The sequence below is a fragment of the Plesiomonas sp. PI-19 genome (assembly GCF_021368255.1).
GTDB classification, from domain to species: Bacteria; Pseudomonadota; Gammaproteobacteria; order Enterobacterales; family CAMTGL01; genus Plesiomonas; species Plesiomonas shigelloides.
The window spans coordinates 1-230686 of the sequence record NZ_JAJNMQ010000002.1 but is presented as its reverse complement, the minus strand read 5'-3'; the positions used below and the strand labels follow the sequence as shown (position 1 = coordinate 230686).

Genomic DNA, 230686 nt, shown 5'->3' with positions numbered 1-230686 from the left:
CTGTGGCTTTGTCGCCTGTGGTCGTAGCCATAATGCCGCTATTTGGGCAGTAAACCAAGGCTACGAAAATGTGTATCGCTTGCCAGGTGGCATTTTTGCGTGGCGTGGTGCCGGTTATCCGGTTGAAGAAGTTAAATAACCGATGTGAAATTTTAGCTTCACTAAAGCGGCAGAACGGTATTGGCACCTATGGGCGTTAAACACATTCTGCCGTTTTTTATTGCCTGTGGCATACTAAGTAAAGTATTTCGCGTAAAGCGATGTTGATCTGAAACTTGCTGTGCGATGTAAAGTCAGTATCGGCACATCAGCGAAAGAACTCACAAAATACAGCCGTTTACGTTTTCGCATTGCTCAGCTTTGTTACTGTGGATCAGTGAAATAACAAGGAGTGAGTTATGCGGAACGTGAAAACATGGATGCTGGCATCAGTGCTGATGGCCGGATGTGGTCTTTCGGTGCAAGCACAGGCTGAAGTGAATATCGGCTTTAAATATGACTACACCAAATACAGTGATTCTGGTTCTAATTACAGCGGTGATATCACGCTGAATCAATATTATGCCACGTTGGGGGCGAGTAATGAGTTCAGTGAAGCTTATCTGGCTCTGGGCGCGGCAAATCTGAAGTCTGACTATCGTGACGATGCATTGTCGATCAATGACTCACAATCTGGCTTACTCTACGGGGTGGGTACTCGTTTGTTTACGGAGTTGGAAAGCGGCTTACGCCCGAGCATTGATGTGTTCTATAGCGTCAACGATTTTGATTCGGTCAATGTGAATGCGTTCGATATTACCCCTGAGATGGGCTATGTCATCAATATGCAAAATGATATGCAGCTCATTCCCAGTGCGGGGTTGAAGTATCAACACCTGAAACTGGAATATGATCTCCCTGGCGATCTGGAAGAGTCGATCAATGCCACCAGTGGCGTGGTGGCGCTGACGTTGCAATCACAGTCTGTACCGTTGTTTGCCCGTATTGGTGGTAGCTTTGGCAGTGATATGAATACTTTTTCATTCCAGATTAACTATGGGTTTTAACTGATAGCATGTAAGTGACAACGTCACGTTAGCGGCTGGGTGAAGTGACACGCAGCTATTAATAAAATAACCGTAGATTTATTAAAAAAAAGCGACTAGCTTCGGGTAGTTGCTTTTTTTATGTCTGATTTATTGTTTATAGCGAAGTCAGCGCTTAGCAGAAAATAGGACCGATTTAATGCTGTTAAATAGGGTGCTTGTTCAAAAAGATGAATAATTGTGCTGTCGTTAATTGAAGTCATCTAAATTGGGCTAACAGCCTTGGATTAATAAGTGATGCACCTCTCAAATTACAACATGATACACGTTGTAAATACATATTTTTCTTTTGCAGGAGTATGGTTTTAGTTAATTGGCAAAGTAAAAAAAGGAACGGGTATGACGGAACAATGGAGTGTGCGAAAATCATGCGCAATTGTGATGTTGGCTGTAGCGCTGATAGCGCTGTTTTTTTACCTGAAAAGTTATCATGATATGTTTGGCATCGTTACTGACTGGGTGCTAAACACGCTGTGAACAGCTTGATGACCGGCTGAGCTTTACGTTTCATGCAAACGTACTCGCTGCTGCTTGGCACGCGGTGCTTAAGTCCTTTACAGTGTAAGACCAACCGTAATTATCGTTATTAGATCGGGTTAACGGAAACTCAATGCGTAAACTAGCTGCGCTGCTGCCGCTGGTACTGGTTCTCAGTGCTTGTAGCAGCAAGAATATCGAGCCGGAAACGGCGGCTGAAGCGTTAAAAAAACACAATTCCGGTGGTTTTGTTTTACAACCGGAGCATACGCTGTATCTGGAAAATGGCGATTATGCCTATAACCCAGCGACTGGGCAGTTCATCGACAAAATGGTGCGTGAGCATGGTTTTGATCGCCAGCAACTGGAAAGTGTCATGTCACAGACCAAGCGTCTGGACTATGTGCTGCGCCTGATGGATCAGCAAGCGCCGACAAAACGCCCGCCGAGTGGGCCAAACGGTGCATGGCTGCGTTATCGCGGTAAGTTTATTACCCCAGATAACGTGCAAAATGGTGTGCAGTTCTGGAACCAATACCAGGCCGAGCTCAAACGTGCCGAAGCTGTGTATGGCGTACCGCCAGAAATCATTGTCGGTATCATCGGTGTTGAGACGCGTTGGGGTCGGGTGATGGGCAAAACGCGCATTATCGATGCCTTATCCACACTGGCCTTTTCCTATCCACGTCGCGCCGAGTATTTCAGTGCCGAGTTAGAAACTTTCTTGCTGATGGCGCGTGAAGAAGGCAAAGATCCACTGACTTTAAAAGGCTCGTTTGCTGGGGCGATGGGCTACGGTCAGTTTATGCCATCAGCCTTCCAAAACTATGCCGTAGATGGTAATGGCGATGGACATGTTGACCTGTGGGATCCGGTGGACGCGATTTTCAGCGTCGCCAACTATTTCCGCGGTTATGGCTGGACGCCAGGCGCGCCAGTGGCGATCCCTGCCAGTGGCCAAGCACCAGATTTAGACCACGGTTTTAAAACGCGCTACCCAGTTAGCACATTAAACCAAGCAGGCTTGACGCCAAATGGCTCGTTACAGGGTCACAAAGAAGCCAGCTTACTGCGCCTTGATGTGGGCAGTGGTTATCAGTATTGGTATGGATTACCGAATTTCTACACGATTACGCGTTATAACCACAGTACGCATTATGCCATGGCCGTATGGCAATTGGGTGAGGCGGTTGGCCGGCAGGCACGCCAGCAATAATCGGCTTTAATGAAATAGGCAGGATGTGTTTCGCATCCTGCCTGATGATCGAAAGGGCGTGCTGCGTGGTAATCAGCGGCAATCTTTACGGACGGTAAAGCGCAATTTAGAACAGACTGGCACCAATATTTACAGACATACCCAGCACCGCCATATTGAAGAAAAACGATATCACTGACTGCAGTAATACCACCTTCCTCATCTCTTGCGATCCAATACACACATCCGCCGTTTGTGATGCAACCGCAATCGTAAATGAGAAGTACATAAAGTCCCAGTAACTTGGGATTTGTGTGTTATCAGGGAACAATAACCACGGATTCTCGGTATCGTTGTTGGAGTAAAAGATATGGGCGTAGTGCATGGTAAAGGCCATGGGCAGCAGCAACCAAGAGGAGAGCAAGGTCGAGCCGGTGATCATCAAATGCAGCAATCGTTCATCGCCGTGCATTTGACCTGCGGTGGCAAGCTGCAGAAGCATCACCAATACGCTGATACAGCAGCCAATGATCACAAATAAGATCACCATCTTCGCGCTTTCATCTTCTCTGCGCGTGGTTCGTTGAATATCGCGTCCTTTACGGTTGATAATTTTAATTAATAAGAAGCTGATATAAAGCCACGCGAAAATATTCCAGCTAAAGGTCAGACGCATCGTGGCCGAGAAATAGGGCAGTAGAGCAAAATAAAATAATACTGCCATTGATAGGGAGAATAAAAACTGCGGACGAGAGCGCAGATAAACGCGTATCTTACGATAAAGATGGTGTATGTGATGACTCATTGAAGATCTCGTTTTACCGGTATTGGAACCATTTTAAAATGTATAACAACTGTTGGCAGGGTAATGATATCTAGGCACCCCTGCAAACACTCTCTTGTTGCAACTTATTATTCACACATCCTCTACAGTAAAAATGCCAAGGCAGCTGCAGATTACAAATTTGTTCAGGAGTACGGCCTTTTCAAAGCGTCAGCGTGATGTCTTGTTTGATCTCTTCATCCACCCATTGCAGCAACTGCTTGATAGCGCGTGACAAGATTTGGTTTTGCCGCACGATATAGCCTAACCGGGTGCCGGGAAAGTGCGGTAATGCGGCGGTGGGCGAAGTCAGTTGGCGTTGTGGGCGCAATGAAAAAGACGGCACAATCGCAGTGCCGAACCCTGCCTCTGCCCAATCAATTTGTGCATCAACACTGCCCACTTCCATGACCCGATAGGTTGGCAAGCTCAATTGATGCAATGCCGAGTCAATAAGCGCGCGGGTACGGGTATCGTGTCCGAGTAAGATTAGCGTTGGACACTCGCTGGTGGCGGTATCGGTTGAGCTGTCAGACGCGCTATCCAGCCTGCCTTCGAAACGCTGCGGGCTTTGACTCTCTGCTGTTTGGGTTGCGGTCACAGCATCCGGTAGCATCGGTGCCTCGCGTAGCATGGCACTATTTTGACCCAGAGCGCACCATTGTACCGGTTGCAGCGGCGTGAAATGCAAAGGCTCACTGCGCTTTTGTGCTAGTACAAATCCCAAGTCGGCCTTACCGCTACGCACCAATTCTGCGGCTTGATCCGAGGTGGTGTTATACAAGGTCAGATCGATGCCAGGAAACTGCTGTTTAAATAACTGAAAAGGGCGAATTAACAATAAGCGTGAAATGATATCGCTGGCGGCAATGGCCAACGTACCTTGACTAAAATCGCCCAGCGCATTGAGGTCAGATTGACATAACTGCAATTCACGTAAGGTGTTTTCGGCGCTCAGCAGCAGCCGTTCGCCGGCTTGTGTCAGACGAAACGGATTACGCTCAATCAGTTTTACCCGTGTTGCGCGTTCTAAATTTTTGATGTGCAAGCTGACATTGGGTTGGGTCATGTGCAGCTCGGTGGCCGTTTGCCCAAAATGCTGCAATCGGGCCAATGTAGCAAAGGTATTCAACCAGTGGATATCCAGCATCATTGCCTCCGGCGCTTGTAACTTGGTGTCTGGCTATGTGCCCGTATTGTTCTCGGGCTGATACTTGCGTGTAGGTAGTATATCGAGAAATGCTCTCCCATATGGAAAAATTATTGGTTTGATAATTATAATTAATTTTTCTAATTCTCGGGGCCGCCGTAGGATAACCTCATTGCTTTCAAGGAGAATTGATTATGTCGTCTGTTGTAGTAGTAGGTGCTAACTGGGGTGATGAGGGTAAAGGTCGGATCGTTGATTATCTGGCAGACCAAGCGGCGGCCAGTATCCGTTTCCAGGGTGGTAACAACGCCGGTCACACGGTGGTAAACAGCTTCGGTACCTTCAAGCTGCACCAATTGCCAAGCGGCGTATTCAATCCTAACTGTCTGGCCGTGCTTGGCCCAGGCATGGTGATCAGCCCTGAGCCACTGTCTAAAGAGCTGGCTGAAATTCAGGCTGCCGGTGTGAATGTTAATCTGTGCATCTCTGATCGCGCTACCTTGTGTCTGCCGCTGCATGCGCTGGAAGATACCTTGGAAGAGGTGCGTCTGGGCTCTGGCGCATACGGCTCTACTCGTCAGGGTATTGCGCCAGCTTATGGCGACCGCGTGATGAAAAAAGGCATTCTGCTGGGCTGGCTGAAGCAACCAGATGTGCTGCTTGAGCGTATCCAATTCCTGCTGGATTGGAAGCTGCCACAGCTGAAAGCTCTGTATCCCGATTTCGAGTTTACCCAAACTGCCCAAGAAATGGCGGATTGGCTGCTGGATGTCTCCGCGCCATGGCGTGATGCGATTTGCAACGTAAGCGAGCCATTAAAAGCACTGCAAGCCAAAGGCGACAATCTGCTGTTTGAAGCGCAGTTAGGGGCTGGTCGTGACTTGGTATACGGCGAATATCCATGGACGACTTCTTCCAACGTAACCGGTGCTTATGCAGGTATTGGTAGTGGTCTGCCAGCGCTGCGTCCTGAGCGTATCATTGCTGTGGCTAAAGCGTTCAGCTCTTCTGTGGGGACCGGTACACTGATCACTGCTATGGAGCATCAGGATGCATTCCGTGAAGCGGCGAATGAGTTTGGTGCAGTTACCGGACGTCCACGTGATATGGGTTATTTTGACGCCGTGGCAACTAAAAACGGTATCGAGATCCAAGCGGCAACAGAAATTGCACTGACCAAGCTGGATTGCTTGAGCGGCATGCAAGATCTGAAAATTTGTGTAGCTTATGATGGCGACCACAGTGCTAACCCAATTTGGCCGCAGACTGCCGCATTAGCGCCAGTGTATGAAAAAATGGCTAGCTGGGATGAAGATATTACCGGTTGCCGTACCTTTGAAAGCTTGCCAAAAGCTGCACAAGATTACGTGCTGCGTATTGAAGAGTTGATGGGCGTGCCAGTGAAAATGATTTCTGTGGGCCCTGAGCGTGCACAGATGATTGAGCGTTAATTGATATTTGCTTAATCTAATTTAGATAAATAAAAAAGAAGTTCTCCCTTGGGTGAACTTCTTTTTTTACGCTTAAAATCAATACGGGTGACAACGCATGAAGCATTTTGCGATGACCTGAGTATTAAACCATCAGGTGTATGAGGGCAGCAGTAATGATTTTAGGCGTAAAAAGTACGCAAACTTCCATGATAGATAAAATTAATCCGATCAGCAGGGTAACTTGTACCAGTATTATTGCGATAGGACTTAGCTCATTCATCAACGCTAAAAGCATACATCACCTTCCATTGCTTATGTAATACGACTTTTACATCATGATAAACGTTTCCCTAGCAATAATATAACACATTGGGTCTTCTTAAAGTGAAATACACATTCAGCAAACCTTTGTTGCAGCCGATTAATAACTCTATAGATTAATGAATCAAGTTGTCGCATATTTGCTTTAACTAATTAAGCAATTCTTAGTGCAAGCTAAATTAGTTTAATTAATGCTTTCCTGTGAACCGTGTCATCTTACTGAATTGCAGTTCAGAGGAAAATTGATTAAGCGCGTCAAAAATAACCGGTTCATTAAGCGGTTTAGTGAGCACAAAGTTACAACCGGCTTTTAGCATCGCGTCTTTGGTTTCTTTATAAGCATCTGCTGTGCAAGCAAAGACCAAGGTGTTTGCAATGCGAGGATTGGGATGTTTTTTGATTGCCATGGTGGCGGAGATCCCATCCATCACGGGCATATGATTATCCATAAAAATGACATCAAATGCTTCTTGCTCGAGCAAATCCAGACACTCTTGTCCATTTTCTACACAGGTTACTTGATGTCCTTTTTTGCTCAAAAAGGTCTTCAGAATAACCGTATTCACTTTATTATCCTCTACGATAAGAATATTCAAATCGTCAATCATAGAGCCGACGGCAAGGCTTTTTAACGGACGCTGATTTTTGCCCATTGCCATATGTACATCAAATTTGACCTCCGTTCCTTGGCCGACTGTACTGTCAATATCAATGGTGCCATGCATCAGTTCAACTAGCTGCTTCACAATAGCCAGCCCTAGGCCTGTTCCACCGTAAGTTCGGCTGGTACTGCTGTCCGCTTGGGTAAACGGGTCAAAGATAGTCGCAATGCTATCGGGGGCGATCCCAATCCCAGTGTCGGTTACCCGGAAAAATAAGCGAAAGCCATTTTCGGCAAAGGTATGGCAAGGGTATTCAGCATCAAAGTAGATGGCCACTTCACCTTTTGCGGTAAATTTAATGGCGTTATTGACCAGATTGAACAAGATTTGCCGAATGCGTGATTTATCGCCGAACAGCCAAATATCACTGGGTACCGAGGAATAGATAGTGAAGTCTAACCCTTTTTCTTTTGCCAGCGGCGAGTAGGTGGATACCAGTGAGCCGACCACATCATTAAAGTTAAAGTGGTAGTGATCGATTTTTAATTTTCCCTCCTCAATTTTTGAAAAATCCAAAATGTCATTAAGGATAGACATCATGTGGATCCCCGAATCATAGAGGCTATTCAAGTGCTGAGTTTGTTCTTGGTTCAACGGAGTTTTCATCAGCAGCTGGGCTAATCCCAACACGCCGTTCATGGGCGTACGGATTTCATGTGACATGCTGGCCAAAAACGTTGATTTGACTTTGTCGGCACGAATGGCATTTAAACGCTCTTGATTCAGGATTCTGATCCGCTTGTTGATTTCATGCACCATGATGTCCATTTCATCACCGGCATGCAGAAATTGATTTTTGAGCGATACATCTTGTTTGGTTTGGGTCAAATCGTGCGTGATTTTTTCAATAGGTTTTACCAACCAGCGTGAGATTGCTTGATAAAGGAGGTACAAAAATAACAACGTGATCGGGACTGCAATAAAGATTATTTTTTTGATGATCGCAATGGCTTGCTGATCCACTTTATCTTTTGGGTAAGTGGCTAAAATTTGCCAGTCGCCACTGTGCGATTTAGATGTGGTTAACAGAGCATTAGGATCGGGAATAGCGTCTTGCCCTAAAATATTGTGCCCGTGACGGTCAATAATATAGAGCTGGCCACCAAAGTTGGTTTGTTCTTTTTGGATAGTTTCAGAGAGCTTTTTCAGCGAAATATCGAGTGTCACCACTCCGCGAAACTGATCATCAACATAGTAGGGTTTGGACAACGTTACCATACTGACGTCCGTCACAGGGTCAGTGTAAGGATCTGACCATTCGACAATATTTGGCCCTCGATACTTCACGCCAGCATACCAAGGCTCGTGAAAATAGTCTGGTGCCTGTGGGTGGTTGTAGTCCTCTAAAGACTCATAGCCGGCGTGATTGGCATTGTAAAAAATGGAGGATTTATATTGATCGCGGTCTAGAGCAAAAGGTTCTGGCCAGATCCCGCCACTGATAATAAACGTATTATTGTTTAATGATGTCAGCAGGGTATGGGTAATCTGGCTCAGAAGTGTTTTGGCCGGATATTCTGCGGCAAAATCGGCTAACGTGTTGATGGTTGGTAGTAGGCTGTCTAAATCTTGGTTAATCTGCAACGAAACGGTATCAGCTTTATTGGTGATAGTTTCTTTCGCGTGTGAGTAGAGTGGGGTTGTAATAAAAAAATAAAAGCCAATCGCAATAATACCGAGAAACAGCAAGGTATAGACGACAAAGAGTGTGATGACCTTTTTTCTGATAGTGTTGAATCCAAGCATCACGTTCCCTCGCGCAAACTTGCTCGCTTTCAGTATAAACATTAAGCAATGATATTAAAGAGCATAGAAAGCTTTTCTCATTGTGACGAGATGATTTATTCCATGATGCGGCGCAGACATCAACTGTTTAATATCGTTACATACAGAGATGTAGAAAAATGCTTAAGTATCAATAGCCTGTATTTTTTGATTTCTGTATATCTTGCACAGGATAATCATATGAAAGTCATTGCAATCCCAGGAAAAGTGCCTGCAACAAAAACGTGGATCCGTGAAGTAGTCGATGCGTCGCAGATCCCATCACTGGATCTCTATGTACATAGCTTTACTGCTTGGCAACATCCAGAGGCTGATTTCAATCTAGCGGCAGAGTTGCCGCACATGCCAAAAGCAAACTGTGACGTGGTAGTAGCCAAGTCAATCGGTACATTGGCATCTCTCAAATCACCGAATCTGGAAGCTAATCACGTTATTTTTATTGGCGTAGCCTTGTCACTGTACTCTGAAAGCGACAAACAGCTTCTACAGGAGATGGCGGCGAGCAAGCCGATGCTGGTAATTCAACAGACGGCGGATCCTTTTGGGACATTTGCCGAGCTTCAGGAATTGCTTGGCCAGCACGCAACCTGTGTCGAGGTTGCTGGCAATGATCACCTGTACAACGATGTTGATGAATTGGGCCGAATTATTCACGGTTGGCTAGGGTAATTACTTAGGAAAAAAAAGCTGCCGGATAGTCTGGTACGTCTATCTGGCAGCTTTTCTTTTTTATACATGTAGTTTTATATGTGTAGCGATGTGCGGTAACAGGCGACTGGCTATTAGATAAATACTTTCTTCCAGCACATGATACTGAACAGGAAAAAGGCGGCACCTAATATCCCGTAATCCCACGTTTCTGTCAGTTCGTCATTTGTCAGTACAGAATGCTGAAACACTGTGTTACCGGAATGGTAAAACATCATCAGCGATACAATAAACATGACACAACCAATCAGTTTACTCAGACCAAACTTGGTGGGGAATACGCCGAGCTTGTGGTTCTTTCGTTGACTTAACATTATTATTTTCCGAAACAGTGTGTGCTAGGTGTAAATACGTTGTGTAATTATTCTGATTAGTAAAGTAAACATTACACTTTAGCGGGTTGGACGATATTTTGAATGCCAAATATCTATTCCATTTTGGCGAATTTTATTCCTTGCTTTTTCTAGCATGAAAAGTATGCGGGTGCGCGCCAATAATGTAATTAAATATGTCTTATGACGTGATGTATCATTATGAAAGTGCCTGCACAGAGCGTGCAGACACAACGTGATGAGAGTTATTCGATAGTGGGGATGTTGAGTGCATTCAGCTCTTGTTCACGCAGCTCAGCAAAGGCGCTATTAATGTCGTGACGCGCTTCGTTACGGTGTGTTTTCGGCGGTAACTCAAGTGTGCGTATAGAAAAATGTACACTGTTATCAGTTGGTTGACCGACGCCCATTAAACCTAAGTTATCTACCTGCTGTAATACGCGCTGCTCCACAATTGTGGAGCCACTGAGCATGGTTTCCGGCAACATGATAACAAATTCATTATAGCCGTATCGAATTGCCGTATCGCGCGGACGATATAATGCACGGCGCAAACATTCGGCAGCACGCTCTAGCAATTGGCCAACGGCATATTTGCCAAAGGTGTACTCATATTGCTTGGTGTTATTTAAGCTGATGAGTAATAGGCTTAACGGTGTGCTATTGCGTCTGCCTGCCGCTAATTCAACTTCGAGTGCTTGGTCAAAGAATTTACGGTTTTTCAATCCGCACACGGGATCCAATAAACCTGCAATATCCAAATCTTTGCGTAATTGCTCTTTATCAAATTGATGGCGTATTGCACGCTTAAACCAATGTTGCAATTGCCACTGAAGCATCGGTAACAATACGATCAATAGCAGTGCTTGTGTTATTCCACTACTACCGGCATCGGAGAAAAAGAAGAGGCTACTGAAAAGAGCAGGTAGGAGCAGGGCGTAGCAAGCAAGTGGATAGATTGAGAAAAACATCACAGCAAGCAAACTACTGCTTAGAATCCCTAACTGTAGGATGTGGTCGGGATAGACCTTGACCAACAGTGGAGCCGCAATCAGAGTCAACAATCCACTGCCAATGGCGCATACGGTAGCATAAAACGGAGCATGAACGCGGTCGGGTAACAATTTAGTGCCCACGAATCCGCACAGTAAACCAGTCAAAATAAATGCAGAGAGCAGGGTGTAGATGCTGTAGCCCCAGATGCTTAGGTTGAGCTGGGCTGAGATATGCCAGGCAATAAAGTAAGCCGCAAACGTGCTGAGAAAGAGGATAATTTTGCTGCCGCGCAGCAACTGGTGATCACGTGCGTGATGATAATACTGAGTGTACTCAGGATTTATGTCATGGCTGAGGGTCATAAAATAGCCGTGCCCGGTTTTCGGTAAATTAAAAAAGAGGCTAATTATAAAGTAATCATTCAGTTACCACGACTGCTAGTCGGTAATTATCGATTAAGATCGCAGCTGCAATGTCATCACCATTAATATTAAGTCATCATACAAAGTGGTTTAATATTAGATTCCCCATTAGCACATTCACATAACTCTGGAAAAAGATGTGTTTATTCTCATAATTTCGTCAGGATTTACAATCCGTTGCATCTCTCTATTTTCAATAATCCGCATCTGATCCTACACTCAGAGACAACAAATCAATTGGATATTCTGGTGACTTTACCGGGATATCACCATGGAGTAGTAACTATGTCTAAGCAGTTTCATGACTTAACCTCCGAAACAAGCAAGATCTGGGGCAACCACGTATCAGATCCCGAAGCACCAAAAGGCTTTACCTTTCGCTCAACCTACCCAACGAATCCAGATGGGGTTGATGTGATGTTGGAGCAGTGGGAAGCGGGCGTTTATGAAGGCCCACATTTCCACCCTGGTGATGATATGACGGTGGTTGTTGAAGGTAAGATGTCAATTCAGTTTTACCTAGAAGGCGAGCACGGCTTAGAAAAAGACGGTGAGTTATTGATCCTGAATCAAGGTGAAACCGGTTATATCCAAGCTGGTCGTATTCACGATGCAACCTACATTGATCACTGCAAACTGGTCTATGTACACGACAAAGCGTTTGGCTATAACGTCGTAGAATAAAACGCAGGCTTGAGGATAGCGCGGAGTCACTATCCGCGTTGTCCTCTTTGTGTTTCGTGTCTTACCCGAGTTTATTTTCCTAACGATTTACACCACATCAACGCTTCAGCCTTTCTGTTACCATCCGATTCATTGGCAATTCTTGCATTGAAACGCGACGAATGTAGCGCATTACGGTTTGATCATTCCGCCACCGGCCTAAGCGCATGATTTCATGCACGCTAGCACCGTACACAAACAAGTCTATTGCGGCGCCGACTCGGGCGCTATGACCAGTCCACGTTTGGTAGCGAGAGGCATCTGCTGCGTGAATTGAATTTTGTAATTCGGCTCTAGCATCAGGATCAACTTGCCAATAGAAGAAGCGAAAAATATCATCCACAGTGCGACCCGACAGTTTTTTGCAGTTCTCTTCGCTATGGAATAACTCACCATTTTTTTTCAAACGCCGAAACAGATAGCCAGAAGACGAGAGTGGTAAGCCAAAATGCGTCATATAGCGGTGTAGCCACTGTGAACAGGGTTCACTCAGCAAGACTTCATTATCTTCCAGCGTTTTGGTTGTTTTCGTTTTTCTTACGCGAATGCTGTATTGGCGACCGGGTAGTAAATCATTACAGCGAATGTTGACCAGTTCAGACTCGCGTAACAAGCTTTCGTATGCGATCCACACGAGCAGCAAATCGCGCATCAATTTTGGATCGTCCGTATCGGCAAAAATCTGTAGCAATAACTCCAGATCATGCAAACGAAATGGTTGTGCCTGACCAATTTGCTCACCGGCATCCAGTGCGCGGTTCGTGGCGCGCCGCATGGCCCATTGAACGTGGGTGTGTTGCAGTAAAGAAGGAAAACCCAGTTTTTTATTCTTAAAATTCAACAAATTGATGTAAGTCTGTACCGAGTTAAGCGACATGCTTTCCGATAACTCATCAATATAGCGGCATAAAATATCGGGCCAAATCGGATACAACAACAGCTGCTGTTCGTGCCAACATTCGGTCGGCAAATCTGTTTGCTTAGCTAACCAATGCGCCCAGTGTTTTTCAGCAAAGTCCACCATCCGCAAGGTATTGGCGGAATAGGAATCTTCCGCGTAACGCGTGAATTGCTGATGGGCGGTCGCCATGCTACGCAGATGCGCGGGTAATGCATTGAAACTTTGCAGTTGCGACAACGCCTGTTGATGCTGAGATAAGGCCATATTTTGTCCGTTTTAAACCAATTGTATTTCGCGAATATAGATATAGGTTAGCCTAACTTTGTCAGATTTTACCATATCAAACCATTGACTTCATATAATTTACATTATATGAAGTTATTATAGTGCTGAGCGGATGATGAAAAAACATGCATGCCGCGAGCTTTGTGTCGCTGCTTGAATGTTTGCTACAGCACTTCTCACTTAATGGGTAGCTTGGCATAAGCCGAACACGGCGCAATAACACAAATGCAAGCTCTTGCCTCTTGGCTTCCTATGTTATTTGCCGTGTTAGTGGTTTTGCTAGATGGACCTTAGTCGGATCTTTTGTCCTGCTAGAAATAAGTGACATTGTCACTCGTGTTGATGCTAACACGCATTAGGTTATACGCTGAACACCGATAGGCAGCCGGTTATGCTTGGTTACAACCCATGTTGAAGTCGATACACAAAAAAGTGCCTACTTACATTCACGTGGGATGCTTTTGGCCGTTTTACCTGTCAAATACAGTATTGCATACGCTGACATCGCTTTGTGTCACACATTTCTAGGTACTGATTCTAATGAAAGACAAATTAACGGCCTATACGGTTGAGTTCTCAGGGCGCTTACAGGTCGCACTGAACATTTCACTGCTGGTTCTTTCAGTGATTTTGCTGGCCTTTTTGTGCCGCGATCTGTACGAGCTGGTTCTTTCCTTATTTAATGCCAATACGTCATATAACTCTATTGAAGGTATTCTGGTCTATTTCTTATACTTTGAATTTATTTCGCTGATTATTATCTACTTCAAATCAAAATATCACTTTCCCCTGCACTATTTTGTCTACGTTGCAATAACAGCAATAATTCGAGCGATTATTCTGACCCATGATAATTCAGTGCATACGTTGATATATACATTGGCTATTTTTATTTTGGTTGGGATATTGTATATCTGTACATCAGATAGATTAAAAGATGAATAATATCTCACACAGGATTTTGAATATAAGGCACCCTACAGGGTGCTTTTTTATGCGACATGATTACGATCACACTTTTCTTCAACCGAGATAGCATTCATAGTGTCACTCATCAACATTTGCTAGACTCACGACGCAAACGGTTACTAGACAACAATAACGAGCGTCGATATGAAATATATAGCATCATCTCTCCTGCTTGCCTGCTGCTCATTCAGTGCTTTTTCTGCTACTCCTATTGATATCAAAACTGTACCAGAAATAATGCAAGCGTTTGAAAAACCTGAAATCTATAGAAAGCGCACGGTAACGTTAGGCCGTCTTCCACAATCGGTTGAAATTGGGCAACAATTTCCCACTTACGTTTCTGATGGTAAGGGCGGCTACAAGCTGGAGACCACCAATAGGGTCACCGACAATGTGATTGTCGCGCGGATGCCTTTTGCGGTGGCGGGCAATATTTATAATGAATGGTTAATTCCTAAAGATAAGTGGCAAGAAACTTATGGGGAGCTGCCTACATCGACTAAATTTGAGCGTTTTAAAAGAATAAAGACGATTCAAGCGATTAAGATCGATGAGCGTATTTTGAAATTACTGAATAGCCAAGATGGAAAAGCAGCGACTATTGCAGTTAGCTGGGATCCGAAAGGAATGCAGGTTTTCAAAAATGGCTATTTAGCCGAGAGAGAATATGGTATTGCGCCAGAAGAGATGCAACAAAACTACGAACGTATAAAATAAGTCTCTTGGGTTTTGCATGATAAACCCGTGCAAAACCCTATTTTTCTCATTCTCGCCAATGCAAGATGACGCTCTTGCTTGCCAACAATTCCACTACTCAGTGCCGTCTTCTTTCTTATGTAACCATCATGTGTATTAGCTAAACCGCAACTAAATGCACATCACGTAATCACAGCTTACCGTGTCACAGATGATTTACATATGCTTAAATCAGTGCTATTGACGATAACAGATGAAAGGGGTTCATTTTGTTGCTTACTCTGATGCATGCAATACAACAGCATAAAGGCAAAGCGGGTTTGATTGCGATTTTTCTCTCTTGGGTCATCTTTACGACCGCGGCGATGCAAACTAACTTGTCAAATAGCCAAGAACGCCCGACATGGGTGACGTATGCGTTTTTGGGAACGTCTATTTCTACTTCGTACATTGCCGTTTTGATCCGTGAACCTTAATTGATGAACGCGCGTTGAGGACAACCTATTGAAACTAAAACTAAAACACTCTTCTCCACTCCTCTCTTTAGGTGCATTGGGCATTGTTTATGCTACCGGAAGCGACTCGGCCCTGATGATCGCATTCACGGCCATCGCCTTGATGTACGCGGTATTTTCTGCGGTTTACTATGCTGAGCGAATTGCGCATAAGGTGGGAGAACCGCTGGGCACATTAGTGCTGGCTCTGGCTGTAACGGTCATCGAAGTTGCGCTCATTATCTCTATCATGTTATCCGGTAGTGGCGACGGTAATGCTGGCGATCTCACCTTGGCCAGAGATACCGTGTTCTCTGCGGTAATGATTATTCTTAACGGCATTATCGGCTTTTGCCTGTTCATTGGTGGTGTACGCCATAATGAGCAAGGCTTTCAGGAGCGTGGCGCGAGCACGGCCATTGGAGTTTTGACGGCCTTATGCGTTTTAACCCTCGTACTCCCGAATTTTACCAGCTCTGCGGATGGTCCGGTGTTTTCATCATCGCAGCTGGCTTTTGCCGGTATTGTGTCGCTGGTTCTGTATCTGTCGTTCATTTTTATTCAGACGGTTAAACATAAAGAGTATTTTATGTTTAGCTCGGTTGAAGATGAGGTCAGTATTGAAGAGGAAAGCCATAGCCCTGGTGGCTGGTTAGTACTGGATATTTTTGCGTTGCTGGTGTGCTTAGTCTCAGTGGTGGGTTTAGCAAAATTGCTTTCTCCGACATTAGAAGCGTTTGTTTCTATCATTGGCGCACCACAAGCGGTTGTGGGGATTATTATTGCCGCCTTGGTATTAATGCCGGAAAGTATTTCCGCCTTTCGTGCGGCCAGAGCGAATCAATTACAAACCAGTATGAACCTTGCATTAGGCTCCGCATTGGCCAGTATTGGGCTAACTATCCCTACTGTTGCAGCAATTTTTATCTATCTGGATCAACCGCTGACTCTGGGGCTGAATACCAAAGAGACAATCATGCTGGCGTTGACTTTATTGGTAAGCACCCAAACCATTAGCACCGGTAAAACAACGCTCATGCAAGGGGTTACCCACATCGTGTTATTTGCTACTTTCTTGTTTATGTCGGTGTTTCCATAGCATTCAGCAATGCACTAGCATGCATAGCCATGATTTATAAAATAAGGTGCCTTAGAGCACCTTATTTTTTTCATGATTTTTATGTGTGAGCTTTGGCCTGAGTTCTTACTGTTAAATATCGCAGAAACAAATTGAAATACATCGTCAATCACGTGACGACACGGGGTTTGTTTGGTGCCATTTAATTGTTGATTGTTGTTATTTAACTCAAATAATTAAACCGTTTGAACAGGCTTTCAGAAAACCTTATGAAGAGACATCACTGTTAACGTATACTCATAAAAAATTTCGATCCCTTTGTTTTTCTTACTAGCTTGCTAAAAAAGAATGATTGAACTCGTTAAAAAAAGTCTGCTTAGTCGGATTGTCATTGCCTTTTTTGTTTTTATTCTGATGATTTCGGTCGGATGGATGGCAATTGTATGGCAAGCAAAAACTGAACTAAAACAAGAAACTGAACGTAGGTTGCAGATTGCAATAACCCAGTTTGATTATATTTTTGAGCGAGCAGAGCAGGCCGCTAACAATATCGCTTCGTCAGCAGACCTAAGCTGTTCTGATGCCATGGTAAAGAAGATGCTTTATCAGGTAATCACGATTCCTTATGTCAGGAATGTGAATATTGCTTTAAATAATAATATTTATTGCACGATCCTATCAGGGAAAAAAAATTCTGATTTTGAGCTAGCCAATTATTACGAAGGCAAATTGTATTTGATGAATGGCAGTTCAGTAACGCCGGGATCACCGCTGGTAGCCTTTCGCCAAACAGGATCTGAAGGGCTTGCTGTACTGGTGGGTATTGATGGTTTATATTTGCATCAGACGCTGAATTTACTCAGCAACCACTTACAGATAGTGGTACGTATTGGTAATAAGTGGATGACCGCTGATGGCGCTGTGTATAGCGGCCCTTTACCACAGAAGAAAATCACCCAAGTTATGGAGTCTGACCACTACCCGTATGAGGTACTGACGCAGATCTCCAGTCGTAAGCTGCTTTGGTACGCCATCAATAACTCTCATGCCAGTATCGCTGTCTTTATTTTGATTGGGTTGTTGTTCGCGTACATTACTTACCGTTATCTCAGCCGAGTGGTTTCACCGATTAGCATGCTGGCGCGTGCAGTAGAGCAAAATGAGTTTGTCCCTTACATGCAGCCGATTGTACGTAGCCAAGACTTTGGTTTGCATGGCTGTGAAGTACTGATGCGCTGGCAACATCCGCAATTAGGGTTGATTCCGCCGAATCAGTTCATTCCATTAGCCGAAGAAAGTGCGTTAATTGTTCCTATGACGCGTAGCCTCATGCATCAGGTGCGTACCATTTTCGCGGCGCAAGCAGCGCTGCTACCGCCCAATTTTCATTTTGGCTTTAATATCAGCTATACCCATTTCAAAAATAAAGACATTGTGACTGATTGCCGTGATTTTCTGGCAGCCTTTCCACAAGGCGCGATCACGTTGGCGCTGGAAATTACTGAACGTGAAATGATTACTGACAACCCGATGACACGTGAAATTTTCACTGAATTACACGAATTGGGCATTTTGTTTGCGCTAGATGATTTTGGCACGGGTAACTCTAGCCTTTCCTACTTGCAAACCTTTCACATCGATTCGCTGAAAATCGATCAAATGTTTATCAAGATGATTGGAGAAAATTCTCCCGCAGAACATATTGTGGATAATGTGATTGATTTAGCGAATCGCTTGAAGCTCATTACGGTCGCGGAAGGGGTTGAAACCATGACGCAGATTCGTCACTTGCAAGCACTGAATATCAATTTGTTACAAGGGTATTTTTTTGGCAAACCTGTCACGTGCACCGATTTTATAAAAAAACATCTGGTCGACAAAATCCATCAGTAATTTGAAATCAGTAGCTACATGATATGACAGCTAGTTTTAAATATTTTTTAAAGATGCATTCATAATGTCATGTAGCTACGTTGTTTGACATGCATCAACAACAGAATAAATATTCTTCGCATAATACTAATTATGCTTTGGCGTAATGCTGTTGAGTGCCAAAAAGGAAAAGGATTACATATCATCATGTTATTCTGAGCGTGCTTTGCCGCAAAAGGATCTATTTATAGAGTGAATAGCGCTATTCACCTGCTCATCTATAAACATCAGTAACTCGCAGTAATAATGTCACAGCAAAACCTGATTAACGTAACGGTGTGGCATATATAAAAATACCAGCTACGCTGTAAAGTGACACCCATAAACAAGAAGCTGCGGGATACCATCTTGGCTACAGATACTCATCTCTCATCGCCATCAAAACTGGCGTACCAATTGATTTTTGATCAATCGGGTAAAATTACGCGATGTCATGTTTCAACAGAACATGCTTCGCATGCGACTCAAGCTCTCGTTGCCCCGAGTGAATCAGACGAACCGGTTAAAGACGCACAAGATTTAGACGAGCTATACCAAAGTCTGGATATCATTTTCAATATGTCGATCAAGACGGTTTCTTTTGCCGCTACTCCGGCTTGTTTTCGCTCGGTCTATTTTAAGAAACTGCGCAAGCTGGCAGCCAAAGGCTGCGAGTTAGGTATTTCCTTTATTTTGAAAATCCCAACCACTTCAATACCACATAATGCACTGCAGTCGGTTAAACGACAGGTTAAAAATAGCAATATCGTTGTGCAAGAGTGCCAAGAGGAATCGGCGGATAATACTGAGCGAGCTTCACGTCCCTCTTCGTTGAACTGGTTATACGGCTATACCTCACTATAACCCATACGTCACGACAAGCGAAAAGCCCTGCCGAATCTTTGACCTTTCGATTCCGGCATGGCTACCCGTATAATGGCGCATCTCTGTTATATATGATGAATCAACTATGGGTCGCGCAACACCTCGCCGTAAACTCTTTATTGCACTGATTATCTTACTGATTCTGGTGAGTCTTATTTGGGGATTTTGGCCAAGCAGCGATAAGCAGACTTATCTGACCACTACAGTCGCCAAACACCATATTCAGCAAAGCGTACAAGCCACTGGCGTACTGCAAGCCTATGAGCAAGTGGATGTTGGTGCACAGGTCTCCGGGCAAATCACACGCCTGCTGGTAACCGAAGGTCAGCGCGTTAAAAAAGGTGACTTGCTGGCGGAAATAGATCCGAAATTGGCGCAGAACAAACTGTCCGCAGCTGAAGCCGATCTCATCAAAGCACGGGCGACGTTGCAAACCCGCGAGGCGCAGCAACGTCTGAATCTTCTGAATTTACAGCGCCAGCAAAAAATTTATGCACGCCAAGCCGGTTCGCAAACCGATTTGGACAACGCGATCGCCAACGAGGCAGTGAGCCGTGCTGAGGTCAGTACCGCACGGGCAGATATTACCGCCGCGGAAATCAATGTTGAAACGGCAAAAACTGAATTGGGTTATACCCGGATCACGGCGCCGATGGATGGCACAGTACTCAGTTTGGTCGCTAAACAGGGTCAGACTTTGGTGTCTACGCAGCAAGTTCCCACCCTGCTTAAACTGGCTAATCTGGATACCATGACGGTCAAAGCGCAAATTTCTGAAGCTGATGTCGCGCGGATCCGCGCAGGGATGCCGGTGTATTTCACCCTACTCGGCGATCCAGATACCCGCTATCAGGGCGTGCTGCGCAGTATCGAATTAGCACCCACTAATATTAATGATGCCAATACGACCACCTCAGGTACCACCAATAATGCCGTTTACTACTACGCACAATTTGAGGTGCCGAACCCCAAACACACATTACGCGTGGCGATGACCGCACAAGTCACCATTGAATTAGGCGAGCGCAACGATGTCTTGACCATTCCTCTATCGGCCATCACCGGTACGATTAGCGGTGATAAAGCGGAAGTGTATGTCTTAGAAAATGGCAAGAAAGTAGCTCGACCAATTACATTAGGCTTGCGTAATGATGTCAATGCCGAGGTTATCAGCGGTTTGCAAGCCGGTGATGAAGTGATTATTGGCAGTGAATTGCTAAGCTCAAACGGTATGCCGTCAGATGAGGAGAATCGCTGATGCAGCCGCCATTGATTGAGCTACGCGGTTTATCGCGCAGTTTTAGCCACGGCGATCAGCAGGTAACGGTTTTACAGCCTTTGGATCTGACGATTCATGCCGGTGAAATGGTCGCGATTGTCGGCACCTCAGGCTCGGGTAAATCGACCTTAATGAATTTGCTCGGCTGTCTGGACCGACCGAGCAGCGGACACTATTTTTTCCGCGGTCAAGATACTGCGACCTTAGATGCGTTAGGGCTTGCTGACCTGCGCTGTCACCATTTTGGTTTTATCTTCCAGCGTTATCATTTGCTCCCGCATCTGGATGCGTGTGCCAATGTTGAGATCCCCGCGATCTATGCAGGCCAAGCACGCCAGCCACGACGCGAGCGCGCCATGCAACTTCTGTCGCGCTTAGGCTTAGCGGATCGCATGCATCATCAGCCTGGTCAGTTATCCGGTGGTCAGCAGCAACGCGTCAGCATTGCGCGCGCTTTGATGAATGGCGCTGAAGTGATCTTGGCTGATGAGCCGACCGGTGCACTTGATAGCCAAAGTGGCCAAGAAGTGCTCGCTATCCTTAAAGAGCTGCATCAGTTAGGTCATACCGTCATTCTGGTCACCCATGATCCAGCGATTGCGGCCCATGCGGAACGGATCATCGAGTTAAAAGATGGTCGCGTGATCCGTGATAGTGCTGCGCAGCCTGCAAATTTGCCTACACATACTCCCTTACGCGAGCTACCGGCAGATGACATTACGCAGAGCATTAGCTCCGAGCAACCCGAGCTGACACCCGATACAACCGCAGCTCGACGTAGCAATAATACGCTCGACCGTTTGCAAGAAGCATTTCGAATGGCGTGGCATGCCATGCGTGCCCACCGGATGCGGACATTTCTCACCATGCTCGGGATTATCATCGGTATCACGGCGGTGGTCAGTGTGGTGGCATTAGGTCAAGGCGCACGGCAAAAAGTCATCGATGACATCAATGCCATGGGTACCAACACGATTGATATCTTCCCCGGCAAAGGCTGGGGCGATGAAAATGCCTCTGCAATCCGCACATTGAATGAACGTGATTTACGGGTGTTGCAGGAACAGCCATATTTGAGTGGTGCATCACCGAAAATAACGTCGGCGGCGCAAGTGCGCTGGCGCAACAAAAGCCTAAGCGGCTCGCTGTCTGGGGTTAGCCCAACGTTTTTTTCGGTTACCGGTCTGAAATTGGTGCAAGGACGATTATTTAACGCCCAAGACCTGTCGCAGCAAGCGGCAGTAGCGGTAATTGAGGAAAAATCGGTCCGTAGCTTGTTTGGTAAAACCGATCCGGTTGGTCAAGTGGTCGTCACGGGCAATATGCCACTACAAATTATTGGCGTTGTGCGCGAGGAAAATCGCTGGGGTGGCGCAGGTAATACATTGTCATTGTGGATCCCGTATACCTCGATGATGAGCCGAGTTATGACGCAATCGTACTTTTCACAAATTACCCTACGTGTGCGTGATGGTGTGTCGCCGCCGTTAGCAGAACAGGCCGTGACCGAGTTACTTACTCGTCGTCACGGTAGCAAAGATTTCTTCACCTACAGCAGTGATACCATTTTGACGTCGGTGAAGAAAACCACGGCGACCATGACCTTGTTGGTCTCTGCTATTGCAGTGATCTCTTTGATTGTTGGCGGCGTGGGCGTGATGAATATCATGCTTGTTTCCGTGGTTGAACGCACGCGAGAAATCGGGATCCGGATTGCGGTCGGCGCACGTCAGAGTGATATCTTGCAGCAGTTCATGATTGAAGCGGTGATGATTTCACTGGTTGGCGGTTTGATTGGCGTGGTGTTGTCTCTCGGGATTGGTGTGATTTTCGGCTTGCTGGTCAGCAGCATGAAAATGCAATTTTCCCTGTTGTCGTTGTTTATGGCCTTTAGCAGTGCCACCTTAATTGGCGTAATTTTTGGTTACTTGCCAGCACGCAATGCCGCACGTCTTGACCCGGTGGATGCTCTTGTGCGTGAGTAATGAGTGAGTTCTTCCCTCCTTCCAGTTTAAAAGCGGCTTTATGCCGCTTTTTTCTCACTGATATATTGCTTCATTCATCGCGGTCGCCAAACCACACTGAAAGCTTTTCCGTCGCCTGTTGCTTTACGCTCACATCCAGATACAACGATACGGACAATAACGCCGAAGCCAAAATGCTGACGTCATCGCTATACCCAATACCAGGAATAAAATCCGGAATCGCATCCAGCGGTAACACAAAATACGCCAGCGCAGCATAAATTGCGGTTTTCGCCCATTTCGGGGTGTCAGGTTTCTGCGCGGTGTAATATAGCCACAGGCATTTTTCCAGCACACTGTAACCGGCTTTTTTAGCCACGCCTTTTAGCTTGTGCCAAAACCGGCGCTCGTTGAAATCTTCAGCGCGCGCATAATCCTCTAACACCGGCTCACCAATACGTGGTTGCGCCGACTCTGTGGGCGATTTTTTCAGTAATTTCTGTAGACGCTGTTTAACCATTGCGTTAACGGTACCTTTCATACTGGAGAGTTCACTAAATCTTCTCCCCTCAGTATGCCTGATTTTTCACCGTGTTTAAGGTTCTATGATGCGACAGCTAAACATTGCGCCATGGTTTGATGACCAGGCTGCGCCTCAATGCGCGCTAACCATGCACAGATCTGGGGAAATTCACGTAAGTTAAATCCGCCCTCATCGGCAACATGGGTATACGCGTACAAGCTAATATCGGCCAGAGAGTAATCTTCACCCGCAAGATAAGGCGTGCGCGTTAGTTGCTGTTCCATAACCGATAACGCTTGGCGACCACTCGTTTGTAAAGCCTGATATTCATCACGTCGGCTATCCGGCATTCCCAAATAGCGCGCGATAAAGCGAGCCACGGCGATACAAGGCTCATGGCTGTACTGCTCGAAAAACTGCCACTGCAAAACTCGCGCATGCGTTAATGGGTCGGTAGGGATCAGTGCTGAGCCTTGCGCCAAATAGTGCAAAATGGCATTCGACTCAGAAAGATATTCGCCATTTTCCAATTGCAGACAGGGAATTTTACCGGCGGGATTCTTGGCTAGAAATTCTGCACTTCGTGTTTCGCCACTTAATACATCCACGTGTTGCCACTGATGCGGAATCGACAGCAATTGCAATATCAGTTTGATTTTATAGCAGTTGCCAGACAGTAGATCGCCATAAACGGTCAGCATATGTCCTCCTTGACATAGGTGAAGTTTGCTGTGGTTGATCATGAATCAACTGGCATAACAGTAACAAACCATTTACATCAACACCAGCCAGATGTACCGCTTGTGCAAAACCCAAATGTTATGCGCTATTCCCCTTTTTCACTGTAGCGAAAAGGCAATAAAGATCCTGATAAGCAGAGTTTAGCGATGATGTTTGCGCGCCTTTGGCGCGTATAGGATGTAGGAATTAATATTTGGATGATGACTTAATTGATTGTGTTCTGCACCAATGAATAACTAGCTCGCCTGTAGTAAAAACTCAATAATCTAAAACTCAGCGGCAGTGTGATTATCTCCCGCTGAGATTCCAAAAGACTAATTCAATCAGGTAAACCGTATCGGCATTATGGCCGTTCACCCTCAGCCAACCGGCGATTAATATCCGCCAAGACCGATTCAATTTGCGCTAACGAGTCAATCACATAGTGCGCTCCCGCCTGCTGTAAACGCGAGGTTGCGCTAGCACGACGCTGTGCTATGAGCTCTGCAGACATGGCGTTAAACTCAGCTAACGATGCTCCAAACTCATTACCGGTGATGCTTAGGCCGACAGTCCACATCCCCGCATTGCGCCCTTCCACAATACCTGGAGCAGAATCATCCACTTTGACACACTGCCAAACGCTCGGCAGCCCCAGCGCGATGACATTCGCCAGAGCCATCCACGGTCCCGGACGCCCGCCGGCGGCTAAATCGTCAGTCGCCACCCAATGATCCGGTCTATAACCGCGCTCGGCCGCGGCCGGCACCAGACGCTCCATCACCGCACGCGGATAGCCAGAGCACGAACCAATGCGAATACCCTGCGCTTGTAAGCGCTGCAGCACCGGTAACACATCTGGGATCAGGTCGGCATAGCGCTCTACCGCTTCAATTTGCAGTGGCATGAACGTGGAGTAGATCAAATCGACATCCGCATCCTGCATCGGGCGACCAAAGCGGCTACGCCAACGTGCGTCCACCTCCGGCAAGCGACCGACCGCTGCGATATGATCCCATTTACCCAATCCCATTGGCTGACGTGCTTCCTCCAACGACACAGGGAAATCAAACGCGCGCTCGAAAGCTTCCATAAAAATTGCCGTAGGCGCAAACGAACCAAAATCGACCACAGTCCCCGCCCAATCCAGTACTAATCCTTTTACCTGTGACATGCCCTTTCCTTTAGATCTAAAAGTGAGAAATAGCGTGCTGCATCAGCAGTAATGCAGCATTGGCTTGCAGTTCATAAAATCGCGGTTAGTTAAATCGTGGCATCTTGAACCACCGGCATCATGGCCGGTACTGCACGCGCCATGGCTTGCAGTAAGCCGCGAATATCGGCCTCATGCACATCACCAATGGTGCCAATACGAAAGCAATCGGCTTGCGATACTTTGCCGGGATAAATCACAAAGCCCTGCGCTTTAAGCGCCTGATAAAAATCAGCAAAGCTATATTCAGGGATGGTGGGGGAATAGAAGGCGGTGATCACCGGCGAATGCAGCGCTACGGGCAATAAAGGCGTAAAGCCAAGCGTCTGCATCCCCTGCACCAACAGCTGCTGATTACGACAATAGCGCTGATAGCGCGCAGCGATACCGCCTTCCAGCATCAGCTCATGCAGTGCCTGCGCCAAAGCCAAAACCGTGTGAGTCGGCGAGGTAAAGCGCCATTTTCCGTGCTGCGTTTCCATGGTGTGCCACTGAGCGTACAGATCCAGCGCCAACGAACGCGCTTGGCCACGACACCGCAGTAATGCCTCGCGCTCGGCAATCACAAACCCGAAGCCCGGCACCCCCTGCAAGCACTTATTCGCCGAGCTAATCAGAAAGTGGATCCCAAGCTGCGCCATATCCAATGGGATCCCGCCGAAACTGCTCATAGCATCCACAATCAGAGTCAATTTGTGCTGACGGCACAGCGCCGCTACTTCACTGAGTGGATTCAGCATGCCGGTGGTAGTTTCACAATGCACCATCGCTACATGGGTGATCTCATTGTGACAACGTAACAGATGCTCAATCTGAGCAAGATCCGGTAATTCAGTTTCACCACAGCGGTACAGGTAATGCGCCAGCCCTAACACCGCGGCGATCTCGCCCATCCGTTCGCCATAGGCACCATTACAGATGATCAAGACACAATCTTGTGCGCCAATGGCAGAACCCAGCACACTTTCGACCACATACGAGCCCGAGCCTTGCAGTAACACACTGGTAAAGCGCGCCGGATCTTGCGCGGCGGCCAAGGCCGTCAAGGTATGCCGGATCGGCTGTACCACGCCCTGATTGTAATCCACATCCCAAGTACAGCTGTCATACAGCATTGCTTCTTTAACGGTTGCCGTGGTGGTTAACGGGCCGGGCGTTAACAGCAGATAATCCGCTTGTGGCGCTTGAGCGCGTATATGCTGCTGTCCAGTCTGGTGCACGGGGTGATTCATTTTGATGCCCTCTGCAATGAGATAGGTTGTCGCGCTAATGGAAAATACCAATCTGGTATATACCAGTTGTTTTTTATTGTGCGGGGAGTCGGCAGGAACGTCAAAGGGGCAAGTGCAACTGCAACAAAAAATTCATCAATACGGCCATGGGCAATCGTGGCTATAATGCTGGCCTGAGTACGACAGCCTGACGCGGGCTAGCCTTTAGCTGACTTACAGGATCATCATGACCAAACCTCAGTATCTGCGTATCAAAGATGAACTGACTCGCCAGATCCATGCCGGCGGGCTGCACAAATTGCCGTCAGAGCGTCAGCTGTGTGAACTGTTCTCGACCACCCGCGTGACGATCCGCGAAGCACTGGCGCAATTAGAAGCGTCCGGCCTAATTTATCGGCAAGACCGCCGTGGCTGGTTTGTTAGCCCACCGCGCCTGCGACTCAATCCACGCGTTACCTCGAACTTTCACCAAATCGTGGCCGAACAAGGCGGCGAGGCTAAAACCGAGGTTCTAGATGCAGCCCGCCAGCCGGTGCCGCCGGCCTTACGTGAACGGTTGGGAATGAAGCCAATGGAGACGTTGTTTGTGATCCGACGGTTGCGCTTTCTCAATGGTCGGGCGGTCTGTTATTGCGAGAACTACTGCTTACCGCAGCAAGTGCCGGATCTGCTCAGTCATAATCTGGCGGGGAGCCTGACGGAACTCTATCGTCGCCATTACAATCTGGAATATGCCAGAATGCAGGTGCGCTTTCGACCAACGGCGTTACCTGATGATGTAGCGAGCTTACTGGCGGCAACTGCCGGTTTACCGGCACTGCATCTAGAGCGATTGAACTACGACCAATTTGGCCGCGTGCTGGATTTTGATATCGAATACTGGCGTCATGACAGCTTAGAGATTGAAGTAGATACGGCCGATTAGGCCGTGAGATGCAGCGGGTTTTGTCATCGCTATAACAGGCTTGCTTTGGTATCGGTCATTGATGCTGTCAGTACGGATCGCTAAGTTGTCATCCCCCGATCACGCCGCTGTCATATTCCTTTTCTACCCTCTCCCTCAGTTATCTGGTTTATACCAATTTACCCAGTCTAATTATCCATCTAGGGAGAGAATTTCATGTCACACCCAATATCGGCGTTACTGTCACGTACTTTTTTCAGTTCTATGCTGGCCATTGCCTGCAGCACACCGGCCTTGGCGGCAACGGAGCTGACCGTGTACACTGCTTTTGAGCCGGAGCAGTTAGCGGAGCTTAAGCGCAGTTTTGAAACTCAACAGCCTGATATCCGTATCAAATGGGTACGCGACTCGACCGGAGTGATCACCGCCCGTCTGCTGGCAGAAAAAGCGCGTCCGGTAGCCGATGTGGTATGGGGATTAGCGGCCACCAGCCTGATCCAGCTTGATGATGCCGGCATGCTGGCCGCCTATGCGCCGAAAGGGCTCGAGCAGCTGGATGCGCGCTTTCGCGATGCGCGCGAGCAACCGCGCTGGATTGGTCTGGATGCCTATTTCAGCGCACTGTGCTTTAACACGGTGGAAGCACAAAAACAGGGCATTCCTGCCCCCACCAGTTGGGCTGACCTGACCAAACCTATCTACAAAGGCAAGATTGTGATGCCAAACCCCGCTTCATCAGGCACCGGTTATTTGAGTGTCGCCGGTTGGATGCAGACCCAACCCCAAGATCAAGCTTGGGATTACATGCAAAAACTGCATCAAAATATCGACCGCTACACTCACTCTGGCTCAGCACCGTGCAAGTTAGCCGCCAGCGGTGAAACCGTTATCGGGATTTCGTTTGATTTTCCTGCCACCAGCCTCAAAGCCAAGGGCGCGCCACTGCAAGTGATTTTCCCTAGCGAAGGCTCGGGTTGGGATATGGAGGCTGCCGCGATTATCGCCGGCACACCGCGTGAAAACGCCGCGCAGCGCCTGATGGACTTCGCCGCATCGGCAGAATCTAATGCGCTGTATGCCAAATCGTTTGCGGTGGTCGCTCGCCCCGATCAGGCCAAAGCCCACCCAGGTTATCCGCAGGATATCGCCGCACAGATGATCAAAAATGATTTTCAGTGGGCATCGCAAGCGCGCTCGCAGATCCTAACGGAATGGAGCCAGCGCTTTGATGGTAAGAGCGAGCCGAAAAAACAGTAATTGTGCCTTCATCCTAGGCTGAGCATTTACACATAGTGAGCGTGTACACATAGATTGTTCACGCTCGACCTTGCCGCACACGCTGACCGATCCCGAAGTGACAACGTAGCTAATTTATTACGTGGCTATATGTACAAGGGATCGGTTTTGCATTTCCCGCCTGCTTCTAGAGCGCGTCATCCACACCCCCAAGTTCCGTACCATCATCGGTTTGTCATGTTTCAGTCATGCTTTGGTCATATACCTTCCGCAAACTGGTATATACCAATAAAGGAGTATTCCGGCATGAGTCATCCCTATTTACAGATCACCCACCTGAATAAGTCATTCGGCGCATTTCAGGCACTGCGTGATATCTCCCTCTCGGTTGAGGCGGGTGAGTTTGTCTGTTTTCTTGGGCCATCAGGGTGTGGCAAAACCACACTGCTGCGCGCGATCGCCGGTCTGGAGCTACCGGACAACGGCCGAATTATCCAACAAGATCGCGATATCACGTGGCTGCCCCCTGAGCAGCGCGATTTTGGCATTGTCTTTCAATCTTATGCCTTGTTTCCCAATCTGACCGTGGCGCAAAACATTGCCTTTGGGTTGGAAAATCGCCGCTTGCCCAAAGCGCACATTCACGAAACCGTCTTGAAATGGCTGGATCTGACCGGCCTGCGTGAACATTCACACAAATATCCGGCGCAAATCTCCGGTGGCCAGCAACAACGTGTGGCGCTGGCACGCGCATTGGCGCTTTCGCCAGGACTGTTATTGCTCGATGAGCCCCTGAGTGCACTGGACGCTCAAGTGCGTACCCATTTGCGCACCGAGATCCGCGCGTTGCAGCAACGCCTTGGCATCACCACCATCATGGTGACGCACGATCAAGAAGAAGCCCTCAGCATGGCCGATCGCATTGTGGTGATGGAGCAAGGTCAAATCAGCCAAAGCGGTAGCGCACGCGACATCTATCAGCGCCCGAGCAGTCAGTTTGTCGCCCGCTTTGTCGGTAGCATGAATTTTCTTGAATGCATGGTCATCAGCCCACGGCAAATTCGCCTCAATACCCATCCGCTGACATTGGCGAATCGCGGCCAAACCGGGAGTCGTTTGTGCATTGCGCTGCGGCCAGAGTCAATTCAATTACACCCCGCCGAAGCTGGCGCGCTTCCGGCGGTGATCACGCAAATAGAGTTTTTAGGCAGCCAGCTGCGGCTATTTTGTCAGGCCGAGACCTATTTCGGCCCTCAGACCATTCAAGTGTTAGCACCCTTTGCCAGTGCAGCACACTGGCGTAGTGGCATGCGCTGTGCGCTGTCTTGGCCCGATGATGCCATGCAAGCCTTTGAGGGCGCACCGCGAGTACAGGAGAGCGCCGCATGAGCGATCAATCCCTGAAATCCCCGTCCTTGTATGTTGATACCCGCGTCGACGCCGCGAATGCCCCGGTGATACCACCGGTTACAGCGTCACATTCCCTCTGGTTGCGCTGGCAAAAGCTGCGTGCCGCCAGTGGCCCCGACCAACGTCTGCAACTACTGTTGCTGATCGGTGGCATCGCACTGCTGACAATGGGTGTATTACTTCCACTGCTAAGTATGCTGCTCAATAGTGTGCGCGACGCGCAAGGCAATTGGACGGGGCTGCGCTATTTTGCCGAATACCTACAAAGCCCGAATCTGCTGCAGTCTGTTAAAAATACGCTGTGGCTGGGTCTGGTGCTTACTGTCAGCGTCATTACCTTAGCTTTCTCTTACGCCTATGCACTAACCCGCACCTGCATGCAGTGGAAAGGTTTTTTCCGCCTCATTGGTTTAGTGCCGATATTAATGCCATCACTGCTGCCCGCGATCAGTTTGATGTACTGGTTTGGCAATCAAGGCATTGCGCGCGGTTTACTGGGTGAGCAGAGTATCTATGGTGCTCTGGGCATAGCCATTGGACTGGGATTTTGGTGCTTTCCGCATGCGTTGATGATTTTGACAACCGCGTTAGGGCATAGCGACGCGCGGCAGTACGAAGCGGCCCGTGTTCTTGGCACTTCACCGTGGCGCACCTTTGTTACCGTGACATTGTCACAAGCGCGCTATGGCTTACTCAGCGCCGCGATTGCGGTATTCACTTTGAGCATCTGTGATTTTGGTGTCGCCAAGGTTATTGGTGGTAATTTTAGTGTGCTGGCAACCGACATCTATCGGCAAGTGATTGGTATGCAAAACTTCACGTTGGGAGCGGTAGCTAGTGTGTTGCTGCTATTACCGGCGTTGCTCAGTTTTGCTTTAGAGCATCGCCTACGTTCACGGCAACAAGAGCAAGCCAGCACCCGTAGTGTGCCTTATATCCCTCAGCCACACCCTGTACGCGATACCTTGGCCTTTATCTGGTGTGCCACGATAGCCTTGCTGTTTATTGCATTGGCCGGCATGGCGATTTACGGCTCGTTGATTCGTTTTTGGCCTTATGATCTGAGCCTCACTTTCGCCAATTATGATTTTGATAGCGGCAGCGTGTACGGATGGTTGCCGTTTCTCAACACGCTCAAGTTGGGATTTCTCACCGCATTGGCCGGTACCCTGATCCTGACTCTGCTGGCGTGGGCACAGGAAAAAGGTCGTCACTTTGCGCCCTTACGCCAAGTGCTGCACTTGCTGGCGATGCTGTCATTGGCCGTGCCCGGTATGGTACTCGGACTCGGTTACAGTGCCTTTTTCAACCATCCTGCAAATCCGCTAAATCTGTTGTATGGCACGCTGCCCCTGTTGGTGTTGTGCTGCGTCATGCACTACTACACCGTTGGACACATGACGCTGCTGACCAGTTTGAAACAGCTGCCGCGCGAGCTGGAGCAAGTGGCCTCATCGCTACGGATTCCGGCATGGAAAGCTTTTTGGCGCGTCACATTGCCCGTTTGCCTGCCCGCCTTGCTGGAGGTATTCATTTACCTCTTCGTGAATGCCATGACCACCACCTCTGCCGTCATCTTCTTGTATGCCGGTGATAGCATTCCCGCCTCGGTCGCGGTGTTGAACATGGAAGACTCCGGTAATACCGCCGCCGCGGCCGCCATGGCGACCTTGATTTTATTGGCCGCCGCTGGGGTCAAGCTGCTCGAACATCTCGCCAGTCGCGCATTACTTCAGCGCACGCAACGCTGGCGCCAGCATGCATAAACATTGAAAAGGAGTTATTGTCATGTCGTCCCCGTTTTATCCGTTTTGGCTCGAACAAGCACTGGCTGGCGAAGGCTATCCTGATCCGCAGCCACTTAGCGAAACACTGCATGCCGATGTGTGCATTGTCGGTGGTGGTTATACTGGCCTATGGAGTGCCATTGCGCTGCGCCAAGCGCGCCCAAATTGGCGCATTGTGGTGCTAGAAAAAGATCTGTGTGGCGCCGGCGCTTCTGGGCGCAACGGCGGTTGTATGCTGACCTGGTCAGCAAAATACCTCACACTACGCCGTTTATTTGGTGAGCAACAAGCGCGCTGGCTGGTCAGCGCTTCCGAGCAAGCGGTGCACGCTATCGCCAACTTTTGTGATGAGCACGGGATCCACGCCGACTTGCGCTTAGAAGGCACCCTGTATACCGCCACCAATCAGGCGCAACAGGGGGGAATGGCGCCAGTACTCAGCGCACTGTCAGATTCAGGCCTCAACCATTGGCAGCACATTGATGGCGAACAACTCGCATCAACCTGCGGCTCAACTCAGCATAAAGAAGCCCACTTCAGCCCTTACGCTGGTTCGGTGCAACCGGCGCTGCTGGCACGTGGCCTCTTGCACACAGCCCGTGCCATGGGCATTGAAGTCTACGAACGTACCCCGATGACCGAGTTAATTCCTAATAGCCAACAGAGCAGCATAGTCACTATTCGTACCCCGCAAGGGCAAGTTCAGGCTGGACAAGTGATTTTGGCGATTAACAGTGCCATGGCAGAGCGTTTTCGCGAGTTCCGGCGCAGCATTGTGTTGGTGTCATCCGACATGGTGATCACAGAGCCAGCACCTGCCTCATTACAGCAGCAACAGATGGATCATGGCCGCTGTGTGGTAGATGGGCGCACGTTTGTTTACTACTACCGCTCTACACCCGATGGCCGTTTGATGTTAGGAAAAGGCGGTAACACCTTTGCTTTTGCTAACCGCCATTTGGCCGAATTTGACCAACCAAGCCGCTATAAAGAGTCACTCAGCCAAGCGCTGTATCACTTCTTCCCACACCTGAATAAAACCCCGATTGCCGCCAGTTGGTGTGGCGCCTCCGATCGCTCGGTAGATGGCCTGCCCTTTTTTGGCCAATGGCGGCAGCATCCCAATATTTTTTATGGCTTTGGCTATTCAGGCAATGGCGTTACCCAAAGCTGGATCGGCGGACAGATCCTCTCGGCGTTGGTTTGTGACGAAGATAATGACTGGACTCGCTGCGCGCTCACTGGTGGCCCCCGCGGTTATTTCCCACCGGAGCCATTTCGCTGGGTTGGCGCCATGATGGTACGCAACGCTATTCGCCGTAAAGAGAGAGCCGAAGATGAAAACAGAGCGCCACATTGGTGGGATAAGCAACTGGCCAAACTGGCTGACGCCGCCGGCAAAGCCGATACCCACTAACATTTCTTAACCCGCTTATCTGAAAGGGAATGACTCTTTCTAGCCGCGAAATGGGAAAGGCTGGAAACGCTCAGCCGGCAAGATCATCAAGATAATACGCAGATAAAAAAACCGCCGCAGTCTAGAACTGCGGCGGAATAAACAACACAAAACGCAAAAGGGTGATAAAACAACGTTGACACATAATCAACTGCCGGCAGGGTAGCGCATGTATTTGCCCAGTACGATAAAAAGCGTCACGCACCGCACGGGTTGTAAATGAAACCTTTCAGCAAGAGTCAATAAACCCCATCGCAATCACAAAAGCGCGACCGATAACCCATACAAAAGCAAGGTTAAGCCAATCACCCGAATCGGTGACCAACGCAATTTTTGCAATGCCAACCACCCAACGACGGCGATCAGCGCCTCTGACGGACGATGGATAGCACTTGAGGCCACCGGATGATATAAGGCCGCCGCTAAAATCCCCACGACCACCGCATTGATGCCCGTTAGTACAGCACGATAACGAGGCTGCGCGCAAAACGCCTGCCAGAACGGCAATGCACCTAAGACCAATAAAAACGCCGGCAAAAAAATCATCAGGGTCGCCAATAACGCCCCTGTCACGCCCTGCTCGCTCATGCCCAGATAAGCGGCAAAGGTGAACAACGGCCCAGGAACCACCTGCGCCAATGCATATCCAGCCAAAAAATGATCGGCTGACATGCTACCAACCGGCTGCACGAACTCCGCCTCCAGTAACGGCAACACCACATGCCCGCCACCAAACACCAAGGCACCCGCACGATACATGGCGGAAGACAGTGACAACGCCGGTGATGTCACCAGTAGCATCAACGCAGGTAACAGCACTAACAACGCCGCAAACAGCAACAGGAGAACAATCCCCTGCCTAGGCGACATGCCCCTAGAATGTACCGCCATCGACGGAGCCGTATTAAGAATGGAGTTAGGAATAGACTCACGCAAGCCCACGGCCGCGGGCGACAAGCAAAACCGACCAATCACCGCGCCAAATATGATGAATAGCAGTTGCATACGCGCATCCGCAATCATCAGCGATCCCGCCAGCGCCATCACGGCAAGCAACAGCGTGCCGCGAGTACGACACAATTGCCAGCCCATATTCCACACCGCATGCGCCACTACGGCGACCGCCGCTAACTTAAGGCCACTCATTAAAAAGCCATTGGGTAACAGCCCATAGTGCTGGATTCCCCACGCTGCTCCCGCCATCAACAGTGCCGACGGCAAAGTAAAACCCAACCATGCCGCCAGCGCACCAAGATAGCCGCCTTGACGAAAGCCCAGCGCAATGCCGAACTGGCTACTGGCCGGCCCGGGCAGGCATTGGCATAAGGCCACTAAATCGGCGTACTCAAATTCACTTAACCACCGACGGCGAGCGACAAACTCATGATGAAAATAACCCAGATGGGCGACCGGCCCACCAAATGATGTCAGACCAAGACGGAGAAAAATCAGGAAAAGATGAAACGAAGGAGTGGCAGCTGAGGACATAAGTTAACCAAAATCCCGATGAATAACGTCAGCCGACCACTGTAGCACTCAATTATGACAAAACAGTTAATGTTTGTAATCAGTATGTTAGCGATTGGGCGGGAGTGCGAATACACCAAATGGCGCGATATTGCGCTCTCCCGTCGTCCCGCCGCTTACCTCAGCGCCTGAACCAACCAGCCTCATCACTAGATTATCAAAAGATAGCCCAATATCTTTAGGCGGACTCTTGCTGTTTGAACCAGTATTGCGACAACTTTTGAGCTCGCTTTATCTCTTCCGGCGTCATCATACCTTCAAGAGTTTCACGAGCTTGGATCGCCTCTTCCATCCCTTCGGTTGCCGCCAACGAGAACCATGCATACGCATGCAGGCGATTACGCGGCCCACCTAAACCTTCTTCGCGCATCATTCCCATACGGTATTGCGCCATGCGATTGCCTTGCTGCGCAGCGTAGCGGTATTGCTGATAAGCGCCGTGATAGTCATGCTCACCACCTTGGCCAGCACGTAACATCTCACCGTATTCAAAACGCCCTTCCACATCCCCTTGCGCTGCCGCTTTAGCAAACCATCCTCGCGCTTGGCTAAGTGCCTGCGCGCGCAAGCTTGCACGCCCTAAGGCGACTTGGGCTTTAGCCAGCCCGCCTTCTGCAGCCAGCGTTAAATAATGTTCGCGCTCTGCGGCGCTTGTTTGCTGTAGCGCAAACAGGTATTGCGCTTCATGTGACCCATTGTTCACCGCTTTGACCAACCATTCACGCGCTAATGCGGGATTAGCCGGCACCTGATTGCCGGATAGATAGGCATTCGCTAACCACAACTGCGCCGACGCGGCTCCGGCTTCTGCTGCTTGTTGATACCAACTAAAAGCGGTTTTACCTCTACTCTGTTCTGCCATCCAAAGCAGCGCTTGCGGATCGGCTTGTATTGCGGCTTTGGCATACCACCGCTCTGCCGTCGCAAGGTTACGTGGTACACCACGCCCCTGCGCATAAAAACTGCCTAGTGTGGTCTGCGCGCTACGGTCACCGGCTTGAGCGGCTTTCGTCAACCAGACTATTGCTTCTTTAGATGCCTCGGATTTTTGACTGTACCACAGGGCCAGTGCCCGCTGAGCCTCAATGACATCACCTTTCGCGGCTTGCTCCAAACTATCCACACACTCAGCCACCAGTTTGTCATCATTGTTTTGTTGACAGAGCTGCGCCAAACGCCATGATGCCTGAGCATTTCCCAAAGCAGCAGACTGTTGCCACCACGAACGCGCTTTGACAGGGTCTTTCGGCTCCCCCAGACCTTGCTCATACCACGTTGCTACTTGTGCTGCGGCGCGGCTTTGTGTTGCCGAATCAGCAGCCATCACTCCACCTTCGGCGGCTTGCTTCATCCAGCGCATCGCTGCGCTATAATCAGGTTGTGCTTTTCCTGCTAAGCGAGTAGCCAGCTCAAACTGTGCTCGCCCCTGACCTTGCTGGGCTTTTTGTAATAGCTGCTGATCATTAAGAGATGTCATTTGTGATGTGCAGCCTGTCACTAATAACAGTAGGCCTAGATATCCGTATTGTATATTTGGCATTGGATGGTTCTTTATATTCACATTAGTTGTATATTCAGAATTCAAGACTCAATGTTTTGAGCCGCACAGTAACGAAAAAAAACGTTACAATAGTTATATACTCAATAATCTAATGCCTGTGCGGCTTCATCACTGATGGATTCACCCAACAGTTCGCGCACATCACCTACAGTGAAAATCGTGCGACCTTTAGCGTATTGTTCGGCTAATAGCTGATTACAACGCACCAAACGTGCACTCGGTTTTACCCATTGCTCTGGCGGCAGCGGCTCGCTCCAGGCTGCAAACTCAGGATGGGCAGAGAAATAACGCTCGGCAAAACGTTTTTGGACTCGGCTTTGAATATTGAGCCGCAAAATACCCAAACGGGTACCGTTCATTTCCCACCAAAGACGGCGCAATGGCGAGAAGGCACTACGGGGTATTTTTCGCTCTCGGCAAAATTCATCAATCATGCCGTTAAAGGTGATTGGCGCTGGCTCATCAAGAGCCTCAGGGCCTTCATCCATATAGCGGCGGATCATTTCCCATTCACTGGCACCAATTTCTTTGCTCAGCGTACCGACATTGATCCCTGACCAAAAATGCCCCGGTCTCTCATCGGAATTGATACCAAAAAACAACGTTGCCATCGTCATTACACCACTGGTGGATACTGCGGAACCTTCCCCGACCATGGCGCACATCTCTTCCCACGGAAAAATTCGCACTTCAGTTTTTTTAGCTCGCTTATCCCAGCGCGATAGCATCACCTCGCGGCGTTGGCGATGAAAGCGAAATGGTAACACTCGGTGCAATTGTTGCTGATGCTCCCAAATCAGCTTTACAGTCATATACAGCGCAAAACCGGGCCCCATGCCCAGCAATAGAACTGCGCCGAATAAATTCATCCAACTGAACTCCATTCGCCACTGGCCTGGGCCGATCCACACCTCTTGATAGTTCCCAGCCCAAACACCTACCCAGCCTTGCCCATGACTCATACCAACACCAGAACGCCATGGGACGCCCCAAAAAACCATCGCAAAAAACAATAGTCCTAACACCCAAAACATATAAAAATATTGGGTTTGTAATAGAGAGCCGCCTGCCCCCCCTATTTCAATATAGTGGTCGCATTTTTTAGTGAGCCAATCAGCTCGCCGTACAGGTGGAACATTGGTCATGACCGGTAACGGACTAAAAACAGTGCGGGCGCTAAGGCGCTCTTGCCGGTGCTGTCCGGCAAAAAAAGGTAATACAGGTTTTTTCATCAATTAATCTCAAATCAATTCAATAATGGCTGCAACAGTGCAGTGATCTTGCTCCGATCTAAAGGATATTTATCATCGTCCTCCACCGGTTTGGCCTGTCGCCAGCCCGGTGTGTCCCCTGCCAAATTAGCCTCTTCCAGCCCTTGTAACTGCCATGAATTTAGCGAGCAGTGATTAGTCACGTCAAACTGCGTCACGCCTTGACCTTACATGAACTTTTATAATAACTGTTGATCATTAAGAGATGTCATCTGTGATGTGCTGCCGGCCACAAATAACAGTAGGCTTAGGTATCCGTATTGTGTGTTTGGCATTAGATGGTTCTTTATTTTAATCGACAAAAGTAATGTGGATGTTTTGATCTATCTTTAGCGGTCTTGATGAGCAAATTCTCATCAAAACCACTAACATCACAGTGTTAGAGAGCGAGCCACCTAACTATTTAAAATGCTTACCGCGTACTATTTCGCCCCACCCAAAAAGCTGATTCGCTCCTTGGTTAATTTAGTTTGGCACTCAAAAATGCTAACTTTTTGTGAGATAGTTAGCGAGGTGAGCGCCGTATCTTGAATTCGGCCGCAGGTTTCATCTTTACTCCAAATCCAAGACACCTGCTGATCTTTCATCGAAGATCTAAATGAGGGTGGGATTGCCTTCCATATTTGATTTAATTTTGCATCTTCCTGTTCATAAGCAGCCTTAGCGGTCACCAATGTAGCAGGATCATTTGCTTTAATAATTTCAACTTTATTAGCATCTAGCTCAGCATACTTTTCCAAACCATATGCAGGATAAAAAACATTACTTAATTTGACAGAAATATCTTTGTTATTATCCGCCAATCTCACCGTATAAGTGACATCTTTCCACGTAACAGAGTTACCATCGTAGATAGCACGATAGTCATTTTTGAGTGTTTTAATGAAGTCATCATAGACAACAGGAACTGAATCAGCGACCACTTGCAAACTAGGTAGTACGTCAAATGACACTGTTGCCGAACAGGTCAATTCATTATCGACGGTTTTTGTTGTAGTAACTTCAGATGCATTGATTTTTGTAGAGGCCATTACCCCTTTTAAGTTGGCAATTTCACCGACTGAGTCATATGCATGAGTTAATGCATTATCACGGATAGCGGATGTTAACGCCAAAACAACATCTTCTCTGCCGCATTTAAAATCACTGGCTTTATTGCTATCAAAAAAACCTGCATGTACGTTGCTCACAAAAAGACCACAAACGACAACGCCTAATGACTTCCAATTCATGTTAATTGTTCTCACCACATCTAAACCCATTACAATCAATACCATTAGTCACATACAGCTTGAGGCACACGGAAAATCGCTCAGTCATGTGACCTGCTCATTTACCGCGCTGAATAACTCAGGAATGTCAGCAGCAATACACTGAATTAGCAGTACTACTGATTTATCAGCTCAAGCGCCTCTCATAAGCAAATTCCTTGCCACACATTTAGATTATATTTATCAATAGGTTATGTCGCGCAACAAATGCAAAAGCACAATCCAAGTAAAAAATTGCTTAAACAAAGCAGATCAACCAGCATTTATTGCTTAATCAGCATAACTCACTATGATGTGCGCAAGATGTTGCGATGACTTATAGATAAAACTAGAAAGCCCATTTTCTAGCATGTATTGATTGCTTTTGATGCCCCAGCAGTCAGTGCCAGACATAGGGTACGACGCATGATATCGGCTCATTGAATGTACCCGCATAGAGCAAGCGATGAGTATCTATGCGTGTCACTTAGTGGGGGACTGCTGTTGGCTTGGGTGCAGATCTGGGGTAATCACCATGTCGGCTGTCAAGGGCATGCGGTGGTTAATTGTCGAACTTTTAACAAATCACGACAGTTCAGAGAAACCAGCCTTAGCCACAGCCCAATTGCGCTCGATATGGTAAAGGTTATATCCATACCAAAAGACAATTAAAAAAATAATATCTTAAATGCATGTAATCCAATAATTATACCTTGCACCGGAAAACCTGAAGTTCCCCCACTGTAATCACATTCTTAATGACCCGAAAGCAATGAAACACTCTATATTTCAGTTATTGCCTCAAAGATCTGCAAACAGGAATTTAACAAGTAAAATGACACCAACAACACAAAGAGTAATAAACCATGGTTTAGATACAGGGATTTCAACCTCCCTCTCATACAGAGCAGTATCCTCCGAAATCTCAATAAACTCACCACTCACATGGTCATTAGGTTTAGAAACATTTTCATTCGTCTCTTGACTGTTTACTTTATTCATTTCTTAACACCTTAGTCATTACATCATATCACATATTGCTGATATTACTTCGACTGTAATCGCGAGGTTGGTTTTTAATTAGCTGCGAGCAATAAAACATAATAACTCACTACTGAAATTTTCAGCATTCTGGCACATGATATAAAACTAAATTTATTTATCATCTCCAGCCTAGCGTTTGAGATTACACAGCTTCTCATTCAACAACCACAGAAAACGCCTGAAAATAGGTGAGCACAAAGCGAGGTCACTAGTTATTAAACTATCGCACCAAAAACAAGCGCAATAGAAAACATGAACTCCGTAGCTATTTATTTTTAGATTCAAAGTCTGACAATTGAACTAATTCACCATCATGGCAGAGCATGTCAGAATTTCTGACGGCATGCTCATTTTTAAATAAAACAAGCTCCGATCCCGGTAACTGCTCCATCAACAGCGAAAGAATCTTATGCATATCTTCTGGATGACAATAACATTTAACATTTGAATAGAATCCAAACTGAAATTTTTCTGCCTTACAATATATATACGGTCTTTTATGTGTCAATTTTATTAAGTGCGGATAGCCAGGCTTGATGTCTGTCGTTGAGGTAGTTTCTTCATTTTTAAAGTCAGTGAAGAAAAATGCCATCAATGCAAAACCACCGGCTCCCACCAAAGCGGCTGGCCCTAGCAATGCCACGCTGACGACACACACCACGACTCCAAACCATGCAATTCCCCGTACTACTGCGTAGGCTGCATCTGGAATCGCATCGTGTTCGGTGGTCACCAATCCTTCAGTGGTAAGCCGATAGTGGTATTGTTTGTCGGCTAACCAGAGGTAACGGGTAAACAACGTCATAGCAAAAGCCATGATGATGAGCCCCACCGCGAAACCTCTATCATCCGTCCATAAATAGGCAGCGAGAACAACCAAAGCAATACAGGGGCTAAGAACTCCAAGCCACACTAACCCATAAAAGCCATATATTGTTGCCGCCCGAATATCCCATTCATAGAGGGTTGGAGCCTCAATGACCCGTTGCCGTTTCCACTTGGATATTCGGTGTTGCTCCTCTTTCGGTAATGCTTGAAATTCATTGTACGTCAGGTTTTCATACATGCTCACATCGAGCTGTTGTGCACCTTGTTCTGCAGACGCCAACGGATTTGCCTTTGCTTTATTATTCATTTTATTATCCCTTGGTTGTACCTACGAAGAGTTCTATCATACGCAATCCACTGACGTAGCCCGCATTCATTGTCATCGTTCTTTGAGTCGAGTTCAGTAAATACCTATGATAATAATTAATAGCCAAACTCTTTGCGTGTTAACACTTCTTTCTCCTCATAATCAGGCACTCTGGATTTTACACATTTATAAACCTGATCGAAGTTATCAGGTAGGCAGTGCAACACAACGACATTCCAGACATCGTTAGATGCTCCGAATACTTTTAATGCGTAACTTTTTCTGTATAAATAAAGCTCACCACCACCCGCTGTAAAATACGCTCCTAAGTGACTAACCTTAGCTCGCATTTTCGTCATACCCATAGCCATAAAAGCACCACCGCCAGCACCAACTAGCGCGAAAGGTCCAATAACAGCTACTGTAACTAAACTGACTAAAACCAAGAGCCAACCCAGCATATTGATGACTAAATAGAAATTATCGGGTAATTTATCTCGCTTCGTATAATAGACGCCCTTAGGTGTCAGTGAGTAATGAAACAATTGATTAGGAAGTGCTAAGTAACGGCCTGAAAAAACAGACACCACACCTAAAAAAAGAAAAGCCGAGCTTGGCGATATAAACCATTCACCATCTTTAAATGAAGTCCATATCCATAACAATAAGAATCCTCCACCAATCACAACACTTACCAACCAACTCTGATATTGTTGCACCTCTATTTCCCACTCATATAATACGGGTTCATTTTTTAACTCCATGTACTCATCGCTTACAGGATCATTAGGATGAGGAAAGTGTTCATCCGAACCTTTAGTGATTGTATCAATCATTTTAGAAAGTCTCTTTGAGATGAAAGATTCACTTCCGTATGATTAGGCAAATAAGACTTAATATCTGAAATTATTTTTTCATAGTTCTCTGGAGTACAATAAATTTCCAAATGGTATTTTATAGAGAACGGTTCACTTATTGTATCAAACATATATCCTTTGCTATACACTCTCATTTCTATTGGTCCTTCATAGAAGTACGCTCCCAAGTGACTAACCTTAGCACGCATTTTCGTCATACCCATAGCCATAAAAGCACCACCACCTGCACCAACTAGCGCGAAAGGACCAATAACTGCTACTGCAACTAAACTGACTAAAACCAAGAGCCAACCTAGCATATTGATGACTAGATAGAAATTATCAGAAACCTTTCCTTGCTGCGTATAGTAAACACCTTTGGGCGTTATGAAATAATGAAAAATTTCATTTGGATGACCAAAATAGCGGATAAACAAAATTGAAAAAACACCCAACAATGAAAACAAGACAGAACCAGCAAAACTATTCTCTTCGCCAAATAAAGCAAAACACCCAGCTATCAGCAAACCCACTCCGCCACCTAACATTGACACAAACCAAGCTCCATACATTGGAACTTCAATTTCCCATTCATATAATACGGGTTCATTTTTTAACTCCATGTACTCATCGCTTACAGGATCATTAGGATGAGGAATATACTCATTAGAGCATTGTGTATTTATCTCATTCATTATGCATGCAATCCAACTATTATACCCTGCACCGGAAAACCTGATGTTACCTCAGCTGTAATCACAAGGTTAGTTTTTAACGATCCACGAGCAATGAAACGTAACGACTCACCACTTAAACTTTCACTACTCGGGTACATGATGTAAAGAGTAAGTTCATCTCCTGACTCAACAGGTCTCACATTGCCCCCCTGTTGCTTATCACCTAGATGTGCGAGCAGAGCTAATGTACATTGACCTGGTTTTTTGTTCACTAAGCGTAGTGTTAACGCTTCTTCTTTACCTAAATAGACCGCAGGATAATTTTGTGCAACGTGGGATCGGCGAAGCGAACCCTGCACCGCGATAGATTGCACATAATCAGGTATCTTTATTTCAAGCTTATTTCCGATGAGCTTAATGACTGGTTGTTTGACAATTCGCTCATATTGTATAAACTCTTCAATAGCCGTCCATCCTTTATCAGGTGTCACTCCCCAAGACGATTTTTTTAGCCAACGCTCAATGGGTAAGAGACCATAATGAGCTAACATTAGAGTTGCAACCAAATAAAGTATAGTACCAATGCCGATATATGCGACCATCCAAGGCGCCCATATAGTAGCCAGCCTTGCTCCTTGTAATAACCTCAGTAGGGAGATTAAATTAGGCATTCCTTGTAAAAATAGACCACTCGCTTTCATCAAATAACCAACTTGCTCTCCTTCAGCATTAGCATCATCTTTGATTTTTCCCCACGTCTCTAACATCTCTAAACCAGCCGCTAATGTCCCAAATCCCGTCATCCACGATGTCATTGCGGTAAAACGCTGGGTTAATGCTGGATTTTCTTTCATTGCCATACTTAAACTTTTATTTCGCAATGACTCCGGTAGTGCTATCGCACCTTGTTTTACCGAAATAATGGCATTGCCCGTCCACGCAGCGGTATAGACAAGGTTACGAAGTAGAGCTAGTTGCGCTTGTGGATCACCTTGTTGAGCTCGGTGATTTTGTTGATATCCTGCCAGCACCACAATAAGATTAGTGATATTTAAGAGCGCAGCAAAACCACCAAAATGACCCCAATCACGCCAGACCTTCGATGCGGCTTGTGCACCTGCCGCGCCTTTCTGTTGTAATTTTAAGTAGAGTTCCATCTTGCCTTCAAACTTGGCTTGCAGATCTTCGCTCATTAAAAATAATTTTGGCCATCGGATCTCACGCCACTCAGTCCCCGCCATTTCCATTCGGCCAAAAAGTGTGTTGTCAGGCGTTTTACCCGTACTTGACTGCAATTTCACCAATATGTTGTTTTTTACTTCCCTTGCAAACGTATTTATATCATTCGATATATTTTTATTAATACGCACATCCTGTGCAATATACACACTTTCTAGAGCCAAAAGTTGTATCGCCTGGCCGAGTTTTGCGCCTTGCAATAAATGCGGATGCAGCAATTCAGTGGTATGTTGCCATACCACTTTAGCAGGACCGGTTATCGCCCCTTTCAGCGCCGTGACAATTTTCTTTGCCCCTTCATGGAGAAGCCCGAAAATTTTACTATCACTCAACTTAGCCTCTGAAGCTATTCCCTCAAGCCCCCCCAACATATTGCCAACGGCAGTAATATTGCCGACATTAGTCCAATCGGTCTGCTGTTCAAAAGCCGCTTTAACATCGGCTTCAAAGCCGTAATACGCGAGTGCAGGTAAACTGCTGTGCTTTAAGTGTTGAGTAAGTTTAGTTGTCCGCTCTTGATCAGGAGAAAACTGCAAAGCCAATAACCATTGATGACTACAGGCCAACAAGAAGACATGTGCTTCTTCAGTCTCACAATCAATACCCAACAATAAGCCACTTTTAGCCAATGCATCCATAGCAATAAGAGCATCATCATACGTGGCCTCCCAACGTGGCCGTAATGACTCGATCTCTTTGGCATAACGTGCGATGAAGCTTTTCAAATCCGCCCAATTTACTGCATTATCAAAACGAACACCTTGCCAATCGCCCCAGGCTTCGGGATTGATCCCTGCATCTTTCAGCGCCTTGTGTTGCGTCGACAATGTCTGTTCTGCACCCAAGTCGATGTAATGGTTACTGCTTCCTTGGCGCATTGCGTACTGATAACGAGTAACGAGATATTCTTGCAATTGTTTTTGCAATTCAAAAATAGCCAGTTGATCTCCGCGAACTTTTGCAGGTAGTTCAATTTCCGCAATAGCTGGCAGTGCCAACATTTGGGTGATCCCAGCCATCTGCCATAAATGGCGATCATTATCGTTTTTAAAGGGCTGTTCATGTAATACATGAATATCATCAAGACGAGTGGTCAGGTCATGCATATCAGATATCAGATCATTCAGAGCAACGACCATTCCACTTTTTATATCCGGCATACCGGCTTTATGGGCTTCCGGTGTACTTGCTGGCTTTTCAGCCCAAAGCATACCTTGACTTATACCTTCAGGAGCCTTCAGGGGCGCACAGGTGGAGGCAAAGCCCTGATTGGGTAATCCAAGATCTGCTATATGGGAAGCTAACAAATCCAGATTTCCCGCGTGTTCACAGCCCTGATGCGCAAATTTGATCAATTCAAATTTGCGCATGACTTTGCTGCGCAAGGCTTTACCACGTATTGCGCTAACTTCGGCATCACCCGCTACGGCTTCATCTTCGCTATAGATTTTTTTTAGTCTTTCCGTCCAGCGCTGATGAGAAAAGACTAGCGAGACGGTATGTTTCAACGGGTAAAGCAGATAGCCATGACTTCCCTTCGTTTCACTAATAAATAGGTCACCTTTAACTTCATACTCATCTAATTGCTGTGCTGATTCATCATAGACATAAAGCCAGCCATCGCGCAGTTGGCGCAAGGTATAGGCATTACCAGTAAGTTTCAGCGGACCTTTAAAATGGCTATTCGGTAATGGGTGAGGCTGCTTTTCAGGCGCTTTAAAAGGCTCGTCTAATGCATAACGCACAGGAACCAACGCAATTTCAAGGCCTTTATAAGGGCAGACACCCGCAGGGCTTTGGCAGTCTTGATTACTGGCTGCCAATGCATCTTGATTCGGATTACCTTGGTTTGATGAGCCCACCTTGTCCTCCTTATCGCCTTGTTTTTCTTGAGAGGCTTGATCCATTTAGCTTCACTCCTATGGTGATACGTGCTGCTCTGCCCAACGGGCAGCCTGCTCCACGCGTTGCGATGGGGTTTGTGCGGAAGGCGCAGTCAACAACTGCGTCAAAATTGGGTATTCCTCACTTCCCCACCATGCATCACCCAAAAATCCCAATACATTAAAAAACAGTAAGAGATCGCGTTCCGTCTGAAATGCCAGTTGATAAGCCCGCGTGGCCCACTGAGCAACCCAAAATGCGGGATCTGACCGCTCGGTCAATCGGCCAGGAAACCATTTCCCCATATGCCGGTAGAGCGTATCAAGGCTATTTAACCAACTGACTTCACCCAAACGTTGCCACTGGGCATCACTCAGGCGTAGAGGCGCATTCTCACGCAGTGGTGGCATTTTTGTTGCGGCAGGTAAGTTAGCGGTTTTATGCCACCAGATGAGCTTACTGCACGGTTGCAGTTGCTCACGAACGGGGATCCACACCTGTGTGATATCTTGCCAAAAGCGCGGATCATCGTCCTGAAAAAGCCGATACATGCCTTCTGGTTGCGCTGGTTTGAGCAATATCCGGCTCCCGTAAGGGCTTTGCGCTTCAATCCAGCCACGTAGGCGTTCAGCAAACGGTAACAATGCCAAGGGTGAGGCAAGCAAATAGCCGCTGTTGGGTTGAAACTCGGCCGCATACCAGCGCAATAATGACTCCGTAGCGACGACCAGACAGGGGGAGACTTCACGCAAACTCTCCCATGGTGCATACAAATACAATGGCTGGTATGCGGGGGTATCCGCTATCTCGAACAAGCACCGCTCTAGCTGCGCGATTTGCCCACCATCGAGGAGCAAGTAAAGTTGCTCCTCTTTGTGTAAGACTATTTCAGGTAACGAAAAACTCATTGGGCTCCCTGTGCAGCAGCTTCACAGACTTCACAAACCGGCTCGGCCGATTTTAAGGTCGGGATCTGACGCGCTGGCTCCATTGGCGGCGGCGGTGCGACCACCTCGACGTCATTCGGTTGAATGGGCATCTGTCCACCCCAACCCGAGCCAGAGCCTGGGCTACCTCCTGAGTTCATTTTGATGGTTGGGCCCACGAGCGTGACACCACTGGCATCCACTTTGACAAAACAGCCGCCCACTTTGAGGGTGATCTCCGCACCAGCCTCCAACACGACTTTCATGCCGGCTTTCACATGCACTTCCTGACCCGCCTCCACTAACAAGGCTTGTCCTAATTTTTGGTGCATGGAAGCGTCAACCGTGAGGGAGTAGTCCGCTTTAATCTGATCGCGCTTTTCGCCCTCAACGGTCAGGTGATCATTGGCCTTAATGCGTGTCACCCGTTCGTTATCGATATCCCGATGCTCATCGTGCTTTATGTGCCAAGCCACATCGTTTTCAATCAGTACATTCAGATCTTTTTGACCGTGGATGTAGATCTCTTCTTGTCCGGCCTGATCTTCAAAGCGCAGTTCGTTAAACCCTTCCCCTTGATGCGTCTCGGTACGCAGCACGGTACGCGTTTTATGCGCAGGTAAATCATACGGTGGTCGGTTGGTCGCGTGATAGGTGCGTCCTGTGACAATGGGCTGGTCCGGATCACCTTCTAAAAACGAGACAATCACCTCATGGCCAATGCGCGGAATGGCCATCATGCCGTATTGTCCACCCGCCCAACCTTGAGATACGCGCACCCAACAGGAACTTTGGTCATTACTCGCGCCATATCTGTCCCACGGGAATTGCAATTTCACGCGGCCATGTTCATCACAATAGATCTCTTCTCCCTCAGGGCCGACCACGGTAGCGATTTGTGGGCCATCGACCATCGGCTTGTGCGGCATTAGCGCGCGCCACGGTGTTTGCGCGGGGATCACGGAAAATTGGTTATAGTAAACCGTTGGGCTACTACCGCCCTCTTCTTCCAGCGCCTGTGGCTGTTTACCGGTATGTGTAATGCGCACCACTTGCCAATCGGTATTCAGCATCCCGTTTGGATGCTCACTTAAACTGAACGCACAACCCGGCATCAATTGCGGCGCATTAGAGTCGCCCTCGCCGGTCATGGCATCGGCGCGCAGCGCATCGAGGCGATAGCCGGTAAATGCTGTGCCGCTCGGGTCTTGTTTAAAACGACCGGGGTAATCAAAATGCTGATAACTATCACGCTGATGGCTCAGTTCACTGCCTTGTTTTTTATGCGACAGGGCATAAGCGGGCGTTTTGAAGCTGTAGTCTTTGAGCTCCACTTCTGCAGGACGTACGTTTTCGGCATAGTGGAAACGGCGCACAAACGGGCCATGTTGCTGACCTTGATTGGCCAAGTTGAAAAACAGTGCCGGCCCCGTCTGTAATGCCGCAGTATTATCGGCAAATATGACGCGGTGTTTACCTGCTTCAAATTCGTGATAACAGCACAACCCTTCTTCTGCAGCCAGACGCTGCATAAAACCTAAATCGGTTTCTCGGTACTGTACGCAGTATTCTCGCTGGGCATGTTCATCTTTGAAGGCAAAGGCATAGTCCGTGATCCCCGCTTCTTGCAGTAGGATGCTGATGATTTCTTGCGGTGTCTGAGTCTGAAAAATGCGCGCATTATGGCGCAGAGATAAACGCCACAACACCGGTTTCACTTGCAAGCTATAGCGGGTACGCCGAAAACCGGTATCCCCTTGAGCAAATTGGCTGACTACTCCGCTGATCCGGCGCTGGATCTCACCGTCAAACCAGACCAACAGCTCGCACGGTTGCTCCAATACGGCAGCAAAATCAATATCTGGCTGTAAACTTGCAAGCTCAAGATTTAGCTCAAACGGCGTATTCAGGGCTTCATGCAACGTAAACTCTGCAACCGCAAAGGTGCTTTCCGGTAATTCACCGACTGTGACGGTAAATTGCAATCCCGTTTGATTCGCCATTCACCTCTCCTTCCTTGATGATGCTTTGCCATGCCGCCGACAACACAGCCGCATGGCAAAGCAAAAAAGCCTCGAACACCCATGGCGTTCGAAGCAAATAACAGACTGTATTTATTGACAGTCTGATGTCACTTGGGATGTAACCTGTCCGCTTGCAGCGCAAACGGACAGTGACACATTGGTCATTAGGCTTCGATCGGTGCGCGCCAGTCATCAGCACCAGAAGTGCCAGCAACCGTGTGCTCCCAATCAATTTTGCGGTAGGCCAGAGAAACCTGAATCAGCTGGGTAAAGTCTGATTTAGCTGGGTCTTGGCAGTGTGGCATCTGGCAATCGATATCCACGATAGTGGCATCAGTCAAAATGGTAGAGAAGAAGTGCTCTTGCTTACCTTCTACAGAGGTGCGGTACCACTTCAGGGTTACGGTTGGCAGCATTTCACCAGAAGCCAAGGCGTTGTACATCAATGGAACTGCTTTGTTCAGCGCAACGGTGAACTGGAATGGCTTGTGAACACGCTGACCTGATGGTTGGCCTGACTGTGGATCAGTAGGTACAGTCACGATATGTTTGAATTCTTGTACCAGCATTTCATCTTCGTGACCTTGTACAAAGATGTTACCCACGGATTCAGAGGTGAACGCGCCTGCAGTGATGTTACCTTGGGTTTTGCCTTCGATAGAGATATAACATGGGGTTGGCATTGCAAATACTCCTGTAAAATAAAATAGGTTAACGCCACTCCCCTATAGCAGCCTCTGTGCCAACTTTTAAAATCCTTTACATTCAATAGGTTAATCAAAACAATTAAATCGCGTACACGACGCGCGCGCAATAAGTTGCGTAAACCTATCAATTAACCAGCAAAAGTTGCGCATTTAGCACAATCATCCTAATCATGCGCAAAAAATTGCGTCATTTGGTGTTTATCTCTATGTAGTGAAATGGGTTGAATCTGTGCCTGCAGAGACTTATCACACCAAAAATAACCATAATCAATTGATTATAAAGACTTTAATAAATAAAGTTATTTCATCTCAGCCCTATGGTTTATCGCGTCACCGGCTCTCATTTACGGGCAAGCAGGTTGATGACAATAAGTTGTGTTTTTTGCCGCCCTGTTGAGCTGCGGTGAGACATAACGCTAACCATACATATGTGCCTAGAACATCACATTCTTACCTCTGTTTTAGTGTTGTTGGCTGTATTACACTTTCGCAAGTTATAGTAGACAACGCATGTCGGTCAGAGGGAAAAGACCACCGATGCAGAGCACCGCACAACGTAGAGCTGAAATGTTGGCCTTTATCCGCACCCACGGCAAAGGAGATGTGAATACCTTTGTACGCCAATATGGTGTGTCGGCAGTGACTATCCGCTACGATCTCAATCAATTGGAAAAACAAGGCTGTGTAACGCGCTGTTATGGCGGCGCCACACTCAATGCACAATTTGCCTTTGATCGCCCTTTGCAAGATAAGAAGCAGCTCTATTGTGATATCAAACAGCGGCTTGGCGCTTATGCCGCCGGACTCGTGCAAGAAGGTGATACGTTAATTCTCGATTCCGGCTCCACCACCGAGCAAATTGCACTGCACTTAGCAGGCAAGCAGTCATTAACCGTGATGACTAACGGGATCAATATTGCCTACCATTTGGCAAATCGTGAGCATATCCGAGTGATGGTTGCAGGTAGTATCATGCGGCCTAATTCATATTCTCTGCACGGCAGTTGTGGTGAGGCGCTACTTAGCAGTTTTCGCTTTAATAAGCTGTTTCTCGGTGTCGATGGTTTTGACAAACTCGCAGGGATCACCACGCCGCACCAAGGTGAAGCCGATATCAACCGTAAGATGATTGAAGCAGCCAGTATGGTTATTGCGGTGACCGACTCATCAAAATTTAATCGGCAAAGTTTTTGTCTGATTGCCCGCCCTGAGCAGCTGGATATGTTGATTACTGATCGCGGTATTCCAGACGATTACTATCAGGAGTTATCCGCGGCAGGGGTTGATATTCGGCTGGTGGATTAAACGTAAACCTCATCAATAGATGAAAAACTTGCTATGAAAATCTTGCACCCACATTCAAGGGATAAATAGCTGAGCGCTAACCTTGCCGACAGCAGTTATACATGGCCAGCGGTTTTATTTTTCCCTTAGCGTCTCTTTCTTCACATATTCTCCCTCATGCTCTAGGTTTCCCAGCCCCTTTACCCTGAATAATCGCATGCTATTTCGGTACATAAAATCATCAGATTATACAAAGTGTGAAGTCGATCCAGTTACATTTTGAAATCCTTACTGGCTGCGAGGATTCAACACGGCTTTCACTTTGCCTGCGGCGTGCCACACGCGAAAAGGCATTGGTACGCACTTTCCTTCTCTCACGCCCGACTCTCAAATGAAACACATACCTTTCGCTTATCACCAAGTGAAAGGCTAAAAGCGCCAAAATCGAAAGAATAGCGCCTGTGATCCACCTTTCACTTTTACGGCAGATTCACTGTTTAAATATCTCTCAACACGAAACTAAATGTTTCGGTGGACACAGTGAAACTCATTGCACGCCGGATGGAAGCCATGACCAGTACAGAGCGCCGACAGCACATTATGAGCCATATTCGCCGCCACGGTGCCGGTAAGGTAGATGCGTTTGCGGAGCAATTTAACGTGTCTGCCGTCACCATCCGCCATGACCTGAATTTGCTGGAAAGAGAGGGCTGCGTCTTTCGTTGTTACGGTGGCGCCACCCTAAACCCCAATTTTGCCTTTGATCAACCGCTGTACCGTAAAGACCAACTCAACCGCAGCATCAAGCAATGCATTGCCCAAGCCGCTGCCGCGCTGATCACCCACGGGGATACCGTCATCCTCGATTCTGGCTCCACGATTGCCCTGATGCCGCAGTACCTGACACAAAAAAAATTGGTGGTCATGACCAATGCCTTAAATACCGCTTACCAGCTGAGCAGCAACGACAATGTTGAACTGCATGTCGTCGGCGGAAATTTGCGCCGCGCCTCTTGCTCTTTGATTGGCAATCACGGCGAGGAGCAAATTCGCGCTTACTTCTTCGACAAGCTGTTTCTCGGCGTCGATGGATTCGATCTGGAAAGTGGGATCACAACGCCGGATCCGGGTGAAGCGCAAATTAATCGAGCCATGTGCGATGTGTCACGCCAAATCATTGCTGTCACCGACTCCAGTAAGTTTGGCCGTAAAAGTTTTTGCATGATCCGCGCCGCCGCACAAATTGATGTGCTGGTGACTGATAGCCGGATCCCGCACCACGTACACCGCGCCCTACAAGAGTTAGGGGTAACGGTGATCCTTGCAGACCAGTTAACGCAACAGGAACACGCATGAACGCCTTACTGTCACTCATCCGTCGCCACAAACAAGGCGAACCGGTGGGGATCTATGCTGTTTGCTCAGCCCATCCTCTGGTTTTGGAGGCGGCGCTGCGTCAAGCGGCAGCTGACCAGCAACCGGTGCTGATTGAAGCAACCTCCAACCAGGTCAATCAGTTCGGTGGCTATACCGGCATGACCCCGCATGATTTTGCCCAGCATGTCTTTACCTTAGCCGAACGCCTGCACTTCCCTCGTGGACAGATCATTTTAGGCGGTGACCATTTGGGGCCGAACTGCTGGCAAAAACTACCAGCGGCACAGGCGATGGCTTACTCCACCCAGATGGTCGGCGACTATGTGCGCGCCGGTTTTCGCAAAATTCACCTCGATTGCTCAATGCCTTGCGCTGATGACGTCTTACCTTTATCGGAAGCTGTGATGGCTGACCGCGCCGCCCTGCTATGTCAGGCCGCGGAACTCGCATGGCGCGAGGTTGGGGGCGAAGCACCGGTTTATGTGATTGGCACTGAAGTTCCAACTCCCGGTGGCGCAGTGGATGCCCTCGAGCAGGGTCTGCACGTCACCACACCCGTACAAGCGCTGCAGACATTGGATGCACATTATCAAGCCTTCAGTGAACAAGGACTGGCTAGCGTCTGGCCACGGGTGATTGGCTTAGTCGTACAACCGGGAGTGGAATTCGATCACCACAGCGTGCACCACTACGACAGTCAGGCGGCGCGCGCACTCAGCGCCATGATCGAAAGCCAGCCGGACATCGTGTTTGAAGCCCATTCCACTGACTACCAAAACCCTGATGTATACCCGCAGTTGGTACGCGATCACTTTGCGATATTGAAAGTTGGTCCAGCACTGACCTTTGCCCTACGCGAAGCCTTATTTGCGCTGGACAAGGCTGAAATTGAATGGCTTGGCAGCCATCAAGCCGCTCACCTGCGCGATACCGTAGAGCAGGTTATGCACGAACAACCGGATTACTGGCGCTCGCACTATTTAAGCAAAGGCCACCAGCAATATCTGGACTGTGCTTACAGCTTAAGTGATCGCATTCGCTATTACTGGACCCACCCAGAAGTGCAAGCGGCACGACAGGCGCTGTTTGAGCATCTGCAAGCTCGCCCGTTGCCCCTCACTCTATTAAGCCAGTATCTGCCGAATCAGGCCGCCGCGATCCGCCAAGGCCTGATCGCCAATACACCGGCCGACATCGTGATCCACAAGATTATGGAAGTGACACAAACCTATGCCCGGGCCTGTCACACCGCTGCCGTGATCAGCAAGGAGACCATCTAATGAGCACTTACTTGGGCTATACCCCTGCGTGGCTAGAAAGCCATAATGCACTGCATACCGCGCGGGAAATCAGCCAACAACCGCGGTTATGGCGCGAGCTAGGTGCCGCACTAGCGCAGCAGCAACCGGCCATTACTGCGTTTTTACAGCCATTATTAAGTCGTCCCCAACTGCGCATTATTCTCACCGGCGCCGGCACCTCAGCCTTTGTCGGTGAAGCCGCAGCGCCCTTTATTCAGGCGCATAACGGTTATCAGGTGCGCGCTATCGCCACAACCGATCTGGTCTCGAACCCCGAGCAGTATTTCGACCCACATTGCCCGACATTACTGGTTTCTTTCGCACGTTCAGGCAATAGCCCTGAAAGCGTCGCGGCAGTGACCTTGGCCGATCAGTTCCTGACCGAATGCCATCACCTGTTTGTGACCTGCAATCCTGAAGGTGCACTCTCGCGCATGGCGCACTCGCATCATCAAGCGCACTGCGTATTGATGCCGGCCGAGGCCAATGACAAAAGCTTTGCCATGACCTCCAGCTTCAGCTGCATGCTGCTGACCACGTTGGCGCTTTTTAGTGGCCTGTCAGCCGCTGATATCCAACACCATGCCGACACGGTTGCGCTGTTGTGTACCGACAAATTATCACAGTGGCAACCGCAGGTACGCGAGCTGGCTGAGTTGCCATACCAACGCCTGATCGTTCTTGGCAGTGGCGCCTTTGCCGGTCTGGCGCGTGAAGCGGCGCTCAAATCACTCGAACTCAGTGCCGGTCAGGTGATGACAGCGTTTGACTCTTCACTAGGCTTTCGCCATGGCCCGAAATTCACCATTAATGGCGATGCACTGGTGATCCAATTTATCGCCTCTGACCGCTATACCCGCCGTTATGACACCGATTTGTACGCCGAGATCCAGCGCGATCAGAAGGCGCTGCGCCATATCGCCCTGTCAGAAACTGCAATGCCAGCCGCGCATTGCATCGAGCTCGGCCAGCTTGAGCTCAGTGATGCATGGCTCAGTTTCCCCTACATCTTGTTCTGCCAAATGTTGGCGTTTGAGAAATCACTGCAGTTGGGATTAGGCCCTGATAACCCGTGTCCTACCGGTGAAGTTAACCGCGTTGTACAAGGTGTGACGATTTATCCGTTTGATGCATTTGCATAAATCAGCAGGTTTAAGGAAGGACAACGCTATGCCAAATATCGTATTGAGCCGGATTGATGAACGATTGGTACACGGGCAAGTCGGCGTGCAATGGGTCGGTTTTGCCAACGCCAATATTATTGTGGTGGCCAATGATGAAGTGGCTGCCGACCAAATTCAGCAAAACCTAATGGAGATGGTACTGGCCGAAGGGATCGCCATTCGTTTTTGGACCGTGCAAAAAACCATCGACACCATCCACAAAGCCGCGGATCGCCAGCGCATCTTACTGGTTTGCCGCACCCCGAAAGATTTCCGCCAATTAGTCGAAGGCGGCGTTCCTGTCACGCAAATCAATGTCGGCAACATGCACTACGCCGAAGGCAAAACTCAGATTGCCAAAACGGTATCGGTGGATGCCGAAGATATTGAAGAGTTTCGCCAACTCAAGGCACTGGGCGTGACCTGTACGGTTCAGGGAGTACCGACAGAAAGTGCCACTGACCTCTTCACCCTACTCTAATAAGGACAGCGATTATGGACACAGGACTCTTACAGGCCTTAATGCTCGGCACTTTGGCCTTCTTCGCGGGTCTGGATCTGTTTAACGGACTGACCCACTTCCACCGTCCGGTAGTTCTCGGCCCGCTGGTGGGCCTGATTCTGGGCGACTTACAAACCGGTATTTTGGTCGGCGGTACGCTGGAGCTTATCTGGATGGGGCTGGCCCCACTCGCCGGTGCTCAGCCACCTAACGTCATCATCGGCACCATCGTTGGTACCACCTTTGCTATCTCCACGCAGGTTGAGCCGAACGTGGCGGTGGGCGTGGCCGTACCGTTTGCGGTCGCCGTACAGATGGGGATCACGTTGCTCTTCTCCATCATGTCCGCCGTGATGTCCAAGTGTGATGAGTATGCTCGCAATGCCGATACCCGTGGTATCGAGCGGGTGAACTATATCGCACTGGCCGTGCTCGGGACCTTCTACTTCCTGTGCGCCTTCCTTCCTGTGTATTTGGGTGCCGAACATGCGGGGAAAATCGTCGAATCCCTGCCGAAAGAGCTGATTGATGGACTGGGTATTGCGGGTGGCATCATGCCAGCGATTGGGTTTGCAGTGCTGATGAAGATCATGATGAAAAACGCCTATATCCCGTATTTCATTCTGGGATTCGTGGCCGCCGCATGGCTGCAACTGCCGATTTTAGCTATCGCCAGCGCCGCTACCGCCATGGCCATTATCGACTTTATGCGTAAATCCGAACCAACCCCGGCCAGCGCCGCTCCAGCAGAGGACTATGAAGATGGAATCTAATGTACGCAACGCCAGTAAGCTGCGTGACCTCAACGCGTCGGCAAAAGCCACACCCGATACCGCAGCAGATGAATACCAGAATAAAGAAATTGGTGCGGAACTGACCCGCTCTGATATCAACCGCATGGCCTGGCGCTCATTACTGCTGCAAGCCTCGTTTAACTACGAGCGTATGCAAGCCTCAGGCTGGTTGTATGGGTTGCTGCCCGCACTGAAGAAAATCCACACCAACAAAGCGGATCTGTCCAAAGCAATGCAAGGGCACATGGGCTTTTTCAATACCCACCCGTTTCTGGTCACCTTTGTGATGGGGATTATTCTGGCGATGGAGCGTTCCAAGCAGAACGTCAGCAGTATCCAGAATACCAAAATTGCCGTTGGTGCGCCGATGGGCGGTATTGGTGATGCCATGTTCTGGCTCACCCTGCTGCCGATTTGCGGCGGGATTGGTGCTGACTTGGCGCTGCAAGGCTCCATCATGGGGGCAGTGTTCTTCTTGGTGCTGTTTAACGTGGTGCACTTTGGTCTGCGCTTTGGTCTGGCGCACTACGCCTACCGCATGGGGGTGTCCGCCATTCCACTGATTAAAGCCAACACCAAGAAAGTCAGCCATGCCGCCTCGATGGTCGGGATCACGGTAATTGGTGCGCTGGTGGCCACCTATGTGCGCTTGTCCACCACGGCCGAAATCGTCGCTGGGGATGCGGTGGTCAAATTGCAAGCCGATGTGATCGACAAACTGATGCCAGCATTTTTGCCACTGGTGTACACCCTCTGCATGTTTGCCTTGGTCAAGCGTGGTTGGAGTCCGCTGAAGTTAATCGGTGTCACCGTCACGCTGGGCATCGCGGGCCGTTTTATGGGCTTTTTGTAATCGTTCCTGATTTGCCGTACGGGGCCGGTCACGGCCCCGCAGTTAAGGAGTTTGCGTCATGATAACAGTCATTCTCAGTGGTCACGGCGGATTTGCCTCCGGCATTGATGCCGCAATTCGGCAAGTGATCGGCGAACAAACGCAATTTGCCGCGCTCGATTTCCCTGCCGAAATGAGCACGGTACAACTGGAGCAGGCGATGCGTCAGGCGATTGCCAACCATGACTCTGGCGAAGGTATTGTCTTTTTGACCGATTTGCTGGGCGGTACCCCATTTCGTACTGCCGCGCTACTCAGTCAAGAGCGTAGCGATATCGAAGTGGTCACCGGCACCAACTTACAGATGGTGGCCGAGATGCTGCTCGAGCGCGACGAGCTCACGCTGACCGAGTTTCGCTGTCAGGCGCTGCAATGTGGGCATCGCGGGATCACCTCGTTAGCCGACGAATTGGCCCCCAACGCACACCCCGCTGAAGTGGTCGCCGAAGATGGAATTTAAACCGCAACATCTGCGCGCCGCTCGCATTTTACATGGCGAGCAGTGGCTGAACGACGCCGTCCTCAGCATCGATGAGCACGGGATGATTGACGCAATTGAATCGTATGACGCAGCGCAGCACCGTGTCGTCACCGACTTAGGTGCCGTCGATCTGCTACCGGGTTTAATTGACAGTCACGTGCACGGCGCCGCCGGCCACGACGTGATGGATGCCACGCATGAGGCACTCGATGGCATGTCCTGCTTTTTCAGTCGTTACGGTGTCACTGCATTTGTTGCTACCACGGTCAGTGCCCCTGCCCCACACATCCAGCGTGCTCTACGCCAAATCGCGCTAACCTGCCAACACGGAACCCAAGGTGCGCAGCTACTTGGCGCTTATCTGGAAGGACCATTTTTCTCTGCTCGGCATAAAGGTGCTCACCCTGAACACTGTTTGCATGCCCCTACGTTAGCCGAGCTGACGCAGTGGATAAGCGATGCCGCCGGACACCTGCGTACCGTAGCCCTCGCACCAGAATTACCGGGCGCGCTGGAGTGTATTCGCTATCTCAAAGCTCACGGCATTCGCGTGATGCTCGGTCACAGCGATGCCACCTATGAACAAGTCACCACGGCTCTGCACGCCGGCGCTGACGGCGTGGTGCACTGCTACAACGGTATGCGCGGGTTGCACCATCGCGAACCGGGCGTGGTTGGCGCGGCACTCACAACCCCCGGTTGCTACACCGAAATCATTGCCGATGGCCACCACGTGCATCCGGCCGCACTGCAGGTGGCCTATTGTTGTTGTCAGCAGCACCTATTACCCATTACCGATGCCATGCGTGCCACCGGCATGCCAGACGGCCGTTATCGTCTGGGCGAGTATGAAGTCACCGTACAAGATGGCGTTGCCATGACTGATAGCGGCAGTTTAGCCGGCAGCACCCTCACCTTGCTCAGCGCCGTGAATCATCTGCGCCAATGGTTGGGGCTATCTGATGAAGAAGCTTGGCTGCTGGCATCTCGCACTCCGGCGCGTTTGCTGGGGTTAGATAACCAAATGGGCACCTTAGAGGCCGGCAAACGGGCCTCATTGGTAGCCGTTACCGGCTTAGCCAATCACGCGGACACCACGTCTGCCCCACAAATTCCTTTTTCTGTTTTAAAAACCTGGGTGAATGGCCGTCTGGTCTTTGATACCGACAGCGCACCAGTTCGGGAGGCATTATGTATCTGATCTCTTCACGTGAAATGTTGAAACGTGCGCAAAAAGGCGGCTACGCCGTACCGGCGTTTAATATCCACAATCTGGAAACCGTGCAAGTTATTGCAGAAACCGCATCTGAAATGGGATCTCCGGTGATCATGGCGGGAACCCCCGGCACCTATGATTACGCGGGGACCGATTATCTAGTCAGCATCTGTAAAGAGGCGGCGCACAAGCATTCTATGCCACTGGTGTTGCATCTGGATCACCACGAAGCGCTGGACGATATTCGCACCAAAGTCGAACACGGGATCCGCTCAGTAATGATTGATGGCTCCCATCACGCCTTTGAGCAAAATATCGATTTGGTCAGCGCGGTCGTGCAGTATTGCAACCGCTTTGATGCCAGTGTCGAGGCCGAGCTGGGCCGTTTGGGAGGACAAGAGGACGATCTGATTGTCGATAGCGCCGACGCACTGTTCACCGATCCGGCCTCGGCCGCCGAATTTGTTCGTCGCACCGGCATTGACTCTCTGGCGGTAGCGATCGGTACGGCGCACGGTCTGTACAAAGCAGAACCTCGCTTGGACTTTGCCCGCTTAGAAAAGATCCGTGAACGCGTGGATATTCCGCTGGTGTTACACGGCGCATCCGGCGTGCCCGATGAGATGGTCCGCCGCTGTATCGACTTGGGCGTTTGTAAAGTCAACGTCGCGACCGAGCTAAAAATTGCGTTTGCTGATGCGGTGAAGAAACACTTTGCGGAAAACCCGTCCGCCAACGATCCGCGCAAATACATCACCCCAGGTAAAGCGGCGATGAAGCAAGTGGTTATCGATAAAATCCGCATGTGTGGTAGTGAAGGCAAACTATAACAGCCGCCTATCGCAGGTAAGGCTCTCACGTCATACTTGCGGTTTTATCCCTTAATCCTGAGTGCACCGCCTGTACGCTATACCGCCTTTTGGCTGTAAGAGTGCGGTGCTTGATATCCCCTACTGTCACCACGACAGTGTTGGTTGGCGCTTTGCAAAAAGCGCCTTTTTTATCTCGGTGTTATTGAGCACTCACCGCTCAACGCAGCGCACTGACATCCTCCATCAACCATGCGCTGTTGTGACGGGTAAAGCCAATTTTGGGGTAATAGTCCACCGCTTGTGGGGCGGCGAGTAAAATCACTTTGCAGCCCGGTTGTAAGCAATGGAAAGTCTGGCGAATCAACTCACGTCCAATGCCGCAAGCTTGTACACGCTCAGAAACGGCCAAATCGGCCAGATAGCAGCAATAGAAAAAGTCCGTCACCGAACGCGCAACGCCGACTAACCGTTCACCTTGCCACGCGCTGATCAGTACATCCGCATGTTCGAGCATCGCTGCGATTCGTTCACGCTCGGCAAGAGGGCGTCGTTCGCCTAGTGACGTTTCTTCCAATAACGTACAGTATTGCTCAGTCGTGAGTGGGCGATTGTGGCAATAGGTGATCCCCGCCACTACCTCACCTTCAGCTAGCGGTGCTGTGCTCGAAATCTGAATCTGCGAAGCATTACATGACATACTGGTTCCTCATTTATACATTGCATATCGGCTATCGTTCCGTCATACCAGAGCATATTGATAATAATTATATTTTCGCACTCACCTTATTCAACCACATGCATTTATACAATCCATATCTCAATTGCCATGGCAAAGTAAACCAATACTAATATCTGAATATGACAAGCATATATACGCATCAAAGCCCCCATCCCCACACACTTAAATAACACCGCGTCATATAATTACTGTCTAAGCTGATAACATCCTCAAAAAGATAAAAGCCAACCGACAAATGTTCGAAATTTAACTACGTTAGTGTTATAAAAAATTACCATTAAATATAAAAATGCACTCTATGATGTGAGATCACATAAATGGCAGCCACCATTCACACATACCGAGTAATTATCAATAGATGAAAATATAAATCTTTGGACGTAGGAGCGAAAATGAAAAACTTAGGACTAGCAAGGAAGATGTTATTGGCAATCACGTTGCCATTATTCGCCCTTATATTTTTCTCTGGCCACTATATATATGACAAATGTGTGGCTGAACGAAAAATGCAGCAAGCCCTACAGCAGCTCACCGTATTGCAAAGCAGTGCTCAGGTTGTCCATGAATTACAGAAAGAACGTGGCATGTCCGCTGGTTTTCTGGGTTCTTCCGGTAAGAACTTTTCTGATGCCTTACCGCAGCAACGACAAGCGGTTGATGCCGCACTAAACCGATTCCAATCTCAACGTTCAAATGTCGCACATGCACAAATATCGCAAAAGATAAAGCAATTACCCGCAATTCGAGAACAGGTTAGTCAACTAAAAATAAGTACTACACAACAAGTTTCTTTCTACACAGATTTAATCGCTGCCTTGCTAAAGGTTGTCGATGAGATCAGTCTGCACAGCCAAAATGCAGAAATTGCATTACAAACTAATGCATATGCCGCTTTTCTACAAAACAAAGAACGAATGGGATTAGAGCGTGCAACTCTAAGTAATGTTTTTGCGCAAAACCAATTTACGCCAGCAACCTTACAACAATTTATGTCGCTGCTCTCAGCGCAACACAGTTACTTAGAACGATTTAGTGCGGTTGCTACTCCAGCACAGCAAGCATTACTTAACCGCATATTGAATCAGCCAGTCATGAAAGAAGTCGAACAATATGAGCAGCTCGCGCTAAAACAGATGTCGACAGGCAACTTCAACGTTAATCCTGAAAAATGGTTTGCACTCAGCACCGAAAAAATTGAATTACTCAAACAAGGCGAAGACCAGCTATTTGAGCAAATATTCCAGCAAGTTGAGCTGATGCAAAACCAAAGTTTACGTAATTTTTGGTTCGGCACATTCACTGTATTGGCCTGTATATTAATCACAATCTTGGTCAGTGTTCGAGTATTACGGGATATCCATCAAGGGTTCTTAGCCCTACACCAGACATTATCTCGCTTGGTTAATGACAATGATTTAACGATCCGAGTCAACTGGCAATCCGGCGATGAACTTGGCTCCATCGCTAAAGATCTCAATCATTTTTTACAACATTTGGAAGGATTACTACTCAAAGTCCGCCAGTCTTGCAGTGTGTTGACACACAGCGCCAGTCATTCCAATGCCGTTATCGCCGACGTTAATGAAGGTTTGGTTCGAGGCGTTGATCAAGTGGGTCAAGTAGCCACTGCAGCGACGGAAATGGCCGCAACGATCGCTGAAATTGCACGAAACGCAACGCAAACCGCACAAGCGACTCAGCAAGCAATTAATCGCGCCCATCAAGGCGATAAAGAAGTTGATCAAACTATTGTGGCTATTGAAAAAGTTGCTGAGACACTTGAGCAAAGCTGTTTGCTTGTCAATAACCTGCATCAAGACACTGAATCTGCTGTAGAAGCGCTGAATTTAATCAAACAGATTTCTGATCGCACCAATTTACTGGCGCTCAATGCCGCGATTGAAGCAGCCCGTGCGGGTGATACTGGACGTGGTTTTGCAGTTGTCGCCGACGAAGTACGCTCTTTAGCTGGCCGTACTCAACAAGCGGCTGACGATATCGAACAAATGCTCTCTCGTTTACAGCAAGGCGCTCGCCAAGCGGTAGTTGCCATGCAATCGGGTAGCCAGCAAGCAACTCTCAGTGTTACAGAAGCACAACGAGCAGGCACTGAATTGACTGATATTGTGAATGACGTTCGGAAAGTCAATGACATGACGGCACAAGTGGCCAGTGCCACAGAGCAACAACGCTGTGTTACCGATGATATTCAAAGCAACATGATAACGATTCGTGAAGTGTACGAAGCACATAGTGAGCATGCGATCACCTTGCAGCAAAATATCGCTGAACTTGAAGCACTTGCACAAGAGTTAACCCACTCACTGGCTAATTTTAAATTGAACAATACCCTCGTATCACTAAATTAAATCCACTAACAAGACAGCAGCCTCTCACATCTGATATTAAGAGGCTGCTGAATGATTAACTCATGCTATCCACTTAATCCACCTGCAATTTAGCCGGCGGGGCGGTATGGAACTCTGCATCCGCTTTGGCAAAACGTTCTTGGATTGCGCGTGATGGCGCTTTGTCCAATACACTCACCAATACAATCCCGATGCTCGCCAAAATAAATCCAGGAATGATTTCATACAGGTTCAGCCACGCAAACTGCTTCCAGATAATTACGGTGAAGGCACCAATCAGCATACCGGCCAGCGCACCATTACGGGTCATCCGTGACCAAAGTACCGAGAACAACACCACCGGCCCGAACGCGGCGCCAAATCCAGCCCAGGCGTAACTCACCAGACCAAGCACGCGGTTTTGCGGGTTATAAGCCAGCGCAATGGCCAGTAACGCCACGGCCAGCACCATCAAGCGCCCTACCCACACAAGCTCTTGTTGACTGGCATTTTTACGCAAGAAGGCTTTGTAGAAATCTTCGGTCAGCGCACTGGAGCACACCAACAACTGGCAACTTAAGGTCGACATCACAGCGGCTAAAATGGCGGACAACAGTATTCCGGCAATCCACGGGTTAAACAGTAATTGCGCCAACACCATAAAGACGCGCTCACTGTTTTGATCCACCGCCGCGGCTTGATCTGGATGATTGGCAAAATAAGCAATACCGAAGAAGCCGACTGCCACCGCGCCGCCTAAGCACAGGATCATCCACGTCATCGAAATTCGGCGGGCATTAACAATGGTGTAGTGCGAATCGGCCGCCATAAAACGCGCCAGAATATGCGGTTGGCCAAAATAACCCAGTCCCCAGCCCATTAATGAGATGATGGCGACCAGATTCAGCCCCTTGAGCATGTCGAGATTCTCCATGCTCTTTTGCTGGATCACCAGCAGTGAGTCTTCCAGCCCACCGACCGCGGCAATCACCATCACCGGCGTCAGGATCAGGGCAAAAATCATCAAGCTGGCCTGCACAGTATCGGTCCACGACACCGCAAGAAAACCACCGACAAAGGTATACAAAATGGTCGCGGCCGCCCCAGCCCACAGCGCGGTTTCATAACTCATGCCAAAGGTGCTTTCGAACAATCGGGCGCCAGCCACGATCCCTGAGGCACAGTAGATGGTGAAAAACAGCAAAATCACTACGGCAGAGATGATCCGCAGTACGCGGCTGTTATCTTCAAAGCGGCTAGTGAAGTAATCCGGTAAGGTCAGCGCATTGTTATTGATTTCGGTATGCACGCGTAAGCGACCGGCCACCAATTTCCAGTTTATCCACGCGCCGATCACCAGCCCGATAGCAATCCAACTTTCTGATACGCCAGAGAGAAATACCGCTCCCGGTAACCCCATCAGTAACCAGCCAGACATATCTGAAGCTCCGGCTGACAATGCGGTAACCAAACTGCCGAGACGACGACCGCCCAGAATGTAGTCATCAAAGTTTTTGGTGGAACGCCACGCAATAAAACCGATCAAGATCATGCCGAAAATGTAGACGAGGAACGTCACCAGCATGGGTGTACTTATGGTCATGAAAACGCTCTCCTGAGTGAGCCTCGCAGGCTGCAAATCAGCTTAGCGAAGCAGCGCCATTATTAAATTGTTAGCTGGCGAAAGAACCTGCCTGTGGTGTTTTTTTCACCGCACGCAACTTAACACATTATTCACAACCATTTTCAGCCGGCTGAGTCACTCGCGTATCAATTGGTTGCACTGGATCACATTTTTATCGGTTGCACCCGTGAAATTTGTTAACTCGATAACGGTTATTTCTTGCATCATTCGACAACACTCCTACCCCTCGCAATCTGTTTTAACATTTCATTCATTTTTCAGGCTTGCTGGGAAGGTCACACTTCTTACGGTTGCACAAAGTTGCAACATACTGGATATTGCTGCGTAACCTTCAGCAGGCTTACCACACAGGCCTCGCAACAGAACATGACGACCAAGGAGTGAAACGATGGGAACCACCACGATGGGGGTAAAGCTGGACGAAGCGACCCGCGAGCGCTTAAAAAGTGCCGCCGGCAAATTAAATCGCACCCCGCACTGGCTGATTAAACAAGCCATTTTTACCTATCTGGAGCGGGTGGAAAACCTTGCAGAACTCCCCGAACTGGGTGCCGGTGACGCCGTCGATGAGCTGGATAACGCCTCACTTAACGCAGGACAAAACGCCGCAACGCCCCTTGAGCCGGTGCAACCGTTTTTAGATTTTGCCGAACAGGTACTCCCGCAATCGGTCAATCGGGCCGCGATCACGTCGGCTTGGCGCCGCAGTGAAACCGATGCCGTACCGATGCTCTTGGAGCAAGCTCGCCTGCCGCAAACGCAATCGGCGCAAATCCACCAGCTGGCCTATCAACTGGCAGAAAAGCTGCGCAATCAAAAAACGGCCTCTGGCCGTGCGGGTATGGTGCAAAGCCTGCTGCAAGAGTTCTCGCTCTCATCACAAGAAGGAGTCGCGCTGATGTGTCTGGCGGAAGCGCTGCTGCGTATTCCAGATAAAGCCACGCGCGATGCGCTGATCCGCGACAAAATCAGTAACGGCAACTGGCAATCGCACATTGGTCATAGTCCCTCACTGTTTGTGAATGCCGCGACGTGGGGTTTGCTGCTGACTGGGCGCTTGGTCTCTACGCATAATGAAGCGCACCTCTCTAGCGCGCTCAGCAAAATGATCAGCAAAAGCGGTGAGCCACTGATCCGTAAAGGTGTGGACATGGCGATGCGCCTGATGGGCGAGCAATTTGTCACCGGTGAAACTATCGCCGAAGCACTGGCCAATGCGCGCAAATTAGAAGAAAAAGGCTTTCGCTACTCCTACGATATGCTCGGCGAAGCGGCGCTGACCGGCGCGGATGCCGACCGTTATTTGCAGTCGTACCAGCAAGCCATCCACAGTATCGGCAAAGCCTCTAATGGACGCGGTATTTATGAAGGTCCAGGGATTTCAATCAAGTTGTCTGCCCTGCACCCGCGCTACAGCCGCGCGCAATATGATCGTGTGATGCAAGAACTCTATCCGCGCCTGCGCGATCTGACCTTACTCGCGCGCCGTTATGATATCGGTATTAATATTGATGCCGAAGAAGCCGATCGGCTGGAGATTTCCCTCGATTTGCTGGAGAAACTCTGCTTTGAGCCAGAGCTAGCAGGTTGGAATGGCATCGGCTTTGTGATCCAAGCCTATCAAAAGCGTTGTCCACAGGTGATTGATTTCTTAACCGATCTGGCGAGTCGCAGCCGTCGGCGCTTGATGATCCGTCTGGTCAAAGGTGCCTATTGGGACAGCGAAATCAAACGCGCACAAACTGATGGGCTGGAAGGCTATCCGGTGTACACCCGCAAGATCTACACCGATATCTCCTATCTGGCCTGTGCCCGCAAACTGCTGGCGGTGCCTAACCTGATTTACCCGCAATTCGCTACCCACAATGCCCATACTCTGGCGGCCATTTATCATCTGGCTGGGCACAACTACTATCCCGGCCAGTACGAATTCCAGTGCTTGCACGGCATGGGCGAGCCGTTGTATGAGCAAGTGGTCGGCCAAGTGGCCGACGGTAAATTAAATCGTCCGTGCCGTATTTATGCGCCGGTGGGCACCCATGAAACCCTGCTCGCGTATCTGGTGCGGCGCTTGCTGGAAAACGGAGCTAACACCTCGTTTGTTAATCGCATTGCCGACACCTCACTGCCGCTCGATGAGTTGGTAGCCGATCCGGTGGCCAGCGCCGAACAGTTAGCGGAAAAAGAAGGGCGCCCTGGTCTGCCACATCCGAAAATTCCGTTGCCACGCGATCTGTATGCAACTATTAGCCCAACACACATCAACACAACGCAAGGCCAACGCCTCAATTCAGCCGGGTTAGATTTGGCCAATGAGCAGCGGTTAGCCTCACTGTCCGCCGCCCTGCTATCGAGCGCAGCGCAGCTATGGTTAGGCTTACCGCTTATCGGCGCCACAGATAAAGACGTGGCTAATGAAAATCCACATAACACGCTCGATGATGTAGCGACTTCGGCGTTACAGCCAGTGCTGAATCCTGCCAATCCAGCAGATATTGTGGGTCATACCCGCGAAGCCAGCCCTAAGGAGGTGTCTCTCGCTCTTGATTGCGCCGTGTCGCAAGCGCCAATCTGGTATGCCACCCCGCCACAAGAGCGCGCTGCACTGTTAGAGCGCACTGCACAATTGATGGAAGAGCGGATGCAACCGCTGCTCGGGCTGTTGGTGCGTGAAGCCGGTAAGACTTTCAGCAATGCTATCGCCGAAGTGCGCGAAGCGGTGGATTTCCTGCGCTACTACGCGGCGCAAGTGCGCGATGATTTTGATAATGAAACCCATCGCCCACTGGGGCCGGTGGTGTGTATCAGCCCGTGGAACTTCCCATTAGCCATTTTCACCGGCCAAATCGCGGCAGCACTGGCGGCAGGCAATACCGTGCTAGCCAAGCCAGCCGAACAGACGCCATTGATTGCCGCTGCGGGCGTTCAGTTATTGCTGGATGCAGGTGTTCCACGTGGCGTCGTCCAACTGTTACCTGGGCGTGGCGAGAGCGTTGGCGCAGCGCTGGTGGCCGATGAGCGTATTCGCGGCGTGATGTTTACCGGCTCAACCGAAGTGGCCAGCTTGCTACAGCGCGCCTTGGCAGGACGCCTTGATCCACAAGGTCGCCCACTGCCGCTGATCGCCGAAACCGGCGGGATGAACGCCATGATTGTCGACTCCTCGGCCCTAACTGAGCAGGTGGTGAGCGATGTGATGGCCTCCGCCTTCGACAGCGCCGGTCAACGCTGCTCAGCGCTGCGCCTGCTCTGCCTGCAAGAAGAGATCGCCGAGCACACCCTGACCATGTTGCGGGGCGCGATGGCTGAATACCGCGTGGGTAATCCGGAACGGCTGTGTACCGATATCGGGCCCGTGATCGATGCCGAGGCGAAAAATGGCATTGAGCAGCATATCCAGACGCTGCGAGCGCAAGGACACTCGGTGTTCCAAGCCGCTCGTGAGGCACAACAAGACCTGCAAGATCGCGCCCAAGGCACCTTTGTTTTGCCGACCTTGATTGAACTGGACAGCGCCAGCGAGCTGCAACGGGAAGTATTTGGTCCAGTGCTGCATGTGGTGCGCTATCGCCGTGAGACGCTAGACCATTTGATCCGCGACATCAATGCCGCCGGTTATGGGTTGACCTTCGGCGTGCATACCCGGATTGATGAGACCATTGCGCGCGTTACCGCCACCGTGCAAGCAGGCAATATGTACGTCAACCGCAATATGGTCGGGGCGGTAGTGGGGGTACAACCGTTTGGCGGTGAAGGATTGTCCGGCACCGGCCCGAAAGCAGGCGGCCCGCTCTATCTGTATCGCCTGCTCGCCAGCCGTCCGGCCAACGCAGTGTTGACAACATTGAGCCGATTGGACGCGCAACAAAGCGACCCGTCGCAAGCCCCTGAAGCGCTAACATCGCAACAAGAAGCGCATGCCGCGCTAACTGTATGGGCTCAAGCGCGCCCAGCACTGCACACACTTTGTGGCCAATATCGTACCTTGGCGCAAACCGGTAGCCGTCGCGTGCTGACCGGCCCAACCGGTGAACGTAACACCTACAGTTTGCTGGCGCGCGAGCGGGTATTGTGTATCGCCGACAATGAAGAGGATGCGCTGATCCAGCTGGCGGCCATCACCGCGTGTGGCTGCCGCGCCTTGTGGTTAGATAATCCATTGCAACGCGAGCTGCGCGGCAAACTGCCCCCGGCGGTGAGTACCGTCATCGATTTAACCAGTCCTGAGCAACTCGATAGCCAACGCTTCGATGCGGTGATTTTCCACGGTGACTCCGATCAATTACGCACTTGGTGTGCCCGCATTGCCGAGCGCACTGGCGCGATCATTTCCGTGCAGGGCTTTGCACGTGGGGAAACCAACTTGCTGCTGGAAAGATTGTGGGTTGAGCGTTCACTCAGCATCAACACCGCCGCCGCCGGAGGTAATGCGAGTTTGATGACCATCGGTTAACGCACGTGTATTGGGGTAATCGGTTAAAATTAGATAACCGATAACTTCATTGGCAACAAACGCCCCGCTATCTTGCGTGAACGATAGCGGGGCGTTTTTTTATATAAGTTATGCAAGTTTACGCCAGCGCCCACTCCACGGCTTTTTCGGCATGCAATTGAGTGGTGTCATACAGCTTCACGTCCGTATCTTGTTGGCGCACCAGTAAGGCAATTTCGGTGCAACCGAGGATCACCGCTTGTGCGCCTTCGGTTTGCAGGCGCTCAATGATCGCCAAATAACGCTGACGCGATGATGATTTCACAATTCCTTGGCACAACTCATGATAAATGATGTCGTGCACTTGCTGCCGATCGGGCGCATCCGGCACTACCACGTCCAGACCGTATTTATCCGTCAGGCGGGAAACATAGAAATCTTGCTCCATGGTAAAGCGCGTACCCAGCAGCCCAACCTTAGTAATGCCATCGGCCACCAGTTGCTCAGCGGTGGCATCGGCAATGTGTAACAGTGGGATAGACAGCGCAGCTTCAATTTGCGGCGCCACTTTGTGCATGGTGTTGGTACAAATCAGAAGAAAATCAGCCCCGCCACGCTCTACCGCTTGCGCGGCATGGGTGAGAATCTGCGCAGTCTGCGGCCAATTGCCCGCATGCTGCAATTTTTCAATTTCCTCAAAATCGACACTGTACAGGCAAATTTTGGCCGAGCTGAGGCCACCGCGCTGCTGGCGTACTCCTTCATTAATCGCTTTATAGTAACTGAGGGTAGACTCCCAACTCATCCCGCCCAATAACCCAATGGTTTTCATCGAATCAGGTTGTGCGTGGGTGGCGAGATCCGCTACCGCGGCTGACTGGTGATACTGCATACATGCCTTCCTTTTCTTGTGATCCGCGAACCGCCCATGTTGGCTACCTGAGCCGCACTACGGCTAACCCTATAATGAGATAGAAGCAGTTATATGTACCGTAGGGATACAACAGAGCACAAGGCAAGGCGCAGGGGTAAAGAAAAAATCAGCAGGATGCACGGAAAAGAAAAACCCTGACCGGATCATCTGCGGATCCGTTCAGGGTTTATTAACGAGTACGATTCGGTTTAGCGCGTTAGCGCGTACACCGCAGCAACATTACGCGCCGTCAGCTCCACGTTGAATGCCGCATCGCGCAAGGCTTCCGCCAAACTGACCGAACGTGGCACCACACTGAAGACCGCATCGATACCGTGCTGGTGCACAACATCACAATCGTTGGCCAAGCAACCGGCAATCCCGATCACCGGCTTGTTGAACTGCTTGGCCGCGCGCGCCACCCCAATCGGGGTTTTGCCGTGAATGGTCTGGCTGTCGATACGCCCTTCACCGGTGATCACCAAATCAGCATCGCGCACCACATCACGCAGATTCACCGCATCCATCACGATATCAATGCCCGGTCGCAAAGATGCCTGTAACAGCCCCATCAGCGCTGCGCCCAGACCACCGGCTGCTCCGGCGCCAGCGCGATTTTTCACATCGCAACCCAGTTGCGCCTGCATCAAATCGGCATAGTGCGCTAAGTTAGCGTCGAGTTGCGCCACCATCTCCGGCGTGGCCCCTTTTTGTGGACCGAACACGTGCGACGCACCTTTCGGGCCGCACAGTGGATTATCTACGTCACACGCCACTTCAATATCGGTGTGCGCTAAACGGGGGTCCAGACCCGACATATCAATCGTCGCTAAACGAGCCAGCGCTCCGCCACCGTATCCGATCTCTTTGCCTTGCTTATCCAACAAGCGAATACCGAGCGCTTGCGCCATGCCAATTCCACCATCATTGGTGGCACTGCCGCCGATCCCGATGATGATGCGGCGCACCTCGCGATCTAAGGCAGCCAAAATCAGCTCACCGGTACCGTAGGTGGTGGTTTGCAGTGGATTGCGCTGCTCCGGCGTCACCAGATGCAGGCCGGAGGCGGCTGCCATTTCAATCACAGCAGTTTGTGCGTCCCCCATCAAACCGTAAAACGCATCGACTTGCTCACCCAACGGCCCCGTGACCTGACAGCGAATAATCTCACCGCCAGTAGCATCAATCAGAGATTGCACGGTACCTTCACCACCATCGGCCATCGGCAATTTAACGTAATCGGCGTCTGGCAACACTTTACGAAACCCAGATTCAATGGCCATCGCCACTTCCATTGCCGTCAGGCTTTCTTTGTAGGAGTCTGGAGCAATTACAATTTTCATCATGAGCCTCTTAAACAAACAGACCGAATACGCCAAAAATCAAGGTAGACACTACCGCAATCATCAAACCAACCGCTGACTCGTATGGGATCAGCGCCAGACGCTCTTTCATGTCCATATGGACAGAGCCGCCGGTTGCGTGGAAGAAACTGCCGTGTGGCATGTGGTCAAACACGGTGGCACCCGCATGGATCATCGCCGCGCCCGCCAATGCCGGTACACCTAAGTCCAAAATGGTTTGGCTAAACACGCTAGAGGCGACCGCAGTACCGGCTGTGGTCGACGCCGTAGCCAGTGACATCATGGCGCCAGAAACCGGTGCCAACAGGTAAGATGGCAAACCAGAAGAGGTTAATGCATCAATCAGCACATTCTTCAAACCGGAGTTGGCAATGATCCCCGCCAGCGTACCGGTACCCAGTAACATCACCGCAACCGGCGCCATGCGGGTTAAACCGGATACCGCAAAGTGGTTGGTATCACGATAACGTTTCATCACCAACGCCCCCAGCAAGCCACCGACCGGCAGCGCAATCAGCGGATCAATGCTGATACCGGCAATCGGACGCAAGGAAAGCAGCACAATCGCCACCAGCGGTGCGACAATCGCCGCGCCAAAGCTCGGTAAGCGACTCATATCGACATTCACCACTTCATGCGCCTGCACTTTGCTGCCTTTGTGGATCAGCTTCTGGGCAATGAAATAGGCCAACAACATACCGCACAGGCCTGGGATCACGCCCGCCGCCATCACTGATGTCAGGGGCACGTTAAACGCATCTGCTGCGGCAATCGAGTTCGGGTTCGGTGACATCACGTTACCAGCCTTACCGCCACCGACCATGGCCAGCAAAATTGCCATCTTGGAAATATCCGCACGGCGAGCAATCGCCAGCGCAATCGGCGCTACGGTGATCACGGCCACGTCCACAAACACGCCGACGGCGGTCAGGATCATGGTGGCCAGCGCCAGTGCCAGCAGTGCGCGAGTCTCACCGACTTTCTTGACGATGGTTTCCGCAATCGAGGTTGCTGCACCGGATTCAATCAGTACTCCGGCCAGAATACCGGCAGCCAGAATACGCAGCACCGCAGTGACAATGCCCTGCGCGCCACCAATCATCAGCGTCACTGTGTCCGGCAAAGAGACGCCGCCCACCACGCCACCAATCAGTGCACCGATAATCATGCCGTAGGCCGGCGGCACTTTACGTAAAATGAGAGCGATGGCGACCACCAGTGCGGTGATAGCGCCAAGGGTTGATACTTCTGGCATCGTCCTTTCCCGTCAGTGTGTTGAAGTTGCGCCGACTCTACCTGCTGATACAGGATTTAGCTTTAGGCAAGCGGACAAATGAAGGGGGATGAATCAGGGTCAAATTTGTGCAAACGCACAAACTGCGGATTTTATGCGGGAGCGCAAAGCGCCAGATACATTCGTGTTTTATCACCTATTTCATTGAAATTTAACGATGTTATCTTTTCAATTTTATCAAGGCGATAACGCAGCGTATTTCGGTGGATATGTAGCTGGTCACAGGTTTGCGCTAAATCACAATTCTGAGCAAAATATACCCGCAGTGTTTTGAGTAATTGCCCACGCGGGTCTTGTTGCGCCAACATCTGTAGCGGGCGCAGCAGTTGTTGATGACGCCACGCATCATCACGCAAACCGCTCAACAACACCGGCACAATATGATCCTGATAGAACAATACCTGATTCGGAACCGGGTTCAGTGCGCCAATCTCTAAGGTCGCTTTAGCGGTCTGATAGGATTGCGCCAAACCGGATACACCTCGAAAATAGTCGCCCAGCGCAATGCAGATACTAAAGCTGCCTTCCCGCGCTACCTGCCGGATCAGTTTATCCACCCGTTTTTGCTCAACTTCGCGTGACCAGCCCTCCGGCCCCAATTTAATCGGCTTTAACACCACCACTTCGTTACGGGCAACAGAAACGATCCCCACCAGATTATCGCGCTCAGGGTATTCCAGCAGGTGCACCAGTTGCTGTAAGTGCTCAAGCGAGAAATACTCACCAGGCTGCGGCAACACCTTCACCACCGCAGCAATGCGCGGCTGGGTCAGATCCAGATTCAGACGTTCGGCAATCGTAATCAGCTGCTGCTCATTGAGCTCACTGCCTTGGATCAGTTGCAGTACCAACTCTTCACGGTGGCGCTTATTCCACTGGATCTGCGACATCAGCGCGGCTTGCTCAACGATAAGCTCAGCGGTCATTTTGACCAGCTCACCGTAATTGCGCACCAAGGCCGGCTCACCGGAGATCCCCACCACGCCGATCACCTGCTGGTTAAATACGATGGGCAAGTTGATCCCCGGCTTCACCCCTTCGAGGCTGCGCGCCATTGCCTCATCAATCTCGACTACCCGATTGTTATTGAGCACCAAAATCGCGCCTTCATGGCGCTGTTGCAGCCGCGATGGGTCACCCGAGCCGATAATTCGGCCATGCTGATCCATCACGTTGACCGAATAGTGGATAATGTTCATGGTGCGCTCAACAATCTGCCGAGCAATAGCAACGTTTAAGATCATGGAAAACTCCGCATGCCCCACGGGCGTACTGACACTCGCAATTCAGCCAAGCGAGATTCTTAGTCGACTAACTCAATACCCAAACACTCCAACAGCGCCAAGGCTTCATAGCGGGAAAACTTGGCGCCGGTGACCTGATTTTCTAAGACATTCAACGCAAAGTCATGTGAGTCACTCAGATCGGCGTCTTGTAAATTAGTACGCATAAATTGGCTCGCGGTAAAATCGCAGTGGGTCATAACCGATTGGCGAAAATCCCCTTCGCGAAAATCCACATCGTGCAAACGGCATTCATCCATCTGCAATTCATGCAGGGTAAGACCAAAAAACGAGGCGTCACTCAGCAAACAGCGCTGAAATGAGAGTTCAAAATCAAGGTGATAAATCGGCCAGTTGGCTTTAGTCCAATCAATACCAATCAGTTTGCAGTCAACAAACGTCATCCCAAACAGCCGCGAGCCGGTTAACTCCAACAGACTCAGATTACAGCGCATAAAATGACAATTGATAAACCGGCAATTTTGCCAGCGCGCCGCCGAGAAATCACATTCGCTAAAAGTGCAGGCTTCAAACTCCACATCACGCAGTGTGGTTTGTGCCCCATTTAACTGGCTAAAGGTCTGTTCAAAATAGTGTTGCTGGTTTTGGATCTGCGTATGTAGCGCGGTGTGCTGCGGATTTTGTGGGGTATTCATGGCGGTCTCCTGCCGGCTCGTTGTAGACCGGTTGTTCGTGATAACACGGCGGTTAGCGAGAATGATAACCCGCCGTGCGTCGCTTGACTCACTTGGCGTGAACTTTTAGGATGACGCGTCGAAAAGATTTAAGGCTGGTACGGTTATTCCAGCCCTCGTTGCCCAACGAGATGCAGTTGCCTCCCGGCAAACCCACGGCACTAACCTTTAACGAGGATGGTGCGCGTGTCTGCTTTTTCCGTGCACCATCCAACAATCGGATGAGATCATGCACAAGAAACACACCCTAATTATTGCCCAGCTGTTTATTTCCCTGATGATGGCTTGCTTAATGACCGGCATTTTTAGCCTGCTTGAGCTGGGTTTTTCACTTACGTGGCTGCACGCTTGGGCAAAACATTTTCTGCTAGCTTGGCCGGTGGCCTTTTGCTTGTCACTGGTGGTGGGGAATATCGGCTTTAAACTGGCGGAGAAAGTGACGGCGTAACTGTTTTGGCACCGCTGATTTTCATAGCAGGTTCTGTGCTAAAAACGAATCCTGGATTCTAAAACCCGACCGCCACATCCCCCACTAACCATCACTGCGCCAGCTATCCTCGCCCGTAATTATCATGCAATGGAAACTGGCGCAGTCATAACACCAAGGCCGCTCATGCCCGAGCAATACCTTTGCGCGCCGAAGTCAGGCGCGCAAATAAAATCATTCGGTGCAATTCAGATTCTATTCCGACACCTTGCTCAGTTGCCGTTTGTCATACCGGTCTTTGACCAATGAGCCAATCACGACCACCACCGTCAACGGAATGAGGGCATAAACGATAATCCCTTGTACCGATGCCAACCACGGCGCATGCAGCGCACCACCAATCAAGAACAGCGTGTACGCCAGATACAGGATAAAAAACAGCGCGCCCTCGATGCGACTGAGAATCGCGCCAGTAAAAAACAGCGGCACACACAGCAGCGCGACAGCCAGCATCACGGGAAAGTCCTGCTGCACTAACTGCTCATTGCCTGCCAGCCCATTGCTGCTCAGCACACCGGAAACCCCTAACACCGCCAGCAAGTTAAAGATGTTACTGCCCACCACGTTACCGACGGCAATATCGCGCTGGCCTTTAATACTGGCCACAATCGAAGTCATCACCTCAGGCAGTGACGTACCAACCGCTACGATCGTCAGGCCAATCACCGCTTCGCTGACCGCAAATGCACGGGCAATATTCACCGCGCTATTCACCAGCAAGTTTGCCCCCGCGACCAGACAGGCTAAGCCGCCTACAATCCATAACAGATTTTGCCACGTCGGATGCGTGCCGCGGATCAGGGCATCCACTTCATCATCTTGCTCTGTGCTGGCCGCTTCGCTCAGCGCTGCGCCGCTGACACTTGGGGCTGCGGTGTTATTCGCGCCACTCGCCCTTTCTGTTGCTTCGGTGCGCTTGCCCTGCACAAACAAAAACACGGTATAGGCCAGCAGCAACACCACTAAAATACTGGCATCCAGACGGCTCAACACGCCATCGCGGATCATGTAGAACACCAGCATACTGGCCAGCACCATCAGTGGGACATCTTGCCGGATAAGTTGGCGCGAAATGGCCAGCGGCGTGATGATAGCGGCAAGGCCAAGAATAAACAGGACGTTAAAGATATTGCTGCCGACCACATTAGCGATGGCCATTTCACTCTGTCCGGCCAGCGCCGAACGAATGCTCACCGCCAACTCTGGCGCACTGGTACCAAATGCCACGACCGTCAGACCAATCACCAGACTCGGGATCCCGATACTGGCGGCCAAACGCGCAGCACCTTTAACCAAGCCATCTGCGCCGACCACCAGCAGCACCAATCCGATAGCTAATAACAGATAATCCATACCTTACTCCTCCTGAGTCTTGGTCAATCCTCGTCACGGGCAGAGTGCACGTGATGACGCGACATGCACCGCTACACTAACACCTATCAATAGTGCTGCTAGAGCTGCATCTAAACGATGAATCTTTTAAAAGAGTACTCTGAGTCCGGTTCTCAGTCACCCTCCATCCGCTTTCAGCTTAAATAAGCTAAACAACGCAACGCTTTCACCTTTCAGCTCGCATCTTGTTGTATATAGAGCCCTTTTTTTGAAGACGCATCACGGCCGAGCAGCAACAAAGATTTGTATTATGTTTTATTATGCCATCACAGGATCACATCATGAATAAAACCACCAGCGCGCTCGTTATTGGTACTCTGTTATTCTCCGTCACTGCCGCAGCGCAAACCGGAAATGCTAACAGCAATAAAAATAGCCGTGAAGTTGCCAGCGCCCTGAATGGCCTTGCGAATGCTGAATTAAGTGCCGCAAAGGCCCCATCCATTACCGTGGGCACCTTTAATATCGGTGCGGCGAAAGTCTCTTCCATCAGCGAAATTGCCAAAGCGATTAAAGCCAGCAAGGTGGATATCATGGCGCTGCAGGAAGTGGATCAATTAACGCAGCGCAGCGGTAATATTGATCATCTGGCCGAGCTGAAAAAACTGACCGGTATGTACGGCATTTATGGCGCCGCCATTGATTACGATGGCGGCAAATACGGCTTAGCCTTCTTGTCCAAATACCCGATTACGCCAAAAGAGATTGTGCAATTACCATCCGGTAATCGCGAGCAGCGGATCGCGTTTATCGCAGAAATTGATGCACCCAACTTCCCTGCGCCTATCGTGGCAATCAATACCCATCTGGATACCAAAGAAAACGCAGCGGTGCGTATCGAGCAAATCCAAGAGCTCAATGATCGCACCATCGAGATCCGTGGGATAAAATTGCTGTTCGGCGACATGAATGATACGCCGCAAACCGCCAGCATTCAGGAGCTGACTAAATACTGGAATCCGGTAATGCCGCTGACCGCCGATCACCGCACCTGGCCGGCCAATAACCCAGAAATTGGCGTCGATTACATCTTCACCAGTAACGCCCAGCGCTGGAAAGTGAAAGATATGGTGATCCCAGCCAAAACCAGTAAATGGGCCGATGTTAATTGGCCAACTGTCAGCGATCACTTGCCGGTGATCGCCACGTTGCAACTCACCGAACAATAATCGGCACCGCAGTGTGAGTCAGTGAATAAGTGAAAAGCGACAATTGATAAGACGATGACGAGAAGGGATGAACCGCACAAGCGTTCATCCCTTTTTGTTTGAATTTAACGCGCGGTATGAAGGCGCGGTTATGGAAGCGCAGTGTAGTAGACGTGGTGAATCGGCGTGTTTAATTCGCCTTTGGTGTCAGAGTCTTAATCACCTGCGCGGGATTACCCGCAATCACCACATTATCGGGAAAACTTTTCGTCACCACCGCACCTGATGCCACCACCACGTTGTTACCCAACGTGACACCCGGGTTGATGACCGCATGCCCACCAATCCAACAGTTGTCCCCCACCGTGACCGCTTTTCCCAGTTCGCGACCCCTGTTGCGCTCATCGGGATCAAGCGGATGGGTGGCGGTATAAATCCCAACTTGCGGCCCAAGCATGCAGTTATTGCCCATGCGCACTTCAGCCACATCCAGGATCACGCAGTGATAATTGGCGTAGAAATTCTCGCCCACATGAATATTACAGCCATAATCGCACTGAAAAGAAGGCTCGATATGGATCTGCTCACCACAGCTACCGAACAAAGATTTGAGTAGCCGGACTTTCTCGGTGCGCTCTGACGGCGGACACTGATTAAAAGCAAAGGTCAGCGCACGGGCTTGAGCGCGACGCTCAACCAACAGCGGGTCAGCCGGATCGTATAACTCGCCGGCTAACATGTTTTGCCATTCACGGTTCATCTTACACTCCTTTGTTGTTGTCATCTTCCCTGTACGGCGGGCAGCGATAAGCGCGCCGCAACCCACTACTCTACATCGACGACTCTACATCGACGGCAGATCGACATGCTCTACTCGCGCGTCGACCCGCGTGGTGACAGAAAAGCTGTAACAGTCAGCGCGGCATAGACTCTGGCTGACTTCCAGCAACACCTGCTGCGCATCATAGCTACGCTGAGTGACTTCCAGCACTGGCGTGCCTTCCGGCAATTCGAGTAACGCCGCATCAGCGGCAGACGGTAACACCTGACGAATCTGATATTGCTGCGAATGCGGCGCAATGCCCGCTTGTTGCCACGCGGCATACAGCGAGCCTTCTAATAAATCAGGGCGCGGCAAAAAAGCTTTCGGAATATAGGTGGTTTCCACGGAGGTCGGCCGACTATCAACACAGCGCACGCGGCGGATCTTGGCAATTTCACTGCTGGTACTGAGCCCCATCATCTGGGCAATAGCTGGCGCGGCGCTGATCAGCTCACGCACCAACCAACGATCGCTCAATTCGCCGTGCATCCCCAATTGGGTAGTAAAACTGCCACCGGTCAGGTTGTAGTTAAACGGAGTATGCACCACGGTGCCTTTCCCCTGCTGTTTGACCACCAAGCCCTGTTCGGCCAGCAACGCCAGCGCTTTAACAATCGTGGCACGTGACAGCGCAAGATGCTCTGACAAATGTCGCTCGGAAGGCAATACCTGCCCGTGTTTTAGCAATTTGTCTTCGATGGCCTGACGGATCCCCTGCGCCAATGCCAAATAAAGCGGCGTGTTGCTTTGCAACGCTAACCCCGATTTCAGGGTCTCAAACAGGTTTTCCATACTCACGGTTTGCATTTTGTTCTCGTTCTTACGCTTTGGGTCCACGCAACATCACTGTAAAAATGCTTCACAGCTCACACTGGACTATAACTGGATCTGTATAATAGCAAACTGGACTGCAACTGGACTACACAATCAAATACCCCAGTGCACACTCGACCAATGACGCAAATAATAAAGGACACCCCTACTGTCATGTGCTCTTCTGCCTCGCTTGCACAACAACGTATTTTAGGCTGCCTATACGGTCAGGCCATCGGCGATGCTTTTGGCATGCCCTCTGAGCTGTGGTCACGGGAAAAAGTGCGTGCCTATTTTGGCTGGATCTCGGATTTTCTGGATGGCCCACAAGAGAACATCGCCGCTAATGAGTTTGTTCGTGGTCAGTTCACCGATGATACATGTCAGGCGGTTGCATTAATGGATGCCATTATCGAAGATAATGGTCAGATAAATCCACTGACGATTGCCGCGCATATCATGCGCTGGGCCAAAAAGATTGATGCTTTCAATAAAAATATCCTCGGCCCAACGTCAAAAGGCGCATTAACTGCCCTGCAACAAGGCGTGGCGTTGGCCGATATTCAAGCCAATGGCGTCACCAACGGCGCGCCAATGCGCATCGCGCCGGTCGGCTGCTTGTTGCCAACCGCCGATCGCGACGCCTTTATTGAAGCCGTTCGCTTAGCTTGTGCCCCGACCCATAAATCCGATATCGCTATTGCCGGATCTGCGGTGATCGCATGGGCAGTCAGCCGCGCCATTGATGGCGCTGACTGGGCCACCATTTGCCGCGAGCTGCCGCCACTGGCGCATCAAGTACAAACTCGTTTTGCTTCTACCTTCAGCGCCTCACTGGCACGCCGCATCGAGCTGGCATTGCAATCGGTGCGCCAATCTACCGCCATTGCGGCCACCGCCGAAGAAGGGCTGCGTACCGGTTTGGATGAGGTCTACGACCTGATTGGCTCTGGGATGGATGTGATTGAATCCGTGCCAGCGGCCATAGCGATTGTCGAACTCGCCGCCGGGGAGCCGATGCGCTGCGCCGAGCTGTGCGCCAATTTAGGCGGTGACACGGACACCATCGGTGCGATGGCAACCGCAATTTGCGGCGCGCTCAATGGCGTGGACGCCTTCCCACTTGCAGCACGCACGTTAATTGCCGAGGCCAATCAGATTGATTTGGCCGCCTACGCGCAACAATTGACCCAATACCGTCAAACGGAATTTCATCAACAGGAAGTGTGAATATGAGTCAGCAAACTGCAGACGCGGCCTGCGCCGCGCCAGCCGACGGGATTAACCTCATCCCGCCACAACAGTGTACTAAGCGTCCTGCGGAACTGTTTTTTGTCTGGTGTGCCGCGAACATCGGCATCCTGGGCGTGGTGTACGGGGCGGTGATCGTTTCGTTCGGGCTGTCTTTCTGGCAATCCGTGCTGGCAGCGCTGGTCGGCGTAGCATCGTTCTCGCTGGTCGGGATCACCAGTGTGGCCGGTAAAACGGGCCGCACCACCACGCTGACCCTGTCTCGGGTCTGCTTTGGTAAACAAGGCAATATCGCACCAACGGCCTTTTGCTGGATAAACCTGATGGGTTGGGAAGCGGTGAATCTGGTTACCGGCACCCTGACGCTGGTAGCTCTGTTCAGTGCCATGGGGATCGAAACCAGCGCGCTGATCACGGGGATTTCTCTGCTGCTGTTTGGCGGCCTGACCGTGGTGGTCTCCATGTTGGGCCAAGATACCGTGCTGCAGATGCAAAAGTGGATCACCCGCACCTTTGGCGTGATGACGCTGATTGTGGTGCTGTATCTGATGGCCAATGCCGATTGGAATGCGATTTTAGCCCTGCCATCCGGTAACTGGCTGACCGGCTTCTTACCGGCGGTTTCCGTGATCGCCGCCGGTACCGGCATCAGCTGGGCGATTGCCGGCGCCGACTACAGCCGCGATCAGCACGCTGACGCCAGCACCGGTTCCATCTTTTCGGCGGTGGTCGCTGGAGCTGCGCTGCCACTGGTGCTGCTGATGTTTGCTGGGATCCTGCTGACCGCGCAAATCCCCGATCTGGCCTCTACCGAAAACCCGATCGCCGCAATTGGCCAATTACTGCCAACTTGGATGGCGATCCCGTATCTGGCCGCCGCCGTAGCGGGCATCGTCACTATCGCAGTGCTGAGCCTCTACTCTGCTAGCCTGAACCTGCTGAGCATGGGCGTTAAACTGCGCCAATCGCATGCCGTGATGCTGGATGCGGTATTGGTCGTGGGCGTCGCGCTGTATGTGCTGTTTGTCTCCGGTGATTTTCTGGGGCCATTTATCGCCTTTTTGATCTTCTGTGGTCTGTTCTTAGCGGCGTGGGCGGCGATTTTTATTCTCGATTTTCTGGCCCTGCGCCGTCAGCACGGTTATGACTACCGGGCACTGTACGGTGATACTGGCCTGCGTAAAGGCCCACTCGCTTGCTGGCTAGCCGGCGCCTTGAGCGGCCTGCTGGTCACCAAAACCGGTTTTATTGATGGGCCGCTAGCAATCGGTATTTTTGCTGACTCCAGCTTGGGGCTGTTTATCTCCTTTGCCGTGAGTTTAGTTCTGTATGCCCTGTTGTTCGTTGCAGCGAAGAGGAAATAAAAGGATGTTGAACCTAACTGCACAAACACCAGTCATGGTGATTGGCGCTGCCTTTGGCGATGTGATGCTGAGTATGCAGCGTCTGCCGCGCTCAGGCGGCGATGAAGTGGCTAGCGAGACTGGCCGTCAAATTGGCGGCTGCGCCTTTAACGTGGTGCGCGTATTAGCCCGTTTAGGCATGCCGCTGATTAATGGTATTCCGGTCGGCACCGGTATTTGGGGCGAAGCGGTAGCCCGTGCCATGCAGGCTGAATCTCTGCCGGTACATTTGCGTAACCGCGAGCACGATAACGGCTGGTGTCTGGCACTGGTCGAGCCGAGCGGTGAACGCACCTTTGTTACCGTTGAGGGATGCGAACAGTTCTGGGATACTGATGCCCTCGAAGCGCTGCTGCCACAAGAGCCGGCGTGGGTTTATGCTTCCGGTTATGAAATTGCCAGCAACCACGGCAAGCCGCTCCTGAGCTGGCTGACCAATTTGCCAACGCGCGTGAAGCTGTTTATCGATCTCGGTCCGCGCATCAGCGAACTGTGTCCGCAGGTGCTGGCAACCTTGCTTGGACGCGGCGCGCTGCTGACCCTTAACCGCGAAGAAGCGGCGCAGCTGCTCAAACAGCCTGCTACGCCGCAGAATATCGCGGCATTTTGTCAGGCGCACCATGTGCCGCTGATCGTTCGCCAAGACAAAGATGGCGCGCTGGTCGGCTCGCCGGATGGGCAGTGTCATCAGGTGATGCCGGTGTCGATCACCGCGTGCGATACCATCGGCGCCGGTGATGCTCATTGCGGCGCTACGCTCGCCGGATTGATGAGCGGTCTGCCATTGGTGGAAGCGGTGCAATTAGGCAATCTGGTCGCGGCCATTGTCGTCAGCCGCCCTGGCGCTGACGGCGCGCCGTATCTGGCGGAGCTGAGCGATTACGCGTTGCCGGCAATTCAGCAGATAAACTGACGGCACCACACAAAACGGCACGGCACTGCTCGGCAATAAGCTCGCCATCATGCTGTCTTATCCCGCCTCGCCATGCAAAATGCATGGCGAGGCTTTTTTTCCCTTTTCCCTTTTTTGCAATATGGTGCCGTTCGATTGATCATTTCAATAATTGTTGTATAGTTGAATGATAACTCGTTAGTGCAGAGAATTTGTATGGACAAACCTACCGCAACCAAAGTGTTTGAATCGCTCGCCTCGGGCATTCGTCTGGATGTTTGGCGCTTGCTGGTTAAAGCCGGACTCAACGGCATGGTCGCCGGACAACTGGCGACTGAGCTGGATCTGGCGCCAAACACCCTCTCGTTTCATCTCAAAGCCATGTTGCACGCTGGGCTTGTTTCGGTTGAGCAAGAGGGCCGTTTTTTACGCTATCGCGCCAATATCCCACTGATGCTGGATCTGATTGGCTACCTGACCGAAGAGTGTTGTCAGGGCCAACCTGAGCAGTGCGCCGATCTGCGCAAAAGCGCTGGCTGCTGTGAAGCCGTGCTACCGCCGCTCAGCACAACAACAGAAAAATAGTCTTCACGAACGGCTCATAAGCAAGGAAAACAAGGCGTTGGCCGATTCCTGAGAGCCTGAATAACATCGCTAGCGTACCCGCCTTTTAGTGCGCGCTGGCTCAATTTTTTCGGAGAGTGTGTATGTCTGCCCCCACCTGCGGCGAACTTGCCACCACAAAACGCATGCGTTTTCTCGACCGCAACCTGACGCTTTGGATCTTCGCCGCCATGGCGCTGGGCGTCGGCATTGGTTATTTCTTCCCACAAGTCGCTAGCTGGAATGAGGCGATGTCAATTGGCAGTACCAACATTCCACTGGCGATTGGCTTGATTTTAATGATGTATCCGCCGCTGGCGAAAGTGAATTACGCGGCGATTGGAACGATGACCCAAGATCGCACCGCAATCACCTTATCGCTCATCATGAACTGGTTAGTCGGCCCGCTGTTGATGTTCGTGATTGCGCTGGTGTTCTTGCACGATCAGCCCGGTTACATGACCGGCCTGATTTTAATTGGCTTAGCGCGCTGTATCGCCATGGTGCTGGTGTGGAACGATCTCGGCGGCGGTAACAAAGAGTACGGGGCTGGACTGGTCGCCCTAAACAGTGCGTTCCAAATTCTGACTTACAGCTTCATGGCGTGGTTATTTATCACGGTGCTGCCGCCGCTGTTGGGCTACCAAGGCTTTGCGGTTGATATCACCATGTTAGATATCGCCAAAAGTGTGCTGATTTATCTGGGGATCCCCTTCTTAGCCGGTTATCTGAGCCGTAAATGGCTGATTAACGCCAAGGGGGAACAATGGTATAGCGAAACCTTTATCCCCGCTATTTCGCCAATCACCTTGATTGCTCTGCTAGCAACCATCGTGCTGATGTTCAGCCTGAAAGGGGAAATGATTGTTGAGCTGCCGATGGATGTGTTGCGAGTAGCCATTCCGCTGGTGGTCTATTTTGTTCTGATGTTCTTTACCAGTTTCCTGATTGGTAAAAAGCTCGGCTTACCGTATGACAAGAATGCCTCAATTGCGTTTACCGCAACCGGCAACAATTTTGAATTAGCCATTGCCGTAGCGATTGCCGTGTTTGGCCTCAATTCCGATCAAGCCTTTGCCGGTGTCATTGGCCCCTTGGTGGAAGTGCCGGTATTGATTGCTCTGGTGAATATTGCCCTGAAGATGAAACAGCGTTATCAGACCCAAGGAGTTAAAGCATGACCGATTCAAGCGTGACCATTTACCACAATCCGGAGTGTGGCACATCCCGAAACACGCTGGCGCTGATCCGCAATAGTGGGATCGAGCCTGAGGTAATTTTGTACCTGCAGACCCCGCCGGACAGAGCCACGCTGCAGCAACTGATTCAGGCGATGGGAATTTCGGTTCGTGCTCTGCTGCGTCAGAACGTCGCGCCGTACGCCGAGTTGGGGCTGGCCGAGGATAAGTTCAGTGATGAGCAATTGCTGGACGCCATGCTGGCACACCCGATTTTGATTAACCGCCCGATTGTGGTGACGCCCATCGGTACTCGCCTGTGCCGCCCATCAGAAGTGGTGCTGGATATCCTGCCGCAAGCGCAGCGCGGCGCGTTCAGCAAAGAAGATGGCGAGCAAGTGGTCGACGCACAGGGCAAGCGCCTGCGCTAATCGGTTCACGCCGCCGGTATACTGACCGGTTGCCGCCAACAAAAAAGCCGTGGCGCACGATGCGCGACGGCTTTTTTATCGCTGTCATTAGCGTCTATCGTAAACCGACATTCAGCTTAATTTCAGGCTAACGAAATCCTTCAGACGCGAGAAGACCCCTGCTTCTTTGACGGCCGACAGCGTGTAGAGTTTTTCACTCCCGATCACCTGATCGTGATACACGTACTCAATCACCCCAACTTCAGTACCCTTCGCGACCGGCGCTTTCAGGTCTTTATCTTTCAGGGTATAGCGTACACGCAGCTCGTGTGCAGCCCCTTTTGGCAAGGTGAAGAACAGGTTATGACCAGCCCCGAGCTCCGCGTATTTGTCCTGACCGTACCACACCTTTTCACGGGTGATCGCGCGATCTTTTTGTGCCAGCTGCACGGTTTCAAAATTGTTTTGTCCCCACAGCAGCAGCTTTTTAGCCTGCTCTTCACGGCCTTTGCTGCTGGCCGCGCCCATCACTACCGCAATCAAGCGTTGCCCTTCACCATCAATGCTGGTGGCGACCAAGTTGTAACCCGCCGTCTCGGTGTGGCCGGTTTTCATGCCGTCAACATGCAAGGTTTTATCCCACAGCAGACCGTTACGGTTACGCTGAGTCACCCCATTCCAGGTCAGACTTTTCTCGCTATAAAACGGGTAATAGGTCGGTTCACTGTTGATGATGGTCTGTGCCAGCACTGCCATATCGCGCGCGCTGGAGTATTGCCCCGGCGCATCCAAACCATGCACCGTTTCAAAATGGGTATTCGGCATATTGAGCAATTTGACGTTGGCATTCATCTGCTCAACAAATTGTTGCTGACCCCCACTGACATAATCGGACAGCGCCACGCAGGCATCGTTACCGGAATCAATGATGATCCCGCGCAGCAAATCACTGACTGTCGCTTTATCGCCGGGTTTCAGGAACATCAGCGAGGAGCCTTTAAACACCGGATTGCGGGTTGCCCACGCATCGTTGCCGATAGTGACCGGATCGTTGAGGGTGATGCGTCCTTCATCCAGCGCCTGCTCGGCCACATAGGTAGTCATCAACTTGGTCAAGCTGGCTGGGTTACGCCGCTCATTTTCATTGGCCGCCGTCAGGATTTGTCCTGTACGGGCACTCATCAACACCCAAGAGGCCGCATCAATGTGCGGAGCGCGCAAAGGCATGTCGGTATCGGCATGGGCGGTACTCGCCACCAGCAGCGCGGCTAACGTAAGTTTGCTAACAATATTCAAAACAGATCACCGTGAATAATAACCAATACCGGCTTTATCGGCCGGACACTGAGCCTCTTGCGTACCTACAACGAATGGCGCAATGTCACGCCATGCATTTTCTTTCATTCGCCCAGCCACCCATAAAGGCGACAATGTGGCAGCTAAAGCAGGCCGAGGCTCTCAGGCTGTGTCAGCCAAAAACAGCGGAACCCAAAAACAGCGGAACAATGTATGCGTTCTTGGCGCGCTAACATACCGCAGACAGGAGGGATAAGTGTAAAAAACAGAGGGAAAATACGTACAGATGTAACAACCGGCGAAAAGCGCAGCAATTGCGGGCCTTAGCGGCCCCCATGGCGGTGATTTTGTCAGCAAATCCCCGGTGGCCATGCCAGCGAGTGAGCCGAAAAAACATGCAGAGCAAACGCGCCACCCCACAGGCGGCTCTACATACGAACTGCGCTTACAGGGAAAGGGTTATTGCGGCCATATCGCAACTTAAGCGGCATTGTCCGCAGCCATTACAGCTATCGTCGACTTGCGGCAGTTGGCCTGCCGTTAAGGTGATAGCTTGTTGTGGACACTGCTCTGCGCACAGACCACACGCCATGTGCGCCTGAGTACAGCGGGCGCTGATCTGGGCTCGTACTGCGAATCGCCAAGAGCGATCACTGCGCAATGCGCCGGATGGACAGGCGCGTGCGCACGCCGCGCAGCCCTCGCACCACCGCTCAGCATAATCAAATCGGCTTTGCCCCTGCGCATCCAGCGACAGTGCCTGCACCGGACACGCACGGACACACGCCCCGCATCCGGTACACAAGGTCTGAAACTCACGCTCCTCGGCGCTGTAAGGGGGGCGACAGACATTCGCCCGCATCGGCATACTCGGCGCCGGCTCCACAGGACGCTCAGCGGCCCAATTCATGCTCAAAAAGCGCCGCCGCGACAAAATGCGCGGGTTTTCCAATCGCTCGGCTAATCGTTGTGTGGTTTTCATGTCAGGCTCTTTTCATCTCCACGCCAACAAGGTTCGTTACCGGCGTACAGACAGATGACTTAACGAAATAGCGGCTTGTTGGCCACCGTCACATCCAGCGTCTGCGCCAAATCATGCAGATAAATACGCGCTAACTGCCCTAACTCTTGGTAAAACGCACTTTCTCCACTGTCGATCAGCGCATCCAAATAAGCGTATGCCCACGGCAGTAAGTGCTCGGCCAGCAGCTGCTGCACCTGCGCGGTTTGCTGCTGTTCGGTTAATAACGCCAGAGTCATCAACATCAAGCCAAAGTGATCTTCCGGTTCATGCTGCTGCGGGGTAAATTGCAATCCACACTGCTGCAAAAACTGTCGATAGGCCAAGGTACTGTCGCCCATCAATAGCCCTTCGTGATCCAGATATACCGAACCCCACGGCGGTGCTGGCATGCTGCCTTGGCCAATAAACAGCACACTGTGCTGATACACCAAAGTTTCATCCAGCATGGGTAATTGGCGCAGCAAAGGCGCGGCTTGCGCTTGGCAAGAGGCCGGCAATAAACCTTTAACTTCATCCAGCACACCGAGCGCTACCTGAAATTGCGGGTCGGTGGGTGGACAGTAAAACAACACCCCTAAAAGTCGTGGGATGACCGCCAGTGATGACATCATGCTTCCTTCAAGATTTTTTGATTTTCGATGCCTGAGTGCTCTTGCTATGCACCGATCATGGCTCGTTCTGTGAGTTTCGCGCTCGTTTGCGTTTCACTTGAGGCGGTGTACGACCCCGATTGGACACCGTACACCGCGATGGCTTTACACCGTGCTCGCTTTATCGCTTGCCACGCTTGTTCTGTATTCCCAGCCAAGGCTGCAAGCGAGCGTTCAAGTCCGCGTGATTACATGCCGATTTTCCACAGGTCGTAAAACGCAATGCGCCCTAACAGCTCAGCCGCGATCACCGCCACAGCCACCAGCGCCGGTAACCATTTCGGCTCCTGACGCGCCGCCAGCAACAACGCCAGCGCCAATAGCGCGGTTTGCAGTTGCCATAAGCCGGTCACCGCCGCCAAGGCCGCGCCTCCACTGCTGGCAATAAACGCGGCATAGCCCAACTTGGTGGTAAGCGCAGCCACAATGCCCAGCCCCATCACCCAACGCGCCCATGTCACGCCCAGCGCGCAAGCCAGTGCGCCGCCACCAATGAACACGGTCAACAGGTGCATCAAGGTGACATGCCCGCTCGCCCAATGCGGCACGGTATCCAGCTGATAGATTTGCGGGATAGTCCAGACAAACAGTAGCCCCACCGGCACAGCAACGCCGAGCAGCGCACGACTTAAGCCCGGCGCAGCCTGACGCCAGCGCAATAGCGCACCTAAGCCCGCACAAGCGATGAAAATCCCCGACAGCACAATCTCATTGCTCATCGGTGAGCGACCAACGCCAGCCAGCATGTTCAGCGCGCGCAGCGGTTGCCCAAGGTGCACACTGCCCATTACGCCGCCGAGCGCAAACAGCGCCACGACGCCCAGCAATTTGATGCTGGCGCAGCGATCGCTACCGACCGGCTGGCGCGCTTGCCATAACAGCAACAGAAGATAAGCACCGACCGCGCTTTGCGTCAGGACGGTGAAAAAAACCAGCGGTAATTCATGCATGATCACACCTCCCTGGTGTTAGCAACCTGACCATCTTGACTACCCGACGGGCGGGCATCCGGATGCGGTTTGATGATCAAATTCGGCTGCGTCAACGACGGTGACGGCAACGGTGCAAACGCATTTTGCGTGCCGTACTTAGCGCGCAACTGCTCGATCGGGCCAAAATCCAGTGCACGCTGTGGACAGGAACGCACGCACACCGGCTGCTCGCCCTTGGCAACGCGGGTGTAGCAACCGTCACACTTAGTCATCACCTTTTTCTCGGCATCAAACTGTGGCGCGCCATACGGACAGCGCATCTCGCAGTAACGACACCCGACGCACAGATCCTGATCGACCACCACCAGTCCGTCTTCGGCACGCTTGTGCATAGCGCCAGTTGGGCAGCCAGTGACACAGGTCGGGTTCGAGCAATGGTTGCAGCTGACCGACATGTAATAGTGGAACACATCGGACTGCCACATACCGTTACGCTGCTGCCAGCCACCACCGACGTATTCATAAACCCGCCGCAGTTTCGGACCAATATCCAGATCCTTTTCATCCTTACAGCTCACCTGACATGTTTTACAGCCGGTGCACTTGGATGAGTCCAGAAAAAAACCATATTGAGTAGGCATACTGTTTTACTTTCCTTAAACCTTCTTCACTTCGCACAGGTTAGTCAGCTGCGGGTTCCCCTTCGACAGCGGGGAAGGATGCATCGTGGTCAGGGTATTGATACACCCGCCGACATCCACGCCATCTTTGTTGGTTTTCCGCCATGCCCCTTGCGGCATCGAGACCACTCCCGGACGGATCCGCGGTGTCACTTTAGCCGCCATCCGCACCCGGCCGCGGTCATTGAAAATCTCCAGCAGATCGCCATCCTGAATACCGCGTGAGGTCGCATCCAGCGGGTTAATCCACAGGGTATCGGGCACCGCTTCGCGCAATACCGCTACCGAATGGTAGGTGGAGTGTGTGCGACCTTTGGTGTGGAAACTGGTGAGTACCAGCGGGTATTTTTTCAGCAACTCCGGATCGCCATCGACCCCTTCGCGCACCGGCACATACTCAGGGATGGGGGTGATTTTGTCCCACTTCGGATCTGGCAGCGTCCATTCTTGGGCAATGGTCGCTAGGCGTTCGGAGTAAATCTCAATCTTGCCGGACGGGGTTTTCAGCGGATTAGCCTGTGGATCACTGCGGTAATCTTGCAGCGCGACATATTTGCTACTGTCCGCTAAACGGCGGTCTACCACGCCCATGCCATCGGTTTTGGCAAACGGCGGCAGATTCGATTGCGGATTCATCTTGCGGGTTTCCTCGTAGCAGTACTCCACCCAGCCATTCACATCACGCCCTTCGGTGAACTGCTCTTCAATCCCCAGTTTGCGCGCCACTTCGGCAAACACATCGTAGCTTGGGCGATTATCAAACAGCGGTTCAATGGCATTTTGCAGACGGATAAAGTAGTGATACGCCCCTGATGCATAGGAGTTATCCACCAGATCGTTTGACTCCACCGAAGTGCAATCCGGCAGCAACAGATCGGCATAACGCGCCGTGGCGGTCATGTGGTTATCCATCACCATAATGAACTCACACTGGCTCTCGTCTTCCAAAATCTTGTGCGTCAAATTGAGATCAGAGTGCTGGTTCATCATCACGTTACTGGCGTAACTCCAGATAAACTTGATGTTTTGCGATAACGCCTCAGAGCCGCGCAATCCACTGTTTTTACTGGTGAACTTACTTCCGTGCATGATGGCATCGGCCCACAAGAAACAGGGAATTGACGCTTTCACCGGATTTTTGAATGGCAGTTTTTTCAGTGGATAAGAAACATTGCCGCCCCAGTTACCGGAGTTCGTTCCCGGTCGGCCAAACTGTCCGGTGATCACCGGCAGCAACATAATGGCCATGGCGGTCTGCTCACCGTTCGAAGCCCGCTGCGCCGACCAACCTTGTGAGATCCACGCCGCTTTCGCCGCAGTCAGCTCGCGCGCTAACTGGCGGATCTCTTGCGGTGCAATGCCGGTAATTTGGCTAGCCCACTCCGGCGTTTTAACCGTTTTGTCCGCGCCTAAACCCAGCACATAGCTCTTATAGCTTGAGTTAGCCGGTGCCGAGGCTGGCAACGTACTTTCATCAAAACCCACGGCATAGCGGTTGATTTGCGCTTCATCGATCAACTCTTCGGTCAGCATGGTATGTACCATCGCTGCAACCAAAGCAGCATCCGTGCCCGGATTAATCGGCAGCCACGTGGCATTAAACGCCGACACGCTATCGGTACGACGTGGATCAACGATCACCACCTTCGCGCCGCTTTGGCGTAAGGCATCAAATGTTTCAGTGATCTGACCGCCACCTGACATCCGCGTTTCGGCAATGTTCTGACCGAACATCAAGACAAAATCGGAATGGCGAATATCGGAGAGCAAACTGGCTTGCGGTGAACCATACAAAAACGGCTCAATCACACCGATGGATGCGGTCGAATAGGTGGTGTACTGGTCAAGGAAGCCGCCCATCAATCCCAGCAAGCGTTTGCCTGCACTGCGGCCTTGAATGTTGGCTCCGGTAGAACCACTGCCGTACTGATAGTACACGGCTTCATTGCCATATTTATCAATGGTGTAGCGCAATTTATCGGCGAGAATCGTGGTAGCCTCATCCCAGCTGATCGGCACGAACTTGCCTTCACCACGCTTGCCAATTCGCTTCATTGGCGTTTTGAGGCGATCGGGGTTATAGGTCTTCCAACGCACTGAGCGGCCACGCAGACAAGGGCGGATCTGGTGCTCGCCCATCACCGCATCATTGATGCCATTTTCAGTATCAATGCGTACGATCACGCCATCTTTGGTGTGCACTTTCAGCGGGCAACGGCTGCCACAGTTCACCAAGCAAGCACTGTACGAAACTTTGGTCCCGTCATCGCGGGTCACCAATGCGGGTTCTGACTTTGCGTTTACTTGAAATGGCAGCGATAACGAACTGGCCACAGCCAATGCGCCTCCCCCTTTTACGCCCATCTCAAGAAATGAGCGTCTGGATACCTCGCAATTCAGGTATTCCGGATTACCTTTGCTCATATCACTCCTTAAATCGCCTACACCAAAATAAACCATTTAAAATGGAAATCCTTTTTTACAAAAATACCCTAAACGGGTTACCGGTATCATGGCTTGATAGATATCAAAAACTGGCCGGTAATTTTTATTGAGGGAAATAATTGCTGGTGAGGTCAAAAATATTATCCTGTCGCCTCAATATAATGAGGCAAGCTGTTTTATTTTGAATGAGAAAATGAATGAATATATAGATAAGTGTGCAAGGTGCAAATAAATAACAAGGTGACAAATTATTTAACGTAAGCGATGCGGTCGCCATACAATTGAATTGGGCGATGCAAGAAGTAACGCAAAGAAATGATGGCGTACAATTCAGTGAAATAATAAATACCGCCCATATAGCGGCACTAACAATAACAATAACGGCAACGGCAACGGCAACGGCAACGGCAACGGCTCAGTGTAATGGAAACCGATCAGGCCAACCACGAATTGACAAAACAAGCCTAATGAGATGATTAGGCCCTATCCATAGCCTCATGCGTGGCAAAGCCGCGTAGTTAGTGCCCTCTGGCCGCCTGCACCTGCGCGAACGCAGCCCAAAAATGGCGCGCCTGTACCAAGATCTGCTCATCCGGTAATTGATGCCAAATACTCTCACCCCACAAGCTTAACAGTACCGATTCGCTATCGGTAATTTGCGCCTCGCGCTGCTGACTTGGGCTTTCCCCCGCGCTTTCTTGCACTAACAATTCTTGTGCTAACAAAGTTTGTGCTCGCGTAGCATCGACCAATTGGCTTTCGCTAGTTGATGCCTCAAGATCTGATTGATGACGCTGCAAAACACATAATGCTGCGCGGATCGCCGCCGTTTCATAACGCAAAATATCATGCGCATCCGATTTAATATGAAACTGAGATGCCAATGCGGTCAACTCGGTCAGCAGTAATTCCCCTTCGATAATCAGTGCCGCTATCGCCATGACCGTTCTCCTTAGTGCTCTTGTCGTCAATATTGTTTTTATCCATAAAAACAATTAATTCTTATTCGCAATTTACTGTGCAGCCATTTTCCAATCTGAGTATAACTTTCTGGTGTTGATATTTTTAGCCGGTGACTAACGGCATCAACTTACGCCTTCCCTATTTTTTATTTTGCTCCCCCTTGAATTAAGCATAATCGAGCTACCCATAATTACCTATTTGAACCGCGCACATTTTTCAGCGCAACGCTGGGGAATTTGCCGCTATCTTGCAAAAAGATGACAACAATAAGAGGAGAAATAGTCATAACAATTCTTCTTTTACCGCCCTGCACGGCTTACACCGAGATGGGAGCTAAGCCGTGCAGGCACTGACAGATATGCTAAAATGCGGCAACATCCTGATATCACAACTCAAACACGGACTTACGGATGAGCCACTTACCTGTCACAGACGCAGAGCCTAGTCGTGCGCTGTATCGCCGCATTCCGGCAATTGAACAACTGCTGCGTCACCCGCAGATCCAGCCTCTTTTGGCACATTACGGCAATACCCTGATCACCGAGCAATTACGCCAACTGCAACAGCTGGCGCGCCAGCATATTCAAACCCTCCACTCTCTGCCAAATTGGAGTGACGATTGGCCACAAGCGCTGCAGCATGCGTTGCAACAACGCCGTCTGGCGCCGCCGCGGGTTTTTAACCTCACTGGCACAGTATTGCATACGAATCTCGGCCGCTCCCCGATGGCGGAGGCGGCAGTTACTGCAGTAAGCCAAGTGATGCGCCACCCTGCGGCACTGGAGTTCGATCTCGATGCCTCCGCACGCGGCCATCGTGACCAACAAGTCGCCCAGTTACTGTGCCGTTTGACCGGCGCCGAAGATGCCTGCATCGTGAATAACAATGCCGCTGCCGTGTTGCTGCTGTTAGCCAGCATGGCCGCCGGACAAGAGGTGGTGGTATCACGTGGGGAGTTGGTGGAGATCGGCGGCGCTTTTCGCGTACCGGATGTCATGCGCCAAGCCGGTTGCCTGCTACATGAAGTGGGCACCACTAACCGCACCCACTTGCGCGATTACGAGCAAGCCATCAATCCACACACCGGCTTGCTGATGAAAGTGCACACCAGCAACTACAGCATTCAAGGCTTCACTGCCGAGGTCTCGCATGCTGAATTAGCCGCCCTTGGCCAGCAGCATGGGTTACCAACCGCAGTGGATTTGGGCAGTGGCTCACTGATTGATCTGACTGCCTATGGTCTACCCGCTGAGCCGATGCCGCAGACGCTGATCGCACAAGGGATCAGTCTGGTTTCTTTCTCGGGCGATAAACTGCTCGGCGGCCCGCAAGCCGGGATCATCATCGGCAAACGCGACCTGATTGCCAAGTTACAGCGTCACCCTCTCAAGCGTGCGCTACGCGCCGATAAAATGACCCTCGCCGCGTTAGAAGCCACCTTGAACCTGTATCTGCAACCCGAGCACCTGCGCCGTGACCTGCCAGCTCTGCACCTACTGACGAGAGAGCAATCCCAAATGCGAGCTGCAGCCGAGCGGCTAATCCCGATTTTGCAACCACTGTTCGCTGATACTTTTGCGATCGCCTCCGCAGCTTGCGCCTCACAAATCGGCAGTGGCTCACAACCGCTCGACCGCTTACCCAGCTGGGCACTGACCTTTACCCCGCATGATGGACGTGGCGCAACCTTACTGACACTGGCCGACCAATGGCGACGCTTGCCACTACCGGTCATTGGCCGCTTGCAGGAAGGTCGTTTATGGCTCGATCTTCGCTGCCTGTTGCCTGACGATGAAGCCTTATTCCTGAGCCAGCTCAGTGAACGCTATGCCGCATCGCAGAGCAAGCCGGTTCATCCTCAGTCCGACACTCAATCTGCCCCCTCAGCCGTGACAACCGTAACGGCCACAGCCGAAAAAAACCTGTTAGGAGGCGCTCTATGCTGATCGCCACCGCCGGCCATGTCGATCACGGCAAGACCAGTTTGTTACAGGCATTAACGGGGATTAACGCTGACCGCTTACCCGAAGAGCAGCGCCGCGGCATGACCATTGATCTGGGGTACGCCTATTGGCCGCAACCTGATGGCCGCGTGATTGGCTTTATTGACGTGCCTGGCCATGAGAAGTTTTTGGCCAACATGCTGGCCGGGATTGGTGGTATCGATCATGCCTTGCTGTTAGTCGCCTGCGATGATGGCGTCATGCCACAGACCCGTGAGCATTTGCATTTGTTGCAACTGAGCGGTGTTCCGACGCTTAGCGTAGTGCTCACCAAAGCCGACCGAGTGTCTGCCGAGCGTATCGAACGTGTCAGCCACGATGTGCAGCAGTGCTTATCTGAGTATGGGCTAGATGCTATGGGGATTTTTATTACCGCCAGCACCACCGGCCAAGGCATTGCGGCGCTGCAAGATCATCTGCGCACCCTCTCCCCTGCGTCGCGCGCGTTAGACAGACCCTTTCGCCTCGCAATTGACCGCGTGTTTACCGTCAAAGGCGCAGGCACCGTGGTCACCGGCACCGCGCTTGCCGGCCAAGTGCAACTCGGTGATAGCTTGCAACTTTGCAGCGCGCGCCAGCAAGTAACGGTACAATCCGTCACCGTGCGCAGCCTACATGCACAAAACCGCCCAACCGAGCGTGCCAGCGCAGGTGAGCGGATTGCCCTGAACCTGCGCGGCACGGATCCGGCAAGCATTCAGCGCGGAGACTGGTTACTCGCCAGCGCCGCAACCACTAACCCACACCATGCCGATGCGCCGCCATACTGTGACCGTCTAATTGTCAGCCTAACGCCCGCCACCGCGTTCAGCCATTGGCAGCCGCTGCATATTTACCATGCCGCCAGTCATGTAACGGGGCGACTAGCCTTGCTGAGTGAACCGGCGAGCACAAACGCCGATTCGACCACACAGCCAACGCTCGCCGAATTACGCCTCGACACACCATTACTGCTTACCGAGCAAGACTGCCTATTACTGCGCGACATCAGCGCTCGACAAACCTTGGGCGCAGCCCTCGTGGTGGACTTATTTCCACCGCTACGTGGCAAACGCCGCCCCGAACGACTCACTTTCTGGCAGCACTACCAATCGATTCTGAGCGATGACGCCAAAGCACTTGCGCTACGCCTCACCCAAGGCGCTTTAGACCCTGTTCAATTTGTGTGGTCACGCCAGCTACCGAGCCAGACACTCAGGCAACTTTGCCAGCAGGCACAGGTTATCCATGCCGGCGATCATCTACTCAGCACAACACACGCAGCAGAGCTACATCAGCGTTTATTGACCGCGCTCAGCACATTTCATCAGCAACATCCCGACCAACCGGGTGTCAGCCTCAGTCGTCTACTGCGCATAGCGTTGCCCGCCGAGCCCGTCCGCTGCGCCGAAGCCCTGCTACGCCAGTTGCTACAAGACGGCCTGATATTACACCGTCAAGGTTGGCTGCACCTGCCTACTCACAGCGTCAGCTTCAATGCACAGCAACAGCAACAATGGGCGCTCATCCTACCCCACCTACTCGCTGATACAGCGTGCTGGGTACGCGACTTGGCCCACGCGTGTGAATTAGAAGAAAGTGCCGTGCGCAGCTTGCTTAAAAGCGCCGCCGTGCAAGGCAAAGTGACCGCTATTGTGCCTGATCGCTACTGCTTGCAGTCTTGCTTATTGCACTGCGCTGAACTCATTCGCACACAACAGACCACACAAGGCAGCACATCTGCCGCCGATTTTCGCGATCAGCTCGGCATTGGCCGTAAACTGGCGATCCAGATCTTGGAGTACTTTGATCGCAGCGGATTTACCCGCCGGCGTGGCAACGCGCACCTACTTCGCGATCCGCTGATGTTCACGCTTGCAGAAGAAATGTCATTTACGCAGCAACCGACTAACGAAGTAAACTTAGGGAATAGTATCGGGCGAGCACGTCAAGAAACGCACCATGAGGCTGACATGGTAAACACCACTATCGATACGCTAACTGCACCCGCTACACCGGCATAAAACACGCAGGAATAATGCCAGCATTTCGCTCTGGCATTATCCCTGAATATCTTTATAATTGAGCACGTTACTGCACATATTGTATACATCTATGCAATAGACTATATCATGGAAGATCGTCGTTTCCGGTGAGGCGGCTGGACTTCAAATCCAGTTGGGGCTGCCAGCAGTCCCGGGCAGGTTCAACTCCTGTGATCTTCCGCCAATTAAGCTCTCCTGAACTCACCCCTCGTCAACAAATCGATTGAAATTCAATAAAAATCGGTAAGTGTTTGCATATATCAAGAACAGCGTCCAAGCAGTAATTTTTAAAATATCAATTCCACTAGTAATTTTAGTTATTTTCACGCGCCTGCAGACAACGCTGTAAATGCTTATTCTTCTTACCTTCCATAATAATCGCTGTATCATCAATAACCGCTATCTTTCGCGATAGACTATCCATAGCGTGCAATGCACTGATCTCATAAGCATATAGCTCGCCTTCAACAGGAATTCTAAACTCCTGCTTATAACCCGATTTAATGGGCTCGCTAATGGGTAAAAACAGTGGATTTTTGGGATGACAGTTTTTATCGAACGGTGTTACAACGATGAAACCAGCATACACGTCTGTCTCTCCTTTATTTTCCAATGTACCTCCTATATAAAACTCACCATTCAGCCCCACTCCCATATGAAACAATAAGTGAAGACTTTGCTCCGCGTGAACACTTGACGAGAACAAAAACAGCGAAGTAATAATCACCAAAAGTATATTATTAACCATGAGCATTTTCATTACAAAAGGTCAGGCCAACATTTTTATTTAAATTAATAAACAAATTCAAAATCCACATCAATATAAACGTTAAACAATTTTTAAGCATCAATCTGTTTTACATGCTACATGATATGGACTATTGTCAGTGATAGATATAAATTCACTACCATCAAAAAGACTCACATCGTAATGTTTCTCACCGTAGGGCGGCATCAAGCCAGAATCACTCGCCCAATATGAATTGGACGAACCACCACAACGAGCTGATTGTAGAGGCCAGCCATACTTTGTACTCATTTCGTAGCTATTTGTTGATGTAGTATACGAATTAAATAACTGTTTCAATTCTGAGACGCTAGGTAACCTAGCACCTTGCGCTTTACAATAAGCATCAGCTTGAGACCAATTAAAAGTAGCTGCCGATGGTTTTATATATCCAGGAATAGTATCAAATACAACTTTCACCCTAACTTCGCTCGAACTCTGTTTATCCCCAATTTTGGGGTCCCCAGATTGAGAACGCGGTGTAACATCGACTTTAACATTAACATCCTTGCATTCGACACCAATACCCGTTACAGGGTCAAATACCGGTTGATAAGAGTCTTGGGTTTGATTTTTAACTTCCTTACCATTGTAGTACCATGTTATTAATGGGGCAGACTCCATATCATTATCAGTATCACTGTATTGATAAGACATAAATAATCGGTCACCAAAAACTGGATCTAGATTGTCTATCTTAACACCGCTCGCAATAGGTTTATGCCCCACCACTGGCGGCGTCAAAGAGCTATTCATGCCATATGAAAATGAGTGACTATAAATAACAACAAATAGCAGAATTACTTTCTTATAGTCAATAAACATTCCATACCCCATACTATACAATCCGTCTTCTGAGAATAATTGACTATGCTAAAGCCGTTGGGTGATAGCATAGAAAATGAATGCGATCATTATTTAACTTTAGCTTCTGCGACAATAGCTAAGCCTTGATGGCGAGTATGCGGCATATATGTTGCACCATTAACCCCATCAGTAATAATGTTGTATGTAATACCATTGTCCGCTGTGGATTTCCACGATAAATTATATGTATTGGTATCGCAGAGACTAAAATCACTAACCGGTGCACCTTCAAATTTACAGCTTGCCGTCATTTGACTAATACCAACGACAGGGCGTCCATTAGAACCGATGCCATGAAGGCTCTCATCATTTGCAGGGCTGATAAAATCAACTTTAATATTTGCTGTTGTTGGGTCAATAACTTCACCGCCACTTCCGCCGCCAGTGAGTGCTTGGCTATTAATGGTTACCTGATTACCAACAGTACCCACGCCATTTTTTGCCTCAACCGTCAGCTCTAATACACTACCGACATCGCCTAGCGTTAACAAATATCCATCAACGACTTGTGAATTAGTCACTGCCATCCCAGAACTAACAGCTGCAGCGGTGGAGCCAAGAGGACCCCATTGATATGTTGATTGGTCTCGATTATCACCACCATTTGACTCAAATACATAAGTAGCATTAATAACCTGCCCCAGTTGCAATGAGCCCGTCATCACGAGATTACTAATACTTGGAGCGGCACTAGCGTTGAAACCTACAAGCCCATAGTCCACCACCAGTACATCACCAATATTCGGATCACCACTAACGGTTTTAGGAATAACCTCTAACGTCAAGCGCTTACCCACTAAATCACTCTCTGTGATTAAAATATCAAACGTTGTCGTACTGTTAGCCATGGCAACGCCATCTAGCTTCCAGATATAACTGCGAGCAGTTTCGATATCACCATCAGTATCTTCAAATAAAAAATCAGTCTCATTAATAGCTATGCTATCACCCAACTGAATCGCCACTGGTTTCGTACCTTGAAAACTCAGTGTAGGTTTATGGCCAACAACTAATGGCGTCGGGTTAGATATCGCGGCATGAACACTCCCCGCCATAAATAATGATGAAATCATCACCGACAATACGTTTCTACTTTCCATTAAGATATCCATAGGTCTAACTACACCCAAACGTTATGAAGTAATATTGATGATTATTGCTATTACGTTCACGGCTTTAAATTAGCCTCAACCACCACCGGATAGCCCTGATCCGCGGAACTCGGTGTGAACGTGGCACCAAACGCGTTATTAATTTGATTACCATTGACATACCACCGCAACTCAAAGCGTGCATCACAGGGCTTGCTAGATAATTCTCCAGCGATTTGACACATTGCAGTCATCTCATCGACATTTGCTACGGCTCTAACCGTTTCACTTCCCGTGTATGTACCACCCGTCGTTCCATGAATTGACTCTGTGGCAGTAGAAACATAGTTAATGGATACCTGGATATTATTGGGATCAACAACCTCACCATCTGAGCCGCCTCCTGTCGTATCATCACCGTCTACCGTTGCCAGCGAACTATCGATAGTCAATGTATTACCGGTGATCGCCAGACCATTACGAGCCTGTATCGATAACTCTTTAATTTCGCCCACATCTGCTGTTGTCAACGCCAATACAGGAATGTGACCTGATACGACAATCGTCTGCCCAGCCGTAACATCAGCGGCGGTCTCGCCACGATTCCCCCAAGCATAAGTTGATTTATCCTCTTGGTTACCCCCATTCGCATTAAAGACATAGCTACCACTTAGCTCCTGCCCAACTTCAAGTTTGCCAGCAATACGTAGATTGCTTATCTGCGGACCCACCGCAGGATTGATAACCGTATCGGTTTTACCATTACCATCACTATCAGCCCCGCCACTGGTGTCATCACCTCCCGCAGTGCCCATATTGCTATCCACCGTCAAGGTATTACCGGTAATAGCTAAACCATTACGTGCTTGCACCGACAACTCTTTAATTTCACCAACATCCGCGAGCGTCAGCTGCAGAGGTGGTATTTGACCTGTGGCAGTCACTTCCCCACCTGTAGGTACATTAGCGGCTGTCTCACCGCGGGAACCCCATGCGTAAGTTGATCTATCATCGGGGTGCCCACCATTGGGATCGAATCGATAATTTCCTGTTAAGATCTGGCCTACTTCAAGCTTCCCTGCCATACGCAGATTTCTCACCATAGGCATAGCAGACTCATCAATGCCAGTATCATTTTTGCTATCCGGCTCAACCAATACTGTCACCGAAATTTCCTGTGATTTATAACCACGCCCTTTTTCATCAGTAACAAATAAATACAATGGAAAAACATGAGACATGCTGGACTCATTCGGTTTGATATTTGGCAATATGAGCTGGCTGTTTTTGTTATATATATTCTCAATTCCCGCACTCAACAGCGGATCTGGTGAAATCCACTCATATTTAACAATCTGACCATGCGAGATAGTGACTCGCGGCATCAACAAAACTCTCTGCTCGGGTTTTCCAATGATCGATGAATGCTCAATAGCAACGATGCGATCTTTCTCTTTGTATGCCAACGCAATATCATAATTTCTTTCAACGATATCAGTTCGCATGCCTTGCAGGTTTTTAGTGAGAATCGATGAGTAGCTGCTAGTCATATCTTTGAGTGATGAACCAAACTTCCACTCAAATCCTAAATTAAATACAGTATCACTCGCTGAGCCTTTTATAATACGATGATCTATGCCCACCTTCAGCAAGGGCATCGGCTGCCACTCAATACCTACAGTTCCAGAATATGGGTTCTCTACGCGTTTTTTATCCGTAGCGATACTAATTTCATTACCAAAATACTGCTCGACCTTAGCGGACAAAGATAAATTAGGGTATTGTGGAAGATAGTAACGCGCATTAATATCCAAACCATGCGCCGCTCGCTCTAAATAATTATCAACACTTTTAGACTCTCGCCAATTACTTAGTGGCGCATACATATTTAGCGATAGCTTTGTGTAATCGGCCCACGCTTCTGCACCTATACCAATGCGGCTATGGTGATTATGAATTTCATGATCAAAAAACGCATTGTAGCCTACCATCCATGGACCTAAAAAGTGCCTATGCCCTAGACCAAAATTCAGCACGGCGGTGTTAGCATGCCGATCATAACGTCCTCCTCCCTGTAAAAAAAACAGATTACCATCAGATTCGTTCAACGACGAAAGAATATCGATAGAGAATTTTTGCAGTCCAAAAGAATCATCTAGCATCAATCCCACGTTAACATTACCAAAATCGCTAAAAGCTGAGGTCACATAACTTTTTGTTTCAAACTCAAATGAGCTCTTTAGCTGTCGTTTTACATTATCGATCTCATTATCAACAAAGGCTAAACGTTTCGATGGAATACGTCCCGTAAAATACGCACCTGAGGTTATATTAGAGTCAACATCGTTTATTGTATAACCCGTATAAGCTTCACCCATTCGTTTAGCTTGCTCAGCGAGTAGCATCTCTATATCAATATTTTTATTACTCCCACTAATTTCAAGTTCAGGAATAGATGCTATATCAAATTCAGGCGAAAATTTTTGATTATAAAATCTAGACGATTGACTTGTGAAATTATTATTCGAACTATCTGGTTTATGATCAGGCTGCGCATTAATTTTTTTTGGTTCATCACCCACTACATTATATGCATTTGCAGACCAAAGGCCGTTCTTTGTTTCAGCAGTCACAATAGTGCTGGATGCAATTAATATGCAGTAAATATACAGAGTGAATCTGCCTATCTCATAAAAAGTAGACAATCTAAACACAGACATTAGCGTTCACCAACAGTAGACTTCCCTGCAATGATCATACGCGGATATTCACTTCGACATACCAATAATAAAATAATAAATTTATTATAAAATGCACTTAAATTAACCATATACTACAGATAGTTATATTAGTACGGACCAATATCTAAAACATTGTCTAAGAAACGACTAAGCACGGGTAGTTGATTGAGTTAAAGTTAGTCTCAAGTCTTATACCATTCACACAATAAAAAATTTGTTAGTGACTATACCGATATCAGTGATGCATTCACTGAAGAGCAAAGGATTATCACATTGATTTTAAAGACTAAATTTTACAGTAAAAGATTCACCATCGTTTTACATGACTTTCTTTGGCCTACGTTTTTATAAAAATCAGGTGATTGTAAAAAAAACAATTAATGAGTATTATTACTAATATGTCGACCGATGGCAGTAGCCTATGATGTTAGAGTTAGATATTACTTCAGGTGAGCTGAAATGGCAGTCAAAAAGGATCGCAAGGTTAAACAAAAGTGAAGCGAGCATACTTGCATTTTTACTTAAAAATATAAATTATTTTTCCAGTAAAGATGACTTACTGTGCGAAGGCTGGCCGGGAAAGGTTGTATCACCCAACTCATTAGCTGTTGCCATTAAAAATATAAGACGAGCACTTTCAAATACCACCCCGGATTTTTCAATCGAAACAAATCATGGGCGTGGGTATACATTGCATGGAGATGCAAACACATTCAAAATTTCAAACAATAAAGAAAATATATCCCTCATAGAAAACCGTATTCATCAGACAGGATTCGAGATACAACAAGTTTATTCGGCACCGAACTCGAACGAAGAATTTAAGTCTGCACCAACAACTAATAATGATGTGCTAGCACCTTACAGTAATGAACAAACAGCAAGCATAAAGAACAAGTTGTCATCCACTGTAAAGCACATTGCACTTGCTTTATATGCGGTATTCATAATGTACTTAGCACTTGTGTTCAGACAAAATACAGGCGATCTTTACTGCTATGAAGTAGCAGAAAAAACAACAGCATGTGGCGTATTTTTCTTAAACACCCCTCAAATTGAAAAACTTAAAGCGTTACTACAAGGAAAAGATGGAGTTTATTTTTATGGCCAGAAAAATAATTCATCAGAGTTTAAAGTATATCGCGATAATTAGTTTTATTTATATCAATATCTATGTACTCCTTCCTTTTTTAAATGGTTTTGGGTGTGATTTCAAATCAGAGGCCAAGTATGAAAGCGTTACCTATTTAAGCACATGCAGAATGGGATATATAGAGTCTATTGCATGGAATAAAAATACGGGCGAGAAGAAACTATATCGTGGCGTACTAGCCAAAAAAAATGACGATATATTATTTTTCGTTATTCAATCAAAAGAGTTAAGTAAACCCATCGACAACTTTAATGATGGGTTAAACGCTAGACTCAGCGACACTCCTATCTTTTCAGCAAAACATATACATAAAAAAGATTTTGACCTTGTGTTAGTTAGGAACCCATCATTCTTCATTTACAAAACCAATCTTGTAGGTAAATTAGGATTCTGGTAATTCGTTCTTACAGTAATGATTGTCTATATATAATTATGTTGAACATTTATCTAACACTGGCTACAGTTTTTGATAATCAGCCTCGATTGAAAATAGCTTTAATGTTGAGTTTTGATCTAGTGGCTTTGAAAATAAATATCCCTGAGCCAGGGATATACCGATGCTCTTAAGTACTATAAAATCATCTTTTTTTTCAACACCTTCCGCGACAACATGCATACCAACCATTGATGCATATGTGAGAATGGATGATAAAAAATGCTGCATTAATCTATTATTGCTTATTCTATGAACTATTGTTTTATCCATCTTTATTGCATCAAAAATACCATTCCTTAACATTGAGAAAGACGAATGGCCCGCACCAAAATCATCGAGAAAAACCTTAACACCAATTTTTTTAATTTTATGTAAACCGTCCATAAAGGCATCAATATCAGAAATTGGTACAGCCTCTGTAACCTCAATATTCAAATGAAACTGAGGCACCTTGTGTTTAGATATCACGTTATTTAATAACCCTTCAACTTGTTTGGCGTTTGATATTATTTGAGATGGTGAAATATTCACAGTTACAGGAACCCCTGTATGCATTATTACACTAATCGCCTTCGAGACTATAACCTCAAATATCTCATGCATATAGCCATATTTTTCAGCCCAATTAATGATCTCATCAGTACTCACTATAGGGTGTCGTAGCAAAGCTTCGAATGAAATGATGCTCATATCATCTATGTTATAAATCGGCTGAAACACAGCATAACAGTCATTTATTACTTCACTAATGCTTAATGTTAGATAATGAGCTTCACAATTATGTTCCTTATTGTAATCCATACACACCTCAAACTCAGAAGATATTATTTATAGATCTAGCTATATCGTTATTAATAATATTATGTAAGTGTAAAACCATAAAATACCATTGCGTTATTACGTACAACTTTACGCTAAATAGCCATCCATTCAATAATTAACGCCCAATGCAAAGAAAGGTATCGAATATGCTAAATTTAGTTCATCACGGCTTTTAATAAAATCCAATATGATATTAATTCCATACTCTTCCTTCATCATAAAGCAAACATCCAAATAGGCATTAAACTCTATATAACTCAATGGCGGAGGACCCACTCTAACATATTTAAAAACACCTTTAGTTATAAAAAATTGTTCCTGATAACATCGTTTCCAATCGTAAGCACTAAAGCAAAACTCATAACCATAATCGCTGAGCAGATAAAGATATTTATATAGTGCCTGTTTGTTAGAATAATATGAGATAGGAGTATTGATATCCAAAACCAACGTAACACCATGGCATTGTAGTAAAACTAATTCACTAATCAATTTATCAGCAATGAATGGAATTACCTCAGCCTCCACTTTCAAGAAAAACTTACTTCCAGCCATATCTACATATGGCGATGTTCTAAGAAACTCATACAATAACGAAATATGCGTTTCATTCTTTATCTCTGACATCCATGAACCATTTAGAGCATGTATACTTTCTCCATCAAGCTCTCTCGATTGTAAATACACATCAAATATTTTGTATCCTTGGTCTCTAGGGCAAAGCTCTTTAATGTAAAACATGTCGACCTCAAATATACAATGCGCTTTTTTAGAGTAAATTAGATGCTAAAAAAGCATTAAATAAAACGTCGCTGAAAATATAATTCGCACGATTTTATCTCTACACGCCTAGTTAGCCTCTAATTTAAACCCAGATTTCCTGGGTTCAAAAATATATCCAGCCCCTGATATATTCGTTAAGCAAGAGCAGTCTTCATCTGCTTTTTTGATCATTTTTCGTATATTGGATAGTGCTACTGCCACAGTGTTATCACAGACAATTCTATGCGACCAGACAGCCTCTAAAATATCTTCTTTTGAAATAATCCGCCCAACGTTACAGACCAAGTAATTAAGAACATCGCGATCCTTTTTGCCTAGTCTTGCTCTCATCATATTCCCGTTGGTCATCTTATAGTCAACAACACCTGTCTCTAAATCGAATGAAATTCCTCTATTTTTATTTACCATTTTTTTATACATAAATATCAACTCCTATCAATAACATTCTCCTCGTGTGCCAAGACCTCTATCATCATGCGTTTTCAGTATAAAGTAATGATAGTAAAATAATAAATTCGTAAAATTTTTAACTCTTTTAAAACAATGAGTTAGTTATTAAAAATACGGGTAGGTAGCAATTCATAACTTATTCATAAATAGAATCTATGCATAACAGCTCCATAGTAGGACTAGATGACACATAATCAGTGTGCGTACATCTATTTAACTTATGATGAAACAATTACGCTACTCGAGGGTGCATCAGAAGGCTACAAGTGAGATTCAGTGGGAGTAAGACGATTATCGTTTTAAAAAATGGGTAAAGAGACAACTCGAAAATAACGATGATATTGATAGTAATGGCATCCACGTTAGATGCCAGACAAAGTATTACAACATGAGCATATTCTTAAAATCACACGTTTTCTATACACTATTTTCCAATAAAACAATACCCGATGCCTGGCTCTGTTTTTATGAAAATAGGCTCCTGAGAGTTATCTCCGAGTTTTTTGCGTAAGTTAGCAACTACAATACGTAAATAATGAGTATCATCTATGTGGCTCGGTCCCCAGATATCATTCAGTAGTTGCGTTTGCAATAGCAGTTTTCCCGGATGACTGATCAAAGCTTGTAGTAAGGCAAACTCTTTGCGCGATAAATTAATTTCATTGCCATGTAAGGTCACCTGGTGACTATTAATATCCAAGGTTAACCCACATTCTGGGAAGCTGCATTCGGTATTACTGGCTAAGCCGATTCGCTGGCGTAACAACACTCGGATCCGCGCCATCATTTCGTTAATACCAAAAGGCTTACTCATGTAATCATTTGCCCCAGTATCAAGCAACGAAACTTTATCCAGCTCTGAATCACGTGCAGACAAGACTAAAACAGGGGTTTGATGGTGTTTGCGAATTTCCTGTAGAACTTGGATCCCATCGCCATCCGGCAGACCCAGATCTAAAATGACTAATTCTGGATTAGTGTGGCGAAATTGAGCAATGCCATCCATTACCCCAACACTTTCTGTAACCGTATGCCCCTCAGCAATTAGGCTGATACGCAAAAAGCGGCGAATCGCTTGTTCATCATCAATAATGAGTATATGAGCCATTATTTTTCCGGAGAGTTAAGTCCAACAGGAAGTGAGATTCGCATACAGGTTCCCACTTTATTCACGCCGGGGAAAGCCCAAATTTTGCCGCCATGTGCTTCTATCATAGCGCGGGAAATAGCTAAACCAAGGCCGGTGCCGCGGCTGCCACAATCTCCCACCGGCTGGGTATAAAACAAGTTAAAAATTTTACTTCGATCCGCGTCGGCAATACCGGCGCCCATATCAATAATATCGATAATGATATCTGGTAGCGCGAGTACGACCTTAAATTCAATCGGTGTTCCGGCCGGTGAATAACGGACCGCATTATCAAACACATTAACCAATACCTGCTCGATCAGCGCGCCATGTACATACAGCAATGGAATATTTTGGTCGATGTGAATTAGCAATTTATGTTGGCGCCACGCGGCCTGTAAGCGGTGATAGGCGGCATCCACAAGATCTTCAATCGCCACCCATTCGCGTTTGAGCTGAAAATCCGGTGAGCCAATGCGTGTCATATCCAGTAAATTCTGCACATAGCTGCGCAAGCGCGCGGCCTCTTCTTGAATTGACTGTAATAGCTCGTTTTTTTCTTCAGGCGGAATTTTTTCGTCATACGCTAGCAGCGTACCGCTAGCCCCCATGATGGTCGCCAACGGCGTTTTCAGATCATGCGAAACCGAAGAGAGCAAAGCAGCACGCATGCGGTCCGTTTCGGCCTGCAATTGGCTGTCGGCTAAGCGTTCATCTAAATCGATACGAGCTAGCGCCGCACGCATATCGGATAACAAGGCTTGTAATTGGCGCTCGGCACCGGCGGAAAGAGGGCTTAATAAGCGGATCCCTAATACCAAATGATCGGTCAGCGGATGATACTGCGACTCTGCCGCATTTAAGGTAGCGGTAAACGCCCCAGCACTTTGTTTTTTAGCCAGACACCAATCAATCGCCGCTTTATCGGTTTGCCCCGGGATAGCCAGACTATTGCCGCTGTGCTCCAGATAATCTTGATCCAGCACCACTACTGCGATATGCAATGCTCCAGCAATCGCTTCGCTGCCTAAGCGTACCACTTCTTCACTGCTATTGGCTTTCGATAGCGCTTGGTTAAGGGCTAACAACGCATTCCCTAGATGCTGACTTTCGCGCAAACTGATCAGCTGTTTTCGTTGTCGGGATGCTAAACGACCCGCGGTCATGCCAACAATCAGCAAAACCAACAAAGTAAGGAGATCGCTGTGTCGGCTGACTTTTAATGAGTACAGCGGATCGACAAACAGCAAGTTATGCGCAATAAAACCGAAAATGGACGCTAAGGTCGCGGGCAGTAAACTGGTACTCAGGGCTGTGGTCATTACGCCCAGCACAAAAATCAATGGAATCGAGCTATCTGGCAGCCAACTGGATAAAAGCCATGCCAGCACCGTGGTACTACCCATAATCACAGCGGAAATAGCATAATCGCGCCATTTTCCGGCGGCATTAAGCTTATCTTTGCGCTTAGGATTAGAGACCACATCGGCCGTCTGCGCCACATCCACCAGCGTAATTTCCAGCCCTTGCGTAGCGCGAATCAAATATTGCACTAATGAGGGCCGCCACGGAATTTTATGCGGTTTGCCAAGCAGCAATTGTGACACTTGTTGCTGCTCGGCGGTTAACCGAATCGCATCGGCGACCGACGGGCTGGATAGTGTGAGTACCTTTGCCCCCAACTGCGATGCCAACGCTAACGCCTGCTCTGTTTCAACGCTGGTTTGCCCATTCGTATCCACATGCAAAACCAGCCACGGCAGTTGACGTCGCTGGGCAAAACGATGCCCATAGCGCACCAGCGCCATCCCCTGCTGCGTTCCCAGACAGACCATCAATTTGCCACGCAAAGGTTGCGTCGCTTTACCTGCCGCTTGCCATTGTAACTGCAAATCTCCTTCCACATGGCTGGCCGCGGTTTGCATCGCCAGCTCACGTAATGCCGTGAGGTTATTGAGCGAAAAAAATGACTGTAGCGCCGTTTTGGCCTGATGCGGCACGTATACCTTGCCTTCGCGCAGCCGCTCTAGCAACTCTTTGGGCGGCAAATCTATCAATACCAAACTGTCTGCATCGAGCAAGACTTGATCCGGTAGCGTCTCTTTAACCCGCACGCCGGTCAGTTGCCAAACCAAATCATTTAAACTTTCCAGATGTTGGACGTTGAGTGTGGTATAGACATCAATGCCCGCTGCCAACAACTCTTGCACATCCTGCCAGCGCTTTTCATGGCGGCTACCCGGTGCATTGGAATGGGCCAACTCATCCACCACCGCCAATGCCGGCTTTTGCTCAAGCAATGCATCTAAATCCATCTCTTCGATGCGTTGGTTGCGGTGATACACCGTTTTTCGTGCCTGCATCGGCAACTTGTCTAATAAGGCCAGCGTTTCACGCCGGCCATGTGTTTCGACAACCCCGATAAGAATGGACGTGCCTTCGTTGAATTGCTCGCGCACCGCTTGCAGCATGGCGTAGGTTTTGCCTACGCCCGGTGCCGCCCCCAGAAAAACTTTCAGTTTCCCTTTTTGCTCATTTTCCAAACTGGCGAGTAACGCATCTGCGCGCACATCATCCCGCATGATAATCCTTATCGAGGAGCAAATTCAGCTCCAGCACATTGATGACGGAAGGCCCCAGAATACCTGATTCCTGACGGGATTTAATCATGCTCTGCAGCTGATTCGGTGACATATTCCGCGCTTTGGCTACCCGCTCAATTTGTTCTTGCACCGCGGCTACCGGTAAGTGTGGATCGAGCCCAGAAGCCGAGCGGGTCAGTAAAGTGATATCGCGAAATCCCTGCTGAGCTTGTTGCTGCGCAAATTCTTGGCGCAGCGGTGACGACATGCCTAAATTACTGGCGCTGCCACCTAGCGAGGCGTAGTTGCTGGCGGATGGCCGGCTCACAAAATAGCGCTCACCGCTAAAAGGTTGAGCGAGCAACGCACTGCCAATGAGCCGGCCGTCGGCCGCGTGTAATTGACTGCCGTTGGCTTGCCAAGGGAACAGCATCTGTGCCAATCCAGTCACCAAAAGCGGATAACCCGCGCCCAATAGCAATGTCAGTGTCAATAATGTGCGTATTGCAATCATGGTTATCCCCTTATACCAAGCCCAGCGCGGTGACTAACAAGTCAATCAACTTGATGCCGATAAACGGTACGATTAATCCACCTACGCCATAAATCAGTAAGTTACGGCGCAGTAATACCGCCGCCGAGCCGGAGAGATTAACCCCGCGCAGGGCTAAAGGCACCAACGCCACAATCACCAACGCATTAAAAATGATGGCGGACAAAATGGCGCTTTGTGGACTGTGCAACTGCATCATGTTCAACACGGCCAATTGCGGATAAGCGGCGATAAACAGTGCAGGCAAAATCGCAAAGTATTTGGCCACATCGTTAGCAATCGAGAAGGTGGTCAGTGCTCCGCGCGTTACCAGCAATTGCTTACCGACCTGCACCACATCGAGCAACTTGGTCGGATTGGAGTCCAGATCGATGAGGTTGCCCGCTTCTTTGGCGGCCTGCGTGCCTTCATTCATCGCCAGCCCCACATCGGCCTGCGCCAAGGCTGGCGCATCGTTAGCGCCATCACCACACATGGCAACAAGGCGTCCTCCAGCTTGCTCTTGGCGGATATAAGCCAGTTTTTTCTCTGGGGTTGCTTCCGCGATAAAATCATCCACACCGGCCTCTGCCGCAATCGACGCCGCGGTCAGTGGGTTATCCCCCGTTATCATGACGGTGCGGATCCCCAACTGGCGCAGCATCTGAAAACGCGCTTTGATGCCAGGTTTGATGATGTCTTTAAGACACACCGCCCCTAATAACTGGCGCTCAGTACACACCAGCAGTGGCGTTCCGCCTTGGCGTGCAATTTGATTGACCGCTTGACTCAAAGGCTCCGGCATTTGCTCACGGGTCATGTGCAAGAAACTGAGCACCGCATCCACAGCTCCTTTTCGGTAGAGCTCAGTAGCGCGATCTAAGCCGCTCAGACGCGTTTCGGCGCTAAATGAGATCAGCTGATCGCCCTCTTCGCTTTGCGGGATGGCTACATGCTGTCCCGCCAGCGTCAAGATGGATTTTCCTTCCGGCGTGGTGTCGCCCAATGACGCTAACATCGCAGCAAGGTAAAGTTGCTCCGCTTTGACACCAGGCGCCGCGATAAACGCATCTGCCATACGATTACCGAACGTGATAGTGCCGGTTTTATCGAGCAATAAGGTTCGCACATCGCCAGCCGCCTCAACCGCGCGCCCTGATTTGGCAATCACGTTTAATTTCACCAGCCGATCCATACCGGCAATCCCTATTGCGGAGAGCAAGCCACCAATGGTGGTTGGGATCAAAGTGATAAACAGAGCTATCAGGTACAGGCGTGGCACTTGAGTTTGGTTATAATTTAAAAACCACGGCAACGTGACCACCACTAACAGAAAAATTAGCGTTAAGCCGACCAACAGAGCATTCAGCGCCTGTTCATTAGGGGTTTTCTGCCGTTTGGCGCCCTCTACCAACGCAATCATGCGATCGAGCGTGCTTTCACCCGGATTCGCGGTAACCCGCACCCAAATTTGATCAGATACCACCAAGGTGTTACCCGTCACGCCACTTTTATCGGTACCGGACTCGCGGATCACTGGGGCTGACTCGCCGGTTATGGCCGCCTCATTGACCGATGCAATCCCTTGGATTACCTCGCCATCCGCCGGGATCGTTTCACCGGCGCGTACCAACACTAAATCATCTTTGCGCAATTCAGTTGCCGCAAGCCACTCACCACGTCGAGAGCCTGCCGCTGCCACTTTATAGGCTTGTAGCTGACTCATGCCGGCTTTTAAGCTATCCGCCCGTGCCTTGCCACGCCCTTCGGCCAAGGTTTCCGCAAAGTTGGCAAACCACAAGGTCAGCCACAACCAACCCGTCAACTGCCAAGCCAATTGGCTTTCTACGCCGGAGATCGGTTGTCCGAGCATCGATTCGATGGTTGCCATCAGGGCGGCTAACCAGAGCGTAAACAAAATGGGATTGTTCCACAGGGCTTTCGGGTTAAAACGGCGTAATGCCTCCCACGCGGCCGTCCACATCAACGATGGCGAAGTACGCGCCGCCGATGCCGAATGATTCAATACTACTGGCTTACTCATGATTAAAATGCTCCCAGCATCAGGTGCTCAGCAACCGGCCCTAATGCCAACACCGGTAAAAATGACAACCCGCCAATCAATAAAATCGTCATGATCAGTAAGGTGATAAATAGCGGCCCACTCAGTGGAAAATCGCTATTCCCCGCATCAATTTGCGGTGCGCGCGCCAGCTGACCGGCAATCACCATAACCGGAACGATATAGCCAAAACGCCCCAGTAACATCGCCAGCCCGATAGCAATACACTGCCAGTTATCGGCGGCGCCAAATCCGGCAAAGGCGGAGCCGTTATTGCCAGCGGCCGAGGCGTAGGCATACATCAGACGCGATAAGCCGTGTGGCCCATCATGGCCGATAACGGAGGCCGAGCTAGGCAGTAATAAGGTGATCCCACCGAGCACCAAGACCCCCACCGGCATCACCAACATGCTGGCCACCACCCATTTCATTTCCCGAATACCTAAGCGCTTGCCAAGGTATGAAGGGGTGCGCCCGACCATCAAGCCGCATAAAAAGACGGTGAGCAGAACAAACAGCAACATGCCGTAGATCCCTGCGCCAATCCCGCCAAAAATCACTTCGCCGAGCAGCATGTTGAACATAGCGACCATACCGCCTAACGGGGTAAAGCTGTCATGCATGGCATTCACCGAGCCATTGGAGGCTGCGGTTGTGGCTGTCGCCCAAATAGACGAGAGGATCGGGCCAAAACGGCTCTCTTTGCCTTCCCAGTTGCCCAGTTGCGCGGTTAATCCGTGTAAAGTCGGATCGGCAGCGGTTTCCTGATACAACACCGTCAACAAACCACCCACCAACAACAAGCCCATCGTGATCACCAGCGCACGGCTATGCGCTTTGTTCTTGGTGTAATCGCCCAAAGTGAACACCATGGCTACCGCGACAGACAGCAGCGCAACCATCTCAAACCAATTACTCAGCGCGGTGGGGTTTTCTAGCGGGTGCGCCGAGTTAATGCCAAAAAAGCCCCCACCATTTGACCCAAGCTGTTTAATCGCAATCTGTGAGGCCGCCGGGCCTAACGGAAGAACTTGCTCCTGACCGGTAACCCCAGTAAAAGGTAAGTACGCCGATAAGGTTTGTGGCACGCCTTGCCATACCAGAATGAGCGCCAATATCAGCGCCAGAGGTAGCAGGACATACAAGCAAAAACGCACCAGATCGACCCAGAAATTGCCCAAATGAGTGGTTTGCTGACGCGCAATCCCGCGGAACAGCACCACCGCAACACAAGCGCCAGTCGCTGCCGACACAAAGTTTTGGGTTGTTAATCCCACCATTTGGCTGAAATAAGACAGCGCACTTTCCCCAGAATAAGCCTGCCAGTTGGTATTAGTCATAAAGCTAACGGCAGTATTGAACGCCATTTGCCAACTCATGCCCGGCAGTTGTTCTGGATTAAGCGGTAACACCCCTTGCGCGATCAAAATGATGAACAACAGCGTAAATCCAGCCACATTGAACGCCAGCAAACTGAAGGTATAACTTTTCCAATCTTGCTCACGGCCATCGGTTCCACAAGCCGCCAAAGTTAAACGCTCCAGCATCGCCAACCAGTGCACCTGACCTTCAAATACGCGGTAGATGTAACGGCCTAACCACGGCGCAGGGGCTAAAAGCAGAAGTAAAAATAATGAAGGGAAAACATAAAGTTGCCACATGATCACTTAGCTCCCTTACTCATGCGAGCAAATAAGCGCTCGCACCAGATAGCCGGCCAACGCCAAAGACAGCAACAGATAAAGCTCATTCATAGTGACTCCATTCGAAAAAAATCGGTCACCCAAAGCCTATAAAAATGTGGCGTAAAGCGGCTATAAAGCCTGACGGGCTACGCGTAAAGTTTGCGTAAAATCTTAAGCATGACGGCCTTTTTCATCTGCTGCATACAGCATCCGGCACTGGGCTCACACCCTAAATGGACATAAAACTATCCGTCTTACCCGCAGCCGAATGATTGCGATGGCTCCTCGTTCGCCTGTACATTCAGCGCCAATATCCAAGCTATACCGCATCGTGGCCTCTCAAGAAGCGATTTTGTCAGAGGTAATTGTACTGGCCGCATTTTTAGCACCGATTGTCGACATGGGCGGCAATACCGGCAGCCAATCTGCAACACTGGTGATCCGCGCGATAGCGCTGGGCGATCTGACCCTACGCTGGCGTGATGTGTGGTTTGTCATTAAGCGCGAGTTGCCCCTCGCCGCCGCTCTCGGGGTTACCATCGCGATATTGGAAGTGGTGTTAGCGCATTTCAGCAAAGGAGTTGGGCTGGATGTATTGCTGATCGTCGGCTTAAGCATGTTGACCTGTACTGTACTCGGCGGCGTGATTGGCGCACTGCTGCCCTTTGTCGCACGGCGCATGGGCACCGATCCGGCCACCTTATCTTCACCGATGATCACCTCGGTGATGGATTTGGTTGGCGTCTTTATTTATTTTGGGTTCGCTTACTTGTTCCTCGGTGAGTTACTGGTATAACCGCCGCGCTTAGCAAGTGCCTCGGAGCGAGAGCTGTCCTACCCTCCGGCGTCTTTTAATGACGCCGGTTTTACTGAAAATGTGAAAACGTTACCAAGCGCAGAAAAATCAGTAAATACAGAGAGTAAAAGTCGATCTCTTTGGAAGAACGCCCGGCTTAAATTGCACTTTTCGCACAATGCATGTTTAATGCCTTGGTTAACAATTCTCGGACCAAAAGGTTTCTCATGGCAACAATCAAAGATGTCGCAAAGGAAGCTGGCGTTTCAGTTGCAACGGTTTCCCGTGTGATTAATAAATCGCCAAAAGCCAGTCAGGCGTCTATTGATGCGGTGACTGAAGCAATGAGCAAACTGGGATATCGTCCGAACGCGGCGGCGCGCGCCTTGGTTAACCAAAGCACCAATACGATGGGGGTGCTGGTAGGCGATGTCTCCGATCCATTTTTTGGCTCGCTGGTGAAAGCCGTGGATAAAGTGGCGCGTGAAAATGGTAAGCATATCCTGATTGGCAATGGCTACCACAGCCCGCAAGATGAACGGCAAGCCTTAGAGCTTTTGATAAACAACCGCTGTGAAGCGATTGTCCTGCATTCAAAAGGCTTGTCAGATCAAGAGCTGATTAGCTACGCCAACGAAGTCAAAGGCTTGGTACTCATTAACCGCCATATCCCCGAACTGGCTGACCGCTGTATCGCCTTGGATAACCATAAAGGCGCCTATTTAGCCACCGAATATCTGATTCGACACGGCCATAAAAAAATTGCCTGTATTGCTTCATCGCACAAAATTGAAGATGCCAATGAGCGCTTACAAGGCTACTTAGCCGCTCTTAATGACAACCAGATCACCTTGCCGAAAAGTTATATTGCCTTTGGTGAGCCCAATAGCGAAGGCGGTGAAGCGGCCATGACTGATTTGCTCACGCAAGGCATCGATATTACTGCGGTGGTCACCTACAACGACTATATGGCCGCTGGCGTGTTAACGGCGCTAGACCAAAATGATATTGAGGTGCCGGGTAAAATCTCACTGATTGGCTTTGATGATGGGTTAATCGCGCGTTTTGTGACGCCAAGCCTGACCACCATCCGTTACCCGATTGAAATGATGGCCGAACGCGCCGCACGTTTAGCGCTGGCACTGTCACGCGATGAAGCGGTGGAAGATGAAACGATTATCTTTAGCCCAACGCTGGTACGGCGAAATTCGGCCATCAATTTATAATCGCCACATCACTCGACTCTCCTCTAGGAGCCGCACCACATACAGTTACAATGGCCAAAAGCAATAAGCTCTCACACCGATGGTGCGAGAGCTTATAAACCCAGCGTCAACATAATAAATCGCTGAGTCAGCCACCATTAATCACCACTAGACAACCACAAACTGATAGCCCGTATTAAACACGTACTTTTGTCGCGGGTGGAGAATGCAGTCAGATTGCGTCCATTCTTCATGGTTGGGTGAGTCAGGATAGAACTGGGTTTCCAAGGCAAGCCCTGCATAGTCTTGGTAAGCGCCACCGCTGCGATCTGGCGTTCCGGCCAACCAGTTGCCGGTATACAGCTGCATGGCGGGCTTGTCGGTTGTCACCAACATCCGCACTTTTTGGTCGGCAGACACCACCTCGGCTACCGGCTCAGACAGCTTGCGGCCACTGGCGAACAGATAACAATGATCAAATCCCTTCACCGCGATTTGCTGTGGTTCACTTAACAGCCGCTCACCGATTTGGGCTTGCTCGCGTAAATCTAACGCGCTGCCGGCGACCGCTTGCAGATGACCGAGCGGGATCCCCTCGGCATTAATGGGCAGATACTGCTCAGCCGCAATCTTGATGAAATGCGAACGGCAATCCGGCACCGGTTGCTCTCCCTGCAAATTAAAATAAGCATGGTTGGTCAGATTAACCGGCGTTGCCCGATCGGTCGTAGCGCGGTAATGGATGGTCACCTGATTATCGTTAGTCAGCGTGTATGTCACATGCACCGTCAGATTGCCGGGAAACCCCTGATCGCCATCCGGTGACAGCAAAGAGAAGGTTACGGACTGCTCACTTTTCACCGCAATGTGCCAACGGCGCTTATCAAAGCCCTGCAGGCCACCGTGCAAGCAATGTCCAGCTTGGTTAGTAGAAACTTGGAATGTCTTGCCTTGTAAGGTAAACCGGCCATGGGCAATGCGATTGGCGTAGCGCCCGATGGTGGCGCCCATGTAGCACTGCTGGCGCATAAAATCAGCCATAGTGCTCACACCAAGCAGCACCTCGCGACGCTCTTCTTGGCCAACCGGCACCTGACAGCTTAGCCACGTCGCGCCGATATCCATGAAAGTAACACGCATGCCGCGCGCATTGTTGAGCTCCACCAGCTTGGCTAACCGGCCATCATAAGCCGGTTGCTGTGTCATGGTGATTGAAAGAGGCTGAGTCATAATCAATGTTGGCCTTGTACTTATAAACGCTCGACTAACCCAGCCCCATCCATCGCTTGGCAGACGTAAATAGCGGCTTTCAGACCGGTTTGCGCCTCATAGTTGGCATCCACCACCGCTTGCACACTGGCTACCAGATCGTGCGGCACCAATGCCACCACGCAGCCGCCAAAACCGCCACCGGTCATGCGCACACCACCGCGCTCGCCGATCACTTCTTTGACCATCGCCACCAAGGTGTCGATCTCTGAAACCGTAATTTCAAAATCATCGCGCATGGAGGCATGAGATTCGGCCATCAATCGCCCCATTCGCTGCATATCGTGCTGACTGAGCGCCTGCGCCGCATCCAGCGTACGGTAATTTTCCGTGATCACATGGCGTGCACGCTTGCGTAGTAGCGGATCTAACTCATGGCTTTTTTGATTGAATTGTTCAAGGGTCACATCGCGCAGCGCTTTGACACCAAAAATCGCCGCCACCGCTTCGCACTGTTCGCGGCGAGTATTGTATTCACTGTCGACCAAGCCACGTTTTTTGTTGGAGTTGATAATCACCACCACCAACTCTTCGGGCATCGAAACCGAGGTAGTCTCTAAACTGCGGCAATCCAGCAACATGGCATGCTGCTGCGAACCTTCGGCTGAGATCATCTGATCCATAATGCCGCAGTTACAGCCGACAAACTCATTCTCAGCTTGCTGACCGTTAAGCGCAATTTCCGCTTGGCTAATTTCAAGATTAAACAACACCTTGAATGTTTGCCCAATCACCACTTCCAGCGCGGCCGATGAGCTCAGCCCAGCCCCTTGTGGTACGTTACCGCTCACCGCAATATCGGCACCGGTAAACTGAAAACCGCGCGCTAACAGGCATTTCACGACGCCACGAATATAATTCGCCCACATTTTATCGTGCTGAAACGCGATCTCTTGTGTTAAATCAAACTCATCCAGCGCATTGCCATAATCCACCGAAATCACGCGCACGATATTGTCATCGCGCTTAGCCGCCGCGACCACGGTTTGGTAATTAATGGCGCACGGCAACACAAAGCCGTCGTTATAGTCGGTGTGTTCACCGATTAAATTCACTCGACCAGGCGCTTGAACAATATGTGTAGGTGCATAACCCAAGGTTGCCTTGAATGCGTTTTTTACATTATCAATCAGTTCAGACATCGCGTATTTCCTGGCAAAGAAGAATAAAAAGAATAATGAGGGATGGGGTGTGATGCCTGATTTAGCATCGTGATACTTCATCCCACCATCGAGCGCCTCGCTCTACACTCTCAAGTTGCAATTACTGCTGCTTATAATGCACATCACTGACATCACGTAAGCGCTGCGCCGCTTGCTCCGCAGTTAAATCACGCTGACTTTCCGCCAACATTTCATAGCCGACCATAAATTTACGCACGCTAGCGCTGCGTAATAATGGGGGATAAAACAGCGCATGCAGCTGCCAATGTTCGATATCCTGCTCGGCATCGAAAAACGGCGCATAATGCCAGCCCATCGAATACGGGAAGGCACATTGGAATAAATTATCGTAACGGCTGGTCAATTTTTTAATGGCCAGCGCCAAGTCATCGCGTTGTTCGTCCGTTAATTCATTCATTCGGCGAATATGGGTTTTCGGAAGTAGCATGGTTTCAAATGGCCACGCTGCCCAATACGGCACCAGCGCGACCCAATGCTCGGTTTCTACCACAATCCGACTGCCGTCTTTCAGCTCAGCTTGCACATAATCCACCAGCAGATTGCGGCCATATTGCTGGTAATACTCTTTTAAATGACGCTCTTTGCGCTCAATTTCATTGGGCAGGAAATTATTGGCCCACACCTGACCATGCGGATGTGGCTGCGAGCACCCCATCGCCTCACCTTTGTTTTCAAAGACCTGCACCCACACATAGGTTTTACCCAGCTCTTCGATTTGTGTATTCCAGGTATCGATCACCGCACGGATATTGGCTAACGGCAATTCCGGCAAGGTTTTGCTGTGATCTGGGGAAAAACAAATCACGCGGCTCAAACCACGGACCCCTTGCGCTTGAAATAACGGATTTTCCGCCGGCGGCGCTTCTGGCGAGTCCACCATCAAGGCGGCAAAATCGTTCGTGAACACATAGGTGCCGGTATAATCTGGATTGCTATCACCGGAAATACGCGCATTGGTTGGGCACAAGAAACAGGTTGGCTCATAGCTTGGCAACGTCTCTAACGCCGGTTTTTCATCCGCGCCACTCCACGGCCTTTTGGCGCGATGCGGGGAGACCAAAATCCACTGCCCGGTCAGCGGGTTGTAGCGACGGTGTGGATGATCCACGGGATTAAATTCAACGTTTGACATATTCGTTCTCAATCTTCGCTGTTCAAGATTGCCGCATGCTCAATGAGCGTGGCCTCTCGTGATGGTCGGTATGAATGCACTTAGCTCTTCGTATAGTCCTTCGCATAGCCCTGAGGGTTATGCGATTGCCAGCGCCACGTATCGGCAGTCATCTGCTCGACCGTACGAGTCGCTTGCCAGCCCAACTCGCGCGCGGCTTTGTCCGTACTCGCCCAACACTCAGCAATATCGCCAGAGCGGCGTGGACAAATTTCGTACGCAACCGGTCGACCACAGGCCTCACCGAATGCCGCCACCATCTCTAGTACGCTGGTGCCTTTGCCGGTGCCGAGGTTGTAAATGTGCAGCCCCGCCTGCTGACCGCGTGCGTTAAGCGCAGCGATATGTCCATCGGCTAAATCCATCACGTGGATATAATCGCGAACGCCAGTGCCATCCACCGTTGGGTAATCATTCCCAAAGACCGCCAATTTCTCGCGCCGCCCCACCGCCACTTGCGCGATAAACGGCATCAAGTTATTCGGGATCCCCTGCGGATCTTCGCCCATCTGACCAGACGGATGCGCCCCGACAGGATTGAAATAGCGCAGCAACGTTATGCTCCAATCCGGCTCGGCATGGCACAAATCGCGCAAGCACTCTTCGACAATGTATTTGCTGCGCCCATACGGGTTGGTGGTCGCGCCAGTCGGCGCTTGTTCGGTGATCGGCACCTGCGCGGGGTCGCCATAGACCGTGGCCGATGAGCTAAAGACCAAGCTTTTCACGCCGGCTTTACGCATACAACGCGCCAACACCAAGGTACCGTTGACATTGTTATCGTAATACTCCAACGGCTTAACCACCGACTCGCCCACGGCTTTCAACCCCGCAAAGTGCACCACGGCATCAATCGCATGCTGGCGGAAAACTGCATCCAAAAACGCTTCATCGCGGATATCCCCCTGATGAAACGCTGGCCGTGTGCCGGTGAGGGCTTCAATGCGTTGCAACACCTCTTGATTGGCATTGCACAGATTATCGACAATGATGGGCTCCATACCTGCTGCAATCATTTGCACGCAAGTGTGGCTGCCGATATAACCCATACCACCCGTCACAAGAACTTTCATGTTCACATCTCCATTTGCTGGTCAGACTGCGGATATTTCCTCGCCGTCACCTCGGCATACAGCCCCGCTCTCATTGCGTAAAAGTCTACCAACCGGCATGGCGTAGCGTCCGTGATCCAACTCAAAATGTGTAAACGTTTCCATTTTCGCATAAATGACGGATTACCTCGTAGCAAGACATCCCTTGATTCTTGTCGTGAATAGTGGCCTGTAAAACGCTTACAAACTGTCGTCAAAACCCCGTATTCCCGGCTAAATCCAGCCCAAAAGAATGCGCCAGATCACACAAAAATGCTGCGCTCGGCCTGCAGATGAAAAAATGCCAACCCAATCATGGAAACGTTTCCATTAAATTATACACTGCGAGCATCACACCTTTTAACGATGACAGCATGCGCAAGACGCAGGGAAATGGTGCCATCCCCCAGCGGCAATGCTCTTCACTCACTCATTTAGAGCAGTGAATCATGCCGTAAATAGCGCAGTGCATATGGTCAGTAACACAAACTAGGCAGGAAAAAATGAACGCATTCTCATCTATTCTTCAACGGCGTGACTGGGAAAACCCGCAATCGGTCAATATTCACTGCCTGCAAGCCCATAGTCCGCTGTCGAGTTTTCGCAGCATGACCGATGCACGCGATGGCGTGCACGCGCAACGCCGCTCGCTCAATGGTGAGTGGAAGTTCAAATTATTTGAGGCGCCAGAATGGGTAGAAGGTGCGTTTATCGCCCCTCACTTCGATGATACGCATTGGGATAGCATCCCCGTACCTTCGAACTGGCAATTACACGGTTACGACAAGCCGATTTATGCCAACGTGAAATACCCGTTTAACGTAAATCCCCCTTTTGTGCCGCAAGACAACCCCACCGGTTGTTACCGCACCACCTTCACGCTAACTGACGCCGAGCTCACCAATACCCAACGTATTATTTTTGATGGGGTGAATTCCGCGTTTCATTTGTGGTGTAACGGCCACTGGGTTGGTTATAGCCAAGATAGCCGTTTACCGGCCGAGTTCGATCTCACCCCCTATTTGATTGCGGGCGAAAACACGCTAGCGGTGATGGTGCTGCGCTGGAGTGATGGCAGTTATTTAGAAGACCAAGATATGTGGTGGTTAAGCGGCATTTTCCGTGACGTGACCCTACTCTCGAAGCCGCAGCACTGCATTACCGATGTGTTCGTAACCCCAGATTTAGATGCCTGCTACCGCGATGGTACGCTTTCCATCCAAACCCATCTCTGTGCGCCAGAGACTTACCAAGTGCAAGTGCAGCTGTTCGAAGGAGAGCAGCCTATCACTGAACCTTGTATTGAACGCCCACATAATCGCCGGATTGATGAACGCGGCTCATGGCGTGATGTGGTATTCCATTCACTGCACGTTCGCGAGCCGAAACAATGGAGCGCAGAAACGCCAACGCTGTACCGCGTGGTGGTTTCGCTGCTGGATGAGCAAGGCCAGCACATTGAAAGTGAGGCGTATCAGGTTGGTTTTCGTAAGGTAGAAATTGTCGATGGGCAATTAAAGCTCAACGGCAAAGCGCTGTTGATCCGTGGGGTCAACCGCCACGAGCATCACCCAACCTTGGGTCATGTGATGACAGAAGAAGACATGATCCGCGATATCTGTCTGATGAAGCAGCACAACTTTAATGCCGTGCGAACCGCGCACTACCCGAACCACCCGCGCTGGTATGAGCTGTGCGATCAGTACGGCTTATATGTGTGTGATGAAGCCAATATCGAAACCCACGGCATGAAGCCGATGTGCCGTTTATCCAGCGATCCTCAGTGGGCGCATGCCTACATGAGCCGCTATACCCAGATGGTGCTGCGCGATAAAAACCATCCATCGATTATTATTTGGTCACTCGGCAATGAGTCGGGGCATGGTAGCAACCATGATGCGATGTACGCGTGGTCGAAAAATTTTGACCCGTCACGCCCTGTGCAGTACGAAGGCGGCGGTGCCAACTCATCGGCTACCGATATCATCGCGCCGATGTATGCACGCGTAGAAACCACCCTTGCTGATGAGGCTGTACCTAAGTGGCCAATTAAAAAGTGGATCTCACTGCCTAATGAGCAGCGCCCGCTGATTTTATGTGAATACGCCCATGCCATGGGGAACAGTTTGGGCAGCTTTAATGACTATTGGGATGCGTTTCGTGAGTACCCGCGCCTGCAAGGCGGCTTTATTTGGGATTGGGTAGATCAAGGGCTCAGCCAGTGGGATGAACACGGGCAACATTTCTGGGCCTACGGTGGCGATTTTGGCGATGAAATCAATGACCGCCAATTCTGCATCAATGGCCTCGTTTTCCCTGATCGCACAATCCATCCGACCTTGGAAGAAGCGAAATACTGCCAGCGGATGCTGACGGTAACGCTGCAACAGCAACGCGCTGCAGATTGCGTGCTGCTGGTACGTAATGAACATCTCTTTCGCGCCACCGATAACGAAGTGCTGCATTGGTCATTGCTGGAAAATGGCCTGGTGATCCAAACCGGATCCGTGGCACTGAACCTTGCCGCCGATAGCGAGCAGACGCTGGCAATCCCATGTCACTTCCAGCCTAAAGCACAGGCGGTATATCACCTCAATACTGACATCACCCTGTTAGCTGACACGCCGTGGGCACCCGCCGGTCATGTGTGCGCCAGTGAACAATTTGCATTAACCCACCATGCTGGTTTGCACTTACCCTGTTTTGAGCCACACATTAACGCGCTGCCTGCCCCGCAATTAAGTCACAACGTAACCCGTAACGCGCAAACCTTACAGGTCAGCAGTGTCGATAATCAGGTGCAATGGACTTGGGATTGCCACAGCGGTCTGCTGACCGACTGGCGCATCGCTGGCCAAGCGCAATTTTTAGCCGCGCCACACGATAACTTTTTCCGCGCCCCACTGGATAACGATATCGGGATCAGTGAAGTGGATAATGTCGACCCGAATGCGTGGGCTTGCCGCTGGGATCTGGCCGGCATCAACCAGTGGACACGTGAGTGCATCCGCTGTCAGGGCGAAATGCTGCAACAAACCGCGCAGGTCAGTTCAACCTTTGTCTACCAATTTAACGGCGTCGTCCAAGCCATCACTACGTGGACCTACACCCTGCACAATAGCGGCGAGATGCAACTAGCCATCGACGTACAACTGGCAGAGCACCTCCCGCCAATGCCGCGCATTGGTCTCGAGTTACAATTACCACTGCATGATAACCAAACGTCGGTATCGTGGTTTGGATTGGGCCCGTTTGAAAACTATCCGGATCGATTAGCCGCCGCGCGCATGGGTGTATATACCCAGCCACTGGCCGCGATGCACACACCGTATATTTTCCCTACCGACAGTGGATTACGTTGTAACACGCAAAAATTGCAGGTCAATCAACTGGAGATCAGTGGGCAGTTCCACTTTGCGGTCAGCCGCTATGCACAAACGCATCTGGCCGCCGCCAAACACACCCATGAGTTGCGGGAGGAAGACAAAATTTATGTCTGTATCGACCACCAGCATATGGGGGTAGGCGGTGATGACTCGTGGAGCCCGAGCGTGCATCAAGCGTTCCAGCTGACCGATAAAACCTACCAGTATCGCGTCAGCATCAAACCGCGCACGCACCACTGACCGCCCTCTGTCTCAGGCTACAAATTGGGGCTACTGACTCAAGCAGGTGGCCCCATTGCCTGAACAGGTTTCGTTAACACACTATTCACGCCGCACGGCCTCGCCTGTAAGGCCAACATCCGTGAGGCATTGGGAACGAAAAAGATGACAGAAAAACAACGTATCACGCTTACCGGTACAGAAACTCAGCTCATGATTGAGCTTGGCGAGTATGCGGAAATCTTGCATTGGGGGCCGAAAGTCAACGCCGATATGGCGCGCTCGCGCATCGCGCTACAACGCCCAGTTCCCTATGGTCGCTTGGATAACGATGTGGCGATGACCTTACAGCCTGAGCTGGGGCGCGGTGTATTTAGCAGCCCCGGAGTAGAAGGTCACCGAAATGGGCAAGACTGGGCGCCGGTATTTAACATCACCAATATTGCGCAGAATGGAAACGGTGTGCTGATCACCAGCACTGATCCCCGTGCCGGCTTAGCACTACAAACCGAATTACAGCTTGATGCACACGATGTAGTGAAAACGCGCCACACCCTGACCAACCTCAACGCAGGTGAGTATCAGGTTAATCGCTTGGCCACTACCTTGCCACTGCCGGCACGGGCCAATGAGCTGCTGACCTACTATGGCCGCTGGGTGCACGAGTTTCAAACCGTGCGGCAACCGCTGCTACAAGGGGGCTACCAGCAAGAAAACCGTCGCGGGCGCACCTCCCATGAACATTATCCGGCCTTGGTGGCCGGTAGCGCACACTTTGATGAGCTCTCCGGTGATGTGTGGGGCTTTCATTTTGCGTGGAGTGGCAACCACCGGCTGCGCGTAGATGTGAAAACCGATGGCCGCCGTTATATGCAGGCGGAGATTATCTATCTGCCGGGGGAGATTAGCCTCCAGCAAGGCGAAAGCATCACCACGCCGTGGTTGTATGCCAGTTACAGTGCCCGTGGGCTCAATGGCATGAGCCAGCATTTCCACGCTCACGTACGCCACGCGATTTTACCGGCGCAAGTGACCCAAAAACCACGCCCCATCCATCTCAATACGTGGGAAGGGATCTACTTTGATCACGATCCTGACTACATCATGCTGATGGCAACTCAAGCGGCCGCGATGGGCGTAGAGCGCTTTATTATCGATGATGGCTGGTTTAAAGGGCGCAATGGCGATAAAGCCGGTTTAGGCGATTGGTTCTTGTGTGAGGACAAATACCCTGCCGGACTGCGGCCGATTGTCGAGCATGTTAATCAACTCGGCATGGAATTTGGACTGTGGTTTGAGCCGGAGATGATCAACAAAGACTCTGACTTGTATCGACGCCATCCCGATTGGTTACTGGCCGTTGACGGCTACCAGCAGCCCACCGGCCGCAATCAATATGTGATTGATTTACAAAATCCAGCGGCATTCGAGTTCTTGTTTGAACGCTTAGATCACTTCTTATCCACTTACCCGATAGCCTATATCAAGTGGGATATGAATCGCGAAATTGTACAGCCTGCGCACGGTGGACAAGCGGCCGGCTATCGCCAAACCGAGCGTTATTATGCGCTGTTAGACCAAGTGCGCGCTAAACACCCACAGGTGGAAATTGAGTCTTGTGCCGCAGGCGGGGGGCGCATCGATTTTGAAGTGCTGACCCGCACCCACCGCTTTTGGACCTCAGACAATAACGATGCGCTCGAGCGACAAACCATTCAGCGCGGCATGAGCTACTTTTTCCCGCCGGAAGTGATGGGCAGCCATATCGGCGCGAGTCATTGCCACAGCACCCGCCGCCGTCACGATATTGCATTTCGTGGGATCACCGCGCTGTTTGGTCACATGGGCATTGAGCTGGATCCGGTAAAAGAAGAGCCAGCCGAAAAAGAGGGCTTTGAGCGCTATATCCAATTGCACAAATCGCTGCGGCCATTACTGCATAGCGGGCAAACGTGGCGCATACCCAGTGATGATCCGGCCCATCAGATCCATGCGGTCGTTGCGCCAGATCGCTCGGAAGCAGTGGTGATGGTGGCACAACTGGCAATGCCAACCCATGCCCTCAGTGGTCACTTACGGGTACCAGGTCTTGATCCCGATGCGATATACCGAGTGTACCTGCTGGATAAGCCGAGTAATTATCACGCTATCGTGAACCGCCAACCAGAGTGGACTTGCGAAGGATGTGAAATATCCGGCGACTGGAGCCAGCACATAGGGTTAACCCTGCCGATTTTGGATGCCGAAACCGCGCTATTAGTGAAATTCGAGCGTATTAGCGCCTAGGTTAACTATTATCGTCTCACGTTTATTCTAGCTTTCTCACCATCCCTTTGCCGCCCCACCCTGACTCGGTGGGGCGGCTTTTTTACCGAGCCAACGCGCCATCGCCACGATGGAATCGTTTCCACAAGTCAATCTATTAAGCCTCCGTACCAACATGTAAAAACAGTGAGTTAACCTGTCACATTCGCCGCGCAACACCTGACATTTATTACCTCCATCACATTATCAGCATCCAACTGAAAACGTTTCCACAAAATGGTTTTTGATCACAACATCACCACTCACGAATGCGTAGCATGAGCATCGAAAATACAACTCAGAGACGTTGACGTTATGACTTCTAGTCAGGGAATACATAGCTGCTCGGCACTAAGGAACCATTATGTCAGATAAAATTACACTACAAACTAAGCTGTCTTACGGTCTTGGCGCATTGGGCAAAGACTTTGCTTGTGCTCCTATCTACATATTCTTAATGTTCTACTTCACTGATGTTGCCGGATTATCAGCAGCGTTTGTTGGTACTATTTTCCTCGCTGCACGAATTATTGATGCGGTGACCGATCCGATGATGGGCGTGATTGTGGATAATACCCGTTCACGCTTTGGTAAATTTCGCCCATGGATTGTCATTGGCACCTTACTAAATGCTGTCGTATTAGTGGCTCTTTTCAGTACCCATATGTTTAGCGGCACAGCACTGTATCTTTATGCGGCCGCCGCTTATATTCTTTGGGGCCTGACCTACACCATTATGGATATTCCGTACTGGTCTATGATCCCCGCGCTGTCTAGCTCGCGCCAAGAGCGTGAGAAGCTAGTGGTATGGCCTCGTTTATTTGCGAGCTTAGCTTGGTTTATTACCGGTACTTATGGTTTGCACATTGTTGGTGAATTAGGCAATGGTAATCAGGGCGATGGATTTTTTAATGTCGCGATGCTGATTGCCGTCTTGTTTATTCTGAGTGCATTTTTAATTGCACGTAACGTGAAAGAGAAAACCGTTACCACTCAAGCCACCAAAAAATTCACCTTTAAAGATGTACGCACTATTATTGGCGAGAACGACCAACTTAAAGCGTTAATTGGCACTGTATTGTGTTTCCAAATTGCTAACTTATTGGTCGGCGGCTTTGCTATCTATTATTTTTCCTACGCTTTAGGCGATGCTAAATTATTCCCTATCTACATGATGGTGGCAGGTATTGCTGAAGTGGCGGGTGTATTCTTATTCCCTCGCATTGCGACGTTAGTGCCAAGAAAATATTTGTGGCTGATTGCTTGTGGATTCCCGGTGGTTTCCTGCATCCTGCTGCTGATTATGGGTTTTGTTGCACCAAGTAATGCCATCATGATTGGTATGGCCGGTGCGGCAATCAAATTTGGTGTCGGGATCGCCAATGCGCTGCAAACCGTTATGCTGGCTGACGTTGTGGATTACGGTGAGCACAAAACCGGCCGTCGCAGTGAGAGCGTGATTTTCTCGGTACAAACCATGCTGGTGAAGTTTGCTGGCGCCGCCGGTGGCTTTATCGTCGGGGTGGGTCTATCAATGATTGGCTATGTGCCTAACGTAGTGCAATCGGCCAGCACCATTATCGGCCTTGAGTTCATGATGATTGGCTTACCGGCTATCTTAATGACCATCAGTGGCCTGATTTACCGCCGCTATTACCACTTGCACGACGGGTTTCATAAAACCGACCTCAACGTGGATGCGGTAAAACCAGCTATGTCAGCGGCCAATACCGCCATCTAAGCAATACCGAAACTAAACCATGCCCGTGCATGAGTGCGCGGTAGCAAATCAACCCCAAAGGAGAACCTACGGTTCTCCTTTTTATTTATGCGCTTTGTCGAGTGTCTGTTTGGCGAAATAGACCGTTTACGTTACGCCTAGCCAACAGAGCAGCTATGCCCTTCCCTCACGATTCATGTGGCTCATGCTGGCGCCATAATTGGATCAGAAATTCCTCATCCAGTGGTGAGAGATCAAAGCGTTGGCAGGCTTCTTCGATAGCGGCCATGTCATACTGATGATGTTCACTGAGCCAGCGCACGGCACGGCGCAGATCTTCGCCCGGGGGAAGTAGCGGATGATTTCGCATGGCACACCTCCGACACTCAACAGTACTAACCAACCAGCTATCTCGATGGCGTCTACATTAAGTGTAGTTGGTCGTTGGTAGCAAAGCGCGGGGTAATATCGATAGGGAAAATCGATAGGGAAAGCATGTGGGGGTTATTCGGAGTTTTATCGCGAGATAGCACACACCATGCTGGACGGCGATACACCGCCAGCCCAGCACAGGTTTCGCCAATACACCCTAACTTAATTAGCCTGCACCACCATCTTTTCTTTGCTCTGCTCACTGAGCGCCAGCGCGCGCGGCAATTGGCTAAACTCCACACAGTGCGGCGGTGTGATGTGCAAAGTGTGCTTGGCCACTTGCTCCAGCAACGCTTCGCCGGCCAGCATTAACGTCTGCCAAGCCGCTTGCTCGCCAAAATCATGCAACGCACCAAGCGCAATTTCATGGTAAGAAATGGTACGGGTGAACGGAGCATCCACCGGTTGCTCAATGCGCCCCTGAATACACACTATGTGGCCGTTCGCCTGTAAAAACGGTACCAACTGCGCCGCGCTTTGCGGCCCGATAGCATCAAATGCAGCGAAATAAGTAGCGTCGACCGCCGACAGTTGGCGATAGACCTGATGAATGCCCAGCATTTGTGCTTGTGACTCGCTCATGCTGCGCGATAACACATCAACCACAAAGCCACGCTGCACCAGCAATTGCACCAAAATTTTATTCACCGCGCCCAAACCGGCCACCAGCACGCGCGCCCCCGCCTTTACAGGGATTTTTTCCGCGGCCTGCCACGCTGTCAGCATCGGGCAAGGTAACGCCGCCGCCAGTGAGGCACTCATCTTATGTGGCAACCGCATGAAACGATGCATGTTCACTGCGGTAAACTGCGCAAAACTGCCATTGTGCTTAAGCGCGGTGTGATAAGCCACCGCCTGACCAATCAGCGCCGCGTCAACCAAACTCCCCACCGCCACCACAATCCCCGCACCATCCACGCCCGGGATGTGCCGTGCCGGCCAGTTCAGTGGGTTGGCCTGAATAAACTTCCAATCCACCGGATTAATCCCGATGGCTTGATTTTCCACCAACACTTCATCCGGCGCTAATTCAGGCCGCGGCAATGTGATTTGCACTATCGGATAAACAGGCTGATCAACGGATTGAGGCGTCGCTGACCGAGGCATAGATTGTTGTGTTTGATAGCCCCACGCTTGCTGTGTGGTTTGTTGTGGCATGCGGTGATCCTTGTACGGTTGAAGGTTTATCGAATGGCCAAGCGGGGCGATAAATCACGCGGCATGAGCCTTTCATCGACTCCGCAGTGTAACCAGCTTATCGGCAAGCGATTGAGTACAAAAACCACAAATTATTTTTGTCAAAATGACAAAAATCTACACTCTCGGCTCTCACGGCTAAACAGTTGCGGATCACTCAAGCCCTACAGCTGTAAGCGTGGCTGGATGAAATCCAAAAACACCGAGATCCGCTTGGCCACGGATGAGGATTTGTAGAACACCGCATTGACTTGCTCACGCTCTGAGCCGGCAATTTTCTCCTGCTCTAACAGTGGCACCAACCGCCCTTCGGCAATGTCCTTTTTCACCATAAAACCTGATAAGCAAGCAATGCCATTACCAGACAGCGCCAACTGACGGACTATCTCGCCATTGCTGCATGTTAAGGTCGGCTCCAAATTAGGGAACTGTTTCAGCGGCCACTGGTTCAACGCTTTCGCGCCCAGAAAGCCGATGATACTGTGCTGCGTAAGCTCAGTGGCGGATTTAGGCAAACCGCGCTGGCACAAATACTCCGGTGACGCCACCACATACAACGCACTGCGCCCCAGCGGACGGGCATGTAAGGTGGAATCAGTCAGCCGCCCAATGCGGATCGCCACATCAGTTTTCTTTTCCAGTAGATCGACAAATCCTTCGTTCGAGGTCAGCTCCAAGGTGATATCCGGATAGGCCTCGCGAAACGGACCAATCAGCGGTACCAGTTGCTGGAAGACAAACGGACTGGCCGCGTCCACCCGCAGATGACCGCGTGGTAACTCGCCACGGGCAATCAAATCCTCCTCCGCCTGCTGCAACAGCTGCAAGCCTGCACGTACAGCATCGACAAAATGTCGCCCTTCGTCAGTCAACTCAAGGCGTCGGGTCGTGCGATTTAAAATCGACACTCCCAATTGCTTTTCTATCTTACTGACCGCCCGAGAGACCCGCGCTACCTGAATATCCAGCACCTCGGCGGCAGCGGAAAAACTGCCACTATCAATCACGGTCACCAAAATGGCCAAATCATCGGAGCGGGTCTGCATCGTCATGCCAATATTTTCATTTTCAACAAAAGTGATTTTAATTTTACACCATTTTTCGCAAAGACAATGCCACGCATAATCGCCGCCATTGTCACGTTGCCGCCACGACACAGCGGCGATATGTCTCCTATCCAGCGCGATTAATTAACGAGATCAACTATGCCATTAGCTCTTCTGGCACTGACATTAAGTGCCTTTGCCATCGGAACCACCGAATTTGTGATTGTGGGGTTAATCCCCACCATGGCCAATGACTTACAGGTATCGCTGCCGTCTGCGGGTCTGTTGGTCAGCCTGTATGCCTTAGGCGTCGCCATTGGCGCACCGGTCTTAACCGCGCTAACCGGCAAATGGAACCGGAAATCCGTATTGCTGGGGGTGATGTCGTTGTTTGTCATCGGCAACCTGTTAGCTTGGCAAGCGCCCGGCTACCCAACGCTGGTAGTGGCCCGCATTCTGACTGGGTTAGCGCATGGAGTGTTTTTCTCCATTGGCTCCACCATCGCCACAGGTCTGGTGCCCAAAGAAAAAGCGGCCAGCGCGATTGCCATTATGTTCACCGGTTTAACCGTGGCGTTGGTCACCGGTGTACCGCTCGGCACCTATATCGGACAACAATTCGGCTGGCAATCCACCTTCTTGATTGTGGCGTTGCTGGGCTTGATCGCATTGCTCGGCAGTATGCTACTGGTGCCGCGTAACCTGCCTCAGCCGCCAACGACCAAGCTGGTCGCCCAGTTGAAAGTATTAACCCAGCCGCGCTTGTTGTTGGTGTATGCCATCACCGCGCTTGGCTACGGCGGCACCTTTACTGCATTTACATTTTTAGCCCCGATCCTTGAGCAAGTCTCTGGTTTTTCAACGCACATGATCAGCCTGATCATGTTGGTGTACGGCGGCTCGGTGGCAGTCGGCAACCTGTGGGGCGGCAAGCTGGCCGACAAAATGGGGCCCATTAAGGCATTGACCCTTATTTTTACCGGTTTAGCGGCGATTTTGCTGGTCTTCAATATCACCGCGTTTAACCCGCTGGCCGCAGTGGCCACGATCTTAATCTGGGGCGCATTTGCCTTTGGTAACGTACCGGGATTGCAGGTGTATGTGGTGAAATTGGCCGAGCGCTACACGCCAGATGCGGTGGATGTGGCATCGGGTTTGAATATCGCAGCCTTTAATGTCGGGATCGCACTTGGCGCGTGGGGAGGCGGAATGATTGTGGCTAAAGCCGGTTTAATGCACACCCCGTGGGTCGGCGCACTGGTGGTCTTGGTGGCGTTGCTGCTCACCCGCATCAGTGGTTATTTGGACAGGAAAGAGAATACAAAAAACCTGATACCGCAGCCCGCACCCGAAAGCTTGTAAACGCAGCACTGAAGGTAAACGTGAAGCGAGAGCAACGCGGTCATTTAAAATGGGCTCTTCCCTTAGCGGGAGAGCCCGTCATTATCACGGGTTCTACTTTCCCATCTTACGGCTTGGAATGCTCTGTTGATCCTTGGCTGAGAGCTTGCAATGCCGCAACCCCCACCGGCTCTGAGGCCAATAAAGGCACTACGGCATAACGATGAGCATGTAAGTGCTTCACCGCATCAATATGTGGTTGCTGACGATGGGCGCGTTGCACTAACAACGGTGAACGTACCAGTTCGGTGTGCAACGCATGATTGACGATCCATGCCCATGGCTCAATACCAGCACGGCGCAGATCGGCTTGCAGGTTCGCCGCCTCTTGCACAGGAGTGGGCTCTGGCAATGTCACGATCATTACCTTGGTCTGTTTCGGATCTTGCAGCTGCATCATCGGTGTTGTGAAATGCAATCCCTTACCGCCCATCTGACGCGCAATTTCGCGATGATAAGCGCCGGTGGCATCGAGCAACAACAAGGTATGACCGGTCGGCGCCGTATCCATCACCACAAAGCGTTTTCCTGCGTCACGAATAATCCGTGAGAATGCTTGGAAGACCGCGATTTCCTCGGTACAAGGTGAGCGTAAATCCTCTTCCAGCAACGCCCGCCCTTGCTCATCTAAGCTCGCCCCTTTGGTCGCCAATACTTGAGCGCGGTAACGCGCAGTTTCCACCAGCGGATCAATACGGCTAACCTCCAGTGTCGGCAATTCCCCTGCCAGCGTTTCGGACAAATGTGCAGCCGGATCGGAGGTGGTTAAGTGTACCGGTAGACCGCGTTGCGCCAACGCAACAGCTACTGCGGCGGCCAATGTGGTTTTCCCAACACCGCCTTTGCCCATCAACATAATCAGGCCATGCTCGTCAGCGGCCAGCTCATCCACTAAGGCGCTCAAACTCGGATGAGATTCACTCACCAACAACGCCGTCGTAGATTCGCTAGGTAAAGCACGACCGGCTAACAATTGGCGTAAGCTATCAATTCCCACCAAATTGGTGGCCAATAGCGGGACATGATCGGTCGGCAACGCCGCTAACTGCGCAGGCATTGTCTGCAAAGCACGTTGCTCCCTCTGCCATACTGCGTGCGCCAGTGGATCATCTGCGACGTCATCCGCAGGGAAAATGCCGTTAATGACCAACTGCTGATTCACCAAACCAATGGCCGCTAACTCATCGTGTGTACGCGCCACTTCGCGCAGTGTCGATGCTTGTGCGCGCGCCACCAAAATTAAGCGGGTACGCTGTGTATCGGATAATGCCGCCACCGCATCCGCATACTGACTACGCTGTTTTTCCAACCCGGCTAACGGACCAAGGCAAGAAGCATCCCCTTTGCCCTGTTCTAAAAATTCACTCCATGCGCCAGGCAGTTGCAATAGGCGAATCGTATGCCCTGTCGGTGCGGTATCAAACACAATATGATCGTATTGCGACACTAGCTCAGGGTCGGTCAAGAGCGCAGTAAACTCATCAAAAGCCGCAATTTCAGTGGTACAAGCCCCTGACAGTTGCTCTTCAATACTGCGCACTACACTCTCGGGGAGCTTGCCACGTACTGGCCCGACAATGCGTTCACGATACGCTTGTGCGGCGGCTTGCGGATCTATCTCTAAGGCTGACAACCCATGTACAGCCGTAATCACAGTGATCTGATTGCCGATCTCGGTACCAAACACCTGCCCTACGTTGGATGCTGGATCGGTGCTCACCAGCAATACGCGCTTACCTTCCTCACACAGCGCCACCGCGCTAGCACACGCCAACGATGTCTTACCCACACCGCCTTTACCGGTAAAAAAGAGAAATGCCGGTGGATTCGTCAAAAAAGAGAACATCATAAACTCCTTGCTCGTAGGCTTTGGTTACTGACTTTGCGCAACGTATTCACGCAATCGAAAACCCACTTAGCAGCAATCGCTGCTACCTGAACAGCAACCCTTTTTAATGATCCCTTTAATCACCACTTTGCCTGCGGCAGTGCTCTCCTCCCCAGCCGTTGCTGCGGTATCAGTTCCGGCCACAGCATCGGCGGCCAAGCCCGCATAACGCGCCAATTCCGTACGATTTGGATAACGCCCCGTCAATACAATGTGCCCATCCACCAACACGATAGGCAACCCTTCGACACCTGACAGCTCAAGGAACTGCGCCACAGCGGGAGTTTGTGCAAAAACCATGGGCTGCTGCGCCAGATTGTAGCGGTGCAACGTTGCGCCTTGCTGTTTAAGCCACTCAACATCACCAGAGAATGTCACTAATGCCTGATCAACATCGGTACCACACACGCCACTCGAACAACACAACGCAGGATCAAAGACTTGAATTTGCCGCATGATCTATTCCTTCATCAATCTCATTGCAACCAGCAAGATGGATGACAACACGAGCATTGCCCTTCATCGCGTTTGCTCTTGTCATCATCGCCAAACTCATCATTACAACTATACAAGAATAATTGAAACGATCAACGCATGAACACTGCCATCTGGATATGGCTAGTGTTGTTTACTGTTTACACAACATTCGGCACGCAAAAATTCAATGATGTCTTCCAGCACCGAGTATTGCGATACACACAGGAGGGTACGGCTCTCTCGATTTTGCTTAACCAGCCCAACCGACACCAAGGCGGCAATATGGTGACTCAATGTCGACGCTGGAATGGCTAACTGTTTTTGTAATTCACCGACTGGTAACCCCTGCTCGCCAGCTTTGACCAGATGTTTAAAAATGAACAACCGAGTGGGATGCCCTAATTCTTTCAATGCCTTAGCGGCCTCTTCCAGTTGCATGCACAATACCTCTGATAAAGTAATATTTCGATAATACCAGAAATATCTTGACCACCATTATATTTCGATTATTTTAGAAATATAGTTTACTAAGTTTGTAAGGATCTGCCCCATGCACCATTGGCTCACCATGCTCCAAGATGCCAGCCACATGTTTTTATTTTTAGCTTTCGAGCTGTCGCTTCTGTTTTTGCTGATCAGTGCAGGCGTCAGCCTGATTCGGCAAAAACTGCCCGACAGCAAAATCCAATCCCTGTTGGGTGCCCAACGAGGTAAAGGCTATGCTATCTCTGCACTACTGGGCGCATTAACCCCATTTTGTAGCTGTTCAACCATCCCGATGCTACGCGGATTGCTATCCGCTAAAGCAGGGTTTGGGCCAACGTTGACGTTTCTTTTTGTCTCCCCGCTGCTGAACCCGATTATCGTGGGTTTGATTTGGGCGACCTTTGGCGGGCAAGTCACGTTACTCTACGCCAGCATCGCCACCGGCGTTTCGATATTGGCGAGCATGCTGCTCAATAAACTGGGCTTTGAACGTCATATCATTCCCGCTCAGACAGCAAAATCCAGCCCGTGTGCACCAACGAATACGTGCTGCGCGCCGGTAGTAAAATCAGCGGTAATGACTCAACGGCACCAGCTCAACCTTAATCTTCAGAACACGCCGGCCTACCGTGCACTGACCTCCTCAACAAACGCTATTTCGCTGCAAACGGACGCGAATTGCTGCGTACGCAATGAGAACAAGCAGGCATCAACGCACAACATTAATTTTGCCCAAGCCGGTGCAGAGGCATGGCAACAGTTTAAAGCGGTGTTGCCCTATCTCTTGCTCGGGGTACTGATTGGCTCTTTCATTTACGGCTTCATTCCGACCGCTTGGATTGCCGAGCATGCGAGCGCCAATAATCCGCTGGCGATTCCATTTAGTGCCCTGATCGGGATCCCACTTTATATTCGTGCAGAAGCCGTCATTCCTCTGGCCTCCGTGTTGTTAGCTAAAGGCATGGGGATGGGAGCAGTCATGGCGCTCATTATTGGCAGCGCGGGGGCAAGCCTGACGGAGGTGGTGTTACTACGCTCAATGTTCAAAACGCCAATGATTGTGGCGTTCTTGACGGTGATCCTCGGTATGGCGGTATTTATGGGCTATCTGACACAGATGCTGTTTTAATCGCGTGAGTCATCGCTATGTAGACTCTATCTTCTGGTGATTCACACGGTGCGTTAACCAATCGCAGGCCGAACTTCAATGCGCTTCAGTCGGCCTGCTCATCCGCATCTTCCCTGCACCACCTGCGTGCCTGATGCTTGGGGCGCATGGCGTTCGGCTTACTTAAACAACCCTTGCTGCGCGCGGCTGACCGGTAATTTTTGCTCGCCAATATGTACAAACATGCGACCAGTGAGATCTTTTTTTACCTTGTCAATTTGCGCGACATTCACCACCACCGCGCGGTGAATTTGCCAAAACTGCGCAGGATCGAGTTGCGCCAGCAATTCGCGCAGCGATATGCGCAGCAGGTACTCTTCCAACCCTTGCAATCCAGCACGAAATACCGAGATATATTTATCACTAGCGCGAAAATAGAGCACATCGGCTACCGCGATCAGGTGGATGTCTTCACCTTTGCTGGCGCGTAACCAGGTTAAGTAGGTCGGTTTTTCCAGCATGCCTTGTAGCTTATCCCACAATAACGACAGCTCTTGCGGCTGGGCATGATGACTGGCGCTTCGATTACGCGCGATGCGCGCTTGCAGGCGCTGACAGCACTGCTGCAAACGCGCCTCTGACACCGGTTTGAGCAGGTAATCGACGGCATTTTCCTCAAACGCACGCACAGCAAACTCATCATAGGCGGTAATAAACACCACCAGCGGCACGCAAGGCAGCGTCTGTAAGCGGTGCGCCAAGGTCATGCCATCAAGTTGCGGCATCTTGATATCCAAAAACGCGATATCCGGTTGATGCTGTTCAATGGCGGTGAGTGCCTGTGAGCCATTGGCCGCTTGTGCCACGATATCCAGCGTCGGCCAGATTTCGGCCAAAGCCTGATTAAGGTGAAAGCGCAGTAGTGGCTCATCATCGGCAATAATTGCGGTTACGGGTGCCTCCATTATTCCCCCTCCGGTAAGCGGCTGAGTTGCCGACGGTCAATGCGCAAGGTAGCCGTTACGCCGCCACGCGCATTTTGCTGCACGCGCAGCTCCCCCGCGCGGCCAAACAATCCGGCCAGCCGTTGGCGAATGTTCTCCAGCGCAATATGACTGCCCGCTATCGCACGGCTTGCGGCGCTGTACGCATCACTATGGACATCACTCGCCGCATCACTCAAGTGCGGCGCCAGCCCAACTCCGTTATCACTGACCGCCAGCTCCAGCTGTTCATCTTGCAGTGAGAGAGAGATCTGCACTTCACCACCTTCGGCTTTCGGCTCAATGCCGTGCACCACCGCATTTTCCACTAACGGCTGCAACAGCAAAGGTGGGAACTGGAGTTGCCCCAGCTCGCTGTCCTGCGGCAAGTGATAAGTCAGGCGCTCGCCTAAGCGGATCTGCTGAATTTCCAAATAGGCCTCCACCAACGCCAGCTCTTCGGCTAATGGCACTAAGGTCTGGCGGTGACGGCGTAACGATCCACGCAGCAGCGCCGTTAACTTACCCAACATCTGCTGCGCAGTCTGCGGTTCGACTATGATCAGCGCATGAATGGTGGCCAAGGTATTAAATAAGAAATGCGGCTCAATCTGGCTTTGCAATTGCTTTAATTGACTTAACAGCAGCGCTTTATCCTGCTCAGTTTGCCGATGACGCGCTTCGGCCAGTGCTTGCTGCGCCAATCGCTGCTGTTCGCGGTGGTAAAAATAGAGCGAACAGACCCCAGTAAAGATGAACGCCAACACCACGACTGGGCGCATCGCGGTTAAATGCGCAAACTGCGGATATTTGCTCAACATCGCGTAAGCATTGGCCGAGCCCACCAGCATAGACGTGGCGAGCGCGACCAGCGTGTGACGATGCTGCGGCCAATTGGGCAGACGCCAGTAGAGCAATAACGAGCACAACAGATAGCTGTAACCATACCCGATGCTGATCATCAGGTGCTCTATCAAGGGGCTTGGCCAGATGGTCTGCGTAACCAAAGCCACCAACACACAAAATAGCGTCGTAAACAGGATGCTACTGCGGGCGTTGTACCAGCGCGGGGTCTTGACCGCCTTGAATGCGGCCTGCCAAAACGGGGTTCGCATCAGAATCGTCCTTTGAGATTAAGCAAAAACGTCAGTCGATCGGGGATCTGGGCATACACCGAGTGACTGTCGCCACCGGCATAGCGCGCCACCAGCTCCAAGGCGCTCGATGACGCACCCGAGTCATGCAATTCGATATTCACCCGCGGCGTCAGCATGACCCCACCATCTTGCGGAGCATACAGCACATCAAGCGTGGGCGTGACGCGCGACAACAAATCTGAGCTCTGGCTCCAAGTCCAATTACGCCACGCACTTTTATCCAAACTCCAGTGCACTAACAGGTTATGCGCCATCAAGTTGGTGTGCTCAAATCCTTGTGCGTACGCCCCCGCTAATGCCGGCTGTTGTTGTGCTTGCAAACTGCCCACGCGCGCCAAGGCCTCTTGCCATTGGCTGTCACGCCAGCTGCGCCCGTCATACCAGTATTCGGCAATCACATTTTGACCGCTGCTCCCCGCCCAGTTAACCCCGAGCAGGGCTTGCCCCGCATCGTGCTGCTCTTTGAGCTGTATCGGCTGATGATTCTCCTGCGGCAGTGCATATTGCCAGTAACGGCGCTGATACAGCGCAGAGCCATGCACTTCCCAACTGGCATTCAATACCGACACCCACGAAGCACCGAGTAAACCTTTGCGCACATCATCCACATAGCCAATCACCTGCCACTCACTATCGCCACTTAAGCGATAATGGCGCAGACCCACACCGCGCTGCTGGTTTTGGCGCTGCAATGGTGTGGTGCGCTGCTCGCTGACCCAAGAAGCATCGGTGGCCACCAGACTCCATTCGCCGGTCGCATCGTAGAGCGAAAGTAGCGCCACACCCGGCCCCTCTTCTACCTGAATACCGAGCGGATTTTGCTGATAGGGCAAAAACAGATCTAACGGACGATAGCCATAGCCCACGCCCCAATCAAGACGGATTTTGCCCAGCGTCACATCCGCTTTGGTCTCCCCCAGCGTTAACGGGCCTTGCCAAAAAAGCTCATACGGGATGAGATCCAGCTCGGTGTCCGCGCTGTTCGGCAGCGCATTATCTTGCCATAGCGGATCGCCCACCAGCGCAAAGCGACCCGTCCATTGCTGCCAGCGCGTTTGCACATCGAGCAATGCGCCAAAGGTTTGTTGCGCGTCACGCTTGTCGGTCCACGGTGTGGCACGATGCTGAGTTTGGCTGGCGCTGAGCATCCAATCCCATTCCGCGGTCGGCATCGGCAGTGATGCGGCCTGCGCCCAACCACTGCCGAGCCCTACTGCGCAGAGCATACTGCCGAACATCCGCCGCGCGCCTCTACCGAACTTGCTGTTCACAGCCCCGCTCCGTTTTGAATCAAATACGCCGGATTGTAAAACCGATCATCTAATCGCTCAGGGCTGACCGATTGATAAACAATCACGGTCGATTTACCGTTTTGGATCCGGTCTTGCAGCGTCATGCTGCGCACCCGCTCACCTTGCACATCAAACCACGCTTGCTTGGCCAATTTGCCCGACTGCACATAGAGATCGGCTTTCACGGGATAGTGGCTGCCCTGCGCTAACCACAGCGTGATCGCCTGATAGCTAGCGCCGGGGGTTTTCGCGGTCAGCTTCAAACGCTCGGTGGCTACCGCACTGCCCTGTGGCAGCGTCACCGTTTCACGGCCATCGGCTTGCGCCTGATAATCATCACTCCAAGTGAGGGTTGAAATATCTCCCACCGACGCTTCCCCAAGCAGCTTTTGCATCGGGGTGATGCGAATAGGACGCCGACTTTTCGGCATCAGCAGCCAGTAGTTATCCCCCAGCATCAGCATTTTTTGCCCCGCTTCCACGCTGGATTTAAACAGCACCAATGATTCTCGGTTTTCACGCAGATAGACGTGATATTCACGGGTTTTATCCAACTTGCCATCTTGATACAAACTGACGTTGGAGATCACCTTGGCTGCATTACTTTGCAAGCGATAGCGATCGGCCTCACGCACCATCGCTGCCACATCATCGGCATAACTGGCCGTGCTAGTGCACAACGTGATCGCCGTACACACGACGAGCAACGCCCCTTGCCACCGAGGGCGAGCCGTTTTCTGCACATTGTTCCCGAACCACCCAAGCTGCCCACGCCCGCTTTGCTCGCGCATGTTGCCGTGTTCTATGAGGTTACACATAAGCCAACGCCTCCGTAATCGGTTTACGAACCCCTTTACGCGCCGATAGCCACGCCGCCAGCACACAAATCACCATCACACCGGCTGCGCACAGCAAAGCCAGCTGCCACGAAAAGTAAATATGCAGTGGATAGCCTGCACTGCGCCCAGGCGGGGCTGGCATTTGTACATCCGCCCACTGCAAGGTCAGGCTGGTCACGCCGGTCAACAGTGTCCCCAGCAGCGAGCCCAGCACCGCCAGCCACACCGCTTCACGAATAAATCCACCGATAATGTCGAGTGGATAGGCCCCCAGCGCAGAAAGTGTACCGATCTCCCGAGTACGCTCGGTAACGGACATCGTGAGGGTGTTAAATAAGGCGACAAACACCACCAAGCTCATCACCCCACCCATGACGCCAAACAGACGATCGTAGAGGTCTTTGACTTTCTTATAGAAAAACGCCAATTTTTGCCACGGCGTGACTTCCAACGCCTGCGCCAAACCCAGATCCGTCAGTTGCTGATTAACCCACGGTGCAACAGCCTCGGTAGCGGCGGTGTTGTGCAGGTACAGCGACAGCGTGCTGACTTTATCGGACGCCAATAACTCCTGCGCGGCGTTCAAATGCAAATACAGCTGCCGTTCATCCACCTCGGGCACGCCGGAGGAATAAATCCCCGCCACCCGAAAATCGAGCGCATTGAGCGCGCCATCGGCGGTGGTCGACAGTAAGGTCACTGAGTCACCAACCCGCACGTTCAGGTTACGCGCCAGATCCACGCCCAACATCACTTGCGGGTCGTCCACCTGTTCGGCGGTTGCGCCACTATTGCCCATAATAGGTGCGGTAATCGTATGCCCTGAGCGCAGATCCAGAAATTCGCCCTTGAGGGTGAACTCCTGCGGCAAGACGCCCAGCCCCATAAAAATGGTCGATTTCGCCCCGTTGGAGATAAGCCCAGTCAGCTCAATACGTGGTCCAATACCCACAATGGCGGGATTAGCGCTCAAGAGCCGGTTCATCTGCGGCGTAAAGTGCAGGCCATTGGCCAGCGGCGTTTCTTCTTCACGCGCGAAGTAACCTTGCTGGCTGATGGTCAAATGGCCGACATCACGCGCTGTCGATTCCCGCAGCGAATCATAGGTATACAAACCAAAGCCACCGGCACTGGTCAGCGCAAACACCGCGATGGCAATAATGCACACCGACAACACCGTGCGCCGCCGGTTGCGATACAGATTCAAAGCGGCAATGCGCCACAGCCGCCCCGTTAACTGGCCCATGACAAATCCTCCCCGACCAAGGTGCCATCCACTAACGTCAAGCAGCGATCACAGTGCCGCGCCATCCGCGCATCGTGCGTAGCCACCACAAAGGTGGTGCCGGTTTCTCGGCTCAATGCTTTCATCAAACCAACCACCTGCGCGGCGGTTTCACTGTCGAGGCTGGCGGTGGGTTCATCGGCAATCACCAACTGCGGGCGATGGACTAATGCCCGCGCAATCGCTACGCGCTGCTGCTGTCCACCCGAAAGATGATCCGGGCGCTGGTGCAGCACGGTTTCTAACCCTACTCGGCACAACATTTCTTGCGCGCGCTGGCGCTGTACCTGCTCGCTACAGCCGTTGAGCTGTAGGGGATAGGCTACGTTTTCCCATGCGGTCATCACGGGGATCAGGTTAAAACGCTGAAAGACAAAGCCCAGTTGGGTGCGGCGCAACGTCGCTGCTTTACGCGCGTGCTGCGGATAACGTTGGCCATCAAGCGTCACCACGCCTTGATAATGTGGCTCCAGTAACCCCAACACATTCAGCAAGGTGCTTTTGCCCGAGCCTGATGGCCCACACAGCGCCACCATCTCACCGCGGTGGATCTCCCCACTCACGCCGTTAAGCGCGGCAATCTCACGACTGCCCAACGCATAATGTTTGGTGATGCCTTCAAAGCGCAGCATTGGCCACCTCCGGCGTTGCGAGATACACGCAACAAATGACTCTGCTCAGTAACTCACGGTTGTGCATGATTGAACTCCTACATCCTGTATTGATGGCAGCACTGTACAAGGTGCGAAGACACGCTATGTGGTTATGCGACGAACGGTAATTTAAGGGCGTGAATGGTGAGAATTGGGGAGCCAATCAACGGAACACATTGAGCATGCCAAGCGGCCTATGCGATTAAGAGCGAGGAAAATCGCAGGGTATGCGCCAAGAGGGAAGCGCTTTATTGGCGGTATTAATCGGCAATGAAGAGAGGTGGTTAAAAATATCTCACTCACTACGCAGTGCCAGATAAATAACCGCATGTCACTATACTTATGCATGTTATTGCGTTACAGTCATTCGGTTTCTCTTACGCAATTTGCAAAATTATCATTTTATAAAAAACAAATTAAATTTATTAATGTAGGAAAATAAAAGGAATGGCTACTTTGCTTCACATCCATCTACGTTAACATCGCACATTTTTATCTTTTTGTGCTACGTACGCAGTAATTAATCACATGTATTGATGTTATTTGTTGTACCGCAGCGTTTGCTCACCTTGTTAAACCAAACAATTAAAAATATGAATCCTGTTATTGTCTCCGTTCTCGTTATGCTGCTGCTCAGCTTAGCCAGAATCAATGTTGTGATCGCCCTGACCACCTCCGCCATTGTCGGTGGATTACTGAGCGGTCATAGCTTACATGAAACTATTACTATTTTTTCCGATGGCCTCGGCGGTGGCGCTAATATTGCGCTGAGCTATGCCATGCTAGGGGCGTTTGCAGTCGCTATTTCTCGCTCGGGGATCACCGATTTATTGGCGAACACCATTATCCATCGCATTGGCGTTGCCCCGAGTGACAATAAAAAGCGTTTATTTAAATATGTGATATTTTTTGCCGTCACGGTGGTGGCATTACTGTCACAAAACGCCATCCCGATTCATATTGCCTTTATTCCGATTTTAATCCCGCCACTGTTACATGTGATGGATAAATTGCACATTGATCGACGCGCCATTGCGTGTGCAATTACCTTTGGCTTGATTGCTCCTTACCTTATTTTACCGGTCGGTTTTGGCAGTATTTATCTGCACAATATTTTACTTAATAGTATTGTCGATAATGGTATGGCGGTATCGCCCGATCAGATTTATCAGGCGATGATTCTTCCGGTCCTGGGCATGTTTTTGGGCTTGCTGACCGCGTTATTTATTAGTTATCGCAAGCCGCGCCAGTACGATATTGCCAAAACATTGGAAGCCGAGCCGGAAACCGGCACCATCGATAAAAAGAGTATTGCCGTCTCACTGCTGGCCATTTTGGTGGCGTTAGGCGTGCAGATTTATACCGGCGCGATTATTTTTGGCGCGATGGTCGGCTTTTTTGTCTTTATCCTCGGTGGCGTAATTAGCTGGAAAAATACGCAAGATGTGTTTAATCATGGCGCGCAAATGATGGCCATGATCGGATTTATCATGATTGCCGCCTCAGGGTTTGCCGCCGTGATTAAAGCCACTGGCGGTGTGGAAGAATTGGTGAGCTCGATTCATAGCATTATCGGCTCTAACCGCGCGCTGGGGGCATTCTTGATGCTCTTGGTGGGTTTGTTGATCACCATGGGGATCGGCTCTTCGTTTTCCACCGTACCCATTCTGGCCACCATTTATGTCCCGCTTTGTATCTCGCTGGGCTTTTCGCCTATTGCCACCATTGCGTTGGTCGGCGTTTCCGGCGGTCTTGGCGATGCCGGCTCTCCGGCTTCAGAATCCACCCTTGGCCCAACGGCAGGGTTGAATATTGATGGGCAACACGATCACATTTGGGACACCGTGGTGCCGACGTTCGTCCACTACAATATCCCGATGCTAGCGTTCGGTTGGCTAGCTGCCATGGTGTTGTAACTTAATCCAGTGAAAATAAAACCGCCTCCTTGCCACACTAAGATGGATGGGAGGCGTTTTTTTTATTACCACTCGCGTTTATATTATCGCGATATTTTCAGCTATCTGAGTAATACGTTCTCAGTCACGGCTTTACAGTAGCGACTTATGCATTTTGATCACGGCTTTTTTCAATGCCGCCGGTTGCCCGATGCAGCAGCCCGGCTTATGCGGTTGCTCTGGGAAAAAGACTGCAAACATACCCGGCGCCAACAGCACCTCAGACTCATCGCGCACTGACGCCACCAGATAATAATCATTGTCAGCGTCATAGGCTTTCGCTACTGGGTTATCACTATTTTCCAGCCCAAAACCAATACGCTCAGCGCCCGAGATCAGATACTGAATATCAATATATTCTTGATGCACTTCAGCCTGCTTTTGCTCGGCAGGCTGAGTATCAAATGCCATCACGTTGACATACAGCAAATCCCCTTCGATATCATGTCGCCCTACCGGCAAGCTTTGCATATCGGTTTGCTGCAAATAGTGAATCGCCTGCTTAAGCGCTGCAGGCAAATAAGCGTAAGTGTGGGGTTGCTGAATATGACCAAAAATCATGCTGTACATCCTCGTCATCCATATATAGCAAGCACTCTCACATCGCTATACATGCTAGAAAAAAACGGTCTGCCACCCTTTGTGTGTGAGCAGACCGATAGGAGATAATCATTTACTCGGGTCAGAACAACTCAATGACTTACCCTATTAATCACATGTTATAAAGACAGGGCTTCCACATTCTCCGGCTGCTTACAGCTCTTGAACAGTGGCGCGGTCAGATAACCCACGAAGACCACCATCATGGTGCCAATCGCACCGTAGAAGAAGAAGTTCAGGTCAGTGAACGAACGTACCCACAAGATGGAAGCCACGGCGGCAATCACCCCAACCAGTGCGCTGTTGGCATTGGCGCGGCGAACAAAGATCCCCAGCATAAACAGACCGGTCATTGGGCCACCCATCAAGCCTAACAGGCTGTTGAACGCATCCCACAATTCACTCTCGTTCGACATAATCAGATACGTGGAAGCCACCACACCCAGCACACCGGCAATCACGGTCACCAAACGGCCACTTTTCAGGTTCTGCGCTGATGATTTGGCTTTACCAAAGCGGCTGTAAATGTCAGACGAGTAGCACGCCGAAATACTGTTCAAGCTGCTGGAAATACTGGATTGGGACGCCGCAAAGATAGCTGCGATAATCAATCCAGCCAGACCGGCAGGCATATCAGAGATAATGAAGAATGGCAGAATACCGCCGGTATTAAAGTTCTTCGGTAACAGCTCTGGATGCTGGCCATAGTAAGCATACAGCGCTGCGCCGATAGCGAAGAAGAACACCGGTACACAGGCGACCAATTTGGCATTGGTGATCAGCGCTTTTTTCGTTTCTTCAATAGAATCAGTCACGATATAACGCTGTACAACGTCTTGGCTGGCGGTGAACTGCTGCAAGCCAGAGAAGAAGAAACCAATCATCAGAACCGGTACGGTGCTGCTGGTCCAGCTCCAGCCCATTTGGCTCGCAGGGAAATACTTATCCGCAGCGGCGGATACCGCAAACACTTCGGTGATCCCACCATCGACCTTAAAGCAGATCATGATGAAGATTAACACCGCCGCGCCGGATAACATGATGCCTTGGATAACGTCAGTCCAGATAACCCCTTCGATACCGCCGAGGAAGGTGTAAATGATACAGAGCACGCCAATCAGGAACACGATGGTCAGAGGACTCATATCCACAAACGGCATCAGCGCCAATGCTGTCAAATAAGTGATGATCGCGATGCGGCCCACATGGAACAGCATGAACGAAATGCTGGCAAATAAGCGCATCCGAATATCAAAACGCTTTTCCAAATACTCATACGCCGAGGTCAGATTGAGCTTTCTGAAAAACGGGATGTAGTACATAAACACGAAAGGCAAAATCGCAATCGTAATGTACTGGCCAATCAGAAATGTCCAGTCACCGGTATAGGCTTTGGCCGGAATAGACATGAACGTGATAGAGCTCAGTGTAGTGGCAAACACACTGACCCCTGCCGCCCAGCCTGGAATACGTCCGCCCGCTTTAAAATAATCATCCGCTGATTTTTGGCGTTTCGCAAAATACACACCGACCAGCATAATCGCGGCAAGATAGCCGATAAGAACTAGATAGTTCAGCGTACCAAATGCATGCGTCTCCATGAGTATTCCTCTGTTCTGTGTAGAGTATAGGGTTAAGGCAATCGTTATTGTTGTGCCTGACTGTGCGCCGCGGCCCACTGGGCTACGCCGATTAAACCGGCATCCGTGTGGCAACGGGCGGGTAATACCTGTGGTCGATAGAGTGCTGGCATGCGTGCCAACGCCTGTTCCACCAAGGCAATGTAGTTTTCTGCCAGCCCGACACCACCACCGATAACGATTGCATCGAGATCCAACGTAATAGTGAGGTTAGCGATGAGCTCCGCTACCACAGCCGCAGAGCGTTCGATAATGGCTTGCGCCTGCGCGTCGCCTTGCAGATAGCGTTGATACACCTGCAGGCCACTGCAATCTGTACCAAACACCGCTTGTCCAGCAGCAGCTATCGCGCGACCCGAGGCGATAGCCTCAACGCAGCCGCGACGGCCACAACCGCACGTAGGCCCCTGCGGATCAGCCAGCATGTGACCGGCGTGTCCGGCAATGCCACGAGCGCCCGTGATTAACTGATGGTTAAGCACCAACCCAGCGCCGACACCGGTCGACACGGTGATAAACGCCAGATCGGCAAACGACTGCTCGTAAGCCAGATATTCCGCCCAGGCCGCAGCCTGCGCATCATTAATGAGGTAAACGGGAAGACCGGTGATATCGGCAATCACGCTCTGCAACGGGAAGCGATCCAGTCCGCCCAAATTGTGTGGATTTAGCGCCGTCAACACGCCGTGATCAATAATGCCGGTCGACGCCACCGCCACGTAATCAGCCGAAGCCGCCAGCGGCCCCAGCAATTCGGTCAAGGTGGCAGTCAGCACCTGCGGATCACCCGATGAGCGGGTTTCAGCCAGATGACGCGCCACAATACGTGGCGCAGACATGCGTGATGCAGACGACGAGGAGGTCGCGGCCATCTCAATCAAGGCCGCCGCCAGCTTGGTGCCGCCAATATCTACAGCCAGACAGATGGTCATGCTACGGCTCCGTGACGTTCGCTTTTCGCCCCATCCACGGCATCGGCAAACCAGCCACAAATATGCTCGATCCGCGTGATAGCCGAGCCCACCGTGACACAATCCGCACCGGCCAAAATCGCCTGCGCCGCCAACTGCGGGCTGTTATAACGCCCTTCAGCCATCACAAAGCATCCGGCTTGTTTCAGCGCAGTTACCAGCGCCAGATCCGGCTCCGCAGGCGTAACAGGGCCGACATAACCGGACATGGTCGTACCGATAATTTCCACGCCCAGATGGAATGCCGCCATGCCTTCGGCATAATCGGAGCAATCCGCCATCGCCAGACAACCCGCCTCATGGATCGCCGCCACCAAGCCCGCAACACTAACCGGACGCTGACGCGCGGTAGCATCAATGGCAATAATGTCAGCACCGGCTTCAGCCAGCACGCGGACATCATCCAGATACGGCGTAATGCGCACGGGGCTATCCGCTAAATCACGTTTCACAATCCCGATAATCGGAGCTGCGACTTTTGTCCGTGCCGCCTTAACGTTCTCAGCGCCCTCAATGCGTACCGCCACCGCACCACCCGCAATCGAAGCTTGCGCCATGGCGGCAATAATGGCGGGAGTGTCCATCGGACCGTCATCCACCGGTTGGCATGAGGAAACAAAGCCGGTCTTTAGCCGGGCCAGAACGGAGTGTGCATAAACTGACATAAAGTTTAACTCCAAGAATAAATCAGAAGATGAAGTTTTAATTCAATCTACTGCCAATGGAGTTAAACTTCAAAGAAGACAAGTTAAAATGGAGATGGACACCTCAGTTTTGATTCCCCTGAGGCTAAAAAATGAGAAGACGGTTGGATTTTGACCGCAACGCCCACCGAAAATCCAGTAGAGAGAAACCCGTTCGATAGGCGTGGAGCGAATAACAGAACAGTAAAGAAGGAAGAAAAGAAGTCAAACTCCCTCCACCAACGGCGTGCGATGGCCAAGGAATCAGGACTGCGGTGAACGCGCGCAGCAAACCGCGGCGTTCACGAAACGATACTCATAAAGCAATACTCACGGAGCAAGACTCCGCGCTTACACACCGAGTGCGCGCGTCGTGCGCTGTTTTTTATCCATCGAGCCAGTAATATCGTCTTTGACCAGCAGGGTATACAGCAAATCAAGCACATACAATTGCGCTATCTTGGTGCCGATGGAGTCCCCCTGCATCTGTCCTTGCCGGTTACCGTTGAGCAGAACCGCATCGGCATACTCACACAGGGGCGATTTAGGATTGTGGGTCAACGCTACGGTATACGCCCCCGCCTCTTTGGCCAACTGCAGCGCCTTCGTGGTCTCCACCGACACGCCGGAGTGACTGATCCCGATCGCCAGATCGCCTGGCTGCAGTAGCGTGGCTTTCATGTACATAAAGTGGTTATTGGTCAGCGCATCCACATTAAAGCCGATACGCATGAACTTGTTTTTCGCATCTTCCGCCGTTATGCCAGAGGAGCCCACGCCAAAGATATAGATCCCACGCGCCTCACGGATCTGGCGCGCCACTGTCTCTAAGGTCGGAAAACTAAGCAAATTTAAGGTTTCAGAGAGCACGTTATTGATGCCCTGCTGCAGCTTTTGCCCAATCAGCTCCACATTATCTTGCGGGGCGATGTCGGTATCTAAAATCGAGCGATCACTGTGGTGCAAAGAAGAGAGCTCGATGGCCAAATCCATCTTAAAGTCTTGAAAACCTTTAAAACCGAGCAAACGGCAAAAGCGGATGATGGTCGCCTCACCGGCATTCACTTTGTGTGACAGCTCCGCGATGGAGAGTTTGGTCACCTCTTCGGCATTATGCTGCACAAACTCGGCAATACGGCGAGCAGACGGTGTCATGCTTTCAAACAGGCTTCCCATCATATCCAGAACTTTTCCTGTTTTTACCGGCAGGTGCTTGGCAACCATAAACTGCTCCACATCATGAACATAAATCCCTGATCTGATTCTTACATTTCACGCCGCGCTTGTGAAGTAAAGCTCCAGTGAGAAGGATGAGATCGGCCCCAAATTAGCGCTAAGTCACCACATTAACCGCTCAAGGAAGAGGATGTTATCCCAATCACAGTTTGTACATCTGCCGCCGGCTTTTGATGAATAGCGATTGCGCGATGAAGCTTTACTCCATACCATGAATAAAACTCCGATATAAACTTAACTTATGAAGTTTTACTTCATGGAGCACAGAAAGATGGAAAAACTCTCCGGACTGATTGCCGCCCCGCATACCCCTTTTGATGCCAACGGCAACGTAAATTTCGATAGCATCGACAAAATTGCCGCTCACCTGATTCGTGACGGTGTACGTGGTGCCTACATCTGCGGCACCACCGGCGAAGGGATCCATTGTTCGGTTGCCGAGCGTAAAGCCATCGCCGAACGTTGGGTGAGCGCGGCGCAAGGTCAACTGAAGCTGATTATCCATACTGGCGCACTCAGCATTGTCGACACCTTGGAGTTGACTCGCCACGCAGAAACTCTCGATATTTTCGCGACCTCAGTCATTGGCCCTTGCTTCTTCAAGCCTGGCTCACTGGATGACTTGGTCACCTACTGTGCCACTGTGGCCGCCGCGGCGCCGTCGAAAGGTTTCTACTACTATCACTCCGGCATGTCAGGCGTGAACTTCGATATGGAGCAATTCCTGATCAAAGCCGATGCCCGTATTCCAAACCTGTCCGGCCTCAAGTTTAACAGCCCAGATTTGTACGAATACCAACGTTGCCTACGTGCATGCGGCGGCAAATTTGATATTCCATTCGGGGTAGACGAGCACTTACCGGGCGCATTAGCGGTCGGCGCCACCAGCGCAGTGGGCAGTACCTATAACTACGCAGCTCCTCACTTCCTGCAAATTATCGCTGATTACCAAAAAGGTAACCACGAAGCAGTTTATGCGGGGATGAACAGCGTGATCGAACTGATCCGAGTCTTGGTCGAGTTCGGTGGTGTTGCCGCCGGTAAAGCGGCGATGGCGCTGCATGACATCGATGCTGGTGACCCACGTCTGCCACTGCGTGCATTGACCGCGCAACAAAAAGACATTGTGGTCGACAGAATGCGTAACGCAGGTTTCTTGGTTAAGCGCTAAGTGATTTGCTGCTTGATTAAAAAAATCCCGGCATTGCCGGGATTTTTTATTTATGCGTTATCATATCAAACGAAGTAAAACGCAACGCACTAGAAAGTCACTTCCACTTCTACACCATCTACCCAGCGAGCGCGGTCTAACGGTTTATCAAACGCTAAGCGAACTTTTAAATAGGCTGGTTGGCCTTCAAAAGGACGCTGCAATTCAGTCGGTAACTTATTCACCGTTTCCGTCGGTCCCGATACTGTCGCAGAATACACTTTACCGTCGGGATAGGTCACTTTAGCTTTTGTGCCTAATTGACTGTACTCCAAATATTTCGGTTTTAAGAACGCGACCACTTCCGGTTGGGTATTCGTTGTCATCGTGAGCAATGGCGCACCCGCACTGACTGTCTCACCTTTTTTAACGAAGATATCTAAAATACGCCCATCAAAAGGGGCTTTGGCCGTCAAACGTTCTTTTTCTGCCTGCTTGACCACCAACTCTTTCATTAAGGCGCGGTGGGCTTGTGCCACCGGTCCAGCTAATTGCATCTGGCGTAAATCGCGCTGAGAATCTTCATACGCCACTTTCTGGCTACTTAATTGACTATTTAAGCTGTTATTGATATTAACGATCGCCGTATAATCCACATCAGAAACTTGTCCCTTTGCACGATAAAAATCGTATTTGCGCTGAGCGCTTTCCGCTTTTTTAACACTTTGCTCAGTATTAGCAATGGCCTGCTGATACAATACGTCAGTATTAGTATCATTATGATAGGTCAATGTCGCTAACTGCTCGTGAATAAAGTTTATCTCTTTATTTAAAACCTGATTATCTAACAAAATAAGGTCTTGCCCTTTCGAGACTGCGCTCCCTATTTTTACATCGATTGACAACACGGCACTCGTTTGTGGTGCAGTCAATGTAATCGGGTTTGACGTTACAATCGCGGGCGCGGTAATCAAAAACTGCGAACGGAAAAGATAATATGCCATCAATACAACAGGACTGATGACGATAGCTAAGATTATATACCACCGCATCCGATATCCGCCGCGCTTCGGCGCACCATATTGAACCTTAACGCCATTTTCAGCTTGTGGGTTATTTTGTTTATCCAAGTGAAAATTAACTTTCATTTTAGAATTTCTTCCCTTTTTTCAACACCCACCATGGAGCCATACTTGACTCTTCATGGCTGCGCCGAACAATTTCATTTATCATGGCAAACGCTGTTACCATTCGCATTAAAAACTGATAGATAGGATAAGCAAAGATCCACTTCGCCATACGCAGATCTGATAGTTTTCTCTCTGAGATAAGACCAATATAGGCAACAAAAAGTAATAGCGAAAAGACTAAGTAGACAAAGTAAAGTAACATAAACAATGCAAAAACAAACTTGATAGGATAGCTAATAATAATGAAAGAAGTAAAAACAATAACCAAGAATGGCAATAACACATTTTGCATTATTCCATAAACAAGAATAAAGATAAAATTCCCCCATCCTAACAAAGATGGTGACAATCCTTTATTATGTTTACGTAAATAGAGAAAAAGTAAATCTCCATCCCACCGCAATCGCTGTAATATAAGCCCTTTCAGCGTATCTGGCACATCAGTATGCCCTATTGCATGTGTTGCAAACGTCAGTTTATGCTTTGGATAACGTCGTTTATACTGTTTTAAACGCATCGTCAAATCGAGATCTTCTGCGGTATGAGTATCCCATCCACCAACCCGAGACAACACCTGTTTCCTAAAAGCGCCAAATGCACCAGAAATATTATTGAGCACCCCCCAATTCGCCATGCCGGTCTTACCCGCTTGCATTGAAAGCATATACTCCAGAGCCTGCATTTTAGTCAGAATATTTTTATCATGATTCCTGACACGTAATGCACCTCCACTGGCAATAACATTGGCAGAAGAAAACTCGCTGACCATGGTCATCACCATATCATTATCAAACGAAGTATCACCATCGACATTCATGATAATGTCACCGGTGGCAACCGAAAGTCCGGCATTGAGAGTTGATACTCGGCCACCACGTTGCCACTTTGGCACGACTCTTACTTTTCTGTTTTTAAGGCCTTTGTATTTTCTCTCTCCGTGTAATGCTGCAAGATATGTAGCCTTATTCTGCACAGCGCCATCCACAACGGCTAAGATTTCAATGTTCCCTGGGTACAACTGCTCCGCTAAAGTATCTATGGTAACGCCTATCGCGTCACCCTCGCCGTAACAAGTAATCACAATACTTACAGAAGGGTATTGATTGACTGTATGTTGTGGCTGATTGTAAGCCCATCTAAAAATCCCAGTAAAAACCAAGAGATAAAGAGGCAACTCTACAACTATCACTCCTGGGAAGAGAAGCATCCATAAAATATGGTTACTTAATAACATCCCAACAAAATGATGTAGTAACATCCAGCTATCATGAAGCATAAACTTCACCAATAATTTTTTCGATCCACATATCTATTCCATCATTAAGAGATGGTTCTGGTAGCCCCCAAGCAAATACATTTAACTCAAAACGATCATCTTCAATGAGCCCACTTAATTGTGTTAGTTTTTGTTTTAATGCTGGTAAACTTGCTTCTGGTGTTTTTGGCATTAACACTAATAAGATGTCCTGCCGATATTGACAACATATATCTGTATCGCGAAGCATACCACTTAATCTAAGTGTAATTTGCTCAATAAGAGAAAAGAGTTTATTTTCACCATATTGTTGATTGTATTGTTTAAAGGATGGTAAGTGTAAAGCTAACAACAAATGTGAATCTTTATGACGTAAAGCGACTTTGTTTACCCACAACACCAGATTTTTAAAAAAGCCAACGTCCACTTTACCTTTAATTGATAATTCTGGAGCATGAGAAGTTTTACCATGTTGATAAATATACTCACCTTGCTCACCTAACATAAACTTATAGATCTTTCTTACTATTAACTTATCTGGAGAAGTTTTTGTTGAGCATGTCAGGCATTGACAAACAGTTTGTGCCTCAACAAAATGATGAGAGCAGCTATTACAGGTATAATTTTCAAGTGGCCGATCATAATCAACACCTATATGTCGTAACTGCGTAAAACACTTTGGACACTCTAGCTTTCCCCTGCGTAAAAAATGCTGTTGATCACCCACATAGCCACATGTAAAACAATGCAATGAGCTTTGCGTATCAATATCAATATCATTACAGCTAGGACATACCTCAACATAATTAAGATGGCCGCCATGACAATGAGTACAAACTCTTATTCTGTCGACTAAATTATCAGTTTCGAGAATCCCTCGCTTACTTTCTGCTAGTACATAGTTATAGGCTGATTGCAAATCAGGATAAAAACACTCAATAATCGGATAAGAATAAAGTGACGATGTACGAACATTTTTTAGTGGCAAAACACTGCGCTTGCGATTTACTCCTAGCCAACCAACCAATGGGCTAAGCAAGTTCGCATCTGATATCGTTCTAAATTTTACTTTGACTTCTTGCCATAATCGAAACGCAGACTCTTCTTCAAAGATATCATCAGCAACACATGCTGAAAATTCCGTCTTTTTTGTGGTAAAAATACACCAAGACCAACGATAAGGCTTACTTAAAAACAATTTTAATGCATGTTGCAACTCATCTTCATCATCAAAATCAAAGCAAACAGCACCAGCTGCACCATCAGGAATATCATTAACCGACTGGATATGATTTACATCAGAAAACGCAAACAGGTAGGGATTAGCTCCGCCAACCCAATAGAAGCAATCATTCAAAGAAGACATCCCTAAACTCTCAAATAAAATTATGTTGCTTTAAAAATCCATATATTGTGTCGGGTATTGCGAGATTACACAACACATCGTCATTATTGATTCGAAAACCATAAACTAATAGCCACCATGGCACAAATCGTCACAACAAAATGATTTATAAGGATATTATATATAGACTGCAGACATCCTGATGGAGCAGTCACCGCTTAGGTGAAGCTAAGATGAAACACTTTGCTACAAAAAACAAGTGCTTCTATGATGAATTTTATTGAAGCTTATTCTTTATTTACTAACCGTCATCCATGTAGCACGAAATTCATGTATGAATAATGTTTAATCTAAATCGAAGAAAAGACCCAGAGCCATTTAGATGATTTCTGGGTCTATACTTTTAGCCGTAGTTCTTTAGAAATTAATCCGGTAACTGATCCCGCCATTCACTTCACCGGCACCAAAACCCACATCGCGATAACCAGAGTACAATGTGATCTTCTGGTTTTTATCCAGCGTATAGGAGTAATTGGCTTCCAACTCTGGTAACACTTTAGCGACCTTTGCAATCTGATACTGGGTTGCTAAGCCACCAAAGCCATCCAGCACGGTCGCATTACCTGTACTGTTATTGGTATGCAGGTTTTTACGCAAACCCAACGTCATACCCATGCTATTTTTATCGTCAATCTGATACTGGTTATCAACGCCAATGTGCAGAGTCGAAACGCGGCTACGTTGATTGCTAAACGCGGCTAAAAACGCTCCATCACCCGTTTCTTGATAGCCATTCCATTTAGTATCGTTGTAGTTCAATGCCACAAATGGCGTCACCTGATAACGGCTATTAGGTTGGAAGGTATAACCACCACGTACCTGATAGTTCAATGAGCGGGCGCGAGTTTTACCATAACCCCACTCTTTATCAGCACCATTGTAATAGGCGCGATCAATATCCACTGGCGCATTTAAGACACTGATGCCAGCGTAACCTTTCCATCCCAGATCCGTATCGTTGCCGTAGCCGACAAAGGCAGTGAAGATCGGTGCCGTTTGCTCAATCTTAGTGCCAATATCGTTCTTGATATGGCTGTGTAACTCTGTTACCGATAGCCCCGCGCGGCCATGTTCTTGCAGCTGCTTGGCGATGGTAATAGTTGCTGAAGGGTTAGTGTATTCGCCGATATCATCATTGCGATTTCGCACGTCTGCATTAACTTTCACGCACATTCCGTTAGGTCCAAAGGTCGCACAATCGGCATTATCGGCCGCTTGCACAGTCGCTTGGCGCTGTAACTCCATGCTTTGCTGCACATACGATAACGATTGATTCACCTGATCCACGTTAACAATACCACTGCCACCGTCTGGCTTAGGTTCATCCGGTTTAACGCTCGGAGGTTGTGGTTTTGGCTCATCTGGCTTCACAGTCGGCGGTTCCGGCTTTGGCTCTTCTGGCTTTACAATAGGTGGTTCTGGCTTTGGTTCATCTGGTTTCACAATCGGTGGTTCTTTAATGGTGACAACCCGAGCAACATAGCCGCTGCCATCCGCCAATTGCCCTGCAATGGTGGCACCATCTGAAGACATGGCATTCACACTACTCGCTATCATTGTGCCAGCATCCACATGAGCATCAGTCAACCACTGATTGACTGAGCGCATGCCAACGCCTTCTTTCCAGATAAATCCCAACCGTTTACCATCATCGGTAGAACTACTCCCTGATATCACAGTTCCAAGACGACTGATACCAATCGTCTGGCTGCTACCTTGATTATCTTTACCTAGTGTACCTAAGTCATGAATCTGATTATCAGTATCCCAATACACCGCCCTAAGAGTAGTTGGGCTAGTTTCTGCAGTGCCGATCACTCGACCTGTATCACTCAGTCCATTTGCAGTGGTAGAGTGATCTCGACTTAGACTGGGTAATAGCTCAACACCACCTTTATCTGTCCAGCGAAAGGCATGTTTAATATCTGATGATCCAATATTGGTTTTACCAACAATCATCGTACCATTGCCATTTACGGCACTCGCGGATGAGTAATCACCAGGCATATTAAGCGCATGCACTTTATTATCATGCTTAGTCCAATACACCGCTGATTCTAGATTACTGTCAGTAGTAGCATGACCAACGATAATATTACCATCACGGCTTATATCAAATGCAGCAGAGCTTGCATGTTCATTACTGGATAAGTTATCTAGCAGATGAATGTTATATTGATTATCCCAATACACTGCACGCCCACCGCCCGTTTCTCGGCTAAGGTAGCCAACGATACTTTGATGATCACCGCTAATAGAACGTGCTGCACTTAACCCACTGTATCCACTATATTTTGGCAGGCTAATCATTCCCTTTTTACTATCCCATACCGTTGCCACCACATCAGTTGAAGGCGCATACATACTGGGTGCCGAAAATCCTAGTGCGGTATTGCCACTATCAGATAATGCTAAAACATTGGATTGGCCAAACGCTCCAGCCACCACGATCCCATCTTCATTCAATATATCGTATATATTCTCTGTTTTTGAATTAGCATGCACTGCTTGTGATGCCAACAATATTGATGAAATAAAGGTCGCACATATTTTCTTTTTAAAAATCATACTAATTTCTGTCTGATAAAATATGCGCCACGTGACCACATGACACGCTAAGTCACATAGAGCACATTAAGTTAAAATAGAGAAAATTGATTTTATAAAAGCAATTGAATTTGCTTAGGGGGCGGATAATAGCGACGCTTTATGGAGATCCTATAATAGTTATTACCGATTTATATAATAAGTAATGGCTATCAAAATCAGATGAAACAGGATGTGAAAACAAGAGGTGGAATAGTAAAATTTTCACTTATTTAGAAAATAAGCATTTCTATTCCAGAAGAGAAAGCACAAAAGGATAAACTTTTTTTAGTATATCAGAACCAAAACAATCATCAATATTTATATGACAATTAATCTTAGTCCTGATATCTCGTCAATTAAGAAAGGTAACAAAATGGGATTATTTCTTCTTGGCAAGAAATTACCCATTAAAATCCGTCAATAAGGATATAAAACACGTGTCTATTCAAATCCCTCTCACTCTTACACAATCTTGACGCCCGTTGGCATCACTCGCTCAGGGGTGAGTAATACGCTTTCTGACTCATCATCGGTTTCGGCGCACAGCAGCATGCACTCTGAGGTTTCGCCACGCATCTTGGCTTTTTCTAAATTGCATAACACCACCACCTGCTTACCGAGCAACTCTTCTTCGGTGTAATACGGCACCAAACTGGTGACAGTCTGTAAACGCTCAGCGCCAACCTCGATTTGCACAATATAGAGCTTGTCGGCATTGGCATGGCGTTTCACCTCCACGATCTTACCGGTACGGATCTCCAGTTTGGCAAAATCAGCATACTTAACACGTTCCATTTTCAGCTCTCCACATTTCATTATTCGGTTTTTGATTGGCTAGTTATCCGCAGCCCTTAGCGTTGATTTATACAAACGTAAAGGCATAGGTCGTGCATGATGAGTATTCCTGATCGGCAGATAAGATACCGTTATCACGGCCCCACTGCGGGCGATTTGGCGCATCGGGCAGATACTGCGTTTCCAAAGCCACACCAGCAAAATCGGCATAATGGCCACCGCGCCGATCGGGCGTTCCACCTAACCAATTTCCGGTATACAGCTGCAGCGCCGGTTTATCGGTTAATACTGACATCTGCACCCGGCCATCCGCGCTAATTAGCTGGGCAACCGGCTGACGTTTGTCACGCGAAGGAGCAAAGATAAAGCTGTGATCATAACCACGCACCTGTTGCTGCTGCAGGTCGCGCAGGAAATCCTCATAAATGCATTTGCGCTGGGTAAAATCAAAACCGGTCTGCCGCACATCGGCAAAATCCCCGAGCGGAATGCCATCGGCGCTGGTCGGTAAAAACTGCTCCGCGGCAATATAAAGATGATGAGCTCGAGCATCCGCACCTTGCGTTTCCACGCTCGGCACATCAGCCCCCTGCAAATTAAAATAGGCGTGGTTGGTCAGGTTCAGTGGCGTCGCCTGATCCGTGCGCGCTCGGTAGCGCAAAACCACCTGATTATCCGCGGTGAGCGTGTAAGTCACTGACACTTGCACATTGCCAGGGAAACCTTGATCGCCATCCGGTGAATACAGGGAAAACGTTACGCTATCAGCGCTCTGCGCTTCAATCTCCCAACGACGACGATCAAACCCCTCACGCCCTCCGTGCAAACAATGCTTGCCTTGGTTGAGACTCAGCTGGATGTCGCGCCCAGCCAGATGGAGCTTTCCTCCGGCAATCCGGTTTGCATAACGACCGACTGTTGCGCCCATGTAGGCCTGCTGGCACAAAAAATCCGGCATGCTGCTTTGGCCAAGTAACAGCTCGCGCGAGCCACTTCCGGCCAGCGGCACACGGCAACTGAGCCAGGTGGCACCGATATCCATCACCACCACCTGCATGCCGTTGGTATTGCGCAAGGTGATAACGGTGGCCGGACGCCCATCGGGAGCCGGATCGCGCGTCATGCTCAGGCGCAAATCCGGTAACCCTGACGCATTGCCAGTGTGATGTTGTGAACCTTTATCCACTGTGCGCTCCTCAGTGACGGGCCATAACACCGGCCCCATCGCAGGCCTCACAGACATAAATATCCGCTTGCAGACCGGTCGCGGCGCTGTAACGCTCCTCTACGCGACGGGTTACTGCCTCCACCAACGTCGGAGGAACCAGTGCGACCACACAACCACCGAAACCGCCACCGGTCATACGCACTCCGCCTTGCTCGCCGATTACGTCTTTGATCATCTCAACCAGCAGATCGATTTCCGGCACGGTGATAGCAAAATCATCGCGCATTGAGGCATGCGACTGCGCCATCAATTCGGCCATCGCGCCCACATCACCCCGACGTAGCGCCGCGGCGGCATCTAAGGTGCGCTGATTTTCGGTGATCACATGGCGTGCTCGGCGTGCTACCACCGGATCCAGCTCATGCTCACGCGCGGTAAATTGCGCTAGAGTCACGTCGCGCAAGGCCGGTACGCCGAAAATTTCCGCTGCCTGTTCACACTGGCGACGGCGCGTGTTGTATTCACTATCCACCAGCCCACGCTTTTTGTTTGAGTTGATTATCATCACCCGCAGGGTCGACGGCATCGCTACCGCGTCGGTTTCCAGTGTCCGGCAATCCAACAGCAGCGCGTGGCCAGCTTGCCCTTCAGCCGAGATCATTTGATCCATGATGCCGCAGTTACAACCGACAAACTGGTTTTCCGCCTGCTGACCGTTCAAGGCGATTTCAGCTTGGCTTATTTCCAAACCGTACAGCACTTTAAACGTCTGTCCGATCACCACTTCCAACGCCGCTGATGAGCTTAATCCCGCGCCTTGCGGCACATTGCCACTGACCGCCAGATCCACGCCACCAAACTGATAGCCACGCTCACGCAAACACGTCACCACACCACGAATATAGTTAGCCCACATTTTCTCCGGTAAAAACGCCGGCGCGCAGGTAGCATCAAACTCATCCTGAGCGTTGTGATAATCCACCGCAATTACGCGCACCAGATTGTCATCACGGCGCGCGGCGGCAACCACCGTCTGATAATTAATGGCACACGGCAGCACGAAACCATCGTTATAGTCGGTATGTTCGCCGATGAGGTTTACTCGCCCTGGCGCTTGGATTACATGGGTCGGCGCGTAGCCTAAGATCTCGGTAAACGCGGCGGTGACTTTCTGCGTTAATTCTGACATCAGTGGTCTCTTCCTATTTTTCAGTTGTTGGCGAACAACACGCGTGTGTTATCGGCACATCATCATCCTTGCGCGCTGTCTTTATAGTGAATATCACTGACATCGCGTAAACGCTGAGCAGCTTGCTCTGGGGTAATATCGCGCTGCGTTTCCGCCAGCATTTCATAGCCGACCATAAATTTGCGCACCGATGCGCTACGCAGCAGTGGCGGATAGAACAATGCATGCAACTGCCAATGCGCGGTGTCACGGCCATCGGTAAAAAACGGTGCGTAATGCCAGCCCATGGAGTACGGGAATGCACAGTGGAATAAGTTATCGTAGCGGCTGGTTAGCTGTTTCAATGCCAACGCTAAATCGCTACGCTGCGCCGCGCTTAAATCACTCATGCGGCGCGCCGACGCTTTCGGTAGCAGCATGGTCTCAAATGGCCACGCCGCCCAGTACGGCACTAACGCCACCCAATGCTCGGTTTCCGTAACAATTCGCGCCCCATCGCGCAGCTCGGCGGCCACATAATCGAGCAATAAATTGCTGCCATATTGCTGGTAATACGCTTCTAAATGCTGATCTTTACGTGCAATTTCATTGGGCAGAAAACTGTTCGCCCAGATTTGGCCATGCGGATGGGGCTGCGAGCAGCCCATGGTTTCGCCTTTATTCTCAAACGCCTGCACCCACAGATAGGTTTTCCCCAACTCTTCAATTTGGGCATTCCATGTCTCAATCACACCTTCAATCTGCGGCAAGGATAATTCCGGTAGAGTTTTACTGTGATCGGGGGAAAAGCAGATCACTCGGCTCAGTCCGCGCACCCCTTGGGTTTGAAACAGCGGGTTATCTTGCGCGCTAATCTGCGGCGTATCGGTTTTCAACGCCGCAAAATCATTACTGAATACATAGGTGCCCGCGTAATCAGGATTCACATCGCCGGAAATACGCGTATTGGTCGGGCACAAGAAGCACTTGGGTTCATAACTTGGTAGCGCCTGTACGGCAGGGGCTTCGTCTTGTCCGCTCCACGGGCGCTGCGCGCGATGCGGGGAAACCAAGACCCACTGGCCGGTCAGTGGGTTATAACGGCGATGTGGATCGTTAGCCGGATCCAACCCAGCGACAAACGCCGCAGAGGTAACTTGCATAGGGTTTCTCCTGTCATGCCGCCCTACCCGCGCGAATAGCGTCATTGGGCGGGTGGCAGAGCACTGTGGATACCTCGATAGCCAGCGTTTTGCTTACCCTCGCGATCCTCAGTCTGGTTCATGTGATTGATGACCAGATTAACAACCCCTCTATTTGGGTTCCGTGATCAAAATGGCAAAGGTAAAATTTTACTAAAACATTATTTAATTCAGTAAATGCCATGCTAGTGTGATCTATGACACGTGAAAAACCGAGTCGGATATAAATTGTCTGTTTTACTAAAAATGAATGCATATTTTGCGGCATAATTTACAATGCCGTTAACGACTGCCTTTGCGAGCTGTTTACGTGCTTTTTTACGCGCTGTTTTACATGCAGTGCTGCGCCACCACACTAAAGCACACAGCCAAGCTACGCCGCCAAATGGCAAACACGAGATAGCGACAGAGATAACAACATGGCCACGTTAAAAGATATTGCAACGGAAGCAGGAGTATCGCTGGCAACCGTCTCGCGCGTACTCAATGACGACCCTTCCTTAAGCGTTAAGGAAGAAACCAAACACCGCATTTTGGAGATTGCCGAAAAGCTGGAGTACAAAACCAGCAGCGCCAAAAAAGCCCATGTGGCGGCGATCCCCGAGCACCACATTCTGGCGCTGTATAACTACCGCCAAGATGCCGAAATCAATGACCCCTACTACCTATCGATTCGCCATGGCATTGAAACCCAATGCGAAAAACTGGGTTTGCAGCTGACCAACAGCTACGAAAGTGGGATAGATCCAGAGCTAAAGAAGGTTACGGGGATCTTGCTGGTGGGTAAAACCAGCCACACGGTTATCCAGCGGGCGGCGCAGTTAACTGACAATATCTGCTGTTTGGATTTTCACGATGATAAGTCTAGCTATGATTCGGTCGACATTGATTTGGCCAAAATCAGCAAGGAAGTGATTGATTTTTATATCAGTCAGGGAATTGACCGCATTGGCTTTATCGGCGGACAAGATGCCCCCGGCCGTGCCGATATTCGCGAAATGGCCTTTGCCGAATACGGTCAGCTAAAAGGCGTGGTGCGTGACAGCGATATCTATCGCGGTGACTTTTCCAGTGCCTCCGGCTACCACCTAGCCCGTGAGATGCTGAGTCATTCCCAGCGGCCACAAGCCTTGTTTATTGCCTCTGACTCTATCGCGATCGGCGTACTGCGCGCGTTGCTGGAACACGGGTTGCAGATCCCGCACGATATCTCGCTGATTAGCGTAAATGATATTCCAACCGCCCGCTTTACCTATCCACCGCTTTCCACGGTGCGTATCCACTCCGAAATGATGGGGATACAAGGGGTCAACATGTTGGTGGAAAAAGCGCGCGATGGCCGCGCTCTGCCACTGCAAGTGTATGTTCCAACGAAGCTGAAGTTACGCGGCACCACACGCTAACGGCGCCACTGTCGAACATCAGCAACGCGCAAAAAACCACATGCCTATTGCGCTGCGCGCCTCCTCGCAAGCAGCGCAGATATCACAGCAAGCATCGCCATTTCCCACTCCACACGTCCTTTTCGCCAGCTTATCTTCTCCCCCCTCTTCCCTACCGTTTTTACCCCTTCAATACGTGGATAATTTTTATCCCGATCACAGCCCATGTTCAAAATCTCACCGTTTTCGTGATCGCGTTTAAGTAAAACAACTTTTACTGATTTTATTTAGTAAATTTTTACTAATATGTTTTCAAGAATCCGTACCCGCTTTTACGAATGACATCGGTAAGTGGCCCTAAGTAGCAACGCGAAATGGCCATGCCGAGAGGAGAATAAAACGTGAACAATTGGGAAAACATCCACCGTCTGCATGAGAACCGGATGGCTCCGCGGGCCTACTTCTTTGGCTATGACTGCCCTGAAAAAGCGCAGACGTTCCAGCGCGAACTCAGCCATCGCTTTATGCTGCTCAGCGGCCAATGGTCTTTCCACTATTTCAGCAATCCACTGCTGGTGCCGGATGAGTTTTATTCCGCGCCGATGCGCGATTGGGGCCACATCACCGTGCCAAACATGTGGCAGATGGAAGGCCACGGCGACCTGCAATACACCGACGAAGGGTTCCCGTTCCCAATTGATGTGCCGTTTGTGCCGACCGATAACCCAACCGGCGCTTACCAGCGCACCTTCACGCTGGGCGAAGGCTGGAACAACCAACAAACCATCTTGAAATTCGATGGCGTCGAAACCTATTTTGAAATCTACATCAACGGCCAGTATGCTGGCTTTAGCAAAGGCAGCCGCCTGACTGCCGAATTTGATATCTCTGCGCTGGTGCAGCAAGGTGAAAACCTGTTGTCAGTTCGCGTGATGCAATGGGCGGATTCCACCTACATCGAAGACCAAGACATGTGGTGGACCGCCGGCATTTTCCGTGACGTGTATCTGGTGGGTAAAGAGCCGGTGCATGTGCAAGACTTTACCGTGCGCACCGACTTTGCTTCTGATTACCAGAGCGCCACCCTCTCCTGCCATGTTGAGCTGGAAAACCTGCAAACCACCGTCGCGCAAGGCTATAGCCTGGGTTATGCCCTGTATGATGGCGCACAAATTATCGCCGAAGGCTGCTGCGATAACCTGAATATCGACCAGCGCGCCCGCACCACGTTTGCTATCGATGTATTCAATCCGATAGCGTGGAGCGCGGAAAACCCGTACCTGTATCGCCTGATGCTGACGCTGCGCGATGCGCATGGCCAGACAGTGGAAGTGATCCCGCAGCGCGTGGGCTTTCGTGATATCAAGGTGCGCGATGGCCTGTTCTACATCAACAATCACTACGTGATGTTGCACGGGGTGAATCGCCACGATAACGATCACCTCAAAGGTCGCGCCGTGGGCATGGATCGCGTCGAAAAAGACCTGATCCTGATGAAGCAGCACAATATCAACTCGGTACGCACCGCGCACTACCCGAACGATCCGCGTTTTTACGAGCTGTGCGATATCTACGGTCTGTTTGTGATGGCCGAAACCGATGTTGAAACCCACGGCTTTGCCAACGTCGGTGATCTGAGCCGTATCACCGATGATCCAGAGTGGGAAGCGATGTTCGTTGATCGCGCCGTGCGTCATGTGCATGCGCAGAAAAATCACCCTTCCATCATCATGTGGTCATTGGGTAACGAGTCCGGTTATGGCTGTAATATCCGCGCCATGTACCACGCCACCAAAGCGTTGGATGACACCCGTTTGGTGCACTACGAAGAAGATCGTGACGCCGAAGTGGTCGATGTGATCTCCACCATGTACTCGCGCGCCCAGCTGATGAATCACTTCGGCGAGCATCCGCATGCTAAGCCTCGCATTATCTGCGAATACGCCCACGCGATGGGTAATGGCCCCGGCGGCTTAACCGAATACCAAAATGTGTTCTATCGTCACAAACACATCCAAGGTCACTATGTGTGGGAATGGTGCGATCACGGCATCTTCGCCCGTGATGAACAAGGTAACGCCTTCTACAAATACGGTGGCGACTTCGGTGATTACCCGAATAACTACAACTTCTGTATGGATGGCCTGATCTACCCCGATCAAACTCCAAGCCCAGGCCTGAAAGAGTACAAGCAAGTGATTGCGCCGGTGAAAATCCGCGCATTAGATGCCAGCAATGGCCAGTTTGTGGTGAGCAACAAGTTCTGGTTCTCCACGCTGGATGACTACACCATCACCGCCGAAGTGCGCGCTGAAGGGGAAACGCTCGCCACCCAGCAGTTCAAAGTGATCGGCCTGCCTGCAGACTCCGAACGCGAAGTGCAACTGACGCTGCCGGCGTTGGATGAGCGGGAAACCTTTATCAACTTCACGGTACGTAAAGATTCACGCACGCCATACTGCGCCGCCAATCACGACATCGCGGTCTATCAATTTAACCTCAAGGCCAATACCGCTTGTGCGCCGCTGTACATCAACCACAACGCGATCGCCTTGCAGCGCAGCGAAGATCGCCTGTCACACACCATCAGCGGACATAACTTCTGCCTGCGTTTTTCCAAGGTCAACGGCAAGCTGACCTCGTGGCAGGTGAACGGTAAAGAGCTGATCCAGTCAGCACCTAAGCTGAATTTCTTCAAACCGATGATCGATAACCACAAGCAAGAGCATCAAGGTCTGTGGGAGCCTGCGCACTTGCCTATCATGCAAGAGCACTTCCGCCAGATGGACGTGAGCGAGTGTGGTGAGGTCATCAATATCACCACCACCAGCATCATCGCACCACCGGTGTTTGATTTTGGCATGCGCTGCACCTATCGCTACCAGATCAATGCCCAAGGCCAACTGAATGTGGCGTTAAGCGGCGAACGTTATGGCGACTACCCACACGTCATCCCAGTGATTGGTTTGGATTTAGGCATTCACGCTGACTTTGACCAAGTGACCTACTATGGCCGCGGCCCAGAAGAGAACTATCAAGACAGCTGCCAAGCCAACCTGATTGATGTGTACCACACCACCGTGGCTGACATGTTCGAGAACTACCCGTTCCCGCAAAACAACGGCAACCGTCAGAACACCCGTTGGGCAGCGCTCACTGACCGCCATGGCAGTGGTTTGCTGGTTAAACCGCAGCAAGAAATCAACTTCAGCGCGTGGTTCTACACCAACCAGAACCTGCATCAGGCCCAGCACACCAACGAGCTGGAAAAGAGCGGATACATCACCCTGAATCTGGACCATCAAGTGATGGGCTTGGGCTCTAACTCGTGGGGCAGCGAAGTGCTCGACTCTTATCGCGTGTACATGGACCGCTTTGCCTACGGCCTGACCCTGATGCCGTTACAAGCCGGTGATTGCAGCGCCACGGCGCTGGCCAAGCATCAGTTTGCTACCGATTTCTTCGCCACTCCATCCGAGTCCACCCCATCCGAGAATGAGGCGTAATTCATGATCGTGTTAGAGAGTTTGGAACAGTTCCAACAAGTCTACCGCAACGGCCGCAAATGGAACCGCTGCGTAGAAGCCATCAATAACATCGGCAACATTCAAGATGGCGTGATGCACTCCATCGGCGACTCGCTGGTGTACATGGTGCAAGACGGTGTCATCCCAGCGCAGTGCTTTGAAGGCAATCGCCGCTACTTCGATGTGCACTACTACTTAGCCGGTCGTGAGCAGGTGGAGTTTGCACCTAAAGCTAACCTGACAGTGCTGGAAGCCTACCGCGACGAGACTGATCGTGAATTTCTACACGGCCAAGGCGAAACCCGCGAGCTGCGCGAAGGGCAAGTCGCCATCTATGACAACAGCTGTGCTTATCGCTGCGTAAGCGGCGAACAGGTGCGCAAAGTGGTGCTGAAAGTCACCATTGAAGACGGTTACTTCCTGAATAAGTAACAACCCGATGCTTTGTCACTGCTAACACCGAAACAAAAAAGCCGAAAGGTGCAGGACTGTCCCTACCCTGCCACCTGCCCTTTCGGCCCACAATAAAACACAATCCTGGAGATGGATGATGTCTGATACCAAACGGAATACGATAGGTAAGTTCGGGTTACTGTCGCTCACCTTTGCGGCGGTCTTCAGCTTTAACAATGTCATCAACAACAACATCGAAATCGGTCTGGCTTCCGCGCCGATGTTCTTTCTGGCTACCATTTTTTACTTTATTCCGTTTTGCTTGATCATCGCGGAATTCGTGTCATTGAATAAAAACTCCGAAGCCGGTGTGTACGCGTGGGTGAAAAGTTCGCTCGGCGGTCGTTGGGCCTTCATTTCGGCCTACACCTACTGGTTCGTGAACCTGTTCTTCTTCACCTCACTGTTACCGCGCGTAATCGCCTACGCCTCGTATGCGTTTTTGGGCTACGAATACATCCTCACACCGCTGGCAACCACCGGTCTGAGCATGATTTTGTTCGCCTTTGCCACCTATGTGTCGACCAATGGCGCTAAGATGCTGGGCCCTATCACCTCAGTGACCTCCTCCCTGATGCTGCTGCTGACGATGTCCTACATTCTGTTAGCGGGCGCGGCGTTAATCGGTGGCGTACAGCCGGCTGACCCGATTACCGTTGATGCCATGATCCCGGATTTCAGCTGGGCGTTTTTGGGTATTACCACTTGGATCTTTATGGCTGCGGGTGGCGCGGAATCGGTTGCGGTATATGTGAATGACGTGAAAGGCGGTTCTAAGTCTTTCGTGAAAGTGATCATCATTGCCGGTATCTTCATCGGCGCGCTGTACTCCATCGCCTCTTTGCTGATTAACGTATTTGTGCCAAGTGATACCCTGAAATACACCGGCGGCTCTGTGCAAGTGTTCGAAGGTCTGGCGTCTTACTTTGGTCTACCTGCGGTATTGATGAACCGTTTTGTCGGTCTGGTATCCTTCACCGCCATGTTCGGCTCACTGCTGATGTGGACCGCGACCCCAGTGAAAATCTTCTTCTCTGAAATCCCTGAAGGCATTTTTGGTAAGAAGACCGTTGAGCTGAACGAAAATGGCGTACCGGCACGCGCAGCGTGGATCCAATACCTGATTGTGCTGCCACTGATGCTGATCCCAACCATGGGCTCAAACACCGCGCAAGATCTGATGAACACCGTGATCAACATGACCGCTGCGGCCTCCATGCTGCCGCCGCTGTTCATCATGCTGGCATACCTGAACCTGCGCTTGAAACTGGATCACCTGCCACGTGACTTCAAAATGGGCTCACGTACCACCGGTATTGCAGTAGTTTCAGTACTGATGATGATTTTTGCGGTGGGCTTCTTGGCGTCCACCTTCCCAACCGGCGCGGACATCATGACCATCATCTTCTACAACGTAGGCGGGATTGTGATTTTCTTGGGCTTTGCTTGGTGGAAATACAACAAATACGAAGCCTCACTGACAGAGGAAGCGCGAGCCAAAGAAGCGCAGCCAACCACTCAGGTTTCTACCCAAGCCTCGTAATGCAACAGAAAATGGCGTAAAAGCCAGCGCTAATACCAATCCGAAACTCGTTAAGAGTTTCGGATTTTTTTATTGCGCGTCAGCGTTACCGTTATGGCTAAACGGCAAGCGCGCATCATGCGCGGTTTTGGCCTGCTGCGCTTTCAACCAGCGTGCCGGACTCATTCCTATCGCACGCACAAACGCACGCGAAAACGCCGTCTGACTGCTATAGCCGTTACTCAGCGCCACCGCTAACACCGACTGGCCTTGCAGCAACTGCTGACAGGCCTGCGTCATACGCAGTTGGGTTAAATACGCCAAAGGGGATTGGCCGATAAGACGCTGAAAATGCTCGGCAAAGCGCGCCCGTGACATCCCAGCCCCTTGCGCTAACGAGGCAACCGTCCACGGCTCATCTTTACGCTCATGCATGAGCAACATGGCTTTGGCCAGTTTGCTATCCGACAACGCCGCCAGCATCCCGTGCTGACACAAGCCCTGCGCCACGATATAGCGCAGCAATAAGATGATCAGCATCTCGAGCAGTCGCGACAGCATTGATGTTTGCCCATAGCGCGCCGCAAAGGCCTCATCAAACAGCATCGTGAGCACCGGCTCCAGTAAGGCGACCTCACTGAGCGGTAACACCAGCACCTCCGGCAACGCTTGCTGTAAGGGGGAGTCCGTATTTGGCCCTAATGAGAAACTGGCGCACACCAGATCGCATCCCGCTAATTGCTGCGGCTCAAGGCGATGGGCGCGACCTTTGGGAAACATCACCAGCGTCGGCGTTGTCAGCTGCCAACGCCCACCGGTCTCATCCGACAACACCAGCTCACCGCGACGCAGCAAGTGCAAGTGCCCACCATCAGGGTAATCACGGCTTTCCGAACGCTCGCATAAGTTACCGGCAAAAAACAGGTGCGTTTGTGGCGCTGACTGACTCAGCAGGCGTGACAATAAATCCATTTTGAGACGACCGGTCTATTTTAAAAGACGCATGGTAACAAACCCACTTCGCAACTCAAGCAAACTCAAGCTCTGAAAAGGTAAGCCCAGGTAACGTCAGCATTTCTGACATAACGGATTAATCACTCAGGGCTCATGACCCATTGAGGAGGCGCAATGTCACACTGCAATAAATTATCGCAATACAATAAAGGTTATCTACTCGCGCTACTGGGGGTCGTACTCACCTTGGTGTGGATCGGTATTTTTAAGTTCACCCCAACCGAAGCGCAGGCCATTAAACCGCTGGTTGCCAGCCACCCGCTAATGAGCTGGATGTATCACTTTGCCTCTGAACAAGCCATATCCAACCTGATAGGTACGCTGGAGATCCTAACCGCTGTTGGCCTAGTCGTGGGGTTATGGAAACCGGTGATTGGTTACTGGAGCGGCTGGGCAGCAACCATCACGTTTTTAGTGACTCTCAGCTTTTTATTCACCTTACCGGGGGCATGGAAAGTGGTCGATGGTGTTCTCACCACCGAGTTTTTCATCTTTAAAGATTTGGTGTTCTTGGGCGTGGCGATACAAACCATCACGTTACACCGCCGCACTCAGCACACGTGTGCAGGCGCGCTAAACCCACAATAAGCATAAGGCGCGGAGTCTTCGCTATCGCCAATACGCAGACTCCGCGCCACCTATTGTTTGTTAACCCGCGATAAGCAAAGGGTTAACGCCATAAGAGGCCCCGTTTATGACTCGACAGCGAAGTTTACTCTATCTATTACTGGCCGTATTTTTCGCCTCTGGCGCCGCAAAATTGCTTGGCTTGCCCTTTGAAATTGCTGCCTTTAACCGCTGGGGTTATCCGCACGAATTGATGTATGTGATTGGCGCACTCGAAGTGGCTGGCTCGTTAGGTTTGCTGCTTGCCATCACCCGCCGCGCAGCCTGTTGGGGATTAAGCGCCCTTATGCTCGGCGCTTGCGCGACCCACATCGCGCATGCGGAATACGGCATGTTAGTCGTCGCGCTCACAATGCTGGTTGGTCTGTTTGCTGTGCAACAACCGATACCGCTATTAGCCAACAAAAAAAGCCGGTCAGAGTCTCTGACCGGCTTTTTATGAACCGCTATGGATAAAAACGCTTACTCGGCAGAATTCAGCTTCGATTTTGTTGGCTCAGAAGGTATCGGCTTAGCGGGATCGCGCAGCACCGCTAACCCGCCAAAGGCAAACACAATCGCCAACAACGGATTAATCAGATTCAAAAAGGTATACGGCGCATAATCGAATGCCGACACCCCCAACACCCCGCCCATGAAGGCGCCAGCGGTGGTCCACGGGATCAACGGCCCAGTTAAGGTCGCCCCCTCTTCCAAGGTGCGACTAAGCATGGCCGGCTGCAAACCGCGCTGGACAAACTCTTGGCGAAAAAGATTACCGTTCACGATAATCGACAGATACACCTCGCCCATCAAACCATTGGTGACAAAGCACGCCCCAATCACCAACGCCACCAGCGAGCCCAGCCGTTTCACCTGCTGCAATAATCCCTGCATGGCCACCCGCAAATAGCCCAACTCATCCAATAGTGCGCCCAAACACAGCGCCATAAATGACAGCGCAAAGGTGCCCATCATATTGATAATGCCACCGCGATTGAGCAACGTATCCAGCGTTGCCACACCACTGTGGCTGACATAGCCACTATTCATGGCATTGAGCGCACTGGCCACCGAGTCACCTTGCCCCACCACACTGCACAGTACACCCAGTAAGGCGCCGCCCATCAGCGCAATCAAGGCTGGTACCCGCAGCACACTCATCAGCAGCACCGCCACTATCGGCAGCAATAACCATGGGCTAATCACAAAATGCTGTTGCAGCGCCTGCAACAATTCGCTGACCTGCGTACTGCTGGCACTCTGCGCCAGATGGTAATGCCGCCCGACCGCATAAAATGCGACCAGACTGAGCAAATAAGAAGGCACCGTGGTGAGTAACATCGAACGGATATGCGCAAATAAATCGGCACCGGTGGCGGCAGCGGCCAGATTGGTGGTATCCGATAACGGAGAGAGTTTGTCGCCAAAAAACGCGCCCGAAACGACCATGCCTGCGGTGATGGGCGCGGGGATCCCCAGCACTTGTCCCATAGCCATAAACGCCACCCCCATGGTACCGGCGGTGCCCCATGAGGTACCGGTCGCCAGCGAAACCACGCTACAAACCAGCAAACCGGCCGGTAAAAAGAAGGCTGGGCTTAAAATCTGTAAGCCATAGAAAATCAGGGTTTGGATGATCCCGCCTTGGATCCAACTGCCGATCAATGCACCAATCAGGATAAAAATACACAGCGCGGGAAATGCGCGCACGATCCCGCTGCGCATTTTGTCCATGATCAGCGTAAAGCGCCAACCATCGAGCATCGCAATCAGCACCGTGAAGGTTAACGCCAGCAGCAACAGGATCTTAATATCCACCTGATACGGCATACCGGCGGCCAGTGTTGCGATGATCAAAACCAGAATGGAGTAAGCCGCGGTTTTACTCGGCTGGGTTGTCGATGAAGCGTTCGATGGGGTTGAAGACATAACCATCCCAGATTATTAGCGTAGTTTGCTTCGAGTATAAGCACTGCGTTAGCAGACAAACACCGCTAAAGTATAAGGATATACTACTTACTGTCGTTTTATCACCCAAGCTGCCGATGTTACGCTCCGAGTAAACCACCACTCGGCAGCCTCAGTTGAGCGTCTGCACATATTGGCGTGGCGTTAAACCAAATTGCTGGCGAAAACGTGAGGAAAAACGCGCCGCCGACTGATAACCGCACGCCACTGCGACCTCGGTTTGGCTGTGCGCCTGTTGCAGCAAACCCAACGCATAGCCCATACGCACCTCCGTCAGCACTTGACGGAAGGTCGTGCCTTCGGCGGCCAAGCGGCGGATCAAAGTTGCGCGGCTCATGGCAAAATGCGCGGCCACCGTTTCAATCCGGTGCTCATCCCCCGGATTCACTCCCAGATAGGTCACCAAGCGCTCGCGTACTGAATCGACACGCGTTGGAAACAATTGCGACAATGCGCCCGCCGCGTGTAATTCGGCATACAGCGCCTGTAGCAGACAAGCTTGTGTGGCCGGAGCCAGATTTTGCTTAGGCATCTGCCAGAGCAAATCAAAGCAATAGGCTAACTGCGGTGTCACTGCCACCCGCGGCGCATCGAGCGCCGAGGGTGCGTCCGTCAACCACTCCGCAGGCGGCGCCGCATGCAAGGTCAGCATCCGCGAATAAAACTGGCCCGCCTGCGGCATGTTGACGAAGGTCAAATACTGACTGGCGGGGATCAGCAGCCAATGATCAGCGGCAAAACTCAAGGTTTGGTCATGCCACCACAACTGTTTTTCCCCCTGCGTCACCCAGATGATCGCCGGTGTCCCAATCAGCACATTATGCAAAGGTTGTTTACGTACCCCTTTGAATTCCGAGGCTTGGATCAGTGTCCGGCGCATCATCATCACTCCGTGGCACACAAGAAGGTGCCCAATCAATTATTCATTTACATAAGTGGCAGTCAGGGTGGCTTTACCTAACGCCGAGCTGTTCAGCATAAAGCCCACTAACGCATTAGACGCGTTTTCCGGCAATTCCAATTTTTCCGTTGGCAACGCCCAAACCGTAAACTCATAGCGGTGCATGCCCTCGCCTTTTGGTGGGCACGCGCCACCGTAACCGACAAAGCCATAATCGTTACGCATTTCGCGCGCGCCTTTAATGTGCCCAGAAGCGCCGCGCGCTAACGCATGCTGCGTCGCCGGAATATCTACCGCCACCCAATGCCACCAGCCGCTGCCGGTTGGTGCATCCGGATCGTGCGCAGTGATCGCAAAACTGCGCGTACCGGCAGGCGCATCACGCCAAGTCAGCTGCGGTGATTGGTTTTCACCGTTACAGCCCATCCCGTTGAAGGCAAAAGTCTCTGCCATCCGAGAGCCTTCTTGAATATCGCTACTGTTCAAGGTCATGGCGGAAGCGCCAAAAGAAACCGCGGCCATTAATGTGAGTAAGGAAGCTGCTTTCATGATGATTCTCCGTTATCAGTTAACGAAGCTCAGTCTAGCGTTCCGGCCTGCGAAAAAAGTAACACAACAGCTCAATGAATGCGATAAGTCGCCACTAATGAGCCGCTGCGTTATTTTTTTAATGGGAGGGTTCGAGCAAAAGATAACGCCTAAAGTGCAGAAAGCGCCGAAAGCCGCTCAACCGACCTTCGGCACCTGAAAAAATACCGCCAATGAGTATACAAACACGCGTCATCAATACTCTTTAAACGCCAACTCCAAACGCGCCAGCATCGGCTTAAACAGATAACTCATCAAGGTACGTTCACCGGTTTTAATGGTCACACTGGCCGGCATACCGGCTTTAATTTTGTAATCGCCCAGCAAATGTTGACCTTCTGGCGAGATTTGCACTTCCGCCAAGTAATACGGTTGTTGGGTCAGTTCATCCGTCAAGCGGTCAGCCGACACCGTCAACACCTGCGCCGGAATAGACGGCAGCAAGGCATGGTTGAGCGCAGGAAACAGTACATCGACAGTCAACCCCGGGACCAATTTATCGATGGCATGCACCGGCACTTTAGCATCGATTTGCAGCGGCTGATCGGCGGCCACGATATCCATCAAATGCTCCCCGGGCTGGATCACCCCGCCCACGGTGCTGACTTTCACATCCAACACAATACCGTCGGTGGGTGAGCGGATCTCGGTGTTGTCCAATTCATGTTTGGTCGACACCAATTCATCCTCGAGCATCGCAATCTCTTTTTGTTTTAAGGTCAGCTCCGATTCCACTTCACGAATATATTCATGATGTACCTGATAGGCCTTAATTTTCAGCTCATTATGTTGAGATTTGAGCTTGGCGATATTCAAAATATCCTCCGACACACTGCCCGAGATTTCCGCCGCCTCGCGCTCTAACACCAGCAACTGCGCTTTGGGGTAGTATTTCTTCTCACTCAACGCGCGCACCGCGCCCAGTTCTTTATTGATCAAACTGAATTGATGCTCACGATACCCTTTGATTTTATTGAGGTTATCAATTTGCCCTTGCAAACCATCGAGCGTCTCTTGGATCATCGACAGCTCACCCTGCACGGTTTGGCGCCGCGTATCGAATAATTTGGCCTGCAAACGGCGAATTTCCGCTAGCCGCTTATAACCGGAGTATTGCTGCGTTAGCGCATCACTGAATGGGATCTGCGCTAACCCATCACGCTCGGCTAATAGCCGATCCTCAATGCTTTTCGCCAGCACATATTGCGCCACCAAGGCGCTGTAACGCATGTCGAGCTGGGTTTTATCTAAGCGCAATAAGACCTGATCTTTTTTAACCGCCTCCCCCTCACCGATAAAAATATCGGTAACGCGACCGCCACTTAAATGCTGAATGGTTTTGCGATTACTGGAAACCGTCACCGTGCCATCGGCCACGACGCCCGCATCCAACGGCGCCAGCGCCGACCACAGCACAAAGCCCCCAACGCCGAGCACTATCACGATAATTCCACGCCACAGCGGCGCCCAGATATTGGTATCCACTGGGCCAGTCGTTTTCGGATGGGTCTTTTTCATGTTCAGGCCTCCCGCTGCTGTTCGTTGCCGGCGCTCGCGCTGGCGACCGGCTTGAGAATATTGGCCTGCCGCAAATTGGCGAACACCTGATCGCGCGGACCAAACTCCTGCACCGCGCCTTCGCGCAGTAACAGCACTTTATCGACTACCCCCAACAGCGTCGGGCGATGCGAGATAATCACCGTGGTTTGCCCTTGTGAGCGCAAGGTCTTGATGGCGTTGATCAGCGCAAACTCCCCCGCGTCATCCAAATTGGCATTCGGCTCATCGAGCACAATAAAAGCAGGGTTGTTATACACCGCACGCGCCAAGCCAATGCGCTGACGCTGGCCGCCCGAAAGCTGGTGGCCGCCGGCCCCGAGTAAGGTGTCGTAACCGTGCGGCATGCGCAAAATCATCTCATGCACCCCCGCCAATTGCGCCGCAGCCACCACCAATTCGCTATCAGTGTGGCCAAAACGGGCTATGTTCTGCGCGATCGAGCCATCAAACAGCTCCACATCTTGTGGCAAGTAGCCGATAGAGGGCCCGAGCAGCGCTTTGTCCCACTGACAAATATCCGCGCCATCGATACGTACTTTGCCCGACAGCGGAGTCCAGACTCCCACCAACAATTTGGCCAGCGATGTTTTCCCCGAGGCCGATGGCCCAATAATCCCCAACACTTCACCCGGCTCTAAGTTGAGCGAGATATTACGCAGCGATGGCGTATGCTGACCGGGAGGCGCAGCAAACAACCCTTCCACGCTGATTTGACCTTTCGGGCGCGGCAGCGTCAGCACCTCTTTGGGCTGCGGGTACTCTTGCAACAAGGTGGACAATTGCTGCCAAGCACTACGAAACTGGATGAACTGCTTCCAGCTACCAATAATTTGCTCTACCGGATTCAACGCCCGCCCCAAAATGATCGAAGCTGCAATCATTAAGCCCGGCGTGATATAGCCGCCAATCACCAGTAATGCCCCGGCACCTAATGCCACAGACTGCAACAAGATCCGCACGAACCGACTGATACTGCTAAGGCTGGCCGTTTTATCCGCGGCTTGGGTTTGCAGTAACAGCACTTTATTGTGTTGCTCCAGCCAGTGATGACGCAGCGCCGACAACATCCCCATCGCTTCAATCGCGTCGGAGTTTTGTAATTGCTTATTGAGTTTGCCCGCATTGTTAATGGTTAAGGCGTGCGCTTGCTGGATAGGCCGTTTAGTCACCAGCTCGGAAATGAGCGTCAAGGTAAAGAGAATTGCGATCCCACCGGCGGTCAAATAACCAAGCAGCGGATGCACAATAAACGCAATCAGCAGGTAAATGGGCGTCCACGGAATATCTAACAGGGCAAACAGGCTGTTACCACTGAGGAATTGCCGGATTTGCGCCAACTCGGCCAACGCTTGCGCCGGATTGTTATCACCGGTGGCAATTTTGCGTTTGAAGGCCGCACTGAACACCAACTGATTCAAATTCACATCTAAGCGATTCCCGAGCCGGATCATCACACTGGCACGGGCTGATTCAATCATGGCAATCAGGATATACAACCCAACCACCAGCAAGGTGAGCATCAGCAAGGTGGTGGTGTTCTTGCTGACCAGCACCCGATCGTAGACTTGCAACATGTAAATAGCCGGCGCCAACATCAGCAGGTTTATCACACAGCTGAACACCAACAGCAGAACAAAAGCGGGCTTGGTCCCCTTCAGAGCCTCTTTGAGCTCAGTCGGTGTATGCTGTCGCGACATGCTGTTCTCCTCAAAAAGTCAGAGATCCAGCCCGTTGAGCAACACTCAACGGGCTGGTTGGCTAGAGACAGACTCAGATCAAGGTCGTTCCACTGGTATTGATGACCGGGGGCGCTGGGATCTCCAGAATAAAGTCATCAATGGAGATCGTGGTAGAATTAACCCCCACCAGCGTGATGCTATTACTGCCGATGTTAATCAGCGCATCACCACCGTTAGAGGCAATCCCAACACTGCTGGCAAAGTTACCGGCATTGATCCCCAGCAGACTGATATCGAGATAATCCTGACGCCCCACCGGATTACTGTCGAAGCCCGCAATGGTGTCGCGACCAAATCCAGCGCCAAACTGGAAGATATCGCTACCGGCATTACCATCCATCAGATCGTTACCCGCGCTGCCAACCAGTATGTCGTCACCGGCACCGCCCAGTAAGGTATCCGCACCCGCACCGCCGACGAGGGTGTCATTACCACTGCCCCCTTGCAGGTTATCGACGCCATCGCCGCCATCCAGCAGGTCATTACCGTTTCCGCCAAGCAACCGGTCATTACCGCCTAAGCCGAACAACGCATCGTTACCCGCGCCACCGGTGAGAGTGTTGGCCAGCCCGTTACCGGTCCCGCTGAAATCGCCAAGACCGGAGAACACCAGCTGCTCGACATTGTCGGTCAGGACATAGCTGCCAAGGGTGGTTTGCACGACGTCAGTGCCGCCATTGAGCGCTTCAGTGACCAGATCGCCAACGTGATCGACCAGATAGGTATCGTCACCGCTGCCGCCCGCCATCGCGTCAGCGCCCAGTCCAGCATCCAGACGATCGTTACCGGCATCGCCTTGCAAGGTATCTTGGCCATCACCGCCATTTAGGGTGTCATTACCCGCGCCACCCACCAGCAAATCGTCACCCGCCAAACCGTTCAGTACATCGTTGCTGCCTTCACCGCGCAGAATATCGCTCCATGCGGTACCGGTCAGGGTATTGGCTAAGTTGTTACCGACCAGCAGATCACCCACCGGTTGGGTCGGCGCGGAGGTCAGCACCACCGGTGCGTTCCCTTCATCATCCACCACCGTCACCACCACTTGCAGCTGGCTGCCCACCACGGACTGCCCAGGCGTGAAGGTCGCCGATGTAGCACCGAGAATATCAACAAAGCCATTCACGGTACTCATCTGCCACTGGTAGCTGAAATTCCCGCCGGTTAAACCATCCGCATCGGCAATGCCGCTGACCACGGCGGTCAACATCAGGCTTTCGGTTGGGGTCAGATCATTAATCAGTGGCGCACCGGTAGTGGCCTGATCTTTAGGCAGAACGGCGCTGGTTTGCCCTGATGTCAGGGTTTCCGCATCGCCCATCCGGTCAGTGAAGCTAGCCACCACCCGCAGCGGCGCACCCAGTACAGCATCGACCACGGTAAATTCCGTTCCGACGCCTTGGTTTTGCCATTCACCGGCAATCAAGGCCTGCCAGGTCAAGGTGATCACCGCGGCCGCCGCAATCCCGTTACCATCTTGCAAATTGGTCAGATTGACACGTAGCACATCACCTACTGCCGGAGATGGGTTATCAATGGTCAGGTTACCGGTTGCCGCTTGCGCGGTGATCCAGAGCTGTTCACCGTTGCCAAACTCCATTTTTTCCATGTTGAGCAAGCGGTCAGTACCATCATTGAGACCCAGCGCGGCATCCGGTGTCGCATGCTCAACCCGGACGCTGCCATCTGCCATGCGAGTGAATTGATAGTTGGTGCTGAGATCTCGGTACACCGCGATATCCGTTTCACCGCTCGCTCCGTCATGCAAGATCTCACGCACGATAGACAACTGATGTGGCTTGAGCATACCGGCCAGCATGAACGATTTCAGCTCATTCATACTGTCAGCACTGGTAATGCTCGGAAAGCCGCTGACCGCAATACGCACATTCAGCCAAGCATCGCCATCGATGATGTCATTGCCCGCTTTACCGGTAATGCGATCGCTGCCGCCACCGCCGAGCAAGATATCGCTGCCGTCATCGGGGTTGAACAGTACCGCATCAGCATTAGCCGCTGGCGTCACACCGAGGATAGCTTGCAAGCCACTGATCCGATCAGCACCGGCTTGGGTCAAGTTATTGGATAACGGTACCCCCTGCACCGGTGCGGTACCCAATGGCCGATCAGAGCCGGTCAGCACATCGTTGTGGCTCCAGCCCGACAGTCCCTCGACCAAGTCAAAGCGGTCACGCAGAATAAAGTCTGGCTGATTGACGAAAATCGGAATGCCCAAGTCAGAGTTCGCGGCATTCGGATCGCCTTTGTGAATGGCCCAGTCAAAACCAGCCATACCGTTATTGCGCTGAATGCCGACACCTTGGAACATGATGTCATCACCAGCTTCGGCATCATAATCGGTATCGTTACCTTGACCGTTCAACACATCGTGACCAATGATGGTGCTGTTAAAGAACAACTCCGAGTTTTCACCGGCTAAGGTGTCGAAGCCGTCACCGCCCTCCATCCAGTCATCACCTTCATTACCCAGCAGCAGATCGCCGCCGGAGCCGCCCAGCACAAAGTCATTATCGCGTCCGGCAAACACTTCCTGAGCATCTTCGCCTACCACCACAAAGTCGCTACCGCTACCGCCGAACACCAGATCGTTACCGTTGCCAGAGAAGATGACATCATGACCGGCATCGCCGTGCAGGAAATCCGCCCCGCCGACCGGGGTACCAGTATCAGTGATGATGTCGTTGCCATCGCCACCATGTACCACGTCGGCCTCATCACCGCCGTCGAGGCGATCATCGCCGCCATCGCCCCAAAGGCTGTCAATGCCCTCGCCGCCAATCAGAGTATCGTTACCCGCCGAGCCGCCCAGCACCACATGCCCTTGTCCGGTATATTTCAGGTAAGCGCCATCCGCGGCCCCATCGCCGTTAACATCCGTGGTGGCCGCGCGGCGCACCAACAGAGGGAACAGCAGATCTTTGAGGGCATTACCCCAAGTGGGATCAGCTTCGGTTTGCAGCGCTCGATTGACTTCAAAAATGTGATCCGGTGTCTGGAACAGGTGCGCCGGCAAGTGCGACGAGCCATCTTGGCCCAGATCGCTGTTGCGCATGACCAAAGCCGTAAAGGAGTTGGCCTCCAGTTCATTGAGCAGGTTCAAGCCCTGTGTCCGGCTCAGGTAGTAGAAGCGATCGCCGTCTTGCAGCATTTCCATCTGGGTTTCAAACACAAAGTTGAAGGTCGACCCCAACATGCCGCCAAACTGATTTTTCCGCTCCGCCAACCCACCAATCCAGAAATCGACCATATTCAGGCCCGATTCACGGCTCGCCCACTCTCCGGTGCTGTTGAAAAAATCAACCGCATCGGCCGGCGGTGCCGATACCCCATCACCAAACAGTAAGAAATTAACCGCGTCGCGCTTACCTTCTAGGGTGGTGGCATTAAGGATCAGCTCATGTTGACCATAGGCCGCGATAAAGTTGATGATGGACGCGGGATTTTTCAAGAACGACGCAAAATCGGCCCAACTGCTGTACGGGCGCAATTGGCTGTTACCGGTTAGCTCGAAAAATTGCTCACGGGCCTGATTCAGTGTCGGCATGGCTGTATCGCGACCACGAGCAATGTTAAGCGCGCCCAAATCCAGCGGTAATCCCACCAAATTATTGCGCAGCGCCTCGGTAATAAACTCGTCAATTTCATTACCGACTTGCCGTGACATACCGCGCACAATCGCCCCGATCGCCTGCTCATCGGTTACGGTCGCGCCATTAAGCTGATTGAACGCCACCGGATTGAGGAACGCTTGAATCAGCCCAATATCATCGCTTTGCATCGCCATATCGGTACGAGCGACCGTTTCCGTCAGCATCGAGTGACCAAAGCGGTACACCACATGGGCAAATTCAGCAAAAATAGCCGGATTAATATCGGCGCTGTTCGAGAACACAAACGGGTCTACCGCCGGTTGTACGGTACGGGCAAACTCTTCAAACGCCAGATGCTGGTATTGCATCTCGGTGGCAAAACGCCCGGCTTGGAACAGATATTCACCGTTCCATTGCAAGGTACTAGGGTCCGCCGGGATCTCCGTGATCTGGTGATTTGGCAGCAACCACTGGTTAATCAAATTGACATCATTACTTTGCAACAGGGTGGTTTTGTACTGCTCCACCAGCCGATTATGCTCGCCGTGGAAGACCGCATGCACCGCCGTTAAGCCAATGTTTTCGTTACCCCGACCATCACCGGTAATAAAATGGCGCGCCAGCAACTCATCATCGTAGGTGCCGGGGGCTTGCTCACCGCCAATCACATCATCGGCATCGGCCACCAGCCCTGCTTTCGGCACCGCGCTATGGGCAATATCATCTAAAAACGCATGTCCCGTACGCAGCGTATCTGCCGGTAACAAGCCACCGCTGGCCTCCACCAGCCCAGAAACCGTCACGATCTGTACTTTGCCGTTTTCGCTCAACAGCAAGTTGCCGTAGCGGTCAGTGGCCAGTAACGGCACATTAAAAATATCCTGATCGGTCAGCGTAATGCCCAGCATTAACTGCGCTTGCGCTTTCACATCGGCCCACGTGGCCAATCCACCATTGGCACCACCCAGCAGATGACCGGTAGGCTCAGGTTTGCCATCCACCACGGTAAACTCACGCAGGAATATTTGATGCGAAGGATGGGAGGTGTAGGTCTGGTTTTGGTCAATAAACGGGGTAGTTAGGTTTTTGGTTTCATGGTTGGCATCCACTTCGGCGCGGGTTAATACCATAAAATTGGTATTCGAGCCTGCCACATACAAAGGATCATCCGGCTGTAGGGGAATAAACACAATGCCGTTGCCACCTTTAGGGATCAGATCCAAACCGTGGTCGAAGAATTGCCCAAACAGCGTCATCCAGCCGTTAAAGGCGGGCGACAAACCAATATCCGGCGACAAGTTGGGGATAGACAAACTGCTATTGCCGGAAATCGTACCGCCACCGGGCGCCTCTGCCAGCGTGTTATACGCATCCAGCGCAGCGGGGTTGGATGCGGTTTGGTCGGAAATCAAGTTACTGATGATGCGCGGATCGGCGTCAATCACCATCCCGCCCAGCTGGGTGTAGCTGGTCATCGCATCGGCGTTTTGCCAGTTTAGTGCGGTGAGCCGCGGCATGGTCTGATCGGCTGAGCCAAACAACTCTTGCCCCGGTAACAGGTTATTCCACGACCCATCCACGGTACGAATGCCATACGGCAACAGTGGGCTGGTGACTAACTCGCGTAATACATCGCCATTAACACTGCCATCGCTGTTGGTGGCAGCCTCGGATATCTTGATTTGCTGCAGAATAAACGCCAGATCATGCAGCGTAACGGTAAAATCATACTGTGAGGCCATGCGTCATTACCTTTTCACTTCAATGATTTACTCCCATTCACTCCCCGTTGGTTTACGCACAGGAAAGGAATGACCCGAATCATGCCGAGTTAATTGCATGATTAATATGGGCTTTAATTCCATTTGATATGGCCCACGACGATATACTGATGCAAAAGTACTAGGTGTAACCTCGCTCGCCTTCACCGCTAGGAATGAAAGAAAATACAAGGTTTTCCTGCACTAACCGGACTTACATGGTGTCGTTTTTATTAGCTGTTGAATGGACGATTCTTTTTAGGCCATACAGCTAATCATGGTCGGCCCTATCCATTCTTCAATCATGCTTTTTTATGAATTAAAAAAAACGGTCTTAATACTTTTGCATATCGTCCTAAGCGTGGTCTTTACGCCTATACATCAAGCCGTCCGCCTTAAGCGTGCAACAAATGCAGGCACGATGGGGCTTCTGGCGGTGAAATCAAGCCGGTTATCTCGACTAAGCAAGCCCAAAAACCACAGCGCAAAACCACTCCAGAAAGAAAATTAAAGAGAAGATAAACATGACGCAGGGATCAGCAGCACAAAGCGTCGCGCCGCCAATGCGGCACGCAAGATGAGCTACGATACATAAAGGGAAAAGAGAGAAAGGATATGGAGACAATAAAATACGCAGGGAAATAGCGAGCTAACGCTGCCGTTACGGCAACCGTTACGACAAATAGCCCCGTAATTCACGCCAATCAGCAGCAAAGCGCTGACGTAAGAAAAAGACATGCAGCGCCACTCGCTGCCGGCGTAGCCAGCCACCGCCAGTGACATACTGCCGATAATGACAAATATCCTGCCACAGCAGCTGCGGTTCAAACCCCGCCCACACGCACGGCACCGGCGCTAACGCATTGGCATAGCATACCGGCGCGACCCACTCAAAAAAGAGCTGCTCAACCTGTCCCGTCGGGAAAGCACGCGCTTGGGCGGCGATGGCGTGGTAATTCACCACATTATCGACAAAAATATCTGACAAGGCTTCACACAGGTGCTGTACCTGCGCAATAGATGCCTCAACCGGCATGCCTGTATTCATCATAATTCTGACACTCTCCACATCCCTATTCGCAGCCACCCTATTTGCAGCAACACTGCGTTTACTGGCTAGGGTTGGGTATATTCTTGCAACTCCTTAATGCGCTGCTCAGCGCGTGAACGCATACACCCTAAGTACATTGCATTACGAATGGTGCCTTGTGACCAGAAGGTATACACCGCCTGACAATCTTTCTCGCGAAAACTGATCCAGGCCCGCTGCGCAGCAATAAACTGCTGTTTCATCTGCGCAGGGCTATCGGGTTGCGCACTTTCAGCACTGATTTGCGCCAGCACCTCACGATAAACCTGATTTAATTGCGCTTCCGTCTGCTCCTGCTGTTTTTGCAGGCAAGCATTAATTTCCAGCGTATTGGCCGCATTACCACAATCTTGCTCTGGTGCTGATGCAGTGGCTGACGCCCCGTGTGCCACAGGCATCACCGCCATCCCAGCCAACAGTAGGCTCGCCGTGAGCCATGCACGCGCTCGCGTAAACACCGAACGCCTAGCAACAGCGCGCAGCATTAATGTATTACCATACAACATAATCCCTCCAAGGATATGTGACACCAACAACACTGCCAGCATCAACGCTTTGATGCCGCTTGATGCCATAGCTATGGCGATCAGCTTAGCGCGATCGGTATCAACACAAAAGCATCAGCTAAAAAGAGCCATCTAACCACCGGTGTCAAATCGGCACGGCTCACCAAACAGCAAGATGCGAAGGCATTGAATAACCACGAGCGAACCGCCACAATGGCCGCCGATTCGCAGCGATGGTGAGATGCGGTGCGGCAGCTTATATTAGGCACTGAATTTCGGTGCTCTTATATTAGTGCACGGGTATTAGCACGTACCGATATTGCCCCCACAACATGACGATGGAGCCTCATGGATCGGCTAACCGCACTGCAGGTATTTATTGCCGTCGTAGAGCAAGGCAGTTTAAGCGCTGGCGCTGAACGACTGGATATGTCACGCGCGATGGTCACTCGCTATCTGGCCGAGTTGGAACGTTGGATGGGTGCACGCCTGTTACACCGAACGACGCGGCGCCAAAGCCTGACTACCGCCGGCGAAGAGGCCTTGCGCTATGCTCGGCAGATGGTCGCGTTATCGGACTCCTTAGAGCAAGTGAGCCAACATGCCAACTCCGCACCGCGTGGGCAACTGCGCGTCACTTGCAGCTATTCACTGGCGCAACATTTTCTGATCCCCGCCGTCAGCGCCTATCAAGCGCAATGGCCCGAGGTTTCGGTCGATATCCTGCTGCAAGATAAAGCCGTTAATCTGGTAGAAGAGCGTATCGATGTGGCGCTGCGCATCACAGATGAGCTCGATCCTAATTTGGTGGCTCGTCGGCTCGGGGTGTGTCGCTCGGTCGTTTGTGCTAGCCCCGACTACTTACATCGCCAAGGCACGCCGCTTTCTCCGCTGGAGCTGACACAGCACAACTGCCTGACCTATACCTACTTTGGCAAAAGTGTGTGGGAATTTAGCGGCGTTGATGGGCCGTGCAGCGTTGCCGTCAGTGGCAACTTAAGTTGCAATATCTCAACGCTGTTGCTGGATGCCGCGGTGCTAGGCAGTGGGATCAGCTTGCAACCGCTGGTCAGTGCTGCGCCTTATCTGGCGAACGGTCAACTCACCGCCTTGCTCACCGCATGGGAGCCCAAACAGCTGGATGTGTATGCGGTCTACAGTACCCGCAAGCAGATGTCACCGTTGCTACGTCACTTTCTCGACTTCTTATACCAGAGCATGGCCGACGATCTACTCTGGCAACCCGCTAACGGACATTGACCTTCATGACGCGGAATAGGCCATAACTATAACCCATAACTAAAGACATAAAACTGAACGCTGAGCGATACTAATAAGCCAAACGATTCACCACCAAAACCAGCGCGGCACTCACAACAACTCATTAAGTGCCACGCTCAGTTAATCGACTGGTTTATCCAACTTCTTGCCAGAACCAGTAGACTTAGCCGCGGCGTAATTTCACATCCGCCAACAGCGCTTGCATTTGATCAGTGATCAACTGCTGAATACGCTGATCTTGCAAATTACCATCACCGTCAAAGCTGTCGGTAAAAGCATTAGAAAACACTTCCGGACGATTGAGTGGGAACAGATTCAAGAACACGCACACCTGACGCAAATGATACTGCGCGCGTGATGTACCCATCCCTCCGCCCGCCCCCATCAAGGCCACCGGTTTCCCCGAGAGCAAGGAGTTATCCGGCTCACGAGACGCCCAATCCAAGATATTCTTCAACGCCGGCGCTATCGAATAGTTATATTCCGGACAAGCCAGCACTAACGCATCCGCCGCACCAATTTGAGCCAACACCCGCTGTACGGCAGCCGGCTTTTCTGTCACATCCGCGTTATAAAACGGGATATCGTGCAGATCCACAATTTCAAACTCCACCTCTGCGGGTAGCGCATTAGCCACCGCGCGTAACAGGCCTGAGTTACACGATGCACGACGCAAACTGCCTGAAATACCCACAAATTTAACCGAACCCATGGTGTCACTCCTTGAATATCATGTTGAAGAACGAGTCTGGTGCAGCCTGAAGTCTCTGTTCGCGCCAGCAAATCGCCCTCATCTAGCGAAACGGCTTTGCTATAGATCTACCAATTCACTTTCTAAAGCCTATACCAAGAATGGATTACTGCACACGATGCGGATGTTACGGTTTATGGCTACGCTTGCCTTACCCAACAAGCCGGTACGTACATACTGCTCAGACGCACATTCTTATACCCACACCCTCACCTTGTGACACGCAATCTATAGATAATCACGATCCATCCGAAGATAATCCGCCGGTTTTCTTGGTTCTGATCGTAGAGGCTTGCAGCGCCAGAAAGTGTGGAATATCAGCCAGCAGAATGCGCTTATGGGGTAAACCCAGGAGAATAATGCAGCGGAACAGGCGGTTCGCAGGCCATTTCATTGAGCGTGTATCACCGTTAATGGCGATCCATCCGAAATGAATCCGGCGGTTTGCTTATCGGGCTGTGCAAAGATCTCTCACGCTAGCCTCTGAGCCTCACGCAATCGCAAGGCCGCGCCGTCAATGGGGAGGCAAGCTAACGCTAGGTTCGGTCAGACGCTACAGAGTGCTAATAGGCAGGACAAGGAAGATAGCTCACTATCACCTGTTCAGGCGCATCTTCTTCCAACACATGAAACCCAGCTTGCTGGATATCCTCAAGAGCAGAGAGTACCGCTTCGCGTTCATTTTCCGCTAAACGCAAAAAATTGAGAAAACAACGATCTTGATAGGAGACTAATAACGCATCTGAACAGACTCGGCTTAGCTGGCGATCAAACAGCTCAAATTCTTCATCGGTCGGTAAACCCGTTGGCATCAAGTGAAGCGTAAATTCGTAAGTCTGCATCAGATCCCTCAGTAGACTGTATGCTGACCTGCGCAGGAATATCTCCTCAGCACGTTGTCAGTCTGGGCTTTCCCCATTGTTTCGTTCAGCCAGAGAAACAACCGCGGAAAATAAAAACGCCCTGTACATTAAAAAATGTCAGGGCGTTTGTAAATATCTGTGCAAATTACCGGGCTATTTTCAAAACAGATCGCAAAAAGTCATCTGTCTTAACCGATAAAAAGGCCTTTCACGGCTAAAAACCACCTAGCGATTACAGCTGAACTTTAATCAGGAAATCATCCAGGTTGGCACCCGCTTCAATTGCCTTGGTCAGAGCCAGTGGCATACGGCCTTGACCTGTCCACGTTTTGGTATTGCCGTTCTCATCAGAGAACTCATATTTTGCTGGGCGTGGGGCACGCTTGCTCTTCGCTGTTTTAACGGTAGTTTTGCTCGCAATATCCAGCAAGTCATTCAGATCAATACCGTCATCAGCCAACATTTTTTTGTAGGCTTCCAGCTTCGCTTTTTTCTCTGCTTCTTCTGCTTCCTTGGCGGCGATTTCTTCGCGCTTTTCATTTACCACGGTAGACAGTTTTTCCAGCATATCCTCCAGCTCACTTAACGTGCACTGCTCACGGGCGAATGCCCGCAATGAGCGGATATTAGAAAGCAACTTGATAACTTGTTCACTCATTTTGATTCATCCTACGCGTAATAGTGAGTAATTTTTATCGTATATTAAACAGTAACTGAGCTCAAAAACATAGCCTAAGAAGCCACATTGAAGAAATAACGATAACTCTATCGCATTAATTTATTATTCTACGCAATCTGCGTAAATGCAAGTGAGCCCGATTAAATAGCCATTAAACATAGAGCCGCGAATTTTTCTTATTTTGAATCAAAGTGTGGCGTTCTTTATCTGGCTGTAACGGTAAATCCCGTTTGGCTTATACAGGATTATGCATGATATCAGGCATAGCTGGCTATAGGTTGAATAAGGCCAGTAGCACAATTGCATATCCATCCGAAAAGCGTTTAAGACTTGGCTGTAACACTACGGCATATCCAGTAAGAAAGGAATGGCGGATTTATTTTTCTCCTATCCCTTTCATTTTCTACCTAAGTTTTCAGCAAGACCTCGCGCCAGCAAGCGAGTGGCGCGGTAATTAATACATAGTTTATACATAGTCTACCCATTACTTGGGTCGATTAGCCTCGTCAGCAGAATCGCTGTTGAGCGCATCAGCTGCGGTTTGTGGCGCGGCCGAGCTTGATAGCGGTAAACGGCACAATCCCTGCGCGGGGACATCTAAAGCCGTATTAAACTTGGCGGATAAATTCTGAAAAGCAATCAGCGCGGTTAACTCAATCAGGGTATCCTCATCGAAAAAAGTTTGCAGCTGCGCAATCATTTCGGCGCTAACTTTACGTCCGGTTATCGTCATCGCTTCTAGATAAGTAAATACCGCTTTTTCCTGCTCATCAAATAAATCACTGTCATGCCATTGCGATAATGCCAGCGCTTTTTCTTCGCATCCACACCGCTGTGCCAACTTCAGGCCGTTTGCATCCACACAAAACGCACAATCATTGAGTTGCGATACGCGAACACAGACCAAGGAGCGTAATTCCGCAGATAAGGGGGAGGATTTGCGATCTAAAAAGCCAAAAAACCCGGCGACCAAGTAAAACAATACCGGCTTACGCCCCCATAAGCGGGCAGGATTAAGGATTTCACCGTAATGACGTTTCTGTAACCAGAGTAAAGGTCTCACCCACCAAGAGTAACGGGAAGAAGGTTCGATACGCATGATTGCTACCTGTCTTATTTATAGGAACAACACAAAAGATCATAAGTCAGGATCTTACGGCAAACACTGCGTCATATACCAGCGAAGTCGAAATAAAACAGCCATGGCCATTGCGCCGCATAACCGCAGCGGAGAAATAGGTGCCGGTACCGAAAGAAAATCAATGCAGAGAAAAGAGTGTGAAAAGAAAAACTGAGGAAGACAAACATTTAGGTCTGCGTCGTTAATTGTCTTCGGACAATTACGCTTGATGCTTAGGTTATCTCGCTTTGGCTTAGCGCAAGCTAGAGTCGCCCAAACCGTTCTACGACGCAGACTTTTTATAACACGATGTTATTTTTATGCTTTGTTTTCAGTGCAGCTGGTCGGTGCACCTTGTTTCAGATAATAAAACCAATTTGTTCTTAAACGTGAACGTTTCATAATGTTACCTCACAATTTTTATTCTATCAGCCACCTTTGTTTTTTTACTGGACGGTTGTTATTCACTATAGGGTTAACATGATCCGGTGTTAATCGTTGTACCGCGATCGTATACCTAACCTGATGAATACAGGTAAAAATTAAAGGAATCTGATATCCATAGCCCACATCCCCGCGGTAGATTCATCGTATTTGAATTCCACCATATAACCGGTTTGTGGCAACTTTTTACAATGGACGTGTTCTGCAGAAAAATGAACATCGCCCCCTAAATCGCAGGTTATTACCCCCTGCCGGGTTTCCGGACTAAAACTCCGGACAATGCCTGTATGTACCATACTCTTGAATTCCTTATCAGGAGACAGAACCGGGCTAATGTAACGTGTGACTTCAGTAATGCTGTTGTAGTCTAAAAAGACGCTCAGCCGGCTGAAAACACGCTTAACTTATTAGCGGCGGTTAACTCAGTCAGCTCAGATTGATATCAGGTATTAGTGTAGGAGAGGAAAAAACAACGCTGTAAGAGAGAGGGAAAAGCAGCTGTATTCCGTAAAGCAACCTCAATAATGACTTAATATCAACCTTCAATATCTCCCGATGCTAGCAGATTTTTATGACTTGTAAAGCACTTTCTGCGCAAAAAAGCCGCAAATGAAGCTATAAAAGATGACATTAATCACATTTTATAGCTTCTTTCTCCGTCATTACGGCGCGCTTAATGCCAAGCTATCGGCTTGCTGTGGCCCAATCACATTTTGCGTAGCCATTTCGCCAACCAATAATCCCGCCATTTGCTGGGCTAATGCCGCCATCGAATAACCCACCGGGGTTGTTTGCGTACTGCCCATCCAGCTAAATTTCTGATGCGGCACATTATAAAGCGTGGTTTGCGCATAGATTTCTGGTGCTACATAAACGGTAGCAGGGAAATCATAGGTCGGCGCCCACAAGCCTTGATAATAACCTGGGAAGTTGTTCCATCCCCAAACCGGAGCCGGTGCGCTGTAAACCTGTGGCTGTGTCACTTTCATGACTTGAGTCGTTAGAATATTATCCAGATGCAGCTGCTTGGCCAGCGCTAACACCTCTTGGCTGTGGTTATCGGCTGTATTGCTCGTTGGCGTAGAGAAATACAGGTATGACACCACCGCCTGAACCTGATGTTGCCGCAGTTGTTTAGCCAACTCATCTTCTAATAAACGACGCGCCACCACATTCGGCGTTGCGACGACCACTAACGCGGATTTAGCAGGGAAACATTCGCTGCATTGCGGATTTTTCCACTGCCCTTCCAACTGCGTAGGGCCAACACAAGCGGAAAGCATAACCGCCATAGAGCTAGAGAGCGCGACGCGAAAAATCCATTTTGCTTGCATAATAGCTATCTACATAAACTTTTTGATGTAGATAACTATAGCGATCGCTAGCCGCAATGAAAAATACCCATCTGTATACAGATGGGTATTATCAGTAAAAAGTCATGTCTAAAGAGAAAGTGATAACTGCTCGTTATGGCTTATCGATTAAAATTTCCCCACCAACGCAGAAAAGATCTGTTCATCCATATTGTGCGCTTGTTTACGCAAACGCGTATTGGTGGTTAAGACACTGACCATATCATCCAATGAAATGGTTTTTTGCGCCTTTTGGCTCACGTGATAAACCAACTGTTCCAGATCCTGTGGCTGGATCAGACCTTGGCTCGACTCAAACATTTCCACTTCCGTCATCGCATTATCAATGCGCTCTTTAATCTCCACCACCGGCGTTAATGACAAGCGGTGAATTTGGTCACACACCGCCAGTAAGGTCTCTGCACTGCTGTAACGCGAGACACTGAATTTCGCATTACCCACGGTGATCGCCAGTGAAAAGCGGCGCTTATCAATTCGGATTTTCTGGATAGGTTTGGCTTTAAACTTCAAATCCTCTGGCAACGGATTGAGCTGAATAACGTCATCTTCTAAACGATGTGAAATGCCTGGCAGTTGATTATTAAACTGTACCGGCGCTTTATTCCCCAATTTTTGCATAGACAGGAACGATTGTTTCTCCACGCCAGACAAGGTGCTGAGCTTAGCGCGGGTTCCTTCCGAATGGGAATAAAAGAAGATTTTGTCTTCATCCAGCTCCAGTGCGCAATTGATATAGTAGACACCTTTAATGCGCTCAAAGATAAAGTAACCGCTGATCCCAGAAAATTCACCACGGATATAGGTGCGCTTTTCCAGCCCTCGACCGGTACCGGATGAGGTGACCTCGATGCTGCCGTCATCAGGACGAGCTTTAAAATGCGCCACCACCACTTTTTCAAAGGTGTTGAAAAAGACTTTGCTGGTCAGATCGGGGGCCAATAGCTCATTAAGCAGGGATAAATCCATATCCAGCCGATTGCGATGCGTACTTTGGCCACGACAAAACAGGTATAAACGGAACATTAAGTCGTGATAACTGATCACCTCGACCGGCAATAAATAGAACATCTTGCGCTCGAAAATCGATTTCAGAACGGAGACGCGCCATTTGATGTCATAGCGATGAGGTGCCATATCCTTATAGACATAATCACCTTTAGCATTACGTAGAAATTCACCATCCGCGCCACGGATCCGACGTCGAACAAACTGTACCCCTTCAACCTCGAAGAAACGGGCCAAGGTGTTATGAATGTTGATATCGTCGCCCAAATCTTGATCGCACGAAATTCCAACTTTGGTATTTTCTATTCTTTTGAATAAGTTAACGATTTCATCACGGGTTTCTTTGTTACCGGATTTCCCTAACAAGCTCAACAGGTGATCGGTGTGGATTGGGGTGATATTTTTGATGGTCCCATTAGAGGATTCGTAAATCCCACTCATATCCATGTGATAGCGAATACTTAAAAAAACCAGCGCATACAAAAAACGGATATGTGAACGGTTAAATACCCCATCCATCGATTCGGTGGTTAAAAACAGTTTTGCCGTAATGGCATCATCATCGCTTAATAGCGTGATAGGTTTTTCAAAGTAGCGTTCGTTGAAGCCATTAGGTGGTAAATTATTCATTAAATTGATTTTTTGGCTATCAGGCATACCAAACAATGAGCCAAAAAATGAATGATCGGGGATAACCGAAACGCTTTCTAGTTTCAAGTCCAGTGGACGCACTGGGTATACAGGTGAGGTTGAAACTGGATATTTACGTGCCGCAGAAGGCGTGGTGCTCTTGGCTGGCATATTTTGCTGATCGGTCAGTGCATTTTTCGGCGCCGGTAGCAAATACAGTTTGTTTTTGGATTTTTTCTGGGTGGCGTATTGAAAATTATCCTGCTCAATGAGCAAACCGCGCTCTTTTAAGCGCGAAATAGCTTGTCGCACACTGGCGCGTGTCAATGCCATGCTGTCTGTTAACACCGCAACACTGACACAGTGATCCTGATGTTGTTTTGCCTGCTGCAAGATAGTTTGGATAAAGGTCTGTGCTGATTTAGGCAGGTTAAGCGCGTCATATACGGCATCCGTCTGCTCCACTTTGATCAGCGAACCTTCACTTGTACTCCGATCATGCTCAATCCAGTGTGTGTTATCGTATATCAGCATTTTAGAAATCCAAAAAAACTTATTGTTTGTTTATATCCTGATTCTTTTTTTCTTTATATCTTATTTATCTTAAATCATGGGTACTGTGGGTAACCGTTAAAAAGCTAAGTTATTCAATACATTAAAAACTGCGATCCAAATAAAAACCGCCTGTTTAGTTAACGATCCACCCTTTGTTAGCAACGATCCACGCGTTGTTTAACTGACGATCCACTTCTGTTCTTTGAACGATCCACCCTACGTTAAAAACGATCCATTCGTAAGTATCACAGCCTGTAAACAGGTTATTGGCGACGGTGTCCAACCTTTTCACCTTGGCGGCAGCTGCCATCTTTCACACTGCGATATGGGGGGTGAATAACGCTGTTTTTTTCGTCAATCAAACGCGCTCTGCGAGCTTGTTGCTAGGTGTTACCGGCGTAGTCTAGCAGTTGCTCCGCCGGTGTGACATTTTTAATTTCAAAGTCATTGCTGATTGAACCGGCGGATTTGATGGCGGTCGCATTTTTGCCGGTGATTGGTACGATTATGCCTCTCGTTGCGTGCAAAGCGTGGTGGCCGTCGATGTGTTAGCGGAGGGATCGGTGTATATCCGCGGCAGGATCTTGTGCGCGGTGTGATCCGCTGATGATTTTGGGCGTTATTTTAACTGCGATCCGTCCGTAGCTATTCCGCACGATCTGATGTGATGACGAGCATAGCTAATGTCACTCTGATAACTGCAATATATTGATCTATAAGTAATTATTTGTTTTAACTTGGTGGGTTTCACGTATGGCAATGTGAAGTTGTTTGTAAATAATGGCTAAAATCAGCCCATTTCTCTGGTTTGTCATGGCGAGGGCTTGATGTGGGTGTGATGTATTCCCTATCCCTCTCCATTTAATCGCGATCCATCCGACACTATTCCGCCTGTTTATTCTGCAATATTCGTCAATTTGGCGACGATCCATCCGAGCATGCCCCGGGCGATGTGGCGTACATGTAGTTAGCGATGGTCTTGTTGGGCTAAATTGAGCGCTATATGCCTATATACAGCACGAGTGGATGATTGTTTAACCACGACTGCAGCTATATTTGCCGCTCTCGGGCTGTGTATGGAGTGGAGTCTTGCTTTATCTGGCTACGACCTTTGTACCATGGGGGGGGGGGGGGGGCTGGGTTTAATTTCGATCCATCCGAGTGTATTCCGCGGGTTTTATCATTCGCTGACGTTAGCTAATTTAATCATGATCCATCCGAAGAGATTCCGCCTGATTTGCTGGTTAGTGAGGCTATTTTGATTGCGATCCGTCCGAGGCTGTTCCGGCTGAATGGGCGATGGCGGAAGTCGATTAACCCCGTGTCGGCTTAGCGTGCTTTGCTGTTTGTTGATGATGTTCGTGCTAAGTGATGTTATCAAGCTGCTAACGTAGGTTGCCTTGCCTTGATGGAAATAGAACGCTTGGCTATATCAGATGTGATTTTTGATTACTTGAATCAATAAGTGATGCAGATTACAAAAAAACGAATATGCAATGAAAAAACGATAAAATAACACAAAAGTGTTGCAATGTACTTTAAGTGTTGTAATCATTATCCTTATTAAAGAGGATGACACTTTGACGAGGAAGGCGATGGACTCAAAACTGCAGCGCTTGGAGCAAAATGGAGCGCGTTATCGGATTGCCTGTCGTAAATCTGCGGCGTTTGTCGATGAACAGACCCATAACGGCAAGCCGTTTCGAACCTATACGCAAAATGAAGCCGCTAAGGCGCTGGGGATCAATAATCGCCAATTGGTGAAACTTTGTGAACAGCATGGCTTAGATGTGCCTATGGTGGGGTGCCGTTGGTCGCTGCCTTTACCTGATTTGTTCCGTTTACGTGAAGCTGTTGGTCAGCAGGCCAAAGCCAATGCCTCGCGAATGATTGTCTCTTCTGTGTTGAATATTAAAGGCGGCGTGGGCAAAACCACCACGGCAATGACGCTGGCAACCGGTTTGGCGATTGAAGCGAAAACCCAATACCGGATTTTGGTGGTGGATGCGGATGGTCAAACCAATATGTGCACCGGCTATATGGCGCCGCAGATTGATACTGAGGATACCGTATTATCGGAATTGCTGACGTTGGCCGGCGATCCCACGTTGCCGGATAGCGAGTTGGCGCAGCAGGTGACTGCCGCACTGAAAAAGACCAACATTCCTAATTTGGATCTGTTGCCGGGTGGGGTTGCCGACAAGTTATTTGAAGCTTGGGTGCAACGCGGTTTGGCCGATGGGAAAATTACTTCGCCGTATTCCCTGCTGTCACGTCTGTTATCGGTGATCGCCCCTTATTATGATGTGGTGTTGATTGATACCTCGCCGGCGCTGAACTTCTTGCTCTATAACGTACTGGCCGCGTCAGATGTGCTGATTGTGCCGGTGAAGCCAGATCATAATGATACTGATGCGACTGGCGATTTCTTATCGGTGTTACCGCAAATCAAGGCGGCCATTGAAGCGCATTGCCCACTGCATTGGTCTGAGATTAAGCTAATTATGACTGATTTGGATAAGCGTTCGGTGCCGAATCAGCAAAAAGCAGCGATTTTACGTGAGCTGTTTGGTCAAGATTTGATGTTAGGGCAGATCCCCCACTCTGAGGCTATCAAGCATTGCTCCAGCTTGATGTCTTCGATTTATGAATTGAGCCCGAGTGAATATCCGGGCGGACGAGCATCATTGATTAATGCGCAGGCGGAATGCTTGCAGGCGGTATTTGAGTTCGAAGAGATTATGCAGAATATCTGGCGTAAAGAGGCAAACCATGGTTAAGAATGCACGTGTACGTCCTTCCTTTGATTTGGCATCTTTTGCCACCAATAGTACGCCAGTGGTTACCGAGTCTCCGCTCGAGACGTTGGAGAAAAAGCTGGATGCGTTGACTGAGGAAAACCGCCGTTTGCTGGAGCAGCAAAAGCCGGGTGAAGGCAGCATGTTGCATCTCAAAGATGGTTCACAACGCCGTTTTATGTTGCGGGTGATCCCACATGACGACATTGAAGCATTGACGGATGTGCCGGCGATTAATGGCCGCGATCAATCTTTGCTGACGCGTGAGTCAGTGCGAGATATTTTGCAATCGCTGACCGTGTCGGGTCAGTATTATCCTGCAATCGGTAATTTGAATGCGGATGGTAAGATTGATGTGTTAGCCGGTTCACGCCGCCGTAAAGCCTGTATTTACGCGGGATGTGATTTTAAGATCCTGCTGCCAGAAAGCCCGATCTCATTGGCGGATGCAGAGTTTATTGCAGAAGCGACGAATGCTCAGAAAGAGTTGTCAGTGGTGGAGTTAGCTCAGCGTTGGCAGCAAATGCTGGATGAGGGGCTGTACCCCGATCAGAAAGGGTTATCCGCTGCATTAGGCCGTTCACCGGCGACAGTTACGCGAATCTTAAAAGCGGCGCGTATTCCCCGCCCTTGGTTACTGCAAGTTCCGGATGTGTATGCTCTGTCCTATGCTCAAATCAATAATCTGGTGACGGCAGCACAGGCGTTGACTGAAGATGATCAGATGCTGATTGCCCATGAGTTGGCGGATATCCGTCAAACACAGCGTTTTGGTCATGCCTCAAACGAAGAGCTGGTGGCGGAAGTGGTGAATCAGGCCAGTAAAGCCGCACGGCAGTTAAAGCAAAAAGGCGAGACCGCACGCGAAATTAAACAGAAAGAGACGCTGTTTAAAGTCGGTACCTCTTCGGTGATTGCCACCATTTCGCAAGGTGATAACTACCGGCGTAAATTGCAAGTATCTGGCACGGATTTGTCTAAGCAGCAAGTTGACATTTTGATGAAACATTTGATGTTGGCGGCCGATGAAATGCAGTCGTTGGTACATGACTAACTGCCGGCAAGAGCTCCGCTCTCTTTAATAATAAGGGATGCGATTTCACGGTGAAATTGGTGGATTTCATCTCTTGCAAAGGGGTCGGTTAGGCTTTATTGAATACTTGTGATGTAGGGAAAGGTGCCTGTCGGCACCTTTTCTATTATCTATATTTAAACCTATATCTACGCTATATGAGAGTCTATTAGTCTCCCCTAGAAGCGATTAAGTGTACACGATATATTTTCCTGTCCTGTCCCATTTTCTGTGTAGCATATGATGCTTGAGCCACGGGCTTATCTGACATACAGTGGATAATTATTGACCTGACTGTATTGTTCGAAACAAGGAGTGTTTCATGCGTGATGCTACCCTCGCCCTACACCACGGTTTTGCTTGCGATAGTGCAACGCAAGCGGTGGCGGTACCGATTTATCAAACTGTTGCCTATGAGTTTGACAGTGCTGAACATGGTGCGGCGCTGTTCAATCTGGAAGTTCCAGGCAATATTTATACGCGCATCATGAATCCGACCACCGATGTGTTAGAAAAACGCATGGCCGCATTGGAAGGCGGGATCGCCGGTTTAGCGGTGTCGTCTGGCGCGGCAGCCATCACCTATGCTATTCAGACGCTTGCTGGAGTTGGCGACAACATTGTTGCTACGCCGCAGTTATACGGGGGCACCTACACCCTCTTTGCTCACATGTTACCCAATGCCGGTATTGAAGTACGTTTTGCTGCGGATGACCGACCGGAGTCGGTCGCGAAGTTAATAGATGCAAAAACCAAAGCAGTGTACTGCGAAAGTATTGGTAATCCTGCGGGCAATATCGCTGATTTAGCTGGGCTGGCGGATGTCGCACACGCACAGGGCGTGCCGCTGATTGTGGATAACACGGTGGCGAGTCCGATTCTCTGTAAGCCCATTTCGTTTGGTGCCGATATAGTGGTGCATAGCTTGACCAAGTATGTTGGTGGGCACGGAACCTCACTGGGCGGGATTATCGTGGATTCAGGTCAGTTTGACTGGGCGGCAAATGCTACGCGCTTTCCTCAGTTTAGCCAGCCGGAGCCTTCATATCATGGCGTGGTCTATACGCAGGCGTTTGGGCCGGCGGCGTTTATTGGGCGCGTACGTACGGTGCCTTTGCGCAATACAGGGGCAGCATTATCGCCGATGAATGCCTTTTTGATATTACAAGGATTAGAGACGTTGGCGCTGCGAATGGAGCGTCATGTGGCTAATGCGCGTAAAGTGGCTGATTTTTTGTTAGCGCATCCGAAGGTAGCGTGGGTAAGTTACGCAGGCTTACCGTCTCACCCGCATTATCAATTGGCGCAGCGTTATATGCAGGGCCAACCTTCGGCATTGCTTTCATTTGGGTTGGCACAAGGTTACGAAGCCGGGATCCGTTTCTATGACGCGCTGCAAATTTTCAAACGCTTAGTTAACATTGGCGATGCTAAGTCGTTGGCGTGTCATCCAGCATCTACGACACACCGGCAGCTCACGGAGATGGAGCAACAGCGTGCGGGCGTGAAGCCAGAGATGATCCGTTTATCCGTTGGTATTGAATCCATCGAGGATTTACTGGCTGATTTGGAGCAGGCCTTGCAGGCATAAGTGCTCGCTGGCTAACCTAGAATACGCCGTTCGTATTGTGAGAATACTGACGGCGATTCTACGGCAAGATCCTACACCGGTTGATGATTTACTCTCTTTCGCCTTCGATCTTCATAATACTTTTAAGGTTCGTCATAAGAGTGTGATATTCAACACCCCGCTATTGGGTGATCCACGTACGCTAAAATGTGTAGCGTAGCCAAGCAAACAGGACGTTGCCGTTATTTTTGGTGCCCGGAATATAGGTGAACTGGAGGTTCATTTGTTTATAGCTGGCGGAGAAAAGCGGTAATACGAGGGGTAACGGAATGTAGTTACCCATATCTTTACGTGCGGTGATCCCGGCGGTAAAGCCGAGTCCAAGTCGCACATCTTCGTCGTCATCCATGTACCAACCCTTTTCCCAACCATAACCAACAATCGGTTGCCAGTGGTTATGCGAGTCTTTAAACATCATGGCATATAAGGCATGCCAATTACCTTCTTCGTTGTAGCGTGATATGCCGAACCCGCCACCCCATGGCATTTCATTGTAATGGTCTGTCTCATCGTAGAGCCAGCGGTTATGCCAACTCAGAAACGGCAAATACAGATCGTAGTGTTGTGGCTCTTCCCACGTTTGTACGATGTTGTTGGTGAAGGTATTCCACCAATGAGGATTTTGCTCTGTCGGCGTCGCCGATGATGTGGCTTGGGCGCTAGCCGTTGATAAGAGTAACAGTAAGCCAAGGCCGGTAAGAAAATGACGCATAGGCAACCTGTTTGCTATGTGGGAGCTGTATATGGGAAGTCTTGTCGTGGATAAGGTGATTGTCAAATTGACTATGCCAAGCAGCAGTGGCTACGTCGCTGTGGAAACGGGCAATTTCACAGTGAAATTGGTGGATGGGGGAGTCTAGGTGATTAGAATAGGCATATTTAACCGTGTGACATCCGAGGTGATTCCGCCAGATTATTTAGCGATGTCGTCCATGCTTGATGGTTCACGTTACGGTTAGTTCTGCTTGTTTGCGTGTACAGGGCTAGTCGATGAGGGGCTTTGACTCTACATTGCTGTCGCGAATGATGCATTTAAGCGTGTGACATCCGAGGCGATTCCGCTGGATTTAACTCCGGTGTTATTTGCGTGATAGCAGATGTCCTAGGCATGATTAGCATACGTTGTGCATGGAAAGTGCGTGCCTGAGTGAAGCCCTCCATACCTCTGCGAGTCTATTTAAGCGCTGATACCGTAGCCGTGCGAGTCTGTGCTATCGAGTGACAAGCCCTAACACCACCATTAAGCATGTGACATCCGAGATAAATCCGCCTGATTTATACTAGCGAGTACTGTCATAGGTTGCACGATGCGCGAGACCTGTTTGGTATGGCATACGGATTAGGGAGGGTGTGACATCTCGACTGACCTATTCTCAGTCAGTTACGAATAAAGTTTCCTGTTTAAGTGCGGGACATCCGAAGCGATTCCGGCTGATTACACCTTGCGGAAGCAAGAGGGCCTACATGAATTTCATGGTGAAATTGGTGGATTTCCGCTACCGGTAGCACAATCAATCGAAGACGTTTTTCAGCACATCAACCACAATTGCAGTAGAGAGTGCAACCAGTACTAAGTCACTGCCCACAGCGCGCCATTCATAACCTGGATGGTGTGGCAGCTGTTTAATAAACGGTACGGGTAACATTTTCTTTGCTATCCCCGGCGGTAACGGCTTTCCGCGCATCAGGTTTTTCTGAATCCCTGGCGGCAACGGACTAAATTGAATCAGCTGATTATTCAGTGCCAGCGAACGCGCTGCAGCAACAGTAATGCCGGCTGCAATCAAGGCATCCGTCGTAGAGAAATCAGACTTGTGTTCAGATTTGTGATGTTTAGATTTATGGCCGTGGTGACTGTTGCCTTTACCATGGCCTTTGCCTTCTGGCGGATCGGCCCACACGGAGGTTACGGACAAACTACAAATCAGCGCACTTGCCAGCAGGGCGCGAGAAAAAGAGCGATGCTTCAAGCTTGGCGTCATTATGCCCTCTATCGCATAACTAAATAAACGCTGAACATAGCTGAATAATCATATTTGGTAAAGTAATAGTAGCTTTCAAGGGGCGCCGGGGGTGGTATGCTTAATCACTCTGTATCATCTTGCAGCGATGAGCGTAGTTTTATGCATTCGTTGTGCGCTAATTATATGAGCTTATCATGTCGTCATTGTCTGAGTTATTTACTGCTCTCATCCATATGGATGTGCAAACCCTTTCGGATCCCAGTATTTCGGTACTTGTGTGTACCATCTTAGTGGCATTTATTGTGCTGGAGAATGGGTTTATTCCTACTGCGTTTTTACCGGGCGACAGTTTGTTATTTTTAACCGGTACCTTGATTCAATTGGATGTGTTACCCGCCGGCTTTGCGGTGGTATTGGTGATTGCCGCCTGTGTGGGCTCATGGCTCAGCTATCTACAAGGTCGATTGTTTGGGCATACACGGTTATTCAACCGCTTAGTACAAAGTCTGGATGATAAGTATCGGCAACGTACCTTTGCCTTGATCGAACGTCACGGCGCGTTGACGTTGCTGATTGCACGCTACATCGCGTTTGTACGCACTATCTATCCTTCTATGATTGGGATCACCGCCTATTCACAGTGGCGTTTTTTCATCATCAATCTGATTAGTTCCGTGCTGTGGGTAGTGCCGATTGTGACATTGGGATATTTCGTCAGTAATACCCAATGGGCGACGGAGTACGAAACCGTCTTTTTTAAAGTTGTCATCTCCGTGCCCGCAGTTTTACTGGTATCAGGCTTATGTTTATTGGTATATAAGAAGTTCAAACCACGTACTCAATAACATTAACCTGAGGAATATATGGACATAGTGGCGCTTCTTGCGTTGGTCATTTTGAATGGTGTGTTCGCCATGTCAGAGATAGCTCTGATTACCGCCAAGAAAGGAAAGTTAGCCCACAAATATAAAGCCGGCAGCAAATCAGCCAAAGTCGCCATGGAATTGGGACAAGATCCAAATAAGCTCTTGTCCACGGTACAAATCGGTATTACCTCTATTGGTATTCTAAGCGGTATTGTCGGGCAGTCGGTTTTATCTATCTATATCAAAGCATTGCTGGGGTGGATCGGGATCAGTGAAGCCCACAGCGATTATCTCTCCACCGTTCTGGTGGTTGTCATCATTACCTACGTTTCTATCGTCATCGGTGAGTTGGTTCCCAAGCGTATTGGGCAGATAGATCCCGAGCGGATTGCCTGTCTGGTTGCGCGTCTGATGATGCTGCTCGCGACCCTAACCAGCCCTTTTGTGCGTTTACTCTCGGTCTCTACTACGGCCATTTTGTCTTTACTCGGGATCCGGGAAAAAGATGGTAGCGCCTCTATTGAGGAGGATATTCACTACATGCTGGATGAAGGGGCCAGTGCGGGGGTGATTGAGCCGCAGGAAAATAAGATGGTGAAGAACGTGTTTCGCCTCGATGCGCGGCAAATTTCCTCGGTGATGGTACCCCGTAGCGAAGTCGTCTATTTGAACACGCGTCTGAGCTACGAAGAGAATATCGCGCGTATCCAACATACCGATTTTAGCAAATACCCTGTGACAGATGGTGGCTTGCATAACATTGTGGGGGTGATCACCGCGCAGCAGCTGCTAAAAAATACCTACCTCAATCGTGATGGCGTCAGTTTGTTTCACGGTATGTTTGAGCCGGTGTTTTTACCCGAAACCATCAATGGCATGGACTTGCTGGCACAGTTCCAAACCTTTGATACTAAGCTGGCGTTTGTGGTGGATGAGTATGGTGACTTGCAGGGTATCGTAACGCAAAAAGATATTATTGAGGCGATCACCGGTGAGTTTAAATCGCCGGATGAAGAGGCATGGATAGTCCAGCGCAGTGATGGCTCTTGGTTGGTGGATGGGTTGATCCCAACCGCTGAGCTTAAAGAGCTGCTGGGGCTGGAGGTATTACCGGAAGATCGCTCCTATCGCTACCACACTTTAGCCGGCTTGGTCATGTTGCTGCTGGGTAATGTGCCACGTACCGGGGATAAGTGTCAGTGGCAGGATTATGAGTTTGAAGTGGTGGACATGGATGGTACTAAGGTCGACAAAGTATTGATCAGCCGCTTATCGGGCTCTGTCAGCGCTGGGTAATACAAAATATCCGGTGTACTGTATTCAGTAAGAAATACGCACCAATCACTTGTCGTCAATCAGTAAGCGGGCTAGGGCAACCTAGTCCGCTTTTTTGTGCCTGACATGTGCTGAGTCGGCGGTTTTAGCGATGGGCATAATCCGCGGCATATGTGCCGGAGGGTAGATAATTTTACTATTGAGCCACTGCTGCAGTTCGGCCATCGAGATAGGGCGGGCAAAATAGAAACCTTGTAAAAACTGCACCCCGCGTTGTAGCAGGTAGTTAGCTTGCTCTTCGGTTTCCACTCCTTCAGCGACTACCGCGATATTCAGCTTCTGACCTAAATCGATGATCATATTAAGCACGGTAGCGGTGATGGCTTCAGTGCCGATGGTCGCGGTAAAGGTTTTATCAATCTTGATGTAATCAGGGTGCAGTTTTTTAAGATAAGACAGTGAGCTGTGACCAGAGCCAAAATCATCCAAGGCAATTTTGATGGCATGACGTTGCAGCTGCTGCAACTGTTCGGCATGTTCGTCGATGTCGATGGGGGTTCGTTCGGTGAGTTCGACCACCAACTGTAGATTCGCCGGCAGCGCATGTTTGAACTTCAGCATATCAGCAAACAGCTGTTCATTATTCAGGTGCTCTGAGCCGACATTAATACTGATTTTGAAGTCTTTGGGCAGCTGGGCGCTTTTCGGCAGTTCGTCGGCAACATGGGCGATGACATAACGGGTAAAGGGAACGATCAGCCCTAGCTCTTCCACCAAAGGAATAAAGACATCCGGCGGAATGATACGTTTAGCGGTTTGCCAGCGCACCAAAACTTCCGCGCCAACACAATGCAAATTATCGCTTTGAATAATCGGCTGATACTTGATGATAAATTCATTGCGCTGCATCGCAAGGATCAGATCGTTATGCACACTGAAATGTTTACGGCTGAACGAGAAGGTGAGGGTACCCACCATGAGCGCAAGCAACAGGGCGACGGCAATGTGACTGGTGGCATTATCCCAGATGATATCTCGCATTGGACGTGCGTAGACATGGACTTTGACTGGGGTACTCAGTACGTGCCCGTTACTGGTGACGCCGGTTTCGGCTAACATCTCTTGGCTGAGGATTTTGTAGGTCCCCCCGACAATAGCCTGTTGCTCAATTTGTAATGCCGCGCGCGATAGATAAGGGTGTGAGAGTTGTAACTGAAAGCGGATCGCTTGCTGCAAATCAAACAGCAGCATGATGCCTTTACCTGTTTGCCCTGGTTGTGGCAGCCATAGCGCCATCAATGGTCGTGTGCCTAAATCGAGCGAACCAGACAGCAAACGCAGATGTGGAGTGGCGTGTTGCACTTCAGGAAAGCGTTGGCTGACATCATGCTGCTGGGTGCCGAGAGTGGAAGAGCAATACAGTTGTTGGTTATCAATCAGCATGATGGAACGCAGCGTGGTGGAGATGGCACCTTGCTGTTGTAGGCGGGCTTCAACCTGAGCGCAAGGTTGCTCTAATAGGGGGCTCAGTGTTTGTCCAACTACGGCTAGCTTGTTCAGATCGGCGGAAAACTGCTGCAGGATTTGCTGGCTATATTGCCACTGGGCTTTTTCCACTTTGTAATGCGCCAACAGGATATCTGCACCGAGCGATAAACAGAACGTCAGTATGCCCAATCCAAAGCTCAACCCGAGACGGCGCTTTTTATAACTTTGGTGTGAGGTCATCAGACCCGGTTGTAATTCCATTGTCCTAGTAGCCTTCGTCCTGACACTTAATTAAAGGTAACAACCAAGTCACCCAAATGCTACGCTACTGTTAAGACCGATTCGTTATGGATTTCTATAAATAAGACAGGTATTCAGAATTTATACTTGTTGTGCGGGGCGTTTTTTATTGCATCGTGATGATCTTGTGCCGCAGAAAAGTGTTTTCGGTGTTTTCCTATCGCGCAAGGTCACAGAACGTGGGGAGTGAAAGCGGTAAAAATTAATACAGCGCAAAGATTTGGTGAGTAGTCTATTTGCTCTATTCCATTAGAAAAAATTAGGTTTATAGTAGCGTCTTCTGTTGTTAGCTATCAGGACAAGGTTGTGATTGGCAAGTTACCCCGTGTAGTGTGGTATGGGGGTTTTATCCTTGCAGCATGCGCCGGTTTGACCAACGCGATTGCTGTACTGGGATTCACACACAATGCAATTTCTTATCTGACCGGCATGGTCGCAAAATCATCCATCGAACTGGCTCAGGCAAATCTACAGGCGCTCATTCCGACGATTTCTATCATCACCGCATTTTTTGTTGGTGCGATGTTAAGTGGTTTTGTAGTCAAAAATCAGAGTCTGTGTCAAAGCCGCAGTTATGGCGTTGGGTTGCTGCTGGAAAGTACGCTGCTGTTTTTTGCCTACCTCTTTTTTAGCCGGGAATATTTCGTTGGCGAGTTACTGGCGGCGGCGGCTTGTGGTCTGCAAAATGCGATGGTCACCACTTACAGTGGGGCGATTATTCGAACAACCCACCTAACAGGGATCATCTCTGATCTGGGGGCCTCGGTAGGGCATTGGCTCGCGGGTAAGCAGCACAGTAAGAAGAAAATTTTGATTCACAGCATGCTAGTGGGCGGATTTTTCTGCGGCGGTGTGCTGGGTACATTTTTGTATACCGCGTTGAAATATACCGCGTTACTGATCCCGGCGGGGATCATCTTCATCACGGGCGCGGCTTATATCACCATGAGTCAGGTAAAAATCTACCGCAAAAATCGCCAGGTGCGTATTGCGGATCAAGTCTCGGGTTGATTTGGATACTGAGAGTTGTACTTTGCGACCTGCGCCTAACCGCAGTGACAGGCTACCTTTGGGTAGCCTGTTTTGTATGTACGCGCATTCATGCCAATGCGTGGCGAGCTGCTGTGACCCAGCTGATTGCCTCGTCTGCTAAACCGGCGTGAGAGTGGAGTCGTGGCGGTTTAAATCCGGCGGAATGATCACGGATAATCATATTTTAATTGCAAACTGTGCATTGGCGCACGAATTGTTTGCTGGGCTTGCAGTGGCCGGAATGTTTATACGTGCGTGGTATGGCATTTAGTTTAGCGCTGGCTTACTGTAGCGAGTCGACCTAATTTTTATCGCTTGTCAGGGGAATGATGTTGTCCGCTTATATTGATATGACATCGCTGATGTTATTTATTCCGACTTTCTTTTTTGTCTCTTTTACGCCAGGGATGTGTATGACATTGGCGATGACTCTGGGAATGTCAATTGGGGTACGCAGAACGTTGCCGATGATGTGGGGCGAGCTAATCGGTGTGGCGGTGGTGGCGGTGTCTTCGGTGATTGGCGTCGCTAGCTTGATGCTGAACTATCCAACACTGTTTCAGTTGCTCAAATATGCGGGCGGCGCGTATCTGATTTATCTCGGAGTACGGATGTGGCTCAGCAGTGGCGCTATGCAGTTGACGCAAAATGACGAGAAACCCATGGTGTCAGCACGCAGCTTAGCGATGCAGGGATTTATGACGGCAATCTCCAATCCTAAAGGCTGGGTATTCATGGTGTCTTTGCTTCCACCGTTTGTGAATCCAGCTAAAACATTGGCGCCGCAACTTAGCGTCCTGATCAGTATTATTCTGTTTACTGAGTTTGCCTGTTTACTGGCATATGCCGGTGGTGGGCAGAGCCTACGTTATTTTTTGCAAAAAAGCGGTAATGTTCAGTGGTTGAACCGAATCGCAGGCAGTTTGATGATTTTTGTCGGGATTTGGTTAGCTGTTGATTAACAAGAACAGGCGCTGTGCACGTAAATCAATATGTGACTCTTGGTTTGCTTTGTGTGGTCGTATGTAAAAAAGGGAGCATTTTTGCTCCCTTTTTTATTGCGCTAACAACGTCAATCCGCCGAGGATTTGATCGTGCAGCACATCGCTAAGACCGTATAGGCGGCTATTTGGCTTGATGCTCTAATGATGAATGGTGTACCACGATTCGCAGTGCGCCATTGTCGTCTTTAACAAACTGCCAGGTTTTGTCGACGGTAGTGACTTGGCCCTGAGCATTGGTGAGATTCACTTTGCCCATCGTCGTGGCACTATCACCGGTGATGAGAATCGCGGCGTTGTCAATGGCGCAGTTTTTCCAGTTTTTGAGTGCAAAGCCGGTGTCGTTTGGAAATGCAGGATCATCCCCAACAAAATAGGCTAACGCACCGGCCCGAGTGGTACGAAATGTTTGCGGGTTGACCGTTAACGTAGGCTTAAACAGCACTCCCCCCATTTGATAGCCATAGGCGCTGTCGATCACTTTTCCCGCTAAAGCTTTGGCTGCTGCTAGCCCTTCTTTTTGGTAGGTGTTACTGATATCGACTAAGGCAGCGCACCATGCTTTTTGTGCCGCCAGAACTTCAGGTTCGGTAATCGCGCGATTGATCACCAACGTTTCTTTACCGATAGCGGTTGTTGAACTGAGTGCGATTATCAACAGCGCGATATATTGCGATCTTTTCATGCATCCCTCTTCATTGGTCAGTTAGTAAAATGTGAGTTTATAATTGCTGTGTCGTCGCCGTATTGGTGGAGATGTGACTAGCCGATCCCAAGCAAAACAAAATGGTCACGCTGCTTCGCTGGTTGCTTTTGAATACAGGGCAACTGCACCGGCGGGATTGGCAGCGGTTAAGGTTTCGACATGTTTAAATCCGCGGGTGAGCAAATGTTTTTCGCGCCAGCGGTTGCCATATACCCCGAACACGACATAAACCAACAGGGAAAGGATGTTGGTAATTTCATAGCTATATTCATAATCGACATTCAGGCTTAAAAACGTACCTATCGCCATGACAATCAGGATGGCCCAAATCGCAATGATCCACAGCCGTTTAGCAATGGCCCAGATCACACTGAAAAAGAAGGCCGGCCAAGACCAGCCCTGTTTCACCGCTTCAACTTGGCCCGAGGCATTGCGAAAAATTTTGTATTGTTTCATCTTCGATTCCTGCCAACGCAACTTAACCTATTCAGTCTGGTCGAGTTTTAGGAATGTAGCCAATTGTCACAGTGCGATTGAGCGGTGAGGAGAGAGCGGGAGAGGGGAAGATAGAGACGAGCGCTATTGATACAACCTGATTTTCGCCCTGAGCCTAAGTATTCGGCACGATAATGTCGAGATATATGATGATTTAGACTTAAGCACCTTTGTGATCCTCATCTACGCTTTACAGTAAGTAATGTAAACGAGGAGTAGTGTGATGCGATCACTCAGTACACTGATCTCTCTGTCAAGTCTGATGCTAGCGGTACCGGCTAGTGCGGTAGACTTTAGCTGGATGACCGGCTCGCCGGATGTGGGTTATAGTCAGAAAGGGAAGCCTGTAGCGGTCGTTAACGAACCCCCTCCAGCGAAAATTCTGGACAATGTCTACTCGATGTTACCGGAAGGGATTCGGGTCAAACCTGAATTTATTGCCAGTGACGATTATACCAAAATTGAGTTGGACCCCGATTTCAAGGGTATAGCCACCGTTAAACTGCGCTTTTTGCGCGAAGGTGCTGGATATCGAAATAGCTTGGGCTATTTTATTTATGATGTGAACAACCCACCTAAGACTTCTGCAGATATTGAAAATCACGTCATTGTATTTCCCAATGCGTCATTACCGCCCGATGGGGAGATGGTCACCGGTGATACGGTAGCCCTTAAAGGGGTAGAGCTGACCGCTAATCAAGGGATTGGACTCTTTGTTGTGCCAAATGGCTGGGGATGGGGGGGCAGCTATGGCAAAGTCACCAATAGCCCCACCTACCAAGGCCCGTTTTATAACCTGAGCCAACTGAATACTGAAGCCGCTGCGGATTTAAAATTCCATAATGTAGTGCTCTTTAACCAACCGGGGAAAAGTTTAATTATCGGTTTTGAAGATATATTCCGCACCGGTGGCGATCATGATTTCAACGATGTGATTGCTGAAATGGTATTAACGCCTATTGAGGCGGTAAAAGGTATCAGTAATCAGGGCACGGATGAAAATCCTAACTACAGTGTGGATTCAACGCGCTTTAAACAACTGGTGCAGATTGATAATCCAAATATCGAATTTGATAGCTATTATCCAGGGCAGAATCGCTGGGCAACGGTGGCTTTTGAAGATCTGTGGCCGCAACAAGGTGATTATGATTTTAATGACGTCGCCATTTCTTATCAGATGCATGAAGTGTCCAATAACGTTAATGCGTTGAAGCAATTGACGATTGACGCCAAAGTGCAATCACTGGGAGCGGGGTATCATAATGGTTTTGCATGGCGGCTTCCGGGCGTTCAAGCCAGCGAAGTAAAATCCGCGCTGTTAACCAAGAATGGCGAGGTGGTGAACAAACTAGCGCTCGATCCGAGTCACCGAGAGGCAGTATTTGTCTTCAGCTATGATTTAAAAGATGCCGTACCGACACGGTGTGAATATTTCCGTACTAAACCGGATTGCCGTGAAGATATTAATACACAGTATCAGCTGGTGGTGGAGTTTGATAAACCGATAGCCCGCGCGCGTTTAGGCAGCGCACCGTACGATCCTTTCATTTTCGCCACCCCCGGTATTTATCACGGTGAGAATATTGGTTTCCAGCCAGGCCTGAAGTGGCAGGTGCATTTACCGCAATTTGGCGGTACTGAGCTGTTTGATACCACGTTGTATGGACGATTAGATGATAACTCGGCGATCTTCTCCACATCGAAGTTTGTGGATAGTCGCGGTTTCCCATGGGCCATGAATTTCATTGATGGCTGGTCACAAAGTGCCGAGCGTATTGATATTACGCTGAGTTACCCTGCGTTTCCTTCATGGATCCAGTCGAGCGGTCTAAAAGACACTGATTGGTATCACTTTTTGCGAGCGATAGTTGACCGCTTGTATCAAGGGCAGGAACAGTAGAGGAGCCGATGATGAAGCTGATCCCTAAGATTGTTGCACTCATAATGTCGTGTGGCGCTATGTTTGCTCTCGCCGCAGAAAGTACGGCACCCGCTAAGCCAGCGTCGACCGCGCCAAGCAAATCTGCACCGGCCAAGCAGGCGGTAAGCGTTAAATCGGCGCCTGCGGTGTCGGAGAAGTCTGCGCCGGTCGTCAAATCTGTACCGCCGTCGACAAAACCAGTGGTAGTCACTAAACCGGCGTCTGTCTCGGCAAAGCCTACTGCAACCAGTAAGCCTGCGCCCACGCCGGTCAAACCAGCTCCCGTACCGACAAAGCCCGTGACCGTGGTTAAACCTACCCCAACCAAGCCTGCTACTGTGACCAAACCAGTGAAGGCGAAACCAGTGGTAGTAGTAAAGCCGGTGCCGGAGCCTGTTGTGAAACCGGAACCCACGCCGGTAGCGCCAATTCCGGTTCCTGTACCCGTGCCAGTGCCCGTTCCGGTTACGCCAGTAACCAGCTCATCAGACATAGTGGTACCGGATAATTTTACTTTGGCCACTGATAAGCCGCTGACCTTGTATTTCAAAGGCCCTGACGCGGTGCGTGTGAATGTGTATTCAGCCGCAGACAGTACCACCATCGCTCCCATGATCCGGCCGGATTACAGCACCTTGATCGGGACGTTCTCGGCTGATGATCTGCCCAAATCGGTTACCTTTAGCCCTAACTGGAAGATATTGGTACTGGAGTGGCTACCGGATGGTTTAGGCAGTGAAGCTCGTTATTCGCTGATGGATGTTTTGGCTGGACAAAAACGGGCGGAGTATCCTGCGCAATAAGCATTCGGTGAAAAAACAAACATGTGCGGCATATTTTTTGTCGCACAGGTTTCGAAAAGTAAGATGGGTGATACGGCACGTTTTAACAAATTGGTTTGTTTATAAAAAGATAAAAATCGGGTGAAGTGATAGATCATGGTGTTCTGTTCAATGCCATCATAAATCACCAGAAATGCATGCTAAAGGCGTATTTTTTTCTTTGCTAACTCAATGAGTTAGACGTTGTCATGTTTTGGTTCAAAAAAAACGGCAAATCTAAAATATTCTATTTAATATCAATGTGTTGCTATATAAGTGTATCGAAGGGATTGTAACGATATAATAGTTAGTGCAAAATGCGCACGTAAATAACCGACGTTGTAAGGCGTCGGTTATTTTTTTGCTTTTAATTTGTTGACGAGGCCGGAGTTCATCCGGACATGATAATCTGATTTAGTGCGCCAAAACGCCGTACGAGGAACCTGTAATGCAATTATTCGCATTCATGCGCTGCACCAGCAGCGATTATGGGGCCGGAGCAGGACTGAACGTAACCTGCACCCGTGTTTTCTCCCGTATCCTTTCTTGTTTTTCTGTTTCTGATCTGCAACGAAGTATTCTCTTGTTCACCCAGCTTTTGGCTGTCGTTAGTACCCAAAAAGTTGAGCGGATAGGAGGACACGTCCGTGGCATCTAATACCTGCACGACCCAAAAACCACAATTAAAAAAGACGCTCTCATTATGGCAAGTTGTCATGATGGGTTTGGCATACCTCACGCCTATGGCCGTGTTTGATACGTTTGGTATCGTGACAGATATTACTGATGGTCATGTACCCTCATCGTATCTGATTGCACTGATTGGTGTGCTCTTTACTGCGCTCAGTTACGGAAAACTGGTGCGACGTTTTCCTTCTGCCGGATCGGCATATACCTATGCGCAGAAGGCATTTAACCCGTATATCGGTTTCATGGTGGGCTGGTCATCGTTACTTGACTACCTATTTATGCCGATGATCAATGCCTTGTTGGCAAAGATTTATTTAACTGCGCTGTTCCCGAATGTAGAGCCATGGATCTTTATTTTCGGTTTCGTGAGCCTTATGACGTTCATGAACTTGCGTGGTATTAATGTTGTTGCAAATCTCAACAGCATGATTGTGACGTTACAAATTGCCATTATCGTGGTGTTTATATCGTTGGTGGCGTATGGCGTGTACCAAGGTGAAGGCCTTGGAACGGTCGCCAGTACTAAGCCATTCTTCTCGGAAAATGCACATTTGCTGCCAATGCTGACAGGCGCGACGATCTTATGTTTCTCGTTCCTCGGTTTTGATGGCATCAGTTCGTTGTCGGAAGAGACGCCAAACGCCGAACGTGTGGTGCCGAAAGCTATTTTCCTGACGGCGCTGATTGGCGGGGTGATTTTTATCTCCGTGTCATACTTCTTGCAGTTGTATTTTCCGGATATTTCACGTTTCCACGATCCTGATGCGGTATTGCCGGAAATTGCATTGTATGTAGGCGGCAAGCTGTTCCAGTCCGTGGTGTTGTGTTTGACCACGGTGGCGGTACTGGCTTCTGGCATGGCTTCCCATGCGGGGGTTTCGCGCTTGTTATACGTGATGGGTCGTGATGCGGTGCTGCCGGAGAAAGTGTTTGGTTTCGTGCACTCGAAATGGCACACCCCAGCGATTAACGTGTTGCTGGTGGGGGCGATAGCGCTGTCAGCCGTATCGTTTGACTTGGTGACAGCAACCGCATTGGTTAACTTCGGTGCGTTGGTGGCCTTTACGTTCGTTAACTTGGCCGTTGTAGCGCAGTTTTACATTCGTGAAAAGCGCAACAAAACCATGAAAGAGACCGTTCAGTATTTGATCCTGCCACTGCTCGGCGCGATGACCGTAGGGGTGTTGTGGATGAATCTGGAAGAAAGCTCATTGGTGCTGGGTCTGACATGGGCGCTGGTGGGTGTCGTGTATATGGCCGTGTTGACGCGCCGTTTCCGTCAGCCACTGCCGCAAATGGGTAACTGATCCCCCCAATCTTATGCTCAGCGTGCTTGGTATAAGCGTGATATCTGAGTTGGAAAGTAAGCTTAAAAAGGCCGCATTTGCGGCCTTTTTTGTCGGTGTTTTATGTGTGTGTCATTGATGTAATTCGAATCGTTGCATCACATCCAAGACATTATGTGTTTGGGGAAGACTTTTATACCAAGGGCTTATGTAGGAGCGTTTCTAATATCTGTAAGGGCGCGTGCTGGGGTGTTTTCATGGCCTTCACCGGCAGCAAGAAGGTTTGTTCCAGCATGAATTGCCCTGACATCGCGGCATGCGCGGTTTGGTCAGAAAAACAGATCCAGCTGCTTCCCGCAGGAAATGCAATTTGCCGTTGTAGTCCTGCTTCTTGATAGTCCGGATCGCCTTTCATGGCGTCATGTAATTGCAGCATAAGGTGATCGTAATGGCTGCGGTAAGTTTTGGTGATCCCCACTTTATTTTGTAGCCAGCAGGTGAGGGGATGATAGCGTTTGCAAAGTGGCACAAAGCGCTGCGCTAATGCAGGAAAGGGTTCGCCTACGCGCCAAACACGGCTTTCACCGCGAGGATTGATATTGGTGAAAATACGTAAAATTCGCTCGCCGTGATTGGGGCGAGAGGGAAACGCATCAATGTGTAAACGGGTATCGTCTTTACGCCACGAATTGCCCGCTTTCCACGCCGCGATGGGGTGCAGACGTAAGCTGTTGGTCGGGCTATGCAGATGGTCGCGGTATGCAGGCAGCAGATGGTCAATTAATTGCTGGCATTGTTGGTAGTGGCGCTGCAGTAATGTGCGCACGGTGGCGATATCGCTTTGATTGTGCGCATCATTGGCGATCCCGCTTAGCTTGTCGCGCTGGGGTTGATAGCTGATGTTTTTGCGTTTTGGGTCGACTAAGGTTGGCGTTAGGAGGCTAATTTCTTCGGCGCTTAGGGAAAACGCCAGTTGGGGCAAGAACAGCACTTTTCCTTGCTCTAAGGCATCAATTGCATCGATCGCCGACTCGGATGGTGTAGCCCAGTCAGTATGCGGCAAGGTAATAATGGCATCAGGTAACGCATCGGAAAACAAAAGCGAAGAATGGGACACAGTGATGGCCTCAATAAGTCAGTTTGTCCGTTCATTGAGCTTAATGTGCTGTCTCATCACCTTCAATCTTGTCCGGTTATACAAGCCGCTCATTCTAATATTAGAGAGCAATTAGAACTAATAGATATATATGTAATGGCTCACGTTCAAGTAAACGCGATGCCGTGTCTGATACAGCAATAAGCACTGATAAACCATCGCTAGTGTTATGCCAGCACTATATCAAAGAGGTGCACACCGCATGGCTATACACTTAAATATCAGCGTAAGTACCTCTTATGTCGACAGGCGGATTGTAGAGTGGAACGCTCAGATAAATAGGGCGCAATACAAAAAAGACGCACCAATATTATCAGTTGTCTATTTAGAACGATGAGATGGGTTAATTTTCGGATGCTAAAACTCGGTTCGACTTCTTTTCGCTTCCGGTATCGCTTTAGTTTCTAACCATGCATCGTGCCCAATACATGGGTTTTGTGGATAATTAGAGATTAAAATTAATGTGACTTATTGTTGTAAATATAACTTCGCGCGGATTTTATTTTCATCTCTTTATCCTTTCCTATTTTAAATGCAATAAGTTAGTGGGCGGAATATCAGTGCTTATATTATTAAGTGTAAATCCGTGAGGCTGCATGGCGATAAGTGTGCGTTTATCGCTATTGATCACAAAACTGATTTTTATTGATTCATTCCATGCTGGATATTTGCAAATCGCAAAATTGTTCACTTGCTGGCTGCGGCTTCTCAGTTAGAATACGCATGTATTTATATTACTAATTAATAAATGGATTTTCATATGCTGCATTTTTCGCGTAAGCCATTTGCCATGGCGTTGCTGCTGAGTCTCAATTCGGTGGCATGGGCGGCGTCAGAAACCCCTGACACTACCGCTGTGGTGAAACCGGTGGACGCTGTACTGCAAGACCGGCAAGTCGAACTGCTATCGTACGATGGATCAGTGCAACTGCTTAATACGCCGGGAAATAATGCGCCGCAGTCTTCAGGAGTGGTTACCTTAGCCAATACGCTACGTACATTGTTACCGCTGCATGAGCAGTGGGTATTGCGCGGTGCAGAACAGTTGGCGATTCGCGCGCAAGGCAAAGAGAGCAAACTGGGATTGCCGGCGGGTAGCTACTATGTACCTAGTACGGCACGCTTATCCGATGATGGTACGGTATTGGCGTTAGCCACGGGGCACGACGGCCAATTACACGCAATGCGTTGGCAAACCACGAAGGGTTTACAGCCGTTAATTCCTGCAGGAAAGGCTCATATCTCTGGGGTTTCGGATATGAGCAATGATGGCCGGACGATCATCGGTTGGTATCAGGCTTCACCCAGTGATCTGACCCGCGGTTTTATGTGGACAGAAGCCGGTGGCTTTACGCCATTGCCGGCGATGCTCAATGAGCCGGTGTTTACCAGCGGCGATGGTAACGTGGTTCTCGGTGAGCATTACCGCGCGACGTTGAAATCGTTGCAGCAAAATCAGCAGGCGCAGGCATTCATGAACAGTATGCCGTTTGATGGCCAAGACGAGTTCGGCTATTACGAAGTGGTCGCGGTTAGTCATGATGGTCAACGGATTGCTGGTTATGTCGCGCATACCGCCGAGCCGGTCTGGCAGCCGTTTTTGTGGATAGCCGATAATGGTTTTGCCGACTTAGACAGTGCCGGGTTGTTGGAAAAACCACAAAATGGTGCTGAGCCCGATTTTGCGGCGTTCCGCCAGCGTATTATTAAGGCGGCAGGAATGTCGGCCAGTGAGGCTTTTACGCCGCTGAGCACGCAAGCGGTCTTATGGCAAGTTGGCAAAGGCGTCGAGTTGCTGGATGGGATGGAGTCGTCTGCGGGGTTATCGCGAGACGGTAAACAAGCTTTCGCTTATAGCGCGCTGAAGCCCGGCCAATCATTTGAGATGCCGCAATTGTGGCGCTTTAATGCCAAGGGGCGCAAAAATCTGCATGATGTGATTGCCGAGCCGGATGTCTATTTGCCGATTTATGGCATGTCTGAGGATGGCAGTCGTATTTGGTTATCGGTGAATGGGGATACCGAATCACGGACTGTATTGCTGGTGGATGCTGCGCTGCATGAAATGCCGAGCGAACCAGAAGAGCTCGTATTAGGGGGAACCAGTCGCGATGCCGCTACCAGTGCGCTCTTTGTGCAAGATTTGGAGCAAGGCTATCCAGTCATGATTTTGCGTGACAATCAGCTCTCTGCGGCAGGCGACCAATGTCGAGCTGGTGATGCTGCTTTGTTGACCGAATACCTGAAAATTTCCGCAAATGGTAAAGTGATTGCGGTGAATAAGGAAAATGCCACCTGCTTGCAAACGCTACAACCTTGATGCGAGCTGGGCGTTAAACCTGTTGGGTACGGTATACCGTTCGTGTTGCCCACATTGTCACTCATGTTAAGTGAGCTTAAATCGGCAGGCCGGTGAATAACCGGTCTGCCGATTTTCATTGCTGGGTATACGTGCGTTGAGCGTTAGTCGTGCCGACTCACGCTGAAGCCGCACTCAGAATAAGGTGGCCAGCATGCTATCTTGGAAGTCGGCCAGTGGCGCTTGGCTACGCAGACGATCAATGTAGTCAGGGTTTGCCAGCACCGGGCGACCGATCGCTGCCAGATCAAAACGGCCTCTATCCACGGCGCGCTCGGCTGCTTCAGGGGTTAGGTTGCCGACGGCAATCAAGGTGCCGTGATAGCGGGCACGCAGATAATCGCTAACACGCCCACCCAGATAATCGATTTCTGCGGTGTCATCGTTGATGGCAGCGTGCAAGTAGGCCAGTGGACGCTGATCCAATTCGTGTAACAAGTGATCGAACACCGCGCGATCACGAGCATCCGGTTTAATCAGCACAAACGCAGCAGGTGCCAATCGCAGCCCGACCCGCTCACCGCCGATCCGTGCACTGACCGCATCGATAATTTCCAATACAAAGCGGCTCATGTTCTCAGGTGTTTGGCCGTATACATCGTCACGGTGGTTGGTGTCATAGTGCAGGAATTGATCAATCAGATAGCCATTGGCACCGTGAATTTCAACGCCATCAAAACCGGCGGCGATGGCATTTTCGGCGGCCACAGCAAAATCTTCGACCAACTGTACAATGTCATCGGCGGTTAAGGCGCGTGGAACCGGATAGGTCAGCTCACGCATCCGTGGCAGCGTGCCTTCTAATGCTATCGCGGAAGGGGCTACCGGGGTTTGACCGTGGAAATAGCTGTGCGATACGCGTCCGACATGGAGCAATTGCGCCATGATTTTACCGTTGCGCGCATGTACGGCATCGGTCACGGCATGCCAAGCTGAGATCTGTTCGTCAGTAAAAATCCCCGGCATATTAGGGTAGCCTTGCGCATCAGGGCGGATCAGCACTGCTTCCGAAATGATTAACCCCATGTCTGCGCGGCGAGCGTAGTAAGCCGCCATTTCAGGGGTGGCCAGTAAACCTTCAGCGGCCATACAACGGGTCATTGGCGCCATCACAAAACGGTTGGCCAGAGTCAGGCTGGCGTTCAGTGTGTAGGGTTCTAGCAGCATATTCATTGTCTATCACTCGCAATTCTTCATCCATTCAGGATGGGTTACCTTTCTTGAACGTATATTCAAGATCTTTTTTTGATGTCGCGCAAGTGGTTTTTGAATGATTGTTCAAGATAGGTTGGTTTGGCTATGCGGCTGGAGTAAACTAAGGCGCTTGAATGGTTGATTCAGAACAACGTTCTCTGGTGAAGTGCAGGCTGTGAGCGCGAGAACCGCCAGCAGGTGTAACTGGCTAAATCACCATCACATTTTGCTTCAATGTTGACTCAAAACTGAAAGCGAAACCCCATACCGATAAGTGAATGGAAGGATAGGGATCAATGCGCAGTGCTGAATTTGATCGCGATGCCGTGTTAGTTCAGGCGATGGAAACTTTCCGCGCCCATGGTTACAGCAAAACTACGATGCAGCAGCTGGTGGCTGCCACCGGCCTGCACCCGGGCAGTATTTATGCCGCGTTTGGGAATAAGCGCGGTCTGTTTTTGGCAGCGATTGAACATTATGTGGCTGAACGTAGCCGTTTTCGCCAGCAGATGCTGACGGCGGATCCTTCGCCGCTTGCGGCGCTGCATCATTATTTAAATTTGGTGGCCGGTGAGATGGTGCAGGGTGTGTGTCTGGTGACCCGCAGCTTATTGGAGCTCGGCGAAGATGCGGATTTGCGCGTTCAGCTAGCGCTGATTTATCACCATATGGAGCAGGATTTTCGTGCGGTGTTGCTGCGCGCGCAAAAGTTAGGTGAAGTGCCGCTCGAGCGAGATATCGAGGTATTAACCTTGTATTTGATGACCGGCATTCAAGGCTTGGTGACGGTCGCTAAATGTCATCCTGAGCGCGAAACGCTACATGCCGTAGTGGCGCAGCTGATGGGTGGATTGCAGGCTATGCCGTATGTTAGTGCGCAGGTAGTGTTAGACGCGTCACAGTAAGTTAGGCAACCGGTTGCTAATCACGCATTTCGCTGTGAGGCACGGTTTGAATTTCCGTGTGGGTTGACATATCCTCACGGCTTTAGCGAAGAGCGCGGCGAAGTAGGAAAAGATCATGGTTGCTGAGTATGAATGGGTGTTGTTTGATGCTGATGAAACCTTGTTTCATTTTGATTCATTCAGCGGACTGAAACAGATGTTTGCCGGTTTCGGTGTTGATTTTTCCCGTGAAGATTATGCCGAGTATGAGTTACGCAATAAGCCGCTGTGGGTGGAATACCAAAACGGTACGATCACGTCGATGGATTTACAAACGCGCCGTTTCTCACAATGGGCTGAGCGGTTAGACGTGACTCCGCAGACGCTGAATGACGCTTTCCAACAAGCGATGGCAACAATCTGCACGCCGCTAGAGGGGGCAGTTCAGCTGCTGGATACCCTAAAAGGGCGCGTTAATTTAGGCATTATTACTAACGGCTTTACCGAGTTACAGCAGGTGCGCCTGCAAAATACCGGTTTGCAGGATCACTTTGATATTTTGGTGGTGTCGGAAGAGGTGGGGGTCGCGAAACCTGACCGTAAAATTTTCGACCACGCTTTGCGGCTGATGGGTGATCCGCTGCGCGACAAAGTTTTGATGGTGGGTGATAACCCTGACTCGGATATTCTTGGCGGTCTGAATGCGGGCCTGCATACTTGCTGGTTGAACCGTACTGAGCAAGCGCAACCGGCGCATATTACGCCAAATTACCAAGTTCGCAGCTTACATGAGTTACATGACATTGTGTTCAAAGCGTAAATAGTCGTGTAATCAAGACAAAAGGCGCCTACATGGCGCCTTTTTGCATGCGATCTCACACATACCGATTAGCGCGGTTTGATATGCGCCAGAGGATGTGGCAATACGCCATCATTGTAAGCGGCTTCCAACTTGGAAATGGTGACCTGATAGCCATTTAACCAGCGAGCTTGCTTGGATTTCGCTTCACCGTGCAGCTTGTTGTGAATGACATCTTCCATGCCTTGTTTACCCTGCCAGTAATACAGGTTAATCAGCTGTCCAGTTTGTGGATTTTCATAGCTCTCGTCGCCAAGATAACCTTCGCTTTGCTTGGCATAGTCGGCGATTTTATCGTCTAGCGCGTAAAACTCGTCGTCATACTCTTTTTTCTGAAAAATAAAAGTCGCGATGTAAATGTCTTGCATAGCCAATGCTCGTGTTAAGAGGCAACCAACCAATCTGAGTGAGGCGTTATACCGAACCCTACCGTTTTTCTCTGCAAGTAAGCGTGAAAAAATGTGTCGGTATAGGGAGTTTCGTTTTTTATGGCGAGCCGCTTATACAGCTAGTAGCCAGGGTATTTCTGCCACAGATAATCACATTGGGTTTGCTCTTGCGCAGATGAATACGTATCAGTTAATGGCCAAGTCGGAAAGTGGTACAAATCCTCGGCCAGCTCGGCTATTACATCGTGCAACTCGAGCGGTTCTAACCACCCAGAAGGCAGTGCTTGCGCGCCATACAGCGTGCCCAGTAAATTGCCGGTCATGGCGGCGGTGGAGTCCGAGTCACCGTCATGGTTGGCTGCGTGGATAACCCCTTGCGAGAAATTCTCGGCGGTCAGAGCGCAATACACGGCGATCGCCAGTGCCTCTTCGGCCACCCAGCCTTCGCCTAATTGTGCGATGGCCTCCGCGGCTGCGCGCGGTTGTGCTGCCAGCTGCTGGGCGCGCAGTAAGGCATGCAACGTTTCTTCATGTCCGGCGTGTTGGCAAAGATGCGTCATGGCCACGGTTAATGCTTCTGACAGCGTTGCGCCATTGGCTAATTGCTGGATTAATAACGCAAATACGCCAGCGGATAAGATGCCTGTGGGATGCCCGTGGGTCAGTGCTGCCAGTTGGCTGCCAAGCTCAAATGTCTGGGCTGGATGCTGTGCTTGATGTAAGCGCTGCATATACAAACCGACCGGCGCGACGCGCATGACACCACCACATCCTTTGCTGTTATTTTGTGCCGGCTGCCCAAAACTGGTCATCAGGCGTAGCGCTGAAATGCAGGTATGTCCTGGGGCGCGCTGTGCATGCAGATCATGGTGAGTGACCAGCCAACCGGAATACTCCGTGCCTAGATCGCTTTGACAATACGGGCGCTCACCTTGTGTTTGCAACCAGCGCAGATAGGCGTGCGCGGTAATGGCCGGCAGATCAGCGCCGATACCGCGTAGACAACTGCGCACCCAACCACGCAGTAATCCCTCGCCGGTAAACAAAGTCATTTGCGTATCGTCAGTGATGCGCCCTAAGCCGCCGAACGCTAGGGCGTAGGTGGTGATCCCTTCAGGGCCAAATTGCGACAAGATAGCGCTGCGTTTCATAAACTCGACCGGCGCACCCAACGCATCGCCGATCGCGCCGCCAAGTAAGCATCCCAAAAATTTCAGGTGAGTATGCTCAGCGCTGGTGCTGTGTGTCGGCGAGTGAGTGGTTAACGCGGCAGAGTAATGCTTATCCATAAGAAATCCGTGCTTGTGACCGTAGGTAAAAATGCGCGGTCAGGTGGTGATTCATTGATCGTCAATAAGGTACGAATACAGCTTATCTCCCTTTAACAGGCAGGGATATACAGGATAAAAATACATGTCGCGTTTTCATGCAGATGAGTCTGCGGCTCTTGCGCCGATAAACAGAGAGAATGGCTATGTGCGCTGGCGCTATTTTCTGAGCGCTTTTTTGGGAGCGACAAAACAAAGCGGAATCCTGCTTGAGCAAGGCGGTGAGTGCTATGCCACAATCAGTGAGAAATACTAGGCGCGATTAAGGACAAGGAAGGAAAGATAATGCTGGATGCTACGCAGAAAGTGGCGTTAGTCACGCAGTTTTGGGATGCGTTTGATCACGGCCAATTTCACTTAGCCGGAACGCTATTAACCGACGATGTGAGTGTGGTTTGGCCTACTAGCCGCGAATTGTTTGCCGGTCGCGCGCCTTTTATCCACGTGAATGAACAATTCCCCGGACAGTGGCACTTTTTGCCGTATACCATCAACGCATTGGATAACGGGCAGGTTTTGAGCATTACGCATGTGATTAGCCCAGATTGCGATGACCATTTTTTCGCCACTTCGTTGTTTGCGTTTCGCGCCAATCAGATTTGTGCCATTACCACTTACTGGGCATTTGCCGATGAACAGCCGGCGTGGCGACAAGGGCTAAGCGACGTTTATTGAATAACAGTGAATTGCGCTGTTTTTGAGTTTTGAACCGAGATAGGTTTTGAGTGCGGGGAAATGACGGCGCTTTGCACGCCGTCAGCTGAGGTGTTACGCCTCTGTGGGGTGCTGCGGTTTGCTGCCGTAGCGGTAAAACAGACTGGCCAGAATAAACAGCGCAGGGACAAAAATCAGGAAGCCCATAAAGACACCGGCGAAGCGGTATACTCCGTAACTGTCATTCACTAATTGGGTGGTGTCATGCACGCACACCATCAGCAAACCAACGGTAAATTGGGTACCGACATACGAGGCAGTTTTGCTGCTGTCTTGAATGATGCGGCCAAAGGCAGTTCCCAGTAAGGTCAAGAACACCAACAGGGCATACGAGTCGGCGGCCACGCTGAACAGGTTACAGATAATGCCCACAACCCCACCTAAAAAGCAGCCGGTCGCTCGGTAAATCAGCTTGCGTGCGGTAGAGATCGGCAAATCATCGGCCTGTACCGAGCGTGGCTGGTTGGATACCGCCAAAATACTCACCGCCGCTTGAATAAACAGCGAGTTGTGATGTACCAAAGTCGATAGCGGCATCAGTGTAATAGTGACGCCAGCCAGCAGGGCAAACAAAAAGTGCAAATGGCAAAACGGCCAGCTCACCGCTTTAGTTGGCGCGCTGACAGAGGCAATCGCGGCTGTGGTTTTTGGTGCCGAAGTTGTGGGTTCGGAATGCGTCTTCGAGTTAGCGGCAACTGGAGCCGGATCTGGCCAAATACGTTGGATCAGCATGCCCACCGCAATGGTAGAGAGTGAGCCAATCATCACATCGCCAGTACGCATCATGCCAATATGGAAAATGTCAGTATCTGGATAAACATAGGCATAGCTGACAATCAGGGTAAAGGTCAGCCCAAAAAACAAAATCGCGTAATTGTACTCATCAGACGCCACATTGGTGTAATAGGCCGTTGCGGTATTGACCAGCAAAATGGCAGTACATAATAGAGCTAAGCTCAACTCGGTGCGGCACAACAGTAAAAAGCCAATTGCGCACAGCGCACCGAGTAAGGTACCGGCGATCCGCAGCAGCCCGCGGTGCCAGGTTTGCTTAAAGACTGGCCGCATGATCACATAGGCACTGAAGGCCGCCCACGTGGAATATTCCATGCGCAGAAGATGGCAGATCAAGATAGCCAATCCGACCGACAAGACCGCCGATAATACGTTGCTGTAGGAAAAATCGAGGGCTTTTATTTTTTCACAGGAGATGAGCAGTTCACGCCGGATAACGGCGAACTCCTCGCGAAAGGAGATAAAATTCATGCTGAATATCGGCAAACAAACAGATCGGAAAGTATCATAATCAGTTAGCGTAATAGCAAATAAACAGTTGCTAATAAATGTATCTGCTAATGAATACTGGCCGAGTACGGTGTGTCTAGCGGTGGCATCGCAGCGTGCAGACAGGTACAATCGCGCGCTGTTTTACTGACCGAGAAGTGTGCGCATGTCTTTTTCCTCCCTGAATCTGGTGGCTCCTTTATTGCAGACGCTGACGCAATTAGGCTATCACCAACCAACGCCTATCCAGCAGCAGGCGATCCCGCTGATTTTGCAAGGGCAAGATATTCTCGCGAGCGCACAAACCGGTACCGGTAAAACGGCGGCCTTTGCGCTACCGATTATTCAGCAATTACTGGAACAACCGGCGGCTAAGGCGCCGCGTGCGCTGATTTTGGTGCCAACCCGTGAGCTGGCGCGTCAAGTGCAAGATAATATGGAAGCCTTTACCCAACATACCGCGCTTCGCAGTGTGGTGGTGTATGGCGGCGCATGTTTGGCCACGCAATCGCGTGAGCTGAAAACCGGCGCGGATATACTGATTGCAACGCCAGGACGTTTGCTCGATTACCTGCGACAGGGTGTGGTGCATCTGCGTGATGTGCGTTTTTTGGTGTTTGATGAAGCCGATCGGATGCTCGACATGGGCTTTCGGGATGAAATCCGTGATGTGGTCCGTCAGGTTTCTACTGAGCGTCAGACACTGCTGTTTTCCGCCACACTGAGTGATGACATTCATCGCATGGCCGGCAAGATGCTGCGCTCACCGCAGCGCATTGATATCAGCAATAACAGCACGCCCATCGAGCGTATTGAGCAGCGCGTGTATGTGGTAGATCAAGAGCGTAAGTTGGGATTACTGGCGCATTTGCTACAAACCGAGAGCTGGCCGCAAGTGCTGGTATTTAGCCGGACACGTGAAGGCTGTGACAAAGTGGCCACTTGGTTACAACAGCAGTCTATTGCGGCGCGGCCAATGCATGCGGATTTATCACAAGCGGTGCGCGACAAGGCGTTGGCCGATTTTGCTGCCGGTGAGGTTCGCGTGCTGGTGGCGACCGATGTGGCGGCGCGCGGTTTAGATATTGCGCAGTTAGCGTGTGTGATCAACTTGGAGTTGCCGTTTAGCGCGCAAGATTATGTGCACCGGATTGGCCGTACCGGTCGTGCAGGGCATAGTGGATTAGCGATCAGCTTATACAATGATGCCGATCAGCGCTTGTTGACGGCGATCGAAGACTTGCTCGACACACGTTTGCCACAGCAGTGGTATCCGGGGTTTGAACCCGATTTAACCCGTGAAGTTGCGCCGGCGCGGCGCCGAGGCTCGGATAAACAGCGCGCGCGTCAGTTAGCACTGGGCAAAGCGGGCGGACGTAAAAAGCGCTGATCTTCTGTGGCTCATCGCATCATGTGTTGGGCCTGTGTTATCCCTTCATCCCGAGCTCTCGCTCTCTACCGGTAGAACGCCCACACCGATTTATTCTCTAAATTCGGCCCGCTTTCATGATTTGATATTTAGTTATGACTGCTGCATTCATATACACACCACGAAACACAGAGATACAATGCGTGTTTGTTTTGGCTTGGTTTCTTTTTGTTCACTGTGCCTATACTGCTTAAAAGTTAGTATTTACCGTCATATAGCGGCGCAGTTATTAAACGCGCCATCAGAAGAGGCATAGTTATGAGCATTAATAAAAAAAGTCACAGTGGTAACTGGTTGCCAAAAAACAAAAATCACATCGCAGCATGGATAAAAGATCAAAAAACCAGAATTGATAAAAATGCAGAGCTGGTTCAGCCGGTTAAAGAGTTCCAAGAATTAGTGCAAGGTGATCCTGAACTCTCCCGTCTTGCTGCCGCCATGTTCACGGAAGCATTAGCGCAGAAAAAATTAACACCCATTGGTACCCCAGAAGTTAAAGACTTCAACGAGTTTATCCAACTGTTAAATCAAGTGATGACTCAAGCACCTGAGTGCACTGAGTATTTGGATCCTAAAACCGGTGCGTTGGAGCCGTGTGGTCTAATTGGTTTCCCGATTAACGCGTTGCTGGATTGGCCGATGGCGACTAACTCCGGCTATGCATTTTTCGCGAATGAATTAGTGAACCAGCAGTTCAAAAAAATCCTGACTTATTGGAGTGAGTATTTATCATCCGAAGCATCTCGCTCTGTATTGGTCGATAATTTCCCTGAGCGGACACCAAAAGTATTTGGTTGGCTGAGTGAAAATGCGCGTACCGAAATGATTTCTGTGGCTTGCCAAGCTGAGCCGGCTAACTCACCAAATCGTCAAAAACCATTCGAACACTTCTTCAATTGCGATCCAAGTGATAAGTACTACGGCTTCAAATCATGGGATGATTTCTTCACCCGTACCTTTGTGCCTGGCGTAAGACCGGTCGCTGAAGGTGACGATGTGATTGCCAATGCCTGTGAATCCGCGCCGTTGCAAGTGGTCAAAAATGTTAAACAGTCATCGAAATTCTGGCTGAAAGGGCAAGAGTATTCACTGGAAAACATGATGGACTTCGAGCCAGAAGCGGCGGAGTTTGTTGGGGGTACTGTTTACCAAGCGTTTTTGAGCGCCTTGAGTTATCACCGCTGGAATAGCCCGGTAAGCGGTATCGTCAAAAAAGTCAAAATGGTGAACGGCTCTTACTATTTAGGTAACCGTAACCAAGGTTTTGAGAATGAAAATGGCGCAGATGACAGTGCACCAAATAATTCACAGCCATTCTTATCTGCTGTTGCGACACGTTCGTTGATCTTCATTGAGTCGGATAATCCAAAAATTGGTTTAATGTGTTTCATTGCTATCGGTATGGCGGAAGTATCTTCTTGTGATGTTACCGTTAAAGAAGGCCAGCACATTAATAAAGGCGATGAGTTAGGCATGTTCCACTTCGGTGGTTCTACTCACTGCTTGGTATTTAAACCAAGTGTTGAGTTGGAATTCGATTTCCATAATACAAAACCAGGATTGGATGCGACTAATATTCCAGTATGTTCACGCATTGCAACGGTAAAAAATAAATAGTGTCAGAGTAGTGCCGTAAGTTAGGTTATTTTAATTTGCTTACGGCTCTATACGCTAAATGTTATTGCTTTGCATGTATGCGCGTTCTGTTTGTATGGACGCTGCATGTATATGCGCGTAAATGTACGCATAAAAGGAAAAGTCGGAACAGGTGTTGCGGCTTTTCCTTTTTCTCGTTTTTAAGTCATGTATCTATTTAAGTTTTGGGTTTTTGTTCTATATAGATAATCACTTCGCCGACTTTAAAACCGAATTTGGTGATTTCGGCTTTATTAATCAGCCGCTGCTGATCAATCAGATACATCCAATCATCAAATTTCACGTTCACACGCTGACCACTGCTGAGCTCCAGATCTAGGGTATAGTTCCAGTTCATGGCAAACCCATAGGTGCTACCGCCAGCAGTACCGACAATGTCACCTGCGGTGCCTTGCCACTTCTGATTGACCTTCTGCAAATACCAGATGCGCTCTTGTTTTTTACCGTCATCAAATAAAAACTGTTCATGCAGCTCTCCTTTTTCCGGTGAGCTCCAGATCCCTTGCATGGTAACGCTAAAACGCCGCTGCACTTCACCGCGGCGGTCGGTTACGATGCCATAGCCGACCAAGTTGCCATTAAAGAAAGTAGGCAGATCCCACTCCGGCGCTTTGCCAGCATAGTTCTCCGGTTTGACGCCGCAGCCGACCACCATACCGGCCGCCAGCAACAGGGAAAGTGCTTTCATGGTTTTTCTCCTTTAAGTTGCCGGGTTAACGCCGGCTTTAAGCTGTTGTCCGATAACCAGATAGCCAAAAACGAGGGACTAAATTGTGGTGAGCGAATTTGGCCGATGCGTTGTGCGTTATGGTAGAACTCAGCGCTATCCGCGCTGGTGGCATAAAACGTGAGGGTGTCGTAGGCGCGAATATCCGGCCAGATTTGTTCCAGTTGCGTGAGCCAGCGTTCGCGCACGGCTGGCGTTTGGATCGCGAGGCGCTCCCATTCATCGCGGGTAGCGCTGATCAAATCTTCGTCATCGATATCCGTGAAATACGAAATGGATAACGCAACGGGATAGACATTGGGTTGGTAAATACCGCTGCGATTGAGCAAGGTTGCGCTGTAAATATCGGCCCATAGCCAATTCATGGTGCCTTGGCCGACCGGTTTTAATTGCTGTGTGGGTAATGCATAGAGCGCAGAGCTAAATCCGCATGCGGCGAACAAGCCCAGAGCCAAAAGGCTAATCGATAGGAAACGAAACTGGCGTTGAAAACACAGCGCTTGGCGATAATCAGTCAGAAACGGCATCGGGATACCTCGTTGAAATGATCCGGGCCAAGTGAATCAGCAACGGCAGCAGCAGCGCCCAGATGGCGGCAATGCCGATGATCACCAGCATGAGCGGATAACCAAAACGGACTACTCCCAAAGCATATGCAGAAAAATAGGAGAGTGCGCCCCCGAGCGCGCCAAAAACGATTTGCCAGCCTAGGTGAAACTCAAATAACCAGCCTAACCCATGTGGCAGAGCCAGAATAAACCCGACCCAAACCGCCACCATCCATAATGGGAAACCGCTCGGGAAAACAAAGACCCCAGAATAAGTCAGCAAAAAATCAACGCCGATACCAAGCAGTGACAACGGCAAAATCCGCAGATCGCGCCGAGGTGTGGGCGTTAGCGCCAGATGCAACAGTGCGAGCAGCAGGCAAACGCCGTTCGCATGGAATTTGACAGCGGCCAGCCAGTACAGCTCGAAGGCGAAGAAGTGGATCCAACGCCAATACTTAGCGCGAAAGAGTGGCATCGAGAGAGTTCCATGCCTGTGACCCCGGCTTACAGCCAGTGATATGCACCACGCTGATGGCGCGTTCTAAAAATCCAGCCTCGCAGTAAGCAAAGTAAAAGTCCCATAGGCGCATGAATTCATCTGAGGCGCCGAGTTGTTGTATGGCTGCCGCCTTGGCATTAAAGGCATCGCGCCAGATATGCAGCGTCTTAGCATAGTGATGGCCGAAGTCATGCACCTGAACCACATTCAGATCGGTATGGCGGGTGAGGGTATCGAGGATCACAGTCAGGCTGGGCAGAAAACCGCCGGGGAAAATATAGCGGCGGATAAAATCGGTTTGCGAGCGGTACACCTGATAGCGTTGATCGCGAATGGTGATTCCTTGGATCAGAAAACGCCCTTGGGGAGCGAGGAGTGTTGAGATCTGGGTAAAGTAACTGGGCAAAAAAGCTTCCCCGACCGCCTCAATCATCTCAATCGACACCACCTTATCAAACTGACCTTGGATATGGCGGTAGTCCTGTAATAAGAGGGTGATCCTATCTTGCAACCCTTCGGCGTGAATACGCGCGTTGGCAAACTCAAACTGCTCTTGTGACAAGGTCACTGTAGTGACGCGACAACCATAATGGCGCGCGGCATAGATCGCCAAGCCGCCCCAACCACTGCCGATTTCCAGCAGGTGATCTTGCGCCTGTAAATCCAATGACTGGCAGATGCGCTCGAGTTTGTTGTACTGCGCGTCAGCCAGCGTTTGCTCCGGGTGGCTAAACAGCGCGGAGGAGTACTGCATCTCGGGGTCGAGAAACAGCTGGTACATGTCATTGCCCAGATCGTAATGCTGAGCGATATTTTTGCGCGCACCGCGCAGAGTATTGCGGGTGAAAAAATGGCGTAGGCGATTTAGCGGCGTCGTGAGCCAGCGTAATCGCGCTTCGAGCTTATCAAATACGGCCTGATTACGTGCCAGCAAACGGATCACTTGCACCGGATCAGGGCTACTCCATTGTCCGCGCATCCACATTTCACCGGCAGCCACATCACCTCCCCAGAGCAGTCGGCGATAAAACAGAGGATCATGTACCGTTAATGTCGCGCTGATGCTGTCATCGCGCTGAATCGTCAGTCCGCCAAAATGGTCATCATGAATAATCAAGGTGCCACAGGTGATGGCGTGTAAAAATTGCAATACCAGCTTACGGGCGTGGTTATTAACCGATGACAGGGTCTGTATACGGGCTGAATCCATACGGGCCTCACGGATGCGGATAAAAACGAAAGCCTTTGAACAGCATCTTGGCTGCCTGATAGTAAATAAGAAGAACCACTTTCAAGGTCATCGCAGGGAAGCAGCGTAACAACTGCCGCGTACTGCTCGGCGTTACGGGTTGTGCGTGCAATGACAAACGAGCATGAAAGACCGCTTGCTGACTCTGATTATCAAGATTGGTGATGCCCACAGAAAAATGGGCCGGATCATAATGAATTTGCCATTGGTAGCGCATATCCATCGGCATAAAGGGTGACACGTGGAATGCTTTGGCTGTTTGCACCGCTTCTGCCGGTAACGGTACCAGATAGTAGTCACGTTCGCCCCAAGGGGTATTGGATACCTCGGCGAGTAAATAACGCAGTTGTTGCTGGTGCATGAGCAGATAAAAGTTCACTGGGCTGAAATACACACCAAGACAGCGCGCGTTACCAATAAATAGCACGGCTGCGTCATCATCCAGTATTGCACCGAGTTGGCGCGCTTTATCGCGCGCGGCTTGGCGCAATGAGCCGATGCCGGGAAGGTAATCCGCGCGGTAAAAGCTCAACAGGGGAAACGGGCCTAACCGGCTGGCGACCCAATTTTGGTGCTCCGGCAAATCATCGAGCCATTTACCCAGCATATACACGCGGTACTTGAAGACATTGTGTTTTGGTGAGCGGCGGCTGTGCAGCACCTCGCCGTGCCAGTACAGCGTGTGTTGTGTGCCATCAGAATGGGCGGTAGGGATCGTCATGGAAACACCACCCCGAGTCGTCGCGCGACATCAACGGCACTGCGCACCCCGTCTTCGTGAAACCCGTTATACCAGTAAGCGCCACAAAAATAGGTCCGGTTAACGCCGGAGATCCGCTCACGCTGCTGCTGTGCCCAGATCCCTTCCGAGGTAAAGGTTGGGTGGTGGTAACGCAAGCGCTTGATAATGCGCTCCTCAGCAATCGGAAAGCGCGGGTTCAAGGTGACACAGAAGGTCTCTTTCGAGCGAATACCTTGCAGGATATTCATGTTATAGGTGATTTGCGGTAATGCTTGCAGATCCGGTTGCAAGCGGTAGTTCCAACTGGCCCACGCTAAGCGGCGCGCGGGTAACACGCCCGTATCGGTGTGCAGCACCGCTTCATTTTCCGCATACGGCAGCGCACCCAGAATATGCTGCTCATCCGGTGTTGGCGCTTGTAGCAGAGCCAGCGCTTGATCGCTATGACAAGCAAAAATCACTTTACTGAAGGTGTGTGTTTCACCGCCAGCATCTATCTGCACCGCATCCGGTGAACGGCTTACGCGTAGCACTGGGGTGGATAAATAGATTTTAGCCCGTAACCCTTTTATCAACGGCTCAATATATTGACGTGAGCCGCCAGGGATCACATACCACTGAGGTCGGTCAGCGACATTTAATAATCCGTGGTTGGCAAAAAAACGTGCGAAAAACAAAAAAGGGAATGCCAGCATTTGCTGCACGCTGGCTGACCAGATAGCTGCCCCCATCGGCAATATATAGTGTTGTTGAAAGACGGTGCTGAAACCATGCCGGCTTAAAAAGGTGCCCAAGGTGGAGGTATCGTTGGCGTCTATCTGACGCAAGGTGACACTGGCCAAGCGATTAAAGCGTAAGATCTCAACGATAAAACGATAAAAGGTCGGGCTGAGTAAATGACGACGACGAGCGAACAAGGTGTTCAGGCTGTGTCCGTTGTATTCAAAATCGTTACGTCCACACACCGAAAAGCTCATTTCGGTTTTCTGGGCTTGCACGCCAATACGGGTGAGCAGCTGATTAAACAGGGGATAGGTGCGATCGTTAAACACGATAAAGCCACTGTCGATGCAGTATTGGTGGCCATTGAGTTCAATATCATGGGTGTGAGTATGACCACCAAGGCGTGAATCGGCTTCAAACAAGGTGACGTCATAATGCGCATCGAGCAAGTGGGCCGCTGTCAGACCTGAAATCCCTGAGCCGATAATCGCGATCCGTTCCATGGGTTATGTCCTTTTCAATAAGCGGGCCAACCAGCGCTCCGGCAAATGTTGTAGCAATTTCAGGCTGAGAATAAATAGCGTCGGAAAGCTAATAACGGCTCGATTTTTTTCAATACCTTGAATGATGTGCGCTGACGCGGCCTTGACACTGATGATCCCTGGCATGGGAAAGGTGTTCTTATCGGTCAACGGAGTTTTGATAAAACCGGGTTTGACCAGTAACACATCAATGCCGTGTGGGCGCAGATCCAAGCGTAGCGATTTGGCCAGATAATCCACGGCAGCTTTTGACGCGCCATAAGCTTCGGCGCGCGGTAACGGTAACCAAGTGACAGACGAGCTGATGAAAACCAATTTAGCTCGAGGCGCAAGATGTGGCAGGAGATAGTGCAAACTGTAGCCGAGGCTTTGCACGTTGGTCTCGATAACGCGGTGAAACAGGGCCGCATCAAAGTGCAGCGGATCGTCGATGTATTCGCAGGTGCCGGCATTGAGGATTACCACATCCCATTGCTGGCTAGCAGGCAGTTGCTGATAGGTCTGTTCATCGATGAGGTCGCCACTAAAAACCTCGATACCGGCTGCGGTAAGTTGAGCAATTTTTTCCGGATTACGTCCGATACCGCTGACGTGCCAGTGACGCGCCAAATAATCGTGCGCCAATTGCTCACCCAAGCCTGAGGTTACGCCGGTGATTAACACGCGTTGTGGGGATACGGTGGCAGCATTATCATCCGGTTGCGTCATGGGTCAGCCTCATCATCAGGTTGCGATAACGCCATTTAACGGCACAGCAAAAGATGTGCGTCAAAAATCACAGTACTTTTCACGTTACAAGCTTGTCATGCTACGAGCTTGTCATTCTACCAAAGCGTTGGTTTGCATAAATTGGGTGTACCTATAAGGAAGACTGATATCGGTACGTTGCTAGCTGACATTGGTCTACCTCTCTATGGTTATGACAATCTGTTAATAGCAAGTAAAGTAAAATGTTTAAAAACTCACCACCTGTGCGTGAAATATAATAAGCGGACGTTTTTTATGCATTTTAGTGCGTTACGAGTTAGTGAATGCCAACGTTGTTGCATGGCGCGTTGGTGAAACGCCAGCCGGTTCCGCAGTCTCATAAAATTGGGAATATCGAATAAGGGATAGCTAAGAGGAAAAAATAAATAAGCAAGGAAGTCTGTAAATGAGGTACACATAGTTTTTTTAGTGTGAAAAATGAGCTTGGCAGTGGTGGTTACCGCCTAAAATAGGGTAGATTTTGTTGTTTTAGGTTAAAAAGTGCGCGCTTGAATTAAATCTACGAATTAGCCCTTGCGTCTTTTCGGCGCCT

At 50.0% G+C, this 230686-nt stretch carries 187 protein-coding genes, 1 tRNA gene and 3 pseudogenes (1 of these 191 cut by a window edge); 77 read left to right on the top strand and 114 right to left on the bottom strand.

What is annotated here, in order from left to right; genetic code table 11:
• The 3 genes from LQ901_RS15950 to mltB all read left to right on the top strand — a co-directional run.
• Positions 1 to 139, top strand: partial view of a rhodanese-like domain-containing protein gene (locus LQ901_RS15950; RefSeq protein ID WP_172534767.1) — the 3' end only. It extends 386 nt beyond the left edge of the window; only the last 139 of its 525 coding nucleotides appear in the window; its start codon lies off the left edge, out of view; it ends in the stop codon at positions 137 to 139.
• Between the two features lie 259 nt (positions 140 to 398).
• Positions 399 to 1046, top strand: a complete 648-nt coding sequence (locus LQ901_RS15945; protein ID WP_152106137.1) for a hypothetical protein — start codon at positions 399 to 401, stop codon at positions 1044 to 1046.
• Between the two features lie 649 nt (positions 1047 to 1695).
• On the top strand, positions 1696 to 2778 hold the full coding sequence (mltB, locus tag LQ901_RS15940; RefSeq protein WP_010863143.1) for a lytic murein transglycosylase B: 1083 nt from the start codon (positions 1696 to 1698) through the stop codon (positions 2776 to 2778).
• A gap of 106 nt (positions 2779 to 2884) precedes the next feature.
• Here the strand turns inward: mltB and LQ901_RS15935 are convergent, their stop codons facing one another.
• Both LQ901_RS15935 and LQ901_RS15930 read right to left on the bottom strand, forming a co-directional pair.
• Entirely contained in the window at positions 2885 to 3481 is a 597-nt protein-coding gene (locus tag LQ901_RS15935; RefSeq protein ID WP_081632844.1) for a DUF1345 domain-containing protein, read from the bottom strand.
• A gap of 262 nt (positions 3482 to 3743) precedes the next feature.
• Positions 3744 to 4730, bottom strand: a complete 987-nt coding sequence (locus tag LQ901_RS15930; RefSeq protein WP_152135605.1) for a LysR family transcriptional regulator — start codon at positions 4728 to 4730, stop codon at positions 3744 to 3746.
• Positions 4731 to 4924: 194 nt separating this feature from the next.
• Here LQ901_RS15930 and LQ901_RS15925 point away from each other — a divergent pair, with 194 nt between their 5' ends.
• Complete coding sequence (locus tag LQ901_RS15925) at positions 4925 to 6181, top strand: adenylosuccinate synthetase (RefSeq protein ID WP_084976745.1); 1257 nt, start codon at positions 4925 to 4927, stop codon at positions 6179 to 6181.
• A gap of 491 nt (positions 6182 to 6672) precedes the next feature.
• Here the strand turns inward: LQ901_RS15925 and LQ901_RS15920 are convergent, their stop codons facing one another.
• Positions 6673 to 8892: a hybrid sensor histidine kinase/response regulator gene (locus LQ901_RS15920; RefSeq protein WP_233672432.1), complete on the bottom strand. Its 2220-nt coding sequence runs from the start codon at positions 8890 to 8892 to the stop codon at positions 6673 to 6675.
• Between the two features lie 219 nt (positions 8893 to 9111).
• Between LQ901_RS15920 and LQ901_RS15915 the strand changes: the two genes are divergently transcribed.
• Entirely contained in the window at positions 9112 to 9600 is a 489-nt protein-coding gene (locus LQ901_RS15915; protein ID WP_152135603.1) for a hypothetical protein, read from the top strand.
• Positions 9601 to 9713: 113 nt separating this feature from the next.
• On the opposite strand, the gene LQ901_RS15910 is transcribed toward LQ901_RS15915, so the two are convergent.
• Positions 9714 to 9953, bottom strand: coding sequence for a hypothetical protein (locus LQ901_RS15910; protein WP_010863149.1), 240 nt, complete (start codon positions 9951 to 9953; stop codon positions 9714 to 9716).
• Positions 9954 to 10216: 263 nt separating this feature from the next.
• Complete coding sequence (locus LQ901_RS15905) at positions 10217 to 11329, bottom strand: diguanylate cyclase domain-containing protein (RefSeq protein WP_152135602.1); 1113 nt, start codon at positions 11327 to 11329, stop codon at positions 10217 to 10219.
• A 345-nt stretch (positions 11330 to 11674) separates the two neighbouring features.
• Between LQ901_RS15905 and LQ901_RS15900 the strand changes: the two genes are divergently transcribed.
• Complete coding sequence (locus tag LQ901_RS15900; RefSeq protein WP_039045013.1) at positions 11675 to 12073, top strand: hypothetical protein; 399 nt, start codon at positions 11675 to 11677, stop codon at positions 12071 to 12073.
• A gap of 97 nt (positions 12074 to 12170) precedes the next feature.
• Here LQ901_RS15900 and LQ901_RS15895 read toward each other — a convergent pair whose 3' ends face one another.
• Complete coding sequence (locus LQ901_RS15895; protein ID WP_152135601.1) at positions 12171 to 13277, bottom strand: tyrosine-type recombinase/integrase; 1107 nt, start codon at positions 13275 to 13277, stop codon at positions 12171 to 12173.
• A 561-nt stretch (positions 13278 to 13838) separates the two neighbouring features.
• On the opposite strand from LQ901_RS15895, the gene LQ901_RS15890 reads away from it, so the two are divergent.
• The 7 genes from LQ901_RS15890 to LQ901_RS15860 all read left to right on the top strand — a co-directional run bounded on the left by LQ901_RS15890 (position 13839) and on the right by LQ901_RS15860 (position 22595).
• Positions 13839 to 14243 (top strand): phosphate-starvation-inducible protein PsiE, encoded by a 405-nt coding sequence (locus LQ901_RS15890; protein ID WP_010863153.1) that lies wholly within the window; start codon positions 13839 to 13841, stop codon positions 14241 to 14243.
• Between the two features lie 168 nt (positions 14244 to 14411).
• Positions 14412 to 14984: a hypothetical protein gene (locus tag LQ901_RS15885; protein WP_233672431.1), complete on the top strand. Its 573-nt coding sequence runs from the start codon at positions 14412 to 14414 to the stop codon at positions 14982 to 14984.
• Between the two features lie 483 nt (positions 14985 to 15467).
• Entirely contained in the window at positions 15468 to 16556 is a 1089-nt protein-coding gene (locus tag LQ901_RS15880) for a calcium:proton antiporter (protein WP_039045016.1), read from the top strand.
• A gap of 327 nt (positions 16557 to 16883) precedes the next feature.
• Entirely contained in the window at positions 16884 to 18428 is a 1545-nt protein-coding gene (locus LQ901_RS15875) for a cyclic diguanylate phosphodiesterase (protein WP_152135600.1), read from the top strand.
• Positions 18429 to 18815: 387 nt separating this feature from the next.
• The gene (locus LQ901_RS15870; protein ID WP_152118216.1) at positions 18816 to 19310 is read left to right on the top strand and encodes a hypothetical protein; all 495 of its coding nucleotides are present in this window, start codon (positions 18816 to 18818) and stop codon (positions 19308 to 19310) included.
• A gap of 106 nt (positions 19311 to 19416) precedes the next feature.
• Positions 19417 to 20589, top strand: coding sequence for a macrolide transporter subunit MacA (gene macA / locus LQ901_RS15865; protein ID WP_233672430.1), 1173 nt, complete (start codon positions 19417 to 19419; stop codon positions 20587 to 20589).
• On the top strand, positions 20589 to 22595 hold the full coding sequence (locus LQ901_RS15860) for a MacB family efflux pump subunit (RefSeq protein ID WP_152135598.1): 2007 nt from the start codon (positions 20589 to 20591) through the stop codon (positions 22593 to 22595). Before macA ends, LQ901_RS15860 begins: the two co-directional genes overlap by 1 nt.
• 70 nt (positions 22596 to 22665) lie before the next feature.
• Here the strand turns inward: LQ901_RS15860 and LQ901_RS15855 are convergent, their stop codons facing one another.
• From LQ901_RS15855 to phnW, 4 genes are all read right to left on the bottom strand, one after another.
• Complete coding sequence (locus tag LQ901_RS15855) at positions 22666 to 23115, bottom strand: YkvA family protein (RefSeq protein ID WP_233672429.1); 450 nt, start codon at positions 23113 to 23115, stop codon at positions 22666 to 22668.
• Between the two features lie 62 nt (positions 23116 to 23177).
• Positions 23178 to 23798: a glutathione S-transferase family protein gene (locus LQ901_RS15850; RefSeq protein ID WP_233672428.1), complete on the bottom strand. Its 621-nt coding sequence runs from the start codon at positions 23796 to 23798 to the stop codon at positions 23178 to 23180.
• Between the two features lie 383 nt (positions 23799 to 24181).
• Positions 24182 to 24991: a phosphonoacetaldehyde hydrolase gene (gene phnX, locus LQ901_RS15845; protein ID WP_047707557.1), complete on the bottom strand. Its 810-nt coding sequence runs from the start codon at positions 24989 to 24991 to the stop codon at positions 24182 to 24184.
• An 89-nt stretch (positions 24992 to 25080) separates the two neighbouring features.
• Complete coding sequence (phnW, locus tag LQ901_RS15840) at positions 25081 to 26262, bottom strand: 2-aminoethylphosphonate--pyruvate transaminase (RefSeq protein ID WP_233672427.1); 1182 nt, start codon at positions 26260 to 26262, stop codon at positions 25081 to 25083.
• A gap of 226 nt (positions 26263 to 26488) precedes the next feature.
• On the opposite strand from phnW, the gene phnR reads away from it, so the two are divergent.
• From phnR to LQ901_RS15815, 5 genes are all read left to right on the top strand, one after another.
• Positions 26489 to 27187 (top strand): phosphonate utilization transcriptional regulator PhnR, encoded by a 699-nt coding sequence (gene phnR / locus LQ901_RS15835; protein WP_233672426.1) that lies wholly within the window; start codon positions 26489 to 26491, stop codon positions 27185 to 27187.
• A 195-nt stretch (positions 27188 to 27382) separates the two neighbouring features.
• Positions 27383 to 28423, top strand: coding sequence for a putative 2-aminoethylphosphonate ABC transporter substrate-binding protein (locus LQ901_RS15830; RefSeq protein WP_230405873.1), 1041 nt, complete (start codon positions 27383 to 27385; stop codon positions 28421 to 28423).
• Between the two features lie 285 nt (positions 28424 to 28708).
• A complete protein-coding gene (locus LQ901_RS15825) occupies positions 28709 to 29791 on the top strand; it encodes a putative 2-aminoethylphosphonate ABC transporter ATP-binding protein (protein WP_152135593.1) in 1083 nt (360 codons plus the stop codon).
• Positions 29788 to 31578: a putative 2-aminoethylphosphonate ABC transporter permease subunit gene (locus tag LQ901_RS15820; RefSeq protein ID WP_152136569.1), complete on the top strand. Its 1791-nt coding sequence runs from the start codon at positions 29788 to 29790 to the stop codon at positions 31576 to 31578. The genes LQ901_RS15825 and LQ901_RS15820 overlap by 4 nt, the downstream gene beginning before the upstream one ends.
• 22 nt (positions 31579 to 31600) lie before the next feature.
• Positions 31601 to 33016: an FAD-dependent oxidoreductase gene (locus LQ901_RS15815; RefSeq protein WP_152135591.1), complete on the top strand. Its 1416-nt coding sequence runs from the start codon at positions 31601 to 31603 to the stop codon at positions 33014 to 33016.
• Between the two features lie 297 nt (positions 33017 to 33313).
• Here the strand turns inward: LQ901_RS15815 and chrA are convergent, their stop codons facing one another.
• The 14 genes and pseudogenes from chrA to hcp1 all read right to left on the bottom strand — a co-directional run bounded on the left by chrA (position 33314) and on the right by hcp1 (position 49133).
• Positions 33314 to 34543: a chromate efflux transporter gene (gene chrA, locus LQ901_RS15810; RefSeq protein ID WP_152135590.1), complete on the bottom strand. Its 1230-nt coding sequence runs from the start codon at positions 34541 to 34543 to the stop codon at positions 33314 to 33316.
• 217 nt (positions 34544 to 34760) lie between these two features.
• Entirely contained in the window at positions 34761 to 36059 is a 1299-nt protein-coding gene (locus LQ901_RS15805) for a tetratricopeptide repeat protein (protein WP_230405874.1), read from the bottom strand.
• Positions 36060 to 36223: 164 nt separating this feature from the next.
• Positions 36224 to 37105, bottom strand: a complete 882-nt coding sequence (locus tag LQ901_RS15800; RefSeq protein WP_218572268.1) for a hypothetical protein — start codon at positions 37103 to 37105, stop codon at positions 36224 to 36226.
• Positions 37106 to 37389: 284 nt separating this feature from the next.
• Positions 37390 to 37572, bottom strand: a complete 183-nt coding sequence (locus tag LQ901_RS15795; RefSeq protein ID WP_152135587.1) for a hypothetical protein — start codon at positions 37570 to 37572, stop codon at positions 37390 to 37392.
• A gap of 264 nt (positions 37573 to 37836) precedes the next feature.
• Positions 37837 to 38691, bottom strand: coding sequence for a lysozyme inhibitor LprI family protein (locus LQ901_RS15790; RefSeq protein WP_152135586.1), 855 nt, complete (start codon positions 38689 to 38691; stop codon positions 37837 to 37839).
• A 774-nt stretch (positions 38692 to 39465) separates the two neighbouring features.
• Positions 39466 to 39666, bottom strand: a complete 201-nt coding sequence (locus LQ901_RS15785; RefSeq protein ID WP_152136574.1) for a hypothetical protein — start codon at positions 39664 to 39666, stop codon at positions 39466 to 39468.
• A gap of 307 nt (positions 39667 to 39973) precedes the next feature.
• Entirely contained in the window at positions 39974 to 40843 is an 870-nt protein-coding gene (locus LQ901_RS15780; protein WP_152135584.1) for a hypothetical protein, read from the bottom strand.
• Positions 40844 to 40959: 116 nt separating this feature from the next.
• Positions 40960 to 41679, bottom strand: a complete 720-nt coding sequence (locus LQ901_RS15775; RefSeq protein WP_152135583.1) for a hypothetical protein — start codon at positions 41677 to 41679, stop codon at positions 40960 to 40962.
• Positions 41676 to 42395: a hypothetical protein gene (locus LQ901_RS15770; protein ID WP_152135582.1), complete on the bottom strand. Its 720-nt coding sequence runs from the start codon at positions 42393 to 42395 to the stop codon at positions 41676 to 41678. The genes LQ901_RS15775 and LQ901_RS15770 overlap by 4 nt, the downstream gene beginning before the upstream one ends.
• Positions 42395 to 45523: a toxin VasX gene (locus LQ901_RS15765; RefSeq protein ID WP_152135581.1), complete on the bottom strand. Its 3129-nt coding sequence runs from the start codon at positions 45521 to 45523 to the stop codon at positions 42395 to 42397. The genes LQ901_RS15770 and LQ901_RS15765 overlap by 1 nt, the downstream gene beginning before the upstream one ends.
• A 12-nt stretch (positions 45524 to 45535) precedes the next feature.
• A complete protein-coding gene (locus LQ901_RS15760; protein ID WP_152135580.1) occupies positions 45536 to 46408 on the bottom strand; it encodes a DUF4123 domain-containing protein in 873 nt (290 codons plus the stop codon).
• A gap of 52 nt (positions 46409 to 46460) precedes the next feature.
• Positions 46461 to 46547 (bottom strand): hypothetical protein, encoded by an 87-nt coding sequence (locus LQ901_RS16925; protein WP_370586032.1) that lies wholly within the window; start codon positions 46545 to 46547, stop codon positions 46461 to 46463.
• 372 nt (positions 46548 to 46919) lie between these two features.
• A pseudogene (locus LQ901_RS15755) lies at positions 46920 to 48429 on the bottom strand (type VI secretion system tip protein VgrG); the annotation flags it as partial.
• A gap of 185 nt (positions 48430 to 48614) precedes the next feature.
• Positions 48615 to 49133 carry a type VI secretion system effector Hcp1 gene (gene hcp1, locus LQ901_RS15750; protein WP_010863176.1) on the bottom strand — a complete coding sequence of 173 codons (519 nt, stop codon included), beginning with the start codon at positions 49131 to 49133 and terminating at the stop codon, positions 48615 to 48617.
• Between the two features lie 561 nt (positions 49134 to 49694).
• On the opposite strand from hcp1, the gene agaR (LQ901_RS15745) reads away from it, so the two are divergent.
• The 10 genes from agaR (LQ901_RS15745) to LQ901_RS15700 all read left to right on the top strand — a co-directional run bounded on the left by agaR (LQ901_RS15745) (position 49695) and on the right by LQ901_RS15700 (position 58997).
• Positions 49695 to 50462: a transcriptional repressor AgaR gene (gene agaR / locus LQ901_RS15745; protein WP_152135578.1), complete on the top strand. Its 768-nt coding sequence runs from the start codon at positions 49695 to 49697 to the stop codon at positions 50460 to 50462.
• Positions 50463 to 51011: 549 nt separating this feature from the next.
• A complete protein-coding gene (gene agaR / locus LQ901_RS15740) occupies positions 51012 to 51797 on the top strand; it encodes a transcriptional repressor AgaR (protein WP_152135633.1) in 786 nt (261 codons plus the stop codon).
• Positions 51794 to 53098 carry a D-tagatose-bisphosphate aldolase, class II, non-catalytic subunit gene (locus LQ901_RS15735; RefSeq protein WP_152136576.1) on the top strand — a complete coding sequence of 435 codons (1305 nt, stop codon included), beginning with the start codon at positions 51794 to 51796 and terminating at the stop codon, positions 53096 to 53098. The genes agaR (LQ901_RS15740) and LQ901_RS15735 overlap by 4 nt, the downstream gene beginning before the upstream one ends.
• On the top strand, positions 53098 to 54261 hold the full coding sequence (locus LQ901_RS15730; RefSeq protein ID WP_233672425.1) for an SIS domain-containing protein: 1164 nt from the start codon (positions 53098 to 53100) through the stop codon (positions 54259 to 54261). Before LQ901_RS15735 ends, LQ901_RS15730 begins: the two co-directional genes overlap by 1 nt.
• Before the next feature lie 28 nt (positions 54262 to 54289).
• Positions 54290 to 54763, top strand: a complete 474-nt coding sequence (gene agaV / locus LQ901_RS15725) for a PTS N-acetylgalactosamine transporter subunit IIB (protein WP_084976772.1) — start codon at positions 54290 to 54292, stop codon at positions 54761 to 54763.
• 14 nt (positions 54764 to 54777) lie between these two features.
• The gene (agaW, locus tag LQ901_RS15720) at positions 54778 to 55557 is read left to right on the top strand and encodes a PTS N-acetylgalactosamine transporter subunit IIC (RefSeq protein ID WP_084976773.1); all 780 of its coding nucleotides are present in this window, start codon (positions 54778 to 54780) and stop codon (positions 55555 to 55557) included.
• The gene (gene agaE, locus LQ901_RS15715; RefSeq protein ID WP_152135575.1) at positions 55547 to 56431 is read left to right on the top strand and encodes a PTS N-acetylgalactosamine transporter subunit IID; all 885 of its coding nucleotides are present in this window, start codon (positions 55547 to 55549) and stop codon (positions 56429 to 56431) included. Before agaW ends, agaE begins: the two co-directional genes overlap by 11 nt.
• Before the next feature lie 58 nt (positions 56432 to 56489).
• Positions 56490 to 56930 (top strand): PTS galactosamine/N-acetylgalactosamine transporter subunit IIA, encoded by a 441-nt coding sequence (agaF, locus tag LQ901_RS15710; protein WP_152135574.1) that lies wholly within the window; start codon positions 56490 to 56492, stop codon positions 56928 to 56930.
• On the top strand, positions 56920 to 58152 hold the full coding sequence (gene nagA, locus LQ901_RS15705) for an N-acetylglucosamine-6-phosphate deacetylase (RefSeq protein WP_152135573.1): 1233 nt from the start codon (positions 56920 to 56922) through the stop codon (positions 58150 to 58152). Before agaF ends, nagA begins: the two co-directional genes overlap by 11 nt.
• The gene (locus LQ901_RS15700; RefSeq protein WP_084976776.1) at positions 58143 to 58997 is read left to right on the top strand and encodes a tagatose bisphosphate family class II aldolase; all 855 of its coding nucleotides are present in this window, start codon (positions 58143 to 58145) and stop codon (positions 58995 to 58997) included. Before nagA ends, LQ901_RS15700 begins: the two co-directional genes overlap by 10 nt.
• Positions 58998 to 59196: 199 nt before the next feature.
• On the opposite strand, the gene LQ901_RS15695 is transcribed toward LQ901_RS15700, so the two are convergent.
• Positions 59197 to 59676: a GNAT family N-acetyltransferase gene (locus LQ901_RS15695; protein WP_152107305.1), complete on the bottom strand. Its 480-nt coding sequence runs from the start codon at positions 59674 to 59676 to the stop codon at positions 59197 to 59199.
• 434 nt (positions 59677 to 60110) lie between these two features.
• Between LQ901_RS15695 and LQ901_RS15690 the strand changes: the two genes are divergently transcribed.
• A complete protein-coding gene (locus LQ901_RS15690; RefSeq protein ID WP_233672424.1) occupies positions 60111 to 62087 on the top strand; it encodes a methyl-accepting chemotaxis protein in 1977 nt (658 codons plus the stop codon).
• 73 nt (positions 62088 to 62160) lie between these two features.
• Here the strand turns inward: LQ901_RS15690 and putP are convergent, their stop codons facing one another.
• The gene (gene putP / locus LQ901_RS15685) at positions 62161 to 63669 is read right to left on the bottom strand and encodes a sodium/proline symporter PutP (protein ID WP_152135570.1); all 1509 of its coding nucleotides are present in this window, start codon (positions 63667 to 63669) and stop codon (positions 62161 to 62163) included.
• A 430-nt stretch (positions 63670 to 64099) separates the two neighbouring features.
• Between putP and putA the strand changes: the two genes are divergently transcribed.
• Positions 64100 to 68164, top strand: coding sequence for a trifunctional transcriptional regulator/proline dehydrogenase/L-glutamate gamma-semialdehyde dehydrogenase (gene putA / locus LQ901_RS15680; RefSeq protein WP_152135569.1), 4065 nt, complete (start codon positions 64100 to 64102; stop codon positions 68162 to 68164).
• A 118-nt stretch (positions 68165 to 68282) separates the two neighbouring features.
• Here the strand turns inward: putA and LQ901_RS15675 are convergent, their stop codons facing one another.
• The 5 genes from LQ901_RS15675 to LQ901_RS15655 all read right to left on the bottom strand — a co-directional run bounded on the left by LQ901_RS15675 (position 68283) and on the right by LQ901_RS15655 (position 73653).
• Positions 68283 to 68975, bottom strand: coding sequence for an aspartate/glutamate racemase family protein (locus LQ901_RS15675; protein ID WP_152135632.1), 693 nt, complete (start codon positions 68973 to 68975; stop codon positions 68283 to 68285).
• Positions 68976 to 69265: 290 nt separating this feature from the next.
• Positions 69266 to 70399: a glycerate kinase gene (locus tag LQ901_RS15670; RefSeq protein ID WP_152129517.1), complete on the bottom strand. Its 1134-nt coding sequence runs from the start codon at positions 70397 to 70399 to the stop codon at positions 69266 to 69268.
• 10 nt (positions 70400 to 70409) lie between these two features.
• A complete protein-coding gene (locus LQ901_RS15665; RefSeq protein WP_010863183.1) occupies positions 70410 to 71675 on the bottom strand; it encodes a GntP family permease in 1266 nt (421 codons plus the stop codon).
• Positions 71676 to 71806: 131 nt separating this feature from the next.
• The gene (locus tag LQ901_RS15660; protein WP_010863184.1) at positions 71807 to 72958 is read right to left on the bottom strand and encodes a sugar diacid recognition domain-containing protein; all 1152 of its coding nucleotides are present in this window, start codon (positions 72956 to 72958) and stop codon (positions 71807 to 71809) included.
• 59 nt (positions 72959 to 73017) lie between these two features.
• Positions 73018 to 73653 carry a pentapeptide repeat-containing protein gene (locus LQ901_RS15655; protein ID WP_233672423.1) on the bottom strand — a complete coding sequence of 212 codons (636 nt, stop codon included), beginning with the start codon at positions 73651 to 73653 and terminating at the stop codon, positions 73018 to 73020.
• A gap of 268 nt (positions 73654 to 73921) precedes the next feature.
• Here LQ901_RS15655 and LQ901_RS15650 point away from each other — a divergent pair, with 268 nt between their 5' ends.
• Positions 73922 to 74140 carry a DUF2798 domain-containing protein gene (locus LQ901_RS15650; RefSeq protein ID WP_112866760.1) on the top strand — a complete coding sequence of 73 codons (219 nt, stop codon included), beginning with the start codon at positions 73922 to 73924 and terminating at the stop codon, positions 74138 to 74140.
• 234 nt (positions 74141 to 74374) lie between these two features.
• Here the strand turns inward: LQ901_RS15650 and LQ901_RS15645 are convergent, their stop codons facing one another.
• Entirely contained in the window at positions 74375 to 75532 is a 1158-nt protein-coding gene (locus LQ901_RS15645) for a calcium/sodium antiporter (RefSeq protein WP_233672422.1), read from the bottom strand.
• 320 nt (positions 75533 to 75852) lie between these two features.
• On the opposite strand from LQ901_RS15645, the gene LQ901_RS15640 reads away from it, so the two are divergent.
• Positions 75853 to 76740, top strand: a complete 888-nt coding sequence (locus tag LQ901_RS15640; RefSeq protein WP_233672421.1) for an endonuclease/exonuclease/phosphatase family protein — start codon at positions 75853 to 75855, stop codon at positions 76738 to 76740.
• 169 nt (positions 76741 to 76909) lie between these two features.
• On the opposite strand, the gene LQ901_RS15635 is transcribed toward LQ901_RS15640, so the two are convergent.
• Positions 76910 to 77479 (bottom strand): sugar O-acetyltransferase, encoded by a 570-nt coding sequence (locus tag LQ901_RS15635; RefSeq protein ID WP_218572270.1) that lies wholly within the window; start codon positions 77477 to 77479, stop codon positions 76910 to 76912.
• An 84-nt stretch (positions 77480 to 77563) separates the two neighbouring features.
• Positions 77564 to 78349 carry a GntR family transcriptional regulator gene (locus LQ901_RS15630; protein WP_218572271.1) on the bottom strand — a complete coding sequence of 262 codons (786 nt, stop codon included), beginning with the start codon at positions 78347 to 78349 and terminating at the stop codon, positions 77564 to 77566.
• Between the two features lie 180 nt (positions 78350 to 78529).
• On the opposite strand from LQ901_RS15630, the gene LQ901_RS15625 reads away from it, so the two are divergent.
• The 6 genes from LQ901_RS15625 to arsC all read left to right on the top strand — a co-directional run bounded on the left by LQ901_RS15625 (position 78530) and on the right by arsC (position 84113).
• Positions 78530 to 79585: an ADP-ribosylglycohydrolase family protein gene (locus LQ901_RS15625; RefSeq protein WP_152135565.1), complete on the top strand. Its 1056-nt coding sequence runs from the start codon at positions 78530 to 78532 to the stop codon at positions 79583 to 79585.
• A gap of 2 nt (positions 79586 to 79587) precedes the next feature.
• Positions 79588 to 80970, top strand: coding sequence for a cytosine permease (locus tag LQ901_RS15620; protein ID WP_152136581.1), 1383 nt, complete (start codon positions 79588 to 79590; stop codon positions 80968 to 80970).
• A gap of 4 nt (positions 80971 to 80974) precedes the next feature.
• Positions 80975 to 81922: a PfkB family carbohydrate kinase gene (locus LQ901_RS15615; RefSeq protein ID WP_233672420.1), complete on the top strand. Its 948-nt coding sequence runs from the start codon at positions 80975 to 80977 to the stop codon at positions 81920 to 81922.
• Between the two features lie 195 nt (positions 81923 to 82117).
• Positions 82118 to 82486, top strand: a complete 369-nt coding sequence (locus tag LQ901_RS15610; RefSeq protein WP_010863194.1) for a helix-turn-helix transcriptional regulator — start codon at positions 82118 to 82120, stop codon at positions 82484 to 82486.
• A gap of 122 nt (positions 82487 to 82608) precedes the next feature.
• The gene (gene arsB, locus LQ901_RS15605) at positions 82609 to 83685 is read left to right on the top strand and encodes an ACR3 family arsenite efflux transporter (RefSeq protein ID WP_047708442.1); all 1077 of its coding nucleotides are present in this window, start codon (positions 82609 to 82611) and stop codon (positions 83683 to 83685) included.
• Entirely contained in the window at positions 83682 to 84113 is a 432-nt protein-coding gene (gene arsC / locus LQ901_RS15600) for a glutaredoxin-dependent arsenate reductase (RefSeq protein ID WP_112866766.1), read from the top strand. Before arsB ends, arsC begins: the two co-directional genes overlap by 4 nt.
• A 111-nt stretch (positions 84114 to 84224) precedes the next feature.
• On the opposite strand, the gene LQ901_RS15595 is transcribed toward arsC, so the two are convergent.
• The 7 genes from LQ901_RS15595 to LQ901_RS15565 all read right to left on the bottom strand — a co-directional run bounded on the left by LQ901_RS15595 (position 84225) and on the right by LQ901_RS15565 (position 92060).
• Positions 84225 to 85388, bottom strand: coding sequence for a serine hydrolase (locus tag LQ901_RS15595; RefSeq protein ID WP_152135563.1), 1164 nt, complete (start codon positions 85386 to 85388; stop codon positions 84225 to 84227).
• Positions 85389 to 85833: 445 nt separating this feature from the next.
• Positions 85834 to 86370, bottom strand: a complete 537-nt coding sequence (locus LQ901_RS15590) for a 4Fe-4S binding protein (protein WP_233672419.1) — start codon at positions 86368 to 86370, stop codon at positions 85834 to 85836.
• 59 nt (positions 86371 to 86429) lie between these two features.
• Positions 86430 to 87020 carry a Tat proofreading chaperone DmsD gene (dmsD, locus tag LQ901_RS15585; protein ID WP_178088310.1) on the bottom strand — a complete coding sequence of 197 codons (591 nt, stop codon included), beginning with the start codon at positions 87018 to 87020 and terminating at the stop codon, positions 86430 to 86432.
• A 230-nt stretch (positions 87021 to 87250) separates the two neighbouring features.
• Positions 87251 to 88012: a DmsC/YnfH family molybdoenzyme membrane anchor subunit gene (locus LQ901_RS15580; RefSeq protein WP_233672418.1), complete on the bottom strand. Its 762-nt coding sequence runs from the start codon at positions 88010 to 88012 to the stop codon at positions 87251 to 87253.
• A 2-nt stretch (positions 88013 to 88014) separates the two neighbouring features.
• Positions 88015 to 88635 (bottom strand): DMSO/selenate family reductase complex B subunit, encoded by a 621-nt coding sequence (locus LQ901_RS15575; protein ID WP_152135559.1) that lies wholly within the window; start codon positions 88633 to 88635, stop codon positions 88015 to 88017.
• 15 nt (positions 88636 to 88650) lie between these two features.
• Positions 88651 to 91098: a DMSO/selenate family reductase complex A subunit gene (locus LQ901_RS15570; protein ID WP_152135558.1), complete on the bottom strand. Its 2448-nt coding sequence runs from the start codon at positions 91096 to 91098 to the stop codon at positions 88651 to 88653.
• A 539-nt stretch (positions 91099 to 91637) separates the two neighbouring features.
• Complete coding sequence (locus LQ901_RS15565) at positions 91638 to 92060, bottom strand: hypothetical protein (protein WP_152136583.1); 423 nt, start codon at positions 92058 to 92060, stop codon at positions 91638 to 91640.
• 432 nt (positions 92061 to 92492) lie between these two features.
• Here LQ901_RS15565 and selA point away from each other — a divergent pair.
• The 3 genes and pseudogenes from selA to LQ901_RS15550 all read left to right on the top strand — a co-directional run.
• A pseudogene (gene selA / locus LQ901_RS15560) lies at positions 92493 to 93899 on the top strand (L-seryl-tRNA(Sec) selenium transferase); the annotation flags it as partial.
• 122 nt (positions 93900 to 94021) lie between these two features.
• A pseudogene (gene selB / locus LQ901_RS15555) lies at positions 94022 to 95935 on the top strand (selenocysteine-specific translation elongation factor); the annotation flags it as partial.
• 263 nt (positions 95936 to 96198) lie between these two features.
• Positions 96199 to 96293: transfer RNA gene (locus LQ901_RS15550), tRNA-Sec, on the top strand.
• Positions 96294 to 96422: 129 nt separating this feature from the next.
• On the opposite strand, the gene LQ901_RS15545 is transcribed toward LQ901_RS15550, so the two are convergent.
• The 4 genes from LQ901_RS15545 to LQ901_RS15530 all read right to left on the bottom strand — a co-directional run bounded on the left by LQ901_RS15545 (position 96423) and on the right by LQ901_RS15530 (position 101487).
• A complete protein-coding gene (locus tag LQ901_RS15545) occupies positions 96423 to 96857 on the bottom strand; it encodes a hypothetical protein (RefSeq protein WP_152135355.1) in 435 nt (144 codons plus the stop codon).
• A 99-nt stretch (positions 96858 to 96956) separates the two neighbouring features.
• Positions 96957 to 97733: an adhesion domain-containing protein gene (locus LQ901_RS15540; RefSeq protein ID WP_152135354.1), complete on the bottom strand. Its 777-nt coding sequence runs from the start codon at positions 97731 to 97733 to the stop codon at positions 96957 to 96959.
• 77 nt (positions 97734 to 97810) lie between these two features.
• On the bottom strand, positions 97811 to 98875 hold the full coding sequence (locus tag LQ901_RS15535; protein ID WP_218573911.1) for a hypothetical protein: 1065 nt from the start codon (positions 98873 to 98875) through the stop codon (positions 97811 to 97813).
• Positions 98876 to 98931: 56 nt separating this feature from the next.
• A complete protein-coding gene (locus LQ901_RS15530; RefSeq protein ID WP_178088297.1) occupies positions 98932 to 101487 on the bottom strand; it encodes an inverse autotransporter beta domain-containing protein in 2556 nt (851 codons plus the stop codon).
• 529 nt (positions 101488 to 102016) lie between these two features.
• On the opposite strand from LQ901_RS15530, the gene LQ901_RS15525 reads away from it, so the two are divergent.
• Complete coding sequence (locus tag LQ901_RS15525) at positions 102017 to 102748, top strand: winged helix-turn-helix domain-containing protein (protein WP_152135351.1); 732 nt, start codon at positions 102017 to 102019, stop codon at positions 102746 to 102748.
• The gene (locus tag LQ901_RS15520) at positions 102699 to 103145 is read left to right on the top strand and encodes a hypothetical protein (RefSeq protein ID WP_152107271.1); all 447 of its coding nucleotides are present in this window, start codon (positions 102699 to 102701) and stop codon (positions 103143 to 103145) included. Before LQ901_RS15525 ends, LQ901_RS15520 begins: the two co-directional genes overlap by 50 nt.
• Positions 103146 to 103205: 60 nt before the next feature.
• On the opposite strand, the gene LQ901_RS15515 is transcribed toward LQ901_RS15520, so the two are convergent.
• The 8 genes from LQ901_RS15515 to kdpA form a co-directional block, all read right to left on the bottom strand.
• Positions 103206 to 103985 carry an EAL domain-containing protein gene (locus tag LQ901_RS15515; RefSeq protein WP_152135350.1) on the bottom strand — a complete coding sequence of 260 codons (780 nt, stop codon included), beginning with the start codon at positions 103983 to 103985 and terminating at the stop codon, positions 103206 to 103208.
• A gap of 129 nt (positions 103986 to 104114) precedes the next feature.
• Positions 104115 to 104747 carry a hypothetical protein gene (locus LQ901_RS15510; protein WP_152136586.1) on the bottom strand — a complete coding sequence of 211 codons (633 nt, stop codon included), beginning with the start codon at positions 104745 to 104747 and terminating at the stop codon, positions 104115 to 104117.
• Positions 104748 to 104855: 108 nt separating this feature from the next.
• Positions 104856 to 105209 (bottom strand): helix-turn-helix domain-containing protein, encoded by a 354-nt coding sequence (locus tag LQ901_RS15505; RefSeq protein ID WP_178088296.1) that lies wholly within the window; start codon positions 105207 to 105209, stop codon positions 104856 to 104858.
• Positions 105210 to 105663: 454 nt separating this feature from the next.
• A complete protein-coding gene (locus LQ901_RS15500; RefSeq protein ID WP_152135348.1) occupies positions 105664 to 106347 on the bottom strand; it encodes a response regulator in 684 nt (227 codons plus the stop codon).
• Positions 106347 to 108950, bottom strand: coding sequence for a sensor histidine kinase KdpD (locus LQ901_RS15495; protein ID WP_152135347.1), 2604 nt, complete (start codon positions 108948 to 108950; stop codon positions 106347 to 106349). The genes LQ901_RS15500 and LQ901_RS15495 overlap by 1 nt, the downstream gene beginning before the upstream one ends.
• Positions 108940 to 109464, bottom strand: a complete 525-nt coding sequence (locus LQ901_RS15490) for a potassium-transporting ATPase subunit C (protein WP_152118181.1) — start codon at positions 109462 to 109464, stop codon at positions 108940 to 108942. Before LQ901_RS15490 ends, LQ901_RS15495 begins: the two co-directional genes overlap by 11 nt.
• A gap of 10 nt (positions 109465 to 109474) precedes the next feature.
• A complete protein-coding gene (kdpB, locus tag LQ901_RS15485) occupies positions 109475 to 111526 on the bottom strand; it encodes a potassium-transporting ATPase subunit KdpB (protein ID WP_152136587.1) in 2052 nt (683 codons plus the stop codon).
• A 2-nt stretch (positions 111527 to 111528) separates the two neighbouring features.
• Positions 111529 to 113205 carry a potassium-transporting ATPase subunit KdpA gene (kdpA, locus tag LQ901_RS15480; RefSeq protein WP_233672417.1) on the bottom strand — a complete coding sequence of 559 codons (1677 nt, stop codon included), beginning with the start codon at positions 113203 to 113205 and terminating at the stop codon, positions 111529 to 111531.
• A 376-nt stretch (positions 113206 to 113581) separates the two neighbouring features.
• Between kdpA and LQ901_RS15475 the strand changes: the two genes are divergently transcribed.
• Together LQ901_RS15475 and LQ901_RS15470 are read left to right on the top strand one after the other, a co-directional pair.
• On the top strand, positions 113582 to 114025 hold the full coding sequence (locus LQ901_RS15475; protein WP_218572272.1) for a magnesium transporter: 444 nt from the start codon (positions 113582 to 113584) through the stop codon (positions 114023 to 114025).
• Positions 114026 to 114252: 227 nt separating this feature from the next.
• Positions 114253 to 115251, top strand: coding sequence for a substrate-binding domain-containing protein (locus LQ901_RS15470; protein WP_047707179.1), 999 nt, complete (start codon positions 114253 to 114255; stop codon positions 115249 to 115251).
• 147 nt (positions 115252 to 115398) lie between these two features.
• Here LQ901_RS15470 and galM (LQ901_RS15465) read toward each other — a convergent pair whose 3' ends face one another.
• The 4 genes from galM (LQ901_RS15465) to galE all read right to left on the bottom strand — a co-directional run bounded on the left by galM (LQ901_RS15465) (position 115399) and on the right by galE (position 119927).
• Positions 115399 to 116460 (bottom strand): galactose-1-epimerase, encoded by a 1062-nt coding sequence (galM, locus tag LQ901_RS15465; RefSeq protein WP_233672416.1) that lies wholly within the window; start codon positions 116458 to 116460, stop codon positions 115399 to 115401.
• 20 nt (positions 116461 to 116480) lie between these two features.
• A complete protein-coding gene (galK, locus tag LQ901_RS15460; protein ID WP_233672415.1) occupies positions 116481 to 117641 on the bottom strand; it encodes a galactokinase in 1161 nt (386 codons plus the stop codon).
• A gap of 121 nt (positions 117642 to 117762) precedes the next feature.
• Positions 117763 to 118815: a UDP-glucose--hexose-1-phosphate uridylyltransferase gene (locus LQ901_RS15455; RefSeq protein WP_233672414.1), complete on the bottom strand. Its 1053-nt coding sequence runs from the start codon at positions 118813 to 118815 to the stop codon at positions 117763 to 117765.
• Positions 118816 to 118895: 80 nt separating this feature from the next.
• Positions 118896 to 119927 (bottom strand): UDP-glucose 4-epimerase GalE, encoded by a 1032-nt coding sequence (gene galE, locus LQ901_RS15450; protein WP_010863219.1) that lies wholly within the window; start codon positions 119925 to 119927, stop codon positions 118896 to 118898.
• Positions 119928 to 120448: 521 nt separating this feature from the next.
• Between galE and LQ901_RS15445 the strand changes: the two genes are divergently transcribed.
• The 3 genes from LQ901_RS15445 to melB all read left to right on the top strand — a co-directional run bounded on the left by LQ901_RS15445 (position 120449) and on the right by melB (position 127595).
• Positions 120449 to 123571, top strand: coding sequence for a beta-galactosidase (locus LQ901_RS15445; RefSeq protein ID WP_152135340.1), 3123 nt, complete (start codon positions 120449 to 120451; stop codon positions 123569 to 123571).
• Between the two features lie 144 nt (positions 123572 to 123715).
• On the top strand, positions 123716 to 125836 hold the full coding sequence (locus LQ901_RS15440; RefSeq protein ID WP_152135339.1) for an alpha-galactosidase: 2121 nt from the start codon (positions 123716 to 123718) through the stop codon (positions 125834 to 125836).
• 382 nt (positions 125837 to 126218) lie between these two features.
• Positions 126219 to 127595 (top strand): melibiose:sodium transporter MelB, encoded by a 1377-nt coding sequence (gene melB, locus LQ901_RS15435; protein WP_010863222.1) that lies wholly within the window; start codon positions 126219 to 126221, stop codon positions 127593 to 127595.
• Between the two features lie 166 nt (positions 127596 to 127761).
• Here melB and LQ901_RS15430 read toward each other — a convergent pair whose 3' ends face one another.
• The 3 genes from LQ901_RS15430 to LQ901_RS15420 form a co-directional block, all read right to left on the bottom strand.
• Positions 127762 to 127944, bottom strand: a complete 183-nt coding sequence (locus tag LQ901_RS15430) for a hypothetical protein (RefSeq protein WP_039045106.1) — start codon at positions 127942 to 127944, stop codon at positions 127762 to 127764.
• A gap of 224 nt (positions 127945 to 128168) precedes the next feature.
• Complete coding sequence (locus LQ901_RS15425) at positions 128169 to 129164, bottom strand: alcohol dehydrogenase catalytic domain-containing protein (protein WP_218572273.1); 996 nt, start codon at positions 129162 to 129164, stop codon at positions 128169 to 128171.
• A 203-nt stretch (positions 129165 to 129367) separates the two neighbouring features.
• Positions 129368 to 130255: a LysR family transcriptional regulator gene (locus LQ901_RS15420; RefSeq protein ID WP_230406962.1), complete on the bottom strand. Its 888-nt coding sequence runs from the start codon at positions 130253 to 130255 to the stop codon at positions 129368 to 129370.
• A 153-nt stretch (positions 130256 to 130408) separates the two neighbouring features.
• On the opposite strand from LQ901_RS15420, the gene LQ901_RS15415 reads away from it, so the two are divergent.
• Entirely contained in the window at positions 130409 to 131611 is a 1203-nt protein-coding gene (locus LQ901_RS15415) for an MFS transporter (RefSeq protein ID WP_152135338.1), read from the top strand.
• Positions 131612 to 131717: 106 nt separating this feature from the next.
• On the opposite strand, the gene arsA is transcribed toward LQ901_RS15415, so the two are convergent.
• The 3 genes from arsA to LQ901_RS15400 all read right to left on the bottom strand — a co-directional run bounded on the left by arsA (position 131718) and on the right by LQ901_RS15400 (position 134453).
• Positions 131718 to 133496, bottom strand: a complete 1779-nt coding sequence (gene arsA, locus LQ901_RS15410; RefSeq protein ID WP_152135369.1) for an arsenical pump-driving ATPase — start codon at positions 133494 to 133496, stop codon at positions 131718 to 131720.
• A 69-nt stretch (positions 133497 to 133565) separates the two neighbouring features.
• Positions 133566 to 133994, bottom strand: a complete 429-nt coding sequence (gene arsD / locus LQ901_RS15405) for an arsenite efflux transporter metallochaperone ArsD (protein WP_152106205.1) — start codon at positions 133992 to 133994, stop codon at positions 133566 to 133568.
• A gap of 162 nt (positions 133995 to 134156) precedes the next feature.
• On the bottom strand, positions 134157 to 134453 hold the full coding sequence (locus LQ901_RS15400) for a helix-turn-helix transcriptional regulator (protein WP_010863229.1): 297 nt from the start codon (positions 134451 to 134453) through the stop codon (positions 134157 to 134159).
• A gap of 112 nt (positions 134454 to 134565) precedes the next feature.
• Here LQ901_RS15400 and LQ901_RS15395 point away from each other — a divergent pair, with 112 nt between their 5' ends.
• A complete protein-coding gene (locus tag LQ901_RS15395; RefSeq protein ID WP_039045109.1) occupies positions 134566 to 135630 on the top strand; it encodes a permease in 1065 nt (354 codons plus the stop codon).
• 158 nt (positions 135631 to 135788) lie between these two features.
• On the opposite strand, the gene LQ901_RS15390 is transcribed toward LQ901_RS15395, so the two are convergent.
• The 6 genes from LQ901_RS15390 to LQ901_RS15365 are packed head-to-tail and all read right to left on the bottom strand — an operon-like array spanning position 135789 to position 141797.
• On the bottom strand, positions 135789 to 136574 hold the full coding sequence (locus LQ901_RS15390) for a LytTR family DNA-binding domain-containing protein (RefSeq protein WP_084976816.1): 786 nt from the start codon (positions 136572 to 136574) through the stop codon (positions 135789 to 135791).
• Entirely contained in the window at positions 136574 to 137707 is a 1134-nt protein-coding gene (locus LQ901_RS15385) for a sensor histidine kinase (protein WP_233672413.1), read from the bottom strand. Before LQ901_RS15385 ends, LQ901_RS15390 begins: the two co-directional genes overlap by 1 nt.
• On the bottom strand, positions 137707 to 139020 hold the full coding sequence (locus tag LQ901_RS15380; RefSeq protein ID WP_233672412.1) for a hypothetical protein: 1314 nt from the start codon (positions 139018 to 139020) through the stop codon (positions 137707 to 137709). Before LQ901_RS15380 ends, LQ901_RS15385 begins: the two co-directional genes overlap by 1 nt.
• Complete coding sequence (locus tag LQ901_RS15375; RefSeq protein WP_230403517.1) at positions 139017 to 139859, bottom strand: outer membrane lipoprotein-sorting protein; 843 nt, start codon at positions 139857 to 139859, stop codon at positions 139017 to 139019. The genes LQ901_RS15380 and LQ901_RS15375 overlap by 4 nt, the downstream gene beginning before the upstream one ends.
• Complete coding sequence (locus LQ901_RS15370) at positions 139852 to 141126, bottom strand: ABC transporter permease (protein ID WP_152135333.1); 1275 nt, start codon at positions 141124 to 141126, stop codon at positions 139852 to 139854. The genes LQ901_RS15375 and LQ901_RS15370 overlap by 8 nt, the downstream gene beginning before the upstream one ends.
• A complete protein-coding gene (locus LQ901_RS15365; RefSeq protein ID WP_084976820.1) occupies positions 141114 to 141797 on the bottom strand; it encodes an ABC transporter ATP-binding protein in 684 nt (227 codons plus the stop codon). Before LQ901_RS15365 ends, LQ901_RS15370 begins: the two co-directional genes overlap by 13 nt.
• A gap of 614 nt (positions 141798 to 142411) precedes the next feature.
• On the opposite strand from LQ901_RS15365, the gene LQ901_RS15360 reads away from it, so the two are divergent.
• Positions 142412 to 143734, top strand: a complete 1323-nt coding sequence (locus tag LQ901_RS15360; RefSeq protein WP_152118165.1) for a Na+/H+ antiporter family protein — start codon at positions 142412 to 142414, stop codon at positions 143732 to 143734.
• A 132-nt stretch (positions 143735 to 143866) separates the two neighbouring features.
• On the opposite strand, the gene nanQ is transcribed toward LQ901_RS15360, so the two are convergent.
• From nanQ to LQ901_RS15335, 5 genes are all read right to left on the bottom strand, one after another.
• The gene (gene nanQ / locus LQ901_RS15355; RefSeq protein WP_218572533.1) at positions 143867 to 144343 is read right to left on the bottom strand and encodes an N-acetylneuraminate anomerase; all 477 of its coding nucleotides are present in this window, start codon (positions 144341 to 144343) and stop codon (positions 143867 to 143869) included.
• Between the two features lie 149 nt (positions 144344 to 144492).
• Positions 144493 to 145974 (bottom strand): sodium:solute symporter, encoded by a 1482-nt coding sequence (locus LQ901_RS15350; RefSeq protein WP_010863240.1) that lies wholly within the window; start codon positions 145972 to 145974, stop codon positions 144493 to 144495.
• A 44-nt stretch (positions 145975 to 146018) separates the two neighbouring features.
• A complete protein-coding gene (locus tag LQ901_RS15345; protein ID WP_152135332.1) occupies positions 146019 to 146945 on the bottom strand; it encodes an N-acetylmannosamine kinase in 927 nt (308 codons plus the stop codon).
• The gene (locus LQ901_RS15340) at positions 146942 to 147649 is read right to left on the bottom strand and encodes an N-acetylmannosamine-6-phosphate 2-epimerase (protein ID WP_152135331.1); all 708 of its coding nucleotides are present in this window, start codon (positions 147647 to 147649) and stop codon (positions 146942 to 146944) included. Before LQ901_RS15340 ends, LQ901_RS15345 begins: the two co-directional genes overlap by 4 nt.
• A gap of 369 nt (positions 147650 to 148018) precedes the next feature.
• Positions 148019 to 148891 (bottom strand): MurR/RpiR family transcriptional regulator, encoded by an 873-nt coding sequence (locus LQ901_RS15335; RefSeq protein ID WP_039045116.1) that lies wholly within the window; start codon positions 148889 to 148891, stop codon positions 148019 to 148021.
• A gap of 283 nt (positions 148892 to 149174) precedes the next feature.
• On the opposite strand from LQ901_RS15335, the gene LQ901_RS15330 reads away from it, so the two are divergent.
• Positions 149175 to 150074, top strand: a complete 900-nt coding sequence (locus LQ901_RS15330) for a dihydrodipicolinate synthase family protein (protein WP_010863244.1) — start codon at positions 149175 to 149177, stop codon at positions 150072 to 150074.
• 89 nt (positions 150075 to 150163) lie between these two features.
• Here LQ901_RS15330 and LQ901_RS15325 read toward each other — a convergent pair whose 3' ends face one another.
• The 8 genes from LQ901_RS15325 to LQ901_RS15290 all read right to left on the bottom strand — a co-directional run bounded on the left by LQ901_RS15325 (position 150164) and on the right by LQ901_RS15290 (position 160786).
• Positions 150164 to 151201, bottom strand: a complete 1038-nt coding sequence (locus LQ901_RS15325; RefSeq protein ID WP_152135330.1) for an HlyD family secretion protein — start codon at positions 151199 to 151201, stop codon at positions 150164 to 150166.
• Position 151202: 1 nt separating this feature from the next.
• On the bottom strand, positions 151203 to 152501 hold the full coding sequence (locus LQ901_RS15320) for a glycosyltransferase (protein WP_233672411.1): 1299 nt from the start codon (positions 152499 to 152501) through the stop codon (positions 151203 to 151205).
• 7 nt (positions 152502 to 152508) lie between these two features.
• Positions 152509 to 153864 (bottom strand): diguanylate cyclase domain-containing protein, encoded by a 1356-nt coding sequence (locus LQ901_RS15315; RefSeq protein ID WP_152135329.1) that lies wholly within the window; start codon positions 153862 to 153864, stop codon positions 152509 to 152511.
• A gap of 396 nt (positions 153865 to 154260) precedes the next feature.
• Positions 154261 to 156471 (bottom strand): autotransporter domain-containing protein, encoded by a 2211-nt coding sequence (locus LQ901_RS15310; protein ID WP_152135328.1) that lies wholly within the window; start codon positions 156469 to 156471, stop codon positions 154261 to 154263.
• 483 nt (positions 156472 to 156954) lie between these two features.
• The gene (locus LQ901_RS15305) at positions 156955 to 157287 is read right to left on the bottom strand and encodes a tRNA-binding protein (protein ID WP_010863249.1); all 333 of its coding nucleotides are present in this window, start codon (positions 157285 to 157287) and stop codon (positions 156955 to 156957) included.
• A gap of 67 nt (positions 157288 to 157354) precedes the next feature.
• On the bottom strand, positions 157355 to 158410 hold the full coding sequence (galM, locus tag LQ901_RS15300; protein WP_255698592.1) for a galactose-1-epimerase: 1056 nt from the start codon (positions 158408 to 158410) through the stop codon (positions 157355 to 157357).
• A gap of 73 nt (positions 158411 to 158483) precedes the next feature.
• Entirely contained in the window at positions 158484 to 159644 is a 1161-nt protein-coding gene (galK, locus tag LQ901_RS15295) for a galactokinase (protein WP_233672409.1), read from the bottom strand.
• 62 nt (positions 159645 to 159706) lie between these two features.
• Complete coding sequence (locus LQ901_RS15290) at positions 159707 to 160786, bottom strand: UDP-glucose--hexose-1-phosphate uridylyltransferase (protein ID WP_233672408.1); 1080 nt, start codon at positions 160784 to 160786, stop codon at positions 159707 to 159709.
• Positions 160787 to 161244: 458 nt separating this feature from the next.
• Between LQ901_RS15290 and ebgR the strand changes: the two genes are divergently transcribed.
• The 4 genes from ebgR (at position 161245) to LQ901_RS15270 (ending at position 167730) form a co-directional block, all read left to right on the top strand.
• Positions 161245 to 162228, top strand: a complete 984-nt coding sequence (ebgR, locus tag LQ901_RS15285) for a transcriptional regulator EbgR (protein WP_233672407.1) — start codon at positions 161245 to 161247, stop codon at positions 162226 to 162228.
• A 380-nt stretch (positions 162229 to 162608) separates the two neighbouring features.
• On the top strand, positions 162609 to 165713 hold the full coding sequence (gene ebgA, locus LQ901_RS15280; protein WP_233672406.1) for a beta-galactosidase subunit alpha: 3105 nt from the start codon (positions 162609 to 162611) through the stop codon (positions 165711 to 165713).
• Positions 165714 to 165716: 3 nt separating this feature from the next.
• Complete coding sequence (locus LQ901_RS15275) at positions 165717 to 166166, top strand: beta-galactosidase subunit beta (RefSeq protein WP_152135323.1); 450 nt, start codon at positions 165717 to 165719, stop codon at positions 166164 to 166166.
• A 118-nt stretch (positions 166167 to 166284) separates the two neighbouring features.
• Complete coding sequence (locus LQ901_RS15270; protein ID WP_010863256.1) at positions 166285 to 167730, top strand: amino acid permease; 1446 nt, start codon at positions 166285 to 166287, stop codon at positions 167728 to 167730.
• A gap of 69 nt (positions 167731 to 167799) precedes the next feature.
• Here the strand turns inward: LQ901_RS15270 and LQ901_RS15265 are convergent, their stop codons facing one another.
• Positions 167800 to 168681 carry an AraC family transcriptional regulator gene (locus LQ901_RS15265; protein ID WP_152135322.1) on the bottom strand — a complete coding sequence of 294 codons (882 nt, stop codon included), beginning with the start codon at positions 168679 to 168681 and terminating at the stop codon, positions 167800 to 167802.
• 156 nt (positions 168682 to 168837) lie between these two features.
• Here LQ901_RS15265 and LQ901_RS15260 point away from each other — a divergent pair, with 156 nt between their 5' ends.
• Both LQ901_RS15260 and LQ901_RS15255 read left to right on the top strand, forming a co-directional pair.
• Positions 168838 to 169311 carry a DUF417 family protein gene (locus tag LQ901_RS15260; RefSeq protein WP_152135321.1) on the top strand — a complete coding sequence of 158 codons (474 nt, stop codon included), beginning with the start codon at positions 168838 to 168840 and terminating at the stop codon, positions 169309 to 169311.
• 106 nt (positions 169312 to 169417) lie between these two features.
• The gene (locus tag LQ901_RS15255) at positions 169418 to 169792 is read left to right on the top strand and encodes a DoxX family protein (RefSeq protein ID WP_152118156.1); all 375 of its coding nucleotides are present in this window, start codon (positions 169418 to 169420) and stop codon (positions 169790 to 169792) included.
• Between the two features lie 20 nt (positions 169793 to 169812).
• Here the strand turns inward: LQ901_RS15255 and nhaC are convergent, their stop codons facing one another.
• From nhaC to LQ901_RS15240, 3 genes are all read right to left on the bottom strand, one after another.
• Entirely contained in the window at positions 169813 to 171261 is a 1449-nt protein-coding gene (nhaC, locus tag LQ901_RS15250; protein WP_178088295.1) for a Na+/H+ antiporter NhaC, read from the bottom strand.
• Between the two features lie 151 nt (positions 171262 to 171412).
• Positions 171413 to 172180, bottom strand: coding sequence for an AraC family transcriptional regulator (locus LQ901_RS15245; RefSeq protein ID WP_047707302.1), 768 nt, complete (start codon positions 172178 to 172180; stop codon positions 171413 to 171415).
• A gap of 39 nt (positions 172181 to 172219) precedes the next feature.
• The gene (locus tag LQ901_RS15240) at positions 172220 to 172750 is read right to left on the bottom strand and encodes a YbhB/YbcL family Raf kinase inhibitor-like protein (RefSeq protein ID WP_010863262.1); all 531 of its coding nucleotides are present in this window, start codon (positions 172748 to 172750) and stop codon (positions 172220 to 172222) included.
• Here LQ901_RS15240 and LQ901_RS15235 point away from each other — a divergent pair.
• A complete protein-coding gene (locus tag LQ901_RS15235) occupies positions 172749 to 172949 on the top strand; it encodes a hypothetical protein (protein ID WP_233672405.1) in 201 nt (66 codons plus the stop codon). The two genes, LQ901_RS15240 and LQ901_RS15235, sit on opposite strands and share 2 nt — an antisense overlap.
• Before the next feature lie 35 nt (positions 172950 to 172984).
• Here LQ901_RS15235 and LQ901_RS15230 read toward each other — a convergent pair whose 3' ends face one another.
• From LQ901_RS15230 to LQ901_RS15210, 5 genes are all read right to left on the bottom strand, one after another.
• Positions 172985 to 174307: an HlyD family type I secretion periplasmic adaptor subunit gene (locus tag LQ901_RS15230; RefSeq protein WP_010863263.1), complete on the bottom strand. Its 1323-nt coding sequence runs from the start codon at positions 174305 to 174307 to the stop codon at positions 172985 to 172987.
• Positions 174308 to 174309: 2 nt separating this feature from the next.
• Positions 174310 to 176046: a type I secretion system permease/ATPase gene (locus tag LQ901_RS15225; protein ID WP_084976836.1), complete on the bottom strand. Its 1737-nt coding sequence runs from the start codon at positions 176044 to 176046 to the stop codon at positions 174310 to 174312.
• 73 nt (positions 176047 to 176119) lie between these two features.
• Positions 176120 to 181441: a peroxidase family protein gene (locus tag LQ901_RS15220; RefSeq protein ID WP_233672404.1), complete on the bottom strand. Its 5322-nt coding sequence runs from the start codon at positions 181439 to 181441 to the stop codon at positions 176120 to 176122.
• Between the two features lie 691 nt (positions 181442 to 182132).
• Positions 182133 to 182510, bottom strand: a complete 378-nt coding sequence (locus LQ901_RS15215; RefSeq protein ID WP_233672403.1) for a hypothetical protein — start codon at positions 182508 to 182510, stop codon at positions 182133 to 182135.
• A 65-nt stretch (positions 182511 to 182575) separates the two neighbouring features.
• Complete coding sequence (locus tag LQ901_RS15210; protein WP_233672402.1) at positions 182576 to 183124, bottom strand: lysozyme inhibitor LprI family protein; 549 nt, start codon at positions 183122 to 183124, stop codon at positions 182576 to 182578.
• Positions 183125 to 183403: 279 nt separating this feature from the next.
• Here LQ901_RS15210 and LQ901_RS15205 point away from each other — a divergent pair, with 279 nt between their 5' ends.
• Positions 183404 to 184315, top strand: coding sequence for a LysR family transcriptional regulator (locus LQ901_RS15205; protein ID WP_233672401.1), 912 nt, complete (start codon positions 183404 to 183406; stop codon positions 184313 to 184315).
• Positions 184316 to 184499: 184 nt separating this feature from the next.
• Here LQ901_RS15205 and LQ901_RS15200 read toward each other — a convergent pair whose 3' ends face one another.
• The 6 genes from LQ901_RS15200 to LQ901_RS15175 form a co-directional block, all read right to left on the bottom strand.
• Positions 184500 to 185048, bottom strand: coding sequence for an NADPH-dependent FMN reductase (locus LQ901_RS15200; protein ID WP_233672400.1), 549 nt, complete (start codon positions 185046 to 185048; stop codon positions 184500 to 184502).
• Between the two features lie 602 nt (positions 185049 to 185650).
• Positions 185651 to 185929: a hypothetical protein gene (locus tag LQ901_RS15195; RefSeq protein ID WP_010863270.1), complete on the bottom strand. Its 279-nt coding sequence runs from the start codon at positions 185927 to 185929 to the stop codon at positions 185651 to 185653.
• A gap of 253 nt (positions 185930 to 186182) precedes the next feature.
• Positions 186183 to 186608: an H-NS family nucleoid-associated regulatory protein gene (locus tag LQ901_RS15190; RefSeq protein WP_010863271.1), complete on the bottom strand. Its 426-nt coding sequence runs from the start codon at positions 186606 to 186608 to the stop codon at positions 186183 to 186185.
• A gap of 505 nt (positions 186609 to 187113) precedes the next feature.
• The gene (locus LQ901_RS15185; protein ID WP_039045133.1) at positions 187114 to 187728 is read right to left on the bottom strand and encodes a carboxymuconolactone decarboxylase family protein; all 615 of its coding nucleotides are present in this window, start codon (positions 187726 to 187728) and stop codon (positions 187114 to 187116) included.
• A gap of 1127 nt (positions 187729 to 188855) precedes the next feature.
• Entirely contained in the window at positions 188856 to 189527 is a 672-nt protein-coding gene (locus tag LQ901_RS15180) for a hypothetical protein (protein WP_147279528.1), read from the bottom strand.
• 147 nt (positions 189528 to 189674) lie between these two features.
• Complete coding sequence (locus LQ901_RS15175) at positions 189675 to 191735, bottom strand: replication initiator protein RctB domain-containing protein (RefSeq protein WP_010863275.1); 2061 nt, start codon at positions 191733 to 191735, stop codon at positions 189675 to 189677.
• Positions 191736 to 193351: 1616 nt separating this feature from the next.
• Between LQ901_RS15175 and LQ901_RS15170 the strand changes: the two genes are divergently transcribed.
• From LQ901_RS15170 to LQ901_RS15160, 3 genes are all read left to right on the top strand, one after another.
• Positions 193352 to 194536 carry a ParA family protein gene (locus tag LQ901_RS15170; protein WP_039045136.1) on the top strand — a complete coding sequence of 395 codons (1185 nt, stop codon included), beginning with the start codon at positions 193352 to 193354 and terminating at the stop codon, positions 194534 to 194536.
• Complete coding sequence (locus tag LQ901_RS15165) at positions 194529 to 195608, top strand: ParB/RepB/Spo0J family partition protein (protein ID WP_178088294.1); 1080 nt, start codon at positions 194529 to 194531, stop codon at positions 195606 to 195608. Before LQ901_RS15170 ends, LQ901_RS15165 begins: the two co-directional genes overlap by 8 nt.
• A 340-nt stretch (positions 195609 to 195948) precedes the next feature.
• Complete coding sequence (locus LQ901_RS15160) at positions 195949 to 197217, top strand: O-acetylhomoserine aminocarboxypropyltransferase/cysteine synthase family protein (protein WP_152135312.1); 1269 nt, start codon at positions 195949 to 195951, stop codon at positions 197215 to 197217.
• A 181-nt stretch (positions 197218 to 197398) separates the two neighbouring features.
• Here the strand turns inward: LQ901_RS15160 and pagP are convergent, their stop codons facing one another.
• A complete protein-coding gene (gene pagP, locus LQ901_RS15155; RefSeq protein ID WP_152135311.1) occupies positions 197399 to 197968 on the bottom strand; it encodes a lipid IV(A) palmitoyltransferase PagP in 570 nt (189 codons plus the stop codon).
• 799 nt (positions 197969 to 198767) lie between these two features.
• Complete coding sequence (locus LQ901_RS15150; protein WP_106912281.1) at positions 198768 to 199238, bottom strand: anti-virulence regulator CigR family protein; 471 nt, start codon at positions 199236 to 199238, stop codon at positions 198768 to 198770.
• 176 nt (positions 199239 to 199414) lie between these two features.
• On the opposite strand from LQ901_RS15150, the gene LQ901_RS15145 reads away from it, so the two are divergent.
• Together LQ901_RS15145 and LQ901_RS15140 are read left to right on the top strand one after the other, a co-directional pair.
• Positions 199415 to 200065: a DedA family protein gene (locus LQ901_RS15145; protein ID WP_010863284.1), complete on the top strand. Its 651-nt coding sequence runs from the start codon at positions 199415 to 199417 to the stop codon at positions 200063 to 200065.
• Between the two features lie 18 nt (positions 200066 to 200083).
• Complete coding sequence (locus tag LQ901_RS15140) at positions 200084 to 201382, top strand: hemolysin family protein (RefSeq protein ID WP_152135310.1); 1299 nt, start codon at positions 200084 to 200086, stop codon at positions 201380 to 201382.
• An 81-nt stretch (positions 201383 to 201463) separates the two neighbouring features.
• On the opposite strand, the gene LQ901_RS15135 is transcribed toward LQ901_RS15140, so the two are convergent.
• A complete protein-coding gene (locus tag LQ901_RS15135) occupies positions 201464 to 203110 on the bottom strand; it encodes an EAL domain-containing protein (protein ID WP_152135309.1) in 1647 nt (548 codons plus the stop codon).
• A gap of 345 nt (positions 203111 to 203455) precedes the next feature.
• Here LQ901_RS15135 and LQ901_RS15130 point away from each other — a divergent pair, with 345 nt between their 5' ends.
• Together LQ901_RS15130 and LQ901_RS15125 are read left to right on the top strand one after the other, a co-directional pair.
• Entirely contained in the window at positions 203456 to 204160 is a 705-nt protein-coding gene (locus LQ901_RS15130) for a YoaK family protein (RefSeq protein WP_010863287.1), read from the top strand.
• 383 nt (positions 204161 to 204543) lie between these two features.
• Positions 204544 to 205143, top strand: a complete 600-nt coding sequence (locus LQ901_RS15125) for a LysE family translocator (protein ID WP_207542551.1) — start codon at positions 204544 to 204546, stop codon at positions 205141 to 205143.
• Between the two features lie 163 nt (positions 205144 to 205306).
• Here the strand turns inward: LQ901_RS15125 and LQ901_RS15120 are convergent, their stop codons facing one another.
• Both LQ901_RS15120 and LQ901_RS15115 read right to left on the bottom strand, forming a co-directional pair.
• Positions 205307 to 205867, bottom strand: coding sequence for a hypothetical protein (locus tag LQ901_RS15120; protein ID WP_010863289.1), 561 nt, complete (start codon positions 205865 to 205867; stop codon positions 205307 to 205309).
• Positions 205868 to 205972: 105 nt separating this feature from the next.
• On the bottom strand, positions 205973 to 206344 hold the full coding sequence (locus LQ901_RS15115; RefSeq protein ID WP_152135308.1) for a DUF2628 domain-containing protein: 372 nt from the start codon (positions 206342 to 206344) through the stop codon (positions 205973 to 205975).
• Between the two features lie 301 nt (positions 206345 to 206645).
• On the opposite strand from LQ901_RS15115, the gene LQ901_RS15110 reads away from it, so the two are divergent.
• From LQ901_RS15110 to LQ901_RS15100, 3 genes are all read left to right on the top strand, one after another.
• A complete protein-coding gene (locus LQ901_RS15110) occupies positions 206646 to 208283 on the top strand; it encodes an LruC domain-containing protein (RefSeq protein WP_178088293.1) in 1638 nt (545 codons plus the stop codon).
• Positions 208284 to 208294: 11 nt separating this feature from the next.
• The gene (locus tag LQ901_RS15105; RefSeq protein ID WP_233672399.1) at positions 208295 to 209107 is read left to right on the top strand and encodes a hypothetical protein; all 813 of its coding nucleotides are present in this window, start codon (positions 208295 to 208297) and stop codon (positions 209105 to 209107) included.
• 665 nt (positions 209108 to 209772) lie between these two features.
• Complete coding sequence (locus tag LQ901_RS15100; RefSeq protein WP_106912328.1) at positions 209773 to 211122, top strand: APC family permease; 1350 nt, start codon at positions 209773 to 209775, stop codon at positions 211120 to 211122.
• A gap of 172 nt (positions 211123 to 211294) precedes the next feature.
• Here the strand turns inward: LQ901_RS15100 and LQ901_RS15095 are convergent, their stop codons facing one another.
• A complete protein-coding gene (locus LQ901_RS15095) occupies positions 211295 to 212218 on the bottom strand; it encodes a Kdo hydroxylase family protein (protein WP_230406960.1) in 924 nt (307 codons plus the stop codon).
• 799 nt (positions 212219 to 213017) lie between these two features.
• Between LQ901_RS15095 and LQ901_RS15090 the strand changes: the two genes are divergently transcribed.
• The gene (locus LQ901_RS15090; RefSeq protein ID WP_084978315.1) at positions 213018 to 214577 is read left to right on the top strand and encodes a hypothetical protein; all 1560 of its coding nucleotides are present in this window, start codon (positions 213018 to 213020) and stop codon (positions 214575 to 214577) included.
• Between the two features lie 174 nt (positions 214578 to 214751).
• Here LQ901_RS15090 and LQ901_RS15085 read toward each other — a convergent pair whose 3' ends face one another.
• Positions 214752 to 215789, bottom strand: coding sequence for an alkene reductase (locus LQ901_RS15085; RefSeq protein WP_152135304.1), 1038 nt, complete (start codon positions 215787 to 215789; stop codon positions 214752 to 214754).
• A gap of 317 nt (positions 215790 to 216106) precedes the next feature.
• Here LQ901_RS15085 and LQ901_RS15080 point away from each other — a divergent pair, with 317 nt between their 5' ends.
• Positions 216107 to 216715 (top strand): TetR/AcrR family transcriptional regulator, encoded by a 609-nt coding sequence (locus tag LQ901_RS15080; protein WP_152135303.1) that lies wholly within the window; start codon positions 216107 to 216109, stop codon positions 216713 to 216715.
• Between the two features lie 115 nt (positions 216716 to 216830).
• Positions 216831 to 217514: a pyrimidine 5'-nucleotidase gene (gene yjjG, locus LQ901_RS15075; protein ID WP_010863358.1), complete on the top strand. Its 684-nt coding sequence runs from the start codon at positions 216831 to 216833 to the stop codon at positions 217512 to 217514.
• Between the two features lie 68 nt (positions 217515 to 217582).
• On the opposite strand, the gene LQ901_RS15070 is transcribed toward yjjG, so the two are convergent.
• Together LQ901_RS15070 and LQ901_RS15065 are read right to left on the bottom strand one after the other, a co-directional pair.
• Entirely contained in the window at positions 217583 to 217921 is a 339-nt protein-coding gene (locus LQ901_RS15070; protein ID WP_052181253.1) for an antibiotic biosynthesis monooxygenase, read from the bottom strand.
• Positions 217922 to 218061: 140 nt separating this feature from the next.
• On the bottom strand, positions 218062 to 219231 hold the full coding sequence (locus tag LQ901_RS15065) for an ADP-ribosylglycohydrolase family protein (protein ID WP_152135302.1): 1170 nt from the start codon (positions 219229 to 219231) through the stop codon (positions 218062 to 218064).
• Positions 219232 to 219355: 124 nt separating this feature from the next.
• Between LQ901_RS15065 and LQ901_RS15060 the strand changes: the two genes are divergently transcribed.
• Positions 219356 to 219526 carry a hypothetical protein gene (locus LQ901_RS15060; protein WP_178088291.1) on the top strand — a complete coding sequence of 57 codons (171 nt, stop codon included), beginning with the start codon at positions 219356 to 219358 and terminating at the stop codon, positions 219524 to 219526.
• Between the two features lie 29 nt (positions 219527 to 219555).
• Positions 219556 to 219945, top strand: coding sequence for a nuclear transport factor 2 family protein (locus LQ901_RS15055; protein ID WP_233672398.1), 390 nt, complete (start codon positions 219556 to 219558; stop codon positions 219943 to 219945).
• Between the two features lie 93 nt (positions 219946 to 220038).
• Here the strand turns inward: LQ901_RS15055 and LQ901_RS15050 are convergent, their stop codons facing one another.
• Complete coding sequence (locus tag LQ901_RS15050; RefSeq protein WP_152135300.1) at positions 220039 to 221250, bottom strand: FUSC family protein; 1212 nt, start codon at positions 221248 to 221250, stop codon at positions 220039 to 220041.
• Positions 221251 to 221434: 184 nt separating this feature from the next.
• Between LQ901_RS15050 and LQ901_RS15045 the strand changes: the two genes are divergently transcribed.
• Complete coding sequence (locus LQ901_RS15045; protein WP_010863364.1) at positions 221435 to 222658, top strand: DEAD/DEAH box helicase; 1224 nt, start codon at positions 221435 to 221437, stop codon at positions 222656 to 222658.
• A 297-nt stretch (positions 222659 to 222955) separates the two neighbouring features.
• Positions 222956 to 224314, top strand: coding sequence for a phosphatidylserine decarboxylase family protein (locus LQ901_RS15040; RefSeq protein WP_152135299.1), 1359 nt, complete (start codon positions 222956 to 222958; stop codon positions 224312 to 224314).
• A 196-nt stretch (positions 224315 to 224510) separates the two neighbouring features.
• On the opposite strand, the gene LQ901_RS15035 is transcribed toward LQ901_RS15040, so the two are convergent.
• Genes LQ901_RS15035 through LQ901_RS15005 form a run of 7 tightly spaced genes read right to left on the bottom strand, consistent with a single transcriptional unit; the run spans position 224511 to position 230094 of the window.
• A complete protein-coding gene (locus LQ901_RS15035) occupies positions 224511 to 225041 on the bottom strand; it encodes a DUF3833 domain-containing protein (RefSeq protein WP_152135298.1) in 531 nt (176 codons plus the stop codon).
• Positions 225038 to 225607, bottom strand: coding sequence for a chalcone isomerase family protein (locus tag LQ901_RS15030; RefSeq protein ID WP_152136611.1), 570 nt, complete (start codon positions 225605 to 225607; stop codon positions 225038 to 225040). Before LQ901_RS15030 ends, LQ901_RS15035 begins: the two co-directional genes overlap by 4 nt.
• Positions 225591 to 226106 (bottom strand): DUF2878 domain-containing protein, encoded by a 516-nt coding sequence (locus LQ901_RS15025; RefSeq protein WP_115150524.1) that lies wholly within the window; start codon positions 226104 to 226106, stop codon positions 225591 to 225593. The genes LQ901_RS15030 and LQ901_RS15025 overlap by 17 nt, the downstream gene beginning before the upstream one ends.
• Positions 226087 to 227340, bottom strand: coding sequence for a cyclopropane-fatty-acyl-phospholipid synthase family protein (locus LQ901_RS15020; RefSeq protein WP_152135296.1), 1254 nt, complete (start codon positions 227338 to 227340; stop codon positions 226087 to 226089). Before LQ901_RS15020 ends, LQ901_RS15025 begins: the two co-directional genes overlap by 20 nt.
• Before the next feature lie 7 nt (positions 227341 to 227347).
• Positions 227348 to 228100, bottom strand: coding sequence for a DUF1365 domain-containing protein (locus LQ901_RS15015; RefSeq protein ID WP_152135295.1), 753 nt, complete (start codon positions 228098 to 228100; stop codon positions 227348 to 227350).
• Positions 228097 to 229347 (bottom strand): NAD(P)/FAD-dependent oxidoreductase, encoded by a 1251-nt coding sequence (locus LQ901_RS15010; protein ID WP_152136612.1) that lies wholly within the window; start codon positions 229345 to 229347, stop codon positions 228097 to 228099. The genes LQ901_RS15015 and LQ901_RS15010 overlap by 4 nt, the downstream gene beginning before the upstream one ends.
• 3 nt (positions 229348 to 229350) lie before the next feature.
• Positions 229351 to 230094 (bottom strand): SDR family NAD(P)-dependent oxidoreductase, encoded by a 744-nt coding sequence (locus tag LQ901_RS15005; RefSeq protein WP_152136613.1) that lies wholly within the window; start codon positions 230092 to 230094, stop codon positions 229351 to 229353.
• Between the last annotated feature and the right edge of the window lie 592 nt (positions 230095 to 230686).

Coding starts and splice junctions, on each gene's coding strand:
- LQ901_RS15945 (WP_152106137.1), top strand. CDS start 399: ATGCGGAACGTGAAAACATGGATGCTGGCATCAGTGCTGATGGCCGGA.
- mltB (WP_010863143.1), top strand. CDS start 1,696: ATGCGTAAACTAGCTGCGCTGCTGCCGCTGGTACTGGTTCTCAGTGCT.
- LQ901_RS15935 (WP_081632844.1), bottom strand. CDS start 3,481: ATGGCAGTATTATTTTATTTTGCTCTACTGCCCTATTTCTCGGCCACG.
- LQ901_RS15930 (WP_152135605.1), bottom strand. CDS start 4,730: ATGCTGGATATCCACTGGTTGAATACCTTTGCTACATTGGCCCGATTG.
- LQ901_RS15925 (WP_084976745.1), top strand. CDS start 4,925: ATGTCGTCTGTTGTAGTAGTAGGTGCTAACTGGGGTGATGAGGGTAAA.
- LQ901_RS15920 (WP_233672432.1), bottom strand. CDS start 8,892: ATGCTTGGATTCAACACTATCAGAAAAAAGGTCATCACACTCTTTGTC.
- LQ901_RS15915 (WP_152135603.1), top strand. CDS start 9,112: ATGAAAGTCATTGCAATCCCAGGAAAAGTGCCTGCAACAAAAACGTGG.
- LQ901_RS15910 (WP_010863149.1), bottom strand. CDS start 9,953: ATGTTAAGTCAACGAAAGAACCACAAGCTCGGCGTATTCCCCACCAAG.
- LQ901_RS15905 (WP_152135602.1), bottom strand. CDS start 11,329: ATGACCCTCAGCCATGACATAAATCCTGAGTACACTCAGTATTATCAT.
- LQ901_RS15900 (WP_039045013.1), top strand. CDS start 11,675: ATGTCTAAGCAGTTTCATGACTTAACCTCCGAAACAAGCAAGATCTGG.
- LQ901_RS15895 (WP_152135601.1), bottom strand. CDS start 13,277: ATGGCCTTATCTCAGCATCAACAGGCGTTGTCGCAACTGCAAAGTTTC.
- LQ901_RS15890 (WP_010863153.1), top strand. CDS start 13,839: ATGAAAGACAAATTAACGGCCTATACGGTTGAGTTCTCAGGGCGCTTA.
- LQ901_RS15885 (WP_233672431.1), top strand. CDS start 14,412: ATGAAATATATAGCATCATCTCTCCTGCTTGCCTGCTGCTCATTCAGT.
- LQ901_RS15875 (WP_152135600.1), top strand. CDS start 16,884: ATGATTGAACTCGTTAAAAAAAGTCTGCTTAGTCGGATTGTCATTGCC.
- macA (WP_233672430.1), top strand. CDS start 19,417: ATGGGTCGCGCAACACCTCGCCGTAAACTCTTTATTGCACTGATTATC.
- LQ901_RS15860 (WP_152135598.1), top strand. CDS start 20,589: ATGCAGCCGCCATTGATTGAGCTACGCGGTTTATCGCGCAGTTTTAGC.
- LQ901_RS15855 (WP_233672429.1), bottom strand. CDS start 23,115: ATGAAAGGTACCGTTAACGCAATGGTTAAACAGCGTCTACAGAAATTA.
- LQ901_RS15850 (WP_233672428.1), bottom strand. CDS start 23,798: ATGCTGACCGTTTATGGCGATCTACTGTCTGGCAACTGCTATAAAATC.
- phnX (WP_047707557.1), bottom strand. CDS start 24,991: ATGTCACAGGTAAAAGGATTAGTACTGGATTGGGCGGGGACTGTGGTC.
- phnW (WP_233672427.1), bottom strand. CDS start 26,262: ATGAATCACCCCGTGCACCAGACTGGACAGCAGCATATACGCGCTCAA.
- phnR (WP_233672426.1), top strand. CDS start 26,489: ATGACCAAACCTCAGTATCTGCGTATCAAAGATGAACTGACTCGCCAG.
- LQ901_RS15830 (WP_230405873.1), top strand. CDS start 27,383: ATGTCACACCCAATATCGGCGTTACTGTCACGTACTTTTTTCAGTTCT.
- LQ901_RS15825 (WP_152135593.1), top strand. CDS start 28,709: ATGAGTCATCCCTATTTACAGATCACCCACCTGAATAAGTCATTCGGC.
- LQ901_RS15820 (WP_152136569.1), top strand. CDS start 29,788: ATGAGCGATCAATCCCTGAAATCCCCGTCCTTGTATGTTGATACCCGC.
- LQ901_RS15815 (WP_152135591.1), top strand. CDS start 31,601: ATGTCGTCCCCGTTTTATCCGTTTTGGCTCGAACAAGCACTGGCTGGC.
- chrA (WP_152135590.1), bottom strand. CDS start 34,543: ATGTCCTCAGCTGCCACTCCTTCGTTTCATCTTTTCCTGATTTTTCTC.
- LQ901_RS15805 (WP_230405874.1), bottom strand. CDS start 36,059: ATGACATCTCTTAATGATCAGCAGCTATTACAAAAAGCCCAGCAAGGT.
- LQ901_RS15800 (WP_218572268.1), bottom strand. CDS start 37,105: ATGAGTCATGGGCAAGGCTGGGTAGGTGTTTGGGCTGGGAACTATCAA.
- LQ901_RS15790 (WP_152135586.1), bottom strand. CDS start 38,691: ATGGTATTGATTGTAATGGGTTTAGATGTGGTGAGAACAATTAACATG.
- LQ901_RS15785 (WP_152136574.1), bottom strand. CDS start 39,666: ATGAATAAAGTAAACAGTCAAGAGACGAATGAAAATGTTTCTAAACCT.
- LQ901_RS15780 (WP_152135584.1), bottom strand. CDS start 40,843: ATGAATAATAAAGCAAAGGCAAATCCGTTGGCGTCTGCAGAACAAGGT.
- LQ901_RS15775 (WP_152135583.1), bottom strand. CDS start 41,679: ATGATTGATACAATCACTAAAGGTTCGGATGAACACTTTCCTCATCCT.
- LQ901_RS15770 (WP_152135582.1), bottom strand. CDS start 42,395: ATGAATGAGATAAATACACAATGCTCTAATGAGTATATTCCTCATCCT.
- LQ901_RS15765 (WP_152135581.1), bottom strand. CDS start 45,523: ATGGATCAAGCCTCTCAAGAAAAACAAGGCGATAAGGAGGACAAGGTG.
- LQ901_RS15760 (WP_152135580.1), bottom strand. CDS start 46,408: ATGAGTTTTTCGTTACCTGAAATAGTCTTACACAAAGAGGAGCAACTT.
- hcp1 (WP_010863176.1), bottom strand. CDS start 49,133: ATGCCAACCCCATGTTATATCTCTATCGAAGGCAAAACCCAAGGTAAC.
- agaR (WP_152135578.1), top strand. CDS start 49,695: ATGCAGAGCACCGCACAACGTAGAGCTGAAATGTTGGCCTTTATCCGC.
- agaR (WP_152135633.1), top strand. CDS start 51,012: ATGACCAGTACAGAGCGCCGACAGCACATTATGAGCCATATTCGCCGC.
- LQ901_RS15735 (WP_152136576.1), top strand. CDS start 51,794: ATGAACGCCTTACTGTCACTCATCCGTCGCCACAAACAAGGCGAACCG.
- LQ901_RS15730 (WP_233672425.1), top strand. CDS start 53,098: ATGAGCACTTACTTGGGCTATACCCCTGCGTGGCTAGAAAGCCATAAT.
- agaV (WP_084976772.1), top strand. CDS start 54,290: ATGCCAAATATCGTATTGAGCCGGATTGATGAACGATTGGTACACGGG.
- agaW (WP_084976773.1), top strand. CDS start 54,778: ATGGACACAGGACTCTTACAGGCCTTAATGCTCGGCACTTTGGCCTTC.
- agaE (WP_152135575.1), top strand. CDS start 55,547: ATGGAATCTAATGTACGCAACGCCAGTAAGCTGCGTGACCTCAACGCG.
- agaF (WP_152135574.1), top strand. CDS start 56,490: ATGATAACAGTCATTCTCAGTGGTCACGGCGGATTTGCCTCCGGCATT.
- nagA (WP_152135573.1), top strand. CDS start 56,920: ATGGAATTTAAACCGCAACATCTGCGCGCCGCTCGCATTTTACATGGC.
- LQ901_RS15700 (WP_084976776.1), top strand. CDS start 58,143: ATGTATCTGATCTCTTCACGTGAAATGTTGAAACGTGCGCAAAAAGGC.
- LQ901_RS15695 (WP_152107305.1), bottom strand. CDS start 59,676: ATGTCATGTAATGCTTCGCAGATTCAGATTTCGAGCACAGCACCGCTA.
- LQ901_RS15690 (WP_233672424.1), top strand. CDS start 60,111: ATGAAAAACTTAGGACTAGCAAGGAAGATGTTATTGGCAATCACGTTG.
- putP (WP_152135570.1), bottom strand. CDS start 63,669: ATGACCATAAGTACACCCATGCTGGTGACGTTCCTCGTCTACATTTTC.
- putA (WP_152135569.1), top strand. CDS start 64,100: ATGGGAACCACCACGATGGGGGTAAAGCTGGACGAAGCGACCCGCGAG.
- LQ901_RS15675 (WP_152135632.1), bottom strand. CDS start 68,975: ATGAAAACCATTGGGTTATTGGGCGGGATGAGTTGGGAGTCTACCCTC.
- LQ901_RS15670 (WP_152129517.1), bottom strand. CDS start 70,399: ATGAAAATTGTAATTGCTCCAGACTCCTACAAAGAAAGCCTGACGGCA.
- LQ901_RS15665 (WP_010863183.1), bottom strand. CDS start 71,675: ATGCCAGAAGTATCAACCCTTGGCGCTATCACCGCACTGGTGGTCGCC.
- LQ901_RS15660 (WP_010863184.1), bottom strand. CDS start 72,958: ATGATCTTAAACGTTGCTATTGCTCGGCAGATTGTTGAGCGCACCATG.
- LQ901_RS15655 (WP_233672423.1), bottom strand. CDS start 73,653: ATGAATACCCCACAAAATCCGCAGCACACCGCGCTACATACGCAGATC.
- LQ901_RS15650 (WP_112866760.1), top strand. CDS start 73,922: ATGCACAAGAAACACACCCTAATTATTGCCCAGCTGTTTATTTCCCTG.
- LQ901_RS15645 (WP_233672422.1), bottom strand. CDS start 75,532: ATGGATTATCTGTTATTAGCTATCGGATTGGTGCTGCTGGTGGTCGGC.
- LQ901_RS15640 (WP_233672421.1), top strand. CDS start 75,853: ATGAATAAAACCACCAGCGCGCTCGTTATTGGTACTCTGTTATTCTCC.
- LQ901_RS15635 (WP_218572270.1), bottom strand. CDS start 77,479: ATGAACCGTGAATGGCAAAACATGTTAGCCGGCGAGTTATACGATCCG.
- LQ901_RS15630 (WP_218572271.1), bottom strand. CDS start 78,349: ATGCAAACCGTGAGTATGGAAAACCTGTTTGAGACCCTGAAATCGGGG.
- LQ901_RS15625 (WP_152135565.1), top strand. CDS start 78,530: ATGTGCTCTTCTGCCTCGCTTGCACAACAACGTATTTTAGGCTGCCTA.
- LQ901_RS15620 (WP_152136581.1), top strand. CDS start 79,588: ATGAGTCAGCAAACTGCAGACGCGGCCTGCGCCGCGCCAGCCGACGGG.
- LQ901_RS15615 (WP_233672420.1), top strand. CDS start 80,975: ATGTTGAACCTAACTGCACAAACACCAGTCATGGTGATTGGCGCTGCC.
- LQ901_RS15610 (WP_010863194.1), top strand. CDS start 82,118: ATGGACAAACCTACCGCAACCAAAGTGTTTGAATCGCTCGCCTCGGGC.
- arsB (WP_047708442.1), top strand. CDS start 82,609: ATGTCTGCCCCCACCTGCGGCGAACTTGCCACCACAAAACGCATGCGT.
- arsC (WP_112866766.1), top strand. CDS start 83,682: ATGACCGATTCAAGCGTGACCATTTACCACAATCCGGAGTGTGGCACA.
- LQ901_RS15590 (WP_233672419.1), bottom strand. CDS start 86,370: ATGAAAACCACACAACGATTAGCCGAGCGATTGGAAAACCCGCGCATT.
- dmsD (WP_178088310.1), bottom strand. CDS start 87,020: ATGTCATCACTGGCGGTCATCCCACGACTTTTAGGGGTGTTGTTTTAC.
- LQ901_RS15580 (WP_233672418.1), bottom strand. CDS start 88,012: ATGCATGAATTACCGCTGGTTTTTTTCACCGTCCTGACGCAAAGCGCG.
- LQ901_RS15575 (WP_152135559.1), bottom strand. CDS start 88,635: ATGCCTACTCAATATGGTTTTTTTCTGGACTCATCCAAGTGCACCGGC.
- LQ901_RS15570 (WP_152135558.1), bottom strand. CDS start 91,098: ATGAGCAAAGGTAATCCGGAATACCTGAATTGCGAGGTATCCAGACGC.
- LQ901_RS15565 (WP_152136583.1), bottom strand. CDS start 92,060: ATGGCGATAGCGGCACTGATTATCGAAGGGGAATTACTGCTGACCGAG.
- LQ901_RS15545 (WP_152135355.1), bottom strand. CDS start 96,857: ATGGTTAATAATATACTTTTGGTGATTATTACTTCGCTGTTTTTGTTC.
- LQ901_RS15540 (WP_152135354.1), bottom strand. CDS start 97,733: ATGGGGTATGGAATGTTTATTGACTATAAGAAAGTAATTCTGCTATTT.
- LQ901_RS15535 (WP_218573911.1), bottom strand. CDS start 98,875: ATGGATATCTTAATGGAAAGTAGAAACGTATTGTCGGTGATGATTTCA.
- LQ901_RS15525 (WP_152135351.1), top strand. CDS start 102,017: ATGATGTTAGAGTTAGATATTACTTCAGGTGAGCTGAAATGGCAGTCA.
- LQ901_RS15520 (WP_152107271.1), top strand. CDS start 102,699: ATGGCCAGAAAAATAATTCATCAGAGTTTAAAGTATATCGCGATAATT.
- LQ901_RS15515 (WP_152135350.1), bottom strand. CDS start 103,985: ATGGATTACAATAAGGAACATAATTGTGAAGCTCATTATCTAACATTA.
- LQ901_RS15510 (WP_152136586.1), bottom strand. CDS start 104,747: ATGTTTTACATTAAAGAGCTTTGCCCTAGAGACCAAGGATACAAAATA.
- LQ901_RS15505 (WP_178088296.1), bottom strand. CDS start 105,209: ATGTATAAAAAAATGGTAAATAAAAATAGAGGAATTTCATTCGATTTA.
- LQ901_RS15500 (WP_152135348.1), bottom strand. CDS start 106,347: ATGGCTCATATACTCATTATTGATGATGAACAAGCGATTCGCCGCTTT.
- LQ901_RS15495 (WP_152135347.1), bottom strand. CDS start 108,950: ATGCGGGATGATGTGCGCGCAGATGCGTTACTCGCCAGTTTGGAAAAT.
- LQ901_RS15490 (WP_152118181.1), bottom strand. CDS start 109,464: ATGATTGCAATACGCACATTATTGACACTGACATTGCTATTGGGCGCG.
- kdpB (WP_152136587.1), bottom strand. CDS start 111,526: ATGAGTAAGCCAGTAGTATTGAATCATTCGGCATCGGCGGCGCGTACT.
- kdpA (WP_233672417.1), bottom strand. CDS start 113,205: ATGTGGCAACTTTATGTTTTCCCTTCATTATTTTTACTTCTGCTTTTA.
- LQ901_RS15470 (WP_047707179.1), top strand. CDS start 114,253: ATGGCAACAATCAAAGATGTCGCAAAGGAAGCTGGCGTTTCAGTTGCA.
- galM (WP_233672416.1), bottom strand. CDS start 116,460: ATGACTCAGCCTCTTTCAATCACCATGACACAGCAACCGGCTTATGAT.
- galK (WP_233672415.1), bottom strand. CDS start 117,641: ATGTCTGAACTGATTGATAATGTAAAAAACGCATTCAAGGCAACCTTG.
- LQ901_RS15455 (WP_233672414.1), bottom strand. CDS start 118,815: ATGTCAAACGTTGAATTTAATCCCGTGGATCATCCACACCGTCGCTAC.
- galE (WP_010863219.1), bottom strand. CDS start 119,927: ATGAAAGTTCTTGTGACGGGTGGTATGGGTTATATCGGCAGCCACACT.
- LQ901_RS15445 (WP_152135340.1), top strand. CDS start 120,449: ATGAACGCATTCTCATCTATTCTTCAACGGCGTGACTGGGAAAACCCG.
- LQ901_RS15440 (WP_152135339.1), top strand. CDS start 123,716: ATGACAGAAAAACAACGTATCACGCTTACCGGTACAGAAACTCAGCTC.
- melB (WP_010863222.1), top strand. CDS start 126,219: ATGTCAGATAAAATTACACTACAAACTAAGCTGTCTTACGGTCTTGGC.
- LQ901_RS15430 (WP_039045106.1), bottom strand. CDS start 127,944: ATGCGAAATCATCCGCTACTTCCCCCGGGCGAAGATCTGCGCCGTGCC.
- LQ901_RS15425 (WP_218572273.1), bottom strand. CDS start 129,164: ATGCCACAACAAACCACACAGCAAGCGTGGGGCTATCAAACACAACAA.
- LQ901_RS15420 (WP_230406962.1), bottom strand. CDS start 130,255: ATGACGATGCAGACCCGCTCCGATGATTTGGCCATTTTGGTGACCGTG.
- LQ901_RS15415 (WP_152135338.1), top strand. CDS start 130,409: ATGCCATTAGCTCTTCTGGCACTGACATTAAGTGCCTTTGCCATCGGA.
- arsA (WP_152135369.1), bottom strand. CDS start 133,496: ATGTTCTCTTTTTTGACGAATCCACCGGCATTTCTCTTTTTTACCGGT.
- arsD (WP_152106205.1), bottom strand. CDS start 133,994: ATGCGGCAAATTCAAGTCTTTGATCCTGCGTTGTGTTGTTCGAGTGGC.
- LQ901_RS15400 (WP_010863229.1), bottom strand. CDS start 134,453: ATGCAACTGGAAGAGGCCGCTAAGGCATTGAAAGAATTAGGGCATCCC.
- LQ901_RS15395 (WP_039045109.1), top strand. CDS start 134,566: ATGCACCATTGGCTCACCATGCTCCAAGATGCCAGCCACATGTTTTTA.
- LQ901_RS15390 (WP_084976816.1), bottom strand. CDS start 136,574: ATGGAGGCACCCGTAACCGCAATTATTGCCGATGATGAGCCACTACTG.
- LQ901_RS15385 (WP_233672413.1), bottom strand. CDS start 137,707: ATGCGAACCCCGTTTTGGCAGGCCGCATTCAAGGCGGTCAAGACCCCG.
- LQ901_RS15375 (WP_230403517.1), bottom strand. CDS start 139,859: ATGTGTAACCTCATAGAACACGGCAACATGCGCGAGCAAAGCGGGCGT.
- LQ901_RS15370 (WP_152135333.1), bottom strand. CDS start 141,126: ATGGGCCAGTTAACGGGGCGGCTGTGGCGCATTGCCGCTTTGAATCTG.
- LQ901_RS15365 (WP_084976820.1), bottom strand. CDS start 141,797: ATGCTGCGCTTTGAAGGCATCACCAAACATTATGCGTTGGGCAGTCGT.
- LQ901_RS15360 (WP_152118165.1), top strand. CDS start 142,412: ATGAATCCTGTTATTGTCTCCGTTCTCGTTATGCTGCTGCTCAGCTTA.
- nanQ (WP_218572533.1), bottom strand. CDS start 144,343: ATGTACAGCATGATTTTTGGTCATATTCAGCAACCCCACACTTACGCT.
- LQ901_RS15350 (WP_010863240.1), bottom strand. CDS start 145,974: ATGGAGACGCATGCATTTGGTACGCTGAACTATCTAGTTCTTATCGGC.
- LQ901_RS15345 (WP_152135332.1), bottom strand. CDS start 146,945: ATGACCATCTGTCTGGCTGTAGATATTGGCGGCACCAAGCTGGCGGCG.
- LQ901_RS15340 (WP_152135331.1), bottom strand. CDS start 147,649: ATGTCAGTTTATGCACACTCCGTTCTGGCCCGGCTAAAGACCGGCTTT.
- LQ901_RS15335 (WP_039045116.1), bottom strand. CDS start 148,891: ATGGTTGCCAAGCACCTGCCGGTAAAAACAGGAAAAGTTCTGGATATG.
- LQ901_RS15330 (WP_010863244.1), top strand. CDS start 149,175: ATGGAAAAACTCTCCGGACTGATTGCCGCCCCGCATACCCCTTTTGAT.
- LQ901_RS15325 (WP_152135330.1), bottom strand. CDS start 151,201: ATGAAAGTTAATTTTCACTTGGATAAACAAAATAACCCACAAGCTGAA.
- LQ901_RS15320 (WP_233672411.1), bottom strand. CDS start 152,501: ATGTTACTACATCATTTTGTTGGGATGTTATTAAGTAACCATATTTTA.
- LQ901_RS15315 (WP_152135329.1), bottom strand. CDS start 153,864: ATGTCTTCTTTGAATGATTGCTTCTATTGGGTTGGCGGAGCTAATCCC.
- LQ901_RS15310 (WP_152135328.1), bottom strand. CDS start 156,471: ATGATTTTTAAAAAGAAAATATGTGCGACCTTTATTTCATCAATATTG.
- LQ901_RS15305 (WP_010863249.1), bottom strand. CDS start 157,287: ATGGAACGTGTTAAGTATGCTGATTTTGCCAAACTGGAGATCCGTACC.
- galM (WP_255698592.1), bottom strand. CDS start 158,410: ATGACGCGCGATCCGGCTCCCGATGGGCGTCCGGCCACCGTTATCACC.
- galK (WP_233672409.1), bottom strand. CDS start 159,644: ATGTCAGAATTAACGCAGAAAGTCACCGCCGCGTTTACCGAGATCTTA.
- LQ901_RS15290 (WP_233672408.1), bottom strand. CDS start 160,786: ATGCAAGTTACCTCTGCGGCGTTTGTCGCTGGGTTGGATCCGGCTAAC.
- ebgR (WP_233672407.1), top strand. CDS start 161,245: ATGGCCACGTTAAAAGATATTGCAACGGAAGCAGGAGTATCGCTGGCA.
- LQ901_RS15275 (WP_152135323.1), top strand. CDS start 165,717: ATGATCGTGTTAGAGAGTTTGGAACAGTTCCAACAAGTCTACCGCAAC.
- LQ901_RS15270 (WP_010863256.1), top strand. CDS start 166,285: ATGTCTGATACCAAACGGAATACGATAGGTAAGTTCGGGTTACTGTCG.
- LQ901_RS15265 (WP_152135322.1), bottom strand. CDS start 168,681: ATGGATTTATTGTCACGCCTGCTGAGTCAGTCAGCGCCACAAACGCAC.
- LQ901_RS15260 (WP_152135321.1), top strand. CDS start 168,838: ATGTCACACTGCAATAAATTATCGCAATACAATAAAGGTTATCTACTC.
- LQ901_RS15255 (WP_152118156.1), top strand. CDS start 169,418: ATGACTCGACAGCGAAGTTTACTCTATCTATTACTGGCCGTATTTTTC.
- nhaC (WP_178088295.1), bottom strand. CDS start 171,261: ATGTCTTCAACCCCATCGAACGCTTCATCGACAACCCAGCCGAGTAAA.
- LQ901_RS15245 (WP_047707302.1), bottom strand. CDS start 172,180: ATGCGCCGGACACTGATCCAAGCCTCGGAATTCAAAGGGGTACGTAAA.
- LQ901_RS15235 (WP_233672405.1), top strand. CDS start 172,749: ATGATGATTCTCCGTTATCAGTTAACGAAGCTCAGTCTAGCGTTCCGG.
- LQ901_RS15240 (WP_010863262.1), bottom strand. CDS start 172,750: ATGAAAGCAGCTTCCTTACTCACATTAATGGCCGCGGTTTCTTTTGGC.
- LQ901_RS15230 (WP_010863263.1), bottom strand. CDS start 174,307: ATGAAAAAGACCCATCCGAAAACGACTGGCCCAGTGGATACCAATATC.
- LQ901_RS15225 (WP_084976836.1), bottom strand. CDS start 176,046: ATGTCGCGACAGCATACACCGACTGAGCTCAAAGAGGCTCTGAAGGGG.
- LQ901_RS15220 (WP_233672404.1), bottom strand. CDS start 181,441: ATGGCCTCACAGTATGATTTTACCGTTACGCTGCATGATCTGGCGTTT.
- LQ901_RS15215 (WP_233672403.1), bottom strand. CDS start 182,510: ATGATGAATACAGGCATGCCGGTTGAGGCATCTATTGCGCAGGTACAG.
- LQ901_RS15210 (WP_233672402.1), bottom strand. CDS start 183,124: ATGGCATCAAGCGGCATCAAAGCGTTGATGCTGGCAGTGTTGTTGGTG.
- LQ901_RS15205 (WP_233672401.1), top strand. CDS start 183,404: ATGGATCGGCTAACCGCACTGCAGGTATTTATTGCCGTCGTAGAGCAA.
- LQ901_RS15200 (WP_233672400.1), bottom strand. CDS start 185,048: ATGGGTTCGGTTAAATTTGTGGGTATTTCAGGCAGTTTGCGTCGTGCA.
- LQ901_RS15195 (WP_010863270.1), bottom strand. CDS start 185,929: ATGCAGACTTACGAATTTACGCTTCACTTGATGCCAACGGGTTTACCG.
- LQ901_RS15190 (WP_010863271.1), bottom strand. CDS start 186,608: ATGAGTGAACAAGTTATCAAGTTGCTTTCTAATATCCGCTCATTGCGG.
- LQ901_RS15185 (WP_039045133.1), bottom strand. CDS start 187,728: ATGCGTATCGAACCTTCTTCCCGTTACTCTTGGTGGGTGAGACCTTTA.
- LQ901_RS15180 (WP_147279528.1), bottom strand. CDS start 189,527: ATGCAAGCAAAATGGATTTTTCGCGTCGCGCTCTCTAGCTCTATGGCG.
- LQ901_RS15175 (WP_010863275.1), bottom strand. CDS start 191,735: ATGCTGATATACGATAACACACACTGGATTGAGCATGATCGGAGTACA.
- LQ901_RS15170 (WP_039045136.1), top strand. CDS start 193,352: ATGGACTCAAAACTGCAGCGCTTGGAGCAAAATGGAGCGCGTTATCGG.
- LQ901_RS15165 (WP_178088294.1), top strand. CDS start 194,529: ATGGTTAAGAATGCACGTGTACGTCCTTCCTTTGATTTGGCATCTTTT.
- LQ901_RS15160 (WP_152135312.1), top strand. CDS start 195,949: ATGCGTGATGCTACCCTCGCCCTACACCACGGTTTTGCTTGCGATAGT.
- pagP (WP_152135311.1), bottom strand. CDS start 197,968: ATGCGTCATTTTCTTACCGGCCTTGGCTTACTGTTACTCTTATCAACG.
- LQ901_RS15150 (WP_106912281.1), bottom strand. CDS start 199,238: ATGACGCCAAGCTTGAAGCATCGCTCTTTTTCTCGCGCCCTGCTGGCA.
- LQ901_RS15145 (WP_010863284.1), top strand. CDS start 199,415: ATGTCGTCATTGTCTGAGTTATTTACTGCTCTCATCCATATGGATGTG.
- LQ901_RS15140 (WP_152135310.1), top strand. CDS start 200,084: ATGGACATAGTGGCGCTTCTTGCGTTGGTCATTTTGAATGGTGTGTTC.
- LQ901_RS15135 (WP_152135309.1), bottom strand. CDS start 203,110: ATGGAATTACAACCGGGTCTGATGACCTCACACCAAAGTTATAAAAAG.
- LQ901_RS15125 (WP_207542551.1), top strand. CDS start 204,544: ATGTTATTTATTCCGACTTTCTTTTTTGTCTCTTTTACGCCAGGGATG.
- LQ901_RS15120 (WP_010863289.1), bottom strand. CDS start 205,867: ATGAAAAGATCGCAATATATCGCGCTGTTGATAATCGCACTCAGTTCA.
- LQ901_RS15115 (WP_152135308.1), bottom strand. CDS start 206,344: ATGAAACAATACAAAATTTTTCGCAATGCCTCGGGCCAAGTTGAAGCG.
- LQ901_RS15110 (WP_178088293.1), top strand. CDS start 206,646: ATGCTAGCGGTACCGGCTAGTGCGGTAGACTTTAGCTGGATGACCGGC.
- LQ901_RS15105 (WP_233672399.1), top strand. CDS start 208,295: ATGAAGCTGATCCCTAAGATTGTTGCACTCATAATGTCGTGTGGCGCT.
- LQ901_RS15090 (WP_084978315.1), top strand. CDS start 213,018: ATGCTGCATTTTTCGCGTAAGCCATTTGCCATGGCGTTGCTGCTGAGT.
- LQ901_RS15085 (WP_152135304.1), bottom strand. CDS start 215,789: ATGAATATGCTGCTAGAACCCTACACACTGAACGCCAGCCTGACTCTG.
- LQ901_RS15080 (WP_152135303.1), top strand. CDS start 216,107: ATGCGCAGTGCTGAATTTGATCGCGATGCCGTGTTAGTTCAGGCGATG.
- yjjG (WP_010863358.1), top strand. CDS start 216,831: ATGGTTGCTGAGTATGAATGGGTGTTGTTTGATGCTGATGAAACCTTG.
- LQ901_RS15070 (WP_052181253.1), bottom strand. CDS start 217,921: ATGCAAGACATTTACATCGCGACTTTTATTTTTCAGAAAAAAGAGTAT.
- LQ901_RS15065 (WP_152135302.1), bottom strand. CDS start 219,231: ATGGATAAGCATTACTCTGCCGCGTTAACCACTCACTCGCCGACACAC.
- LQ901_RS15060 (WP_178088291.1), top strand. CDS start 219,356: ATGTCGCGTTTTCATGCAGATGAGTCTGCGGCTCTTGCGCCGATAAAC.
- LQ901_RS15055 (WP_233672398.1), top strand. CDS start 219,556: ATGCTGGATGCTACGCAGAAAGTGGCGTTAGTCACGCAGTTTTGGGAT.
- LQ901_RS15050 (WP_152135300.1), bottom strand. CDS start 221,250: ATGAATTTTATCTCCTTTCGCGAGGAGTTCGCCGTTATCCGGCGTGAA.
- LQ901_RS15045 (WP_010863364.1), top strand. CDS start 221,435: ATGTCTTTTTCCTCCCTGAATCTGGTGGCTCCTTTATTGCAGACGCTG.
- LQ901_RS15040 (WP_152135299.1), top strand. CDS start 222,956: ATGAGCATTAATAAAAAAAGTCACAGTGGTAACTGGTTGCCAAAAAAC.
- LQ901_RS15035 (WP_152135298.1), bottom strand. CDS start 225,041: ATGAAAGCACTTTCCCTGTTGCTGGCGGCCGGTATGGTGGTCGGCTGC.
- LQ901_RS15030 (WP_152136611.1), bottom strand. CDS start 225,607: ATGCCGTTTCTGACTGATTATCGCCAAGCGCTGTGTTTTCAACGCCAG.
- LQ901_RS15025 (WP_115150524.1), bottom strand. CDS start 226,106: ATGCCACTCTTTCGCGCTAAGTATTGGCGTTGGATCCACTTCTTCGCC.
- LQ901_RS15020 (WP_152135296.1), bottom strand. CDS start 227,340: ATGGATTCAGCCCGTATACAGACCCTGTCATCGGTTAATAACCACGCC.
- LQ901_RS15015 (WP_152135295.1), bottom strand. CDS start 228,100: ATGACGATCCCTACCGCCCATTCTGATGGCACACAACACACGCTGTAC.
- LQ901_RS15010 (WP_152136612.1), bottom strand. CDS start 229,347: ATGGAACGGATCGCGATTATCGGCTCAGGGATTTCAGGTCTGACAGCG.
- LQ901_RS15005 (WP_152136613.1), bottom strand. CDS start 230,094: ATGACGCAACCGGATGATAATGCTGCCACCGTATCCCCACAACGCGTG.